This window comes from Brevundimonas sp. UYEF29 (assembly GCF_040546195.1).
Taxonomy (GTDB): Bacteria; Pseudomonadota; Alphaproteobacteria; order Caulobacterales; family Caulobacteraceae; genus Brevundimonas; species Brevundimonas huaxiensis.
Map to the genome: position 1 here is coordinate 111,929 of NZ_JBEPNH010000004.1, position 191,107 is coordinate 303,035.

Below are 191,107 nucleotides of genomic sequence, written 5' to 3' on the forward strand. Positions count from 1 at the left end.
ATCGCCCGGCGCATCCTGAAGGAAATCTGCGACCGGCTGCGGTTCCTGAACAACGTCGGCCTGGACTATCTGAACCTGTCCCGGTCCTCCGGCACCCTGTCGGGCGGCGAGAGCCAGCGTATCCGCCTGGCGTCGCAGATCGGCTCTGGTCTGACCGGCGTCCTCTATGTGCTGGACGAGCCGTCCATCGGCCTGCACCAGCGCGACAACACCCGCCTGCTGGAAAGCCTGAAGGGCCTGCGCGACCTCGGCAACTCGGTTCTCGTGGTCGAGCATGATGAAGAAGCCATCCTGACCGCGGACTACGTCATCGACATGGGCCCCGCCGCCGGGGTTCACGGGGGACAGGTGTGCGCCGAGGGTACGCCGGCCCAGGTCATGGCCAACCCCAAGTCCCTGACCGGCAAATACCTGACTGGCGAGCGTGAGATCGAAATCCCCGCCGAGGGCCGTCGCCCCATCAACCGCAAGCGGATGCTGAAAATCAGCGGCGCCAGCGGCAACAATCTGAAGAGCGTCACCGGCGAAATCCCGGTCGGCGTCTTCACCTGCATCACCGGCGTCTCGGGCGGCGGCAAGTCCACCTTCACCATCGAAACCCTGTACAAGGCCGCCGCGCGTCGGCTGAACAATGCATCGGAGGCCCCTGCCCCCTTCGACCGGATCGAAGGCCTGGAGCATTTCGACAAGGTCATCGACATCGACCAGTCGCCCATCGGCCGCACCCCGCGCTCGAACCCCGCGACCTACACCGGCGCCTTTGGCCCCATCCGCGACTGGTACGCCGGCCTGCCTGAATCCAAGGCGCGCGGCTACGGCCCCGGCCGGTTTAGCTTCAACGTCAAGGGCGGTCGCTGCGAGGCCTGCCAGGGCGACGGCGTCATCAAGATCGAGATGCACTTCCTGCCGGACGTCTATGTCACCTGCGACGTCTGCAAGGGCAAACGCTACAACCGCGAGACGCTGGAGATCGTGTTCAAGGGCAAGTCCATTTCGGACGTGCTGGACATGACGGTCGAGGAGGCCGCCAGCTTCTTCAAGGCCGTGCCGCCGATCCGCGACAAGATGCTGACGCTGGAACGCGTGGGCCTAGGTTACGTCAAGGTCGGCCAGCCGGCGACCACCCTGTCGGGCGGCGAGGCCCAACGGGTCAAACTGTCCAAGGAGCTGTCGAAACGCGCCACCGGCCGCACCCTCTACATCCTCGACGAGCCGACGACCGGCCTGCACTTCGAGGATACGCGCAAGCTGCTCGAGGTGCTGCAGGAACTGGTCGAGGCCGGGAACACCATCGTGGTGATCGAGCACAATCTCGATGTCATCAAGGTCGCCGACTATCTGCTCGACTTCGGTCCCGAAGGCGGCGACGGCGGCGGCGAGATCGTCGCGGTCGGCACGCCCGAACAGGTCGCGGACAACAAGGCCAGCTGGACTGGCAAATACCTCAAGGAGGTGCTGGATCGGCACGAGGACCGCCGCAAGGCGCGTGTGGCGACCCTGGGCGGCTCCGTCGATGCTCCGGCCAAAAAGAAGCGGGTAAAGGCATCGGCTTGAGCCGACGCCACTTTTTCCTTAGCGCGGCTTCAGCGCCGCCCAGGCCGCTGCGAACGGGGCATATAGGACCGCGAGTTGCAGCGCGGCCAGGAAGGCGTTGACGATCGACGACACCAGGATCGCAGGCCAGGCCTGTATCAGGATTTGACCCAATCCCTCGCCGTCGAAGCGCGCCAGCGTCTGGATGCCGCCGGTGGCGAGGTCTGCCGCTGCGCCGATGATCATGCCCAGAATGCTGACGATCAGGGACATGATGATGGCGATCACAGCCATGCCCAGCAGCGACCAGAAATGTCCTTTGGTGGCCGCGAACGATTCCACGATGGTGATCTTGCGACGATCGATCGTCATCGGCACCGCAAGGCTGAACTTGATCGCCAGCCAGACAATCAGGGCGAAGACGGCGAAGATCAGCAGCACGCCGGCCAAAATCAGCAGCGCCTGACCTGACGCCGCGCCGAAACCGATGGCCGCGCCGACCACCATCATGCCGACGCCCGACGCCAGACCGACAGCCAGACTGACGATCAGGCTGACCGCCAGAACACGGACCTCATCCATGCCAAAACGCAGATAGCCCCAAGACGACTCGTCCGGACGCAAAACCGAGCGCGCCACCGCCGCGCTCAGCACCGCGCCGACCAGCAGGCCAATGGGCGCGGCCCAGATCAGGGCTCCGGCGTAAGTCTGACCCAAGGCCTGAAACTCCGCCATCGACGGGTTGGCCGACTGTTCCAGCGCTTCACCCGCCGCCATCAGGCTGGCCCACTTGTCAGCGCCCAGGCCGAACATGGCGACATAGACGGCCAGATAGACCAGGCCCCAGGCGACCGCGACAATCGGATGCCGACGGACGACTCGGAAGCCTTCGAAGGCCGCGTCGGTGGCGGAAAAGCTCATGACAACTCCGGGACCAGATTCGCGGCGCACCCTAGCGCATCCGCAAGCCTACGTCCCGCACCGCCGCCCACGCGGCAAAATGCACTAGATCGCCTCAGTTCGCCGAGGCGATTGTCCAGTCCGCGATCTGGGTGTTGATGTCGCGCGTCGCCGTGTCGAAGGCTGCGACGATGGCGGACACGCGATTGTCGCCGGCAGGCTGGGTCACGGTGAACACCCGCTCGACCGAGCGCCCTTCCTCGGGACGAATGGTCCCGGCACCAGCGCGCCGTTCCGGGGTGGAGCGCAGCTGCGCCCGCGCGGTCACGACGACATCCGGCACGGCGCCCGGCGCGGCGTAACGCGCCTCGAAGGTCGTGACCGTGACCTGCAGGATCAGCGGCGGCGTCCCCGGCTCGCGGCGACCCAGCACGCGAATGCGATCGGCTCGGTTGGCGAAGGCCGCCTTCAGGCTGTCGTCGAACAGGGTCGAGGCCGGCGACACCCAGCGTGCGCCGCGGATATAGGCTGTTTCCAGGCCCGTCACGCCCAGGATCTTGTCATCGCCGGTCGCATCAGGGAACTCGATGCGGCGGATGGATACCGTAAGGGGCGCCGGCGTGTCGCCAACGGCCGACGGCGCGGCCATCGGCAGGCCGAACCGATAGTTTTGCACCGGGTCCGGCGACGATAGCAGGGCGCATCCGCTCAGCGCGGTCAGGACAGCGGCGGACGCCGCCAGTCGAAGGACAGGACGAAGGATCACGGCTGCACCTCCAGCTCTTTGGATTTGGGACGACCGATGAAGTCGCGCGGGCTGGCGCGGACGTCGTCGATCAGGGATTGCAGAGACCGGGTGGCGTCCTGCAGTTCTTCGATCGTGCCGGTCAGTTGCGGCAGGCTGGTCGTCGCAAAGTCACCCAGCGGACGCTCCAGACCCGTAATCGAACGGTTGGCCGAGGCGATCGCCGTGCGGGCCTCCGCCGTCGCCGAGTTGATGTTGGCGATGGCCTGGCGACCATCCGTATTGATGATCTGACGCGTGTCGACGGCCAGGGCCTGGTATTCCTTCACCGCCGCGTTGGCGTTGGTCACGGCCTCTTCCAGCTGCTGGAAGATGGCCTTGCGGGCTTCCAGTTCGGTCGTCAGGGCCTCGACGTTCTTCACGCTGGTGGAGAAGCTGCGGATATTGTCGTCGGACATGACGCGGTTGATCCGGTTCAGCGCATCCACGGTCTGGGCCAGCACCGTGCCCGAACCGCTCAAGAGTTCGGCGATCGGCGACGGCTGGCTTTGCAGCACGGGCACGACATTGTCCGGATACTGATCCTTCAGCAGGGCGCTGTTGGGCGAGCCGGCGGTGATCTGGATGTAGTTCAGGCCGGTGATGCCTTGCGGCTCCAACTGCGCGCGCGAGGTCACGCGCACCGGGGTCGTGCCGTCCACCCGGACACGGGCGATGACCTGATCGCCGCGCTTGGTGTCGATGTTCAGGTCGGTGACCTCGCCGACGCGGATGCCGTTGAAATGCACCTCGCCGCCTTCGGACAGGCCGTTCACCGGCCCATAGAAGACGATGTCGTACATGTCGTAGTCGCTGTTGAACTGCAGCCGGGCCAGCCAGATTGTGAACACCGCCAGGGCCGCCAGAAGGGCGACGGTGGCGATGCCGACAGCGGCGTAATGTGCGTCTCTTTCCATGATCCGCTCTCCTCAGGCGGCAGACTTGGTGGCTGCGCGTCCGCGCGGCCCCAGGAAATATTCTTTGATCCACGGATGGTCGGAGCCTTCCAGCTCCTGCACCGTGGCCTTTTCCACGACCCTCTTGTCCGCCAGCACCGCCACCTTGTCACAGATGGCGTAGAGCGTATCGAGGTCGTGGGTGATCATGAAGACGGACAGACCGAGGTCGTCCGCCAGTTGCCGGATCAGATCGTCGAACGCGGCCGCGCCGATGGGATCCAGGCCCGCCGTCGGCTCGTCCAGGAACACCAGCTCGGGATCCAGCGCGAGCGCGCGCGCCAACCCGGCCCGCTTCTTCATACCGCCCGACAGTTCGGCCGGCTTCAGATGGTGATGCTCGGGCTTCAGACCGACCATGGCGATCTTGAGCTCGGCCAGCTCATAGATGACCGACTTGGGCAGCTTGGTGTGTTCGACCAGAGGCGAAGCCACGTTCTCCAACACGCTCAACGACGAGAACAGCGCGCCCTGCTGGAACAGGATGCCGGTGCGTTTTTCGATGTCGGCGGCCTCGGCCTTGGCCAGGTTCGCTCGGTTGTAGCCCAGCACCTTCACCGATCCGCCTTCCGGCTCCTTCAAGCCGATGATGGTATTCAGCAGAACGGTCTTACCCGCGCCCGATCCGCCGACGACGCCCAGGACTTCGCCGCGCACCAGATCGAGATCGAGGTTCTCGTGGATGGTGCGCTCGCCGAACTGGCTCAAAAGGCCGCGCACCTCGATCAGGTTTTCTGGCGCTTCGGTCATATGTTCAGCTCCAGGAAGACCAGGGCGAACACGGCGTCCAGGAAGATGATGGCGAAGATGGCCTGCACCACGGCGGCCGTCACGCGGCGGCCCAGACTTTCGACATCGCCGGCGACGGCCATACCCTGACGGCAACCGATGGCGGCGATCACCAAGGCGAAGACAGGCGCCTTCACCAGCCCCACCATCAGATGCTGGGCCATGGTGCCGTCCTCAACCAGACGCTGGAAGAAGAAGGACGGGCCGAGATTCAGCGAGCTCCAGCACACGACCAGACCCCCGATAAGACCGCCGATCATGCCCATGAAGGTCAGCAGCGGCAGCATGATCACCAGCGACGCGACACGAGGAATAACAAGGGCCTGGAATGGATTGACGCCCATGACCTGCATGGCGTCGACCTCCTGGTTCATCCGCATCGACCCGATTTCAGCCGCGAAGGCCGAGGCCGAACGTCCCGCCAGAAGGACCGAGGCGATCACCACGGCGAATTCGCGGAACATGGCGACACCGATCAGCTGAACCGCGAACACTTGAGCGCCGAAATCGGTCAGCAGGTCCACGCCGATGAAGGCGATCACGGCCCCGATGAAGAAGTTGGTGATCATGACGATCGGAATGGCGTCCAGCCCGGCGCGCTCCGCCTGACTGACCCAGGCCGGCCAGCGGATGCCCCCGGGGCGTTTGGCGGCTTCGACCACGGCGGCCATCAGTCGGCCGAGGAAGGCCAGCGACAGCATGGCCTCGCCGCCAAAATCGTACACGCCGCGCCCCACCTTGGCGAAGGTGCGCACGAAGGCGCTGGGGCGTTTCGGCGCCGGGGCGCTCTGGCGCTCCAGCAGTTCGATCATGTGATAGATACGACCGGCCTCGGGTCGCTCTTTCCACTGGCTTTTGGAAAGCCGGCCGCTTGAGGCCTGCACCAGGGCCAGCGCGCCGGCTGTATCGAAACGCCCCAAGTCAGAAGTATCGATGCTGACGATATCGCGGCCTTCTAGGTCGCGGCTCAGCTCAGTCGGCAGACGACCCAGCGCCGTGGTCGTCCAGTCGCCGGTCAGACGCAGACGGGCTTCGCCATCACGATCGACGATTTCGTATGCGGCCTGGTTCATCGGGCCTCTGACGACCGGTCTGACATCGCGATTTTTCCCTGGCCCTCTGCACAGACAGCCGAAATCCCTGCCGCGCTAATGGTCAAGCCGGCAGCCGATGTCAACGCGCGATGACATTCGCGCGGATATTTATCGATCAACCGTGTCGAGATCGCCTCCCCCGATGAAACGTCCAGCGGTCACGCTGGCGCTGATGCCAAACGCGGCCGAACGGGATTCGTTCTCGCGTCACCTCATACGACGTTGCACCGCCGCCAGATCCTCAATGAACAACCGTCTCGCCTCAGACTTCGCGGCCTCGTCCGGAAGCCGCAGCAGATAGGAGGGGTGAACCGTGAGGACGGCGGTCGATCCATCGCTCAGGTCGATCGGCGCGCCGCGTTCCTGCATCACGGCCGGCTTTCGACCCAGCAACGCCAGACCCGCCGTCGCCCCAAGGACCAGCACGACTTGCGGCTTGATCAGCCTTCGCTCCGAGTCCAGCCACCAGCGGCAGGCCTGAACCTCGCCCGCGTTCGGCGTCTTGTGCAGGCGACGCTTGCCGCGCGGCTCGTGTTTGAAGTGTTTGACCGCGTTGGTCACATAGACGTCGGATCGATCGATGCCAGCCTCGGCCAGGGCTGCGTTCAGCACCTGCCCCGCCGGCCCGATAAAGGCGCGGCCTGCCAGATCCTCCTGATCGCCCGGCTGCTCGCCCACGATCATCAGACGCGCCGACTTCGGCCCCTCCCCGCACACGCCCTGCGTCGCGTCGCGGTAAAGCGGACAACGGCGACACGCCTGAACACCGCCGGCGACATCGTCGAGATTTTCGGGCACGGCCTCGGCATCGGGACGCGCCAAATGGAGGTCCGGCGCGACGGCGCGCGCGAAACGCGGATTGGGCTGAGGCGACGGCGCAGCGACCATGGTCTCGGTTCGAACCGACGAGGCCGCGACCAGTTCCGGAATCAAAGCGGCTTCCGGCAGGTTCTTCCAATAGGACTTGGCCATCTCGCCCTGCATCGTCTTCACCTTCAGCCGCGCGGGATTGAAGGTCGAGGCGTAGTAGGTCTTCCAGAAATCCTCGATCTCGTCTTCAACCGGCGCCATGTCGCGGGTGGCGGGCGGCCCGAATCGAAGGGCGTCGCCATCCCAAAACGCCGAACCATCCGGCGTCAGGATGGACCAGCGCATGGTCGTGAACCGCCGTTGGAAAAAGGGCGCGGTCTTTTCCAGAACCCGATGCGGCGGCTCGAACCACGCCATCCAGGCTTCGCCCAGATCGTCATGCACCTGGCGAAAGCGAACGAAGGCCTTCATCTTGTGCGAGGCGCGGCTGACGTTCTTGACCCGCTCCAGCGCGTCGGCGACGTCCCGGTCCGAAATGACTTTGATCAGGTCCGGCTCATCCTTCAGCCGCCATAGCAGCCGGTACATCAGATCGAAACGGTCAGCGGATCGATGCAGGATCAGGTTCTGGGCCAGATCCACGAACTCTTTCGGGACGTTGAAAGCTCTGCGGTCATCCGGCGTCGGCGACGTTTCTTCGGCAATCGGCTGATCGAATAGCCCGCCCTGTTCCACAGTCCCCGCCACGATGAACCGCGCCGCTGCGGGCTCCACACCCGCCAATCGAAACGCGCGCGCCGCCTTCCGCCAGCCGTCGAAGTCGGTCTCACCGTCCAGCGTCGCCACCGCCATCAGAACAGGCTCAACTGCTCGGGCGTGCGGCTGGTCACGCGCGCCTTCAGGTCCGCCGCATCCGTCAGTCCGCCAGGCGTCCAGTCCAGCGCCGTGATGAAGGGCCGAATCTTGGCCACCGATCGCGTCAGCCGTCCGACATCCTCCAACCGCAGGGTCCGATAGCGGCGCACCGCGACGATCCGGTCCACAGCTTTCACGCCCAGCCCCGGCACCCGCAGCAGCATCTCTCGCGGCGCGCGGTTCACATCGACGGGAAACTGCTCGCGCTTGTTCAGCGCCCAGGCCAGTTTGGGATCAACCGCCAGATCAAGCATGCCATTCGATGCCCCCTCGCCGATCTCCGGCGCGGAGAAGCCATAGAACCGCATCAGCCAATCGGCCTGATACAGCCGATGCTCGCGCATCAGCGGCGGCTTGGACAGCGGCAGGATCGAACTGGAATCCGGGATCGGGCTGAACGCCGAATAGTAGACGCGGCGCAGGCCGTAACCGCCGTAGAGCGAGGCGCTGCGATCCAGGATTTCCGTATCCGGCGCGCCGTCGGCGCCGATAATCAGTTGAGTGCTCTGGCCGCCCGGCGCGAACTTCGGCGGTTTGATCTTTTCACGTTTGGCCGGCCTGGCCGCCTCGACGCCCAAGCGCACCTGGCTCATCGCCTTCTTGATGACACCAACATCCTTTTGCGGCGCCAGTCGCGCCAGCGCCTCGTCGCGCGGAAGTTCGATATTCGCTGACAGGCGGTCGGCGTACAGACCCGCCATCTCCACCAGCTTCGGGTCCGCCTCCGGGATCAGCTTCAGATGAATATAGCCCCGGAAGTCGTGGACTTCGCGCAGCGTCTTGGCAACCAGGACCAGCTGCTCCATCGTATAGTCGCCGGATCGAATAATGCCCGACGACAGGAACAGGCCCTCGATATAGTTGCGCTTGTAGAAGTTGAGCGTCAGGTCGACCACCTCGTCGACATCGAACCGCGCGCGCTCCACATTCGACGACACGCGATTGATGCAATAGGCGCAATCGTAGATGCAGAAGTTGGTCAGCAGGATCTTGAGCAGACTGATGCACCGACCGTCCGGTGTATAGGCGTGGCAGATGCCCATCCCCTCGGTCGAGCCGATCCCCTTGCCGCCGACGGAGTTTCGTTTCGACGTTCCGGACGACGAACACGAAGCGTCGTATTTGGCGGCGTCAGCCAGAACGGAAAGTTTTCGACGCAGATCGAGACGGGCCATCGTTCTTGATACGTTCCAGAACGATGTTTGGTCCAGCGTTGCCGTTTTCTTTTTTGAAACGATGACTTAACGCAGCAGATTGAGCAGCGACGTGCTTTTCAGCGAGTTGATGATCTGGGCAGAAGCCTCGATCGCCACCTGCGCCATCTGCAGGTCGGTAATCGCTCGTGCCGGATCATAACCGGACTTGTCCTGCATCATCTTCTGCAGAGCGGTCTTCTGATTTTCCTGGGCGTCCAGCGCCGTCTCGACGTGGTTCTGGATCAGACCGTTCTTGGCCGTCTGGTTCGTCAAACCCGCATTCGCCTTATCCAGTTCGCCCATCTGCGCCTTCAAAAACGCGGTGACGTTGGCGTCGGGCTGTCCCGTCAGTGTGCCCGCGCCGGCCGGCGTATAGGTCACGCCGCCGACGGTGACCGCCGTGCCGTTCTGGAAGGCCTGAATGTTGCGGAACACCTCGGTCAGCGGCCCGCCGATCTCGCTGGCCAGAAACCCGGTCTCGACCGTGGTCTTCTCGTCGATGCGCGACTTCTGCTTCAAGGTGTCGTTGGCGAAGGTCGCGGCGGTGGACGGCGCCGCCGTCAAATCGGCCATGGTTGCAGCCGTGGCGGGAGCGATGTCGCTCTGGCCGCCCGCAAACAGGTACGAGCCCTGGTGTTCCGCGTTCAGTCCACCCTGAACCGTCTGATAGTTCAGACCGAGCTCGACCATCAGATTGTCGATCCGCCCGGCGGCCAGGCTGTTTGCAATGGCCTCGCGCGCCGCATTGCCGCCTTCGTAGATGCGGCTCATGGCAAGATCCTGGGCGCTCAGCCGCGCCTTCACGGCCTCGCCAGTGGAGATGAAGCCCTCCAGCCGCGCCTGTGTCGATGTCAGACTGGTCAGCTGTTCGGCGCCTCGACCATAGCCAGACATATCGGTGGCGATCTTCTCGCTATCGATGCGCTCCTGCGCCTGCTGCGCGCGGCCCTGCGCGTTCATCAGGCTGAGCAAGGCCGACTGGTAGTTCCCGTGGGTCGCAACGCGCGTCATTGCAGGATTCCGATCAGTACGTCGTACATGTCCTTGCTCGCCTGGATCAGGCGCGCAGAGGCGTTATAGGCTTGCTGGAAGGTGGTCATGTTGACCAGTTCCTCGTCCATGTTCACGCCTTCGGCCGAGGTGCGGCGGCTGTCCGCCTCCTTGGCCAGGGCGCTTGCCGTTTCGCTGCGGGTCTTGGCGGCCGAGGCCTTGCCGCCGATCTCGCCGGCGAAGTCCGCCGCATAGGACGACAGGGTTTTGGTCCCGCCGGCGTTGCCGCCGGCTGCGGCGAAGGCGACGTTCTTCTTGCCCACATCCCCCAGCGCCAGGCCGCCGCGCCCATCGTTCTTGCTCAGCGCCGGCGTCCCCGCCGCCGCCGACAGGTTCATCTGCGCCAGGGCCAGCTTGCCGGGGTCCTGCTGGATGTCGCTCCGCACCGTATAGGCGCCCGCCCGCGTCGATCCGGTCGCGCCCAGGCCGAACAGTTGCGACATTGAAACGCCGGACGGATCCTGGGTCGTATTGTCCTTCACGACGCTCATCGACGTCGCCGACGGGTCGTAAGCCTTGAAGGACAGCTTGCCCGCCGCATCCAGGCTGAAGGCGCCATAGCGGCCGACGCCGGTGATGGGATCGTTCAGCGCGCCCAGCATCTCGCCCATCGTTCCGGTCCCGGCGGGCACGGACACGGTGATGTCACGAAGACGCGCACCGGACGGACCGGCAAAGCGCAAGGTCAGGCTCTCGCCCGCATCGAACCCGTGCTGAGACGTCAGGGTCAGGCCCGTCTCGTAGAAGGTCGGCGTCGTCGTAGTCATCAGGTCGTTCAGGCCGAACCAGTGCGAAAATCCACGCCCGCCCTTGGCGCTGGGCGAGGTCGCATCATCGGCGATGGCCACGCCGTTTCCACCCGCCCCGTCCAGGCGCAGTTGGCCGTCCGAGAAGGTCGCCGTCGCCGTGCCGCCCAGTTGGGCGTTCAGCACGCTGAGGAAGGTGGTCGGATCGGCGGCGGCGCCGTTGATCGTCATCGTCCCGCCGGAAAAGACGATCTGCGCTGAGGCCTGGACCACGCCCGACGCATTGACCGTCGAGATGGTGGTCGTGCCAGTGAAGCCGATCAGGGCGTTCTCGAGCGACTGTCCAACGTTGCGCCCCGTCAGGGTGGTCGGCGCAGGAACGCTGCTATTGGCGTTATGGGCGCGGTTCAGTTCGTCCGCGAGTTTGGCCGTCAACTCACCCAGGCGCGCGGCGGCGGCAGGCGCATCGACATCGCGCATCTCGACCAGACCCCGGATCTGACCGGACGACACGCCGTCCAGCAGCGGCCAGCGCGTGCCGCTGGGTTCGGTGATCATGATGTCGGAGAAGGCCGTCATGGCGTCCACGGTGCCGGCCGCCTGGTACGACAGCGTCGCCGCCCCCTCGCCCACCAGAGTGGTCCCGGTATTAGTCCGCAGCGTCACACCGCCGTTGGATCGGGCCTCGACCTTCACATCCATATATTTGGACAGTTCGTTGATAAGGCCGAGTTGGGCGTTCTGGGCGCCGGTCACATCCTCGTTCGTCACCGTCCCTGCGGCGATGGTCTTGTTCAGCTTGGCGATCTGTTCCAGCAGCGGATTGACCGTTTCGACCGCGCTCAGCAGCCGGCCGTCCGCCTCCTGACGCGCCGACTGAATCTGGGACGCGATGCCGGCCGCCTGATTGAAGATCGCCTGGGTCTTGTAGATCGTGTCCTGACGCCCGGCCGATGATGTCGGGCTTTCGGCCAGGGTCGCATAGGTGGCGAACAACTTGTCGACCTGAGCGAAGAAGTTGGTGTCGCTGCTGGGATCGCCAAACTGGTTCTGGATCTGGTCGTACAGTTCATAGCGCACGGTCTGGCGCGCGGCGTCCGACCCGGCGCTGAGGCTGGCGGCCTGCAGGAAACGGTCTGTCGCCAGACGCACCCGCGTGACGTCGACACCCGAGCCATAGCCATTGGTGACCGCGGCCGACTGATCGGCGACCTTGCGGATGTATCCGGGCGTATCGACGTTGGCGATATTGTCGGCGGTGACGCGCAACTGCGACTGGGCGGTCTTCAGCCCCGACGTCGCAATGGTCATGATCGAGTTCAGCGACATTGACGCGTCTCCCCCGCCCTACCCGGCAACCGCTGCATCGCGACGCGCAGTTCTTGCCCAGCCACGCGCCATGCCCGCTCGCACAAAGCGTTGTTTTTCCACGGGATCGTTGATCGGGCGGCCGTCATGATGGGAAAGACGCGCAAAGGTCGGGCCAATCGGATGCAGACATCCCGCCTGTCGCTGATCGCCAGCGCCGCGAAGCCGGGCAAAAAGTGGCGAGAGCGCGGCAATAACGACCGCCGCGCCTCGAACCCGCAGACCCCAACACTGCGATTTGCCTTGTTTTTGCTGGCTTATTTTCTTGGCCCGACCCTTGCGTCGAGAACGACGAACTCTTGGGCGCAGCAGGCGCCGTCGTCGCTCCTTACGAAAGCCGCCGCGCTTCCATGTCCACCGCTTCCGCCCTGCTCGCGCCTGCCGCTCCGGTTTCGACCGGACCGTCGGCTGCCGCCCTGGGCGCAGAGGCCGTCGATGCGGGTCTGTTCTCCAGCAAGATCGCCGACGCGCTGAACGCGGGCGTCCACGGCGCGCCGGTCGAACGGATGACGCCCGGCCGTCTGACGGGCGCTCGGTCGCTTGGTGTCATAATGGCCCAGCCGATGACGGCCGAGCTGGACGCCGACACGCCGACCGCGACGACCGACACCATTCCTGCGACCACGGGCGAGAGCGCAGACGCCGAAACGCAGCCCGTCTTGTCCGACGAACAGCAGATCGGCACGGACACGGCCGCGAATGACGACGATACCCCTGGCCTCGTCGCCGCAACCCCGTTCACAGCCGCGCAACCGACGCTGGCCGTTCCGGTCGCCCAATCGCTCGATGTCGCGGGCTCGCCGGCCGTTTCCGAGGACGCGGCGGAAATTCCTGTCGATCCACAAGCACCTAAAGATGTTGTGTCAGTCGCTTTCGCTGCGCCCGAGGCGATGACGACGACGGTCGCCACAAATGCTCATGCTGCCTTTGACACGGCGGCCAAGACTGCGTCGGCGCCTGCCGACCGGGACCTTGAAGCGAAGTCCGCCGTGACGGCCGCGACCGCTCAAACAGTCCTTTCGGAACTCTCCGAAATCTTGACGACCGAAGCGTCGACCTCTTCTCCCGCCGCGGCGAAGCCGGCTGAAGTCGAGGCCGCCGAGGCCCCGGTCACGCCCGTTCAGCCGACGACCACCGACGGTCCGAAGCCGACAGTCGCGCCCAAGCCTGCCGTTACGGTCAAGAGCGACGCAGCGCCTCGTCCGACCGACGCAACGACGCCGGCGCCTGCAACGTCCGAAAGTGCGGCCGGCACGATCCAGACCGCTGTCGCTAACACCGACAAACCGGCCGCACCGTCGCCTATCATTCAGTCCCTTGCAGCCGCTCAGATCCCGACCGCCCAAGTCCAGATCGCCGTCACATCGACGATGCCCAAGCCGTCCTTCATCGCCCCGCCCGGCGTCGTCGCTGCGTCCACTGAGGCGGCGTCGTCTGCGACAGCCGAAACGGCCGACACAGCCGATCAGCCGGCAGAGGCGGCTCCGATCGATACGCCGAAGTCGCCGACCTCGCTTCAACCCGCCCCGCCCTTGCGCGGCAATCTCCATGCGGCGGTGGACCAGACCAGCGACGCCGCCGTTCCCGCGATCCAAACGACTACGACCCAAGACGCCCCCCCTTCCAGCGCCGGGGTAGAAGTCGCCGCCAAGCCGACGTCGCCATCCGCTAAGGTAGCCGAGGCCGCGACCGGCGGCGTCGCCACGCCGGAGCCGGCCTCGCCTGAATCCACTACCGCAAGCCCCGCGCCGCTCGATGTGCAGCCTGCGCAACAGGCCGCCGTGTCCAGCCATGCTCAGGGCCTGACCACTCTGTCACGCGCCACCGTCGAGACCACCGCCCAACTCGCCGCGCAGATGGCCCGCAAGCTCGAGGGCCGTTCGACCCGGTTCGACATGGTGCTGACGCCCGAAGATCTGGGCCGCGTCGATGTCAGCCTTGAGATCGGCAAGGACGGCCAGCTGTCCGCTCGCCTGGCCTTCGACAATCCCGCCGCCGCCGCCGATCTGAAGGGTCGCGCCGACGAACTGCGTCGCCAGCTTCAGGAGGCCGGCTTCCAGGTCGCAGGCGATGCGCTCGACTTCTCGCAACGCGATCCGTCCGCGGGCGGCGGCGCCTTCGAGCGCCAGCAGCAGCGCAACGCCCTGTTCGCCGGCGGCTCTCGCCTTGCGGCCCAGGCCGACATGCCCATCGTCCCGGCGCCCGGCGCCTGGATCAACCATTCCCTGACGCCTGACCGCGTCGATCTGAAGGTCTGACCCCATGGTCGACGCCGTCACAACCTCCGCCGCAGCGGGCCGCATCACCGGCGGCACCAAGGCCCTGGCCTCGAACTTCGAGACCTTCCTGACCCTGCTCACCACGCAGATGAAGAACCAGGATCCGTTGTCGCCGCTGGACTCCAATCAGTTCACGGCCCAGCTGACCCAGATGGCCGGGGTGGAGCAGCAGCTGCTGACGAACGACCTGCTGACCAGCCTGCTGGCCGCCCAGGCCGGCGGCGGTCTGGACAACGCCGCCAACTACATCGGCAAGAGCGTCACCGCCGCCTGGACCGCCACCGAGTTCAACGATGGCAAGGCCACCTGGGCCTACGAACTGGGCGCCGACGCGGACAAGGCCACCTTGCAGGTCGTCGACAGCAAGGGCGTCGTGGTCTGGGAGGGCGCCGCGCCCGACAAGACGTCCGGGCTGCACACCTTCTCCTGGGACGGCAAGCTGAAGGACGGCGGCATGGCCCAAGACGGCGGCGTCTATACGCTGAAGGTCGCCGCCACCGATGCGACCGGCGCCAAGGTCGACGCCCAGGCCCTGATCCAAGGCCGGGTCACCGGCGTCGAGATGTACGACGGCGCGCCGTACCTGGTGATCGGCGACTCCATCCTTCCGCTTTCGACCGTGATCTCGCTGAACGAGATCAAGGCCCAGGCGGCCAACGATACCGACGATACGGAGAATCCGAACGTCCCCACCGAGGAGGCGGCCGCATGATGCGATCCGCCGCCTTCCCGATGACCTCTATTTAAGGAGCGTTCTTCCATGAGCCTCAACAGTGCAATGCTGGCCGGCGTGTCCGGCCTGGCCGCCAACTCCGCCGCCCTGGCGGCGATCTCCCAGAACATCGCCAACGTGAACACCGTCGGCTACAAGCGCACGGCCAGCGAGTTCCAGACCCTGGTCAACAGCCAGACCGCATCGGGCGGCAGCTATTCGGCCGGCGGCGTCACCACCAACACCCGCTCCTATGTCAGCCAGGAAGGTCAGCTTCAGCGCACGACCTCCAGCACCGACCTCGCTGTCAACGGTCAAGGTTTCTTCGTCACGACGACGCAGGCCGAAAACGTCGGCGCGACGGACACCCGCCTGTTCACCCGCGCCGGCGCCTTCACCGTCGACAAGCAGGGCTATCTGAAGAACAGCGCAGGCCTTTATCTGCAAGGCTGGCCGGTGGACTCCAACGGCGAGATCTCGACCGATCCATCCGACCTGTCGCGCCTGCGCTCGATCAACATCGGCTCGGTCGGCGGCACCGCCGAACCGACCACGCGCGTCCAGATCAACGCTAACCTGCGTTCGAGCCAGGAATCGTCTTCGGCCGCCAGCGCCCAGTCCTATAAAGGCGTGTCCGATACGGCGACGCCGGCCGTGACCCACGACGTGTCGGTCCGCTACACCCGCACCGGCGCCAACAGCCACGATCTGGTGATCAAGTCCGGTTCGCAGAAGATCGACGCCTCGGCGACCTTCGACCCGACCACCGGCGCCATCACCGGGCTGACGATCAACGGCGCGAACGCCGGCTCGGCGGCCCCGGTCGGCACGCCGCCGACCCAGATCCAGTTCACGCCGGCCAGCGGCCCCGCCTATACGATCAACCTCTCGGACGTTGGCTTGGGCAACGAAAACGTCGCCAAGACGAAGTACGACCCGTCGGTCAACTCCATGGCGATGTACAACGCCGACGACGACAACCCCGTCGGCGTGAAGCCCGACTTCAAGATGAACATCCCGGTTTCAGACTCCAAGGGCGGCCAGCGCAATCTGGAACTCCGCTTCCTGAAGAGCGACGAGCCGAACATCTGGCACGCGGAAATCGTGTCCGTGCCGGCCAGCGACGTGATCGCGGGGGCACCCTACGCCAACGGCCAGATCAAGACCGGCAAGATCGCCTTCACGCCGTCGGGTCGTCTGGACGTCGACACTATGAAGGCCTGGCCCGCAGGCACGGGCCTGTTCGATGACCCGACCATGGCGACGCTGAACTTCGGCAAGTCCGACCCCGCCAACCTGACCATGCCGGCCGGCCAGGTCGCCTGGGCCGACGGTCTGGGCATCGCCGCCCAAGCCGTCACGCTGGACCTCAACACCTCGGCCGGCGGCCTCAGCCAGCTGAACACGGCCTCGGTCGTCCAGTCGACGGTCACCAACGGCACGGCGTTCGGCAATCTGAGCGAGATTAAAATCGATGAAGGCGGCTTCGTCACCGCCATCTTCGACAACGGCGTCATGCGCCGCATCGCCCAGGTCGCAGTCGCCACCTTCCCCAGCCCCGACAGCCTGCGTGAAGTGTCCGGCAACGCCTACGCTGTCAGCCTTCAGTCCGGCACCTTCAACCTGAAGGCGGCGGGAACGGGCGGCGCGGGCGAGATCGCGGCCAAGCAGTTGGAGTCCTCGACCGTCGATCTGTCGGCTGAATTCACCGGCCTTATCACCACTCAGCGCGCCTATTCCGCCTCGTCCAAAATCATCACCACGGCCGATGAAATGCTGGCCGAGCTGATCAACATCAAACGCTGATCGGCGAGTAAGTAAGCGTTAGTCTCGATGAATCGTCGCGCAAGCAAGGTTTACAGAGTCGTTCAGGGAGGGGCGGAAGTTATCCGTTCCTTCACCACGACCCTTAAACGGACCTTAGTCGGGGACGCCTACCTTCATGACACTACGGTGTTGGTGAAAGAGGCATAAGCCCATGTTGCAAGAGCGACGCCTTAATAGCAAAGGCGAACAATACGTGGTCGGACCGACTGGCACGCCCCTGACCCTCAATGACCTGCCGCCGTCCAACACGGACCGGTGGGTGATCCGGCGCAAGGCCGAGGTCGTCGCCGCCGTTCGCGGCGGCCTGCTCAGCCTCGACGACGCCCTGGCGAAATACCGCCTGACGGCCGAAGAGTTCCTGGCCTGGCAGAAGGCCATCGACAAATGGGGCATGCAGGGTCTGCGCACGACGCGGATCCAGAGCTATCGCTCCTGAGGGTTTCCCCGAAGACGTTAAGGGCCGCATCCGGCGACGGGTGCGGCCCTTTTCTTTTGCGGGCCTCGAAATCGCGCCGGTTCCGCACTAAATGGCCGCGATGACCCTGGTCGAAGATTTCTGCCCCGTTCCCGACATCGCGCGCACCGACATCGATGCGGCGGTCGAGAGCGCGCGGGCGGCGGTCGGCCTGCCGGTCGGCGCGCGGGTCGTAGCCGCCATGTCGGGCGGAGTGGATTCCACCGTCGTCGCGGCCCTGCTGCACAAGGCGGGCTATGACGTCGTGGGCGTGACGCTGCAGCTCTACGACCACGGCGCGGCGTTGAAGAAGAAGGGCGCCTGCTGCGCGGGTCAGGACATTCACGACGCGCGTCTAGCCGCCGACATGATCGGCATTCCCCATTACGTTCTAGACTATGAAAGCCGGTTCAAGGACGCGGTGATCGACCAGTTCGCCGACAGCTATCTGAAGGGCCAGACGCCGGTCCCCTGCATCCGCTGCAATCAGACCGTCAAGTTTCGCGACCTGCTGGACGTGGCGCGCGATCTGGGCGCCGAGGCGATGGCGACGGGTCACTACGTCCGCCGCGCGGTCGCCGGCAACCGCTCGCAGATGCGCAAGGCCATCGACCATTCGCGCGACCAATCCTACTTCCTGTTCGCCACGACCCAAGACCAACTGGACTATCTGCGCTTCCCCCTGGCCGATCTGGAAAAGCCCCAGGTGCGCGGCGTCGCCGCCGAACTGGGTCTGAAGATCGCCGCCAAGCCGGACAGCCAGGACATCTGTTTCGTGCCTTCCGGCGACTATCGCACCCTGATCGACCGCCTGCGTCCACAAGGGCGTGAGGCCGGCGAGATCGTGCATATGGACGGCCGGGTGCTGGGCCAGCACGCGGGCATCACGGACTATACGATCGGCCAGCGCCGCGGCCTGAACGTCGCCGTGGGCGAGCCGCTGTTCGTGACCCGGCTGGAGCCCGAGACCCGTCGCGTCATCGTTGGCCCGCGCGAAGCTTTGCTGACGGCCAGTCTGACGCTGGAAGAAACCAATTGGTTGGGTGACGAGGCGACCATCACCGAGGCGGCCGAGGCCAACATCTCGGTCCTGGCCCGTGTCCGCTCGACTCGCCAGCCCTCGCCAGCCCGCCTCGCCCTGATCGACGGCGATATCCGTGTCGTCTTCGACGAGGGCGAAGAGGGCGTCGCACCAGGCCAGGCCTGCGCCCTGTACGATCCGACGGACACCGAACGCGTCCTGGGCGGCGGCTTCATCCGCGACACGACTGCGGTCGTCGTCTAGCCCCGGCCCAAATGTGGAGACGATGTGGAGGTGCGGTGGACCCTGGTTGCAGGTTCCTCTCAACCTCGGACATCAAAGATGCACCGGGCTGTTGCACGGCTGTAAACTGCGCATCGCAAAGACGGCGTAATCCCCGCCCCGACTAAGCAGGGGATCAAAATGCATCGTCAGACCAAACTGCGCCTTCAGCTGCTGCTGGGGACCGCCCTTCTCGCCGCGCCCGTTTCCGCCTTCGCCCAGACCGCGCCGGTCCAGACCGCGCCGACGGCCGCCAGCGCCGAGCCGGCCGGTCTTGACGACATCGTCGTGACCGCGACCAAGCGCGAAACCAATCTGCAAGACACGCCGATCTCGATCTCGGTGGTCAATGCCGAAGCCTTGGCCGATCGCCACGTGCAGAGCCTGATGGACCTGGCCGACGGCAGCGTCCCCAGCCTGCGCATCGCTACCTTCGAGGCCCGTCAGTCCGCCCTGACCATCGGCATCCGCGGCATCGTGCCGAACGACGCCAACCAGCCCGCCCGCGAGCAGGGCGTTGGCGTCTATGTCGACGGCGTCTATCTGGCCCGCCAACACGGCCTCGCCGCCGCCCTGCTCGACATCGAGCGCGTCGAAGTCCTGAAGGGTCCGCAAGGCACCCTGTTCGGCCGCAACACTGAAGGCGGCGCCCTGTCGCTTGTGACCAAGAAGCCCACAGGCGTGTTCGGCATGCGCGCCATCGCCGGCGTGGGCAATCTGGAATCCTACAACTCCGAACTGCACGTTGACTTCCCCGCCCTCGGCGACTTCGCCTTCAAGGTCGACGGCATCATTTCGGTCCAAGGCCCGGTGACCGAGAACATCCTTCCGGGACAGACCGGCTTTGGCGAATATGACCGTCGCGGCCTTCGCTTCCAGACGCGCTGGACGCCTGCCGAAAACTTCACCGCCACCCTGGCGGCGGACATCAGCAAGGACAAGAACACTCCGTTCTACAGCCAACTGCTGAACTTCAACCCGAATGGCCTGACCGTCGTGCCGTTCACCTCGGCTACGGTTCCCTCGGGCAGCATCCGCGCCCTGTCGCCCCTGGTGCAGGTCGAGGGCTCCAATCGCATGACGCAGGCCGACATCGGCGTGCCTCAGCAGTTCAGCGTCGACGACACGCGCGGCATGGACCTGCACCTGTCGTATCGCCCGACCGACTCGCTGGAAATTCGCTCGATCACGGCCTATCGCGATCTGGACGTCGAACAGTACGACAACATCGCCGGCGCCCACCGTCCGCCGGTCGTCGGTCCGAACGGCCGCTTCAGCCGCTATTCGCTGGCCGGCTTCTGGCAGCATCAGTTCAGCCAGGAACTGCAGGCCGTCGGTTCGCTGGGCGACAGCATCGACTATGTCGGCGGCGTCTTCTACTTCAAGGAAACGGTGTCCGACGACGCCGCCACGCCTTCGACGAACCAGTGGAACGCCGACGGCACGGGCTACACCATTCTGGACCCCACCCCGACGATCCGCGGCTTCCGCTCGCTGGACCGAAAGTCCACCGCACACTCGGAATCCAAGGCCATCTACGGACAAGCCACCTGGACCCCGGCCAGCATGGACGCCCTGCACCTGACGGTCGGCGGCCGCTACACCTGGGACGACAAGGACGGCAAGCTGGAGGTCGTCAACAACGCCCCAACCAACCTGACCTTCAGCTCCAAGGTCGATCGCTTCGACCCGCTGGTCACCCTGGCCTATGACGTCAGCAACAACATCAACGTCTATGGCAAGTATTCGACCGGCTACCGCGCCGGCGGCGCCTCCTCGCGCTCGCTGACCTACCGCTCGTTCGATCCCGAAGAGGTCAAGGCCTACGAAATCGGCCTGAAGAGCGACCTGTTCGATCGTCGCGTCCGCTTCAATGCGGCCGTCTACGCCATGGACCGCACCGACAGCCAGATCGACTTCAGCCTGGTCACCGTCCAGGGCGCCTCAACCCGCAACACGCTGGAAACGATCAACGCCCCGGGCACCACGAAAATCCGCGGCGTGGAGCTGGAAGGCCAGTTCCGGGCGACCGACAACCTGACCCTGTCGGCGTCTTACGCCTACACGGACGCCAAGGTGCCGGACACGGTCAACCCGTTCAACGGCCAGGTGCAGCAGGTCTTCATCGCCTATACGCCTGAGAACGCTGGCAGCGTCGCCGCCGACTGGAACTCGCCCTTCATGGGCGCGACCCTGAAGGCGCACATCGACGCCAACTACGCCGATGCAGCCCACAGCTTCGAGCAGTTCGCGATCAAGGCCGACTCGTCCTTCGTCGTGAACGCCCGCGTCGCCATCGCCGACATCACGACGCGCGACGGCGGCCCGTTGCTGGAAGTGGCCCTGTGGTCGCGCAACCTGCTCGACGAGACCTACGTCTATCGCCGCGATCCGTCGAACCGGAACACCCTGGGCGACTACGGCAACTTCAACAACCCGCGCACCTTCGGCATCGAGCTGCGCGCCTCCTACTAAGCGTTCCTCCCGAACGACCGATTGGCCCCCTTCCGCCCGCGCGGGAGGGGGTTTTTCTTCGTCTGCGTGAAGGCTTTGCGACGGCGATATGAAACTTCACTGCAGCCGTCCGGTTTTGCTGGACGACGCGACGATCTGGCGCGATGGCGGCTTTCGGAGACGCCATGAGCAGCCTGATCCTGATCGCCGATGACGCCGCCGAGGGCGCCGAAATCCTGGACGCGGCCCTGCGTCGGGACGGCTTTCGCACCGTCGTCGCCGCAGACGGCCAGCAGGCGGCTGACCTGCATGCGTCGCTCAAACCCGATCTCGCCCTGCTCAGCGTTCGCCTACCCGTGCGCGACGGCTGGGATGTGCTGGGCGAACTGCGTCGGCGCGGCGAAACGCCCGTCATCATGGTCGGCGACCGGGACGAGGCCACGGACAAGCTGCAGGCGCTGCGGATCGGAGCGGACGACTATATCGCCAAGCCGTTCAAGCCGGCCGAGGTCACGGCCTCCATCCAGACCATCCTGCGACGCAGCGGCGGCGGCCGGGCCGCCAAGACCCTGCGCGTCGGTCCGCTGGAAGTGCAGTTGGAGAACTATCTGGCGGCGATCCTGACGCCGTCGGGCAAGCGCCGTCTGGACCTGACCCTGACCGAGTTCCGCATCCTGGCCCACATGGCCCGCACGCCCGTGCGCGTCTTCAGCCGCAGCGAGATCATGCAGGCCTGCTTCCCCAATCAGGCGGTTCTGGAACGCACGATCGACAGCCATGTCAGCCACCTGCGCCGCAAGCTGGACGCCGCAGACGCCGCCGGCCTGCTGACCAATGTACGCGGGGTCGGATACCGGCTCGAGGCCGAGGTCTGATCTCCCTTACGCCGCGACGGCGTAGACCCTCAGCCTATGGCCGTCCGGGTCGCCCGCTACGAAGCTGCGGACAGGCGAAACGTCCGTCGGCGGCGTCAGAATGCGCGCCCCGCGATCCCACCAGTCGATATGCGCCTGATCCACCGCCGCGGCGCCCTCCAGCGGAAAGTCGACCTCGCACACCTCGCGCCGATCGCCGGCACGCCGCAGCAGCCCAAGCGCCCGGCCCGAAGTCAGCTTGAAAGGCACGATCCGGTCCCGCCACCACAGGCCGACAACCCAGCAAGGTGGCATAGAAGCGCGCACTGACCTCCGGATCCGCGACGGCCAGAAGAATGTCCTCGATATCGCTCATCAGCCCGGCCCCTCGTGTTTCCAACACGCCAAACCCTAGCCTTAGCTGCTGCCAGTTTCCGTCAGCAGCCTTCTCCTAAGCGCGACCTTTCATGCGCCTCGCGCCAAGTCTTCATCAGCGCCTGGCGACGCGCCGGATAGCGCGCGTCCATGACCTCCACCTCGACGATGCGGTCGGTGCGGAAACTGCGAAAATCACCGCGCAGTTCGCACCACGCGATCAGCAATCTCACGCGGTCGAAGAAGGCCAGGGCGAACGGCCAGACAATACGCTCGGACGCCGACCCCGCCTCGTCGCGGTAACATAGCTTCAGCCGTCGCTCGGTGCGGATCGCTTTCCTCAATAAGGCCGGATCGACCCGATCCGCCGGGAACGGCTCTCCCGGCACGACCAGCAGGGCCGAGGTATCCATCTCGTCGCGCAGGTCGGGCGGCAGCACCGCCGAGATCCGTCCCAGCGCCGCCAGCGCCGCATCGCGCATGCGCGGGTCGGCCCGGTCCGCCACCCAGCGCGACCCCAGCACCAGGGCCTCGATCTCTTCCGGCGTGAACATCAGCGGCGGCAGCATGAAGCCCGGCTTCAGAATATAGCCGACCCCCGCCTCCCCCTCGATCGTCGCCCCTTGCGCCTGCAGGCTGGCGATGTCGCGGTAAAGCGTCCGCAGGCTGACGCCCATCTCCTCGGCCAACACCTGCCCGCTCACCGGCCGACGATGCCTCCGCATGACGTTCAGCAGATCGAGAAGGTGTTCGGAGCGTGACACCCCGCGATCCTAGCAGGCCTGCTGTCAGAAAGCGTCAGTAGGGCGGCGACATGGGCATAGCTAGCGGCTCGCCGTATCAGGACGCGCGATAGGCGCGATCGCCGCCCTCGCACGCGCGATAACTGATATCGTACAAGGGGCCGTCTGAGCGACAAGGATAGCAGATGCCCGCGCTCGTGCGGCGCACCTCGACATCGCTTTGGGAACTGGTTGCGAGCAACCGCCTGCAGTCGCCTTCCATCTTGGAGACCCAAGCTCCAGCGATGACCGCTGGAGACGACTGCGGTTGCGATCAGTGATCTCAACATCAGACGATTCATGGTCGGACGCAGCGCCCTCTAAGCCGCTTCCTTGGGCATCACGTCGCCGACTGTCGGCCTGTTCTCGGCACGGGTCAGAACCATGTCTCTGGGTTTGACGATCTCGCCGCAGCAGCCGCAGGCGATGCGTGGGGTCAGGGAATGGCCGCAGGTCTTGTGGACCATGTCGATGCCGCTGTCGGCGTCGCCATAGACGTGCTTGTTCCCCCATCCGTGCAGGGTGACCAGAACACCGTACAGATCCTTGCCCTTGGCGGTCAGGACATATTCGTTGCGCGGCGGGCGTTCGGAATACAGGCGCGGCTCCAGCACGCCGTGCTGAACTAGGCTTTTGAGCCGGGCGGCCAGGACGTTGCGCGCCACGCCCAGATTGTCTTGCCACTGTTCGAACCGGCTGACGCCGTTGAAAGCGTCGCGAATGACCAGCAGGGTCCAGGGATCGCCGATCACCTCAAGCGTGGCGGCGATGGAGCAGCTTTGGCGGCTGTAGTCGGCGGTGCGTCCCATAGGCGCGAAAGTGACGCCGCGTCAGGCATTTGGCAAGGGTTGCAAATCCGAACGCTCCAAGTCAGTCTTGTTTCGCAACGGACGTGCGAGCCTCCCGGTCCGCCGCCTTGTTCCTTGGACTTCGGCGGGAGATCGTCATCAGGTCTTCCGCCGCTTCTTCGCCTGACGCAGGATTGCGCAATGACGCCGCCCATCTCCCTCGACGCCGCCCTTACACTCCTAGTCCTCGAAGACGGCGGTCTGTCCGCGCCCGTGTCGGGTCATTTCTCGAATGGCCCATCGAGCATGGCGCCGGAGAAGGGCTTTCCATTCGGCGGGCTGCTGGCGGCCCTGTGCGCCCAATCGATGCGACAGGGACTGGCGCTGAGGGCGCCCCTTCGGACGCTGTCAGTCCAATATCTGTCAGCGGCAAGGTTCGGTGAACAGGTCGCCTTTCGCCCTCGCCTGCTGCGCGGCGGCCGTAACGTGCTGTATGCCGCGGTCGAGGCCGAGCAGGACGGGCGCATGACCCACCATGCCACCGGCACCTATGGGTTGGACGCCGTGCCGGCGCCGTTGACGCCGTTGCACGCGCCGCCCCCGCCTCTGGACAGACTGGACCCCAGGGCCACGATACGCGGGCCGATGTCGCCGCATTTCGCCCAGCACGTCGAATACCGCTTCGACGGCGGCCCCAACATCCTTGGCGGCAATGAGGGCAAGCCGGTGATCGAGCGCACCTGGATGCGGATGGCCGACGGCCGGCCCTTGGATGAGGTCGGCCTGTGCTACCTTCTGGACGCGCTGTATCCGCCCGCCTGGACCGCATCCAAAACGCCAGCCGTCATGACCACGGTCGATCTGCGCATCGACATCCTGACCGATCCGACGCCGCAGACCGCGCCGGACGGCTGGGCCTTTTTCGAGTTCAGAATGCTGGACCTCGGCCTGGGCTGGACGGTGGACGAGGCGATCGCCTGGGGCGCTGATGGAACGCCGCTGGCCCTGTCGCGCCAACGCCGCAAGCTGCTGCCGCAACGTCCCGCCTGAAGTCAGCCCTCATTCATCATTATCGACGACTATTCCAAATCTCTGGAGTGTCGCCCATGCGTCGTCGAAATCGCCTCGTTTTCGTGTCCCAAGTCGTCGTCATGCTGGGCGGTTGTCTGATGCTGCAGGGCTGCCTTGTCGGCGCCGTGGTCGGCGGGACCGCTGCGGTCGTCGGCGGGACGGCGAAAGCTACCGGCGCGGTCGTCGGCGCCGGCTTCGATGCCGTCACCACCTCCGACGAGGAAACCAAACTGCGTCGCGAGCGTGAACAGCGCGATTATGAACGCGAACAACGCCGCTGCGAACAGCGCCAGCGTCAGGGCAAACGCTGCTAGGTCAGAGACTTAGAACGCAGCGCTCGTTGATGGTCGGCCGCGCCACCTGAATCCGGCAAAGGCCCGGCCATTCAGGCTTCAGCGTCTTGGCGAACCACAGGCACAGGTTCTCCAAACTGGGCAGCGCCAGTCCCTCGTGCTCGTTCAGCATGCCGTGATCCAGCGTCTCGGCCGCCGCTTTCAGCGCCCGATCCAGCGCGCCCAGGTCCGCGACCCAGCCATGTTCGACATCCAGCACCTCGGACCGCACCGTCGCCTCGACCGTGAAGGAATGGCCGTGGACGCGGCGATAGATGCTGCCCTCGGGCTCGTTCGGGAAGTGGTGGGCGGCGTCGAAAGTCGCCTGTTTGGTGATCTCGAAGACGGGCATTAGCGGACGCCGATGTATTTGTGGGTCTGGACGCTCAGGCGCCATTGAGGGTGGGTCAGGCAGTATTCGATGGCGGCGGCGGTGTTCTCGACCTGATCCGGCCCGTCCATCGGCTGAAGCCAGAACCGTTCGAAATCCAGATGTTCGAACCGATCCGGCATGGCCTTGGGCTGGGGGAAGACCAGTTTAAGCTCGGCCCCGCGCGTCTGCACCACCGGCGCATCGGCCTTGGGGCTGATGCAGATCCAGTCGATCCCGTCGGGCGCAGCCAGCGTGCCGTTCGACTCGATGGCGATTTCAAAGCCCCGCGCGTGCAGGGCCGCGATCAGAGGCGCGTCCAGTTGCAGCAGCGGCTCGCCCCCGGTGCAGACGACCAGTTTCGGATCGCCCGCCCGCCCCCGCCACATCTCCGCGACGTGATCGGCCAGTAAATCCGGCGTGGCGAACTTGCCGCCCCCGTCGCCGTCGACGCCGACAAAGTCGGTGTCGCAGAAGGTGCAGACGGCGCTGGCCCGATCCTGCTCGCGCCCGCTCCACAGATTGCAGCCGGCGAACCGCAGGAAGACCGCCGGTCGCCCCGCCTGTCCGCCCTCGCCCTGAACGGTCAGGAACACTTCCTTAGCCGAATAGGTCATCGCCCCGACGCCCATTCGTCATAGCCGGCCGCACGCAGCTCGCAGGCCGGGCATGACCCGCAGCCATAGCCCCAGGCGTGTCGATGCGTTCGGTCGCCCTGATAGCAGGTATGGCTATCCTCGATGATCAGCTCGATCAGCCTGTCGCCGCCGATCCTGTCCGCCAGTTCCCAGGTCTGGGCCTTGGTCAACCACATCAGGGGCGTGTCGATGACGACCGGCTTGTCCAGCCCCAGCGACAGCGCCCGCGCCATCGCCTCCATCGTCTCGTGGCGGCAGTCCGGATAGCCCGAATAATCCGTCTCGCACATGCCGCCAACCAGGACTTCCAGTCCTCGCCGATCCGCCAGCGCCGCGGCTGCGACTAGGAAGATCAGATTGCGTCCCGGCACGAAGGTGGTCGGCAGGCCGCGCGCGTCCATCTCGATCTTGCGGTCGGCGGTCAGGGCGCTCTCGGCGATCCGGCCGTATCCGGTCAGGTCCACCACATAGTCGTCGCCCAGGCGATCGGCCCACTGCGGCAGAGCCGTCTTCATTCCGTCGCGCACGGACTGACGCGCCTGCATCTCCACCAGATGGCGCTGGCCATAGTCGAACCCGACCGTCTCCACCCGCTCGAACCGCTCCAGCGCCCAGGCCAGGCAGGTCGCACTGTCCTGCCCTCCGGAGAACAGAACCAAGGCCGATGTGGGCTTCTTTTCCAGGATGGCGCTCATGACGAATCTGCGGTCGGCCGGTCGGCCGCGCGCATGCACAAAGGGATGGGGACCCAGATGGGTCGGGCGGGCCTCATACACCAGACCCACCCCTTGAGCAAAAAAGGCGGATTTGCGTCCTAGATGACGCCGCTTAACTAATCCGCAAGCGATTTGGGCTTTTACTCACAATGAGTAGGAGTTCCGGGCAGTATGCCGACCATCGAGACCCTTTCCGAGCGTCCAAAGCCGGTTGCGCCGACGACTCTCGGCTGCGAGGTTCTGGCGCGTTTCGAATGCGAGCCGGATACGCTGGTTATTCCCGTTGTCGATGGCGACCGCCCCGTCGGCCTTGTCGAACGCACCGCCTTCCTTCAGAAAATCGCCGCCCGCTTCGGCCACGCCCTCTACGACCTTCGCCCCATCACCTTCGCCATGGATGCCGAGCCGGCCGTGGTCGAGGCGGGCGTCCGCATCGACGCCTTTTGCGACATCATGCTGAAGGGCGGTCCGGCCGCCCTGCTGCGCGGCTTCATCGTCACCAAGAACGGCGCCTATTGGGGCGTAGGCACCGCCGCCACCCTGTTGCAGGCCGTCAACACGCGCCAGCGCGAGCAGAACGCCGAACTGGCCGAGCAGGCGGCGATTCTCAGCGACACCCGCGCCCAGGCCATCGCCGCCGCCCGCGCCAAGAGCCAGTTCCTGGCCATCATGAGCCACGAGCTGCGCACGCCCATGAACGGCGTCCTGGCCGTCGCCGAACTGCTGCGCCGCCAGCCGTTGAATACGGCGGCTCAGGCGCACGTCCAGACCATCGTGGATTCGTCGGAGACCCTGCTGCGCATCCTTCAGGACGCCGTCGACCTGTCCAAGGCTGAGGCTGGCGAACTGGAGCTGAAGACCGAACCGACCGCCCTGCGCGCGGTCATGGACGACATCCAGTCGATGTGGGAGCCGCGCGCCTCTCAGGACGGCGTGACCCTGCTCGTCGGCTACGAAGGCGACACCGAACTGGCGGCCGTCATCGACGGCGTGCGCCTGAAGCAGGTGTTCAACAATCTGATCGGCAATGCGCTGAAGTTCGCTCGCAACGGCGTGGTCGAGGCCGGCCTCAAGGCCTGGGTCGAGGGCGACCGCATTCGTATGGAAGCCCGCATTCGCGACGACGGCCCGGGCGTCGAGCCGGAACGCGTCGATTCCATCTTCGAGCCCTTCGTTCACGGTTCCGGTCCCGACGGCGCCGGCCTGGGCCTGTCGATCTGTCGTCAGGTCATCGACCGGATGGACGGCCGGATCTGGGCCGAGAACAACAAGGGACGCGGCGCCACCTTCGCCTTCGACCTGACCGCGCCCCGCGCCGTCGTCGAGGCGGAAGCGCAATCGAACGTGTCGGATCTGTCGGGCCTCGATTTAAAATCCGCGCCACACATCCTGATCGTCGACGACAACGCCACCAACCGCGTCGTCGCCCAGGCGCTGTGCGAGATGTTCGGCTGCAGTTCCGAACTGGCCGAGGATGGCCTGGAGGCGCTTCAGGCCGTTCAGGAAAGCCGCTACGACCTGGTCCTGATGGACATCAAGATGCCTCGGATGGACGGGGTTCAAGCCACGCAGGCCATTCGCGCCCTGCCCGGCGCCGTCGGCCGCGTGCCGATCGTGGCCCTGACCGCGAATGCGGACCCCGAAGACGCCAAACACTATCTGTCGATCGGCATGGCCGCCGTCGTCGAAAAGCCCATCAAGCCCGAACGCCTGCGTATGGCGATGAACGCCGCCATTTCCGCCGCGGACGAACAGGACCAGTCCGATCGCGCCGTCGCCTGATCGTCAGTCTGGACGAACGTCCAGCGCCTCTTCATCCTCTTCGTCATAGCCGACCAGACGCAGCGCCCTCGCCTTTTGCCCGTTGATCTCGGCCCAGCGTAGCAAACCCTCCTCGCGACCGTGGGTGATCCAGATTTCCTCCGGCTTGATCTCGGTGAAGGTCGCGGTCAGTTCGTTCCAGTCGGCATGATCCGACACGACCAACGGCAGTTCCACGCCGCGCTGCCGCGCCCGCGCCTTCACCCCCATCCAGCCTGAAGCAAAGGCCGTGACCGGATCGGCGAACCGACGCGCCCACCGATCCTGGATGGCGGATGGCGGTGCGATAGCGACCTCGCCGCCCAGCGCATTCTTGGGCAGATCGCGGGTCGGCGCCAGCGGGCCCAGATCGACCCCTTCTCTTTCGTACAGGGCGTTCAGCCGCTCCAGCGCCCCGTGCACATAGATGGTGCGGTCCCATCCAGCCTCGCGCAGCAGACGGATGATCCGCTGCGCCTTGCCCAGCGCATAGGCGCCGACCAGATGCGCCCGCTCGGGAAACTGTCCCAGCGAGCGCACCAGCCGCCCGACCTCGTCCTCCGCCGGCGGATGGCTGAAGACCGGCAGGCCGAACGTCGCCTCCGAGATAAAGACGTGACACGGCACAGGCTCGAACGGCGCACAGGTCGGATCGCGGCGGCGCTTGTAGTCGCCGGACACGACCATGATCAGCCCCTTCCAGCGCACCTCGACCTGGGCCGAACCCAGCACATGGCCGGCAGGCGCCAATCTGAGATCGACCCCATTGATCGCTGTTGCCTCGCCGTATTCCACTGACTGGGGCTGCAACGTGAAGTCCGCGCCATAACGTTCAGCCATGATCGCCAGGGTCTGGCGCGTCGCGAGCACCGCCCCGTGACCGGCGCGCGCGTGGTCGGCGTGCCCGTGCGTGATGACGGCGCAATCCACCGGCCGAACCGGGTCGATGTAGAAATCTCCCGGCGGGCAGTAGAGGCCAGCGGGCGTGGGGTGCAGCAGGTCTTCGGGGCGGATCATCTTGCGGTAACGCTCTCGACGCCGTCGGGTCGCCGCCCCATAGAGGATGACCCCGAAAATCGGCGCAACAGGTTCAGTCCGCACGATGCACGAGAGCTTCCTGACCACCATCCTGCCGCAACTGGCCGCCGGCGCCGCCCACACCGGCGCCTTGGGCTTCACCTTCGACGGCCTGCACGATGGCCAGCCCCGTATTCGCGTGCCGTGGCGTGAGGATCTGGTCGGCGATCCCGACAGCGGCGTCTTCGCAGGCGGTCTGGTGACGACCTTGCTGGATCATATAGGCGGATTGGCGGTGTGGACTGCGATGGACGCCTTCCAGCCCATCGCCACACTTGATTTGCGTGTCGACTACATGCGCGCGGCCAGGCCGCGTCAGGACCTGCTGGCACAGGGCCTTTGCTTCCGCCTGACGCCCAGCATCGCCTTCGTGCGCGCCTGGGCCTTCGAAGACGATCCATCAGACCCGGTCGCCGCCGCGCAAGCCGCCTATATCCTCAACCAAACCCGCGAGCGGACGCCCCAAGCAACAGGAGCGGCGGCATGACCGACATCCTGAACCGCATGCCCTACGCCCGCTTTCTCGGCCTTCAGACCCTGGTAAGCGGCGACGAAGTCACTGTCGTCATGCCCTTCGACGATAAGCTGATCGGCAATCCGATGCTGCCCGCCCTGCATGGCGGATCGACGGCCGCCCTTTTGGAAATGACGGCCATGGCTCAGGTGGCGCTCAGCTTTCCGGGTCCGCGTCTGCCCCGCCCGATCAATGTGACGGTCGCCTATCTGCGCACCGGCAGGCCGATCGACGTCTTTGCTCGCGCCCGCATCAGCCGGGCCGGTCGGCGCGTCGCCCACGTGCATGCGGAGGCCTGGCAGGAAGAACGTCAACAGCCGATTGCGTCCCTTACCGCACACTTCCTGCTGGACAACCAGGACTGATCACCGCGCCCTAGCGCGCTGATTCGCGCCGACTTCTTGCTCTCATTGGGTTTCAACGCCTTGCTTACGGCGGCGCTTCAACGCGCGATTGCCGATATGGTAAAGATTGCTCTACCAAACAGGGTTAAGACGTGATAACCATACGGCCGTTGTAAACCTGTCTTTGAGGGGCTTTCATGGACCGCACTGAAGTCGTCACCAGCGTTGCTGGCGATCTGCATGCTACCGAACTCGCGATCGACGCCGCGATCACCCAGGCGACCACGCTGGTTCAATCCTTCATCGGCGCTCGCGCCGCCCTGTCGCTGTCGCCGGTCTCCGGCACGCTGTCGCAAGCCAAGGCCATGGAAACCATCGCCGCCCTCTCGGCCGCGCGTGAGTCCATCGTGGCCTGTCACGCCGAGCTGCAAAAAGATCACCGCCGCCTCGGTTTCGGCACCTACGCCGCTGGCCCGATCGCCAAGCCCGACGATTGGCTCGACCCCAAATCGGCCCTGACGCCGACGCATTTGCATCGCGTCGCGTGAATTCTTGGTAAGCTTGGCTTACCGAGATTTCAGTTTGATCTGACTTCGTTCATTATCGCCCCCACGTATTTTGCGTGGGGGCGATTTTGTTATGGTCAATATCGTCTATGCGATTGTGGGCGCCGTGTTCATGGTCGGCATGGCTCTGTTTGCCTTCATGAAGGGTGGACCTGCTGAAAGAATGGGCGCCGGGGCTTATCTGTTTGCTTGGTTCGCATCCATTATCTTGCAGCAAAACAGCGGCTTTCGCGGCCTGCCTGCCGGTTTGTTTCTGATCGATCTTGCTGTTTTGATAGTCTTCGTCGGTGTTGCCTGGCGCTATCGGCAATCATGGCCCGTGTGGGCGAGCGGCATCCAGCTGATCACAGTCATGGCTCACGTCATGATGCTCGCCAAACAACCTGTGCTGCTAGGATCGTTGATCACAGTTATGAATCTCAATGGTTATCTCATTATCGGCTGCATCGTCATCGGCACATTCTACGCTTGGCAGGAGCGCCGTGCGGCGATGCTGGTAGGTAGAAATTCCTAACGCTTGATCGTATTCTAGCGACGAATCGGTCGCTGGAAGTCCATGCCGCTATCCCACGCCAAGCTCTGGAAGGCCGTCGACGCCTTGGCGCGACGTGAAGGGCTGACGCCGTCGGGCTTGGCGCGACGGGCCGGTCTGGATGCGACGAGTTTCAATCCCTCAAAACGCTTCGGACTTGGCGATCCGCCGCGTCCGCGCTGGCCGTCGACCGAGAGCATGACGCTGGTGCTTCAGGCGACGGGCCTGTCGCTATCGGAGTTTGCGGTGCTGGCTGAGGACGCGCCGGAGACGCCGACCAGCGTCCCCTTGCTGGGTCTGGCCAAGGCGGGTCAGGACGGGTTTTTCGACGACGCCGGCCTGCCGGTCGGCGAAGGTTGGGATCAGACCGATCTGCCGCGCGCCAAGGACACCCTGTTCAGCCTTCGGATAACCGGCGATTCGATGTCGCCCCTCTATCGCGAAGGCGATCGCGTCATCGTCGATCAAGAAGCGACGCAGGTTCGACAAGGCGACCGCGTTGTCGCCCGCCTGACCAGCGGAGAAACCGTGGCCAAGGAGGTCACCAGCCTGACCAGCCGCGCCGTCACCTTGGCCTCGATCAATCCCGACTATCCGCCCAGGACCGTGCCCCGGCGCGAGATCGAATGGATGGCCCGCATCCTCTGGGTCAGCCAGTAAGGCGCAGCAAAAACCCCGCCCGGCGAACCGGACGGGGCTTTCGATTAGGGCGAACTGGACTCAGTTGGCCGTGACGTAGTGGGCGTTCACCCAACCACCGCCTGCGATTTGGACCCATTCACCTTGCGAACCGATGGCGGTGAAGGGCTGGCCTGCCGACAGCGTGCCGGCTTGGCGATAGTTGGTGCCGGGGCCGCTGCGGATGCGCAGGTTCGACGAAGCGCGATACTGGGCGCCGCTGGAGGCCGAAGCCGCACGCGCGCGTTGCTGGTTGCAGCCGATATAGGAACCGGCGCCGGCGCCGGCGCCCGCGCCGACGATGGTGCCGGCCGTGCGCTCGTTGCGGGCGAGGTTCGAGCCCACCACGCCGCCGACCACGGCGCCGATCAGGGCGCCCGCACGCTGGCGACCGCCAGGCGCGTCACAATTGGTCACGCCGTTGGCCTGGGCCTGGGCGGACATCGGGGCGGCGGTCACCATGGCGGCTAAGGCGGCAGCAGTGGCCAGACCGGTCTTGAAAATCTTGTTCGACATAACTCTTCTCCTGTCAGCGCGTTTGCCGATGAGGGGAGAATGCACGGACGAACCTGAAGGCTCCCGGAGCTTCGCCGTTATTTTCCGTTCATCTTGGCAATGCGCGCGGACTGGCGGCGGGCGACGAAACGTTTGGCGATATCGACGTCGCGTTCGATGAAGTGTTTCCGACGCACGAACTGGAAGTCCAGCACACGCGCCCACAGATGGAGCATGCGGTCGTTTGTCACGAAAACCGTCACCGCTTCGACGGACGGCGGCGGCCCCCAGGCTTCAGCCAGCTTCGCCAGATGCTGGACGGTGGCGTCGTCGGTCATGGGTTCGCATTCGACGATCCAGTCCCAGCTGCAGAGCTCAGGCCTTTGCGTGATCAGATCGACCGTCGCTTTCAACACGCGGTCGGCCGACCCGGCCGACACCAGGTCGAGCATCAGGACCCTGTTCGCCTCGTCGATCTCGTAACGCAACCTCGCCTCCCCCGGCTACGTCCTATCAGGCTGGCATCACGCAACAACCCTGACGCAAGGTCAAGGTTGCGCCAGCTCTCCGTTTGCGCCCGCTTCGATCAGTGCGATCGTCTGCGGCAGGCCGTAGATGGCGGCGAACGAACCGAAGCGCGGCCCCTGGCTAGCGCCCAGCAGCACCTCATAGAGCGCGCCGAACCAGGCCCGCAGCGGCTCGAAGGCGTGTTCCTTGCCGACCGCATAGACCTCGTTCTGGATCAGCTCGCCGTCCGTGGTGTCGGCCGGCAGCGCCTTCAGCCGTTCGGCCAGATCCAGCAGCGCCGCCTTTTCCTTGTCGTCCGGCAGGCGATAGGACTTCGCGGGCTTCACGAAGTCCTCGTAGTAGTTCAGCGCGTGGTCCATCAGCCGGTCCAGCAGCGGCTCGTTTTGCGGCGTCGCGTCAGGCAGGTATTTGGCGAAATAGGCCCACAGCTGGTCCTTGGTCGAGGCGTTGGCCACGCCGACCAGGTTCAGCAGCAGGGCGAAGGACACCGGCGACGTGTGGGTCGGCGGATCGCCCGCATGGATCGACCAGACGGCGTTGTCGATCCGCTTGGCCGGCTCCTGGGTCTTGTAGCTTTCGATGAAGGCCAGATAGTCGTCGATGGCGCGCGGAATGACGTTGAAGTGCAGGCTCTTGGCCGACTTCGGCGACTGGAACATGTACCATGACAGGCTCTCGGGCGTGCCATAGCGCAGCCAATCGTCCATCGTCAGGCCGTTACCCTTGGACTTGGAGATCTTCTTGCCCTCGATGTCGAGGAAGAGCTCGTAGTTGAAGCCTTCGGGAGGGGTGCCGCCCAGGGCGCGGCAGACCTTGGAGCTTTCGCGCACGCTCTCAATCAGGTCCTTGCCCGACATCTCGTAGTCGATGTCGAGCGCGACCCAGCGCATGGCCCAGTCTGGCTTCCATTGCAGCTTCACATGACCGCCCGTGACCGGCACCTCGGTGCGGTTGCCCGGCTCGCCGGCGGGATCTTCGAAGGTGATCGTGCCCTTCTCGACGTTGCGCGCCAGGGTCGGAACCTGCAGCACATGGCCGGTGATCGGGCTGATGGGCAGGAAGGGCGAATAGGTGGCGCGGCGCTCCTCGCCCAGGGTCGGCAGCATGATGGCCTGGACCGCGTCGAACCGCTCCAGCAGGGTCAGCAACGTCGCGTCAAACCGACCCGACCTATAGGTCTCGGTCGAGGACATGAACTCATAGTCGAAGCCGAAGCTGTCGAGGAAGGCGCGCAGGCGGGCGTTGTTGTGCGCGCCGAAGCTGTCGTGGGTGCCGAAGGGATCGCGCACCCGCGTCAGGGACAGGTGCAGGTCCTCGCGCAGCATCTCCGGGTTCGGCACGCCCTCCGGCACCTTGCGCAGGCCGTCCATGTCGTCGGAGAAGGCGATCAGGCGCGTGGGCCAGTGGTCGCCGGTCAGGGCGCGAAAGGCGTTGCGCACCATGGTGGTGCGGGCGACCTCGCCGAAGGTGCCCATGTGCGGCAGGCCCGACGGGCCATAGCCGGTCTCCAGGATCACCGGGCGCTGCAAGGCGGGAAAGGCCGCCAGGGCTTCATCCGCCTTGCCGGCGTCGATCAGGGCGCGCGCTTCGGCTCGCTCGGCCTCGCCCAGCCGTTTCTTCAGAACATGGGCCAGCAGGTTGCGGGCTTGTTCGAAGGGCCAGGACTTGGCCTCGCGGGCGAGGGTTTCGAGGTTCTGCAGCATGGCGGCGGTTTGCAGTCTGCATCCCGCCCGGTCAACCGTGATCAGGCTTTGGCGGCGATTACGATGATCTCGACCTTATAGTCGGGCGACGCCAGCCGGCTTTCGCCCGTGGCGCGGGCCGGCGGGTTGGCGGTGTCGACCCAGGCGTCCCACACGCCGTTCATCGCCTCGAAGTCGGCGATGTCCGCCAGCCAGATCTGGGCCATCAGGATCTTGGACTTGTCGCTGCCGGCCTCGGCCAGCAGGGCCTCGATCTCAGCCAGCGCCGTTCGGGTCTGCGTCGTCACGTCGTCGCCGGGTTCGCCGACCTGGCCGGACAGATAGATGGTGTCGCCGTGGACGACGGCCTCGCTCATGCGGGCGCCGGGCTGGATGCGGGTGATCATGGGCGGGGGTCCTTCGAAAACGCTCCCCACCTATCGCCGCCGGGGCCCGGCTGTCGAGCGGCTAGCGGCGGTTGAACCGCGAGACGGTCAGGCCGACGACCAGGGCGCCGGCGCCGACGATCAGGGCGTCCTCGATCAGGCCGCTCTTGGTCTGGCCGATGCGGGCCATGGCCTTCTTGCGACCTGAGAGGGTCAGATAGGCCAGCGGCACGGCCGTGCCGACGGCCAGGCCGGCGCCCAGCTTCTCCTTTCCACGCGGGGCCAGGGCGGCGCCGGCGATGCCCGCGCTCATGACGCGCGCCAACAGGCCCAGAAAGACGGTGCGATCGGGCGCGGTCTTCATCTTGTCGCCCAGCAGTTCGCCCACGCCCATGGCCAGGGCGCCGAACTTGAACAGCGGCCGGTTCAGCAGAAAGACGCGGCCGGGCAAGGGCTTGTGAGCCAGTTCGGCGGTGGCGAGGGCCGCCATCGGGGTCATGGAACGGGCGCTGGCGACAGCGCCGATGAGGGCGGACGGGAGGAGGTCGAGGGCTTTCATGCCGCCACAACACCCGACCGGGGCGGAAGGTTCAGCCCGTTTCAGCCGCGGGCCGCCAGGACGTTGCGGATCGCCAGGCTGGAGTGGATGCGCGACACCCCCGGCAGGCGCGACAGGACGTCCTTGTGGATCACCTCATAGGCGGCGATGTCGGGCGCGACGGCGCGGACGATGTAGTCGGCCTCGCCCGCCATTAGATAGCAGTCGCGGATTTCCGGGTGGTTGCGAACGGCCGCCTCGAACCGGCGCATGTGGTCGTCGGTCTGCTTCTCCAGCGTGATCTCGACATAGGCGACGACGCCGTCGTCGCTGTCGTTGGCCAGGACGGCGGCATAGCCCCGGATCACCCCGCGTTCTTCCAGCCGCCGCACCCGCCGCAGGCAGGCGGAGGGCGACAGACCGACGGCGGAGGCCAGGTCCGCATTGCTGATGCGCCCGTCGGCGCGGAGCCGTTGAAGGAGGCGTTGATCGAGAGGATCGAGCAGGGACACAAGTTTCCGCCGTTCAGCCGCAGATTATTGCGTCAGACTTCTATCAGCGACCGATCGTTGCGCAAACAGGCAGGATCGTCGATCCATGCGGCGCTAGCTTGCGGCGAATAACAACATTGGGCTTGGAAACGTCACATGCGGGTTCTGGTGCTTGGGTCGGGCGTCATCGGCGTCACCACCGCCTGGTATCTCAGTCAGGCCGGGCATGAGGTCACGGTGGTGGATCGCCAGGCCGGTCCGGCGCTGGAGACCAGCTTCGCCAACGCCGCGCAGATTTCGCCGGGCTATTCCGCGCCCTGGGCCGCGCCGTCGATCCCGGTCAAGGCGATGAAGTGGCTGCTGATGCGCCACGCCCCGCTGATCGTGCGGCCGCGGCTGGACATGGCCATGGTGCGCTGGACCGTCGCCATGCTGCGCAACTGCACCCATGACCGCTATGCGCTGAACAAAAGCCGGATGGTGCGTCTGGCCGAGTACAGCCGCGACCAGATCGACCTGCTGCGCCGCGAGACCGGCATCGCCTATGACGGTCGCCAGCAGGGCACGCTGCAGCTGTTCCGCACGGAAAAGCAGCTGGCCGACGTGCACAAGGACGTCGATGTGCTGAAGGCCGCCGGCGTGCCATGCGAGGTTCTGGACCGCGCAGGCTGTATCGCGGCCGAGCCGGGCCTGGCCGCCTCCGACGTCGATTTCGTCGGGGGTCTGCGCCTGCCGCATGACGAGACCGGCGACTGCTTCCTGTTCACCAACGCCCTGGCGAAGCTGGCGGCGGAGCGCGGCGTGGTCTTCCACACAGGGACCGAGATCCAGTCGATCACGATGGCGGACGGTCGCGCGACCGGCGCCATGACCAGCAAGGGCGCCATGACGGCCGATCTGGTGATCCTGGCGCTCGGCTCCTATTCGCCGATGATGGCCAAGCCGCTGGGGCTGGATCTGCCGGTCTACCCGGTGAAGGGCTATTCGATCACGGCCAAGATCGTGAACGAAGACCGGGCGCCCGTCTCGACCGTCATGGACGAGAGCTACAAGGTGGCGATCACGCGCCTGGGCGATCGCATCCGCGTGGGCGGCATGGCCGAGCTGTCGGGCTACAACAACACCCTGCCTGCCGTCCGTCGCGAAACCCTGGCCCATTCGGTCGGCAGCCTGTTCCCCGGCGGCGGCGACCTGGCGGGGGCCAGCTATTGGTCGGGCCTGCGTCCGATGACGCCGGACGGCACGCCGGTGATCGGCGCGACCAAGGTTCCGGGGCTTTATCTGAACACCGGCCACGGCACCCTGGGCTGGACCATGGCCTGCGGCTCGGCGCGGGTTCTGGCCGACATGGTCGACGGCAAGGCGCCCGAGATCGAGACCCGCGACCTGTCGCTGAACCGCTATGGCGCCTGGGCGGGGGCGTTTGCGCCGGGCTTCAGCTGAGATCAGACGGCGGCGGGGAATTTTACCGTCTAAAGAGTCTAATTCGTCTAATCTCGCGACGGTGGAGCCTTGGGCCGCGGACGGGAATTCACCGTCTAAAGTGTCTAATTCGTCTAATCCGGCGCCATCATCCGGGTGAGGCGCGGGCGGGATTTGGTCGTGCCTTCCGCCTGAACTTACGGTGTCAAAGATCGCCGGCCAGTCTAACACACGGCCGGGGCGCGGTCGGTTAGACGCCGTTCGGGCGCGAAAATCCTTTGCAAATCAGACATAGGGGCGCCGACGATGCGCTGGCAGGGCGTCGCGGCGTGGCGCGGCGCGTCGGAGCCGCCTATAGAGCGCGCGATGAAGACCGCCGATTTCGATTTCGACCTCCCCGAAGACCAGATTGCGTTGCGCCCGGCCGATCCGCGCGATTCCGCACGGTTGCTGGTGGTGAAAGGCGGCGCGCTGGAAGACCGGATCATTCGCGATCTGCCGGACTTCCTGCAGCCCGGCGACGCCCTGGTGTTCAACGATACACGGGTCATTCCCGCCCGTCTGTCGGGCGTGCGCCAGCGGATCGGGGCCGAGGGCGAAACCCTGACGGTCGAGGTGGAGGCGACGCTGCATCACCGCGACGCGCCCGACGTCTGGTCCGCCTTCATGAAGCCGGGCAAGCGGATCAAGCCGGGGGATCGGATCCGGTTCGGAAACGCGAGCGACGCCGCCTGCGACCTGGGTCGGCTGGACGCCACGGTGACGGCCAAGGGGGAAGACGGCCTGATCACCCTGACCTTCGACCTGGCGGGACCGGCGCTGGACGATGCGATCCGCGAGGTCGGGGTCATGCCCCTGCCGCCCTATATCGCCGCCAAACGGCCCGAGGACGACCGGGACCGGTCGGACTATCAGACCGTCTTCGCCGAGCATGACGGGTCGGTCGCGGCGCCGACGGCGGGGCTGCATTTCACCCCTGCCCTGCTGGACGCCATCCGCGCCAAGGGCGTCTCGACCCATGCGGTGACGCTGCATGTCGGGGCCGGCACCTTCCTGCCGGTCAAGGCCGACGACCTGGCTGACCACAAGATGCACAGCGAGTGGGGCGAGGTGTCGCCGGACACCGCCGCCGCCCTGAACGCTGTCCATGCAAAGGGCGGGCGCATCGTCTGCGTCGGCACCACCTCCCTGCGGCTGCTGGAAAGCGCGACGGCCGAGGACGGCGAGATCAAACCCTTCCACGGCGACACGGCCATCTTCATCACGCCGGGCTATCGGTTCCGGGCGGTCGATGTGCTGATGACCAACTTCCACCTGCCGAAGTCGACCCTGTTCATGCTGGTCAGCGCCTTTGCGGGCACGGCGACGATGAAGGCGGCCTATGCCCATGCGGTCGCCGACGGCTATCGCTTCTATTCTTACGGCGACGGATCGCTGCTGTTCCGCGACTGATCGCGGGTCAGGGCCAGAGGCGGCCCGAGCGCCAGGTCTCGCCGTCGCGGTCGAAACGCAGTCGGTCGTGCAGACGGAACGGGCGATCGCGCCAGAACTCGACCGAGCGCGGCACGACGCGCCAGCCGGTCCAATGGGACGGGCGCGGCACCTCCTGACCATCGAAGCGCGCGGTTTCGCGGCCCACGGCCTCTTCCAGCACGGTGCGATCCGACAGGGGGCGGGACTGGTCCGAGGCCCAGGCGCCGATGCGGCTTTCGCGCGCGCGGCTGGCGAAATAGGCGTCGGCCTCAACCGGCGTGACCGGCTCGACCGCGCCGCGCACCCGCACCTGGCGACGCAGGGATTTCCAGTGGAAGGTCAGGGCGGCGGCCGCGCAACCGGCCAGTTCGACGCCCTTGGCGCTCTGGCTGTTCGAATAGAAGGTGAAGCCCCGCGCATCGACGTCCTTCAGCAGCACGATCCGCGCATCCGGCAGGCCGTCGGCGTCGACGGTGGACAGGGTCATGGCGTTCGGATCGTTCGGCTCGTGCGCCCTCGCGTCGGCCAGCCATTCGACGAACAGGCCGATGGGTTCGGGCCGGTCGAAGATGGTCTCGTCGCCATTGGCGGCCAGGGCGGCGGCATAGTCGCGGGCGTATTCCTCACGCGACGGGCTGGGCGGGATCACGGATGCGGTCATGGAGGGTGATGTAGTCCGTGCAGGCGCGGCTGGAAATGATCGCGGTCAAAAACGGGTGCCTCGTCGTCAGGGTTAACCGCCCATTGACCCTGATGGGCGAACGGTGACGGCATGAGCGCGCCTGTTCCGATTTCAGATGTGTCCGGCGTCCGCGAGGCCCTGTCGATCCTGGGCCTCAGTGGCGATGTCGATGCGTCCCAGCTGAAGGCCGCCTTCCGTACGGCGGTGAAGGCGGCGCGGCCGGATCAGGCCGGCGGGGACGCCGAGCGGTTCCGGCGCGTGATCGCGGCCTATCGGCTGATCCAGGCGCACCAGCCCCCTCGTCCTGCCCTGTCGGCGCCCGCCGCGCGGCCCGCGCCGTCGCCGGTTCTGGTCCTGTCGCCGATGCAGGCCCTGGCCGGGGGGCAGGTCGAGGTGCGGCTGGGCGCGCGCACGGTGCGGGTCACGGCTCCCAAGGGCCTGCGCAGCGGCGATCACCTGCGGCTGAGGCGCGGGGCGGCGGACGGGAGCGACCTCTATCTGTCGGTCTTGATCCGGCCCGAGGACGGGCTGTCGGTTGTCGGAGACGACCTGTTCATGACCTGGGCCGTCGAGCGTCGCCTGATGGCCGACGGCGGGCGGGTCGAGATCGAGACCCCTGTCGGCACGCGCTCGGCCTGGATCACCGCCGACATGGCCGCACCGGTGCGGGTGCGGTTGAAGGACCTGGGCCTGCCCGCGCGCGGATCACGGCCGGCGGGGCATCTGTTCGTGACGCTGGAGCCGTCGTCCGATGTACCCTCGGCGGCGGAGGACCTGCTGGTGCGGTTCACGCGGGTCTGGACGCAGGAGCGTCTGGCGGCCTAAGTCGGGGCCATGTCGCACAACACCTTCGGCCATCTGTTTCGCGTGACCACCTGGGGCGAGAGCCACGGGCCGGCGATCGGCTGCGTCGTGGACGGATGCCCGCCGATGATCCCCCTGACCGAGGCGGATCTTCAGCCCTGGCTGGATCAGAGGAAGCCGGGCGGCAGCCGTTTCGTGACCCAGCGCAAGGAAAGCGACACGGCGCGCATCCTGTCGGGCGTGTTCGACGACGGCGACGGGCCGGTGACGACGGGCACGCCGATCTCGATCCTGATCGAGAACGAGGACCAGCGGTCAAAGGACTATGGAGAGATCGCCCGCGCCTATCGGCCGGGGCACGCCGACTATGCCTATCAGGTCAAATACGGGGTGCGGGACCATCGGGGCGGCGGTCGATCCTCGGCGCGCGAGACGGCCAGCCGCGTGGCGGCCGGGGCCGTGGCGCGCAAGGTGCTGGGCGACGGCGTGAAGATCAGGGCCGGCGTGGTCCAGATCGGCCCGCACCGGATCGCGCCGGATCGGATCGACTTCGACGCCGTGCACACCAATCCGCTGTTCGCCGCCTCGGCCGAGGTGGTGGGCGGCTGGGAGGCCTATCTGGACGGCATCCGCAAGGCAGGATCGTCGGTCGGCGCGGTCGTCGCGCTGGAGGTCACCGGCGTTCCGGCGGGCTGGGGCGCGCCCCTGTACGGCAAGCTGGACGGCGAGCTGGCTGCGGCCCTGATGTCGATCAATGCGGCCAAGGGGGTGGAGATCGGGGCGGGGTTCGAGGCCGCCGAACTGACCGGGGAACAGAACGCCGACGAGATGCGGCTGGACCTGAACAGGCAGCCGGTCTTCCTGTCGAACAAGGCGGGCGGCGTGCTGGGCGGGATTTCGACGGGCCAGCCGGTGACGGCGCGGGTGGCGTTCAAGCCGACCTCCTCCATCCTGACCCTGCGCCAGACGATCACCCGCGACGGCGAAGAGACGGACCTGCGCACCAAGGGTCGTCACGATCCGTGCGTCGCCCTGCGCGCCGTGCCGGTGGTCGAGGCCATGGCCGCCTGCGTGCTGGCCGACGCCTATCTGAGGCATCGCGCCCAGGTCGGCTGATCAGGGTCTGGGTCGGGCCGGTCGCGGGTTCGTGCGATCGGTGTCGAGCCTGCGCGGCGGCTCGACCGGACGCGCCTCGCACCGCATCAGGGCCATCAGGGCCGACAGGCCTGTCGTCATCACGATCATCGCTCGATTCCTGCAACTGCGAACCGTTTGCAGGTTTGCGCATGTCGAGGGCGCGTGCAAGACAAGGGACCGGTGGCGCCCAACTCAGGAGATCAACCGTGCGTGAAGACGGAAAGCTGGACTACCTCGAACTGCCCGCCGCCGACCTGCCCGCGACCAAGGAATTCTACAGCCAGGCTTTCGGCTGGACCTTCGTGGATTACGGCCCGACCTATGCGGCCTTCGATCAGGGACTGGACGGCGGGTTCGACGCCGATCAGGCCGATCAGACCAAGACCCCCCTGCCCATCCTGTACGCCCATGACCTTGAAGCCATGCAGGCCAAGGTCGAGGCGGCCGGCGGCCGGATCGTGAAACCGATCTACAGCTTCCCCGGCGGTCGCCGCTTCCACTTCGCCGATCCGGCCGGCACCGAAATGGCGGTCTGGTCCGAGGGCTGAGCCCTATTTGACGTCGATGGACTGGCCGATGCGTTCGGCCAGATCCCGGTCCGCGCCCTCGACGCTGGCGATCCATACGTGGATCTCCCTGGGGTCCGCAGCGCGCTGGAACAGGTGCTCCATCGCCAGACGGCGGCTGCCCTCGGTGACGACGACCGAGGCGCGGCCGCCGGCACGGACCGTCTCGCCGTCGTAGATCGGAAACTGCGACGACGGGCCGGCGTAGATCATCAGCAGGGTCTGGTCGCCACGCTGGACGCGATAGATGCTGGCGTTCGCGCCCGCGCGCGCCGGGGTGATCGTCAGGCCGGCGGGCAGCTGGATGCTGAACGGCAGGGCGGCGATGGCGGCGGCGTTCAAGGCCGCCGGCGCGGGCGCGGCGGCCGGCGGGGTTGCGGCAGGCGCCGTCGGTGTCGGTTGAGGTGTCGGTTGAGGTGTCGTCGCTTGAGGCGCCGTTGTGGTTGAGGCTGGCGTTTGCGGACGTGTCGCGGTCGCCGGACGCGTCGTCGCCGCCGGGCTTTGGCCAATCGGCGGCAGGGTCTGAGTCGTGCGCGGCGCGGATGACGTGGCGGGCGCCGGGCGCGGCGATGCTGCGGGGGTCTGGCCGATCGGAGGCAGGGCCTGGGTCGCGCCGGCGGTCGGCCCCGGAGTCAGTGTCGGTGTCGGAGCCGCGGTCGATGCGGCCGGAGACGTGGCCAAGCCGGAAGGCGGCGCGCTGTTCAGATCGCGGGTCAGGTTGGAACCGGGACGTTGCGCCGGGGGCGTGGTCGTCTGTCCGGAAATCACGAGGGCGGCGGCAAGGGCGATCATGGGCATGGCCGGACCATCGCGCGCCCGGCGGGCGACCGCAAGCGCGACCTCACGCCTTGGGCAGCGCGACCCAGAAGGTGGCGCCCTCGCCCGGCGCGGAGATCACGCCGATCGAGCCGCCCTGCAACTCGACCAACCGCTTGGCCAGGGCTAGGCCGACGCCGTGCCCCTCGACCGTCGACCGCTCAAGGCCCAGGCGGTTGAAGGGCTCGAACAGCTGCGCCTGCTTCTGAAGCGACAGGCCGGGGCCGAAATCGCTGACCTCGATGCGGACGCAGTCGTCCTGACGGAGCGCACGCAGGACGACACGGCCGCCAGAGCCGCCGTATTTCAGCGCATTGCTGGTCAGGTTGGTGATGATCTGGGCCAGACGCTGGGAGTCCGCGACCGCGATCAAGCCATCGCCCTCGCACACCACCTCGACGGTGACGCGGTCGACGTCGGGCCACAGCAGGCACGTGCGGCGCACGTCTTCCAGCAGGCCCGGAATGTCGGTCGGGCGCAGATCGACCCGGACCGCCCCGGATTCGGCGCGCGCCACGTCCAGCAGATCGTGGGCCAGGGTTTCGACCTGCCGCGCGGTCTTGACCAGCATGTCGGACATCTCGGCCTGCTGGGCCGAGACCGGTCCGAGATGGCCCTGCCGCCACAGATCGCCGATGCCGATGATGCCGGCGACCGGGCTCTTGATCTCATGCGCCACGTTGGCGAGCAGGCGAGACTTGGCCTCCGAGGCCTTTTCCGCGCGTTCGCGACCAACGCGCGCGCGCTCCGCCAGAAGATCGCGCTCTTCCAACAATGAGGCCACCAGCAGGACGGGCATATAGCCGATCAGCACCAGCATCTGGGCCATCAGAACCTGGTGGGTCAGGTCGCCCTTGCTGTAGGGACCATGCCCCATCATGGCGCTGCCGACCAACAGGATGCTCATCACGACCAGGGTGAAGGCCGCGCCGGCGACGCCGAGCCGGACCGCGATGCCGAGCAACAGCGGGAGCAGGACGAAGCCCATCGGCACGTCGCCCGTGAAAGCGACGTAGTAGAAGACGGGCACCAGGCCGATCAGAATGACGGCTTCCAACAGCTTTCTGGGCTTCAGCAGGCGGGCGAACATCGCAGGCGTCAGCGACATGCCCAGCGACCCCAGGACCGCGATGCCCAGGGTGTGGCCGAGCCACCAGGTCTGGAAACCCTGCCAGACGATGTCGCCCTGGCCCATCAGCGACAGGATCAGAACGCTGCACAGGGCGGCGGGGATCGGCGCCAGGACCGCCGCAAAGAACAGGAAGCTGACCGCGCCATTCAGGCTGGACAGATTGAGCGTGGGCGAGAAGCGACGCGCCAGCATAACGGCCGCCACGATCTCGATCATGTTGGCGATGGTGAAGGCCAGGGCCAGCGGCGGCTTGTTGCCGGCGATGATCTCGCCGATCAGGATGCTGACGGTCAGGACGCCTGCGAAGGTGAGGTCACTGGCGTGACCACGGCTGGTGCGCAGCCACACGGCGACCGCGACGCCGCTGGCGCCCCACAGGCCGGCGACCAGCCCGGCCGAACGGCCATAGGCCACAGCCACGGCGACCAGGATGGCGACCGCCACGCCCGTCAGCACGGGGACTAGCGGGCTGGAACCGTCCGGACCGTCGGCGCCACCGGGGCTCGGCCGATGGCCAGCCGCCAGTACGCCCTTCACGGACGCGCTGTGGGGATCATCGACATTGAGCGCGCGGCTCAGGATCATGGACAGGTTCCGACCAATAAGAGGTCGGCATAGGACCAGCCGGTTCCTAATATCCCCTGAAGTCAGGGCCTCAATTTTTCATTGAAGCGCCTGACGGCCTCGGCTGGGCCGTCGGGATGGTTCCAGACCCCGCCGCTGACCGCCACGAAGTCAGCGCCGGCTTGGGCAAGCTCTGCTGTGTTATCGACCGTGATCCCGCCAATGGCGACGCAGGGTGTCTCGACCGTCTCTTGCCACACGGTCAGGATGTCCAAGGGCGGGCGATGCACCGTTTCCTTTGTCTCTGTGGGATAAAAGGCGCCGAAGGCGACGTAGTCGGCGCCGCCCTCTGCGGCGTCCCAGGCCAGGTCGCGGTCGTCGTGGCAGGTGACGCCGATCATGGCGTCCGGCCCCATGATACGCCGCGCCTCGGCCAGCGAGCCGTCTTCCTGACCGATATGAACGCCGTCACAGCCGGTGGCCCGCGCCAGATCCGGCCGGTCATTCAGCAGAACCGCGACATCATGACGCCGCGCGATGGGAGCCAGCGCCTCGACAGCCGTGCGGATGGCGGCGTCGTCGGCGGGCTTCAGCCGGATCTGCAAGGCCGCGACATCGCCGGCGGCCAGGGCCTGATCGAGGGTTTGCGCAAAGGCGTTCAGGTCGGCGATCGCAGGCGGCGTGATCAGATACAGCCGGCAGGGCGGACGCTCGGGGACAATCGGTGTTCGGGCCATGTCCGTCATTGCCCGCCCCCGCGACAATCCGTCAACGGGCCACCGCCTGCTGAGCCATGCGAACGACTTGCAATCGCCTTAAGGACTGCTATAGCGAACCATTCTCAGTCAGTGAAACGTGTAGCGCCTCGTGTACGTCTGCAACTGTAACGGTCTTCGCCAGCGCGATGTCGCCCAGGCCATCGAGGCCGGCGCCTGTCGTCCGCGCGACATCTTCGCGCGCAACCAGTGCCAGGCCCAGTGCGCCAAATGCGTCTGCGAAATGCGTCAGATGATTCAGGAAAGCCGCGAAGCGTTCGCACTCGCAGCCGAATAGTTTGCTTCGCCTGCGGGCGACAGTCACTCGCACTCTCAATGCAGTGATAAAAACTCGCAAATAAACACGCCGCGTTTTACTGTGTTATGGCTGCGCTCGACAGACGGCGATAGCGCCGTGGCGAGACCAAGGACCATGGCCATGAAGGGCGACCCCGCAATCCTGCGCACGCTGAACGCAGTGCTGACCAACGAGCTGACGGCGGTAAATCAGTATTTCCTGCATGCCCGCATGTTCGAAAGCTGGGGCCTCGCGCACCTGGGCAACGTGATCTACGAAGAATCGATCGGCGAGATGAAGCACGCCGACATGCTGATCAAACGCATCCTGTTCCTGGACGGCCTGCCCAACCTGCAGGACCTGCACAAGCTGAAGGTCGGCGAGGATCCGATCGAATGCCTGGGCGCCGACCTGCAACTGGAGCTGGACAGCCGCGCCACGACCGCCGCCGCCGTGACCCAGTGCGAGGAAACCCGCGATTACGTCAGCCGTGACCTGCTGATGAAGATCCTGGCCGACACCGAAGAGCACATCGACTTCCTGGAAAACCAGCACAAGCTGATCGAGCTGATGGGCGCGCAGAACTATCTGCAATCGGCGATGAAAGAGATCGTCACCGACGGCGCGGCGACCGGCAACTAAGCTCTGCCTTCTGACGGAACCCCAATCCGCTCCGGCCATTAGCCTGTCAGGGCCAAGCTGGAGCGGACCATGACCGATATCGACGACGCCATCGACGACGTGCGCGACGCCGCCATGGACTTGTTGAACAGCGAGGGCCGCAGCGCCGGCCATGTGGTCGCCGGCATCGCCCTGACGGTTGGCTTTGCTCTGCTGGCGCATGGGATCGCCTCGGGCGCCCTGACGCCCAAGCGCAATCTGAAACAGGTCCGCAAGAAGGATCTGCCGATCACCGAGAAGCCGCGGGGCGCCTTCAGCCTGATCCTGCCCGCCGTGTTTTCCGCCACCACCCTGTCCGCGGTTCGGGTGTGGAATGCGCCGTCGCGGCCCGAACGCACCCGCGCCATGGGCCTGTGGCTGGCCGCCCAGACGGTGAACGCCGTCTGGCTGGGCCTGCGTCCGTCGTCGATGGCGCGCCAGGTGATCGCCGCCATGTCGTCGGCGGGTCTGGCCGCCGCCTTCGCCCACGAGGCGCGCAAGCTGGACGAAGGGGCCGGCAAGATGGCGGCGCCGCTGGGGTCGGGCGTGCGGTTCGGAAACTTCCTGCATCGCAAGGCCGATGACGCCTCGAGCGGGCGCACCCTGCATTAGGTTGCGTCGCCTTGCCCTTTATCGGGGCTTCCTCTAGGGATCGCGCCCTATTCGCCTCGCCCCGAACGGTGCGAGGGCGCAACTCCATTTCCGATGTGACCCCATGAAGATCAACGGCAACACCATCAAGCCCGGCATGGTCCTGCAGCACAATGGCGGCCTGTGGGTCGTCACCAAGGCCAGCCACGTCAAGCCCGGCAAGGGCGGCGCCTTCGCCAACGTCGAGGCCAAGAACCTGGAAACCGGCAACAAGCTGAACGAACGCTTCCGGTCGGAAGACAAGGTCGAGCGCGTGACGCTGGAACAGAAGGACTTCTCCTATCTGTTCGACAACGGCGACAGCCTGGTCTTCATGGACGACGCCACCTACGAGCAGATCGAACTGCAGAAGGACTGGGTCGGCGAAGAGCGCATCCCCTATCTGCAAGAAGGTATGAAGGTCGTCATCGAGATGCACGAAGAGCGTCCGATCGGCCTGGAGCTGCCCGATCAGGTCGTGCTGGAAGTCGCCGAGACCGAGCCGACCGTGAAGGGCCAGACCGCCTCTTCGTCCTACAAGCCCGCGCTGGCGTCGAACGGCGTGCGCATCATGATCCCGCCCTATATGTCGGCCGGCGAGCGTATCGTCGTCGACACGACCAGCGGCGAATACGTCCGCCGCGCGGACTAACAGACCACCATGCCAAAGCGGCCCCTTTCGGGGCCGTTCCTTTCTGAACTTCTCCGACTGTCCGGCTGCGGCTTTGAAGGACTTTCGGACCAGGAGATTCCTCGATGGCCCTCGCCTCCGCCCTGCTCCAAGTCATGACCGATGCGGTGCGCAAGACCGCCCGCCCGATGCTGCGCGACTTCGGCGAAGTCTCCCAGCTTCAGGTGTCGAGAAAGGGCCCCGGCGACTTCGTCACGGCCGCCGACCTGAAGGCCGAAGACACGCTCTACGAACTGCTGATGAAGGCCCGCCCCGGCTACGGCTTCCTGGGCGAGGAACGCGGCATGGTCGAGGGGACGGACAAGTCCCACACCTGGATCGTCGATCCGATCGACGGCACCACCAACTTCATGCACGCCATGCCTCACTTCGCCATCACGGTGGGGCTGGAGCGCCGCGCGCCGGACGGGTCGAGCGAGATCGTCGCCGGGGTCACCTACAACCCCGTCATGAACGAGCTATTCTGGGCCGAAAAGGGCAAGGGCTGCTATCTGAACGACCAGCGCATCCGCGTCGCCGGCCGTCGTGACCTGTCCGAAAGCCTGATCGCCACCGGCCTGCCCTTCATCGGCAAGTCGGGCCACGCCCAATCGATCAAGGACCTGCACGCCGTGGGCCAGCGCGTTGCGGGCATCCGTCGCCTGGGTTCGGCCGCCCTGGACTTCGCCTGGGTCGCGGCCGGTCGCTACGACGCCTATTATGAGCGCAATCTGAAGCCCTGGGACGTGGCGGCGGGCATCCTGTTCGTCACCGAAGCCGGCGGCCGGGTCACGACCATCGAGAACGACGGCGATCCCAAGACGGGCAAGTCGATCCTGGCGTCGAACACCGAACTGCATCCGCACCTGCGCAAGGTTTTGCAGGGCTGATTGTCATAGGGGCGACGCGCCCCTGCCCTATCCAAGGCGGATGATCCGTTTCATCCTGTGCGGACTCGTCCTTCTGACCGGAACGCCAGCCCTGTCACAGTTTGGCGCCCAGCCCCTGATCATCGCCCACCGCGGCGCCTCCGGCGAACGGCCCGAGCACACGCGTGCGGCCTATGAGCTGGCGATCGAACAGGGCGCGGACGTGATCGAGCCGGATCTGGTGCTGACCCGGGATGGCGTCTTCGTCGATCGGCATGAGAACGAGATCGGCGGGACGACCGACGTCGGCGACCGGCCCGAGTTCGCAGGTCGTCGGACGACCAAGACCATCGACGGCGTCGAGACCACCGGCTGGTTCACCGAAGACTTTACCCTGGCCGAGTTGAAGACCCTGAGTGCCAGGGAGCGATTGCCCGGCTTTCGACCGGGCAGCGCCGCCCATGACGGACAGGAGACGATCCTGACCTTCGACGAGGTCGTCGCCATCGCGCGAGACGCCTCCGCGCGAACCGGGCGGACGATCGCCGTAGCGCCGGAGCTGAAACACCCGACCTATTTCGCCGCGATCGGTTTGCCGATGGAGGACGGATTCGTCGCTGAACTGGAGCGGCTGGGCCTGACGGGCGCCGACGCCCCGATCATCATCCAGTGTTTCGAGGTCGGGCCGCTGGAGCGGTTGGCGACGCGGATCGATGCGCCGCTCGCTCAACTCGCAGCGGCCAAGGGCGGACCGGCCGACCGGGCGGACGTGACCTATGCCCAGATGATCACGCCCGACGGACTGAAGACGATCGCGACCTATGCCGACTGGGTCGCGCCGGAGATGACCCTGATCCTGCCGCGCGACGCCGAAGGTCGCACGACCGCGCCGAGCACTCTGGTCGCCGATGCCCATGCGGCGGGCCTCAAGGTCGTGGTCTGGACCCTGCGGGCCGAGAACGCCTTCCTGCCCGTCGAGCGACGCAGAGGCGATGACCCGGCCGGGCACGGCGACATGGCCGGCTATGCCGCAGCCTTCGCCGAGGCCGGGGTCGATGCGCTGTTCAGCGATTTCCCAGCGCTGGCGCGGACCACGGCGCCCTAGTTGCGGAACTGAAGCTCGGCGAGGCGAGCGTAGAGGCCGCCCTGGGCGACGAGTTGCTCGTGGGTGCCCTCTTCGACCACGCGGCCGTCGTCCATGACGACGATGCGGTCGGCGCGCAGGACGGTGGCGAGGCGGTGGGCGATGACCAGGGTGGTGCGCTCTTCCATCGCCTGATCGAGCGCGACCTGGACCAGGCGTTCGCTTTCGGCGTCGAGCGCGCTGGTGGCCTCGTCGAGCAGCAGGATGGGGGCGTCGCGGACTAGGGCGCGGGCGATGGCGAGGCGCTGGCGCTGGCCGCCCGACAGGCTCTTGCCGCGCTCGCCGAGCGGGGTGTCGAACCCTTCCGGCAGGGCGTCGATGAAGCCGAGCGCCTGCGCCTTTTCGGCGACGGCGCGGGCCTCTTCCAGGGTGGTGTTCTCGCGGCCGAAGCGGATGTTTTCCAAGGCCGAGCCCGAGAACAGCGGCGTTTCCTGCGACACCCAGGCGAAGCGGTCGCGCACGGCGACGGGATCGGCCTGGCGCACATCCACGCCGTCGACCGAGACCATGCCGGTCTGCGGATCATAGAAGCGCAGCAGCAGGCGGAAGACCGTGGACTTGCCAGCGCCGGACGGGCCGACCAGGGCGACCGTCTCGCCGGGGCGCACGGTCAGGCTGAAGCCCTTCAAAGCCGGAAGGTCGGGGCGGCCCGGATAGGCGAAACCGACGGCCGACATCGACACCTCGCCGCGCGGGGGCGTCGGCAGGGCCGTGGGCTGCGGCGGCGGGGCGATGCCGGCGACGGCGCGCATCAGCTCCTCAATCCGTTCCATGGCGCCGGCGGCCTTTTGCACGTCGCCCCAGCTTTCGCCGAGCGCGCCCACGGCGCCCGCGGCGAAGACCGATAGAAGGACGAACTGAAGCAGGGCGCCGGGCGTCATGGCGCCCTTCACCACATCCTGAGCGCCCAGCCACAGCACCAGGGTCACGCCGCCGAACATGACGACGATGATCAGGGCGGTCATCCAGGCGCGCGCCTGCATCCGGGTCAGGGAGGCGTTGAAGGCGTCCTCAACCGCCGCGCCGAAGCGGGTGATGGCGCTCTGTTCGCGACCGAAGGCCTGGACCGTCTCGATGGCGTCCACGCTTTCACCGGCGAAGCCGACGGCGTTGGCGAAGCGGTCCTGAGACGCCACGGTCAGTTTGCGCACCTTGCGGCCGAAGATGAAGATCGGCCCCAGGAGGAAGGGCACGATCAACAGGACGAAGCCGGTCAGCTTGGGGCTGACGAAGAACAGCAGGGCCACACCGCCGATCAGGGTCAGGAAGTTGCGCAGCGCATAGGAGATCGACGTCGTCATCAGCGTCTCGATCAGGGCGATGTCCGTGGTCAGGCGCGACAGCACTTCGCCGGTGCGCATATGGGCGTAGAAGGACGGGTCCAGCGTGAGAATGCGGCCGAACAGGCCCTTTCGCACATCGGCGATGACGCGCTCGCCCGTGCGGGTGACGAAATAGTAGCGGGCGGCGGTCGCCAGTCCCAGGAACAGGGCGTTGGCGCCCAGCAGCAGGAACCAGATGTTCAGATTGGCGCCGCCGGCCTCGAACCCATGGTCGATGGCGCCGCGCGCCAGGGCGGTCAGGCCCAGCGAGGCGGCGGTGGACAGCAGCAGCCAGAAGACCGCCATCAGGGCATGACCCTTGTGACGCATGGCGAAGGGAATCAGTCGCGCCAGCGGGCGGATGTCGCGGCGCTTGGCGCGCTTGGCGCCCGCTTCGGACATCTGTTCGGCCAGAAGGGCGCCGGCGCTGGGCCGACCTTCTAGCGACGCCATGCCCGAGGCGCGGTTGGCGGATGGGGCGGAGGCGGCGGCTTGATCGGTCATTTCGCCCGCCTCTTGCCCCGGAACGCCCCCCGGTGTAAACGCCGCCCCTCATTCCCGCCGGCTTTCTGGCGGGTTTCTCATTTCACGCGCACGGACGGTCGGCATCGTCACCGCGCAGAGACCGGACGACGACCATGAAGGCGGATACCCATCCCGACTACCACTTCATCACCGTGGTGATGACCGACGGCAGCACCTACCAGACCCGCTCGACCTACGGGAAGGAAGGCGACAAGCTGGCCCTCGACATCGACCCGACGACGCACCCGGCCTGGACGGGCGGCAACGCCCAGCTGATGGACCGCGGCGGTCGCGTCTCGCGCTTCAACAACAAGTTCGCCGGCTTCATCAAGAAGTAAGCGCGTCCTGGGTGCGACATCTCGCAGCAATCGGAACACCAAGAGCGTCGGTCGCAAGGCCGGCGCTTTTTGTTTGGTCGGAACACCGATAATGTGGGGGCGTTCGGGTACCAGGGGCGTCGGCCACGCTGGCCGAAGCGATCGAAGAAGCGGAAGACGATGAATAGACGGCAACTGGGTCTGGGCGTCGCGACGGCGGCCATGACCCTTGGCTCGGCGGCGCGCGCGCAGCAGGTCTTCGTGCAGCGCGGACCGGAGGCGACCGCCTTCTACAACAGCTTCAACGACCAGATTTCGCGTCTGCCCGAGACGCAGCAGGCGGATGTGCGCGCCTTCTATGAAATGAACGGCTGGCGGCCGGTGTGGAACGCCGACCGTGTGCGCGCCTTGAACACCGTCGCGGCCGGCGCCAATCGCCATGGTCTGGCGGGCTCTGACTATTTCGACTTCGTGGGACTGGCGGCCGATCCCGCGAGCGCGGATCTGCGGACCACGGCGGCGGCGCTGGCCTATGCCCGCGTCCTAGCCGAGGGCAAGGTGCGGCCCGAAACGGTCGAGGACCTGTGGGAAATGCAGAAGAACCGCGTGGACTTGCCGCGCGGTCTCAGCGACGCCTTGACCCGCAATGTGCTGGGCCAATGGTACGACGGCTTGGCGCCGACCGACATCGGCTATCAGAATCTGTCGGCCGGCTATGTTCGCTATCGCCGTCTGGCGGCGCAGGGCGGCTGGCCCCGCTTCACCCAGGGCGCGACCATCGAGCCGGGCAATAGCGATCGCCGCATCCCCGCTCTGATCGACCGCCTGACCGCTGAGGGCGACCTGTCGGCCGCAGACGGCGCGCGGTTGAAGGCGCAGGGCCTGGTTTACAACGCCGAACTGCAGCGTGCGGTGCAGAGCTTCCAGAATCGCCATGGCCTGGGCGCCGACGGGCGGATCGGCGCGGGCACCCAGCGCTCGCTGGGCGCCTCGGCCGAGGACCGTGCGCGTCAGATCGCGCTGAACCTGGAGCGCCGTCGCTGGCTGAAGCGCGAGGTTGCGCCCGAGCGGATCGAGGTCAACACCGCCGCCGCCATCATGGTCTATTGGAAGGACGGCAAGCCGGTTCACTCCAACCGCGTCGTGGTCGGCTCGGCCGAGAACCAGACGCCCAGTCTGGAGAAGCCGTTCGCCTCGGTCGTGGCCAATCCGCCCTGGTATGTGCCGGCCGGCATCGCGCGCCGCGAAATCCTGCCCAAGGGGCCGGGGTATCTGGCCGCCAACGATATGTATGTGAAGGACGGCACGGTCATCCAGCGCGCCGGTCCGCGCTCGGCCCTGGGCTATGTCAAGTTCGAGCTGCGCGACAGCTACGCCATCTTCCTGCACGACACGCCGTCGAAGGCCGCCTTCAACCTGTCCACGCGTCAGCGCAGCCACGGCTGCGTGCGGGTGCAGAATGCGGTGGAGTTCGCACGCCTGCTGCTGTCGCCCGATCCGACCAAGCTGGCCCAGTTCGACACGGCTCAGGATACGCGTGAGACGACGCGCGTGACCACCGGCCGGGAAATCTCGGTGCGTCTGCTGTACTGGACCGCCTTCGTGGACGGTCAGGGCCGCGTGGCGTTCCGCGAGGACGTCTATGGCCGCGACGACAAGCTGGCGCAGGCGCTGGGCATCGGCGTCAATCTGCCCAAGCCCATCGACGACGGTCGGGCGGACGCCAACGACGTCGGGCCGTAGAGGGGCGATCAGCCCCTGAAGGCCGCCTCGAGCATGCCCATCTGGCTGAGCACCGGGTTTTCCGGGGCCTGATCCTGATCGTCGGCGTACATGCGGCGATCCAGATACAGGGTGCGGTCGAACAGCTTTTCCGAACGCACGAGGTATTCGATCAGGGCGATCGGAAGTTCGGCGTGGCTGGGCTCGGCGTCGATGCGGCGCTCGTTCAGGCGATAGCGCGGCTCGCAGGCGGTTTCCGGCGACATGTCGTCTTCGCGCACGGCGCGCTGGACCAGGAGCCAGGAGGCGATCTGCATCAGGCGCGTGGTCAGCTTCATGCTCTCGGCGGCATAGGCCAGGGCGGCGGCGCGCGACAGCATCTTGGAATCGCGACGGCCCTCGCCGTCCAGATAGGCGGCGGTTTCCTCGACCAACTCCATGCCTTCGCGGAAGGTGCGATCGAACAGCTCCGACCGGGCGAAATCGCGAACGGTGCGGCTGCGGTCAGCGGGAGAGAGAGCGGAGGTCATCTGAGCTTTAAACATCGGAAAAGTGCGGGTCCGTCCTGCAATCGGCCGCTGGCGGCGGCATTTTGCAGAATGGGTGCAACGCTCATGCCATGCGGACGTGCCATTCGCGATCACGAACCGAAGTTGAACAGGGCGTCGGCGGCGTTTTTCTTGGAGCGTTTCGTCTCGATCGCGGCGCGCGAGCGCACGATCTCGGCCTCAAGCGCGGCGATCCGCTCCTGCAAATCCTCGACGGCGTAAACATCCAGGTCTTCGCGTGACAGGGCCCGCAGCGGTTCGCCACGTTGCGGGCGGGGTTCAAGATCTTCGAACATCGTCGCCTTCCTTTCGCGCTGTCATGGCCAAGGCAGTCCACGGTCCCTATCTGAACGCCCGGATACGGACGAATGCAAGGCGAGTGCGATGCGCGTGATCGAAATCGAAGGCGGTTCCGGACCGGCCGAGGCCCTGAAGATCGCCGAACGGCCCGATCCCGTGGCGGGGCCGGGTCAGGTGCTGATCCGCGTGCGGGCGGCGGGTGTGAACCGGCCGGACCTGCTGCAACGCACCGGCGCCTACCCCCCTCCCCCCGGCGCGTCGGACATTCTGGGGCTCGAGGTCGCCGGTGAGATCGAGGCCGTCGGAGAGGGCGTGACGCGCTGGACGGTCGGCGACCGGGTCTGTGCCCTGCTGGGCGGCGGCGGCTATGCAGAGCTGGCCGTGGTGGATGCGCGTCACGTCCTGCCGATCCCCGAGGGTCTGGATTACGTAGAGGCCGCCGTGCTGCCGGAAACCGTCTTCACCGTCTTCGCCAATGTGTTCGAGGGCGGTGCCTTGAAGGCCGGCGAGACGTTGCTGATCCACGGAGCGACCAGCGGTATCGGCGTGACGGCCATCGAGATGGCCAAGGCGGCCGGCGCCCGGGTGATCGCCACCTCACGCGGGGCGGACAAGGCCGCAGCCGCCAAGGCGCTGGGCGCGGACATCAGCCTGGACGCCAAGAGCGTGGATCTGGAGGCGCAGATCCGCGAGGCGGGCGGCGCGGATGTGGTTCTGGACATGGTGGGGCGCGACTACGCCGCCCTGAACCTGAACAGTCTGAATGCCGGCGGGCGTTGGGTGGTCATCGCCTCCCTGACCGGCCCCAAGGTCGAGATGGATTTGCAGCGGATCATGCTGAAGCGATTGACCCTGACCGGATCGACGCTGCGCAGCCGCCCGGCGGACGAAAAGGCGCGTCTGACCGCGGCTGTCGAGGCGACCGCCTGGCCGTGGGTGGCATCCGGCAAGGTCAAACCGCCGGTTCAGGCGGTCTTCGCGTTGGAGCAGGCGGCCGATGCGCACGCCGAACTGGAAGCCGGCGGGCACATCGGCAAGATCGTACTGAGCGTCTAGTAGCGACCGCCGCGCACGGGGCGCAGCGACGAGATGTTGTCGTTGAAGCCGCCGTTCAGGAAGCGGACGTCGCCTTCGACGATGCGGCAGCGGCCCCGGAACTCGGCGTCGGTGCAGACTTCCCAGCGGCCTTCGACGCGCATCGAACTGATGCGGTCGTTGAATGGGGTGCGGCCCAGGTTGCGGTCTTCGCTGGTGAACTCACGCGAGGCGCCGCGGAAGTTGGCGTTCTCATAGACGGTGATCGAGGACCGACCCCAGCCACCGCCATTGCCGCCGCCCCAGCCCGGCCCACCATTGCCAGGACCCCAGCCGCCGCCGGGACGGCCGGACTGGCTGTCTTCATAGTCGCCACGGAACCGCCCGCAGACCAGCAGGCCGTTGTCGTTGTTGATCTCCTCGCCGCCGCAGCGGTTTAGCTCGATCGACGTGCCGCGCATCCGGCCGCGGGTATCGCGGCAATCGGCATAGAGACGACCGCGATTCACATAGGCTTCGGAACACGACTGTGTGTAGCCGCCGCGCGGGGCGACGCGTTGCTGCGCATAGTCCTGGCCCGAGGCCATCGCTGCGGCCAGAGCCGCGCCAAGCAGAATGGACATGGTGGTTCTCCTCTCCCGAAGCTGAAAAGCTTCATTACCGCGAAGGTTGCGTCAGGGCGGATGAACCGTTGCTGTATGGGATTGTCGCTCAGCGTTTTCTTTTGTGTCGAATAGGCCTATATCGGCATCATACGCGCCCGGTCGAAAGGCCGGGCGCCGTCGTATCCAACGCCAGCCGAAGCCTCATTCGGCGGCTCAACAACACCGGGACGAACGCCCCATGAGCGACATTCTGATGCCCAAGGCCACTGCGGTCTGGCTGGTCGACAACACCTCTCTCAGCTTCGAGCAGATCGCCGACTTCTGCGGCCTGCACCCGCTGGAAGTTCGCGGCATCGCCGACGGCGACGTGGCGCGCGACATCCGTGGCGTGGATCCCGTGACCGGCGGCCAGCTGACGCGCGAAGAACTGGACAAGGCCCAGGGCGACGAGAACTATCGCATGAAGGCGATCGTCAGCCGCCACGCCGAGCTGCTGAAGTCGGCCAAGCCGGCGCCGAAATACACGCCCGTGTCGCGTCGCCAGGATCGCCCAGACGCGATCGCCTGGTTCGTGCGCAACCACCCCGAGGTGACCGACGCCCAGATCGCCAAGATGCTGGGCACGACCAAGTCCACCATCGAGAGCGTGCGCAACCGCACCCACTGGAACAGCGCCAACATCAAGCCGGTCGACCCGGTGACCCTCGGCCTGGTCGGCCAACTGGCGCTGGACGAGATCGTCAAGAAGGCCGCCGACAAGAAGGCCAAGGACGACCTGAAGAACGGCGGCGGCACGATCCAGCCCGTCGAACAGGTCGAGGCCGAGCCCGAGTTCGTGCCGGAAGCCCGCCAACGTCCCGGCGCCGAGCCGACGGCGGAATCGGTGTTCGGCACCAAGGACTGATCCGCCTTCGCGCAACGAAAACGGCCCCGGAGAGCGATCTCCGGGGCCGTCGTCGTTTTCAGGGAGGCAGGCGCTAGGTCGCGCGGGCCTCCAGACTGGTGATTTCTTCCTTCAGCCGAAGCTTCTTCTGCTTCAGCGCCCTGACCTGCAACGGATCCGTGGACGGGCGGGTAAGTTCCTTCTGGATGGTCTCATCCAGGGTGCGATGACGATTACCCAGTTCGCGAATACGAGCCTCGATGGTCATGGCTTGCGCCTCCTTTGGTTAGGGACCAGTAGAGTGAGCGCCCGGTTTGGCGCGCTGTGTAATCACTTTCCAGTGACAGCCCGTCGCCCCGGACCTGAAGGAGGCTGACCCTCAAAATGGACGATGATGTGAACGGAGCCATACGGAACCCGCCCCCCAAACTGGTGGTCGGAATTTCAGGGGCTTCCGGCGCCGTCTATGGCGCCCGGGTGCTGGATGCGCTGAACGATCTGGGCGTCGAAAGCCATCTGGTCGTGACCAAGGCCGCCCTGCTCACATTGTCGCAGGAGACCGATCTGTCGTCCGACGAACTGACGGCCAAGGCGTCGGTGGTTCACAAGCTGGGCGACGTCGGGGCGACGATCGCCTCCGGATCGTTCCGCACCCTGGGCATGATCGTGGCGCCCTGCTCGATCAAGACGATGAGCGAGATCGCGACGGGCGTGACCTCGACCCTGCTGACGCGGGCGGCGGACGTGACGCTGAAGGAGCGGCGACCGCTGGTGCTGATGGTGCGCGAAACGCCGTTCCACCTGGGCCACCTGCGCACCATGACCGCCCTGGCCGAAATGGGCGCGATCATCGCCCCGCCCCTGCCCGCGCTTTACGCCCGGCCGAGCTCGATCATGGAGATGGTCGATCAGTCGGTGGGGCGGACGCTGGACCTGTTCGGCCTGGATTGGGGCGCGGTGCGGCGCTGGGAAGGCCTGAAGTCATGAGGCTGTGGGACTGGGCGGTCGCCGCCTATGGCGCGCCGGGCGTTGGAGAGGCGTGCCTGGCGCTGCAGGACAGCCACGACCAGAACGTGCCGTTGCTGCTGTGGTCCGCCTGGGTCGCGGCGACGGGCCGAAAGCCCGACGAAGAGACGATCGAGGCGGCCTGCGACACCGCCCGGGCCTGGGACAGCGTCGTGGTCGCCCCGCTGCGTTCGGTGCGGCGGATCCTGAAGGCGCCGGTGCCCGATATCGACGACGCCCCGCGCGAAAGCGTGCGCAACCGCATCAAGGCGCTGGAGCTGGAGGCGGAGCGGCATTTGCTGGACGCGCTGGAGGCGCTGGCGCCCGAACCAAGCGGGCCGGCCCGCCCGATCATCGACGGCCTGGCGGCCACCGCCCGGATGTGGGCGGACGTCACCCCGCGCCCGGCCCTGATCCGGCTCGCAGACGCCCTTCCGACCTGAGATCAGCGTGGCTATAAGCGGCCCGAGACGAGCGGCGTGGAGATGACACGATGAACGACGACACGCCTGCCATCACTGAGGAAATGGCCGAGCTTCAGGCGCGGGTGAACCATCTGCGGCAGGAACACGCCGACCTGGACGCCTCGATCGAAGCCTTGGGTCAGGCCGCCATTCCCGACCAGCTGATGATCGCCCGGCTGAAGCGCAAGAAGCTGGCGCTGAAGGACGAGATCGTGAAGCTGGAAGACCGCATCCTGCCCGACATTATCGCCTGATCTGGCCCGGGCGGACGGCCGGTTCCGTCATGCGACCATCCGCCGCCCTGCCCTAGACCCAAAGTCGCCAAAGCCCGCAGGCATAAGCCGCCCCTTCCACGGAACGCCGTGCGCTGTCGGGGCGCCGCTTCCTTCATTCCAGAGCGTAGAGACGCTGGAGAGGCCGCCGAATGCGACGCCTGCTATCCAACGCGCCGATGGCGCGGTGCAAGACCCTGTTGATCCACTCCGGCCAGACGGCCGCCTTCGCCGCCGTGGCCGTTTTCGCGGCCGCCGCCGCGCCAAATGCCGCGCGCGAGGCCGCCTTGCCGCCGCCGACCCAGATCGCCGCGCCGGTGTCGCCGCCCCTGAAGGCCGAGGTCGAGAAGGCAGGTCCGATCACGCGCCAGATCGCCTTCACCGCCCCGGTGCGCGGCTATGCGATCAACTCGCCGTTCGGCCTACGCAAACTGGCCATCGAAGCCAAGGCGCGCGCGCACAAGGGTGTCGACATCGCCGCGCCGAAGGGCACAACCGTCTTCACCGCCGCCGAGGGCGAAGTCATCCGCACGGGCTATGACCCCGAGGGCTATGGCAACTTCATCGAGGTGCGCCACCCCAACGGCATGAGCACCCTGTACGGCCATCTCAGCCGGATCGATGTCGCGAACGGCGATGCGGTCGCGCCCGGTCAGCGCATCGGTCTGGTCGGCTCCACGGGCTATTCCACCGGCCCGCACCTGCATTTCGAGGTCCGTCGCGGCGGCGCCCAGGTCAATCCGACCAAGGTGGTCGATCGCCATTTCGAAGTGACGGTCAAGGCCAAGGCCTGACGCGCATTACGTTGCGACGGGCGCGGCAAACGTCCTAGTGTCCCCTCTCGTTCTGGGAGGGATGAATATGGACAAGATCGTCGCCGCCGTCGTCGCGGGCCTGTTGGCCGCCACGCCCATCGCCGCCTCGGCGCAGGATTATGGGCGCTACAGCGACGCCGCCGCACAGACCGAGCTGTCGCGCCTGGCGGATGTGCAGATGGCGGTCATGGTGCCGATGCGCGACGGCGTGGGACTGGCCACCAATGTCTATCGCCCCAAGAATGCGTCCGGCCCCTTGCCGACGGTGTTCGTGCGCACGCCCTATAACGAGTTGGCCTACAACGCCCGCACCACGCGCTCGGCCCTGAGCTGGGTCAGCAAAGGCTATGCCTTCGTCATCCAGAACGAGCGGGGACGGTATTTCTCGGGCGGCGACTATCAGATCCTGGGCTATCCCCAGACCGACGGCTATGACGCCCTGACGTGGATTGCGGCCCAGCCCTGGTCGAACGGCAAGGTCGGCACCCTGGGCTGTTCGTCGTCCGCCGAATGGCAGCTGGCCCTGGCGGCCCAGAACCACCCCGCCCATGCCGCCATGGTGCCCCAGGCCTCGGGCGCCGGCATCGGCAAGGTCGGCCGGTTCCAGGAACAGGGCAACTGGTACACCGGGGGCGTGCCGCGCAACCTGTTCTTCGTGTGGCTGTACGGCGTGGACAATCCGCAGCGCGCACAGATCCCGATGGATCTCGATCAGGAAACCCGCGCCCGCATCGTTCGCTACAACGATCTGGACGCCAAGAAGCCGGATGTGAACTGGCCCAGCCAGATCCGGCATCTGCCGGTCAACGAGATGCTGAAGGACCTGGGCGAGCCGGCCGGCACGTTCGAGGAACTGATCGCGCGCACCCCGTCCGATCCGGCCTGGCGTCAGGGCGGCCTGTATCACGACGACATGGGCTGGGGCGTGCCGTCCCTGTGGTTCAACAGCTGGTATGACGTCTCCATCGGGCCGAACATGGAGCTGTTCAACCACGCCCGGTCCACGACCCAGGATCGCGAGGCGGCAGAGAACCAGTATGTCGTGGTCGGCCCCAACAATCACTGCGCCTTCGGGGGCCTGGGGCCGAACTACAAGTCGGGCGACCGGCCGCTGGGCGACGCCACCTTCGACAGCGACGCCCTGGTGCACGCCTGGTTCGACCGCTGGCTGAAGGGCGAACGGCGCGCCTTCCCCGAGAGCACGCCGCACGTGCAGTATTTCAACATGGGCGAAAACGCCTGGCGCACGGCCGCGCAGTGGCCGCCGGCCGGGGTCAAGACGGTGCGGATGTATCTGCGCTCGGGCGGCGCGGCCAACAGCCTGAACGGCGATGGCCTGCTGAGCCTTCAGGCGCCGCCCGCCGGCGAGCCGGCCGACCGCTATCGCTATGATCCGATGAACCCGGTCCAGACCATCGGCGGCGGCGATTGCTGCAACGGCGGGCTGGTCACGGCTGGGGCCTTTGATCAGCGGCCCATCGAGGCGCGCAACGACGTGCTGGTCTATACGTCGGACGCGCTGACCGAGCCGATGCAGGTCACCGGCTTCATCGATGCGGTGCTGAAGGTGTCGTCCTCTGCGCCCGACACCGATTTCGCGGTCAAGCTGGTGGATGTGGCGCCGGACGGCACGGCCTATATCCTGGGCGACACCATCATGCGGGCGCGCTATCGCAACGGCTATGACCGCCCCGCGCCCCTGACGCCGGGACAGGTTGCGACCGTGCAGCCCACGCCGCTGACCATCAGCAACACCTTCCAGCCCGGTCACCGCATCCGGGTCGAAGTCACCAGCTCCAACTTCCCCAAGTTCGTGCGCAACCTGAACACGGGCGGGGCGAACGAGACCGAGAGCCAGGGCGTGGTCGCCGACAACGCCGTCCATCACGCGGGTGACGACGCCTCCTACATCGACCTGCCTGTGGTGAAATAGGCGCACCCGCGCCGAAGTCGCTGGCGTCCCCTGTCGTCGGATTCTAGTCTGACGACAGGGATTTGGGAGGCGACATGGCGGCGTTGACGCTGGATGGGGTGAACAAGCGATACGGCGATTTCCACGCCGTGCGCGATCTGAGTTTTCAGGTCGAGAAGGGGTCGATCTGCGGCTTTCTGGGACCGAACGGGGCGGGCAAGACCTCGACCCTGCGGATGATCCTGGGGTTGCAGCCGGCGACGTCGGGGCGGATCGAGATCCTGGGCGCCGACGACGGGCGCAAGGTGCGCGACCGGATCGGTTTTCTGCCCGAGGAGCGCGGCCTCTACAAGAAGATGACGCCGGTCGAGGCCATCGCCTTCTTCGGCGCGCTGAAAGGCCTGCCGGTCGCCGAGGGCCGCAAGCGCGCCAAGACCCTACTGGAGCAGCAGGGGCTGGGCGAGGCGCAGAAGAAGAAGATGAAGGAACTGTCCAAGGGGATGGCGCAGAAGGTGCAGCTGATCGCCTCGGTCGTGCACCAGCCCGAGTTCGTCATTCTGGACGAGCCGTTCTCTGGTCTGGACCCGATGAACCAGCAGGGTCTGGAGGCGATGATTCGCGGACTGGCCGCGAACGGCGCCACGGTGCTGTTCTCCACCCACGTGATGCAGCATGCCGAGCGGCTGTGCGACAAGGTCGTGCTGCTGGCGCGCGGCAAGAAGGCGTTCGAGGGGACGGTGGATCAGGCCAAGGCCACGTCGCCGCGTTTCCTGGATCTGGATGGGGCGATCAGCGCGGACGCCGCCGCCGCCCTGCCCGGCGTGGCGGGCGTCGAGACCCTGTCCGACGTGGATGGCGTGCGTCGCCTGAAGATCGCCCTGGCGCCCGGCGCCGGGGGCCAGGACACCTTGAAGACGGCCTTCCTGAACGGGCTGGACGTGCGCGGCTTCGCGCTGAAGGAGCCGACGCTGCACGACGCCTTCATCGGCCTGACCGGGGACCATCCCGACCAACCCGTCGCATCCGTGGAGGCTGTCCGATGAACCGCACCCTGCTGATCGCGCGACGCGAATATGTCGCCTACGCCAAGACCGTCGGCTTCTGGCTGTCGCTTCTGGCCTTTCCGCTGTTCGCCGTGCTGGGCGGCGGCATTCCGGCGCTGATCAAGGCGTCCGAGCCGATCAAGTCGGTGGCGGTGATCGAGGAAGGCCCCAATGCGACGGGTCTGGCCGCCGCTGTGCGCGCCTCGCTGCAAGCCGATGTGGATCGTCAGAACGAGCGCCTGCGCGAAGCCGCCGAAAAGGGACAGGCGGGCGCCGGGCGCGCCGTCGCCTCCATCACCGGCCCCAAGATCCGTCTGGTCGATGTACCGCCCGCCATCGCCGACGCCGTCGGCCCGGCGCGTGACGAGGCGATCCGCAAGGCGCTGGACAAGCAGACCTCGAAGGCCAGACGCCTCGACGCCGTGGTGTTCTTGAGCCGCACGGACGGCAAGCCCGCCGCCCAGGTCTGGACCGCGCGCGCCACCGACAACGACGTCTCAGGCTTCGTCCGCAACGCCCTGCGCGATGCGCGACGCACCGAGCTTTTGACCGCCGCCGGGGTCGCCCCGGCCGTGGCGCAGGAGGTTCAGACCTTCCGGCCCGAGGTGAAGTCCTTCTCGCCCAGCGCGGCCAGCGGGGGCGAGGTGTCGATGCGTGACCGGATCCCGTCCTTCATCGGCCTGGGCGTCGGATTCCTGTTGTGGTCGCTGGTCATCACAGGGGCCTCCATCCTGCTGAATAGCGTGATGGAGGAGAAGTCGAACAAGATCCTGGAGGTGCTGCTGTCCTCGGCCTCGGCGACCGAAATCCTGACGGGCAAGGTGCTGGGCGTGGCGCTGCTGACCCTGACGGTCATGGGCGTCTGGGGTGGGATCGGCGCCTTCACCCTTATCTCGGCCTCGCCCGAGACGGCGGCGACGGTCGGACAGGTGCTGCTGCACGACGGCCTGATCTTCTATTTCTTCGCCTATATGGTCGGCGGATACCTGATGTATGCGGTGCTGTTCGCGGCCATCGGCGCCTTCTGCGAGACGCCGCGCGACGCCCAGACCCTGATGGGGCCGATCATGATGATCCTGGTCGTGCCGATCCTGGTGATGCAGATGGCCCTGACCAGTCCGGATGCGCCGGTGGTCAAGGTGTTGTCCTGGGTCCCCTTCTTCACCCCCTTCCTGATGAGTGCGCGCGCGCCCAGCGACCCGCCGCTGGTGGAGGTGATCCTGACGCTGATCGGCATGTTCGCGACCGCCGCCTTCATGGTGTGGATCGCCGGGCGGGCCTTCCGCGCCGGCGCGCTTTCGGACGTGAAGCTGAGCTGGAAGAGCTTTGGCCGGGCGATCACCGGGCGGGCGTAGGCGGCATGGTTATCTCCTCCCCGTCGCGTCGCGATGGGGAGGTGGCGCGGCGGTTCTTCGGTGGGACTTCAAGAGTCCTCAACCACGCTCCGCAGAAACGAAACGCAAAGAAAAAGGCCGCTTCCTTCGGGAAGCGGCCTTAAATCTTTCGGCTTTCGCCGGGGTCTCAACGACCGCCGGGAACGCGCGGCTTCGGCGCGGGCAGCAGGCCCTCGCGCTGCATGCGCTTGCGCGCCAGCTTGCGGGCGCGACGGATGGCTTCAGCCTTCTGACGGGCGCGCTTTTCCGAGGGCTTCTCGAAGTGCACGTGGCGCTTCATTTCACGGAAGCTGCCCTCGCGCTGCATCTTCTTCTTCAGGGCTTTCAGCGCTTGGTCGACGTTGTTGTCGCGAACGAAAATCTGAACCAGGTTAAACTCTCCTTTGGCCGCCCGCCGCGTCCTGTGAGGGAGACGGGCGAACAAAATAAAATCGTCTTCCGACAGCCGGGCTCTCGGATGAAGGCGCGCTGATACACGAGCCGCCCCCTTCTGTCCAGATCGTCGCGACCATTCTTCAAGGCTCGAAACGCCATGACGACCGGCGTATGATCGCCCTTATGACCGAGACGACAGACTGGGCCGACCGGACCGAACAGATCGTGCTGGACGCCGCCATCGCCCGCGCGCCCGCATTGGGCTGGAACGCGCGTCTGGTGCGCGAAGCCTGTGAGGCGTGCGGCTTGTCGCAGGGCGACGAGGAACTGCTGCTGCCTAACGGCCCGCGCGATCTGGCGGCCCTGCTGTCGCGCCGCCATGATGCGCGAGCGCTGGCGGCTCTGGGTGGAATCGACGCCCAGTCGCTGAAGATTCGCGAGCGAATCGCGCGCGCCGTGTCCGAGCGGATGGAGGCGGGCGCCGCCGATCTGGAGGCCACGCGTCGCTGCGCCGCCTTCCTCGCCCTGCCCGTCAACGCCGACTTGGGACTGAAACTGGCTTGGGAGAGCGCGGATCATCTGTGGCGCTGGGCCGGGGACGAGGCGACCGACTGGAATCACTATTCGAAGCGGACGATCCTGTCCGGCATCCTGATTCCCGCCCTGACCCTGCGTTGGTTCGACGGCCGCGAAACGGCCGAGGCTTTCGTCGCCCGCCGGATCGAAAACGTCATGGCCTTCGAGAAGTGGAAGGCGGGCAAGGATTTCGACGCGCCGTTCCGAAAGGTCAGCGATGCGCTGAGCCGCATGCGATATGGGGCGAGGGTGTAAGGCGAACGCGTCAAGGTTGCCGACGAGCGCAAGCCATGCGACCCCTTCGCTCCAACGGAGAGTGTAGGATGCGAAAGACTATCGTCTTGAGTGGCGTAGGCGTTTTGGCTGGGTCTGCGCTTTTGGGCGCAATTTCTTACCAAGAGCCGCAGTCACGAGTGAAACCGAGTATCTGCTGGGTTGAGAGCAAGCCGATTCCCAACGGCGCGTTTAATGTCGTGCGGTGTGACGCGACCAAGGTCGGCTGATCAGACCATGCCCAACACCCGGTTCACATGCGCCATCTTGCGGCCGGGGCGGGCCTCAGCCTTGCCGTAGAGGTGAAGGCGTTCGTCGGACTTGGCCGACAGCTTGCGCCAGTCCTCGACCTCGTCGCCTAGCAGATTGGTCATTTCGATGCGGGCGTGGGCCGTCACAGGGCCGAGCGGCCAGCCGGCGACGGCGCGGATATGCTGTTCGAACTGGTCGCAGACGCAGCCGTCCTGGGTCCAGTGGCCGGTGTTGTGAACGCGTGGGGCGATCTCGTTGACCAGAAGCACGTCGTCGCCGAGGTCGAAGAGCTCGACGCCCAGAACGCCGACGTAGTCCAGCCCGTCCAGGATCGCCTCGGCTATGGCGCGGGCGCGAACCTGCGTCTTCTCATCCACGGCGGCGGGGGCCAGGGTGGTGCGCAGGACGCCGCCTTCGTGCCGGTTCTCGCCCAGCGGATAGACCGCCATATGGCCGTCCCAGTCGCGGGCGGCGATGACCGACAGTTCGCGCACGAAAGTCGCCTTGGCCTCCAGGATGGCCGGACGGCCGCCCAGGCTTTCCAAGGCGGCGGGCGCGTCCTCGATGGTGTGGATCCAGACCTGGCCCTTGCCGTCATAGCCTTCGCGGCGGGTCTTCAAGAGGGCGGGCAAGCCCAGTTCGGTCAGGCCGACGACCAAATCGTCCAGCGTGTCGACGACGGCGAAGGCGACCGTCGGGGCGCCGACGGCGTTCAGGAAGGTCTTTTCGTCCACCCGATCCTGCGACACGCGCAACGCAGTCGGTCCCGGCGCGACGAGGGCGCCGGCCTCGGCCAGACGCTCGATGGATTCGGCCGGCACGTTCTCGAACTCGAAGGTCACGACATCGGCGGCGCGGCCCAGCGCCGACAGGGCCTTGGGGTCGTCATAGGCGGCGACGATCTGGCGCGCCGAGACCCGGCCGGCCGGGCTGTCGGCCTCGGGGTCCAGGATCACGACGTCGAAGCCCAGGCGCGAGGCGGCCTGGCTCAGCATCCGGCCCAGCTGGCCTCCGCCGATGATGCCGAGGGTCGAACCGGGGGGAAGCGGAAGATCAGGCACTCAGTCCTCGACGGTTTCTGCGACGGATTCGGTCTGGGCGGCGCGGAAGGCGGCCAGGCGTCCGGCCAGTTCTTCATCCGAGAGGGCCAGGATCTGGGCGGCCAGGATGCCGGCGTTGGCGGCGCCTGCCTCGCCGATGGCCAGGGTGGCGACCGGAACGCCGGCCGGCATCTGAACGATCGACAGCAGGCTATCCATGCCCTTCAGCGCCTTGGACTGGACCGGCACGCCCAGCACCGGCAGTTCGGTCATGGAGGCGGCCATGCCCGGTAAGTGGGCGGCGCCCCCTGCCCCGGCGATGATGACCTTGTATCCGGCGGCCTTGGCGCCCGTGGCGAAATCGACCAGGCGTTGGGGCGTGCGGTGGGCGCTGACGACCTTGGCGTCCCAGGCGACGCCCAGTTGATCCAAGCGATCGGCGGCCAGCTTCATGGTCGGCCAGTCGGACCGGCTGCCCATGATGATCGCCACCGGGGTTTCGGAAGTCGCCATGTCTGCAAGGCCCCTCGCGGAAAGGCGCCGGTTACAGCACGCGGGTGACGCCCGCAACCGCAACACCGTGATTTCAACCGCGTCGGCCCGTAATGTCGGCCTTCAATGTCGACGGATCACGCTCTACCATCGTTCGACCGCGCGACGCAGACTGAGTCGCGCCTTCGGAGCCAACCCTGCGCCGTGACCGACGTGGCCGAACACGACCTGACCGCCGAGATCGCGCGCCTGCGCGTCGAGCTGGAAGCGTGGAAGACGCGCGCCGCGGCCGCCGAGGCCGCCGCCGACCACGATGTGCTGACGCCCGCCCTGAACCGGCGCGGCTTCATCACGGCGATGCAGCGGACCATGGCCTATTGCCAGCGGCACGGGGTGCCGGCGGTGCTGCTGTATCTGGACATGGACGGGTTCAAGAGCGTCAACGACAACCTGGGCCATGCGGCCGGCGATGCGGCCCTGGTCGCGGTGGCCAAGCTGTTCCTGGCCAATCTGCGCGAGTCGGATGCGGTGGGCCGGCTGGGCGGCGACGAGTTCGCCCTTCTGATGTTGCACGCGGGCTACGAAGAGGGCCGGGCCAAGGCGCGTCAGCTGGCCGAGGCGCTGAAGACCGAAGGCTTCGTCTGGGACGGCCAGAAGACCGAACTGGGCGGCTCGTTCGGGGTGCGCGCCTGGGACGGCCATACCGACGCCGAGGTCTGGCTGACCGAGGCCGACGCCGCCATGTGGGTGAGGAAGAAGGGGCGCTGAGGCCCCTTCCCGCCCCTGCCGCTTAAAGCGGCAGTTTCAGCTGAATGCCGCCCATGTGGCTGTCGGCGTGGTCGCCGAAGCGGCCGCGATAGCCGACCGTCACCTTGACCGGGCCGAGCGACCCCTCGACGCCGGCGGAGGCCAGGAACTGGCCGCCGAACGGATCGTCGATCTCGCGCGACAGCACCTGGGCCGGGTTGTTGTAGAGACCCACGCGCACCGGATCGGAGCTGTCGTCCAGGGCGTCGCGGTAGCCGCCCTCGGCGAACAGGCCGAACCCGCCCATTTTCGCCTCGGCGCGCAGGGCGACCTCGCCGGTCAGGGCCTTCACCGTGCGGTCGCCGTACTGATACTGGGCGCCGACGCCCTGTTCGTAATAGCCGTCCACGTCGCTGGAGACGTAGGCCAGGGCCGCGCGCGGCGACAGGGCGACGCCGCCCATGTCGAACCACATGCCGCCTTGCAGACGGGCGCCGCTGCTGAGGGCGCGGGTTTCGGCGGTGTGGACGATCGGCGCCAGACTGGTGGTGCGTTCGATGTCGTCGATGTTGTCGCGCGCCACCCCGACGGCGGCGTTGACGAAGACATCGCCCGAGCGCCAGCCGCCATAGACGTCCAGGCCGAAGCTTTCGACATTGAACTGCAGCGCCTGGCTTTCGACGTCGGTGTTGCGCGCCGTGCCGGCCAGACCGAAGCGCCAGTTGGCCGAGGGGCCGGCCTCAAGCGCGATACGGGCGCCCCAGCCGTCGCTGGACGAACTGGTGACCGAGCCGCGCGCATCGGTATCGACGCTGTCGATCAGGGCCGCTGTCGTGACCGAGACGCCAGCCTCCCACGGCTGACGACCCGACAGGGCCTCGCCGGCGGCGTCCAGGGCGTCCTCGCGGTGACGATAGGCCGTCTCGCCCTGGAGGGTCGATTGGGCGCCGATGTCGCCATAGTAGAGATAGTCGGTCGCCAGCTGGGCGATGATCCGGTGGCCCGCTGCGGTCGGGTGGACGCCGTCGAAGTAGAAATAGCTGTCGGGGTTGGAGCAGACCGTCACGCCGTTGAAGCAGGGCTGGGTGATGTTGGTGATGCCGAACAGGCCTGGATTGCCGGCCAGGGTGTCGCCGATCTTGTACAGGTCCATCATGATGATGTTGCTGCCTGGGCGGGCGGCGGCCGTGGCGGTCAGATTGGTCTGGAGCGCGGTGTTGAAGGTGGTGACGGCGAAGTCGGCCAGGGGCGCGGCGGTCGTGCCGCGGAACTGAGGCGTCAGGCTGAGCTTGGGCAGGTTGGTGACCAGGATGGTCCCGGCGCCCGCGCCCGTCACGGTGTTGACCAGGCTGTTGATGTTGGCGGCGGCCGTGGTTGCGACCGGGGTGATGGCGGCGACCGGGCTGGCGGAAGCGCCGGCGGCGGGCAGGCCCTGGAAGATGTCGTTGGCGCCGCCCAGGACGCTGACCAAATCGGTTGAGCTGAAGCGGCCGCCCGCGGCGGTGTAGCGCGACAGCTGGTTCAGCATGCCGAACGGTACGCCGGCCGAGGCGTCGGTACGCGAGCCGCCAAAGGCGTAGTTGATACTGCCCGTGACCGAGCCGTTGAAGTTGGCGGCGTTGAAGCCCAGCAGTTCAACGAAGGTCGGACCGTTCGAGAAGCGGCGCGCATAGGGCGGCGACGGCGGCTGGGTCCCGCCCGAGATCAGAAACAGGTTGCCGTTGTCGCTGAGGCTGTCCCCGAAGACGACCAGACGGTTGTAAGTCTGGGCCGAGGCCGAGCCGGCAAAGGTGCAGGCGGCAAGCGCCAGAGCGGCGACGGCGCCGCCGGTGATGAAGCGTGACATGAAATTCCTCCCGCAGCCGTCGTTGCGCGGCCGTTCGACGTGAGGATGCGCCAGTTCGCGCAGAGCGCAAGATGCCGCGAGGTCAGCTTTGAGAAGATATTTGCGAGCGACGTATCACTGCAACGTGCGGAACTTCAGCGTGCCCGGCACCGTCTTGAGTTCGCGCAGCGCCTCCGGGTCGTAGTCGCGATCCACATCGGTGATGACATAGCCCGTGCGCTCGTCCGTTTTCAGATGCTGGCCCAGGATGTTCAGGCCCGCCGACGCCAGGGCGCGGTTCAGTTCAGCCAGCACGCCCGGCTGGTTCCGGTGGATGTGCAAGATGCGGTGCGCGCCCGAAACTTCGGAAAGCTGGACGTTGGGCAGGTTGACGCTGAAGGTCGTGTCGCCCCGGTTCAGATAGCCCAGCAGGCGTTCGGCCGCGAACTCGGCGATGGCCTCCTGCGCCTCTTCGGTCGAGCCGCCGATGTGCGGCGTCAGGATCATGTTGGGCAGGCCCTGAAGCGGGCTCTCGAAGGGGTCGGCGTTGGTGCGCGGTTCTTCGGGGAAGACATCGACGGCGGCGCCGGCGACCCGGCCAGAGCCGATCGCCTGAGATAGCGCTCCGACATCGACCACATGGCCCCGCGCCAGATTCAGGAACAACGCGCCTTCCTTCATCCGGCCGAACTGAGCCGCACCGAAGATATTGGCGTTTTCCTTGCGACCATCGACATGCAGGGTGACCACGTCGCTTTCGGCCAGCAGCGCGTCCAGCGAGCGCATGCGGCGCGCATTGCCTAGGGCCAGGCGCTCTGACAGGTCATAGAACAGCACCCGCATGCCCAAGTTCTCGGCCAGAACGGAAAGCTGGCTGCCGATCGCGCCGTAGCCGACGATACCCAGGGTCTTGCCACGCAGCTCCTTTGAGCCGGTGGCGGACTTGTTCCACTTGCCGACATGCATGGCGGCGGACTTGTCCGCCACGTCGCGCATCAGAACGATCATCAGGCCGATGGCCAGTTCGACCACCGAGCGGGTGTTCGAATAGGGGGCGTTGAACACCGCCACCCCGTGATCCGAGGCCGCGTCCAGGTCGATCTGGTTGGTGCCGATGCAGAAGGCGGCGACGGCCATCAGTCGATCGGCCTGTTCCAGCACGCGGCGGCTGACCGAGGTCTTGGAACGGATGCCCAGGACATGGACACCCTTGATGGCGGCGATCAGATCGTCCTCGTCCAGCGCGCCCTTCTGGGTTTCAACCGAATAGCCCGCCTCCTCAAGCCGCTCGACGGCGGCGGGGTGGATGTTTTCCAGGAGCAGCATCTTCATGCGGCTGCGCGGGAAGGACCAACGGCCGACAAGGCCTTCGGCATGCAGCACCTCGTCGAGCGACGCGGCCTCGGCGTCGGCGACCTGGACCACCGGCGCGCGGCGCACGACCTCGGTGAAGGCGTAGAAGGCGTCGGCGGCGCCCGCGATCTTGACCTCGGCGTCGTTCCAGCCGTCGCCCACGATGACGACGCGACCCGACAGGTTCAGGCTGTGAATGGCGGTCGGCTTGCCATTGGCGTGCGACAGTGGGTTGGCGTCGTCCACGCCGATCACGCGGTCGTCGGCGTCGTAGATCAGATCGTTGCACAGCACGCGATCGGGCGAGACGCCCAGCTCTTCGGCGACGGGCGCGATCACCTCACGGAAGCCGCCGGAGAGAATGACGACCTTACCCTTGTTCTGCTGGAAGAAATTCAGGTTGCGCCGCACAGACGCCGTCAGGTGGTCCAACGCGCTCTGGGCGAGGGCGGCGACATGGGCGCGGGTCAGCGGCAGAAGAGCCAGCCGGCGGCGCAAAGCCTCGCCGAACTCGATATCTCCGGCCATGGCCTGATCCGTCAGGGCGGCGATCTGGGCGCGGGTTTCGGCAGCGCCGGGCGCATCCGCCAGGGCGATGTCGGCCAAGGCTTCCAGGGTTTCGAAATCGACCAGGGTCGAATCGAAGTCGAAGATCAGGGTGGGGCGCGCGCTCATGGGCGGCGTCTTAGCGGCCTTCGCGCCTGCGGCAAAGCCGAGCGATGCTGCTCACTGTGGGCAGATGCGCTAAAAGTTTGCCGCCCGTCGCGATTTTTTCACAACGGGCGGCATGAAAATATCAGAAGCGCGCGATGCGATGCACGTGACTGTCAGGACGACGGCTTTCGAGCACCGCTGCGCCGACGGCGGCGGCGATGGTCGCCACCGCCAGCAGCGCGCCGCCTTCGCGGGCGTGATCACGCGCATATTGACCGGCGTCGTCAGCATAGCGGCGCGCCGTCTTGCCATGTTTCTTCAACGCCTTCTTGCCGTCCTTGCGGGCCGAACGGAACCAGTCGTCGGCGCGGTCGCGGAAATCGTAGGCGCTGTCTGCGGCGCGGTGGCGGGCGTCGCGCGAAAAGGCGCCGGCGCGTTCGCCCACATCCTCGGCGCGGTGGCGGAAGGCGTCGACGGCGTCGTGGAAACGGTCGCGCAGTTCGGACGTATCGACCCAGCCGCGCGGGTCGATGCGCGACTTGATGCGCTGGTAACGGGTGGGGCCGCTGCGTTGCGTCAGATAGACGACGGCGACAGCGCCGAGCGCGACCGCGAGGAGGCTGCCGGCGGTGATGCCGGGGTGTTTGCGAATCTCTTCGATCGGATCGATGTCGCGGATCATCGGCGGAACCTCTTCAGTTATTGGCGTCTTGAACGGAGCGACGGCTCCGCTTGAGCCAAAAGAGCGATCCGCGCCGAAATCGGTTCCGTCGCCCTCTCCCAAGACCCGGCGGACTAGCCCCCTTATCAAGTCGCTTACGGGCGCCTACATAGCCGCGATCCCCAAATGACGCCCCAAAGGACCTCGCCGTGGCCGATCACGCGCCCAACATTCCCGTTTCCGACGATCTGGCCGCCGCCTTCCAGATCGAAGGCTGGCCCGTGCGCGGTCGCCTGGTTCGCCTGGGCGCGACCATCGACAAAATCCTGGCCGCCCACGCCTATCCCGAGCCGGTCGCCGCCCTGTTGGGCGAGGCCTGCGCGCTGGCGGCCCTGATCGGCTCCAGCCTGAAGTTCGAGGGTCGCCTGCTGGTCCAGGCGCAGGGCGACGGCCCCGTGCGCTATGTCGTCGCCGATTACGGCACCGACGGATCGCTGCGCGGCTATTGCCGCTATGACGAGGCTGAGGTCGCCGAGGCGTCGCAGGGGTTCGCCCGCCCCGGCGCCCGCTCGCTGCTGGGCCAAGGCGTCTTCATCATGACGCTGGATCGCGGCCCGGACTTCGAGCGCACCCAAGGCATCACGCCGATCGAGGGCGAAAGCCTGTCGCTGGCGGCCGAACACTATTTCCAGCAGTCAGAACAGGTGCCGACCAAGGTGCGTCTGGCCGTCGGCCAGGTTCAGACCGAGGCCGGATCGCAATGGCGCGCCGGCGGCGCGATGATCCAGATCATCGCCGGCGACGAGGCCCGCGGCTCGACCGAAGAAGTCTGGGACCGCACGCGAGCCCTGTTCGGGACGCTGGGCGATGACGAGCTGGTCGATCCGACGATCTCGCCCGAGACGCTGCTGTTCCGCCTGTTCCACGAGGACGGCGTGCGGCTGGAGGGCGCGCGAGAACTGACGGCCGTCTGCCGTTGCTCGCGCGAACGGATCACCTCGGTCCTCGCGTCCTTCGATCCGGCCGAGCGCGCCGAGATGCTGGAGGACGACGGCAAGATTCGCGTCACCTGCGAATACTGCGCCACGGTCTATGCGCTGGACCCCGACGAAGTGGTCGCGGAGCAAATCTGAACGAGAAAGGGCGGCTCCGGGGAGCCGCCCTTTTTTGATCTCAGCCTTCCAGATCCAGCGAATAGCCCGCCGAGCGAACCGTGCGGATGGGATTGGCGCTTTCGTCGGCGATGGCCAGGGCCTTGCGCAGGCGACCGACGTGGACGTCGACGGTGCGGGCCTCGACATAGACGTCCGATCCCCAGACCGCGTCCAGCAGCTGCTCGCGGCTGAACACCCGGCCCGGGTGCTGCATGAAGTGGTCTAGCAAGCGGAACTCGGTCGGGCCCAGATGGACCTCCTTGCCGTTGCGCTTCACCCGGTGCGAGACGCGATCCACGACGATGTCGCCGTGGTTCAAACGGTCGTCAGCCAGACCCGGACGGATGCGGCGCAGGACGGCGCGGATGCGCGCGATCAGCTCCACCATCGAGAAGGGCTTGGTCAGATAGTCGTCCGCGCCGGTGTCCAGACCGCGAACCCGGTCGCTCTCCTCCCCGCGCGCCGTCAGCATGATGATCGGCAGGTTGCGGGTCTCGGCCTTGCCGCGAATGCGACGGCAGACCTCGATGCCCGACAGCTTGGGCAGCATCCAGTCCAGCAGAACCAGATCGGGCAGACGCTCGTCGATCTGGAGCATGCCCTCCTCGCCGTCGGCGGCGACGGCGACGTCGTAGCCTTCCTTTTCGAGATTGTACTGAAGAAGGGTCGCCAGCGCGTCCTCGTCTTCCATCACAAGGATATAGGGCTGCACGTCGGGTCTCCGGTCTCGGGTCAGTGCGTCGAAAGGTTCGGCGTCGGATCGGAATCCTCAGCCGTGGGCTGGGCGCGCGGGCGTTCGCCCACGATGTCCTCGCCCGTGATCTCGTAGTGCACGGTTTCGGCGATGTTGGTCGCGTGGTCGCCGATCCGCTCCAGGTTCTTGGCCATGAAGAGTAGATGGGTGCAGGCGCCGATCGTGCGCGGATCGCCCATCATGTAGGTCAGCAGTTCGCGGAACAGGGCGTTATAGTGCTCGTCGACCTCGTCGTCGGTCTGCCAGACGGCGACAGCGCGATCGAGTTCCGAGGCCGTGTAGGCGTCCAGCACATCGCGCAGGCGGGTCGACACCAGCCGTCCCATCCTCTCGATCGAACGGGTCAGGGGCTGCATCGGCTGGGCTTCGGCCAAGATCAGCGCACGCTTGGCGATGTTCTTGGCCAGGTCGCCGGTGCGCTCCAGATCGGTGGCGATCTTCATGGCGCCCAGGGTGCGGCGCAGGTCGCTGGCGACCGGCTGGCGCAGGGCGATCAGGCGGATCGCCTTCTTCTCGATATCGCGGTGCAGGGCGTCCAGCTTCAGATCGCGTTCGACCACGGCGCGGGCCAGGGCGATGTCGCGCCGGGCGACGGAGTCGATGGCGTCCGCGACCTGGGCCTCGGCCAGACCGCCCATGCGGGCGATCTCGGCCGTGATCTGGTTCAGTTCGTCGCCATAGGCTTTGACGGTGTGTTGGTTCATCGGATTAGCCGAAGCGTCCCGTGATGTAGTCGAGCGTGCGCCGTTCGCGCGGATTCTGGAAGATGTCTTCCGTGTCCCCGGTCTCGACCAGACGGCCCATGTGGAAGAAGGCGGTGCGTTGCGACACGCGCGCGGCCTGGGCCATCGAGTGGGTGACGATGACGATGCAGAACCGCTCGCGCAGTTCGTCGATGAGCTCCTCGATCCGCGCCGTGGCGATGGGGTCCAGCGCCGAGCAGGGTTCGTCCATCAGGATGACTTCGGGGTTCACGGCGATGGCGCGGGCGATGACCAGACGCTGCTGCTGGCCGCCTGACAGGCCCATGGCCGACGATTGCAGGCGGTCGGCGACCTCGTCCCACAGACCGGCGCGCTTCAGCGCCTTTTCGACGACCTCGTCCATCTCGGCCTTGGATGACACCAGGCCGTGAATCTTGGGCCCATAGGCGACGTTTTCGTAGATCGATTTCGGGAAGGGGTTCGGACGCTGGAACACCATGCCGACGCGGGCGCGCAGAAGCACCGGGTCGATGGAGCGGTCGTTGATGTCCTCGCCATCCATGGCGATGCGGCCCGTGACCTTGGCCCCGGCGATGGTGTCGTTCATGCGGTTCATGGTCCGCAAGAAGGTGGACTTGCCGCAGCCCGACGGGCCGATCAGGGCCGTGACGGTCTTGTCCGGAATATCCAGCGAGACGTCGTAGAGCGCCTGTTTGCCCTCATAGAAGACCGAGACATCGCGCGCGGCGATTTTGATCGGACCGACGGGCGGGCTGTCGACCACGGCGGGGCCCGACCGGGGCGTAGCGTCCTCGACGCGCGGTTCGGCGGCTGCGCCCTTGGACGGAGCGATTTCGGGCAGGACCTGGCCGCCCATGCGCGGCGCTTCGGTCGGATCGACCGAGCCTGCGCCGGTCTGGTCCTCGGCGGAGCGGAAAATACGGAATTTCATTCTCTTACCACCGACGCTCGAAGCGCCGCCTCAGGATAATGGCCGCCGCGTTCATGATGATCATGAAGACCAGCAGGACGATGATCGCCGCGGCGGTGCGTTCGTGGAAGGCCCGCTCCGAGGCGTTCTCCCAGATGTAGATCAGCGAGGGCAACGCCCCGACCGGCTGGTCGATGGCGTGCGGCACGCCCGGCACGAAGCTGACCATGCCGATCAGCAGCAGCGGCGCGGTCTCGCCCAGGGCGTGGGCCATCGAGATGATGGCGCCGGTCATGACGCCGGGCATGGCGAGCGGCAGGACGTGGCTGAACACCGTTTGGGTCTTGGATGCGCCCATGGCCAAGGCGGCCTCGCGGATCGACGGGGGCACGGCCTTCAGCGCCGAACGGGTGGCGATGACCAGGGTCGGCAGGGCCATAAGCGCCAGGACCAGACCGCCGACGATCGGACTGGCGCGCGGCAGATGCATCCAGTTGATGAACAGCGCCAGACCCAAGAGGCCGTAGACGATCGACGGCACGGCCGCGAGGTTGTTGATGTTGACCTCGATGATGTCGGTCAGCTTGTTCTTGGGCGCGAACTCTTCCAGCCAGATGGCCGCGCCGACGCCCAGCGGAATGGCGATCAGGGCCGTGACCATCAGCATCAGAGCCGACCCGACCACAGCGCCCAGGACGCCCGCCAGCTCGGGCTGTGTGGAATCGCCGTTGGTGAACAGGGCCGTGTTGAAGTGGGCGCCGATCACGCCATTGGCCTTCATCCGGTCCAGCCAGGCGATCTGCTGGTCGGTGAGACGGCGTTGATCCTCGGGCGTGGCCTTGGAGATTTCGCCCTTCAGATACAGATCGGCGTCATCGGACAGGGGCACGGCCAGGGGCACGGTCTCGCCGATGACTTCGCTGCGCTTGGCGACCAGATCGGCGGCGACGAACTTCAGCTCCGACGAGAACAGCCGCTTCATCTGCGCGGCCTTCGTCCCGGCCGCGTCGTCCTGAATGCCCATGCGGGCCAGTTGCTGTTCGGCGGCCAGTTGCTCGAAGTTGGAGCCCTGCGGATAGGCGCGGTCCACGCGCGTCGGGTCCATGAAGACCGGCACGGTGACGGTGTGGGTGTAGAAGGCGGTGTGGCCCTGCTCGACGATGCGGACCAGCAGCACGGCCAGGAATACCATGGCGGCGGCGATGGCCAGGCGGCCATACCATTTGAAACGCGTTTCCCTGGCGTGACGACGCTTCAGACCCGCACGCAGGCGGTCGAGACGTCCCTTGGCGGCCGCGCCGGCGATCTGATCGGGGGTGGCGTCAGTCATATTGTTCCCGATAGGTCTGCACGATCCGGTGGGCGATGATGTTCAGCATCAGGGTCACCAGGAACAGGGTCAGGCCCAGGCCGAAGGCGGACAGGGTCTTGGCGCTGTTGAACTCCTGGTCGCCGGTCAGCAGGGTCACGATCTGCACGGTGACGGTGGTGACAGTGTCCAGCGGATTGAAGGTCAGGTTGGCGGCCAGGCCCGCGGCCATGGTCACGATCATGGTCTCGCCGATGGCGCGCGACACGGCCAGCAGCAGGGCGCCCGCGATGCCCGGCAGCGCGGCGGGCAGCAGAACCCGCTTCACCGTCTCGGACTTGGTCGCACCCATGGCGAACGAGCCGTCACGCAGCGACTGGGGCACGGCGTTCAGAATGTCATCGGACAGGGACGACACGAACGGGATCAGCATGATGCCCATCACTGCGCCCGCCGTCAGGGCCATCTGGTTCTGAACCAGGGCCAGGTATTGGCCCAGCCCTTCCAGCGGTCCGCCGATCAGGAAAAGGCCGATCTCGTTGAACAGGACCCGCAGCAAGGGCCCGACGGTCAGGGCGGCGAAGAAGCCGTAAACGACGGTCGGCACGCCGGCGAGAACCTCCAGCAGCGGCTTGATCACGGCGCGGGTCGTGCGGCTGGCGTATTCCGACAGATAGATGGCCGACAGCAGGCCGATGGGCGCGGCGACGCACATGGCGATGACCATGATCAGCAGGGTGCCGGCGAACAGCGGCACAGCTCCGAAGGCGCCCGAGGATCCGACCTGATCGGCGCGGATCGCTATTTGCGGGCTCCATTGGGTGCCGAACAGGAAGTCGAGAACCGGCACCCTCTGGAAGAAGCGGAAGCTGTCGAAGGCCAGGGAGGCGATGATGCCCAGGGTCGTCAGGACGGCAATGGCCGAGCAGACGAACAGGGCGCCGTAGATCCAGCCCTCGACCCGATTGCGGGCGCGCGTCTGGGGCTTGATCTGCGTCAGGGCGAACAGTCCGCCCAGGATGGCGGCCAGGATGGCGGCGACGCCGCCGCCCCACGACAGGGCGCGTTCGATGCGAACCATGCGACGCGCCTCGACCGGCAACTCTTCGGCCAGCGGACGCTCCCAGATCTGCATGGCAGGTTCGCCGCGCCCCACGCGGTGGGCGTCGGCGAAGAAGGCGTCGCGACGGAAGGGCTCCAGCGCCGCGACTGCATCAGGCGTGCCGGCGGCCGTCAGCTGACGCTGCAGCGGGGCGGCGAAGACAGAGGCCAGGATCAGGACCAGCAGAGCCGGCGCGGCGACCCAGATCAGCGCATAGGCGCCGTGCTGGCCGGGGCGGGAATGGGGCTTTGCGCCGATCGCACGACGACGCGCCAACGCACGCCCGCCCAAGAAGGCGGCCGCACTCAAGGCGACGAGGATCAGCAGATAAATCCAGATCATTCAGAAGTCCGAAGCGCCGTGCGCGAATCGACGACGGTCCTGAACATCGGGACCAACGCGGCGCGACTACTGCCTGCGAATGGTCAGCGGATTACGACGGGTCGATGACAGTTGAGTGACAGCGATCGTCCGTCGCGCCCTCAGCGTCGCTCGATCGGTTGAGGGAACCAGGCGGTGAAGGCCGCGCCCACGCCCGGCGCGCTCTCGACCACCAGACCGCCTTGGTGACGGTTGATGATGTGTTTGACGATGGCCAGTCCAAGCCCCGTCCCCTGCCGCTCGCCGCTCTTTTGCCCCTCGACCCGATAGAAGCGCTCGGTCAGGCGGGGCAGATGTTCGCGCGCCATGCCGGGCCCATGGTCGCGCACCGTGACAGCGGCGTAGGAGACGCCAGCCGTGCGGTCCGGCGTGACCAGCGGCAGTCGTGTGGCGCCGGGCATGCGCGAGGCCCAGGCCTCGTCGAACGACAGGTCCGATCGGACCGAGATTTCGACCGTGCCGTTGCGTGACGAATATTTGACGGCGTTGTCGAGCAGGTTCTGCACCACCTGCAATATCTCGTCGCGATCGCCGCTGATCGACGCCCTCGCCTCCCCCTGATCCAGGGCGATGGCGATCTCTTTTTCGCGCGTCAGAACGCTGATGGCGTCGACCACGTCAGAGGCGGCGCGGTCCAGATCGACACGGCCAGAGGGCGGAATATGCTCGTTCAGCTCGATCCGGCTGAGCGACAGCAGATCCGCGACCAACCGCCCCATCCGGTCCGCCTGGGCCGACATGATGTCTAGAAAGCGGTCGCGCGCGACAACATCCTCGCGGGCATGGCCCTTCAGGGTCTCGATGAAGCCGCTGAGCGAGGCCAGGGGCGTACGCAGTTCGTGGCTGGCGTTGGCCAGGAAGTCCACGCGCATCATCTCGATACGGCGCGAGTCCGTTTCGTCGCGCAGGATCAGCAGGGCCAGCTCCGACCCGGCCTTCCCTGACGATTCGACTGAGAGCGGCCGGGTCCAGGCGCGCCAGCGTCGGTCGCGCTGACCGCCCGTCGCATAATCCGTCGTGCGGGCCGTCCCGCCGAACAGGGCCTCGTCCACCGCCTCCAGCACGCCCGGTTCGCGGATCACCTGGACCAGCAAGGCGCCCTGACGCTGGATACGCAGAAGCTCGCGCGCCGCCGCATTCGCCATGACAATGCGTCGCCCTGCGATGTCGTCCGGCTCGCCGCCGCTGACCACCAGCACCGGATCGTCCAGCGCCTCGAACACCCGGTCGAGAAGATCGCCCGTCATCATGTCGATGGCGGGCTCGATCGCAGCGCCTTGACTGGCCGCCGGCTCAGCCCTGCTCGCCTCGCTCATGTTCAAAAGCCAGGCCGAGGCCGCCACGATCACCGCCCCGCCGACCAGCCAGTTCGCCATTTCGGGATGCAGGATCGCCAGCACCAGCAAGGTCACGATGGCGATGCCGATGCTGGCGCCGACCGTCCACAGCCTTGAGGTGGAGACCGGCGCGACAGGCGATGGCGAGACTTCGTAAGGCATGGGTCCGGGCGACCTCGAACTGAAGAACGATTCCGATCCTTGCACGGATTCTGTGACGGCGTGCCGACAGCCTGCGGCGCCCATAAGCTTCGCCGCACGGTTTCTTTAGAATTGTCGCCTATCGTACGCTTAACGGGAGGCCTCGTGGACCGCATCATCCATTGCATTGCGCACGATCACGACTGGCGGATCACGCTGTTCGCTGCGCTCATCTGCATGGCCGGTCTGGGCGTCTCCACCCACGTCATGCAACGGATGGGTCGGCGCGATCCCGGGCGACGCCGTCGCTCGGTCCTGCTGGCCGTCATGATCGGCGCCCTATCCATCTGGGCGACCCATTTCGTGGCCATGCAGGGGTTCGTGGCCGGTGTGCCGGTGCGGCACAATCCGTTTCTGACGATCGCCTCTCTTGGAATCGCGCTGGCCATGATCGGCCTGACGATCGGCTCGACGTTGATGGGCAAGGGCCGCATGTGGCGCGTGCTTGCCGCGGTGATCGCGGTCGCCGGCGTCGGCGCCATGCATTATCTGGGCATGGCCGCCATCAAGGCGCCGGCGCACATCAGCTGGGACCCCGGTCTTGTCGCGCTGTCCATCATCGCGGCCCTGGCGATCGGCGGAACGACGGCCTTCTTCTATCGTCGAGGCGGCCTGCTGCGCCTGCTGGCGACGACGACGGGACTTTCGGCGACAGTTCTTGTTCTTCACTTCATCGGCATGTCTGCCATCACGGTGACGCCGGACCCGACCGTCGCCGCCGACCAGGGGCTCTCCAGCGAGGCGATGCGACTGCTGCTGGCCGCCATTCTGCTGATGATCTGCTCAGCGGCCGCCGTCCTGGGCATGATGGCCTATATTTCGCGCGCCACCGCGCTGCGCCGTATCCGCGAGGCGGTGGACGCCATGCCCGATGGCCTTGGCTTCTATGATTCCAAGGATCGGCTGGTGCTTTGGAATGCGCGCTATGCCGAGGTGAACCCCGAACTTGAGCCGCATCTGGTCGTCGGCCTGACCTTCCGAGAGGCCCTGCGCATCGGCATCGACGAAGGCCGCTATCAGGAAGCGGCCGGTCGCGAAGAGGAATGGTTGAACGAGCGCATGCAGGCGCGTCGTCAGTTGTCCTCGAACAGCGAGCAACAGGTTGCCGGCGGGCGCTGGCTGCGTATTCAGGACCGCCGTACATCCGAGGGCGGGACGGTCACGGTCTGCAACGACATCACCGATCTCAAGCGCGACGCCGAGGCCCTGTCCGAAGCGCGTGACGCGGCCGAGGCCGCCAACGTCGCCAAAAGCCAGTTCTTGGCCAACATGAGCCACGAGATCCGCACGCCGTTGAACGGTGTGATCGGCCTGTCCCAGGCTCTAGCCAAGACCGATCTGACGGCTGAACAGCGTGAGATGCTGGATCTGATGCAGGCGTCGGGAAAGACGCTGCAGACCCTGCTGAGCGACATCCTGGATCTGGCGCGTGTCGAATCGGGCAAGCTGGAGCTGACGGAAGACGCCTTCGAACTGGCGACGGTCGTGCGCGAGGCGGCTCAACTCTATGCCGAGAACGCGCGTGAGAAGCATCTCGACTTCCACGTCGATATCGATCTGGAGGACGACGTCTGGATCCTGGGCGATGCGGTGCGCCTGAAGCAGATTCTGACCAATCTGATTTCGAACGCCGTCAAGTTCACCAGTAAGGGATTCGTCGGCCTGATCGTGCAGCGCGGAGCGGATCGCCAGGGCTCGCCCGTGCTGCGCTTCACCGTCGAGGACAGCGGCATCGGCTTCGACGCCGCGACGCGGGCGCGCCTGTTCAGCCGGTTCGAACAGGCCGACGGCGGCATCACGCGCAAGTTCGGCGGTTCGGGACTGGGCCTGTCCATCTGTCGTCAGCTGGCCGAGATGATGGGCGGCGACCTGGGCTGCGAAAGCGAACCCGGCGGCGGCGCGGCCTTCATCCTGACTTTGCCGCTGATACAGACTGAGGCCCCGGCCCGCAAGGAACCGGCGCCGGCGCAACCCGCCGTCGTCGAGCAAGCGCGGACGATACGCGTGCTGGTCGCCGACGACCATCCGACCAACCGCCGCGTGATCGAACTGATTCTGGCGCAGACGCCGACGCAGATCGTGATCGCCGAGAACGGCGCCCAGGCGGTGGAAAGCTTCCGGGCCGACACCTTCGACTTGGTGTTGATGGACATGCAGATGCCCATCATGGACGGGCTGACCGCGACGCAGGAGATTCGCCTGCACGAGGCGACGATGGGTCTGGATCGCACGCCGATCGTCATGCTGACCGCCAACGCCATGCCAGAGCACGTCGCCGCCGGACGCGCGGCCGGGGCCGACCACCACCTGGCCAAGCCGTTCAACGCCGCAGAGCTGCTGGGCATCGTGGGGGCGCCGACCTCACTGCTGAAGGATCGCGCGCGGGCGGCGTGAAGCGGAACCTTTGACGGTTGCGCCTTGGACCTGATGCGTGTAATAGCCCGCGCTCTTGAATTCGAGGGTTCATCACCCCCGCCGCGAGAGCCCCGGGTTGGCGCGGCGTTTCCGTTGTTGTTGAGGCGAGCCACATGGCCGAGATCATTCTGAACGTGGACGTCCGCGATGGCGTCGGCACCGGCGGCGCTCGCGCTGCGCGTCGCGCCGGTTTCGTGCCGGGCGTCCTTTACGGCGGCGACAAGGCTCCCGTCGCCATTTCGGTGAACGAGAAGGACTTCCGCAAGTCGCTCTACACCGGCAAGCTGCTGGGCCACCTGGTGACCCTGAAGTACGGCGACGAGACCCAGCCGGTCATCGCCAAGGACGTGCAGTTCGACCCCGTTTCGGACCGCCCCGTGCACTTCGACCTGATGCGCGTCGATGAGAAGGCCCCGGTCAAGATCGAAGTGCCGGTGCACTTCCTGAACGCCGACGAAGCGCCTTTCGCCCGCCAGGGCGGTTCGCTGGAAGTCGTCCGCCACGCCGTCGAAATCCTGGTTCGCGCCGACCAGATCCCGGAAGAACTGGTCGTCGACCTGGCTAAGTCGCAGATGGGCGACACCATCCGCATCTCGGACATCACCCTGCCCAAGGGCGCGGAAGCCACCATCACCGACCGCGACTTCGTGATCGCCACCATCAAAGTCTCCTCGGCTGCTCTGTCGGCCGCTGCCGACGAAGCCGCCGACGCCGAAGCGGCTCCGGTCGAGAAGACCGAAGACTGATCCTTCGTCGCTTCGACAAGATCACGCCCCGCCCGGTTCGCCGTGCGGGGCTTTTCTTTGCCTGACGCAAACGGCAAGAGGACGCCATGATCATCATCGCGGGGCTCGGCAATCCGGGCGGGAAATACGAAAAGAACCGGCACAACATCGGCTTCATGGCCGCCGACGAGATCGCGCGCCGGTGGCGGTTCGGGCCTGAGCGCGCCAAGTTCCAGTCGATCGTCAGCGAGGGTCTGGTCGAGGGGACCAAGGTCCTGCTGATGAAGCCCCAGACCTATATGAACGAAAGCGGCCGGGCCGTCGGCGAGGCGTCGCGCTTCTACAAGATCAAGCCCTCTGAGATCATCGTCTTCCACGACGAGATCGACCTGGCGCCCGGACGATTCCGCATGAAGACTGGCGGCGGCGCGGCGGGACAGAATGGCGTCCGCTCCCTGATCAGCCACTTGGGCGCCGACTTCCGACGCGCGCGCATGGGCATCGGCCATCCGGGCGAGAAGGAACTGGTCATGCCCCACGTCCTGGGCGACTTCCACAAGGCGGAACAGCCTTGGCTGGACGCCATGCTTCAAGCCTGCGCCGACGCCCTGCCCTTCGCGATCGCGGGCGACGACGAACGCTATCAGGGCGAGGTCATGCGCCTTGCCCCCGCGCCCAAGTTCAGCCCCCGCCAGGCCGCGCGCGGCGAGCTTTAGGACAAACCGCGGCCTATCGCGCCGTCGCAAAACGCCGTAGAGGCCAGACGTGACCTGCGCCCAGGCCGACAATTGGTCGATCTCGCAATCGCTGGCCTTCCTGGCGGCGGTGTTCGCGCTCGTGCTCGGAACCCTGCTGCCGTTCGCGGCTCTGGCGGCGGTCCAGCCGGGCCACCCGCTGGTCATCTGTTCGGCGGAAGGCCCCCAGACGATCCAGTCCGGCGGTATGGACGGCCCGGTCAACAAGCACGTGGGGGCCAAATGCGCCGCCTGCGTCATGCCGTTGGCCGCCGCCCTGCCCTGCCCGCCTGCACCCGAGCCGGCGCCGGTGGTCCGCATCGTCGAGCGCGTCGTCTATGTCGCCGCCAGCGTCAGTCCGCCGCCGCCCGCGCGCGCGCCGCCGCGTCCGCCGTCCACCGCCCCGCCTCGCGCCTGAAACCAGACTGCCAGCCCGCGCCGGCCCCAGCGCCCGCGCGCCGTCTCGTTCTGATTTCAGGTTCATTCCATGTCCTTCAAGACCACCGTAGCGCCCTGCGCGCTGCTGCTCGCCGCCCTCTCCAACGCCGGTTGGACAAGCCCCGTTTGGGCCCAGCAGACGCCCGAACCGGCATTGCTGGATAGCGTCATCGTCACCGGCCGCCGCAACGCCGAGGATCCGCCCATCGTCGCAGACGCGCGACAGCGGCTGTCGCGCACGCCGGGCGCCGTTGCTGTCATTTCAGCCGAATCCTATGCCGACCGGTATGCGACCAACCTCGCCGACGTGCTGCGCGATGCGCCCGGCGTCTATGCCCAGAAGAAGTGGGGCGGCGACATTCGCCTGTCGATTCGCGGATCGGGCATAGGCAATGCGGCTCACAATCGCGGCGTTCTGCTGGCTCAGGACGGCGTGCCGTTCAACGAGGCCGACGGGTTCGGTGATTTCCAGCTGATCGACCCGCTGATCGCCCGCTACACCGAGGTCTATAAGGGCGGGAATGCGCTGCGGTTCGGCGGAGCCCTGCTGGGCGGGGCGGTCAATCTGGTGACACCGACGGGGCGCACGGCCTCGTCCAACCTGAACCTGCGCCTGGACGGCGGCTCTTACGGAACCGTGCGCGCCCATGCGGAGGCCGCGGGCGTTCGCGGCGACTGGGACGGTTTCGCCGCCGTCACGGGCCAGAGCGTCGATGGGTGGCGTCAACAGAGCGAAGGCAAGGCGCTGAACCTGTCGGGCAACATCGGGCGCAGCTTTGGGCAGGATCGCGAAGTTCGCCTGTTGGTCTCGTGGGGCGACATCCATCAGGAGATTCCGGGCAGCGTCAGTCTGTCCGACGCCCTGACAAATCCCGAGGCGGCCAATCCCGCCAATATCGCCCTCAACTATCAGCGCAATATGCGCTCGCTTCGCACCACTTTGCAGACCCGCTGGAGGCTGGACGACGCAACGGTGTTCGAGGGCGCCCTCTATGGAACCTGGAAGGATCTGGACCATCCCATCTTCCAGGTCATCGACCAGCAGAGCCGCAACTACGGTGCCTTTGGTCGGTTCGATTGGCAGGGCCGGATCGGCGGGATGCGCGCCGACGCCTTCTATGGCGCCTGGTATCGACAGGGTGATCTGGACGCCAAACAGTGGGTCAATGTCGGCGGACAGCAGAACGGTCTACGCGCCCGCAGCTTCCAGAACGGCAAGGGGCTGGATGTCTTCGGCGAGGGGCGGCTGTTCGTGACCGATCGCCTGGCGCTGGTCGCGGGAGGAACCTGGGGGCGCGCCGAGCGGGACTATCAGAGCTATGTCGTTCCCGGCGTCGTCGGCACGATCGACCTGACCACCGACAAGACCTTCGACTGGTTCGCGCCTCGCGCCGGCCTGTTGTGGGAGAGCGAGGACGGCGCCCAGGTCTTCGCCAACGTCACCCGCTCGATCGAGCCGCCCAACTTCTCGGCCTTGTCGCCGACTGCTGGCGGTTATCAGCCCCTCGTTCCGCAAGAGGCCGTGACCTGGGAAATCGGCACGCGGGGTCGCCGGGGACCGCTGACCTGGGACGTGACCGCCTATCGCGCCGATCTGAAGCACGAACTACTGAACTTTGCTGTAAACGCCGCCCTGGGCATACCGGCCGCGACCTTCAACGCGGGACCGACCATCCACCAGGGGATCGAAGCAGGGCTGGATTGGCGGATCGCGCCGGAATGGCGGCTGCGCCAGACCTACGCCTTCTCCGACTTCTATTTCGACGGGGACAAGGTCTATGGAGACGGCCACCTGCCAGTCGTGCCGCCGCACCTGTACCGCGCGGAGCTTCGCTACGACGATCCGGCCGGCTGGTTCATCGCGCCTAGCGTGGAATGGTCGATCAAGGATGCCTGGGTCGATTACGCCAACACTCTGAAGTCGCCGTCCTATGCGGTCGCGAACCTGAACATGGGCTGGACCGTCAATCGCCGACTGACGGTGTTCGCCGATGTCCGCAACCTGTTCGACGAAGCCTATGTGTCGAACTTCGGCGCGGTCACGGACGCCCGCGTGGCCACCGTGTCCAAGGCCGTCTTCTTCCCCGGCGACGGCCGTTCGGCCTATGTCGGCGTCAGGATGAGCTACTGATGGCGCGCAATCTCGACAAGACGACGCCGGACGACCTGTCCGACGCCTACCGCGCGGTCTGGCGCTGGCACTTCTATGCCGGCGTCTTCGTGATGCCGGTGCTGATGCTGCTGGCCCTGACGGGCGGGCTTTATCTGTTCAAGGACGAGATCGACGAGTTTCTTTATCGCGACATGATCCGCGTGCCGGCGGTTCAGGCCCAAGCGACGCCGAAAACCTGGGTGGCTTCGGCCGCCCAGGCCGCAGGCGGCGGGCGGGTCGCCAATCTGGTCATGCCTGCCCGCGACGATGAGGCGATCCGGCTGCGGGTCGATCGACCCGACGGCGTGCAGAAGACGGTCTTCGTCGATCCGCACACCGGGCGGGCCACGGGCGTCATTCCGGCCGGCGGGTTCATGGAGTTGGTCAAGAACACGCACAGCCTGACCCTGCTGGGGCGGCCGTTCAACATCCTGGTCGAGATCGTCGCCGGCTGGACGATCATTCTGTTCGCCACGGGGCTCTATCTGTGGTGGCCGCGCGGGCGGGGCGTGGCGAACTTCGCACCACAGACGACCGACGGTCGCCGCCGTCCGTTCTGGCGCGACCTGCATGCGCTGACGGGTTTCTATGTCGGCGGGGTGGTGCTGTTTCTGGCCGTGACCGGCATGCCGTGGTCGGCGGTCTGGGGCGACAAGGTCATGGGGGCGGTCAAGGAGACGGGGCTGGGGCGGCCGCCCGCACCCGTCGCCGGCGCCTGGCAAAGGGCGCAGCACCACGATGCGCCGGTCGGGACCGGCTGGACCATGGAGGGCATGGTGATGACCCACGACCACGCTGGCCATGGCGGCCTGGCGCAGGTTCTGCGGGTCGCGGATGAAGCCAGCCTGGCGCGCCCCTATACGGTGAACATCCCCAAGGCCGACGACACCGCCTATACGCTGACGACCCAGGCGACACGGGTTCAGGACAGCCGGTCGCTCTATGTCGATGCGGCCTCCGGGCGGCTGCTGGGCGACATCGGCTATGACCAGTTCGGCGCCGGCGCCAAGGCCATCGAGTTCGGCATCTATACGCACCAGGGCACGCAGTTCGGCCAGGCGAACCGCATCGTCATGCTGCTGGGCTGCATCGGCGTTTGGCTATTGGCGATCAGCGGCCTGGTCATGTGGTGGAAGCGCCGACCGCCCAATCTGTCGCGCCGGCGCCTGGGCGCGCCGCCCGCCCCGCCGGGACCGCGAGCGCGCGCCGCTGTCCTCGCCATCGTCCTGCCCCTCGCCATCCTCTATCCCCTGACGGGACTGAGCCTGATCGCGGCCGTATTGCTCGACCGAGCCCTACGTCCGATGATTCGGCGCCGTTCCGCCGCCTTGTGAAAGACTTGACGCCATGAAGATCAAACTCGCCCTTGCCGCCGCCGCCCTGTCGCTGGCGGCCTGCAATCCGTCCGAGCCCGCCAAGGCGCCCGCGGCTGAGACGCCGACGGCGGCCGCCGCCGTGACCGCAACCGACGCCTGGTGCCGCCCGTCGCCGAACGGGGCCAAGGCCGGCGGCTGCTACGTCACCCTGACCGCCGCGACCGACGACCGGCTGACGGGCGGATCGACGCCGCGCGCCGGATCGCTACAGGTTCACGAGATGAAGACCGAGAACGGCATGATGAAGATGGCCGAGCTGACGGCGGGCCTGCCCCTGCCCGCCGGTCAGGCCGTGGCCCTGGCGCCGGGCGGCAACCACCTGATGCTGATCGGCCTGACCGCGCCTCTCGTCGCCGGCGAAACCGTGCCCCTGACCTTCCAGTTCGCCTCGGCGCCGACGATCACAGTTCAGGCGCAGGTTCGCCAACCGGCCATGGAAGGCATGGATCACGGCGCCCACTGACCTCAGTTGAAGCGCGAGCCTGACAAACCGGTTCGAACCGGGTAAAGGCTCGCGCCTCACGAGGAATACCATGGCTCTTAAAGTCGCGATCGTCGGCCTGCCCAACGTCGGCAAGTCCACCCTGTTCAACGCCCTGACCAAGACGGCGGCGGCCCAGGCGGCCAACTATCCGTTCTGCACCATCGAGCCGAACACCGGCGATGTGGCGGTGCCCGAGGCGCGTCTGAACGCCCTGGCCGAGATCGCTGGATCGAAAGAGATCATTCCGGCCCGCATCACCTTCGTCGACGTCGCCGGTCTGGTGCGCGGCGCGTCCAAGGGCGAAGGCCTGGGCAACCAGTTCCTGGCCAACATCCGCGACTGCGACGCCGTGGCCTTTGTCGCGCGCTGCTTCGTGGATGACGACATCACCCACGTCGAGGACCGCATCGACCCGATCGCCGATCTGGAGATCATCGAAACCGAGCTGATGTTGGCCGACATGGAAAGCCTGGAGCGCCGCCGGCCGCAGCTGGAGAAGCGCGCCAAGGGCGGCGACAAGGAATCGGCCCTGACGCTGAAGCTCGTCGATCTGGCCCTGGCCCAGCTGAACGCCGGCAAGCCCGCCCGCACCGCCGAGGTGTCCAAGGAGGACATCAAGGCCTGGCACATGCTGCAACTGCTGACGGCGCTGCCTGCCCTCTATGTGGCCAACGTCGAGGAAGGCTCGGCCGACAAGGGCAACGACCTGTCCGACAAGGTCGCGGCCCGCGCCGCCGCCGACAACGCCAACTCGGTGGTCATCTCCGCCCAGATCGAGTCCGAGATCGCCGTGCTGGACGACGAAGAACAGAAGGAGTTCCTGGAGACCCTGGGTCTGGAAGAGCCCGGCCTGAACCGACTGATCCGAGAGGCCTATAAGCTGCTCGGTCTGCAGACCTATTTCACGGTCGGGCCCAAGGAAGCCCGCGCCTGGACCATCAATGTCGGCGACACCGCGCCCCAGGCGGCCGGCGTAATCCACACCGACTTCGAAAAAGGCTTCATTCGCGCCGAGACCATCGCCTTCGACGACTTTGTCGCTCTGCGTGGAGAAGCCAAGGCGCGCGAGGCCGGCAAGTTGCGCGCCGAAGGCAAGTCCTATGTCGTCAGGGACGGCGACGTGATGAACTTCCTGTTCAACTAGGCGGCGCGGCAGGCGGGGTTTCGGCCCCGTCCTTCTTCATCATCTTCGCCAGCGGATTGTCGGGTTCGGGCGCGCGCGGCGACGCCGGGCAACGCGCCAGTTTCACCGTCTTCATGTCCTGATCGACATAGGTCAGGTTCATCACGTCGCCGCTCGTGCTCATATGCACCCGCTCGGTCTGAGCCCGCCCCGCGCATCGCAGAACCGCGACATAACCGGAACCCGTCTCGTCGATGCTGGCGATGTCGCAGTTTCGGCCAAAGCCGTCGAAGCGCAGCGGCGTCAGGGTGATCGGGCTGCGTTCGCCTTGGGGGCGGGCGCACCATTGCGGGTTCGCCGCCCAGACCCCCACGAAGCTGCGCGGCCCGCGTCCGGCCAGAGAAGACGGTCCAGGCGGTTCGACCGGCTGCATGGCCTCGGGCGTGCGCAGGGGCGCCGCCGGTTCGTTCGGGGGATTGACCTCGTGATCGCCGCAGGCGGCCAGAAGGGCGATCGCGCCCGCCATCGGGATCAAGGCTGTTTTCATCCCGCCACAACGCCACGGCCAAGGTTCGGGTTCAATCCGATGACCGACGCCAGCGCCTGCGATCGGATTCAGCTCAGGACCACGCGGCCGTCGATCATCCGAAAGGCCACGCCGGTGCGCTGGAACAGGCGGGCGATGACGGCGGACGGATCGGACGCGCCCTGGTCCAGCAGCCGCTCGACATCGCCGCGCAGCGACGGGTCGCGCGATGTGCGGGTCAGGGCCGTCAGCCATTCCTCGCGGCTGAGCACGCCATCCGGCTGGCGCAACAGGGGTCTGAGGAAGTCGAACCAGTCGCCGCCGCTGCGCTGGCGTTGCGCGCCCTCCGCCGCTAGGGCGAAGACGGCCCCGCAGGCGTAGTAGGCGCGGTGTTCGCCCCTGGCGCCGGCCTGGGCGATCGGCTGGCGGGACAGGTTGACGCAGTCGTCCACCTCGGACTGAAGCTCGGCCCGGTCGTCATAGTTTGCGTCCAGGGCCTTCAGGGCGCGCACAGCCATCAGGTCGGCTCCGCCCTCGGTGATCCAGGCCTCATCGGCGAAAGCGTAGCGCACCGTCTGCCCCAGCCAGAAATGCGCCCCCTCATGGCCGATGAACCAGCGCGAACGCTCCATGATTTCCGGCTGGGGCGAGGTCACGCCCCTGCCCTCGAACGACATGACGATCAGGCCCGGCAGGACGCTGCCGCCCATGCTGGTCATGCTTTCGGTCGGCCCGTTCCAGGCCACCATGACGATGGGCGTATCGCCGCCGGAGCCCGGCGCGCCGAGGCGGTCGCGATAGTAATGACCGACACGCGGCGCAAAGCCGCGGATCTCCTCGCCGATCCACGGCGGCAGATTGGGGTCCATGACGGTCGAAAGGCCGTCGCCCGGCGTCACCGTCGCCTCGCCCAGCAGGACATAGCTGCGTTCGTCCGTCGTGGTCAGTTCGTCGCGGCGGCGGCCGTTGAACAAGACGGGTCCGTTCTCGTCCCGCCACGTCACGCGGGACGGTCCGCCATCCAGCCGGATCCGGTTCAGGTCATCCGGCACCTGCTCGGCCGCCTGGGCCGACGACAGGGCGAAGACGTCCAGTTGCCGGGTCGGCAGGGCCACCGCGCCATTGGAGAACAGCAGGGTCGGATACTCGGCCTCAAGATCCACCGCCTGCGGTCGGACGCGGAAGCGGACCTCGCGGGGAACAGGCCCGCCGTCCGTGCTGCGGATGATGTCGTAATGGCCGCGTCGCTCCATGACGACGCCGGGCGTCTTGACCGTCCATTGGCGCGGCCGCCAGGGCTGGCGCGAATCCTGTTCCAGCGCCGAATCCTGGAACGCCCAGACCGGCACGTCGCGCCCGAAGCGATAGTCGATGTTCAGGTGTTCGCCATCGCGGGTCACCGTCACCTGGGGTCCGTCTTCCGCCTGAAAGGTCGTCGGCGCCGACATGGGCCCGGCGGCGCAGGCGCCGCTCATCAGGGCGAGGGAGAGGACGGCTGACGAGGCGAAGGCGTGGACGCGCAAGGGCGATCTCCTGAAGGGCGGTCGGCGCGAAGCCTAGCGGTCGTCAACGCGTCGCGTCAGCTTACGGTTTCGTCAGGCTGAGGCCCGTTCCAAGGCGCGGCCTGCCGCAGCCAGTTCTCCGGCCATCACGGCCTTCAGCCGCTGCGGCGCCAATATCTGCACCTGCTCGCCCCAGGTGAACAGATGCCAGGCCAACTCGCGCATGCCCGAGGCGCGGAACCGCACGATCACGCCGCCGTCCGGCTGATTCTCGAACGACTGGGTGGGGTGCCAGCGCCAGCCCCTGGCCTCGGCCGCGCCCTCGGGCGCGATGCGCAGCACGACGTCCTCGATCTCGTCCTGATAGATGCCGAAGGACTGGCTGGCGAAGACGTTGAGATCGAAATCGGCGGGTGGTACGGCCATCCCCTCCTGCGGGGCGACGTGGCTCATTCGGTCCAGGCGGAAGGTCTGGATGCGGCCGGTCTCGCGGTCGGCGGCGACCAGATAGTTGGCCCGGCCGAACATGACGCCGCACGGCGCCACGCTGCGCCGACGCGGCTCGGCGCCCGGACGGGAATAGGTGAAGCCCAAGGGCTGCTGAGCCAGCACCGCCGCGCGGATGGCGGTCAGCATGGCCTCGTCGGCGGAGGGTCGAGGGCCGGCCTGAACCGCAATGGTCTCGGCCCGGACCAGGGCCTCCAGATCCGGCGCCATGCGGTTAAGGGTGGTTGACCGCATCGCCGCCTTCAGCTTGCGCTCCAGCCCCTCCAACGCCGTGGCGCGCGCCGGTTCGCCGGCGGCGCGCAGGGCGGTCGCGGCCTTGGACAGTTCCAGCATTTCGGTCGCCGTCGGGGCCTGTTCGAAGGCCGACAGACCGCCCCGGATGCGCCAGCGTTTGGACGGCGGGTCCGAGACCTCATCCACCTGGGGGAACAGCATCAGAACCGCGTCGCGCATCCGTTCGGCGGTGCGGCGGCCGACGCGCATGTCGCGTGCGATCTCGTCCAGACTCAGCCCTTCGGCGCTGGCGGCCATGCGGCGCGCCAGATCGATCACCATCGCCGCCTTGTCGTGTCTCAATGCTCTCGCCGATCCCTACGTCCGTTTCTGACGCAACACTGCTTCATAACGACATCATCGACAAGAGGCCCCCGCTTCAGGAGATCATCAGATGGCGCATTTCCAACCCGCCCAGACCGTCAACGCCAGCCGCTACATCATCGTGCCGTGCGAGGCCGATGGGTCGTCCGACCTCGCCGTGATCTGGGACCGGCTGGAGGAACAGGTGGTCGACGTCATCTCGGCGGCCGCGAGCAGCCGCTATTCGGACGAGGACATGCTGTGGGACGAAGGCCGCGCCTGCGACATGGCCCCCGAGTGGCGGATGGCGGCCTGAGCTCAGGCCGCCTTCGGCTTGGTCCAGCGGTCGATCATACGTTGGGCCGGCTGCTCGACCAGTCGGTGCGCCACGACGGCGACCGCGACGATGAAGCCGAACATGGCGACGGCGAACAGGTCGTTCAGCCAGACCGAGCCGAAATCGATGCGACGAACCGGGACCAGGTCCAGCTTCCTGGCCACGATCATCATCACGGTTAGGATGAACATGTGGACCATGTAAATGGCGAACGACCACCGCCCCAGGGTGACCAGAGCCGGATGGTCCAGCACGCGTGACAGCGCCCCCTCCTCGCCGGCGAAGACCCAGATCAGCGCCACGAAGATCAGGGTGACGGCCACGGTGATCGGCCCCTGAGCATAGCCGATGAAGACGCAGGCCGCGACGATGGCCGCAATCTCCAACAGAGTCGCGGCGCCGCCCTTGAGCCGCGGAATGCGGGTCCAGAGCCCCTGCAGCAGGCAGCCCAGGAAGAAGCCATAGACCGCGCGCGGCACGGCGAAATCATAGGTCGTGTTCATCCAGCGCCGGGCGTAGCTGAGCACCAACGCCCCGCCGATGATCGCCAGCACCAGCCCGATCCAGCGGAACCTTCTGGGCGCGATCAGCACCAGCCCTGCGAAGATCAGATAGCAAGCCCATTCGGCGCTGAGCGTCCACGACGGCCCGTTCCAGGTCAGATAGGGATGCACATGCCAGGCCTGGATCAGCGCCAGATTGGTGAAGATCGCTTCGATCGACCGATCCCGCGTGAACGGCGGCGCACTGTCGAAATGCAAGACCAGACGCGCCAGCTCCAGCCCGATGAAGGCCGCCAGCATCAGCAGATGCAGCGGCCAGATCCGCCCGAAACGCCGCACCATGAATCGCCCGGCGTCCCGCCCCGACTTCAATCGGTTCGCATAGGCGTGGGCGATCACAAAGCCCGACAAAACGAAGAAGTAATCGACGAACAGATAGGAGTGCTGAATGAAACCCCAGTCGCGCCAATGACTTGCGACGGGCATGTGAAACATCACGACAAGGATGGCGCACACACCTCGCAGGGAATCCAAGGCCTCGAAACGGCGATGGGCGACAGGGGTGGGGCGAGACGGCGTGTTCACGGACGCGTGATAGCGCCGGTCAAGGTTGCGCGATAGAGGGTTGAAGAGACTTCAGTCCGAGCCGGCTTTGACCGCGCGAACAGCGCGACCGCAAAGGTCGCGCAGAACCGCCTGATTGACATCCTCGAGGCGCGAAACATAGAGGCAGCCCACGCCGGTCTTCACCTTGCCCAAGCGGGCGATCAGCTGGGCTCGTTCAGGGAAATCGCCAGCGACATAAAGCACCAGATTGGCTTTTCGCGGCGAGAAGCTGATCAGCGGCCAGCCACCCTTGGGACGGCCGTCATTGCCGAACCCGATGATGGACGGTCCCCAGAGCACGGCCGGTTCACCGGTGATCTCCGACATCAGTGCGGCGACGGCATGAGCGTCAGACCGTCGGCGTGGATCGTCGATTGCAGACAAGAAGCCGTCGACAGAGGCGTCGGTGGGGCCGGTCTTGGGCGTACTGGCCATGGCTCAAAGCCCCTTCACGATCCCTTCGACCATCTTCTTGGCGTCGGCGAACAGCATCATGGTGTTGTCGCGGAAGAAGAGTTCGTTTTCGACCCCGGCATAGCCCGAACCCATGCCGCGCTTGATGAACAGGACCGTGCCGGCCTTTTCCACGTCCAGGATCGGCATGCCGTAGATGGCGCTCGTCGGGTCGGTCTTGGCGGCGGGGTTGGTCACGTCATTGGCGCCGATGACGAAGGCGACGTCGGCGGTGGCGAACTCGGCGTTGATGTCCTCAAGCTCGAACACCTCGTCATAGGGAACGTTGGCCTCGGCCAGCAGGACGTTCATGTGGCCCGGCATCCGGCCCGCGACGGGGTGGATGGCGTATTTCACCTCGACGCCTTCCTCCTTCAGCTTGTCGGCCATTTCACGCAGGGCGTGCTGGGCCTGGGCCACCGCCATGCCGTAGCCGGGCACGATGATGACCTTGGACGCATTCTTCATGATGAAGGCGGCGTCCTCGGCCGAGCCTTGCTTGACCGGGCGCGTCTCCTTGGCGCCGCCGGGACCGGCCGTCGCATCGCCGCCGCCGAAGCCGCCCAGGATCACCGAGACGAAGCTGCGGTTCATGCCCTTGCACATGATGTAGCTGAGGATCGCGCCCGACGACCCGACCAGGGCGCCGGTGATGATCAGGGCGATGTTCTCCAGCGTGAAGCCCAGCGCGGCTGCGGCCCAGCCGGAATAGGAGTTCAGCATCGACACCACCACCGGCATGTCCGCCCCGCCGATGGGAATGATCAAGGTCGCGCCCAAAACGAGGGCGATCAGGAAGACGCCCCAGAAGGCCCAGGTCGCCGCGCCGTTCGTGCCGATCAGGATGCCGATCAGGAAGACCAGCCCCAGGGCCAGGCCGACATTGATCAGATGCCGCGCCGGCAGGATGATCGGCGCCCCGCTCATGTTGCCGTTCAGCTTGGCGAAGGCGATGACCGAGCCAGTGAAGGTGATGGCGCCGATGGCGACGCCGAGGCTGAGTTCGATGATCGACAGCGTCTTGATGCCGTTTCCGTCGTCGGTCAGGATTCCGAACGCCTCGGGCGCATAGATGGCGCCGATGGCGACCAGACAGGCGGCCATGCCGACCAGACTATGGAAGGCGGCGACCAGCTGCGGCATGTCGGTCATGGCGACCCGCTTGGCGATCAGGGCGCCGGCCCCGCCGCCGACGATGACGCCGCCCGCGATCAGGGCCAGGGTCACGGTATCCAGCGCCCCCGTCGTGCCCAGCGTCAGCAGGGTCACGCCGATGGCCAGCGCCATGCCGACCATGCCGAAGGTGTTGCCCTGACGGCTGGTCTCGGGGCTGGACAGCCCCCGCAGCGACAGGATGAACAGGACGCCCGAAACCAGATAGGCCAGTGCGGCCAAAGATGCGTTCATCACGCCCCTCCCCTCAAGACGTGCGGGCCAGCCGCCACAGGGCGGCGGCGATGAACAGCGGGCCGATGAAGAATAGGGCCCATTCGAAGACCCCCAGCGGCCGGTCCTGCGTCACCACGCGAACCAGAATGGCCGAGAAGACCAGGGCGATGCCGCAGTCATGCAGCCGCTGGCGCTTGATCGGAGTCTTGGCCCCGAACCAGCCGTACAGCCACAGGCCGAAGCCGATGCCGGTCGCGACCCAGGATCCGGTGATGGCGATCTGCGCGGCGTCGGTCATTTCGAACGCTTGCTAAAAGGCGCCAAGGTGCGGCGTCGAATGGCGTAGAAGCCAGTTACAGCAAATACCGCAGCAGCCACGGCCATCAGACCTGCGTAGAGCCAATCGCGATCTCTCACGCCTTCGATCGCCCGCCAGCCCCAAAGCCCGGTTACGGTCGGAAACAAGAGAATGCCGACGACAATCTCCACGGTGGATCGCACGGCTTTCGACAAGCGACCGCTGAAAGTCACCAACACGATCACTAAAGCTATGACGACGGCCCCGATCGCCGTCACGACCGCGTCCATCGGCAAACCGTTCACTTCGCCCCCTTCGGAGCGACGGGCCGCTCCTTCTTCTTGTACATGGCCAGCATTCGCCGCGTGACCATGAAGCCGCCGAAGATGTTGACGCTGGCCAGGGTGACGGCGACAACGCCCGCGCCCTTGGCGATCCAGGCGCTGGGGCCGGTCGCATCGCCCGACACGGCCGCCGCCGCGATCAGGCCGCCGACGATGATGACGCTGGAAATAGCGTTGGTCACGGCCATCAGCGGCGTATGCAGGGCCGGCGTCACGCTCCACACGACGTAATAGCCGACGAAGATCGCCAGCACGAAGATGGCCAGGCGGAAGACGGTGGGATCGACGTGTTCCATCAGTGTGTTCCCTTCAGACCTTCATGCACCACGGCGCCGGCATTGGTGACGACCGCCGCTTTCAGAATCGCGTCCTCCAAATCGACCGCCAGAACTCCGTCCTTGACCATCAGGCCCACGAAGGCGGTGAGGTTGCGGGCGTAGAGGGCGCTGGCGTCGGCGGCGATGCGGCCGGGCAGGTTCGACCAGCCGACGATGGTGACGCCGTTCGCGGTGGTCACGACCTCGTTCAGCTTGGAGCCCTCGACATTGCCCCCCGCTTCGACCGCCAGATCGATGATGACTGAGCCAGGTTTCATCGCGGCGACATGGGCGGCGGTCAGCAGCACCGGGGCGGCGCGGCCGGGGATCAGGGCTGTGGTGATGACCACGTCCTGCTTGACCACATGGCTGGCGGTCAGTTCGGCCTGTTTGGTCTGGTATTCGGGCGACATGGGTTTGGCGTAGCCGCCAGCGGTCTGGGCGTTCTTAAATTCCTCGTCCTCGACGGCCAGGAATTTGGCGCCCAGGCTTTCGACCTGTTCCTTGGTCGCGGGGCGGACGTCGGTGGCGGTGACGACGGCGCCCAGACGACGCGCTGTGGCGATGGCTTGCAAGCCCGCGACGCCCACCCCCATGATGAAGACCTTTGCGGCGGCGACCGTGCCGGCCGCCGTCATCATCATCGGGAAGCCCTTGCCGTAGGCGTAGGCCGCCTCGATCACCGCGCGATATCCGGCCAGGTTGGCCTGGGACGACAGGACGTCCATGACCTGGGCTCGGGTGATGCGGGGCACGAACTCCATGGCGAAGGCGGTGGCGTTGGCCCCGGCCAGGGCGTCGACGGTCGCCTTATCCCGATAGGCGTCCAGCATGGCGATGACGACGGCGCCGGGCTTCAGCGCGCTGGTTTCCTGGGCCGTGGGGCCGCGCACCTTCAGCACGATGTCGGCGCCGTCCAGCACGGTGCGGGTGTCGGGCTTCACCACGGCGCCGGCGGCGGCGTAGTCGGCGTCGGGAATGGAGGAGCCCAGGCCGGTCCCGGCCTCGACCGTGACGGTCGCCCCCAGGGCGATCAGCTTCTTGACCGTCTCGGGCGTGACGGCGCAGCGCGTCTCGCCTTCGCGACGTTCACGGGTGACGGCGATAGCGACGGCCAAGCGAATCCCCTCGTTCTTTTCTTTGAACGAAGGTTAGGCCCTTCCGGCGCAAGCCGTCAAAGCACGGTTATGCCAAAGCTTGGCGAGGGCGCGTGATTTCAGACCGCCGCAAGGCGATCCGATGCAAGGCTCAGTGCGCGGCGCCGGGCTTGGACTTCAGCGCCACGAAGCCGACGCCGCCCAGAACGACCGCACCGATGACGGCGGCCATAAAGCTGCCGCCCGGGTGGAACCACAGGGTCAGGAAGAGCAGCAGCACGGCGATGGCCAGGCTGCCCCACTTGGCCAGGTTCAGGAACAGGCGGTAGGTCGAGACCTGTTCGCGCACTTCCATATGGCCGTGCAGATAGGCTTGCGCATCGGCGTCGGCAGGTGCGTTGGCGGTGTCGTGCAGGTCGGCCATTCGTGGAATCCCCTCGTCGTTATCGCGGACTTACACCGAGGCGACCGCCCCGCTCAAGCCCGCAGTCATGCCCTGGTCAGGCCAGCGCCTCGAACTGATCGACCAGCCGCTCCAGCCTCTGACAGCCGACGCTCCAGAAGGCCGGGTCGCGCGGGTCCAGACCGAACGGCTTTAACGCCTCGACATAGGTTCGCGATCCGCCGCCGGCCAGAAGCTCGCGATAAAGGGGCGTGAACCCGGCCGGATCATTGCGACGCGCCTCCATCAGCGCCGCCACCAGCAGGTCGCCGAAGGCATAGGCGTAAACATAGAAGGGCGAATGGACGAAGTGGCTGACGTAGGCCCACCAGTGTTCATAGCCCGGGTTCAGCTTGACCGACGGCCCCAGCGAGGCGCCCATTTCCTCAAGCCACAGTTGATTGATCCGCTGTTGCGACACCTCGCCCTGCAGGCGCTCGTCGTGGAAGCGGGTCTCGAACCGGTGAAAAGCGATCTGGCGCACGACGGTGTTCAGACCATCCTCGATCCGGCCGGCCAGCAGGCCGCGCTGCTCGGCCTTCGGCGCGGTCGCCAGCAGACGATCAAACGTCAGCCCTTCGGCGAAGATCGACGCCGTCTCCGCCAGTGTCAGGGGCGTGTCGGCCAGAAGCGTGCCCTGATCGGCCGCCAGGGTCTGGTGGACGCCATGACCCAGCTCGTGCGCCAGGGTCAGGACGTCGCGCCGCTCGCCCATCCAGTTCAGGAAAACATAGGGGTGGCGGTCGGCGGTGACGGGGTGGGCATAGGCGCCGGACTGCTTGCCCGGCCGCGCCCGACCGTCGATCCAGGGCTTGTCGAAGAAGCCGCCTGCCCGGTCGGCGAAATCGCCGCCCAGGTCCGAAAAACTGTCCAGCACGATCTCGCGCCCCTGAGTCCAGGTGAAGGCGCGCGGCGTCGTCGTCTCGATCGGGGCGTTACGGTCCCAGTGATCCAGGCGCGCCCTGCCCATCGCCTTGGCCTTCAGCGCATAATAGCGGTGCGATAGGCGCGGATAGGCGGCGGCGACGGCCTCGGCCATCGCATCCACCGCCTCGCCATCCACCTCGTTGCCCAGGTGACGGCTGTCGGCGGGACGTTTGAACCCGCGCCAGCGATCCTCCATCGCCTTGTCGGCGGAGACGGTGTTCAGCACCAGGGCCAGGGTCGGGGCGCGGGCGGCCAGCGCCTCTGACAGACCCTCGGCGGCGGCCTTGCGGCGTGCGGGCTTGGCGTCCGACAGGCGGTTCAGCGCCTCGGCCAGCGTCAGTTCCTCGTGGCCAGCCTTCGCACGCAGGGCGGCCAGCTGCTCGTCGAACAGGCGCGGCCATTGGGCCGTGATCGGGCCGCGCTCGGCGATGAAGGTTTCCAGTTCGGCCGACAGTTCGTGCGGTTTCATCGCCCGCACCCGCCGCAACCAAGGCCGCCAGCGCGCGGCGCCCGCATGGGCGGTAAGCGCCTCTTCCAGCGCCGCATCGTCGATCTGATTGATTTCCAGCGTCAGCCAGACGGTCGGGGTGGCGATGGCGGAGATCTTCTCGCGCACATCGGCCTCGAACCCTTGCGCCGTCGCATCGTCGCGCGCGGTCGAGGCCGACAGGAAGGCATAGGCGCCCAGCGCGCCCAGCACATCGGACGCCTGCTCGTAAAGCTGGATCGCCCGGTCCAGCGCCTCGCCCAGCGCCTGGGCGTCTTGATCCGCCGCCAGCCGGCCTTTCAGCCCGTTCAACGCCTCGACCAGACCCCTCGCCTTGTCCAGATCGGCGGCCACCTTGGCGTCGTCGCGCGACGCATAGAGGTCGGTCAGGTCCCATAGCGGGGCTTCGGTGTTGGGCGTCTTGAAGGGAGCGTTCATGCCCCTGTTCTGGGGATGCGCAGCGACGGCCGCAACCGCCCCTTGCGCTTTCTCGGCGTCACGGCCCGTGCAATCCTGCCTTTCGGAGACGCGTGAATGACCGAAACCCTGCAGCATGACACCGGCCGGACGGGCCTTGGCGGGGCCTCGGCCCTGTTTGCGATTCGGCTGGCGACGGGTCTGGTTCAGGGGCTGGCGCTCTATCTGCTGTATCTGGCGGCCGACAGCCGCGTCTGGCCCCAAACCCAGCCGGTGGTGTTCGGCGCCCTGGCCCTGGCGGCCGGCTATGTGCCGGTGGTGGTTCTCGCCGGCGTAGGTCGGATCAAGCTGCTGGCCCTGATCCTTTGGGCGGCCGCCGCAGCCGGCGTGCTGGCTCTGTTAGGCGCCCACGACGTCGCCCGCCAGGTGCTGAAGCCGCATGCGGAGCCGCCTTTCCTGAGCTTCCCCGTGCTGGCCTTCGGCGCGGCGGCCCTGTTCATCGCCCATCACCTGATCGTGCCCGCGATCCGCGAACGACGCTGGATCGTCGATTACCCCGACTATTTCGACATCGCCTGGAAGGCAGGGGTGCAACTGGGCCTGTCTCTGGGCTTCACCGGCGCCTTCTGGATCCTGCTGCATCTGGGCGCGGCCCTGTTCAAGATGATCGGCCTGGCCTTTCTGCAGCACCTGCTCGGCGAGGCGTGGTTCGCCATTCCCGTCACGGCCCTGGTCTTCGCCACCGCGGTCCAGCTGACCGATGTGCGCGACGGGCTGATCCGGGGCGTGCGGACGGTGGCCTTGATGCTGCTGTCCTGGCTGTTGCTGGTGATCACGGTCCTGGTCGGCGGCTTCCTCCTCGCCCTGCCCTTCACCGGATTGGACGGCCTGTGGGAGACGCGCAGTGCGACCGCCCTAGTGCTGTCGGCCGCCGCGGCCCTGATCGTGCTGATCAATACGGCCTATCAGGATGGGCGCGCCGACAATCTGCCGCCGGTTGTCCTGCGATACGGCGTGCGGGCGGCGTCCGTCCTGATCGCACCGCTGATCGCTCTGGCCGCCTGGGGGCTGGCCTTGCGGATCGGCCAGCACGGCCTGACGCCCGATCGGATCATCGCCGCCGCCTGCACCTTGGTCGGCGCGGTCTATGGCGCAGGCTATCTGCTGGCGGCCATGAAACCGGGCTGGATGAAGCCGCTGGAGCGGACCAATGTCGTCGCGGCGATCCTGTCGGTCCTGGTCATCCTGGCCCTGTTCAGCCCTTTGGCCGATCCCGCCCGCCTCTCGGTGCAGGATCAGGTCGCACGCTTGCAGCGGGGGGCGGTGTCCGCTGACACGTTCGACTACGACTTCCTGCGATTCGAGAGCGGCAAGGCCGGCGAGGCGGCGCTGCGACGTCTGGCCGCCTCAACCGATCCTCGCATCGCGCGAAACGCCCGCGCCGCCCAGGCCCGCCCCTGGCCGTCCGGCGATACCGCGCAGGGACGGCAAGAGCGCAAGGCCGCCATTCGCCTGAAGGCCGCCGATGGCCAATCCGTCCCCGCCAGCTTCGTCGAACAGTTGGACGCGCAGGTGGACGTGCTGTTCAGTTGCAATGCGGAAGCCCCCTGCGTCGTACGATCAATGGACCTGAACGACGATGGACGAACCGATCTGCTGGTCGCCACGGCTCGTGAAATCGTCGCCTTCGATCAGGACGCCCAGGGCCAATGGCGCGTGACGGGCCGATACGGCTTCACCTGCGGGCGCAATGCCGAGCGGATGAACGAAGGCCTGTCGAAGGGCGTCGCGACGGCGCCGGCGGCCCTGCCCGACCTGGTCGTCGATGGCCAAAGATTGCGCGCCACCCCCGAGGTGCGATGCGACGCAACCGAGCCGCGTTAACGGGACGCTCACCACGCCGTGTCACCCGATTTTCACCTCGCCACCCTAGGAATCGTCCCGAAACGATCCATCCGTGACGGGTTGGGCGACAGTACAAGGGATTTTCATGGCCAAGACCATCCTGGTCGTTGACGACGATCCGACCCAGCGCCGGCTGATTCAGGCCGTGCTGGAGCGGGACGGCAACGCCGTGGTCCATGCCGCCAGCGGCGGCGAGGCCATCGACCGGATGACGCGCGGCGGCGGGGCCGACCTGATCCTGCTGGACATGGTCATGCCCGAGATGTCGGGGCTGGAATGCCTGGCCGAACTGCGCAGCGCCGGGATCAATGAGCCGGTCATCGTCCTGACCGCCAACGGCGGCATCGACATGGTGGTCAAGGCCATGCAGGCCGGGGCCCAGGACTTCTTCGTCAAGCCGGTCGGACCCGAACGTCTGCTGGTCGGCGTGCGCAACGCCATGCAGATGAAGCGCCTGACCGCCGAGGTCGGGCGCCTGACCAAACGCGTTCAGGGTCGCACCAGTTTCAACGACATCGTGGGCGATAGCGCGCCGATGCGCATGGTCAAGGCGCTGGGCGCCCGGGCCGCCAAATCCTCGATCCCCGTCCTGATCACCGGCGAGAGCGGTGTCGGCAAGGAGGTCATCGCCCGCGCCCTGCACGGCGCCAGCGACCGAGCCGGCAAGCCCTTCGTCGCCGTCAACTGCGGCGCCCTGCCCGCCAATCTGATCGAATCCATCCTGTTCGGGCATGAGAAGGGCGCCTTTACCGGCGCCGTGGATAAGACGCTGGGCAAGTTCCGAGAAGCGGACGGCGGCACCCTGTTCCTGGACGAAATCGGCGAACTGCCGCTGGACATGCAGGTCAAGCTGCTGCGCGCGCTGCAAGAAGGCGAGATCGATCCCGTCGGCGGCAAACGCCCGGTCAAGATCGATGTGCGGATCGTCTCGGCGACCAATCGCGACCCCGCCCAGCAGGTCAAGGACGGCGCCTTCCGCGAGGATCTGTTCTATCGCCTGAACGTCTTCCCGATCGAGGCCCCGTCCTTGCGCGACCGGCGCGAGGACATCGCGCCCCTGGTCGATCACTTCATCGCCCGTTTCAACGCCGAGGAGGGCAAGCGGATCGCCGGATGCGCGCCTGAGACCCTGGCTCTGCTGCAAGGGTTTGATTGGCCCGGAAACGTGCGACAGCTGGAAAATGCGGTGTTCCGCGCGATCGTCCTGGCTGATGCGCCCTTCCTTCAGCCGCACGATTTCCCCGCGATTTCAGGCGTCGCCGCCCCCATGCCCGACGCCCAGCCTCTGCAGGCCGCAACAGCCGCCGGCGCTCAGACCGACGCCGCCGCGCAGGTCGATCAGCCGATCCGCATCCTGGACGAGCGCGGCCATCTGCGCACGCTGGAAGACATCGAACGCGACCTGATCCAGCACGCCATCGAGGTCTATGCCGGTCATATGAGCGAGATCGCGCGCCGCCTCGGCATCGGCCGCTCGACCCTGTATCGCAAGGTCCGCGAACAGGGCCTGGAAGGTCAACTGAAGGAAGCGGGCTGAGGGTTACCGTCTCCTCCCCACATCGTGGGGAGGTGGCGCGGCGCTCCTTAGCGCCGTGACGGAGGGGCTCTTCGCCGCATCATAGCGCCTTTGGAGATTCGAGAGCCTCTCCACCGCTGCGCGGTCCCCTTCCCCACAAGCGGGGAGGAGACGATCACTCCGACGGCTTCCTGCCCCACCGCCGTTTCGGCTCTTCGCCATTGGCCTTGGCGGTGATCTCTTTCAGCTTGCGGCCCTGCATCGCCGACAGGGCTTGCCCCGGTGCGCCCTTTTCGGGGTCGGCGAAGGCGCGGCCGTGAGTTTTCACGCGCTCGCTGACCGAATCGATGAACTCGCCTTCCCATTCGGACAGGGAAACGCCCGCCTTATCCGCCGCACGGCGAGCGCGCTTTAAGGCATTCAACGCAGCGCGTTTAGCCGCCTCGCGCTGCTGATCCCAAGGGCTCAGCAGCGTCTCTTTTTTGGCGCTACCGCCCTTCGGGCTGCTTGAGCGCAGATTTGAAGCGCCATCGCCTTTCAGGCCGCCTGATCGCGACAGCCCGCTTCCTGGCTTGAAGGGGGTGCGCTTCAAGCCGGGTCAGCCTCAGATCTCGCCGAGCGCCGACAGATAGAGGTCCAGGATGGCGTCCTCTTCCTGACGCTTGGCCTTGTCCTGCTTTCTGATGCGGATGACCTTGCGCAGGATCTTGACGTCGTAGCCCTCGCCCTTGGCCTCGGCGAAGACCTCCTTCATGTCGGTCATGACGGCCTGCTTGTCCTCTTCGAGACGCTCAAGGCGCTCGATGATGGTGCGAAGGCGGCCCTGCGCCGTGGCGGTCAGAACGTCGGAACCACCGTCGAACGAAGCGTCGTCAGCCATGGGGAATACTCCAGAAATCAGGCGCGGACGCTAACCCTGCGGACAGGCGCGCGACAACCGCGGACACGAAAAAGGCCGCGGACAGAAATCCGCAGCCTGTGGATCGTCATCTTTCAAGCGCGCTATCGCCCTTCGGGCTGCTTGAGCGCGATCCAGCGTGCGCACGCCGCCGAAGCGGCGCGCAGCGAACGCTGCTTAGCCCTGCTTCGCCTTGAAGCGCGGGTCGGTCTTGTTGATGACGAAGACGACGCCCTTGCGACGCACGACCTTGCAGTCGCGGTGGCGGGTCTTCAGCGACTTGAGCGAGCTACGGACCTTCATGGTCGGACGTCCTGAAAGAAACCAATAAGAAAGCCGCTGACCCGGTCGGATCGCGGCGGAGGCGGTCGTATAGAGAGAGGGGTTCGGAAGGTCAAGCCGCCAAAGGCCGAAACCGCAGAAAACCCAGTCCCCGTCTGCCTGGTGAAGCCTTTCACTTCGCGTGCTCAAGTAGCGCAAAGCGCGATAGCACGCTTAGAAAACTATGGAGGCCTGACCTCCGAGTCGAACGGAGGGTTTACGGGGTTGCACGCCCGCCGCGTCGCCGCTCCGCCATCAGGCCGTCAGAGCTGGTGCGTCATTACGACACACACGCATAAGGCGTCCAATACAAAGGTGGTTAACGGCGCGCCTTACACCCGAGCGGGGAACAGCGAGGCAACGCATTCGCGCGGCGCGCGCTTTAGGGCGTCGAAATGGCCGTTCGCGCGGATGTCATTTCGTGTCTGACCCCGGGGGCTCTAGTTTGAATCTCATGCGCTTTTCCTACCGCCTTCTCCTGATCGGCTGCGTCTCGGCCTGCGCGCCCATGCTGCCCGAGCCGCAGGTGAACCTGCCGACGCCCCAGCCTCAGCCCCAGGCGGGCGCGCCGGTCACGACGCCGGCCCCCGCCCCCCAGACGCCGCCATTGGCCGCCTATGACCAGCAGGGTTTCGAGGGCTGGAAACAGGGCTTCCTGGCGCGCAAGGGCGGCGCCCGCCGCGCGGACTACGCCCGGGAACTGGAGGGGCTGACGCCCGATCCGACGGTGATCCGCCTGGATCGCAACCAGCCTGAATTCTCCAAACCCGCCGGCGCCTATGTGCAGAATGCGGTGACCCCGGTCCGAATCGCTCAGGCCAAACAGCGCATCGACCGGGTGCCGTGGTCGGTGGTTCAACGATTCGGCGTGCCCAGCGAAATCCTGGTCGGCGTCTGGGCGCAAGAGAGCGCCTTCGGTCAGGTGCAGGGCGACTATGACGTGATCCGCTCGCTGGCGACCCTGGCCTACGACGGTCGCAGGCGCGATTGGGCCGAGGGGCAGCTGAAGGACGCGCTGGACATCGTCGTGGACGGCCGGCGCGAGCGCGCGGGCCTGAAGGGCAGCTGGGCCGGAGCCATGGGCCAGACCCAGTTCATGCCCGACAACTATCTGCGCCTGGGCGTGGACCAGGACGGCGACGGCAAGGTCGACATCTGGCGCGACGACGCCGACGCCCTGGCGTCCGCCGCCAACCTGCTGGCCCAGGCCGGGTGGAAGCGCGGTCAGGGCTGGGGCTATGAAGTCACCCTGCCCTCCGGCTTCGACTATGCCGAGGCGGAAGGCCCGAAACACAACTGGGCCTATTGGGCGGCCAAGGGCGTTCGCCTGGCGCAAGGCGGCGCCCCGAACGGCGCCGAGGCGCTGGAAGAAGCGACCATTCTGCTGCCCCAGGGCGCGAACGGTCCGGCCTTCCTGGCCCTGCCGAACCACTATGTGATCCGCCGCTACAACAACTCGGTGTCCTACGCCTTGGCCATCGGCCTGACGGCGGACGGGATCATGGGCAAGCCGGGGCTGACCAAGGCCTGGCCCAACGATCCGTCGATGACGCGCGATCAGCGTATCGGGGCGCAGCGCGCCCTGACGCAGCTGGGTTACGACACCCAGGGCGTCGACGGGGTGATCGGCTCCAACACCCGCGCGGCCCTGCGTCGCTGGCAGATCGCCAACGGCCGGATCGCCGACGGCTATCTGACGCCGGCGCTGGCGGACGAACTGATCCGCCGGGCGGGATAAGGGCTTCATTCCGGGCATGATTCGGCGCTCCTGCCTTTTCGCTGGGCGAAGAGGATGGAGGGCTGGGCGGAGCGCCGGGCCTTCGCCCGGAGTTCTGTTGTGTTGTTACCGTTTCGACGAAGGATTTGACGCTCCGCGCGGGTGGTTGGCCTGCAAGCTCGGGGCGCCGAGCGGTGGCGGTCTTATCGCCTAACCCCATAAGCCTGCGACGGGCGGGTCGGAGCAGCGATCCCCGATCCCCGGTGCGGCCGAGTATCCCCCTCGACCCTGCGACGCGACTGCGGACGCCGGGGCGATTCCCCGACCGATCAGCCCCGGCGCCGCGATGGGATTTCACCATCGCCCCCGTTCCATCCGCTCTCGCCGCCGCAAGGTCGCAGGCCTTACGAGCCCTCCATGCGACGAGACGGGGCTATTATGGGGCCGTTTGACCCCGTGGATGGGAGTAGGGAGACATAAATCGGCAAGCGTTTGAAATCGCTGGGAATGGACCAGCGGCATTGCGCTGGCTGAGCATCGTCTCCTCCCCATTCATGGGGAGGTGGCTCGAAGCGCAGCGGAGAGACGGAGGGGCTCTTCACCGCATCGCAGGCGCCGGTAGGATTTCAAGAACCCCTCCACCGCTTCGCGGTCCCCCTCCCCGCAAAGCGGGGAGGAGACGCTGTTTTTACCCCTTCACGCGCCAGGTGGCGCCGTCGGGGCCGTCCATGACGACGACGTTCAGGGCGTTCAGGCGGTCGCGGATGCGGTCGGCCTCTGGCCAGTCCTTGGCGGCGCGGGCGGCGGCGCGTTGGTCCAGCAGGGCCTCGACCTCCGCCTTCAGGGCGGGATCGCCGCCCTCGAACCAGGCGTCCGGCGTCAGCGACAGGACGCCGAGCAGCCCCGTCGCTTCCTTCAGGCTCCAACGCGCCATAGCGACATCGTTGATGTCGGCCTCGGCGTCGTTCAGCAGCTCACGCAGGGCGTTGCCGAGCCCGAACAGCTGGGCGATCGCGCCCGGCGTGTTGAGGTCGTCCTCAAGGGCGTCCAGAACGGGATCGAGCGCGTTTTCGGCCAGTTCCCTCTCGGCCTCGTCCAGCGTCGCCTCGTCGAAGTCGGCCAAGGCCGCATCGGCGTCGCGCAGGACGCCGTAGAGCCGATCCAGGTTCTTGCGGCTCTGGTCCAACAGTCCCTGGTTCCAGTCCAGCGGCTGGCGGTAGTGGGCCGACAGAAGCGCCCAGCGGACGACTTCGCCCGGCATGGCCTGGACCAGGTCGTGCAGCAGCAGGACGTTGCCGACCGACTTGGACATCTTCTCGGCGTCCACGGTCAAGAAGCCGTTGTGCATCCAGTAGCGGGCGTATTCGTCATGGGCCTGATCGCCATGCGCATGGCCATGGGCGCAGACGCCCTGCGCGATCTCGTTCTCATGGTGGGGGAAGACCAGGTCGATGCCGCCGCCGTGAATGTCGATGGGCAGGCCCAAGGTCTTTTCGATCATGGCCGAGCATTCGATGTGCCAGCCGGGACGCCCCTCGCCCCACGGCGACGGCCAGGACGGCTCGTCCGCCTTGGACGGCTTCCACAGGACGAAGTCGTGCGGGTTCTTCTTATAGGGCGCGACCTCGACGCGGGCGCCGGCGATCATGTCGTCCAGGTTCCGACCCGACAGGGCGCCGTAGGCCTTGTAGGACGAGACGTCGAACAGGACGTGCCCCTCGGCCGCATAGGCGCAGCCGGCGTCGACAATGGCCTGTATCTGATCGATGATGGCCGGGATGTAGTCGGTGACGTGGGGCGCGATATCGGGCGGCGTGACGTTCAGCAGGCCCATGTCGGCCAGATAGGCGGCTTCGTAGCGGGCCGTGACCTCTCCGATCGGGACGCCTTCGCGCGCGGCCTTCTGATTGATCTTGTCGTCCACGTCGGTGACGTTGCGGGCGTAGAGGACCTTGTCCGCGCCATAGGTCCGGCGCAGCAGCCGCACCAGGACGTCGAACACCACCGGCGGGCGCGCATTGCCGATGTGGGCGTAGTCATAGACCGTGGGGCCGCAGACATAGAGGGTCACACGATCCTTGTTCCGGGGCTCGAACAGGCGCTTTTCACGGCGCAGGGTGTCGTGGATGTGCAGCGGCATGGATCAGTCTTTAGCGGGTTTTCTTGCGGGACGGACGGTCTGTCCCATATAGCGGCCTGATATACAGTCCCGACGGATTGTAGAAGGTAAACCGGGCGACCCGCCCGCCCCGGCCGGAAATCGAGTTCATGAGCGTCACCCCCGCCAAGCCCGTCCTCGTCAGCGACGAAACCGTGCAACGCCCGTCGCGCGAACAGGCGCTGGAGGCCGTGCGCATCCTGATCGCCTGGGCCGGCGACAATCCCGACCGTCCTGGCCTGATCGATACGCCCAAGCGGGTGGTGGACGCTTACGGCGAATGGTTCGACGGCTATGACGCCGATGCGGGCAAGGAACTGAGCCGCACCTTCGAGGACGTGACCGGCTATGACGACATGGTCATCCTGCGCGACATCGAGGTCGAGAGCCACTGCGAGCACCACCTGGCCCCGTTCCTCGGCAAGGCCTATGTCGCCTATCTGCCTGGCGAGAAGGTGGTCGGCATCTCCAAGCTGGCGCGGGTCGTCGAGATCTATGCGCGGCGCCTGCAGAACCAGGAAACCCTGACCAACGACATCATCGACGCCATCGAATCGCACCTGCAGCCGCGCGGCGTGGCGGTGCTGGTGGACGCCGAGCATCAGTGCATGACCACGCGCGGCGTGCATCATCGGCACGTTTCGACCATCACGACCCGCTTCACCGGCGCCTTCAAGGACGATCCTGCCCTGGCGGACCGTTTTTTGAAGCTGGCCAAGGCCTGAAGGCCGAACCGTCGTCCCTCTGTCGTGTATAATTGACGTTCGGGAACGGCAGATCGTTTAGAACCGCTTTACAAGCCCGCATCGGGACGCCAAGAACCGATCAAGCCTTCGGGCGATCCATAGGGAAATGTCGGCGCGGAACGCAGCCGGCGAGTAACGGAGACGATGCATGGCTGCCAAGCTCGGTGGTTCCGGCGGGGACAAGCACACGATCGAACAGACGGCGGATATCAACATCACGCCGTTCATCGACATTCTGCTGGTGCTCATGATCATCTTCATGGTCGCCGCGCCGATGGCGACCGTGTCGATCCGTCTGGACCTGCCGCCCGCACAGCAACCGACCAATCCTGAGGATCAGAAGGAACCGGTGTACATCACCATCCAGGAAAACGGTCAGCTGTTCCTGTCGGACAAGCAAACCTCGATCGACAACCTGGCCACCGACGTCTGCACCGCCCTGGGCGGCGGCGCCTGCCAGGAAGAGCGCGTCTTCGTCCGCGCCCAGCCGGAAGTGAAATATTCGCAGTTCATGGAAGTCATGAACAAGATGCAGGAGAACGGCTTCTTCAAGGTCGGCCTGCTGAACGAAGACATCGAATAGGATCTTCGTCCTTTTCCAGGATTTGGGCCGCGTTCCGAAAGGGACGCGGCCTTTTTCTTTGTCGCAAGGCTTGCCGGATCGATCGACTGCACCCTTGATGCCGCATCGGTTGTTCGAGGAGTCCGCCTATGCGTCGTCGCACCTTCCTGTCCGCCCTGCCTGCCGGCGCGCTGGCGGCGACCGCAGCCCAGGCCCGGCAGGCCTCTCCCGCCGCCAAGCCGACCAAGGCGGCGCCCGCTCCCGCTCGCCCGGCTGACCCCTATGCCGGCGTCGGCATCGGCGACCGGATTTCGGGACCGAAGTTCATGGGACGCTCGACCGTCTGGGGCGCGAACGGGGCGGCGGCGACGGCGCATCCGGCGGCCAGCCTGATCGGCATCGACACCCTAAGACGCGGCGGATCGGCCATCGATGCGGCCATCGCCATCAATGCGGCCCTGGGCTTTCTGGAGCCGGTCGCCAACGGCATCGGCGGCGACGCCTATTGCATGCTGTGGGACCCTAAACAGAAGAAGGTCGTCGGGCTGAACGGATCGGGCGCCAGTCCGCGGGGCCTCAGCCTGGAGATCGCGCGATCAAAGGCCATCGACGGCTATCTGCCCCGCTATGGCGCGGTGACGGTCAATGTGCCGGGCACGGTGGACGCCTGGTGGAGCGCGCACCAGCGGTACGGCAAGCTGCCGTGGAAAGAGGTGCTGCTGCCCGTCGCCGAACTGTGCGAACAGGGTGTGCCCGTGCCCCAGGTCATCGCCTACTATCTGGAACGCAACATGGCTGCGTTTGATCGGGGCCAGATCCCGATCGAGGAAAACGAGAACCGAAAGCGCATCTGGGCCGCCGGCGGCGCGACGCCGAAAGTGGGCGAGATTTTCGCCAACCCCTATCTGGGCAAGACGCTGCGGATGATCGCAGAGGGCGGGCGCGACGCCTTCTACAACGGCCCCATCGCCGATCAGATCGAGGCCTATTTCAAGCGGATCGGCGGCTGGATGACCCGCGCCGACCTGGCCGCCCATCATACCGAATGGGTCGAGCCGATCCGGACCAACTATCGCGGGGTCGATGTCTTCGGCCTGGGTCCGAACACGCAGGGGCTGAGCACCAACCAGATCCTGAACATCTGCGAACAGTTCGACCTGAAATCCATGGGCTTCCAGTCCGCCGCCTCGCTGCACGTCCAGGCCGAGGCCAAGCGGCTGGCGTTCGAGGACCGGGCGCGCTGGTTCGCCGACGACCGATTCTCCAAGACGCCGGTCGAATGGCTGAACTCCAAGGCCTATGCGGCCGAGCGCGCCAAGCTGATCCGGCCCGATCGGGTCATGGACCGCGTCATGCCGGGCGATGCGCCGCACCACGGCGACACCACCTATTTCAGCGTCGCCGACGCCGACGGGATGATGGTCAGCTGGATCCAGTCCAACTATCGCGGCATGGGTTCGGGCCTGGCGCCCGACAACGGCTCCGAACCGCTGGGCTTCATGTTTCAGGACCGTGGCGAGCTGTTCGCCCTGACCGACGGCCATCCGAATATCTATGCGCCCGGCAAGCGCCCGTTCCAGACCATCATCCCCGGCTTTGCGGTCAAGGACGGCGAGCCGTGGATGGCGTTCGGCGTCATGGGCGGCGCCATGCAGCCCCAGGGCCAGGCCCAGATCATCATCAACATGGTCGATTACGGGCTGGAGCCCCAGGCGGCGGGCGACGCCCCGCGCTGGCAACACTATGGCTCGTCCGAACCGACCGGCCAGCCGCAGGAAGGAACCGGCGTGCTGCATCTGGAAAGCGGCGTGCCCGAGGCGACTAAGGCCCAGCTGCGCGCCATGGGCTGGACGCTGGGCGAACCCGACGGCGGCTTCGGCGGCTATCAGAACGTCATGAAACAGATGAACCCCGGCGGGCGCTGGACCTATGGCGCGGCGACCGAGATGCGCAAGGACGGGATCGCGCTGGCTTATTGAAGTTGGCTGACTGAGGTTGACCGACCGATGACCCACGACGAGGTCCGGGCCCTTCTGCTGTCGTTTCCCGGCGTGGAGGACGGCGTGTCCTATGGCGAGCCGTCGTTCAAGGTGGCGGGCAAGTTCTTCACCTGGATGCGCCCGGCGCTGGACGACAGCATCGTGGTGCATCTGGACAATCGGGATGAGCGCGAACTGCTGATCGAAATGGACCCGGCGACCTTTCATTTCACCGACCACTATCGCGACCATCCCATTGTCCTGGCCCGCATCGCCAGCGTCGATCCCGTCTGGCTGAGGGCCGCGCTTGAGAAGCGATGGCGTCGGATCGCGCCGAAAAAGCTGTCCAAGGCGCATCCGGACCTTACCGGAGCGGGGTCGGGCGCCTAACGCCCCTCAAGCGGACCCAGCCCAAGGAGCGCCCCATGGCTTACGGCGACCAACCCACGATCACCGTCGACGGTATCGAAATCCCCCTGCTCGGCTTCGGCACCTGGCAGCTGGAGCCGGAAGATGCGCGGCGCATGGTCGCTGAGGCGCTGCGGATCGGATATCGCCACATCGATACGGCCTGGATCTATAAGAATGAGAAGGCGGTCGGCGAAGGCATCCGGGACGTTGTCGATTCTGGGGGCGTGGCGCGCGAGGACATCTTCCTGACCACCAAGATCTGGGTCGAGCATTTCACCCACGACGCCCTGCTGAAACAGGCCAGGGAATCGGCCGACAGCCTGGGCATGACGCCGGACCTGCTGCTGCTGCACTGGCCCAAGACGACGCCGACGTTCGAAGAGACGCTGGGCGCCCTGAACGAGGCCAAGGACCAGGGCCTGACCAAGTCGATCGGCCTGTCCAACTTCCCTTCCAAGGAGTTCCGCCAGGCGCAGAGCCTGTCCAAGGCGCGGCTGCTGACCGATCAGGTCGAGCATCACCCGTATCTGGGCGTTGATCAGCTGGTCGCCACCGCGGCCGAGCTGGGATCGTCGATCACCGCCTGGTCGCCGCTGGCGCAGGGCAAGATCGCCGACGACGCCACGATCAGCGAGATCGCCGGCGCGCACGGTAAGACCAACGGCCAGATCACCTTGCGCTGGCTGATCCAGCACGGGATCATCGCCATCCCGCGCACCACCAAGGAAAGCCGCGCGCGCGAGAACTTCGACATCTTCGACTTCGCCCTGACGGATGAGGAGATGCAGCGGATGGACGCCCTGGATCGCGGCGAACGCCTGGGCGACTGGCTGGACCCGGCGTTCGAATGGGACAAGACTGCCGCCTGACCGACACGGGAGGCGCCGGTGTTTCGCAAGCGGGACCAGCCCAGGCTGTGGCGCGCGACGTTCGCCGTCGTGGGCTGGACCGCGCTGGCGCTTCAATATCTGCTGATGATTGCGCCGGCCCAGGGCTGGACCGTGCTCGAACGGACGATCAACTACTTCAGCTTCTTCACCATTCTGACCAACATCCTGGTCGCACTGGCCTTCACCGGGCCGCTGCTGGGCGAAAGATCGCGGTTGGCCCGCTGGTCCGCCAGCGAAGGGGTCAGGGCGGCCGTCGCCGTGTACATCGTGGTGGTCGGGGTGGTGTACCACTTCCTGCTGCATCCCTACTGGAACCCGACCGGCTGGTCGCTGGTGGTTAATCTGGTGCTGCACTACGTCATGCCGGCAGCCTTCGTGCTGGACTGGCTGTGGTTCAGCCCCAAGGGCCGGCTGCGCTGGATCGATCCGGCGAAATGGCTGGCGTTTCCGCTCGTCTACGGCGGCTGGACCCTGGTTCATGGACTGGCGACGCGCTGGTGGCCCTATGGCTTCGTCAATGTGGATCAGCTGGGGCTGGTCCGGGTCGTGGTGATTTTCGGCGTGCTGCTGGTGTTTTTCCTGCTGATCGGCCTGGTGCTGGTGGGCCTGGATCGGGTGTTCGGTCGCGCGGCGCGTGACAGTTCGGCTCCGGCGCTCTAGGCATCCTCAACATCGCTCATCCCCGCGAAAGCGGGGACCCAGTTCTTTTGCGTGGCAGAGTGTCGGGGATTGAGGACTGCACCACGGTCCGGATGCCAGAACGCCCCAAAACACTGGGTCCCCGCTTTCGCGGGGATGAGCGGAATGGAAAAGACCGGACGCTTCATGGCCTACAAATCCCTGCGTGACTTCATCGACCAGCTGGAAGCCAAGGGCGAGCTGGTGCGGGTGTCCGAACCCGTCTCCACAGTGCTGGAGATGACCGAGATCCAGACCCGCCTGCTGAGGAACGGCGGACCGGCGGTGCTGTTCGAAAAGCCGGTCATGCCGGACGGTACGATCAGCCCCATCCCCTGCCTGGCCAATCTGTTCGGCACGGTGAAGCGGGTCGCCATGGGGGTGACGCTGGAGGGCAAGGACCGCACCACGGCGGGCGAACTGCGCGAGGTCGGGGAACTGCTGGCCTTCCTGAGAAACCCAACGCCGCCGCGCGGTCTGGGCGACGCGATGGAGATGCTGCCGCTGATGCAGACCGTCCTGTCGATGCGGCCCAAGACGGTGAAGAAGGCGCCGGTGCAGGAGGTGGTGCTGAAGGGCGACCAGATCGACCTGACCGCCCTGCCCGTCCAATCATGCTGGCCCGGCGAGCCGGCGCCCCTGATCACCTGGGGCCTGGTCGTGACAAAGGGGCCGAGCGACGACCGCGAAGACGACTTCAACCTGGGCATCTATCGGATGCAGGTGCTGGGCAAGGACAGGGCCATCATGCGCTGGCTGGCGCACCGTGGCGGGGCGCAACACTATGCCCGGCACAAGAAGGCCCGGCCCAAGGAGCCGCTGCCCTGCGCCGTCGTGCTGGGCGCCGATCCGGGGACCATCCTGGCGGCGGTGACGCCGGTGCCGGACACCCTGTCGGAGTACCAGTTCGCCGGCCTTATGCGGGGCGCCAAGGCCGAGCTTGTGCCCTGCAAGACCGTGCCGCTGATGGTCCCGGCCCAGGCCGAGATCGTGCTGGAGGGCCATGTCCTGCTGGACGAGTTCGAGGACGAGGGTCCGTATGGCGACCACACCGGCTATTACAACTCGGTCGAGAAGTTCCCGGTCTTCAAGGTCAGCGCGATCACCATGCGCCGCGACCCCATCTATCTGACCACCTTCACCGGCCGGCCGCCGGACGAGCCGAGCGTGCTGGGCGAGGCGCTGAACGAGGTCTTTATTCCCCTGCTGCGCCAGCAGTTCCCGGAGATCACGGACTTCTGGCTGCCGCCCGAGGGCTGCAGTTACCGGATCGCTGTGGTGTCGATGAAGAAGGCCTATCCGGGCCACGCCAAGCGCGTGATGCTGGGCGTCTGGAGCTATCTGCGCCAGTTCATGTACACCAAATGGGTCATCGTCGTGGACGACGACATCGACGCCCGCGACTGGAAGGACGTCATGTGGGCCATCTCGACCAAGATGGACCCGGCGCGCGACATCACCGTGATCGAGTCGACGCCCATCGACTATCTGGACTTCGCCAGCCCCGAGAGCGGCCTGGGCTCCAAGATCGGTCTGGACGCCACCGACAAATGGCCGCCCGAGACCAAGCGCGAATGGGGCGAGGAGATTCGCATGGACGAGGCGGTCGTCGAACGGGTCAACGATCTGTGGGGCCGTCTCGGCCTGCCGGGTGACGGGACGCCGATCTGGAAATAGGTCGATCCGCCTGTTATTACTCCGTTAGAACGGAGGACATTGATGTCGTCGGCTATACGCAAGATCGGAAACTCGGCAGGTGTGATCCTTCCCAAGCCCGTGCTGGAGTCACTCGGCGCCAAACTGGGCGACAGGATCGATTTCGTCGCCGAAAATGGCCGCGTGTTTCTGTCACCTGCTGTCGCTGATCCGCGCGAAGGTTGGGAGGAAGACTCCAAGCGACTCGGTGCATTGGTTTTGTCCGATGAAGATCGCGAATGGCTCGAAGCGCCGTTGAGCATCGAGGCCGAAACGGACTGGGAATGGTAAAGCGGGGCGAGGTCTGGCTGACCCGTCTCGATCCGACGGAAGGCAGCGAAATTCAAAAGACGCGGCCTTGTTTGATCGTTTCGCCGGATCGTCTCAGTCACCACGAGATCTTCATCGTCGCCCCGCTGAGTTCCGGCGGCCATGCCGCGCGTTTCCGGGTCGAGGTCGTCTTCCAAGGCAGACGTGGCAGGGTTCTGCCGGACCAGATCCGAACGGTCGCCCGCGGCCGATTGATCCGGCGCCTGGACAAGCTGGACGATCACTACGTCACCGAGGTCCTCGGCATCCTGAGACTGATGTTCGAGGACTAATCGTCAGCGCCGGGTCAAGTTTGCGAGATTTGATGAAGCTAGCACCTGTGGGGATGATGTGAGCGCGTTCGAGTTTTTCTTCAGCTTTTACGGCCTGCTGCTGGGCCTGTCCGTGGCCGAATTGGTCGGCGGGTTCGCGCGGGTGCTGCATGAGAAGCAGCGGATCCGGTTCGGCTGGCTGACGCCGATGCTGGCCCTGTTCGTGGCCATCGACATCGCCACCTTCTGGAACCAGGCCTGGGTCATCTTCCGCGGGGCGCCGTTCAACACCTTCGTGCTGCTGATCTCACTGGCCATCGCCGCAACCTTCTATGTCGCCGCCAGCGTGACCTTCCCGCGCGTTTCGGCCGAGGGCAGCGACCAAAAGATCGATCTGGACGACCATTTCTGGTCGCATCGGCGACTGGTGTTCGGCTGTATCCTGGCGGCCAATCTGATCGTGGCGGTGATCGTGATCATCCTGGCCCAGCTCAATCCCGGCTTCGCCAAGATCGCCGACTCGGTGCGCTTGTGGGTCGGGGTCGCCATCTTCGTGATCGGCACGGCGACGGCGGCGTTCGCGCCGTGGCGCCGGGTTGCGGTCGGCGCCCTGGTCGTCGTTCTGCTCTACAGTCTCTGGCAGATGGGGAACGCGGCGGCCCTGCTGCTCAAGGCCGGCGGCTGGGCGCCCGCGCTGGGCGGCGGCGGTTGAAATCTTGTCAGGGCCGCGCAATCGGCTCACGAAAGGCCATGCAGTCCCCTCTTCTGGTTTCGGCGCTGGTCGCCGCCCTTGCCTGTAGCGTGAGCCCCGCCATGTCCCAGACGCTTCCCAACACCGCACCTTGGGATCAAGCCTTCTTGCCGCCCGCCCCCGCCTGGGACGGCGCGTCCAAGGCTTTGCTGCGCGATGCGTCTGATCCTTGGGTCACGGCGTTCGAGGCCGATCCGGCGCATGACTTCAGCCCCAACTATGTCGACACCCGCGACTGGTTCGATCGTCTGGACGCCGCCAGCGACCTGATCCGCATCGAACAGTTCGGCGTCTCGCCCGAGGGCCGGCCCATCTATGCGGTGATCGCCTCCAAGGACGGCGCCGCCTTCGATCCCGCAAAGCCGGTGCTGATGATCCAGGCCGGCATCCACCCCGGCGAGATCGACGGCAAGGACGCGGGCATGATGCTGCTGCGCGACATCGCCTTCTATGGAAAGGACGCCCTGCTGGACCGGGTCAACCTGATCCTGATTCCGATCTTGAGCGTGGATGGCCATGAGCGTTCCGGCCCCTATTCCCGCCCGAACCAGCGCGGGCCGCGAATACAGGGCTGGCGCAATACGGCGACCAACCAGAACCTGAACCGCGATTATCTGAAGCTGGACCAGCCCGAGATGCGGGCCGTGCGCGGCCTGATCCTGAAATATCGGCCGGACCTCTATGTGGACGTCCACGTCACCGACGGCATGGATTACCAGTACGACGTCACCTACGGCTTCAACGGCGAGGACGGGACCTTCAGCCGCTCGCCGAACGGCTCGGCCTGGCTGGATTCAGTCTTCAAGCCCGCCATGAACGCCGCGCTGGAGCGCGAGGGCCACATCCCCGGCGAACTGGTGTTCGGCATCGACGACGATGAACCCAAGAAGGGCCTGTCGGACGGCGGCCTGGGCGAGCGGTTCTCCAACGGCTGGGGCGCGGCCGCCCATGTGCCGACGATCCTGATCGAAAACCACAGCCTGAAACCGCACGAGCAGCGCGTTTTGGGCACCTATGTCTTCATCGAGGAGGCGATGCGTCTGCTGGCCGATCAGGGCGCCGGTCTTCGCGCCGCGACGGATCAGGACAAGGCCCTGCGTCCGGCGCAGATCCCCGCCAACTTCGAGGCCGACGAGACGCCGTCGTCCACGCGCCCGTTCAAGGGCATGCTGTACGAGATGTACGACAGTCCCGCCTCGGGCCGGAAGGAGATCCGCTGGCTGGGCCGCCCCGATCCCGAACTGTGGCAGATGCCCTTCTATGGCTCCAAGCCGACGCTGAGCGTGACGCGGCCGACGGCCTATTGGGTGCCGGGCTATCGCACCGACATCATCGAGCGGCTGAAGACGCACGGGATCGAAATGGAGACGGTCGAGGCTGCGCGCACCGTGAACCTGTCCATGCTGCGCCTGGTCGAGCCCAAGCTGGCGACCCGCGCCAATGAAGGTCACGTGCAGGCTTCGGTGAAGACCGTAGAGGTCGAGAAGCGCGACTGGACGTATCCGACCGGCTCGGTGCGGGTGCCGACGGATCAGCCGCTGGGCGACATCGTCGTGCTGCTGCTGGAGCCGCAATCCAGCGAAAGCTTCTTCGCTTGGGGCATGTTCCCCGAGGTGATGAGCCGCGTCGAATATATCGAGGCCTACGCCATCGCCCCGCTGGCCGACAAGATGATGGCGGCGGACCCGGCGTTGAAGGCCGAGTTCGAGGCCAAGGTCGCAGGCGACGCCGCCTTCGCCGCCGATCCGCAGGCGCGTCTGGCCTGGTTCTATGAACGCACGCCCTTCTATGACGACCACTATCTGCTCTACCCCGTCGGGCGCGAGGACTGATCGATGACCACGCCGCTGATGTACGCCGTCCAGGCCGCCGCCCTGTGGAGCGGCCTGCTGATCCTGATGATGCTGGTCTTGTCGGGCATCGTGGTCAGCGGGCGGCGCAAACACATGGTGTCGTTCGGCGACGGTGGAAACGCGGATCTGATGGCCGCCAGCCGCGCCTTCGGCAATCTGGTGGAATATGCGACGCCCGGCATGATCGCGATGCTGCTGCTGGCCGCCGTGGGCGCGCCGGCCTGGATGGTCCACGGGGTCGGCGCGACGCTGTTCGTCGGCCGGGTCGCCCATGCGCTGGGCCTTTTGCTGCAGACCGGGCCGTCGCTGGGTCGCGTCGTCGGCATGTTGCTGACCTGGGTGGCGCTGCTGACGGCGGCTGTGGGCCTGATCGCCTTCGCCGTCGTCTGACGCGGTTGCGGTGCAGCGGGGCGTCCGCCATATCGGGGCATGACTGAAACCCTGGCTCCGCCCGTTTCCACCGATCTTCTCAACGACATCGTCAAGGCCGCGCTGAAGGCCGGCGCCGACGCCGCAGAGGCGGTCAGCGCCGATCGCCGATCCCTGTCGGTCGGGGTGCGCAACGGCAAGCTGGAAGATGTCGAACGCGAGGAATCGCGCGACCTGGGCCTGCGCGTGTTCGTGGGCCAACGGCAGGCGTCGGTCTCGGCCTCTGACCTGTCGCCGGCGACCCAGGCGCGCCTGGTCGAGCGGGCCGTGGCCATGGCGCGGCTGGCGCCGGAAGACCCCCACGCGGGTTTCGCGCCCGAGGATCGGCTGGCGCGCGGCCCGTTCATCGATCTGGACCTGTTCGATCCCAGCCAACGCACCGCCCAAACTCTGGAACAGGTCTCGGCCGAGGCCGAGGCGGCGGCCTTGGCGGTCCCCGGCGTGGCGCGGTCGGAAGGCGGCCACGCCGGCTGGTCGTCCACCCGCTGGCGGCTGGTGACCTCGCACGGGTTTGACGGCGCCTATGAGGGTTCGGCCTTCTCGCTGGGCGTCGGCGTCATCGCGGAAAAGGACGGCGCGATGGAGCGCGGCGGCGAGAGTCGTTCGACTCGCCACCTGTCCGACCTGCCGGGCGCAGACCTGATCGGCCGCACCGCCGGCGAGCGCGCCGTGGCCCGCGTCGGCCCGCGCAAGATCGCCTCGACCACCGCGCCCGTGATCTTCGACAACCGGATGGCGAGCCAGATCGTGTCGCCGGCCATCGGCGCCATTTCCGGCCCGTCGATCGCGCGCGGCACCTCCTTCCTGAAGGACCGCATGGGTCAGCGCGTGTTCGCCGAGGGCGTCACCCTGATCGACGATCCGTTCCGCCCGCGCGGCATGGGATCGACCCCGTTCGACGACGAAGGCGCAGCGGTTCAGAAGCGCGCCCTGTTCGACGACGGCGTCCTGACCACCTGGTTGCTGAACAGCGCCTCGGCCCGGCAACTGGGTCTGGAAACCACCGGCCACGCGTCGCGGGGGCTGGCCGGACCGTCCGGCGTCTCGACGCACAATCTGCATATGGAGCCGGGCGAGCGCGATCTGGGGGGCCTGATGGCCGACGCCGGGACCGGCCTGTTGGTGACGTCGATGTTCGGCCCGTCGCTGAACGGCAACACCGGCGACTGGTCCGCCGGGGTGTCGGGCTTCTGGTTCGAAAACGGCGTGATCGCCTATCCGGTCAGCGAGGTCACGGTCGCGGGCAAGCTGACCGACCTGTATCTGCGGATCGAGCGCGGCTCGGACCTGGAGTTCCGGGGCGGGTTCAATGTGCCCAGCCTGATGTTCGACGCGGTGGCCATCGCCGGCAAATGATCGACTTGCACGCCGACCTCGACCTGATTCGCCAGGCGGCCATAGACGCCGGGGCGCTGGCCATCGCCGAACGTGAGGCGGGCTTGAAGATCGAGTCCAAGGTCGGCGGTTCGCCCGTCACCAGCGGCGACCTGAAGGTCGACGCCATGCTGAAAGACAGGCTGCTTTCGGCGCGGCCCAACTATGGCTGGCTGTCGGAAGAAACGGCGGATACGGCCGAGCGTCTGTCGAAACGACGCATCTTCGTGGTCGATCCCATCGACGGCACCGTCGCCTACATGAAGCGGACGCCGTGGTGGTGCGTGCCCATCGCCGTGATCGACGACGGCGAGGTCGTCGCCGCCGTGATCCATGCGCCCGAGGTGGACGAGACCTATGTGGCGACGCGTGGCGGCGGTGCCCGACGTAACGGCAAACCCATCCACGCCTCGGATGTCGATACGCTGGAGGACGCCTCGATCCTGGGCGATGCACGACTGATCGAAGCGCCCTGGTTCGCCGACGAGCCCTGGCCGTCGATGCGGTTCGAAAAGCGCAACGCCCTGGCCTATCGGATGGCGCTGGTCGCCGCCGGCGCCTTTGACGCCGCCTTGGCCCTGACGCCGAAATGGGACTGGGACGTCGCCGCGGGCTGGCTGATCGCAACCGAAGCCGGCGCCAGGGTCAGCGATCACCACGGGCGGCCATGGGCGTTCAACCGGCCTGATCCGCGTCAGGCCAGCCTGGTCTGCGCGGCGCCGATCATCCAGCCGATGATCGTGCGGCGTTGTAAAAACGTGCCGCTTTCGACCTGAGGCGAGGGCGGAAAAACCCCGGCCCACATTGATCCGAGGGCATTCTCGGCCTATGCCGCGCGCAAACCTCCTCCCCCAAGCCTTCCGGCCCAGCCTTCAGGATTTCCGATGACCGATCAGAACGCCGTCCCGCCGCAACTTCTGCACATCGTGATCGGCGGCGAGCTTCGTCACCTGGGCGAGCCGACCTTCCGCGACCTGTCGCAGGTCGAGTTCGTCGGCGCCTTCGGCAACTATGAAGACGCCAAGAAGGCGTGGAAGGCGCGCGCCCAGGCGACCGTGGACAACGCCCACATGCGCTATTTCATCCTGCACGCCCACAAGCTGATCGATCCGCGCGGCGACGCGGCCTGAGCCGAGGACTGAGTGCGACATCGAGGAGCCGAACCGGCTCCTCGATCCGACGTTTCGATCTGGATGCGAGGACGACGATGAACCTGGAACCGCAACAGATCTTCCAACTGGTCAGCCTGCTGGCCGTGCTGGCGCTGTTCAGCTTTTCGCTGCGCGGCCATATCGACTACGCCCGCTGGTTCAAGCGGTGGGAGGCCGACCGCAAGGCGCGTCGCGACGCCGAATTGGCCGCCGAGGCGCGCGCGAACGGCGAGGCCGGCGACGAACCGAAGACCGGCCCCTGGGGCTGAAGCCCCCTACTCGCGCCGTAGCAGCTTGTCGGTCAGCAGCGTGCCCCACCAGCCGGCCTTGAACTCGGCGCGGATGGCCTTGGGGTCGTAGTCGGGGCTGTCGACCCAATCGATGAAGCTGATGCCCTTCGGCTCGATCTCGTTGACGTATTTTTCCAGCGTATAGTCCAGCACCCCGGTCAGCCCCTCGCGCGAGTGCAGGTATTTCTTGGACAGCTGCTTCATGGCGACCGAGATCGGCTCGCCCAGGTGGAAGTGGCGATAGAAGACCGCCATCATGCCCGCTCGATCGGCCCCGGACTTGCAGTGGATCAGCACCGGGTACTGGATCGTCTTGAACAGCTCGCGCGCGCGGTGGATGCGCACCGTCTCGGGCGGATCGCGCGAGTCCAGCGGCGCGTCGATCAGGGTCAGGCCCAGCCGCTCGCAAGCGTCCTTCTCCAGCCAGTAATAGCCCTCGTCCCGCTTGCCGCGCAGATTAATGACCGTCTTGACGCCCTTAGACTTCCAATAAGCCAGCTGACGCGGCGACGGCTGATTGGTGCGCACCAGATCCGGCCCCAGCCAGTGGGCGTTAGAAAAGGCCACGCGCAGAAACGCATGGTCGGCCCAGAAATAATGCCAATGCGCCCGAAAACGGCCCATCGCGGTCGAGAGGTCGAAGCGCGCCATGCCCGCCAGATAGCGATTGGGCGCCGCCGCGTCATCCGATCTCGATCCTGATGCGTTGGAATGTTTGTCGAGACCGGAGAACAGCCCGATGAAAACCCTCGCCGCAGCCGCCGTCGTCGCCGCCAGCCTGTGGGCCGGCGCGGCCGCCGCCCAGACGCCGCCGCCCGAAGACCCTGCCCTGATCGCCTATCTGCGTGACCGGGCCAGGGAGGCGCTGGACACCACCCGCTATACGGCCGCGATCACGCCGGATGGGGCCATGACCCTGGTCTATCTGACCGGCCCCAACTGGTGCGGCTCGGGCGGATGTCGGCTGCTGGTGCTGGACCGCACCGGTGCGACCTACCGCTCGGTCGGCGAGATCAGCGTGGCACGCGCGCCGATCCGGCTGCTGGAGCGACAGACCCATGGGCGGAGGGATTTGGGCGTCTATGTCGCGGGCGGCGGAATCACCGAGGGCTACGAGGTCGCTGTGCCGTTCGACGGGCGTCGATACGCGTCCAATCCGACGGTTCCGCCCGCGGTAAGGATCCAGGAAGCGCCCGGCGAAACCCTGATCCGCGCCGACGAGCCGGGCCGTGCGCTGGAACCGTCGCCGGACAAGCCTTGACTTGAAGGGCGGCTCGGACGACCGAGAGCCGATGACCGTCGCCGCCTCCGAAACCATGCCGTTGCGCGCCCTGCTGGCGCGGATTTGGCGCGACTATCTGTCCAAGCATAAGGGATCGCTGATCCTGTCGGTCTTGTGCGCGGCGACGACCGGCCTGCTGACGGCAGCGCTGCTGAAGCTGCTGGAGCCGGCGGTCAATGGTCTGTTCCTGGGCGGGACCAGGCCGATCAGTCTGTTCGGCCTGGTGACCTTTCCGGCGGACAAGGCCGTCGTCTGGATTCCGGTCGCCATCCTGACCGTCGCAATTGCGCGAACCCTGGCCGCGCTGGGTCAGGCGGCCCTGGTCAACCGGCTGGGTCACACCATCGTCGGCGACATCCAGATTCGTCTGTTCGGCGCCATGATCCGCGCCGATCTGGCTCGGTTGCGCAGCCAGCATTCGGGCGGCTTCGTCTCCTCGGTGCTGTTCGACGCCAATATGGTGCGCGAGGCCTTCACCTCGGGCGTGGTCAACTACACTCAGAACCTGCTGACCCTGATTGCGGTGCTGATCTACATGGGGTTCATCGACTGGCAGCTGACGATCGTCGTGCTGCTGGGCGTGCCGCTGGTGGCGCTGGTGCTTCGCCGGTTCGGGCGCAAGACGCGCAAGGCCGCCGTCGGCGCCATGGCCGAGACCGAGAACCTGTCCACCGCCCTGATGGAGAACCTGGACGGGGTTCGGCTGATCAAGATCGAGAACCGCGAGGCCGCCGAACAGGACCGCGTCGCCGAGGTGGTCGCCCGTCGCCAGCGCCACGTCATCAAGGGCGCCAACGCCCGCGCCTTCGCCGGTCCGTCCAGCGATCTGGTCGCCTATATCGTCGTCGCCGCCGTCATGGCCTACGCTGGCTGGCGGGCGCAGTCGGGCGACATGACCGTGGGCGGGTTCGCCGCCTTCATCGGCATGCTGCTGGCCGCCGGGCAAGCCCTGCGCCAGGTGACCAACCTGGCCACGGTGATGAGCGAGGGGTTCACCGCCGCGCGCCGCCTGTTCGGCGCGCTGGACATCCAGCCGGAAATTCGCGAGGCGGCCGACGCCGCGCCGCTGGCCGCCGGGCCGGTCGAGGTCGTGCTGGACGATGTGTCCTTCGCCTACGCCGGGACCGATGCGCCGACGCTGGACGCGGTCTCCCTGCGGGTCGCGCCGGGCGAGACAGTGGCGCTCGTCGGGCCGTCGGGCGGCGGCAAGAGCACGATCCTGAGCCTGCTGCCGCGCTTTTATGATGTGACCGGCGGGGCGGTGACAATCAATGGCGCGGATGTGCGGGCGCTTCGCATCCAAGACCTGCGCGACCATATCGCCTTGGTGACACAGGAGCCCTTCCTGTTCGACGACACCATCGCCGCCAACATCGCCTATGGCCGGCCGGGCGCGACGCAGGCGCAGATCGAGGACGCGGCGCGGTCCGCCGCCGCCCACGACTTCATCACGGCCTTGCCTGAAGGGTATGCGACCCGCGCGGGCGAGGCCGGCCTGCGCCTGTCCGGCGGTCAGCGCCAGCGGATCGCCATCGCCCGCGCCTTCGTCAAGGATGCGCCGATCCTGCTGTTGGATGAGGCCACCAGCGCCCTGGACACCGAGAGCGAGGCCCTGGTCCAGGCGGCGCTGGAGCGGCTGATGCAGGGGCGCGCCACGCTGATGATCGCTCACCGCCTGTCCACCGTCCGGAACGCCGACCGCATCTATGTGATCGAGGCCGGCCGCGTGGTCGAGGAAGGCTCGCACGACGCCTTGGTCGCCAAGGGCGGCCTGTATTCCCGCCTGGCCCGCCAGCAGTCGCTGGACGGCGCCGCGCCCAGCGTCGAGACGGTCGCATGAGGCCGCTTCGCAATCCGGCGGTCCAGTCGGCCCTGGCCTGGACCCTGGCGAAGTGGATGCAGTTCTGCTTTTCCACCATTCGCTGGACGCACGAAAACCAGCAGGCCGCGGAGGCCGTCTGGACGCAGGGCGGCGGCGTGCTGTGCGTGTTCTGGCATTCACGGATCGGCCTGTCGCCGTCATGCTGGCCGCTGGACCGGGCGCAGCCGGCCAAGGCGCTGATCTCCCTTTCGGCCGACGGCGAGTTCATCGCCAAGGCGGTGGCGCGTCAGGGCTTTCCCGCCGTGCGCGGATCCTCGGCCAACAAGGACAAGGCCGAGAAGGCCAAGGGCGGCACCCAGGCGCTGCGTGACGGATTAAAACAGCTGAAGGTCGGCGCCTTGGCCATCACGCCGGACGGGCCGCGCGGCCCGGCCAATGTCATGGCCGATGGCCTGCCCCTGATGGCGAAGTTGTCCAAGGCGCCGGTGCTGTTCATCGGCATGTCGTGCAATCCCGCGATCCGTCTGGACAGTTGGGACCGGGCCGTGCTGCCCCTGCCCTTCGGCAAGGGCGCCATCGTGTGGGACCGCGCCGACTATCCCACTGACGCGGACATGGCCGATGTCGTCGTCGACTGGACCGCGCGGCTGAACGCCGTCGAAGCACGCGCCGATGCGATCACGGGCCTGAAGCCGTGAGGCTGCAGCCGTGACGCCCTTGCCGCTGATCGCCTATCGGCTGGCGACGCGCGCGCTGGAGCCGCTGGCCCCGCGCCTGCTGGATGCGCGCGCCAGACGGGGCAAGGAAGACCCGGTGCGGGTGGACGAGCGGATGGGCTTCACCCGCACCCCGCGCCCCGCCGGCGATCTGGTCTGGCTGCACGGCGTCAGCGTGGGCGAGAGCCTGTCGCTGCTGCCTGTGGTCGAGCGACTGACGAAGGCGCGTCCCGACCTGACCGTTCTGGTCACCTCCAGCACCGTGACCTCGGCGCATATTCTGGCCGAACGACTGCCGGCAGGCGTGATCCACCAATATGCGCCAGTCGATGCGCCAGGCGTCGTCGAGCGGTTCCTGGACCACTGGCGGCCCAATCTGGCGGTCTTCGTCGAGAGCGAACTGTGGCCCAATCTGTTGCTGGAGGCGCGTCGGCGGGGCGTGAAACTGGCCCTGGTCAGCGCGCGCATCACGGAAAAGACGGTCGAGGGCTGGGCGCGATTTCCGGCCTCGGCGCGGGCGCTGACCGGCGCCTTTGATCTTGTCCTGCCGCAGGATGCCGTCTCGGCCCAGCGGCTGGAGGGCATGGGTGCGCGGATCGACGGGCTGGTGAACCTGAAATTGTCGGGAGAGGCCCTGCCCCACGACCCCGCCGCCTTCAGCCGTCTGAGCGCCGCCATCGGCGACCGGCCGGTGATCGTCGCCGCCAGCACCCATGAGGGCGAAGAGATCGCCATCGTGCGCGCGCTGGACCATCTGAGCGAGCGTGTCTGCCTGATCCTGACGCCACGCCATCCCGAGCGTGGCGCGCATATCGCCCAGGCCCTGCAACGCGACGGCTACGCCTTCGCCATGCGTTCGCACGGCGAGACGATCGGGCCGGACACCGACATCTATCTGGCCGACACCCTGAACGAGATGGGCCTGTTCCTGCGCCTCGCCGATGTGGTGGTGATGGGCGGCTCGTTCGCACCCGCCATCGGCCTGCCGCCCGTCGGCGGGCACAATCCGCTGGAGCCCGCGCGGCTGGGCAAGCCGACGATCACGGGGCCGGATGCGTCCAACTGGGCTCCGGTGACGGCGGCCCTGGTCGAGGCGGGAGGCCTGGCCCTGGTTCAGGCGCCGTCCGATCTGCCCGGCGTGATCGAGCCGCTGCTGGAAGACCTGAACGCGGCCAGGGCCATGGGCGAACGCGGGCGTCGCGCGGCTGTCGAGGCCGGAGGCGGGCTGGAGCGACTGTGGGCGCTGCTGTCGCCGCTGATGCCGCAGAGGCAGGGCCGGCGATGAAGCTGAACACGCCGCGCTGGTGGTATGTGCGCGACAGCAACCACGCCCGGATGACGCGCACGGCGCTGAAACCGCTGGGCTGGGTCTGGGCCGCCGTGACGGCGCGTCGGATCGCCAAGACGGCGCCCGCCGACCCCGGCTGCGCGGTCATCTCGGTCGGCAATCTGACGGTCGGCGGATCAGGCAAGACGCCAGTCGCGCGCGAAACCTTGCGGCTGCTGCGCGCGGCGGGGGTCGAGGCGCATGGCCTGTCGCGCGGCTATGGCGGTCGGCTGGAAGGACCGGTCCGGGTCGATCCTCAAATCCATACGGCCGACGATGTGGGGGACGAGCCGCTGATGCTGGCGCAGGGATCGCCGGTCTGGATCGCGCGCGATCGTGTGGCGGGCGCCAGGGCCGCCGTCGCGGAAGGGGCGCAGGCCCTGGTGCTGGACGACGGCCATCAGAACCCCGCCCTGAAAAAGACCGTCAGCCTGATCGTCGTGGACGGCGAGACGCGCGGCGACGAATGGCCGTTCGGCGACGGTTTGGTCTTTCCGTCCGGCCCCATGCGCGAGCCGTTGAAGGCCGGGCTGGCGCGCGCCGACGCCGTGGTGGTCATGCTGCCGACCGATGTCGAGGAGGCCGATCCCGAACTGCTGGCGGTCTTCGGCGCTCTGTCCGTCTTCGTCGCGCGCCTGACGCCCGAGGGGCCGCCGCCATCGGGGCCTCAGGTCGGGTTCGCCGGCATCGCCAAGCCCTGGAAGGTCGAGCGGTCGCTGAAGGCGGCGGGCTGCGACCTCGTGGACTTCGTCCCCTTTCCCGACCATGCGGCCTATAGCGCCGCCGACACGACGTTCCTGACCGACCGGGCGGCGGTATTCGACGCCGGCCTGGTCACGACGGAGAAGGACTGGGTCCGGCTGACGCCCGAGCAGCGCAAGCATGTCGTCGCCTGGCCGGTGGTCGCCCGGTTCGAGGACGAGGCGGCTTTCGTCGCCTTCCTGAACGACAGGATTCAGTCGGCGCGATAGACCACGCCGGACTTCATCACGAACTTCATCCGCTCCAGCTCGGTCACGTCCGTCAGCGGATCGCCCGAGACAGCGACGATGTCGGCGGGCATGCCCACGGCGATCTTCCCGGCCTCGTTGGCGATGCGCAGGTGTTCGGCGGCGCCGACGGTGGCGGCCTGGATGGCTTCAAGCGGGCTCAGGCCGGCGCGGACCAGAAGCGCGAATTCCTGGGCGTTGTCGCCGTGGGCCGAGACGCCCGAGTCGGTGCCGAAGGCGATCCTGACCCCGCCTTCATGCGCGCGGCGCGCCATGTCCAGCATCTTGGGCCCAGCCTCCAGCGCCTTGGCCGTCTGGGCGGGGGTGAAGAAGTTGTCGGGTCCCGAGGCGATGCGCGCCACGAAATCCCCGGCCAGCAGGGTCGGGATCAGCCAGGCGCCGTTCGACTTGAACAGGCGGATCGACTGATCGTCCAGATAGGTCCCGTGTTCGATGGAATCGCCGCCGGCGCGCAGGAAGGCGTTGATGCCGTCCACCCCGTGGGCGTGCGCGGTCACCTGGCGGCCCATGCGGTGGGCGCTGCCGACGATGGCGGACAGTTCGTCGTCGCTGAACTGCTGGTTCAGGCCGGCGGCGGTGTTGGACAGCACTCCGCCCGTCGCGGTGATCTTGATGATGTCGGCGCCGGCGCGAACCTGGGTGCGCACGGCCCGCATGCAGTCCTCAGGCCCCGAGCAGATGCTCTCGGACGACAGCAGGTGCATGACGTCCTCGCGATAGCCGTTGATGTCGCCATGCCCGCCGTGGATCGACACCGACGATCCCGCCGCGATGATGCGCGGTCCCGGCACGTCGCCGTTCCTAACGGCGTTCCGCAGGGCGAAGATGGCCTGGTTCGAGGCGCCAAGATCCGCCACCGTCGTAAAGCCGGCCATCAGGGTGCGACGCGCATAGCGGGCGCCGACCATCGCCTGATCCGCGTCCGAAAGCGTCACCTCTTCAAGGCGTGCGTTCGGGTTTTGCTGGCTCGTCAAATGGACGTGGCTGTCGATCAGGCCGGGCAGAACAAAGGCCTGGCGAAGGTCGACGACCTTGCCCTGAGACGCATCGCCGACGAAGCCGTCGCGCACTTCGACGATCTGGTTCCCTCTGATCACGAGAGTTTTATCGCTTTGCACAACGCCGTTCGCCGGATCAGCAAGCAACCTTCCGGCCTCGACGAACGTTGTTTCTTGTTGAGCCGAAAGCCCCGTGGCCACGGAGGTTTGCTGGGCATGGGCGCTTGCCGCCGACGCCATCAGCGCCGCCAGCGCGATACCAAAACGTTTCATCGATCTCTCCCCGCGACGCGTCGGCCGCAAAAATGCCCCACAAGGCTCAGGTTGCCTCGCCCGTAACCAACTGAAACAAACACGCCTCAAGACCAACCGCAACGAGGGCGTCGCATGCGGCTATCGAGACGAGGACTTATTCTGGGCGGATCGGCCATGCTGGCGGGATGCGCCAGCGCGAGCGCTACGGCGCCGCTGACGACGGCTCAGAACGGAACTCCGATCGCCATGCCGCAGGTCGGTCTGCCCACGGTTCAGACCTCCGCCCTGACGCCGCCGCCGCTGGACCCCCGTGGTCACGTTCGCAAGGACCTGATGGAGCGCGCCATGACCGCGCTGGACACCCACCATCACCGCCTGCCTCTGCGTGACCGGATGTATCTGGTCGACTTCCAGAAATTCTCGGGCGAGGAGCGGCTGTATGAAGTCGACCTGATCGCGGGTGAAGTGAAGGTGCTGCGCACCTGCCACGGCCGAGGATCGGACCCCAGCCACACCGGCTATGCCCAGCGCTTTTCAAACACGCCGGATTCCAACATGTCCTCGATCGGCGCCTATGCGACGGCGGGCGCCAACTGGGGCGCGCAGCAGGGGCCGAACGTCCTTTTGGACGGGCTGGAATATTCCAACGACAAGGCGCGCGAGCGGGCCATCATCGTCCACGGCGCCGACTATGCCGACCCCGACTTCCTGGCGCGCGAAGGCAAGCTGGGTCGCAGCTATGGCTGTTTCTCGGTCGCCCACACCGATCTGCCGGCTTTGCGCGAACGCATGGGCGAGGGCCGACTGCTGTTCGCAGCGGCGTAGAGCTTAGCGCTCGGGCCGTCGGGCGGAATGCCGAATCCACATGATCCGAACCTCGTCGGGCAACACGACATAGCGGACGATGTAAGGTGAGACGTTCGTGAGTTCCCGGACATTGGGACGAATGAGCCGCCCGCGATCCGTGAGAACGGCGAGACTTTCAGTCAGATCGACAAGTCTCAACGCCAATCGACGTGAGGCGCTGAGATTGAACTCTGCGACGTACGACTGAATGGCCTGAAGATTTTCTCTGGCCTCATCGGACCAGACTATTCGCCGCATTTCGGCGGAGGCAGCGGGTTATCTGTGCCCCAAGAAAGAAGCCATCGCTTCATGGCGTCATGGCTGATTGTACGCCCGGCGGCGAAATCCTCTTCCGCGCGAGCCATAGCCGCCTCGTCCGCCGCGTCATCGGGGATGTCGAAGATGCCGGGCTCTTCGTCGTCATCGTGGGGCGCCGGATGTGCCATGGATCGAACCCTACCACATCCCGCCGATACGGTCAGCCCCGGTCCAGCGCCCGCCAGCCGATGTCGGAGCGGTTGAAGCCGCCAGGCCAGTCGATCTTCCTGATGGCGGTATAGGCGCGTTCGCGGGCCTGGGCGATGTCGTCGCCTTCGGCGCAGACGTTCAGGACGCGCCCGCCCGAGGCGGCCAGCAAGCCGTCGTCGCGGCGCTTGGTCCCGGCGTGGAAGACCTGGACGTGGGGGCCGAAGTCCTGGTCGGCGCCGCGGATGATCGAGCCTTCTAGCGGGCTGTCGGGATAGCCCTTGGCCGCCATGACCACGCAGATCACCGTCTGCGGCTTGAAGGCGGGCGAAGCCAGGCCCGAGACGTCGCCGCGCGCGCAGCCCAGCAGATAGGGGACGATGTCGCCCGCCATCCGCATCATCAGCACCTGGCATTCCGGATCGCCGAAGCGGGCGTTGAACTCGACCACCTTGGGGCCGTCCTCGGTCGCCATCAGGCCGGCGTAGAGGACGCCGCGATAGGGCGCGCCCTCTTCGGCCATCTTGCGGATCGTCGGCTGGACGATCAGCGCGTCGGCCTGCTGCACCAGCTCGGGCGTGAAGACGGGCGCGGGCGAATAGGCGCCCATGCCGCCGGTGTTGGGGCCAAGGTCGCCGTCGAAGGCGCGCTTGTGGTCCTGGGCGCCGCCGAACAACAGGGCGCGTTGACCGTCGCACAGGGCGAACAGCGAGCCTTCCTCGCCGTCCATGAACTCCTCGATCACGACGCGAGCGCCGGCCGCGCCGAACCGGCCGCCCAGCATCCGCTCGATCTCGGCCTCAGCGTCCGGGCGATCGGGGCTGATGGCCACGCCCTTGCCGGCGGCCAGGCCGTCGGCCTTGATGACGTAGGGCGGCCGGAACACGTCCAGCGCCGCCTTGGCGTCCTTGACCGTGTCGTAGACGCCGTAGCCGGCGGTTGGGATTTCGTGGCGCTCGAGAAAGCCCTTGGAAAAGGCCTTCGACGTTTCCAGCTGCGCCGCCTTGGCGGTCGGCCCGAAGCACGGAATGCCGGCTGAAGCCAGACGGTCGGCAAGACCAGCGGCCAGCGCCACCTCGGGCCCCACGACGACCAGGTCGGCCTTGATCTCTCTGGCCAGGGCGGCCAAGCCGTCGGCGTCGTCCGCCTTGACGGCGCGCAGCTCGCACAGTTTCTCGATGCCGGGGTTGCCTGGCGCCGCCACCAGGCGCGTGACCAGCGGCGACTGGGCGATCTTCCAGGCCAGGGCGTGTTCGCGGCCGCCCGATCCGACGAGAAGAATGTTCATGAGATCGGGCAATGACCGGCCGGCGCCGGCCGGTCAAGCGCCCGTCAGACTTAACGCCACATTCAGCGTCCTATCAGCGCGCCGGCGGAGTCCAGGCCGGCAGGGCCTGAAGCTGACCGGGCGTCAGATCGGTGACAAGATCCCGGTCGCCGTTGCGGTTGATCGGAGACACATCCGCGACTGGAACCAGCACCTTCATGTCGCCGGGTCCCTCCAGTTCGACGACCAGATGGGTCAGGGCGCCCGAGGCGTCCAGCACCAGGGTTTCCACGTCGCCCAGATCGACGTTGGCGCGCGAATACAGGTCCGCGTCTTCCAGTTGATCGCGCGTCATGTTGAACGCCAAGGCGGCGTTCGAGGCTGCGGCGTCGGCCTGCTGGTCCGGCAAGGCCACGGGCGCTGCGCCCGGCGCAGGGGCCTGGACCACATCGTCGTCGCGATCTGAGCAGGCGACGACGCCGCCGGTCAGGCAAAGAATGGCGGCGAGCGGGACGATGCGGTTCATACGGCCTCCTTGGGCGTTAGAGCAGGGCCGAGACGACATAGACGCCTAGCCCCAGCAGAATGATGCAGCCGATGATCAGCCACGGGCTCATGGCGCCGCCGCCCCCGGCGCGGCGCGACAGATCGCGCTCGTGCGGATCGCGGTCAGAAGGATCGGTTCCGGGCGGGTCGGCGGGCATGAAAGTCGAACGACAGGGCGCGCGCAGCGTTCCCGGACGGATCGACGCAGGCTAGGGTGGGCCCCATGAGCGACGACTCCTACGTATTCGAAGGCCCGGCCGAGGTCCCAGCCCCTCGCGACAACAATCCGCCCCTGTCGATCTCGGAGCTGTCGTTCGCGCTGAAGCGCACGCTGGAAGACCGTTTTGGCCATGTGCGGCTGCGCGGCGAGGTCTCCAAGGTCAACCGCCACGCCTCGGGCCACGTCTATCTAACGCTGAAGGACGACAAATCGGCTATCGACGGCGTGATTTGGAAGGGGTCGGTGCGCGGCCTTGGCGTTCAGCCCGAGGCGGGGCTGGAAGTCATCGTCACCGGCAAGATCACCTCCTATCCGGCGCGGTCGTCCTATCAGATCGTGATCGAGAGCATGGAGGCGGCCGGCGCCGGCGCCCTGCTGGCCCAGTTGGAGCGGCTGAAGGTCCGGCTGCGTGAGGAAGGTCTGTTCGAGCCGGGTCGCAAGAAGCCCCTGCCCGCTTTTCCCGCGACCATCGGCGTAATCACCAGCCCGACCGGGGCGGTGATCCGCGACGTGCTGCACCGGATCGCGGAACGCTGGCCCTGCCGCGTCATCGTCTGGCCTGTGGTCGTTCAGGGCGATTCGGCCTGCGGTCAGGTGTCGAACGCCATCCGCGGCTTTGATGCGATGACGCCCAACGGGCCGATCCCCCGCCCGGATCTGCTGATCGTCGCGCGCGGCGGCGGGTCGGTCGAAGACCTGTGGTGCTTCAACGACGAAGGCCTGGCGCGGACCGTGGCGGCGGCGCGCATTCCGATCATCTCGGCCGTGGGGCACGAGACCGACACCACCCTGATCGACTTCGTCTCGGATCGCCGGGCGCCGACCCCGACGGGCGCGGCCGAAATGGCGACGCCGGTGCTGGCGGACCTGCGCTACGCCGTCGCGGACATGGACCGGCGCATGGTTCAGGCGGGCGGGCGGCTGATCGAGGATCGACGCACGCGCCTGCGGGCGGTGGCGCGCGGTCTGCCGGCGCGGCCCGAGGACCTGCTGGCCCTAGCGCAGCAACGGCTAGACCATGTGTCGAGCCGGCTGGGATCAGGCCTGCAACGCAACGTCGCCCTGCACGAGCGACATCTGGCGGTGACCGGCGGCAAGCTGAGTCCGGCCCTGCTGCGCACTCGGATCGAGCGGGGGCAGGACCGGCTGCGCGGCGCGGGCGATCGGTTGGGCGCGGCGCTTCAGGCCGGCGTGGCGCGCGGCGAACGGCGGTTGTTGCAGGTCTCCGGGCGGCTGTCGCCCGAACCGCTGCATCGGCGGCTGGACCAGCGTCAGGCCCGGCTTGAAGCCGTCGGCGCGCGACTGGACGGGGTCATGCCCCGTCGGCTGGAGCGGGACGCCGATCGCCTGGCGGCGCTGTCGCGCGCCCTGACGACCCTGGACCCCGGACGGCCCAAGCCCGGCTTCGCCCGCGTGGAAGATTCGGACGGCGCCTGGATCACCTCGGCCAAGGCGCTGGAGGCGGGTCAGGCGGTCAGACTGGTGTTCGGCGACGGCGTTCAGCCCGCGACGATCGACGGCGGCGAACCTCGTCCGTCCCCGCCGCGTCCGGCGGCCAAGCCGAAGCCGTCCGCCGCCGATCAGGGCAGCCTGTTCTGACGGCGGCGGCTTATGATCCGCGTTTTCCGCTTCGCCCCGGCGCCGCTTCCTGCTAACGGCGCCGCATGAAGATCACGCGCCTCGCCGTCACCGCCTATGTGTTCGCCCTCCTGATCATCGTCCTGGATCAGCTGACCAAGGCCTGGATCATCAGCGGCCTGTCGCTGCAGGAAGTCGGCCGCATCCCCGTCTTCCCGCCGATCCTCAACTTCAGCTGGGTCGAAAACACCGGCGTCAGCTTCGGCCTGTTCGGCGGCGGCGAAGCGCGCTGGGGCCTGGCCATCTTCTCCATCGTCGTCTCGGTCGGCCTGGCCTGGTGGGCGACGCAGTCGAACCGGCGCCTGCTGATCACCGCCATCGGTTTCGTCATGGGCGGGGCGCTGGGCAATGTGATCGATCGGATCCGCTTCGGCTATGTGGTCGATTTCATCGACTTCTCGGGCACCGGCGTGTTTCCCTGGGTGTTCAACATCGCCGACAGCGCCATCACCATCGGCGTCGTGCTGCTGATCATCGACAGTCTGGTGTCTGACAAACCCGCCAAGGTTGGCGCGGCCGTCGAAAAGTCGTAATCACCCCGTCTTCACTATGCCGACTGCGCCATCGCGGCGCTTCCTGCATCAGCCGACCAGAGCCTGAAACCATGCGTATCCGCAGTGTCGCCGTCCTGACCCTCGTCGCCTCCTCCGCGCTCGCCGTCTCGGCCTGCGGCAGCATCAAACAGGGCATCGGCCTGACCAAGGTGGTGCCGGACGAGTTCGTCACCGTCTCGACCGCTCCGCTCAGCGTTCCGCCGGAATACGGCCTGCGTCCGCCCGCGCCGGGCCAGCCGCGCCCACAGGAACTGGCCCCCGAAAGCGCCGCGCGTCAGATCCTTCTGGGTCAGCGTCAGGCCGTCACCCGCACGCCGGGCGAACAGGTCCTGGTGGCCCAGGCCGGCGGCGATCAGGCCGACCCGCTGGCCCGCTATGTCGTCGATGACGAGTTCGGCGATCTGGCGCACAAGGACGAAAGCTTCGCCAACCGCCTGATGTTCTGGCGCAAGGACGACGCCTCGACCCAGGCCCCGACGGTTCGCCAGACCGCCGAAGGCCAGAAGACCATCGACGCCTCGACCGAGGCCGCCCGCCTTCAGGCTCTGACCGGCGGCCAGCAGGCCATCACGATCCAGCCGCGTCGCAGCAACGGCTTCAAACTGCCGGGCCTGTAAGGACCGCCAAGACGGGCGCTTGCCACGGCGGCGTCCGTCCTTATTGTAAACGGACCTGATCAGGAGCCGTTTGCATGACCGAAACCGTCGATATCGCCGTCCTGTCCGGGATCGACCAACTGCGTCTGGGTATGACGGGCGGCTTCATCGCGCCCATCGCCCGCACCGTCGGCTTCGAACTGACCGAGGTCGAGGAAGGCCGGGTGGTGTTCGAGGCCATCCCCACCACCGCCGTCTATAATCCGCTGGGCACGGTCCATGGCGGTTGGATCGCGACGGTGCTCGACTCGGCCTGCGGCTGCGTCGTCCATTCCACGCTTCGGCCGGGCCAGACCTATACGACGCTGGAACTGAAGACGGTTTTTCACAAGGCGCTGACCGCCGGCACGCCCGTTCGGGCCGAGGGCCGGATCGTTCAGGCCGGTCGCCGCGCGGCCTTCTCGGAGGCCGATCTGCGCGGCCTGGACGGCAAGCTCTACGCGACTGCAACCTCGACATGCCTGGTCATGGAGCGTTGAGGGGAGCGCCGAGGGCAGCAAGCGTTTGCCGCGCCTCGCTTTAGCCGCTATCAGCGGCGAGCGTTGATGATCGGCCGCCGATCGTCGTGCGCCCTCTCTCGCTGTCGGAAAATAAGCTGATGCGTCGCGTGTTCACCGCCCTGGCCGCCCTCTCCATCGCGGCCTCCGTCCTGCCCGTCGCCGCCGAGGCCCAGACCTCCCAACGCCAACGCGAGCGTAGCGGGCAACAGCAGCAGGCCTCGGGTGAAGACGCCGCGCCGTCGCGTGCACCGCGCATCGCGCCACTGCGTCGCCGCGCCAACGCCGGCCCGTGCCCCTATGTGAAGATCCTTTACGACGCCGCCCGCTACGTCGAACTGGAAGGCGGCCGTGCCGCCGTGGCCAATGTCGGCTACACCGGCGAGATCGAAGGCATCTCTTCGGATTGCGAATATCGTGAAGCCGATCCGATTCGCGTCGACATGGACGTGCTGTTCAACCTGGGCCGGGGCCCGCAGGCGACGGGCGAGCAGCGCACCTACCGCTACTGGATCGCGGTGACCGAGCGGAACAACGCCATCCTGTCGAAGGAATATTTCGACCTGCCGGTGAACTTCGAAGGCCAGCGCACCGCCTCGGTCACTGAAAAGCGCACCATCGTCATTCCGCGCGCCGGCATCGACACTAGCGGCAGCAACTTCGAAATCCTGGTCGGTTTCGACGTGACGCCGGAAATGGCCGAGTTCAACCGCTCGGGCAGCCGCTTCCGCGTCAACGCCGGCACGACGCCCGCCGCGCCCTCGCCTGCCTCCGCACCGAGCCAATAATGTCTGATCTGAAGACCGTCCTCAGCGAAGCGGTCGCCGCCGCCTTCGCCGCCGAAGGCGTGGAGCCGGCCCTGGCCCGCGTCACCCCGTCGGACCGCCCCGACCTGGCCGATTTCCAGTCCAATGGCGCGCTCGCCGCCGCCAAGGCGCTGAAAGCCAATCCACGCGATCTGGCCGGCAGGATCGCCGAGCGCCTGAGCGCGGATGCCCGCTTCGCCTCGGTGGAGGTCGCGGGACCGGGCTTCATCAATCTGAAGCTCTCCGACGCGCTGCTGGCCGAACGCGCGACCGAGGTGGCGAACGACGCCGCCCACGCGGGCGCCGCGACCGTGGCCGAACCGCGCCAGGTAGTCATCGACTACGGCGGTCCCAACGTCGCCAAGCCGATGCACGTCGGCCATTTGCGCAGCGCCATCATCGGCGAGAGCCTGAAGCGGTTGTTCCGCTTCCGCGGCGACCACGTCACCGGCGACGCCCACTTTGGCGACTGGGGCTTCCAGATGGGCCTGCTGATCGTCGCCAGCGGCGACGAGGGCCTGGCCGCGGCTTTCATGGCCGAAGGCGACGGCCCCTTCCCGGCCGAAAGCCCGGTCACCCTGGCTGACCTGGACCGCCTGTATCCGCAGGCCGCCGGCAAGGCCAAGGAGGATCCGGCCTTCCGCGACCGCGCCCGCAAGGCGACGGCGGAACTTCAGAACGGCCGTCCCGGCTACCGCGCGCTCTGGCAGCATTTCGTGGCGGTCAGCCGCGAGGCGCTGAAGCGCGAATACGGCGACCTGTCGGTCGATTTCGACCTGTGGAACGGCGAAAGCGACGCCGATCCGCAGATGCCGGAAATGCTGGCGCATCTGAAAGAGACCGGCCTGCTGGTCGAGGACGACGGCGCCCAGGTGGTCCACGTCGCCAAGCCCGGCGAGACGCGCAAGAAGAAGCTGGCCGACGGCTCGGTGATCGAGGCCCCGTCCCCCCCGCCCCTGCTGGTCATCAGCTCGGAAGGCTCGGCCATGTACGGCACGACCGACCTGGCCACGATCCTGGACCGCAAGAAGGCCCTGTCGCCCGATCTCGCCCTCTATGTCGTCGACGAACGCCAGGCCGAGCATTTCGAACAGGTCTTCCGCGCCGCCTATCTGGCCGGTTACGCCGCAGAGGGCGCTCTGGAGCATCTCGGCTTCGGCACGATGAACGGACAGGACGGCAAACCCTTCAAGACCCGCGCGGGGGGGGTGTTGAAGCTACGCGACCTGATCGATCAGGCGACCGAAAAGGCGCGCGAGCGTCTTCACGAGGCCAAGCTGGGCGACGACCTTTCGCCGGAAGAGTTCGAGGCCATCGCGCACAAGGTGGCCATAGCGGCCCTGAAGTTCGCCGACCTGTCGAACGCGCGCACGACCAGCTACGTCTTCGATCTCGACCGCTTCATGAGCTTCGAAGGCAAGACCGGGCCGTATCTTCTGTATCAGTCGGTCCGCATCAAATCCCTGCTGCGCAAGGGCGCCGAACAGGGACTGACGCCCGGCGCCATCGTCATCGCCGAACCGGCGGAGCGCGATCTGGCCCTGACGCTTGACGCCTTCTCGACGGCCGTGTCGGACGCCTACGACAAGCGGATGCCGCATCTGGTCGCCGAACACGCCTATCGCGTGGCGCAGTCCTTCTCGAAGTTCTACGCCGCCTGCCCCGTGCTGATCGCGCCGGACGAAGCGACCAAACGCTCGCGTCTGGCCCTGTCTGCCGCGGCTCTGCGCCAGCTTGAAATCGCGTTGAGCTTGTTGGGCATCGACACGCCTGAGCGGATGTAAGCAGGTCTCGATCCTCCCCCGTTCACGGGGGAGGGGGACCGCGAAGCGGTGGAGGGGGCGGATACGCCCCGCCGCCCGCCGGTCAGAACCGAGCCTGTTTTCGCCCCTCCACCATGATGCGCATGGACCCCCTCCCCCACCATGCGGGGGAGGATCGCCGTTTCGGATGACGCCTCGAACCTGATCCTTTAGGCTGGCGGCCGTTACGGAGCCGCTCCTCATGTCTAATCTCGACGCCTATATCGCCGGCCTGCCCAAGGCTGAACTGCACCTGCATATCGAGGGCTCGCTAGAGCCCGAGCTGATGTTCGAACTGGCGCAGCGCAACGGCGTGTCCATTCCCTACGACAGCGTCGAGGCGGTGCGGGCGGCCTATGACTTTTCGAACCTGCAGGACTTTCTGGACATCTATTACGCGGGGGCCGCCGTCCTGCTGACGCGGCAGGATTTCGAGGATCTGGCCTTCGCCTATTTCCAGCGCGCGGCGGCGGACAATGTGCGCCACGCCGAAATCTTCTTCGATCCTCAGACCCACACCGACCGGGGCGTGCCGTTCGGCGTGGTGGTCGATGGGCTGATCGCGGGCATGGACCGGGCCAAGGCGGAGTTGGGCGTGAACAGCGGCCTGATCCTCAGCTTCCTGCGCCACCTGACCGAGGACGAGGCGTTTGCGACGCTGGAGGCCGCCAAACCCTATCTGCATCATTTCATCGGGGTGGGTCTGGATTCGTCGGAGGTCGGTCATCCGCCGTCCAAGTTCCAGCGCGTCTTCGCCGCCGCGCGTGAGCTGGGCCTGAAACTGTGCGCCCACGCGGGCGAGGAAGGCCCGCCCGCCTATGTCCACGAAGCGCTGGACCTTCTGAATATCGACCGGATGGACCACGGCAATCGCTCGATGGAGGACGAGGCGCTGGTGCAGCGGCTGGCCGCCGAGCAGATGACCCTGACCGTCTGCCCCCTGTCGAACCTGAAACTCTGCGTGGTCGATGACCTCAAGGACCATCCCGTCCCCGAGATGCTGCGCCGGGGCCTGCACGTCACCCTGAACTCGGACGACCCGTCCTATTTCGGCGGCTATGTGAACGACAACTACAGCCGGCTGGCCGAGGCCGTCGGCCTCACACGCGATCAGGTGACGCAACTGGCGAAGAACAGCTTCGAGGGGTCGTTCCTGGGCGAGCCGGAGAAGGCGGCCTACCTGGCTGAGGTTGATGCCTACGCGAAGCGATGAATACCGCTCAAGCCGTTCTGGCCATCGCTGGCTGGTTCAGCTTGGCGACAGGCATGGTCAGCAGCATGGGCGCGCATTTCGCGGCCGACCACAGAAGGCGAAACGGGCTCGTTCCCCGGAAGACCCCGGATTTCTACGACTTCTCGAAAAATGTCTTTTACTTCGGCATAGGGCCGTCGTTCAGGACGATCTTTTCCGACGCACACCGTCACTATAAGAGCCGCTTCATAACGCGTTGCGTCAAAGTCGCGCGGGTGGCTTTTGTTCTGGCCGCCGCCCTCCTCGCTGCATTCTTCGTAAGCCTGGTTATCTGGTGATCGACGCCCTTTAGCTCACTTCGTGTTCCTGATATGTTCCGCCGATGGAGCGGACAGGATCACCGGTGGAAGACAGCGCGAACCTACGCTGGCTGTTCGTTGATCTGAACGCCTTCTTCGCCAGCGTCGAACAGCAGATGAATCCGGACTGGCGGGGCAAGCCGGTCATCGTTCGGCCGGCGGAGAGCGAATACACCGGCGCTATCGCCGCCAGCTATGAGAGCAAGGCCTGGGGCGTTCATACCGGGATGCGGGTGTCCGAGGCGCGCAAACTGTGCCCCGACTTGATCGTCGCCGAGGCGCGCCCCGACCTTTACGTCAAAATCCATCAGCAGATCATGGCCGAGATCGACCGCCATGTTCCGGTGTGGAAGGTCGGTTCGATCGACGAATGCTCGTGCGAACTGCTGGGTCCGGAACGGCTGGAGGCGAACGCCGTCGCCCTGGCCCGACGCATTCAGGCGGGCATCCTGCAAAACGTCGGCGACTGTCTGCGGTCGTCCGTCGGGCTGGCGCCGTCGCGTTTCCTGGCCAAGACCGCCTGCGGCATGCAGAAGCCCGCCGGGTTGACGGTGCTGCGCGCCAACGAGCTGCCCGGCCCCCTGCTGGACCTGCCGCTGTCGAAATATCCAGGCATCGGCTCGCGCATGCAGATCCGGTTGCAAGCGGCGGGCGTCACCGACACGGCCGGCCTTTGGAACATGAGCGCGAAACAGGCCCGGGCGGTCTGGAACAGCATCGAGGGCGAACGCATCTGGCGCGGCCTGCACGGTCTGGACAGCGAGCCGACGCCGGAAAAACCGCCCGCCTCCATCAGCCATAGCCACGTCCTGGCCCAGGCCATGCGGACCCCGGACAAGGCGCGGGCCGTGGCGCGGCGGCTGGTGGTCAAGTGCGGAGCGCGTCTGCGGCGCCTGGGCCTGACCGGCGCCAGCCTGACCCTGCATCTGGACATGGGGCCGAAAGCGACGCCTCGAAGCGGTCGCCGCGGCTGGGAAACGGCGGCGATGAGTTGCCCCATCGCGCCGACGCAGGATACCTTCGCCCTTCTGGCCGCGCTCGAGAGTCTGTGGCGCAAGGTCGAGCCGGAGCTGGAGGCGGGACGCCTGAGCTATGTCGGGGTCGGGGTGCACGGCCTGAAATCCCGCGACGCTTTCGAGACGGACCTGTTCGCCGCCGGTCCGGATCAGGACGGCGACGCCCCGTCTCTTCGCCTGTCCCAGGCGCTGGATGCGCTGAACCGCCGCTACGGCAAGGACACCGTCAGCATCGGCCCCAAGGCCGGCCTGCCCGACTATATCGGCGCCAAGATCGCCTTCACCCGCATCCCCGAGGCCGAGGATTTCTGGGAGTGAGGCCCACCTAGCTCAGCAGGGACGCCGCCGCGATCTCCGCCACGCCCAAGGCCCGGAAACTGTCCCGGGCCGCCGCCTCGGTTTGCGGCGCGATGGCCCGGCTGGCGTCGGCGATCACCACGGCTTCGAACCCTTCGCGAACCGCGTCCTCGGCGGTGAAGCGGACGCAGTAGTCGAAGGCCAGACCGCACAGGAAGACACGCGTCACGCCCAATTCGCGCAACAGGCCGGCCAGTCCCGTCGGGCTGCGGTGATCGTTTTCGAAGAAGCCGGAATAGCTGTCGACCGCCGGATTATAGCCCTTGCGGATCACGGCCATAGCCTTCTCGACCGTCGGCGCTGCGTCGGGATGGAAGTCGGCGCCGGGCGTGCCCTGAAGACAATGATCCGGCCACAGCATCTGGCGACCGTAGGCCACCTCGATCTCGGTGAACGGGGCCGCGCCGCGGTGGTTGGAGGCGAAGCTGATCTGATCCGGCGTATGCCAGTCCTGGGTCACGATCACCCGGTTGAACCGGGCCGACAGCCGGTTGATCAGCGGCATGATCCCCGCACCGCCCGCGACCGCCAGACGGCCGCCTTCGCAGAAGTCGTTCTGCGGATCGATGACGAGAAGGGCGTCGCTCATCACACGCCTGCGTAGACGTCGATCTCATTGGCCGAGCCGAGCGCGACAGGGATGCGCTGGTGCAGGTGCTCGGGCTGTACGTCCAGAATGGCCTGACGACCATCCGTCGTCGCCTTGCCGCCCGCCTGTTCGACCAGGAAGGCCATCGGATTGCCTTCGTACATCAGCCGCAGCTTGCCCGGCTTGTTCGGCTCGCGCCGGTCCCAGGGATAGAGGAAGACCCCGCCGCGCATCAGGATGCGGTGAACATCCGCCACCATGGCCGCGACCCAGCGCATGTTGAAGTTCTTGGCTCGCGGCCCCTCGTCGCCCTTCAGCAGGTCGCCGACATAGGTCTGCACCGGCTCGGCCCAGTGGCGCAGGTTCGACATGTTGATGGCGAACTCCTTGGTGTCCGGCGAAATGGCGATGTCGTCGTGGGTCAGTATCCAGTCGCCGTCGTTCGACAGGGTGAACCCCTTCACGCCCGCGCCGGTCGTCAGCACCAGCATGGTCTGCGGCCCATAGACGGCGTAGAGGGCGGCGACCTGATTGCGGCCGGGCTGCATGAAATCGGCCTCGGTCGGTGTCGCAGTCGCGGACTTCAACACCGAGACGATGGTGCCGACGGGGGCGTTGATGTCGATGTTGGACGAGCCGTCCAGCGGGTCGAACAGCACCAGATAGTCGCCGGCGGGGTTCGAGGCCGGCTGGACCTCGTCCATCTCTTCCGACGCGACGCCGGCGACGGCCGGGCTGGCCAGCAGGGCCTCGGTCAGCATGTCGTTGGTCATGACGTCGAGCTTCTTCTGCTCCTCGTCCTGCACATTGATCTGGCCCGACGCGCCCAGCGCCCCGGCCAGGGCGCCGCCCGCGACGACCTTGCTGATGTCCGCGCAGGTGGCGGCGACCACGGTCAGAACCGTCTTCAGCCCCTCGGGCGCATCCAGGGCGGCGATATGGGCGTCAAGGCGTGTGCGGGTCATGCGGTCGGTCCGGTTCTGGGCGTTGCGCCGTTTTGGCGGGGGACAGGCCCCAGGGCAAGGCGGCAGGGCGAGGCGACAACGAAAACGCCCCGGCGAAAACCGGGGCGCTTCCTTATCCTTCGACGTTGTCGATCAGATCGGCAGGATCGCCGTACCGAACGCCCGCTTCAGTTCGTGGGCGGCGAAGGTCTGGGCCGCCGCCGCATCGGGCACGACCGCGGCCATGCCGAAGAACTCGTGCGTCGAGCCGTTGAAGGTCTTGTGACGCACGTCAACGCCCGCCTGCTCCAGCTTTTCGGCGAGCAGTTCGCCCTCGGTGCGCAGCGGATCGATCTCGGCGCAGATCACCGTCGTCGAGGGCAAGCCCGACAGGTTCGCCTTCTCGACGATATTGATGCGCGGGTCCTGCGCATCGGCCTCGTTGGCGAAGATGTGCTTCACGAACCACTTCATCATCGGCTTGTTCAGCGGCTTGGCGTCGGCGTTCTCGACGTAGGACTCATTGTCCATGTCCACGCCGGCGACCGGATAGACCAGCACCTGATGTTTGGGCGCCGGCAGTCCGGCGTCGCGCGCCATCATCGACACGCCGATGGCCAGGTTGCCGCCTGCGCTTTCGCCCATGACCGCCACCTTCTGCGGGTCGCCGCGGAAGGTCTGCGCATTCTCCAGCACCCAGGAATAAGCGGCCAGGGCGTCGTCGTGGGCGGCGGGGAAATGGTGTTCCGGGGCCTGGCGATAATGGACCGACACCACGATCACGTCGGCCATCTTGGACACGCCGCGCGGGCCGCCGTCATAGACGTCCAGATCGGCGATCACGAAGCCGCCGCCGTGGAAATAGACGACGACCGGATGCAGCTTGTCTTCGGAGTGGTCGTGCGGCTTGTAGATGCGCGCCTGGATCGGGCCGGCGGCGCCGGGAATGGTGATGTCGCTGGTCTTGACGCCCATGTCGTCGCTGGGGTCCTTGCCGTCCTTGCGCAACAGCGATTTCACCGCATCGGTCGGGGTCGGCTGCTGGCGGGCCTCTTCTGGCGACAGGGTCTCGATGGGCTTGCCGCCGAGGGACGCCAGTTCGTCCAGCACCTTCTGCATCGGGCCATCGGCCTTGGCGGGGGTGTCGCGCGGCTTGTCGTTGTCGCCGAACAGCTTGTCTATGATGGACATTTTCGCATTCCTGGGTCTGGTTTCTGGGTCCGCAACGACAACCCGCCGCACGCATCCTTGTTCCCCGCCCGCTTGACTTGGCGCGTGAGTCGATGCCTTAGGTCGCAGGCTCTCGCGGGAGAGATCGGGCGCTGGAAACAGGGTTCGACGCCGAAGGCGCAACCGCCCCGGAAACGCTCAGGCAAACGGACCGCGAAGCATACGGACGCTGGAAAGTCGCCCATTCGGGCGCGCCGACGGAGCAAGGCGACATGATTTGGTCGCCGGAATCTCTCAGGCTTCAGGACAGCGGGGGCGCGAGGACGGCGGAGCTCCGCCACAACACGCGACCGTGAAAGCCTGAACCATGACCGAACAGACCCTGAAGACCACGCCCCTGAACGCCGCGCACCGCGCGCTGGGCGCCCGCATGGTGGGCTTCGGCGGCTATGACATGCCGGTCCAGTATGAAGGCGTTCTGGCCGAGCACCGCTGGACGCGGGAACACGCCGGTCTGTTCGACGTCTCCCACATGGGCCAGTGCAAGATCACCGGCGAGGACGCGATCGCCCAGTTCGAGCGTTTCGTGCCCGGCGACTATGCGATCCTGAAGGCCGGCAAGCAGAAGTATTCGCTGCTGCTGAACGGCGAAGGCGGCGTCATCGACGACCTGATGGCCGGACGGCCGGATCACGACGGCCTCTTCGTTGTCGTCAACGCCGGCAACAAGGACGAAGACTTCGCCTTCTGGGAGGCGAACCTCGAAGGCGACGCCAAGCTGACGGTGCTGGACCGCGCGCTGATCGCCATCCAGGGGCCGGAAGCCGCCGAGGTCATGGCCGCGCACGAGCCGATCCTGGCCGAAATGGGCTTCATGGAATGCGCCCGCCTGATGCTGTTCGGCGCCGACTGCTACGTCTCGCGCTCGGGCTACACCGGCGAAGACGGCTATGAGATTTCGGTCCCGGCGGACCAGGCCGAGCGCATCTGGAACACGATCCTGGAAGACGCCCGCGTCAAGCCGATTGGCCTGGGCGCCCGCGACAGCTTGCGTCTGGAAGCCGGTCTGCCGCTGCACGGCCATGACATCGACCCGACCACATCGCCGGTGGAAGGCGCCCTGACCTTCGCCCTGTCCAAGTCGCGTAAGGAACGCGGGGACTTCGCCGGCGCCGACCGCATCCTGAAGGAACTGTCCGACGGCCCCTCGCGCGTTCGCGTCGGTCTGATCGTCAAGGAAGGCGCCCCGGCCCGTGAAGGCGCCGAGATCGCCGACGCCGACGGTAATGTGGTTGGCAAGGTCACCTCGGGCGGCCCCTCCCCCACCTTGGGCAAGAACATCGCCATGGGCTACGTGCCTCCCGCCCATGCCGCCCTGGGCACGGCGCTGAAAGTCATCGTGCGCGGCAAGATCGCCGCCGCCGAAGTCGTCGCCATGCCCTTCGTGGCTCAACGCTATTACCGCAAACCCAAAGCCTGAGAGATCAGACCATGAAGTTCACCAAGGATCACGAGTGGGTCAGCCTGGACGGCGACATCGCCACCGTCGGCATCTCCAAACACGCCGCCGACGCCCTGGGCGACGTGGTGTTCGTCGAAGTGCCCGAGGTCGGCAAGACCGTCTCCAAGGGCGACAGCTTCGCCGTGGTCGAGAGCGTCAAGGCGGCGTCGGACGTCTACGCCCCCGTCTCGGGCGAAGTGGTCGAGGCCAACGACGCCCTGTCGACCGCCCCGGAAACCGTCAACTCGGGCGCCGAGGCCGACGGCTGGTTCGCCAAGATCAAGGTTTCGGACGCCTCGCAACTGGACGCCCTGATGGACCAGTCCGCCTACGACGCCTTCCTCGCCACTCTCTGATCTCCCGTTCCGCTCATCCCCGCGAAAGCGGGGACCCAGTTCTTCCACCAGAACAGTGCTGGGATGGGCGGAAACTTCTCTGGCCACATCGGTCGCCCAAAGCACTAGCTCCCCGCTTTCGCGGGGATGAGCGGATTAGAAAATGCGTTACCTCCCCCTGACGCCCGACGACCGCACGGCGATGCTCGCCGCCATCGGCGCGAAATCCATCGATGATCTGTTCGCGGACGTGCCCCAGGCCGCCCGTCTGGACGGGCCCGTGGATCTGCCCCGCGTGGCCGGCGAGATGGAGGTCGAGCGCGCCCTGTCCGCCATGGCGGCCAAGAACGCCACGGCCGGCGCCGTGCCCTTCTTCTGCGGCGCAGGCGCCTACAAGCACCACGTCCCGGCGACGGTCGATCACGTGATCCAGCGCTCGGAGTTCCTGACCAGCTACACCCCCTACCAGCCTGAAATCGCGCAAGGGACCCTGCAGTACCTGTACGAGTTCCAGACCCAGGTCGCGAACCTGACAGGCATGCCGGTCGCCAACGCCAGCCTGTACGACGGTTCGACCGCCATGGCCGAGGGCGTGCTGATGGCGACCCGCGTAACCCGCCGCAACAAGGCGGTGATCTCGGGCGGCGTGCACCCGCACTACATCAAGGCGACCGAGACCGTGGTTCACGCCGTCGGCGTCGAGACCCTGGCCCTGCCCACCGCCGTGGACGCCGAGGCCGCCGTGATCGACCAGATCGGTCCCGACACCGCCTGCGTCGTCGTCCAGACGCCCAACGTCTTCGGCACGGCCACCGACGTGACCAAGATCGCCGAGGCCGCCCACGCCGCCGGCGCCCTGCTGATCGTCGTGGTGACGGAAGCCGTGTCGATGGGCCTTCTGAAGTCGCCCGGCGAAATGGGCGCCGACATCGTCGCGGCCGAAGGCCAGTCGATCGGCAATGCCCTGAACTTCGGCGGTCCCTACGTCGGCCTGTTCGCCACGCGCGAGAAGCTGATCCGCCAGATGCCCGGCCGTCTGACCGGCGAGACGGTGGACGCCGACGGCGAGCGCGGCTTCGTCCTGACCCTGTCGACCCGGGAGCAGCACATCCGCCGCGACAAGGCGACGTCTAACATCTGCACCAACTCGGGCCTGTGCACCCTGGCCTTCACCATTCACATGAGCCTGCTGGGCGAGACGGGCCTACGCAAGCTGGCCCTGCTCAACCACGAAAAGGCCGTCGCCACGCGCGACGCCCTGGCCGCCATTCCGGGCGTGGAAATCCTGACCGACCGCTTCTTCAACGAGTTCGCGGTGCGCCTGCCCCGGAACGCGGCCGAGGTCGTGGATACGCTGGCCGCCCATCACGTCCTGGCCGGCGTGCCCTACAGCCGCCTGGCCCCCGGCGCCGGCATGGACGATGTCCTGCTGGTCGCTGCGACCGAGACGACCCTGGATGCCGACATCCAGATCCTCGCCAAGTCGCTCTCCAAAGTCCTCGGCGCGTAAGGGATACTGACCATGAGCACCATGAACACCGTCGGCCGCCCGACCGCCCCGAACCAAGTCCAGACCAAGCCCGCCACCCTGACCGGCGGCCGCGGCCTGTTGCAGAACGAAGTCCTGATCTTCGAGGGCGACGGCTGGGGCAAGACCGGCGTCGATCTGCCGGAACCCAAGACGGACGGCTCCGACCTGGGCGACCTGGTCCGCAAGGATCCGATCGGCCTGCCCGGCCTGTCCGAGCCGGAAACCATGCGCCACTATGTGCGCCTGAGCCAAAAGAACCACGCCATCGACCTGGCCATCTATCCGCTGGGCTCGTGCACGATGAAGCACAACCCGCGCCTGAACGAGAAGATGGCCCGCCTGCCCGGCTTCTCCGACATCCACCCGCTGCAGCCGATCTCGACGGTTCAGGGCGCGCTGGAGCTGATGGACACCCTGGCCCACTGGCTGAAGACCCTGACCGGCATGCCCGCCGTCGCCCTGTCGCCCAAGGCCGGCGCCCACGGCGAACTGTGCGGTCTGATGGCGATCCGCGCCGCCCACGAGGCCTCGGGCCAGCATGAGAAGCGTCGCAAGGTTCTGGTGCCCACCAGCGCCCACGGCACCAACCCCGCCACCGCCGCCTTCGTCGGTTATTCGGTGGTCGAAGTGGCCCAGACCGAGGACGGCCGCGTGGACGTCGCCGACCTGGCTTCGAAGCTGGGCGACGACGTCGCCGCCATTATGGTGACCAACCCCAACACCTGCGGCCTGTTCGAGCGGGACATCCTGGAGATCAGCCGCCTGACGCATGAGGCCGGCGCCTATTTCTATTGCGACGGCGCCAACTTCAACGCCATCGTCGGCCGGGTTCGTCCGGGCGACCTGGGCGTGGATGCGATGCACATCAACCTGCACAAGACCTTCTCGACGCCCCATGGCGGCGGCGGTCCGGGCGCGGGTCCGGTGGTGCTGTCCGAGGCCCTGGCCCCCTTCGCCCCGGCCCCCTGGGTCGTGCATGATGAAGGCGGCTATCGCCTGATCGAGCGCGAGGAGGAGGAGGCCGAGCAAGCCTTCGGCCGTCTGTGCGCCTTCCAGGGTCAGATGGGCATGTACACCCGCGCCCTGTCCTACATGATGTCGCATGGCGCTGACGGCCTGCGTCAGGTTGCGGAAGACGCCGTCCTGAACGCCAACTACATCAAGGCCCGGCTCGGTGACTTGATGTCGGCCGCCTTCCCCGACGGCCCCTGCATGCACGAGGCCCTGTTCGACGACGAATGGCTGAAGGGCACGGACATCACCACGCTCGACTTCGCCAAGGCGATGATCGACGAGGGCTTCCACCCGATGACCATGTATTTCCCGCTGGTCGTCCACGGCGCCATGCTGATCGAGCCGACGGAAACCGAGTCCAAGGCCGAGCTGGACCGCTTCATCGAAGCGATGCGCCTGCTGGCCCAGGCGGCGAAAGCGGGCGACGTCGATCGCTTCAAGGGCGCGCCCTTCCACGCGCCGCTGAAACGCCTCGACGAAACCCGCGCCGCCCGTTCGCCGGTCCTGCGCTGGACCGCACCGGAGGGCTCCAACAAGGCGGCATAACGCGACGCAACAGGTTTAACCGTGCCAAGCAGCGCTCGTCTCCTCGCCGGGGCGGGCGCTGTTTTAGTTTGAGACACTTCTTTTTCGTCATCCTCCGGCGAGCGTAGCGAGACCGGGGGACCCAGCGGCGCGCGAGAGCGCGAATCTGCGCGGACTGGGATGTTGGCAGGTTTGTGCGGCGGATGGATTTCGCCTTCGGCGCCGCTGGGTTCCGGGTCTTCGCTGCGCTGCGCCCGGAATGACGAAAGAATGAGAGGCGCCCGACCTTCGGCTCGTCCTAAAGTCCCCGCATGACCTGGACGACGAACGACATCCCCGACCTTTCCGGCCGACTGGCCATCGTCACCGGCGCGACCGGCGGGCTGGGGCTGGAAACCGCCATTGTGCTGGCCGGCAAGGGTGCGGAGGTCGTGTTGGCGGCCCGCAATCCCGCCAAGGGGACCGAGGCCGAACGGCTGATCCGGTCTCGTCATCCGAACGCCGCCGTGCGGTTCGATCTGCTGGACCTCGCCAGCCTGGCCTCCGTCCAGGCCTTCGCCGAGCGCCATCTGGCGACGGGACGCCCCATCGACATCCTGATCGACAATGCGGGGATCATGGCCCTGCCGACGCGCCAGACGACCGTCGACGGGTTCGAGATGCAGTTCGGGACCAACTACCTGTCCCACTTCGCCCTGGTCGGCCGCCTGCTGCCGTTGCTGATTGGGGCAAAGGCCCGCGTGGTCCAGCTGTCCAGCGTCGCCCACCGCAGCGGCCATATCCGCCTGGACGACCTGAACTATCAGACCCACTACAGCCCGTGGCCGGTCTATCAGCAATCCAAGCTGGCCATGCTGATGTTCGCCCTGGAGCTTCAACGCCGCAGCGACGTCCACGGCTGGGGCCTGACCAGCGTGGCGGCCCATCCCGGCTTCGCCCGCACCGACCTGATCGCCAACGGCCATGCCGGCAAGCCCGGCCTGTTCGCGCGCGGCGCCCGGCTGCTGGAGGCCGTGCTCAGCCATTCGGCCGCGGACGGCGCCCTGCCCATTCTGATGGCCGCGACCCTGCCGGACCCGACGCCCGGCGGCTATTACGGCCCCACCGGCTTTCAGGAGATGAAGGGCCCGCCCGGCGTTGCGGTGATCAAGCGCCAGGCCAGGGACGCCGATGTGGCCGGGCGTCTGTGGACGGAATCAGAGCGTCTGACGGGCGTGACCTACGGCTGACGGCGCGGAGCGTGTCCGTCGCGCCACGGTGCGGAGAGATCGTCTCTTCATGACCAAAGCTTCACCCGCCGGACATTCATCCGCCATGGACGCAGGGCGTTAAGAGGTCTTGTGGCAAGGTCGTCACGGTCGCCTTTTCCTTTCCCGACGAGGGATCGCGCGCCCGTGGCGATCGTTGTCATGAGATCCTCCTCCCCATCTGGCGTAGTCGTGACCTCACTCCCTGTTCCCTTCGTCCGTTCAGACAAGCCGCGCGCCTCGACGCTGCGGGTCGTCAAACGCTGGGCGCTGATGATCGGCGGTCTGTTCGTCGTGCTGCTGGGCATTCTGATCGCCCCCCTGCCCGGCCCGGGCGGCATTCCCGTCATCGCCGTCGGCCTGATGTTGATCCTGAAAAGCTCGTTCTGGGCCAAGCGCCAGTTCATTCGCGCCCAATATGCGCGGCCGAAATGGGTCTATCCCTTCCGTCGCCTGATGCGAAAGAAACCCGAGTTCGCCCCGGTCTTCTGGCAACAGGCGCTCCGCGCCGAGAAGATCGTGACCAAACGATCCAGCCGTCGCCTCTCGCGCGGCCGCAAGGGCATTCGGCGCTATTTCCGCAAGCTTTTTCGCTAGTCGCGGCCTGATTTCGCGGTTGCGTTGCTGCAACCGCTAACCACAGGATCGTGAACACCGCTCTTCCAAGTCAGGCGTATCCTGTCTGCGCGTTATCAGAGAACCACTTAGGCGTTGGGAGGCGCTAAGGTCATGATGTCACGCGTACAAAAAGGTCTGATCGCCGGCGTTGCGGCGACCGTGGCCGTCTCACTGCTCGAAATACCCAATATGTTCCTGAACTGGTTCGATCCCTTCCAGGGGGTCATCGCCAGCATGCTTGGAATGCCCGGCAATATGGCCGTTGGCTGGGTCGTCCATGTCATCAGCGGCGTCTTTATCCTGGGGCCGCTGTTCGCCGTCCTGTGTCCCCGCCTGCCGACGGACACGCCCGAAACCAAGGGCATCGTCTTCGCCGTCGGCGCCTGGATCCTGATGATGGCCGCCATCGTGATGTTCGGAAACTACCGCACCTTCACGGCCGGCGCAGGCTTCGGCACCTTCGCTTGGCTGCTGATCACCCACGCGGTCTTCGGCATCGTGCTGGGCAACGTCTATGCCCGTCTGGTGGCGCGCGACAAGCGGATGGGCGCGACCATCATCGGCGGCGCCCACGCCCACTGATCACGGCTTGATGTCCAAAGAAAAAGGCCCCCGACGGCGACGTCGGGGGCCTTGTTTCATTCAGGATCAGCCCTGATCAGTTCAGGCGATCGCCGATTTGGGCGATGGCGCTGTCGAGCAGCGGATCCTTGGCGCCGCTGGCGAGGCGCGCGGCCAGAACCTGTTCCGCCGACTTGGCGGCCAGATCGGCGGCGGCGGCCTTCACCTCGGCCGAGGCCTGGGCTTCGGCTTGGGCGATGCGGGTTTCGGCCATCTTCTGACGACGGGCCAGAGTCTCTTCCAGCTTGGCCTTGGTCTCGACTTCCAAGCGACGGGCGTCGGCTTCGGCCTGAGCCATCATCTCGGCGGCTTGAGCTTCAGCCTCGGCCTTCTCCTTGCGGATCTGGGCCAGCAGGGCTTCGGCTTCGGCGCGCAGGCGCGCGGCTTCGTCCAGATCGGCCTGGATCTTGACGGCCTTGGCGTCCAGCGCCTTGCCGGCCATCTTGGGCACGCCGGCGGCGATCAGGATGCCGAAGAAGATGATCAGGCCGATGCCGACCCAGATCTCCGCATTGGCGAAGCTCCAGATGCCGTGTTCGAAGATCAGGTTCATCAGGCGGCTCCCTTGACGGCGGCCAGCTCGGCGGCGGTCGCGGCCTTGCCGGTCAGACGTTCGACCATGGCGGCGGTCGTGTCGGAGGCGATGGTGGAGACATTGGCCATGGCGGCGTCGCGGGTCTTGCCGATCGAAGCTTCCGCCTCGGCGATGCGGGCGTTGACCACGGCTTCTTCGGCGGCCTGACGGGCGTTCGCTTCTTCGGTCACGCGCGCCTTGGCGGCGGCGGCCGTGGCGCGGGCGTCAGCGCGAGCCTTGGCGACTTCGGCCTGAGCCTGGGCGGCCTGTTCGGCGGCTTCGGCCTGAACCTGGCGCGCGGTCGCGACGGCGGTGGAAATGGTGTCGGCCCGTTCGTCCATCACCTTGCGAAGGCGTGGCGCGAAGACCTTGGAAACCAGAACATACAGGATGACGAACAGGATCAGCAGATAGCCGATCTGGCCCGCCCAGTGTTCGAACTGGAATTGCGGCAGGCCGCCCGAGCCGTGCTCGGCGGGGGTCGCCGTCTCGGCGTGCAGGTCCGCTTCGACCGAAGGCGGGACCGCGTCGATGGTGTGGGTGCTGGCCATGAACCGTCTACTGCAGGATCAGATGAAGCGGCGCGCGGGCGAACCCCGCGCGCCGTGATCGACTGATATCAGCCGAAGATCATCAGGATGCCGAGCACGAAGGCCAGGATGCCCAGGGCTTCGGCCAGAGCGGCGCCGACGAACAGGTTGCCGACTTGGCCGGCGGCGGCCGACGGGTTGCGCAGGGCGCCGGCAAGGAAGTTGCCGAAGATGTTGCCCACGCCCAGGGCCGAACCGATCATGCCCAGGGTGGCGAGACCAGCGCCGATGTACTTCGCGGCTTCAGCGTCCATGATTGTATTCCTAGATTAAAGTCGTTGGTGGTTGGGGTGAAGAGACTGGTCCGGCCCTTTAGTGGGCGTGGTCCAGGTTGACCACATCGTTCAGATAGATGCAGGCCAGAACGGCGAAGACGAAGGCCTGGAGGAAGGCCACCAGGAACTCCAGAGCGGTCAGGGCGACGACCATGCCCAGCGACAGGGCCGCGACCGGGAAGGCCAGCAGACCGATGCCGCCGCCCAGGCCCAGAAGGCCCAGCGACACGACGAAGCCGGCGAAGATCTTCAGCGCGACGTGACCGCCCAGCATGTTGCCGAACAGACGCAGCGCCAGGGTGACCGGGCGAAGCAGGAAGGACACGAACTCGATCAGGCCGACCACCGGGCGCAGCGCCAGCGGCGCGCCCATCGGCCAGAACAGCTTGAAGAAGCCCAGACCGTTCTTGGCGAAGCCGACGACCAGCACCAGACCGAAGGTGATCAGGGCGAAGGTGGCGGTGATCGCCAGCTGCGAGGTCGCCGTGAAGGTCAGGAACAGACCCAGGATGTTCATGCCCAGGATCAGGATGAACAGGGTGAAGATGAACGGGAAATACTTGCGGCCTTCGTGACCGATGATGGAATCGGCCAGATTGTCGATCAGGCCGAACAGGCCCTCGCCGGCGGCTTGGAGCCGGCCGGGCACGACCTGGGCGTTCGCGGTCACGGCGGCCAGGAAGCCGACGATCAGCACGAAGGCGACCGTCATGGCGATGTGCGAGTTGGTGATCGCCAGATCGACCGTCCCCAGCACAGGCAGGGTGACGTCGCCAAGGTCGACGACCTTTTGAATCGCAAACTGATGAATCGGATCGGCCATGAAGCCCTATCGTTCCCCGTCTTCGTCGGCCTCGACGTAGGGCTCGGCCGGAGCCGTCGTCCCTTGCGCCTTGGCCTGCGCCATCAGCCGGTTGGCTGTGCGACGCGCCATGTAAATCGACAAGGCGAAGCCCAGAAGGACCCCGCCGATCAAACCCCACGGACGGGTCCCGAGGGCCCAGTCTGCGATCGCTCCGAACGCCAGCCCTACGAAGACGCCGCCGAGAAGTTCGGCGATGATCTTGTAGGCCTGACCCGACACCTGATGGCCGGTCAGTTCGGCGGATTTCTCCGCCGTGGTCCGCGCCTCCAATGCGGATGCGCTGTCTTGGAGGCGTTTGATCGCCTCTTCGCGCGATTCCGACATGGGGGATAGGACCTGTGCGTTCGGCGTCCAGACGGTGCGTCCGGACGGGTCTGAATTCGGCGCGGAAACTAATCGTGAGCGGCCTAGAGGTCAAGGCGTCGTGATCATAGCCTAAGACATTGTAGAATATCGATTTTCCATTCTCGCCCGCCCGCCGTGACGATGCGCCGCTGCTGCGGGCGACAGAATCCGTCGCATCCGCCCTTCGGCTCCGATGGCGGTCAGCGCCGCAAACGACTAGGTTCGCCGCCATGAATGCGCATGTTCCTGTCCCCAACGCTCCGCTTCGCCCGCTTTCGGTGCGGTTGGCCACCCCGCGGGGTTTCTGCGCCGGGGTCGACCGGGCGATCCAGATCGTCGAGCGCGCGATCGAAAAGTTCGGCGCCCCCGTCTATGTGCGCCACGAGATCGTCCACAACAAACATGTGGTCGAGCGGCTGAAGGCCATGGGCGCCGTCTTCGTCAAGGAACTGGACGAATGCCCCGACGACCGGCCGGTCGTCTTCTCGGCCCACGGGGTGCCCAAGTCCGTGCCGGCGACGGCGCGGGCGCGCGAACTGGTCTTCCTGGACGCGACCTGCCCCCTGGTGTCCAAGGTGCACGTCGAGGCCGAGCGTCATCACGCGGCCGGCCGCCACATCATCCTGGTCGGCCACGCAGGCCACCCCGAGGTCGTCGGCACCCTGGGCCAGTTGCCGCCCGGCGCCATCACCCTGGTCGAGACCGAGGCCGACGCCGAATCGTTCGAACGCCCCGGCGACGCGCCGCTCGCCTATGCGACCCAGACCACCCTGTCGGTAGACGACACGGCGGGCATCCTGAAGGTGCTGAAGCGTCGCTTCCCCGAACTGCCCGATCCGCACAAGGAAGACATCTGCTACGCCACGACCAATCGCCAGGACGCCGTCAAGGCGCTGGGCGAGGGCTGCGACCTGGTGCTGGTCGTCGGATCGAAGAACTCGTCCAATTCGGTGCGCCTGGTCGAGGTCGCGATGCGCGCCGGCGCCCTGGCCGCCTATCTGGTGGACGATGCGTCCCAGGTGGACTGGTCCTGGTTCGACGGCGTGAACACCGTCGGCGTCACTGCCGGCGCCTCGGCGCCCGAGCCGCTGATCGAGGCCCTGGTCGACGCCATCCGGGCGCGCTTTGACGCCACGGTGACCGAAGACGACGGCGCCAGCGAGACCGTCACCTTCAAACTGCCGCGCCTGCTGACGGCCTAGGCGACCGCTTTCAACGGCAGAACGACGCGGAAGGTGCTGCCAGCGCCGGGCGCGGTGACGATCTCGATCTTGCCGCCCATCAGGGCCGCCAGACCGTGCGCCGCCGTCAATCCCAGCCCCAGCCCTTCGGCCGTGCGCGTCGCGCTTTCATCGCCCTGAGTGAAGGCCTCGAACAGACGCGCCGCCTCCCCCGGCTCCATGCCCGGTCCCGTATCCTCGACCTCCAAGGCCAGGCCCGCGCCCGCAACGGCGCGCAGCATCACGCCGCCAGTGCGCGTGAACCGCACCGCATTGTCCGTCAGCGCCGCGATCAGCTTTTCGACATGGACCGGGTCGCCCAACCACTCGCCCTCGGCCGCCTCGACCGAGATTTTCAGCCCCTTGGCCTCGGCCGCGCCCCGGAAGTCGTCGGCGACCCGCTGCAACAGATTGTCGGGCCGGAACGGCCGGGTCTCCAGCGCCACCGCCCCGTCGCGCAGCCGCACCACGTCAAGCAGCTCCTCGACCAGCCTCAGTTGCTGCCGCCCCGACGCCTTCAGGATTTCCAGCCGCTCGCGCTGCTGCGGCGTGACTAGATCGGCCCCGATGATCTCGGCCATGCCCAGAACGCCGTTCAGGGGCGTGCGCAGTTCGTGACTGACGTTGGACAGAAACCTCGTCTTGGCCCGGTTCGCCGCCTCGGCCCGCTCCAGCGCCGCCGACAGGGCGACCTCGGAGGCCTTGAGGCGTCGCACGTCCGCCGTCGTGTTCCACAGCAGCGACCCCGTGCCGATCAGCAGCACGATGAACAGCAGCAGCAGCAGCGGCCCGGCCTTGGTCAGGATCTGATAGCCGGGCTTTTCCGGCGCCCAGACCACACGCCCCAACAGAGCGCCGCCGACATCGCGCACATCGACGCCGACCATGCCCTTGGGCGGCTCCGCATCGCCGGGCTGGAAATGTATCCGATCCAGCGCTAGCCTCGTCTTCAACGGCTCGAGCTCGCCAGCGAACGGCTTGAACGACGCGACCACCGGATCGGACGCCGGCGTCGATCCGCCCGCCGTATGCCGCACGACCGTGGAGGCTCCCAGCACATAGACGTCGTCACCGACGCGAACGAACGCCGCCTTCAGACGCACCCCGGCATCCGCCGTGACCGATCGATCGCGGCCCGCGGCCTGGGCCCGGAGCGCATCGATCAGCGGACGGGCCGCCTGGCCAAATGGCTGGCCAACCTGCGCCTCGGCGGGTCGGCCCAGTGTGCTGATGCGAAACAGCCGCCCGGTACCGTCATAGCCCAGGGTGAACTGATGTTTGTGCTGGGCGGCGTAGAAGGCGCCGAAGTTGCGGTCGTACCAGGCCACATCGCCCGCCGTCATCCGATCGACGGCCTCGTCCCAGACCGAGGCGGTGGTCAGGTTTTCGCCAATGGTCTCCAGCGCGCGCGTCAGACGTAGGCGCACCAGACCTTCTTCCTTGCTGGCCTGGTGGGCGTCAATGCCGCGGCTGACGATGGCCAGAACCCCGGCCATGCCGACGATGGACGACAGCATCAGGATCATTGCGATCCTGAACGTGCTCCACGCCCGCCAACCCGTCTTCGATGTCACGCCACTCATACGGTCTGGCTTACGGCGCGCAGACTAAGACGGCGTGAACATCACGCTGGGTCAGCTTCGTTCGCCGACGAAATCCTGGGCGAACTCGGGCGCGTCGTCTTCCAGAGGCAGGCTGCCGTCTTCGTCGTCGGCCTCGGAGGCCTTGGTGGGATCGGGAACTTCGAACCCGACCGGCAGGGACAGGTCCAGCAGGCCCGCCGCCTTCATCTCCTGCACGCCCGGCAGATCGTACAGGGTCGCCAGGCCGAAATGCTCCAGGAACCGATCCGTAGTCGCATAGGTGACGGGCCGTCCTGGCGTCCGCCTGCGCCCCCGCAGCCGCACGAACCCCATCTCCAGCAGCAGATCCAGCGTGCCCTTGGAGAGGGTCACCCCGCGCACGCTCTCGATCTCTGCGCGGGTGACCGGCTGGTGGTAGGCGATGATGGCCAGGGTCTCCAGCGCGGCCTTGGACAGGCGGCGCGGCCCCTCGCGCTCCTGGGTCATCATAAAGGCCAGGTCGGGCGCGGTGCGGAAACGCCAGCGGTCGGCGACGCACTCCAGTTTGACCCCCCGCCCCTCATAGCGGGCGCGCAGACCCGATATGGCGCGCGCGACGTTGCAGTTCTCGGGCAGGCGCGCGGCGATCTCGGCCGCCGTCAGCGGCCCGGCGGCGGCGAACAGCAGGGCCTCGACCCGCCGTTCGATCTCGGCTTCGTCGGGCTGGAACGACAGGTCGCTCACGGCGTCAGCTCCAGGGGCTGGCCCGGTCCGCGCCGCTTCAGATACAGGTCCGCAAACGCCTCGCTCTGCCGGATGTCCATCGCCCCCTCCTTCACCAGCTCCAGACTGGCCGACAGGGTCGAGGCCGTAAAGCTGGCCTGGCTGGGCCCCTCCTCGTCCTCACGATGGGGCGCGACCTGCTCCAGCGGCGTCCAGTCGGCCAGCTTGGGCATGATCTCGCGCAGCCAGTCGCGCGCGGCTTCCAGCGGAAAGGCCTCGACCCGCTGGCCGGGGGCGTAGCGCCGGGCCTCCTCGCGCCGGCGCTGCACCACATAGGCGCTCATCAGTTCGTACAGGCTGGCGTCGATCCGGTCCGACGGCACGATCACCGTCGCCTCAGGATCGCCTCGCGTGAAGACGTCGCGCTTCAGCTGCGGCCGGGCCATCAGCTGTTCGACGGCCTTTCGCATCGCCTCCAGCTTCTGCAGCCGGAACGCCAGGGCGGCGGCCATCTCTTCGGCCGGCGGCTCTTCGGCCTTGCCCTTGTCGGTGCGCGGCAGCAGCAGGCGCGACTTCAGATAGGCCAGCCACGACGCCATCACCAGATAGTCCGCCGCCAGGGCGAAGTTACGCCGCCGCGCCTCGTGCACGAAGGCCAGATACTGTTCCGCCAGCTGGGTGATCGACAGCTTCAGCAGATCGACCTTTTGGTTTCGCGCCAGGGCCAGCAGGACGTGGAGCGGTCCCTCATAGCCCTCCAGATCGACGACGAAGGCTTCGCGCTCCTCGACCTCCTCGGCGTTGAAATCCAGATTGGGCTGGAACGACTCCGTCATAGATCTTTAGGCCTGCGCCTCACCCACGTCCGGTCCCTTGGCCACGTCCATGCGACCGCCCATGGCCTTGAAGAAGCGGTCGTGCCCCGCGACGGGATCCAGCGGCTCGGGCGTCCGCACGATCCGGGCCAGCGCGGCGTCCGCACGTCGGCGCGCCCCGCCCTTCAGCGGCCCGACGCCCTCGGCGACCTGGCGCATTTCGTCCATGTCGCCGTTCCAATGGACGACAAGATCGCACCCCGCCTTCAGCGCCTTGTGCGCGCGCTGGGTCAACGAGCCCGACAGGGCGTTCATCACCAGATCGTCGGACAGCAGCAGGCCGCCGAATCCCACCCGCTCGCGGATCAGGCGAATCGCCTTCTTCGACTGCGTCGCCGGATGTTTGCGATCGATTGCGGTGAAGACGATGTGCGCCGTCATACCGATCGGCATGTCCGACAGGGCCTTGAACGGCGCAAAGTCCCAGGCGTCCAGCGTGTCCAGATCGGCATGAACCGTCGGCAGATCCTTGTGCGTGTCCGCAAAGGCCCGGCCATGGCCCGGCATGTGCTTGATGCAGGGCAGAACCCCGCCCGCCAGCAGCCCCTCCGCCGCCGCGCGGCCCAGCACGGCGACCGTCTCGGGATCGACGCCATAGGCGCGGTCGCCGATAATGTCGTGGGCGCCGGGAACCGGCACGTCCAGCACCGGCAGCAGGTCGACGGTCACCCCGACCTCGCGCAGATCGTGCGCCATCAGACGTGCGCCCAGCCGCGTCAGCTCACGCGCCTGCGCCAGCTCGTTCGTCGCCTTCAGATAGGCGTTACCCGGCGGATATTTGGGCCAGTGGGGCGGCCCCATCCGCTGGACCCGACCGCCTTCTTGGTCGATCAGGATCGGCGCCTCGGGATCGGCGATGGACGCCCGCAGTTCGTCGGTCAGAGCCCGCACCTGTTCCGGCGTGTCGATATTGCGCCGGAACAGGATGAAGCCCCAGGGTCGGACCTCGGCGAAAAAGGCCTTTTCGGCCTCCGTCAGCCGATGTCCCAGGCAGCCATAGATGGCGGCGGACGTCACCGGACGATGCAGTCCCGGCCCGCCGCCTTCAGCGCATTGCAGAAGGCGACCGCCCGTTCGCGCGACAGGCCCGAGAAGGCCGTCCGGTACAGGGTCGATCCGCTGGACGAGGTCACTTCGGTCACGCGCTTTTCGGCGCCCGAGGCGAACGCGCCGAAGCGGCCGGCGACGGCGGCGTATTCACGGTCCGCGATCTCGGTCGAGGAGAAGGCGCCGATCTGGACCGAGGCCGATCCGCCGGTCGCGGCCGGAGCCTTGGTCGCCGGCGCAGCGACGGGCGCGGGCGCTGGGGTCGTCGGGCGCGGTGCCGGTGCGGCCGGCGTCGCCGTATTGGCGGGCGGCAGGCCCTGTCCGGTCGGTGCGGCGGTCGGCGGCGCGGCCGGACGCGGCTGGGGCGCCTCGGGCGGCGGGGTGAAGGTCACGGGCGCATCGGTCGTTTCGGCCTCGTCGCGATAGACGCGCACGCCCTCGGCCGGGTCGATTGGCTGGGCGTCGATGGGCGCGGCGGTCTTCATCTCGCCGACGGGCTGACCCACGGCCGGCGGCGCGTCGGTCGAGGCGCGCATGCCCGAACGATAGAAGAAGATCACCGCTACGATCAGCAGCAACAGGACCACCGCGCTGATGATCAAGGTCACCGGCGGCGCCTTGCCCCCGCCCGAGCCGACATTGCGGCCGCTGCGCGGATCGTAGCTGTTACGGCGGAACGGGAGGTCGTCGTCGGTCGGCGGCGTATAGGCGCCCCGGCCGGGTTTGTTGTCGTCTTCAAAGGACATGGTCGCGCTCCGCCGTCTGTCGGCGCGAATCGGCGCGCCGAACGATCACTCTACGCCCCCGCGTACATCTTTCGAATCACAGATCGAGGGCGAGGTCGAGGCTGAACAGCTTCTGGTGCACTTCTATGGCGTAACGGTCGGTCATGCCGGCGATGTAGTCGCATACGGCCCGCGCCCGCTGCGTCTTGTCCGGGGTCATGGCCGGTTCGCCCCACTCCGGCGGCATCACCTCCGGCTCGGCCATGAACAGTTCGAACAACTGCGACAGCACGCGCCGGGCCTGGCTGCGGGTGCGATTGACGCGGTAATGGCGATACATCCGCTCGAACAGGAACTTCCTCAGCACCGCCAGGTCGACGTGCATGGCGTGCGAGAAATCCACCATCGTGCGCCTGGCCATCCGCACGTCCTCGGTCGTGACGATCCGGTCTTCCTCCAGCCGCTGCGCCGTCTCGGCCAGCACGTCCTCGACCATGACGCCGATCATCCGCCGCACCGCCTCGATGCGCAGCATCCGGTCGTCGATGTCGGGATATTCGCGGCGCACCTCGGCCAACATCGGGCCGATCAGCGGCACCTGATCCAGATCGCGCAGGGTGATCAGACCCGCCTGCACACCGTCGTCCACGTCATGATTGTTATAGGCGATGTCGTCGGCGATGGCCGCGCACTGGGCCTCCAGCGAGGCGAACGTCCCCAGCCGCAGGTCCCACCCTGCCTCGCCGTCGGCTGCATAGGGACGCACGACCGACCAGGCCGGCTCGTCCAGGCGGTGCGACACCGGGCCGTTGTGCTTGATGACGCCCTCGACCGTCTCCCAGCTCAGGTTCAGCCCGTCGAACTGCGGATAGCGGTTCTCCAGTTCGGTCACGACGCGGAAACTCTGGACGTTGTGGTCGAACCCGCCGTAGTCGCGCATCTGCACCACCAGCTCGTCCTCGCCGGCATGGGCGAAGGGCGGATGGCCCAGGTCGTGGGCCAGGGCGATGGTCTCGGCCAGGTCGTCGTCCAGCCTCAGCGCATGGGCCAGCGACCGCGCGATCTGCGCAACCTCAAGCGAATGGGTCAGGCGGGTGCGGTAGTGATCGCCCTCATGGGCCACGAAGACCTGGGTCTTCTCCTTCAGCCGCCGGAACGCCGTCGCATGGATGATGCGGTCACGGTCCCGCGCAAAGGCGGTGCGCGTGCGGCTGGCGGGCTCGAAAACGCGGCGGCCCTGGGTCAGGTCGGCGCGTTCGGCGTAGGAAGCGAGATCGGTCTGGCTCAAGTCATCAACTTTGAGGCTGCTTTGATGCGGGGGCCTTTGCGAACGGCCCTGCCCGCCTCATATAGACAGCCGTGAGCACCGTCCAATCCACAGAACCGTCCACACCCGCCTTCACCGTCGCCACGCGCGCGCCGGAAGGCATCGTCTTGGCCGCCAGCGCCGCCAAGCGGCTGGCCAAACTGGGGGCTGCCGAGGGCAAAACCCTGATGCTGCGCGTGGCGGTGGACGGCGGCGGCTGCTCGGGGTTCCAGTATCGGTTCGAACTGGTCGAGACGGCCGAGGACGACGATCTGCGCATCCAGGCCGACGGCCAGACCGCCCTGATCGACCCGGTCTCGGTTCCCTTCCTGAAGAACTCCGAGATCGCCTACGTCGATGAACTGGCCGGCGCCCAGTTCGTGGTCAGGAACCCGAACGCCGCCTCCAGCTGCGGCTGCGGCGTCAGCTTTTCGATCTGACGACGGCCCAGCCGGTCGCCAGGATCGGCGAGGCCAGCAATGCGGCAAAAGCCCAGTCCCACACCCCATCCTGCAACAGTGCGCCCACCAGCCCGATCAGGCTGAGCGCGAACAGGACGATGGGCGCGCGGAAGATGGCCCACAGGGTCAGATCCCTCGGGTTGTGACGGCGACGGCTCACGCCTTCCGCCTCCCCTTGCCCAGCCACAGATAAAGACCGGACCCCAGGATCACGATGGTGGCGATGTCCAGGAGCGCCCACAGGATTTTCAGCGCCAGCCCGCCATAGTCGCCGAAGTGCAGCGGCTGCGACAGCGACAGGGTCTTCACATACCAGGGCGCCGGCGCCACCGCCGCCAGTTCCCCCGTACGCGCGTCGATCAGGGCCGGCGTCGTCATATGCGTCGTCAGCGACGTGTCGCCGTGGAAGAAGACGGCATAGTGGTGGTCGGTCGAATAGTCGGTCCCCGGAAACGCCACGAACTGCAGCTTCATGCCCGGCAGCGCCGCCTTGGCCCGCTCCACCGCCGCATCCAGCGAGGCCCGACCCTGCGCGGGCGCCGGCGCATCATAGGCGACCGTCAACTCCTTCAGCGCCGTCTCTTTCCAATAGGCCAGGATGGGCGTGGCCAGGGTGTTGACCACCCCCGTCAGCCCCACCACCAGCACCCAGGCCGCCGTCACCACGCCCAGCAGATTGTGGTAGTCGAGCCACCGCGTCCGGGCCGCCTTCTTCACCCGCACCGTCCCGAACGGCAGCCGACGCATGAAGGGCGCATACACCACGACCCCCGACACCACGGCCACGACCAGCAACAGCCCCATCGCCCCCAGGAACAGCATCCCCGGCAGCCCCAGGAACATGTCGGTGTGCAGCTGAAGCAGGAACTCCATCACCGGATGACCGGCGACCAGCGGCGCGCCCTCGCCGCTGGTCTGGTCGATGGGCTCGAAACTGTATTTGCCGGCCGGGGCGTCGGGCGCGCGGCTGGTGACGTTCACCACCGGCCGGTCCTCGTCGAAGCTCATGAAGGCCGGAACCTCGCCCGGATGTTTGGCCAGACCGGCGGCCAGCACCTCGTCCAGCGTCAGCAGTCGGCCGTCCGGGTTCTTCGGCGCCCACGGCTCGTGCAGCAGCGCCTCGTTCAGCTCGTGGCTGAACACCAGCGGCAGCCCCGTGACGCACAGCATCAGCAGGAACAGGGTCGAGATCAGGCTCGACCACTTGTGCGTCCAGGTCCAGGCGCGGATCGTCCGGGCGTGCATCGGCCGGCGCGGATCAGAACTCGGTGGAGACCGACAGACGCAAGGTCCGCGGCGCGCCCAGCGTCAGATAGTTCGATCCCGGATAGCCGCCGACCGCGACCCACTGATCCTCATCCGCGACATTCTCCACCCGCGCCCGCAGCGTCACCGGCTTGTCGCCCGCCACGAAGGCGTAGCGGACGCCGGCGTCGAACCGGGTCCAGCTCTCCAGCTCAAGCGTATTCGTCGCATTGGCCGGCTGTGCGCCGGTATGGACCGCCCGGCCCTCGACCGTCAGGCCGCTGACCAGCGGCACGTCCCATTCGACGTTCAGATTGGTCTGAAAGTCCGGCACGCCGATCGCCGACTTGCCCGCATTGGCGGCGGTCAGCGACCGATTGATCTCCGCGTCCAGCCATGTCGCGCCGCCGATCAGACGCAAGCCTACGACCGGTTCGCCATAGACGGTCAGCTCGACACCCTTGTTCTCCTGCTCGCCGCCGTCCGAATAGACAGCGGTATTTGGATCGAAGAAGGCGCTGGGCAAGGTCGTGCGGAAGACGCTCAGCGTGCCGCCATACGAACCGGCGTCGTATTTGGCGCCGATCTCGGCCTGCTCGGCGCGGAACGGCGACAGCACCTCGCCGCCGTTCGCCACCGTCACGCCATTGACCACCGCCGGCGCGGTCGTGCCCGGTACCAGGGCTTCGGCATAGTTGGCGTACAGCGAAATCGTGTCGGTGGGCTTGTAGACCACGGCGAAGGCCGGCGTCGTGGCGTCGCTGGAATAGCCCGACGTGAAGGCCCCGTCGGCATAGGCATAGGATCGGGTCTCGATCTCCTGATAGCGGACGCCGACGGTCGCCAGCACGCGTCCATCCAGGAAGGACAAGACATCGGCGACGGCGAAACTGGTGTTCTTGACCCGCTCGGTGACGTTGGGATCATCCAGATCGCCCGAGACGCTGCCGATGGCCGGCGCCGGTGACAACAGCGGATTGGTCAGCGTCCCCAACGCATAGCCGGCGAAGCTCGACGCCGCCCAGGCGTTCTTCGACTTGGACTGGATCTGCGACGCCGAGGCGACCAGGCGATGTTCGATCGGGCCGGTCGTCAGGTCGGCGCGCACGCCGATGTCGCCCGACCACACCGTGTCCTCGCGGATATTGTCAAACCGATAGCCGCTGATCGCGCCCGCCGCATCGGCGCGCGGATTGGCCAGGCTGTTGTTTTCCTCGCCCTGACGCCCGCCGAAAGCGGCCCAGGCGCTGATGCTGTCGGTCAGGTCGAGCTCACCGCGCACGGCGCCGAACAGCTGCTCCTCGTCGGTGTAGGTCCAGCGCTGGGCGAAATTCTTGTCGGCCGAAGGCGCGTCCGGGATGGCGGTTCCCGGCGTCACGCTGGGACGGGGCGCGTCGATCCGGTGATCCTGCCAGCCCAGATCGGCCGAAAACCGGGCGCGGTCGCCACGGCGATCCAGCCCCAGGCCGACGACCCGCAGTTGGCCGGTCTCGTCCTCGACGGCGCTTTCGCCCGCGCGGCTGGCGATGTTCAGGCGCGCGCCCCATTCGTCCTCGATCCCGAAGCGGCGGGCCAGGTCGGCGGCGGCGTAGATCTCGTCACGGCCCGACACGCCTCCGGTCAGGCGCGTCAGGGGGGCGTCCCCCGCCCGCTTCGGCGTCAGGTTGAAGGCGCCGCCGACCCCGGTCCCGCCCGGCGCGGCGCCGTTCAGGAAGGTGCTGGCGCCGCGAAACACCTCGACCCGCTCCACCAGCTCCGCCGCCACGAACTGGCGCGGCAAGACGCCATAGAGGCCGTTGTAGCTCATGTCGTCCGAATAGACCGGGAAGCCCCGGACCACATACAGCTCCTGGAAGTTGCCGAAGCCCTTGGACACACGCACCGTCGGATCGTTCTGCAGCACGTCGCCGATGCCCCGCGCCTGCTGATCACGCACCAGTTTTTCGGTATAGCTGCTGGTCGAAAACGGGGTGTCCATCACGCCCAGATTGCCCAGCAGACCGACACGCCCGCCCCGCGCCACCTGACCGCCCGCCGCCGGCGCCGTCAGCCGCACCTGCGATCCCGTCACGACGATCTCGCCCAGTTCCGCCGGGGTCGTCGTCTGCTGCGCCAGGGCCGGCGAGGCGAGCGTCAGCGCAAGGGCGCTGGCGGTCAAAAAAACGGAGGCACGGCGAAGGCAGAGCATTTTGATACGCATTCTCAAAATCAAGTTGCGCGTCCCTAGCCCGATCGCTCGGTTGAATGCAATCCGCCGCAGCCGCGACATATTGCATTCGAGCAGTTTCTCGTCTGACCTCGCCGCCAAGGAGATCATCATGCTGACGCTGACCCACGCCCTTCTGGCCGCCAGCCTGCTCGCGGGCCCGGTCTCGACCAACATCGCCCTGCCCGCCCAGCCCGCGCCCTTGCATGGCACGCTGCTGACGCCGGAGGCGCCGACGGCCGTCGCCGTCATTCTGCCCGGCTCAGGCCCGACCGATCGAGACGGCAACAGCCCGATGGGCGTCGCCGCCTCGATCTATCGCCTGCTGGCCGAGGGCCTGGCGGAACAGGGCGTCGCCACCCTGCGCATCGACAAGCGCGGCGTCGCGGCCAGCACAGCCGCCGGGTTCGACGAAACTAAGCTGCGTTTCACAGACTTGGCCGTCGATGCGCGCGCCTGGGCGGCCGAGGCTGCCTCGCGGACGGGACAGCCCTGCGCTTGGCTCATCGGCCATAGCGAAGGCGCCCTGGTCGCGCTGAAGGCGGTCGACGGCGGAGACGACAAGGTCTGCGGCCTGATCCTGTTGTCCGGCGCCGGTCGCCCGGCCGGCGTGGTGATCCGCGAACAGCTTCAGGCCGGCCTGCCCGAACCCCTGAAGACCCAGGCCTTCGCCGTGCTTGCCGAGCTCGAGGCCGGCCGCACCGTCGCCGACACGCCGCCCGCGCTGGCGGCCCTGTTCCGCCCGTCGGTCCAGCCCTATCTGATCTCGTGGCTGCCGCTGGACCCCGCCGCCCTGCTCGCCGCCTACGACGGCCCGGTCTTCATCGGCCAGGGCACCACCGACCTCCAGATCGGCGTCACAGACGCGCAAGGCTTGGCCACCGCCGCCCCCAAGGCCACGTTGAAACTCTGGGACGGCGTCAACCACCTGCTCAAGACCGCCCCCGCCGACCGCGCCGCCAACCTGGCGACCTATTCAGACCCGACGCTGCCGTTGGCCCCTGGCGTGGCGGAGGATGTGGGGGCGTTCATTCAGGCGAACGGGAAACGATGAGTTCAACTGCTGGAAGCGGACATTCTCAGCGTCGCTCATGGGTGGGAAGCAGACCTATCTATTCTTGTGACAAGCCAGCCGCTTGTAGCTGGTGGAGGCCATCGAAGCCGTCAGGAGCGGGTTTAGGTGCCCACCACTTCGCTCCACCTGCGACCCAGCGAAGCCGCAGCGCGTAATGGCTCAACGCGTCGTCGTCGTAGCCGAACTGCGTCCCGCAAGAAGGGCAGATTTCCTGATACCACTTGTCCTGCCCGTCCTCGAATAGAGGCAGTTTTTCATCGTGGAAGGCACAGACCGGGCAGGTGAAGCCGAGTTTCATAACGTGATCTTCCGCCGCGCAGCCTATGTCCGCAATGGGTCGAAGTCGGTCATCGGCCCACACCCCAAAATACGACGTTCGCCTACCCCTTCGCCGCCGTCTCCCGCGCCTCGTCCGCCAGCGCAAAAAACCGCTCCCGAACCTCGGCCGCGAACGGATTGTCGCGTTCGATGGCGCGGAAGACGGCGGGGCTGTCGTGGCGGACCATGTCGACGGCCTGCATCAGGCGGTCGAAACTGGCGGTGGTCATGCGCGTCGGCAGGGGCTCCATGGCCATCAGGACGCGGGCGATCAGGTGGGTCAGACCCTGCACCGTGGCCGCCTCGCGGTCATGGTCCTCGGGGCTGACCTGAAACACCTTCAGTCCCAACGCCCGGCGGCAGAAGGCGGCGACGCGGCGGGCGTCCTTTCCGCCCCGCACCTCGCACACGGCGATCCGCAGGCCCGCAATGCCGTCCTTGCCGCTCTGCGGTCCGAACAGGGGGTGGGTGCCCACGATCCGCACGCCTGTCGGCAGCAGGGCGTTCATCGCCTGCGCCGGCTTCACCTTCACCGACCCCACATCGATGACCAGGGCCTCGGGCCTCAGGTGCGGGCCGATGGCGATCAGCGTCGCCTCCAACGCCTCGACCGGCACGGCCAGCAACACCGTCGGACAGGCGGCGGCGGTCGCCAGATCGGTCAGGGTCGCGAGGCCTTCGTCATCGCTCGCCGCCGGATCATGCGCCAGGATATCGAACCCGGCCGACAGATGCCGCGCCGTCAGCCGCCCGAAGGCGCCGAAGCCGATCAGGCCGAGCCTCTCCCTCACAGCGTCTCCATGAATCGCACCGGCCGCCCGTGCGCCGATCCGATCAGTTCGCCGTCCTTCATCACCACCCGACCGCGCACGATGGTCGCCATCGGCCAGCCGGTCGCCTCCACCCCGTCGAACGGGGTCCAGCCGCAGCGCGTCGCCTGCTGATCGTGCGTGATCGTCCGCTTGGCCTTCAGATCGACAATCGTCAGGTCGGCGTCATAGCTGACGGCCATCCGCCCCTTGTTCGCCGTGCCGAACACCCGCTGCGCCCCCGCCGAGGTCAGGTCGATGAACCGCTCCAGCGACAGCCGTCCATTGGCCACGTGCGTCAGCATCAGCGGCACCAGCGTCTGCACGCCCGGCATGCCGGACGGCGAGGCCGGATAGGGTTTGGCCTTTTCTTCCTTGGTGTGCGGCGCATGGTCGGAGCCCAACACGTCGGCTACGCCCTGCTGCATGCCCCACAGCCACAGCGCATCCACATGCTCCTGCGACCGGATCGGCGGGTTCATCTGGGCATAGCTGCCCAGCCGCTCATAGGCTTCCGGTCCGACCAGGGTCAGGTGCTGGGGCGTGATCTCGACGGTGGCGACATCCTTGTGGAAGCGCAGATATTCCATCTCGTCCCGTGTCGTGACGTGCAGCACATGGATGCGCGCGCCCGTCTCCTTGGCCAGGCCGACCAGGCGCCGGGTCGAGCGGATGGCGCTCTCGGCGTCGCGCACCTCGGGGTGGCTGGTCCAGTCGCCGGTGCGGGCCAGGCCGCGACGCTCGACCAGGCGGTATTCGTCCTCGGAGTGGAAAGTGGCGCGTCGGCGCACATTGGACAGAACCTTCCGCACCCCCTCGTCGTCGGCGATCAGCAGGTCCCCGGTCGAAGCGCCCATGAAGACCTTGACCCCGCAACAGCCGGGCAACCGCTCCAGTTCGCCCAGATAGTCCGCGTTCTCGTGCGTGCCGCCGACGTAGAAGGCGTGGTCCGTCCACATCCGGTCCTTCGCCCGCGCCAGCTTGTCGGCCATGGTGTCGGGATCGGTGGTGTTGGGATTGGTGTTCGGCATCTCGAACACGGCGACGACGCCGCCCAGGGCCGCCGCGCGGCTTCCCGTCTCCAGATCTTCCTTCCACTCCAGCCCCGGCTCGCGGAAATGGACCTGGGTGTCGATCACGCCGGGCAGGACCGTCAGCCCCGTCGCGTCGAAAACCTCGCCCGCCGAGGCTTGGGTTAGGTCGCCGATGAAAGCGATCTTGCCGTCGATCACCCCGACATCCGCCATGCCCCGCCCCGCATGGTTGGCCACCTCGCCGCCACGGACGATCAGGTCATAGGTCTGGGTCATGGGGCGGTTCCTGGGGGATGAGCGATGCGCTCTTACTATATCTCCGCTCATCCCCGCGAAAGCGGGGACCCAGCGCTTTGGGCGCGCTAACCCCGCGCCTTCAACATCCGCTGCGCCGCCTTCAACACCCGCTCCCACGGCAGGTCCATCATATGCTGGATCGCCTGATTCAGGCGCGGATCCAGTTTCCTGAACTCGTCATAGGTGCGCGGCCCGCGCACGGCCTCGCCCTTCCAGGGTCCGCGCACGGTCTCGTCGGACGGTCCGAAGGCGGCGACGACCGGCGTGCCCGAGGCCACGGCCAGCTGGGTCCAGATCGAGTCCGCCCCGATGTACAGCACCGACGTCGACAGGGCCGCGACCGTCTGCAGCCGCGTCAGCTTGCCCTGAAGCTCGATCACCCGCGCGCGCGGCACGGCGTAGCGGATCGTGTGCGCCGCCTCGCGGTCGATCTCCTCGCCCACGATCATCAGCCGCCCGCCCGCCAGACGCCCGTCGTCGGCCAGCAGCTTGGCCGCCACCTTGGCGTAGCGTTCGGCGGGCCAGCGCTTGCCCATCCATTCCACGCCCGGCCCGACCGCCAGGATCGGCCCATCCCCGCCCGTCGTCGGGATCAACGCCTCGACCTGGGCCCGCGTCTCATCCGAGACATAGAGTTTCGGCGCCGGGATCTCATCGGGCTCCAGCTTCAGCACCGCCGCCGCCGCCTCGACCGCATGCAGGCCCGGCTGATCCTTGCCCCGCACCGCGCGCTTGTGCCGCCTCAGCTTGCCCGACAGGTCCGAGCCGCGCATGTCCACGACCAGTCCCCATTTGGTCGCCCGCACCTGGTTCCACAGGGCGATCCAATCGAAATGGCCCTCGCGCTCCAGCACGATCAACTTCGTCAGGCGCGGCGTATCGGCGAACAGCGGCGCGCTGGCGGCCGATCCGACGATGGTGAAGGTCGCGTGCGGCAGGCTCTCGACCAGATGCGCCAGCACGCCTGAGGACAGCACGGCGTCCTCGGCGTCCGCCTCGGCGATGTACAGGATGGGAAACCGCCCGATCATCCGTCGACGGATACAGGGATTCTATCTGCGGTTCAGCGCCAAACGCGTGTTTCCACAGGAAGGCCCCATGCGCTACAGCGACACGCATGAGCCAGACGCCCGACCCAGCCCCCGATCCAGAAGCCGCAGCCGCCCTCGAACGCTTCAAGGCCCAGCGCGTGACGGCGATTTATCGGCTGGACCTGATCGCCAAGGGCGCGACGATTTCCTACGAGGACGGCACGCCCATCGACATGGCCTCCGAAAAGGCCCGCCTTGAAGCGGTCGTCGCCGACATGGACCGCCGCATCGCCCGGCTGGAGCGTTCAGCCGGGTGAGCCTGCCCCTCCTTCCCGGCCGGACCTGCGGCGGTTGCGTCGAATGCTGCCGGGTCATTCCGCTGAACCTGCCGGAATTGGCCAAGCCGACGGGCGAGCTGTGCGCCTATTGCGTCGACGGGGCCGGCTGTTCGGTCCACGCGATCCGGCCGAACACCTGCCGCATCTGGTTCTGCCTGTGGCGCGTGGTCGAGCTGTCGGACGACTGGCGGCCCGATCGCAGCGGCGTCATCGTCCGCCCCGACGGCGTCGAGGACGGGGTCATCACCCTGTATGTCCTGCGCCGCTCCGACTTCCTGGCCTCGCCCGACTTCTTCGTGACCGTCGCCGGCTGGATCGCGGAAGGGATCGAGGTGGCGCTCAGCATTCCCGGCCCCGTCGGAACCTATCCCGCCCGCGCCGTCGTCACCGACTGGCTGCGCCCGGCGATCGAGGATGGCGACCCTGACGCCTTCACGACCCGCGTCCTGATGTCCCTCGACCGGCTGGCCGAACACGATTTCCAGCCGGACGGCGTCGTCGCGCGATATGCGGTGACAACCCTGGATCGGCCGAAAGCTTAGCCGAAGCTTAAGCCCTTGACGCTACGATAAAAATCCGTAACGCCGTCGCTGGAAAGGGCACGCCGTCGATGCAGGCCTGGGACGCGCTGAAACGACCGATCTGGATGTTCGATCCGGTCGCCCTGCGCGGCGTCTACGCCAATGCGGCCGCGCTTGACCTCTGGGGCTCCGACAATCTCGACGCCCTTCTGGCGCGCGATTTCAGCAATGTCTCCCCCGCCGTCCTGGCCCGCACCGAGCGTCTGGCCCGCGAGACGGCCAATGGCGAGACCCTGACGGAAGACTGGACCTTCTATCCGCACGGGCGGCCACTGACGGTGTCGGCGGTGATCTCGACCTATCGCCTGACGGACGGCACGCCGGTCCTGCTGTTCGAGGCCGCGCCCATCACAGTGGAAAACGAGGAGCGTCGCGCGGTGGAGGCCCTGCGCCACACCTCGACCCTGATCACCCTGTTCGACAGCGAAGCCCGCCCGATCTTCTCCAATCCGTCGGCCTTCGCCGCCTACGGATCGACCGCGCACCCCTTCGAGGCCCGATTCGCCGAACCCGAGCGCGCCCAGCCCATGCTGGCGGCCGCCCTGTCGGGATCAGCGATTTCCGACGTCTGCGAGATCATCACGCGCGAAGGCGTGCGCTGGCACCACCTGGACATTCGTCCCGTGACCGACCCCGTCACGGGCCATCTCGGCGTCATGCTGAACGAGATCGACGTGACCGACCGCGTCGAGGCCGAACAGGCCCGCGTCGCCGCCGAGCAGAAGACAGCGATGGCCGAGGCCCGGCAGAAGTTCCTGACGGACATGTCGCACGAACTGCGCACGCCCCTGAACGCGGTCATCGGCTTCTCCGATCTGTTGTCCAAGGCCGGCCTGGCCCAGCAACACGCTGATCACGCCGCCCGCATCAATGGCGCGGGCAAGCGTCTGTTGTCCGTCGTCAACGACATGATCGACCTGTCGTCCGACAACGTCGTTCCCCTGGTGCCCTCAGACAGCCCGGCCGCAGCCGAGCCCGCCCCGCCGGCCAATGAGGACGCTCAAGCCCTGCGCGTCCTCTATGTCGACGATCACGACAGCAACCGCGCCCTGGTCATGGCGGTGTTGACGGCCCAGGGCATCGCCTGCGCCACCGCCAACGACGGCGAACAGGGCGTCGAGGCCGCCCGCACCGGCGACTGGGACGTGATCCTGATGGATATCCAGATGCCCGTCATGGACGGCGTCGAGGCGACTCGCGCCATCCGCGCCCTGCCCGGCGTCGTGGGCCGCACGCCGATCCTGGCCCTGACCGCCAATACCCTGCCGGAACAGCTGATCCAGTACGAACAGGCCGGCATGGACGACTGCATCGCCAAGCCGATGAACATCGTCGATCTGGTCATGCGCGTCACCGCCTGGGGCGCCAGCGACTGGCGCACCTTCGACCCCCGCCTTGAGGACGCGGCGGCCGCTGTCGCCTAAATTCGGCGCGGCGTCTTCTGAAGCCACGCCGTCGGCCCTATCTTCGCCCCATGCCCATCGCCCGTCTCGACAGTCGCGCTCTGATCTCCGTCACGGGCGAGGAGGCGAAACCCTTTCTGCACAATCTGTTGACCCAGGATGTAGAGACGCTGGCCGACGGGGAACTGCGCTTCGGCGCCCTGTTGTCGCCGCCCGGCCGTCTGTTGTTCGACCTGTTCCTTCTGGGACAGGCTGACGGCGTCCTGCTGGACGTCGCCGCCGACCGCCGCGACGCCCTGATCCAGCGCCTGTCGATGTACAGGCTGCGCGCCAAGGTCGCCGTCGCCGCCGACGACCGCCCGGTCTTCGCCGCCTGGCCCGAGGCCCCCGCCGGCTTTATCCCCGACCCCCGCACCCCCCTGATGGGCGGCCGTTTCCATGGCGAGGCGACTGCGGACGCCGCCGAGGCCGGCTACCACGCCCACCGCCTGTCGATCGGCCTGCCCGATCCGACCGCCGACGCGCCTGAGGACAAGACCTATCCAATCGAGGCCGACTTCGACCTGCTGAACGGCATCGACTTTCAGAAGGGCTGTTTCGTCGGCCAGGAAACGACGTCGCGCATGAAGCGCCGGGGCACGATCAAGAACCGGATGCTGCCGCTGGACTTCGACGGCCCGCCCCCCGCCTTCGGCGCCGAGGTGCTGAAGGGCGAACTCCGCGCGGGCGAAGTCCTCTCGGGTCAGGACGGTTCGGTCATGGCCCTGCTGCGCATCGACCGCCTCGACGGCGACCTGACCGTGGACGGCCGCCCGGTGCGCTTGCGCAAACCCGCCTGGATGGGCGACGACGTCCTTCTCTCCTCCAACGCGTGAGTTCCCCATGAAGATCGCCGATCAGATCGTCCTCGTCACCGGCGGGGCGCGCGGCGTCGGCGCAGCCTGCGTCCGCGCCTTCGCCCGTGAAGGCGCCCGCGTCGTCATCAACTGGAGAAACAGCGGCGAAGCGGCGAACGCCCTGGCCGCCGAGATCGGCGAGCGCGCCCTCGCCCTCCAGGCTGACGTGACCGACCGCGCCGCGGTGGACGCCATGGTCGCGGCTGCGCAAAACCATTTCGGCGCCCCTGTCACCACCGTCGTCAACAACGCCTTGGACTACAGCTTCAACGGCGACGCCCGATCGCAGATGACCGCCATCGGCTGGGACGAGATGGATCGCCAGTTCTCGACCGTCGTGGGTGGCGCCCTGAACCTGATCCAGGCGACCGCGCCCGGCATGGCCGCCGCCCGGTTCGGCCGCATCGTCAACATCGGCACCAACCTGTTCCAAAATCCGGTCGTGCCCTACCACGACTACACCGCCGCCAAGGCCGCCCTGCTCAGCCTGACCCGCACCGCCGCCGGCGACCTCGGCCCCGACGGCGTCACCGTCAACATGGTCTCGGGCGGCCTTCTGCGCACCACCGACGCCAGCGCCGCCACGCCCGAGGCCGTCTTCGACCTGATCGCCGGCATGACCCCGCTGCGATCGGTGACGACGCCCGAAGAGTTCGCCGACGCCGTCCTCTTCTTCGCCTCCCCTTGGAGCCGCGCGGTCACCGGCCAGAACCTGGTCGTGGACGGCGGATTGGTCCGGGACTGAAGCCCGCGCCTGTTTTCGTCATCCTTCGGCAAGCCGCTTGCGGCGCAGACCGGGGGACCCAGCGGCGCGCGTGAGCGCGAACCTGTCGCGGCGTCTGTGTTCAACGATCCAGCGGCGGATGGATTTCGCCTTCGGCGCCGCTGGGTCCCCCGGTCTCGCTCTGCTCGCCGGAGGATGACGAAAGAGCGACGCCATCCATCGTATCGCCGCGAAACTTCCACCAACATTTCCGCAACTTGTCTGCGACCAGCGTCAATCGACCAGCCCCCGGCGCCGACGCCCCTACTATGCGCGGTTTTACGCCAGAGGCCGCAAAGCCTGACCGCATCCACCCAAGCCCGCGCTCCGAGATTAGACGAATTAGACACTTTAGACGGTGTTTTCCTCCGTCGCCCCGACGCCGAACGCCCTTTCCTCAATCGGAACAAACTGGCAACTTCAGGCTATGACCGACTCACACGCCCCAGAGGTTTCCGGCGGCCGCTGCGGCTGGTGCGGGACCGACCCCCTCTATGTCGCCTATCAGGACACCGAATGGGGCGTGCCCGAGCGCGATCCCCGCGCCCTGTGGGAAAAGCTGGTGCTCGACGGCTTTCAGGCCGGTCTCGCCTGGATCACCATCCTCAGAAAACGCGAGGGCATCCGCGACGCCTTCGACGGTTTCGATCCCGAGATCGTCGCCCGCTATGATGAGGCCGGCATCCAGCGCCTGCTGAACGATCCACGCATCATCCGCTCGCGCGCCAAGATCAACGCCGCCATCCGGGGCGCCCAGATCTGGCTTCAGATGCGCGATGACGGCGAGGACTTCTCCGCCTGGCTCTGGTCCTTCGTCGGCGGCGAGCCGATCCAGACCCCCTACGCCGACTATCGCCAGGCCCCGACCCAGACCGAGCAGTCCGTCGCCATGGCCAAGGCGCTGAAGAAGCGCGGATTCAACTTCTGCGGCCCGGTCATCGTCTACGCCTTCATGCAGGCCGTCGGCATGGTCAACGATCACCAGACGACCTGCTTCCGTCACGCCCAGGTTCGTGCGATGGCGGACCATGGCTAAAGCCCCCGCAAACCCGAAAGCCTTCCCGACGCTCGCGCTGGAAACCGTGCTGATCCAGCGTGTCGGCGGCCTCGTCTGCGGCGTGGACGAGGCCGGACGTGGTCCCTGGGCCGGGCCGGTCTCGGCGGCGGCCGTGATCCTGAACCCTGACGACCTGCCGCCCGGCATCGACGATTCCAAGGCCCTGACCGAAAAGCGCCGCGCCGCCTTGGAGCCCGAGATCAAGGCCCGCGCCGTCGCCTGGGGTGTCGGCTTCGCCTCGGTGGACGAGATCGAGGAGCTGAACATCCTGCATGCCACGGGCCTGGCCATGTGCCGCGCCATCGAGGCCTTGCAGGTCCAACCGGTCGCCGCCCTGGTCGATGGCAACTATCGCTTCAAGCTTCCGTGCGAAATCCAGACGGTCGTCGGCGGCGATGGACTGTCGCTATCCATCGCGGCGGCCTCGATCCTGGCCAAGACCGCACGAGACCGGTTGATGATCGATTTGGATGCCCAATACCCCGGCTACGGCTTCGCCAGCCACAAGGGCTACAACGCGCCAATCCATCAGAACGCCTTGAAAACCCTGGGCCCCTGCCCCGCCCACCGGCGCAGCTGGTCGCCGATCAAGGCGCTGTTGCAGGAGGCCTGACGCCCTCTCAGATGTGCAGGAAGCCGCCCAGCAGCGCGCCCATCAGGGCCGCCACAGCCGCCCCGGCGATCGCCATCATCCAGCGCGGCGGCGGCGCCACCTCGGGCTCGACATCGATCTGCTCGATGGGTTGAGCCGCTTCGACCGACCGCGTGTAGCGTGCGGCGTTGTGGGTGAAGGTCGCATCCGCCGTCCGCGGCGCCCACGAGCGCGGCTCGGCCGCCGGACGCACACGGTAGTCGTCGGGGCGATCGGTCTTGGGGGCGGTGTACGGGTGCGGTTGCATAGTCCCACAACGGCACGCAGCGATTCGCGTTCCGCCCTACCCTCCGTTGTTTTCGTCGGTGTCTATGCAGCAACGGGCAGGGACACCGGCCGCTCGGTGACCACGAACAGGTGCTCGACATTCTTGAGCCGCCCGATCTGCCCGACCTTCTCGCCCTTGGGATTATGGATCCCGATCCGGGCGCCGACATAGCGGGGATGCGCCACCTCCAAGACCTGCACATGACCCCGCGCCGACAGCATCTCGACCAGGTCCGCGCGGCTCAGATACCCCTCGTCGTTGAAGCTGACGATCAGGTTCGGCGCCTTGACCCGCTCGATCACGGACCGCAGCGCCGGGCCGATGCCGGGCCGGCTGTTGAAGGCGCTCTTGCGCGTCCTCACGTCCACCCGCTTGTTGGCCACGCCATAGGTCTCGGGCCGGTCCCACAGCACCAGGCTCTCCCAGCAATGGTAGTTCCCAAGATAGGAATGCTGGTTGTACGGCGGGTCTAGATAAACCAGGTCCGCCTCGATCTGTTCAGCGATCTCGACCGCATCGCCCTGCGTCGCTCGGCATGGCCCGTCCACCGCCGGAACCAGGTCCGGGCTGCGCAGCTCCAGCGTCTTCAACGCCCTCGGCGCCCACTGCTTCATATAGGCCATCTGGACCCCGGCGGTGGAATCCACCCGATCCGCCGCCTCCATCAGGCTGACCAGGGCGATGGCCTTGAGTTCCGGCTCCAGTCCCATCGCCTCGATCCGGTCGCGCATGGCGTCGATCCGCGCCCCGTTGTCGGGATGGAAATACCGCGCATCCTGACAAAAGGCCTGGGTGAACCAGCCCGCCTCGGGCTTGACCGTCCGCAGCTCGGCCAGCACGCCCTCGGCCCGCTCGATCCACCGCTCCCGATCCGCCTGAACATAGGTCGTCGCCAGGGCGTGGGCATAGGCGTTCAGGTCGTTCGACCAGACCTGAAACCCCTGCTTCTTCAGGGCGTGCCCGACCCTCGCCGTGCCCGAGAACAGATCGCACACCCGCCCGCCCTGCGGCAGCACCCCCGCCACCGCACCCGTCACATGCCCCAGCAAGGCGCGCTTGGAGCCGATATATTTGATCATGACGCGGCCCGACTCATCGCGGCAGCATAGCGGTTGTCGCAAGGCGCGCGAAGTTGCCCGGATCGTCGGAATTCAACCGCCGCGTCTAGCTTCAGGCCAACGCGCGGTCCATGCTCAATGCGGCGATTATGGAGAAGGCGCATGCCCCACAGCGAAACCCATCGGGTCGATCGGATCGGCTGGCTTAGGGCGGCGGTGTTGGGGGCCAATGACGGGCTGGTGTCGACGGCCAGTCTGGTGGTGGGCGTCGCGGCGGCGGCGACCAGTCATGGCGGCATATTGATCGCGGGCGTGGCAGGACTGGCGGCGGGCGCCATGTCGATGGCGGCGGGCGAATATGTCTCGGTCAGTTCGCAGTCCGACACGGAAAAGGCCGATCTGGCGCGTGAGGCGGTCGAACTGGCCGGCGATCATGAGGCGGAGACGCGCGAACTGGCCGGCATCTATGTCGGGCGAGGCGTCGCGCCGGATCTGGCGACCGAGGTGGCGCGCCAGATGATGGCGCATGACGCGCTGGGCGCCCATGCGCGCGACGAGCTGGGTATTTCTGAGATCACCACCGCACGGCCGATCCAGGCGGCGCTGACCTCGGCGATCACCTTCTCGGCCGGGGCCGCCCTGCCTCTGGTTGTCGCCGCTGTCGCGCCGCTGGACACGCTGGCGATCTGGGTCGCGGCTTCCGCCCTGCTGGGTCTGGCCGTGCTGGGCGCCCTGGGCGCCCGCGCAGGCGGCGCGCCGATCGGGCGATCGGTTCTGCGCGTGGTTTTCTGGGGCGCGCTCGCCATGGCCATCACCGCAGGCGTGGGCCGCCTGTTCCACATCGCCGCCTGATCAGAACCGCGCCGTCAGGGCCAGGCGGGCGGTAAGCGGTCGTTGCGGCGTGCTGATGTCGCCCGAGGCGTAGAAGGGATTGCCAAAGGTGAAGGTGTCGTCGCTGCGGTTGAACAGATTGTCCGCCGCCGCCCTGATCGCCCAGCGATCGATCTCGACGCCGACGCCCAGCGAACTGGTCAGATAGCCGGCCGAGGCGCCGGTGGAGGTCGGCGAAAGAGCGATATCGGTCGGGCCGACATAGCCCAGACGAAGCTCGGATCGCACCGTCGCATGCGCCAGATGCGCCTCATGCACGACGCCGGCCTGCACGCTGAAATCGGCGACCGCGGGCAGTCGCGTGTCGGTCCCCAGCGCGAAACCGGGGTCGGGGCGGGTCAACTCGGGATCATTGAAGACGGCATGCGCATCAACCGTCCACGGGCCGTCGCGCCATTCGACCTCGCCCTCGATGCCGCGATTGCGGCCATCGCCCAGATTGGCGGTGAAGGGCAGGCCCCGGGCGTCGAACCGGTCCGACTGGATGTTGCGCCAATCGGCGACGAAGACCGCGCTTCGCCCCCGCAGTCGCCCTTCGAACAGGGCGAAGCGCGCGCCCGCCTCGCCGGCGACGATCTCGTCCGGCTTCACCTGTCGCGCGGGCTGCTGATCGCCGCCCGGCACGACGCCGGCGTTGAAGCCCGGCCCGCGATAGCCCTCCGTCGCCAGCGCGTAGAAGACGAAGGGCCCACGATCATATTCGACCACCAGACGCGGGGTGATATCGACCAGGGCGTCTTCTCCAGACACCTGCGTCGGATCGCCATCGGTTTCGCTGCGATGCTCCACCCCGATGCGTAACAGGCGCGCGCCGGCCGTGATCTTCAGGCGGTCGGTCAGCGCATAGGCGGCGTCGCCGAACAGAGCCGCCTCATCCACATGGTCGCGCCTGTGCTGTCGATAGACCTCCGGCCCGCCCTGCCCGTCCGAGATCGCGACGGTGCGGGTGTGGGTATATTCCGAGAAGAACAGCCCGGCGCTCCACTTCAGTCGCGCGCCGAAGTCGCCGTTCAACCGCATCTCATGCACCGCAGCCGACAGGTCGTCGGCCTGGTCCAGCGCCGCTGTTCCCGTAAGCCCGAACAATCCGGCCGCAGGCGTCGCATCGTAGCGCGCATCGAGGCCGTGCGACTGAACGCTGGATGAGGCCCGCAGCCGCGCCCAGCCCAGATCCCCGTCCACCGAGGCCCAGACGCCGTCGAAATCGTTGCGGCTGGGCTCCGTCAGGCTGCGCCGACGCGCATAGGGTTGGTCGGCGCCCAGGTTGGCGTACTGGCTGTCATCGACGTCGATGGTCTGGGCGAGGAATCCCGTCTTCAAGGTCCAGCCGGGGGTCAGACGAAACAGCGCCGCCGCCCTCAGCCCCTGTCGATGCATGCCGCCGGTATTGCTAAGGCCAAGGACGTGATCATCGACGTAGCCCCCGACCGTCTCGTCATAGCCGACGACCCGGACCGCCAGGCGATCACGCAGGATCGGGGCGTTGATCATCAGCTCGACGGCGTCGCCCGGCGCGCCGCCGGCCGTCAGCGCCCCCTCCGCCGTCACGCGTCCATAGACGCCGTCCAGGTCCGGCGGGCGGCTGACCATCTGGACGACGCCGCCCATCGAACCCGCGCCGTACAGCGCCCCCTGCGGCCCACGCAGGACCTCGACCCGTTCGATGTCGGCCAGACGCAGCGCCGGGTCAGGCGCGTCGTAGGTCAGGCGCACGTCATCGAGATAGAGCCCGATCAGGCTTTGCGCCTGTCCCGCAACGGGTCCGTCCGCCAGGCCGCGAATGAAGAGCTTGTCGCGCCCCGGCCCCAGATTGGTGACCGTCAGGCCCGACACGCGCGCGGCGACGCCGTCGAGGTCGCTGATCCCGGCCCGTTCCAGCGTCACCCCATCCAGCGACGACAGACCGTAGGGGGCGCGCGACAGCAGCAGATTGTCCGTGCGTGACGCCGTCACGACGACTTCATCCAGCGTCGTCGGGGCCACGGACGCGGGCGGCGTCGAGATCGTCCGCGCGACGACGGGCGGCGCGGCGGCCACCCGCACGATCCTGTAGGCGCCGTCGCCGACACGGGTCGCGACACAGTGCGTGCCCAGCATCAATCTAAACAAGGCGGCGTCGACGGAAAGTCGGCCTCTCACCCCGCGCGTGGGGCCGCATCGCTCGGTTCCGGCGGCGTCGATGCTGACGCCCGCCTGCAGGCCGAAGTCGAGGACGGCGGTCCGCAACGGCTGAGGCGAAACCGACACCTGAAGCGACGAACGCCCTTGGGCCATGCCGATCGACGGCGTGGTCACACCGCAAACGACGACCAGGGCGCAGAGGAAGGCTCGTACCAAAAGGCGACGTCCGAAGCAGGTTCAGCGCCGTTCTAGACGAACCCCTTGCGGCCCGCGAGTGGCCTTGATCGGCAGGAACCGTTCCAGCCGACCGATCACCGCCGCTTCGTCATCAAGAACCAGCGTGCCGGAGAAGCGCAGGTTGGCCGCATTCGGCGCCACGGTCACCGGCGTAGCGAAGGCGCGGCTGAGGTCGGCGGCGATCTCTCGCAGCGGCCGATCGTCATAGGCTCGTCGCCCTTGGGTCCAGGCGGCGGCGGTGCGGACATCGACGGGGGCCACGGTCATGCGGTCGTCGGCGTCGTCGCGCTGGACCGACTGACCGACCGTCAGACGCACCCGCCGCGCGGGCTGTTTCAGGTCGCTGACCTCGACGACGCCCCGCAGCACCGCCACCTGGGTGTCATCGGCGGATCTGCGGATGTTGAACGCCGTGCCGACCACGCGCACCTGGCTTTCGCCGACATCGATCAGGAACGGTCGGCCGGCGTCATGCGCGACATCGAAGGTCGCCTCGGCCTGATCCATATGCACCAGACGCCGTCCCCGCTCCATCTTCACCGACAGGGTCGAGCCGCCGTTGATCTGAAGCCGCGATCCGTCGTCCAGGGTCACCGTCCGCGTTTCGCCGGGCGCGGTGGTGTACACCACGGTCGGCGCGGTTTGCAGCAACGGACCCAGGAAGATCGCCGCGGCGAGGGCCGCAGCCATCGCCGGGACGGCCACCATCCATCGCCGCCCCGGTCCCTTGCGCCGCTCGCGATGCGCCGACAGGTCGATGACCGACGCCGGCTGAACGTCGGACAGGTCGTCCGAAGCGGTCCACAGCCCCTCGGCCTCGTCGAAGGCGCGCCGATGGGCCGGGTCTTGATCGAGCCAGGCCGTCGCCGCGTCGATGTTCGCAATCGTCACGTCATCGGCGCGCAGACGCACGACCCAGGCGGCGGCCTGGGCGGCGATCTCCTCGTCCTTGATGACGGCGTCCTGGGTCATGATCCGGTCCGGGCCCGAGCGGGCTTTGGGGGAGAGACGACGCGGTCGCGCCGCATCCTCAATGAAAAATGGCGAAATCCGGTCGTCATGGCCAACCGACCCGCAGCAGCAGTTCCTTCAGCGAGGCGGAAACGTATTTTTCGACCGCGCTGCGCGAGACGCCCATCCGCTTGGCCACCTCGGCCTGGCTGAGCCCGGCCATCTTGTGCAGACGGAAGGCCTCTGCGGCCTTGGGCGGCATCCGGTCGATCGCGGCGACCACCTTTTCCAGTTTCAGCTTGGCCCAGACGGCGTCCTCGGCCGACGGCGCATCCTGGGCTTCGGCCGCATCATCGATAGCGGAAGCGCGCCGCCATTCCAGATCGCGCGCGCCCGCGCGTCGCTGGGCCTTGGACGCATCCAGGGCCAAATTTGCGGCGATCCGATAGAGGAAGGCCTGCGGGTGGCGTACCTCGGCGGCGGCCTCCTCGGTCATCGACTGCAGCCGCACCCAGACATCCTGCGCCAGATCTTCGGCCGCAGCCGACGATCCCGTGCGCGCCGTCAGAAAGCGCACCAAGGCCGGGCGGCTGTCCAGCCACGCGTTCGCCAGAGCGTGCCGCGCCGGTCGGCTTGGGTCGTGCTGAGGGGGACCGGAAGAGGCGTTCACCACCCCATCGTGGGTTGCTGCGCCCTTTGCGGCAACCGCGATTGCGACGGCGAAAGATTTTTTTGTGGGGGTCGCCGCACCGCGTCGTCTCTGGCCCGAAGTCCCCTGGCCCGAGGCCCGCATGTTTCCACTCCGCCTGCCCGAAGACGCCGATCCGGTTCAGCCGCGCGCGCGCCGCACGCTGTCGTCGCGCATCATCCGGTTCGACGATCCGTGCCGAGGCGAACGTCGCCGCGTGGAGCAGTTCATCGAGGCGGCCTATGCCGAGGCCTATGGCGGCCAGATCCAGGCCCATTTCCCGACCCTGATGAGCGTTCAGGACGAGGCTGGCGTCATCTACGCCGCCGTCGGCTTCCGACACGCCGCCGAAGCGCCCCTGTATTTGGAGCAATATCTGGACAGCTCCGTCGAGACCGTCCTGAGCCAGGCCATCGGCGCCGTCATTGACCGCGCGCAGGTGGTCGAGATCGGCAGCCTGGCCTCCAGCGGACAGGGCGCGACGGTCTTCCTGTTCGCCGCCATGGCCCATCATCTGCAGTCCGAAGGTCTGAGGTTCGCCGTCGCCACCGCGACCGACGAACTGCGCCGCATCTTCCACAAGGCTGGCTTGGGCGCGCTTCAACTCGCGCGCGCCGATCCGCGCCGCCTGGACGACGGCGGCGGCAGTTGGGGCGCCTACTATCAGACCGATCCTGTGGTGCTGGCCGGCTCGATCGACGCGGCGACCGCGCCGCTGGATCACTTTTCCGAAACAGCGCCGGTCGGACGGGCCGTCCGCACCCGCCTGCACTACGAGGATCGCTCATGAGCGCCGTTCTGGACGCCCTGTCGCGTCGCGCCCGCACCACGCCCGATGATGTGGTGATCGAGTGGGCCGAAGGTTCGCTGACGGCGGCCGACTTGCTGGCGCAGGTCGGTCAGCTGGCGACCGCCCTGGCCGACGACCGATCTCCGGTCGGGGTCCTGCTCGACAACGGGCCAGCCTGGGTCGTCGTCGATCTGGCGCTGATCCTCGCCCAGCGGCCGAGCGTGCCGATCCCGCCCTTCTTCACGGCCGCTCAACGCGATCATGCCCTGACCGACGCCGGCGCGGGGGTGCTGATCACGCCGGGCGCTCCGGGCGAGCTGACCGTGGGCGGCGCGCCCATCCGGCTGACGCCGACGGGGCTGCCGGTGCGGGATCTGCATCGCGGCACGGCCAAGATCACCTACACCTCCGGCTCGACCGGTGCGCCCAAAGGCGTCTGCCTGTCTCAGGATCAGATGGAGGCGGTCGCCGCCTCTCTGGTTGAGGTCCTGGGCCGCGACCGCGCCGGGCTGCATCTGCCGGTGCTGCCGCTGGCGGTGCTGCTTGAGAATGTCGCCGGCCTCTATGCGACGCTTCTGGCCGGCGGCCGCTATCACGCCGCGAGCCTGGCCGAGGCCGGGATGGGCGAGGCCTTCCGCCCCGATTTTGCGCGCCTGCTGTCCACCGTCGTCCAGACCGGCGCCACGACCCTGATCCTGGTTCCCGAACTGCTGCGCGGCCTGATCGCCGCCCAAGGCGCGATGCGGCTGGATCATCGGCTGGAGATGATCGCGGTCGGCGGCGCACGGGTGTCCCCGGCCCTGCTGGAGGCCGCCGCCAACGCCGGCCTGCCCGTGGTCGAGGGCTATGGCCTCAGCGAATGCGCCTCGGTCGTGGCGCTCAACAGCCCGGACGACGCCCGCCCCGGCACGGTCGGCCGGCCTCTGCCTCACCTTGCGGTCCATCTGGCTGACGACGGCGAAATCCTGGTCTCGCCCCATCCTTTCCTCGGCTACGTCGGCCAGGCGCCCGCGCCGGAGCGTCTGCACACAGGCGACATCGGCCGCTTCGACACCGACGGACGGCTCAGCATCGAAGGCCGCAAGGCCAACACCCTGATCACCGCCTTCGGGCGCAACGTCGCGCCCGAATGGGTCGAGAGCGAGCTTCTGGCCGAACCCCAGATCCTTCAGGCCATGGCGATGGGCGAGGCGCAGGCGGCGTTGTCGGCCCTGATCGTGGCGATGCCCGGCGCCGAACCGGCCCAGGTCGAAGCCGCCGTCGGGCGCGCCAACGCCCGCCTGCCCGACTACGCCCGCATCGGCGACTGGCGTCTGGTCCCGCCCTTCGATCCCGCCGCCGGTCAGGTCACGGCCAACGGTCGTCCGCGTCGCGAGACCCTGCTGCGCACCTACGCCCCCTCCCCCTCGCAAGCCGCCTGAGAGTTCGCATGTCGTTTTTTGAAACCCTGGTCGCCGCGACCGCAACCGAGCGGGCCGCCTTCGCCGCCATCCCCCAGATCAGGGACGGTCTGGCCGGCCGTATCAGCCGCGAAACCTACGTCGCCTATCTGGCCCAGGCCTATCACCACGTCCGCCACACCGTGCCGTTGATGCAGGCCGCCCGCGCGCGGCTGAACGATGATCACGCAGTGTTCAAGGCCGCGCTCGACGACTACATCGCCGAGGAAACCGGCCACGAGCAGTGGATCCTGAACGACATCCGCGCCGCCGGCGGCGACCCCGATCAGACCGTGCAGCACGGCCCGAACGTCGCGACCGAACTGATGGTGGCCTATGCCTATGACACCATCCAGCGCATCAACCCGATGGCCTTCTTCGGCATGGTCTATGTGCTGGAGGGCACCAGCATTCAGCTGGCCAGCGTCGGCGCCGAGGCCGTGCAGCAGAGCCTCGGCCTCCCGCCCGCCGCCTTCACCTATCTGATTTCCCACGGGGCTCTGGATCAGGATCACATCCTGTTCCTCAAGCAACTGCTGGACGGAGTGTCGGACGCCGACGACCGCGCCGCCATCGTCCACATGGCCAAGGTGATGTTCGGCCTGTTCGGCGGAGTCTTCGCCTCCATCCCCCACATCGCAGCGCGGGAGACGGCCGATGCAGTTTGAGGATCGCAACATCCTGATCACCGGCGGCTCCGGGGCCTTGGGACGTCGTGTGGTCGAGCGGATCGAGCGCGAGGGCGGTCGGGTCACGATCGTCGCCCGCGCGCCGGTGGCGGGCCATCACACCCTGGTTGGCGACCTGTCCACTCCGCAGGGCCTCGACAGCGTCGCCGAACAGGCCGGCGGCCGCGCCTGGGATACTCTGATCAATATCGCCGGAATCCAGCATTTCGGCCCGCTGGAGCAGCAGACGCCCGAGCACCTGCTGGCGACCTATATGGTCAATCTGGTCGCGCCGGCGCGTCTGGCCCAGGCCGTCCTGCCCGGCATGAAGGCGCGCAAGCATGGCCAGATCGCCAATGTCGGCTCCATTTTCGGCTCGATCAACTTCGCCCACTTCGCCAGCTATTCCAGCGCCAAGGCCGGGATGCGGGCGCTCAGCCAATCGCTGCGCCGCGAACTGGCCGGCACTGGCGTCGGCGTCACCTATGTCGCGCCCCGCGCAGTGGCCACGCCGTTCAACTCCGCCAAGGTCGACGAATATGCGCGTCTGACCGGCATGGCCGTGGACGATCCGGACCCGATCGCCGACCGCATCGTCGCCGCCATCCGCTCAGATCGCCGCGACGTCTATCTCGGCTTCCCCGAAAGCCTGTTCGTCCGCCTCAACGCCCTGGCGCCCGGCCTAATCGACGGCGCCCTGAAATCCAACGACCTGAAGGCCCGCGCCCTGTTCGCCGGCTGAACCACAGAACAAAAGGAGAGACACGCCATGAAGACCGCCCTGTTCGCCCTGGCCCTGATGGCCGCCCCCCTGACGGGTGCCTCCGTCGCCCACGCCGACGCCTGCGACGACCGCGCGCGCGGTCTCCAGCAGTCGTGGGACCACGTGAATTTCGAGGTCCCGCAAGGCGTTCGAATGGCGGAAATGGCGCGGCTGAACACCCAGGCCGACGCTGTCGTCGCCCAATGCCCCAACCGCGCCGAACCTCTGGTCTGGGACGCCATCATCACCGCTTCGGAAGCGGGATTGAAGGGCGGGATCGGCGCCCTGGGCCTCGTGCGTGAGGCGCGCACCGAACTGGAACAGGCCGAGCGGATCAACCCGCGCGCGCTGAACGGCTCGGTCTATGTCAGCCTCGGTTCGCTCTACGCCCAGGTGCCGGGCGCCCCGATCGGTTTCGGCAACCGCCAGCGCGCCCGCGACTACCTCCAGCGCGGTCTGGCCATGGCGCCCAACGACGTCGACGCCAACTTCTTCATGGGCGATCTGCTGGTGCGCGAACACGACTGGAACGGCGCCGCCCGTTATCTGCAAAAGGCCATCGACGCCCCTGCCCGCCCAGGCCGCGCCGTCGCCGACCGTGGTCGCAAGGCTGAGGCCCGCGCCCTGCTTGTTCGCGCCCAGCAGCATCACTGAACAGATCCATCATGAGCCCTGTTCCCCCTGCCCTGTCGCTAGACGTCGTTCAGCGCCGTCGCAAATGGTTCGCCGGCCTGGTTCTGCTGGTCCTCATCGTCCTGACCGCCAGCGTGCGCTCGGTCGCCGCCCTCGACGGCGAATGGCATGAAGGCGTCGAAGGCCTGGGCCTGGCCGCCATCATCGTCGCCATCGTCGGCCGCGCCTGGTGCTCGCTCTATATCGGCGGACGCAAGAAGGCAGAGATCGTCGATCGCGGCCCCTTTTCCATCACGCGCAACCCGCTCTATGTCTTCAGCTTCATCGGCGCCTTCGGCGGCGGCGCCCAGACCGGCAGCGTGACGATCGGCGCGATCTTCGCCGTGGCGACCTTTCTGGTCTTCCTACGCACGGTCGGTCGCGAAGAGGCCTGGCTGGCCGAACATTTCGGCGCGCCCTATGCCGCCTACTGCGCCCGCACGCCGCGCTTCCTGCCCAATCCTGCCCGCTGGCGCGACGCCGAGGAACTGATTGTCCGTCCCGCCTTCTTCGTCCGCACCCTGCGCGACGGCCTGGTCTTCCTCGCCGCCATCCCCGTCATGGAAGGCATCGAGCACCTGCAGTCGTCAGGGTTGATCGGCTTCCCGGTCAGTCTGTTCTAGACCTAACCGTCGCGCCATTCGCTGAGCATCTGGCCGTCGGCGTCTTCGAAGGCGACGCGGTCGAGTTGCACCGCGCCGATACAAACCGGCCTTTGATCGGCGGCTGCCGCCCGACAGTGGATGGCGCGGCCGTCGGCGAAGGCGGTCATCCGGCCTTCGAGGACGAGACGGTATCCTTGCGCCGACGGCACGGGGGGTTGGCCGTCCTCGCCCCGCAGGGTGAACTCATAGGCGCGGCCGTTTCGGCGCCCTGTCCGCGCGCCGTTCGCCTTGAACACGGCGGCCAGCCCCGCCGTCTGAGGCGAGGCCTGGCTTGAAGCCGAAGCTGTGGGCGCCATCGCCGGGCAGGCCTCGGTGAGCAGCCACGGCCGGGCAAGCCAGAATCCCTCGACAGCTTCCAGCCCGCTGTCGTCGCGTCCGACCACACCGGACTGCAGCCAATCCGCCGGCGCCAAACTGAACTTCAGCCTTTGGCGATCCTTCGCCCAGGCGACCGTCGCCAGCCCATCAGCCGCAGCCTCGACAGCGTCGCTCGGCGCCCCGCAGCCAAAGGCCTGACGGACGACGAAGCGTCGCCCGGCCAGAGACGCGCCCCCGACCTCTCGCCCTGCGGCGAAGGCCGAGGCGGCGATGTCCATCGCTTCAAGCAGGCCGGCGCGATCCAGCACCGGCGCAGGCGCGACGGTCACTACCGGCGGCGTTTCGGTTTTCTCAGCCGGAGCGGGTGCGGGCTGCGGCTCACGCTGGCAGGCGGCGAGCACCAGCAGGGACGCTGCAAGCGCGACTATCGAAGACCGAGGCGACGCAATCTTTTCGAGCATGGAACCACCCTAACACGCGAACCGCTGATGGGGATGCGCTCATCCGAAAAAGGTTGACGCGAACGATGGGGGACGGTCTGCACAGCATCATGACTTTCGACCAGATCGCCGCCCTCGCTGTGCTCGTCGCCGTCGTGGGCGTCCTGATCCATGGCAAGATGCGGGCCGATGTCGTCGCCTTGACGGGCGCCGCCGTCCTCCTGCTGCTGGGCGTGGTGCGGCCGATCGAGGTGCAGGGTGCCTTCGCCAGTCCCGCCGTCATCGCTTTGGCCGGCCTGTTCGTCATCGCCTACGCCATCGAACTGTCCGGTCTCTTGGGCTGGTTGATCCGACAGGCGACGCAGCTTTCCGCCCGGATCGGCGCCCGAGGCATCTGGATCGTCATCGGCCTGTGCGGTTCGGTCGGCGGCTTCCTGAACAACACCCCTGTGGTGGTTCTGGCCGCGCCGGTGATCCGCGACGTGGCCCAGTCGCTGCGCCTGTCGCCCAAACGCTTTCTGATGCCGCTCAGCCACGTCACGGTCATGGGCGGTCTGCTGACGCTGATCGGGACATCGACCAATCTGCTGGTCAACGACATGGCCCGCAACGCCGGCCAGCCGGTCTTCGGCCTGTTCGAGATCACGCCCGTGGGTTTGGCCATCGCGGTCGTTGGCGGCCTGTGGCTCTATTTCGTGGGCGCGCGCCAACTGGGTCGATCGGTCGCCATGGACGAGGCGGAAGCCGCACGTCTGGCGGAACTGGAAGAGGCGCGTCGTCGCGCAGAGGCCGAAGCCATCAATCGCCGCAAGCGCCTGCTGCCGTTCGGCCTGCCGCGCTTGGGCGGATCGCGAAATCAGGTCGATGGGTCGGGCGATGCGCATCTCGGCGACGTTGAACTGTATGGCGCCGCTGATCGTCCGCTACGGCTGAAGCCGGCTGCGATCTCGCTGGGCGTGTTTGTGCTGGTGATCCTGTCGGCGGCGCTGGGGTGGGCGCCGATCGCCGCCTCGGCCTTCGCCGGCGCCGTCGGACTGATCCTGCTGCGCGTCATCACGCCCGAGGAGGCCTATGCCGGACTGCGCCCCGAAATCCTGCTGCTGATCGCCGGCATGGTCGTGGTCGGCACGGCCATCGAGGTGACGGGGCTGGCGTCCGCCGGCGCAGATCGTCTGATCGGCGTGATCCGGCCGCTGGGGCCGCTGGGCGCCTTGATCGTGCTTTACGGCGTGACGCTTTTCGCCACCGAACTGCTGTCCAATGCCACCGTTGCGGTGCTGATCACCCCCATCGCCGTAGCCCTGGCCGAAAGCTTGGGCGTCGATCCCCGACCCTTCCTGGTGTGCGTCATGATGGCGGCCTCTGCCGCCTTCGCCACCCCGTTCGGCTATCAGACCAATGTGCTGGTCTTCAACATGGGCGGCTACAGCTACATGGACTTCGTCCGCGTCGGCCTGCCCCTGAATCTGATCACCTGGATCGCCGCCATGGTCGCCATCCCGATCTTCTTCCCGTTCTGATCGCTGGGTTGTCGAAGTGGTGCGGGCGGCCGGGATCGAACCGGCAAGGACTTTCGTCCGGCAGATTTTAAGTCACACACGCCAGCATCAACCATCTGATACTTCTGCGTAATCTACCACATGCGAGGTACCTGTGTAAGACGTTGTGTAAGTCGGCCGCGAGTGCCGAGGTATCATTTTGCGGCATCCGCCGGGCATGAGGCCCGCGCAGCTGCGCCCAGATAGGTTCGGCCCCTAGCCGTCCTGACAGCTGCTTCGCGCCAAGAGCGGTCATTGGCTCGCCAGCGGAAAGTGGACATTCACAGCTAGTTCGATGTCGGCCGGACCATCGAGGCGGGGGGGCACGCCTATTCCTTGGATACCCTCGCTTCGCCTATGGCTGCTGGCATTTTCTCGTTCACCAGAACACTTAGTGCGCTTAGCGTCTTGGAGAAGTCTGCCAAGGTGCCGAGGTCATCGGCGATAAACATGCTGATCCCTTGGGCGATCTCCAACATGGAAGGATCGTCGTCTGCGTTAGGTTCGATCTCCCTGAAGGCCCGATCTAGCTTAGCCTTATGACTTTTCAGCGGAATGTCGCCCTGGTGCGCGACTTCATTCCGCAAATCCTCTAGCGCCTTCAATACGGCATTCAGTTTGTCGGCATCGGTTGGGTCTTTCTGCCACATCGCGCATAGCAGACGGGCCTTGTGCGGAAAGCCGAGTTTGGGGCCCTTCCCAAACAGTTTGTTGGGGTGCGGCAACAGCTTCCGCAGCACGACTTCGAGTTCGTATTCAACAGCGGCGTGGAACGTCAGAACCTCGATCGCAAAGTGACGTGACCCCCATTTCTCATCCAGCCATAACGAGAGTCCTTTGGTGATCTGAGCTGGGGTTGTCGGGGTTGGCAAGAGGCCGGTCAGCGCAG

At 66.9% G+C, this 191,107-nt stretch carries 203 protein-coding genes, 1 pseudogene and 2 riboswitches (1 of these 206 only partly in view); of the genes and pseudogenes, 109 read left to right on the plus strand and 95 right to left on the minus strand.

Annotated features, from left to right (window positions below):
- Window positions 1-1,554 carry the 3' portion of an excinuclease ABC subunit UvrA gene (gene uvrA / locus ABIB58_RS08435; RefSeq protein ID WP_354040268.1) on the plus strand. It extends 1,392 nt beyond the left edge of the window, so 1,554 of the gene's 2,946 nt are visible here — the last part of the coding sequence; the start codon falls outside the window, past its left edge; it ends in the stop codon at window positions 1,552-1,554.
- Window positions 1,555-1,572: 18 nt separating this feature from the next.
- Here uvrA and ABIB58_RS08440 read toward each other — a convergent pair whose 3' ends face one another.
- The 9 genes from ABIB58_RS08440 to flgK form a co-directional block, all read right to left on the minus strand.
- Window positions 1,573-2,454, minus strand: a complete 882-nt coding sequence (locus ABIB58_RS08440) for a hypothetical protein (protein ID WP_354040270.1) — start codon at window positions 2,452-2,454, stop codon at window positions 1,573-1,575.
- 94 nt (window positions 2,455-2,548) lie between these two features.
- Window positions 2,549-3,199 (minus strand): ABC-type transport auxiliary lipoprotein family protein, encoded by a 651-nt coding sequence (locus ABIB58_RS08445; protein WP_354040272.1) that lies wholly within the window; start codon window positions 3,197-3,199, stop codon window positions 2,549-2,551.
- A complete protein-coding gene (locus ABIB58_RS08450) occupies window positions 3,196-4,134 on the minus strand; it encodes an MlaD family protein (protein WP_045810234.1) in 939 nt (312 codons plus the stop codon). Before ABIB58_RS08450 ends, ABIB58_RS08445 begins: the two co-directional genes overlap by 4 nt.
- Before the next feature lie 12 nt (window positions 4,135-4,146).
- A complete protein-coding gene (locus tag ABIB58_RS08455; protein ID WP_354040275.1) occupies window positions 4,147-4,923 on the minus strand; it encodes an ABC transporter ATP-binding protein in 777 nt (258 codons plus the stop codon).
- On the minus strand, window positions 4,920-6,035 hold the full coding sequence (locus ABIB58_RS08460) for an ABC transporter permease (RefSeq protein WP_354040277.1): 1,116 nt from the start codon (window positions 6,033-6,035) through the stop codon (window positions 4,920-4,922). Before ABIB58_RS08460 ends, ABIB58_RS08455 begins: the two co-directional genes overlap by 4 nt.
- Before the next feature lie 228 nt (window positions 6,036-6,263).
- A complete protein-coding gene (locus ABIB58_RS08465) occupies window positions 6,264-7,718 on the minus strand; it encodes a UdgX family uracil-DNA binding protein (RefSeq protein WP_354040279.1) in 1,455 nt (484 codons plus the stop codon).
- Entirely contained in the window at window positions 7,718-8,956 is a 1,239-nt protein-coding gene (locus tag ABIB58_RS08470) for a putative DNA modification/repair radical SAM protein (protein ID WP_045810237.1), read from the minus strand. The genes ABIB58_RS08465 and ABIB58_RS08470 overlap by 1 nt, the downstream gene beginning before the upstream one ends.
- Before the next feature lie 66 nt (window positions 8,957-9,022).
- Window positions 9,023-9,988, minus strand: a complete 966-nt coding sequence (locus tag ABIB58_RS08475; protein WP_017504599.1) for a flagellin — start codon at window positions 9,986-9,988, stop codon at window positions 9,023-9,025.
- Window positions 9,985-12,102 carry a flagellar hook-associated protein FlgK gene (gene flgK, locus ABIB58_RS08480; protein WP_354040282.1) on the minus strand — a complete coding sequence of 706 codons (2,118 nt, stop codon included), beginning with the start codon at window positions 12,100-12,102 and terminating at the stop codon, window positions 9,985-9,987. Before flgK ends, ABIB58_RS08475 begins: the two co-directional genes overlap by 4 nt.
- 389 nt (window positions 12,103-12,491) lie before the next feature.
- Here flgK and ABIB58_RS08485 point away from each other — a divergent pair, with 389 nt between their 5' ends.
- The 7 genes from ABIB58_RS08485 (at window position 12,492) to ABIB58_RS08515 (ending at window position 22,045) form a co-directional block, all read left to right on the plus strand.
- Window positions 12,492-14,399: a flagellar hook-length control protein FliK gene (locus tag ABIB58_RS08485; protein ID WP_354040284.1), complete on the plus strand. Its 1,908-nt coding sequence runs from the start codon at window positions 12,492-12,494 to the stop codon at window positions 14,397-14,399.
- A 4-nt stretch (window positions 14,400-14,403) separates the two neighbouring features.
- Complete coding sequence (locus ABIB58_RS08490; RefSeq protein WP_354040286.1) at window positions 14,404-15,132, plus strand: flagellar hook assembly protein FlgD; 729 nt, start codon at window positions 14,404-14,406, stop codon at window positions 15,130-15,132.
- Window positions 15,133-15,180: 48 nt separating this feature from the next.
- Window positions 15,181-16,938 carry a flagellar hook protein FlgE gene (flgE, locus tag ABIB58_RS08495; RefSeq protein WP_354040288.1) on the plus strand — a complete coding sequence of 586 codons (1,758 nt, stop codon included), beginning with the start codon at window positions 15,181-15,183 and terminating at the stop codon, window positions 16,936-16,938.
- 172 nt (window positions 16,939-17,110) lie between these two features.
- Window positions 17,111-17,395, plus strand: a complete 285-nt coding sequence (gene sciP, locus ABIB58_RS08500; RefSeq protein WP_026108337.1) for a CtrA inhibitor SciP — start codon at window positions 17,111-17,113, stop codon at window positions 17,393-17,395.
- Between the two features lie 91 nt (window positions 17,396-17,486).
- The gene (gene mnmA / locus ABIB58_RS08505; protein WP_354040291.1) at window positions 17,487-18,698 is read left to right on the plus strand and encodes a tRNA 2-thiouridine(34) synthase MnmA; all 1,212 of its coding nucleotides are present in this window, start codon (window positions 17,487-17,489) and stop codon (window positions 18,696-18,698) included.
- A 159-nt stretch (window positions 18,699-18,857) separates the two neighbouring features.
- On the plus strand, window positions 18,858-21,191 hold the full coding sequence (locus tag ABIB58_RS08510; protein WP_271042923.1) for a TonB-dependent receptor: 2,334 nt from the start codon (window positions 18,858-18,860) through the stop codon (window positions 21,189-21,191).
- A 164-nt stretch (window positions 21,192-21,355) separates the two neighbouring features.
- Window positions 21,356-22,045 (plus strand): response regulator, encoded by a 690-nt coding sequence (locus ABIB58_RS08515; protein WP_340190302.1) that lies wholly within the window; start codon window positions 21,356-21,358, stop codon window positions 22,043-22,045.
- 6 nt (window positions 22,046-22,051) lie between these two features.
- Here the strand turns inward: ABIB58_RS08515 and ABIB58_RS08520 are convergent, their stop codons facing one another.
- The 3 genes from ABIB58_RS08520 to ABIB58_RS08530 form a co-directional block, all read right to left on the minus strand.
- Complete coding sequence (locus ABIB58_RS08520; protein ID WP_231576579.1) at window positions 22,052-22,294, minus strand: VOC family protein; 243 nt, start codon at window positions 22,292-22,294, stop codon at window positions 22,052-22,054.
- A 167-nt stretch (window positions 22,295-22,461) separates the two neighbouring features.
- Window positions 22,462-23,163 carry a helix-turn-helix transcriptional regulator gene (locus tag ABIB58_RS08525; RefSeq protein ID WP_045810244.1) on the minus strand — a complete coding sequence of 234 codons (702 nt, stop codon included), beginning with the start codon at window positions 23,161-23,163 and terminating at the stop codon, window positions 22,462-22,464.
- A 338-nt stretch (window positions 23,164-23,501) separates the two neighbouring features.
- A complete protein-coding gene (locus ABIB58_RS08530) occupies window positions 23,502-23,990 on the minus strand; it encodes a winged helix-turn-helix transcriptional regulator (RefSeq protein ID WP_045810245.1) in 489 nt (162 codons plus the stop codon).
- Between the two features lie 180 nt (window positions 23,991-24,170).
- Between ABIB58_RS08530 and ABIB58_RS08535 the strand changes: the two genes are divergently transcribed.
- Window positions 24,171-25,019, plus strand: coding sequence for a thioesterase family protein (locus ABIB58_RS08535; protein ID WP_354040295.1), 849 nt, complete (start codon window positions 24,171-24,173; stop codon window positions 25,017-25,019).
- 56 nt (window positions 25,020-25,075) lie between these two features.
- Window positions 25,076-25,354, plus strand: coding sequence for a hypothetical protein (locus ABIB58_RS08540; RefSeq protein ID WP_354040297.1), 279 nt, complete (start codon window positions 25,076-25,078; stop codon window positions 25,352-25,354).
- 1 nt (window position 25,355) lies between these two features.
- Here ABIB58_RS08540 and ABIB58_RS08545 read toward each other — a convergent pair whose 3' ends face one another.
- The 3 genes from ABIB58_RS08545 to queC are packed head-to-tail and all read right to left on the minus strand — an operon-like array spanning window position 25,356 to window position 27,066.
- Window positions 25,356-25,724: a 6-pyruvoyl trahydropterin synthase family protein gene (locus ABIB58_RS08545; protein WP_039246420.1), complete on the minus strand. Its 369-nt coding sequence runs from the start codon at window positions 25,722-25,724 to the stop codon at window positions 25,356-25,358.
- Window positions 25,724-26,359, minus strand: a complete 636-nt coding sequence (queE, locus tag ABIB58_RS08550) for a 7-carboxy-7-deazaguanine synthase (protein ID WP_354040299.1) — start codon at window positions 26,357-26,359, stop codon at window positions 25,724-25,726. The genes ABIB58_RS08545 and queE overlap by 1 nt, the downstream gene beginning before the upstream one ends.
- The gene (queC, locus tag ABIB58_RS08555; protein WP_502909741.1) at window positions 26,356-27,066 is read right to left on the minus strand and encodes a 7-cyano-7-deazaguanine synthase QueC; all 711 of its coding nucleotides are present in this window, start codon (window positions 27,064-27,066) and stop codon (window positions 26,356-26,358) included. Before queC ends, queE begins: the two co-directional genes overlap by 4 nt.
- Before the next feature lie 201 nt (window positions 27,067-27,267).
- Between queC and ABIB58_RS08560 the strand changes: the two genes are divergently transcribed.
- Window positions 27,268-28,878, plus strand: coding sequence for a response regulator (locus ABIB58_RS08560; protein ID WP_354040303.1), 1,611 nt, complete (start codon window positions 27,268-27,270; stop codon window positions 28,876-28,878).
- 3 nt (window positions 28,879-28,881) lie between these two features.
- On the opposite strand, the gene ABIB58_RS08565 is transcribed toward ABIB58_RS08560, so the two are convergent.
- Window positions 28,882-29,913, minus strand: coding sequence for a ligase-associated DNA damage response exonuclease (locus ABIB58_RS08565; protein WP_354040305.1), 1,032 nt, complete (start codon window positions 29,911-29,913; stop codon window positions 28,882-28,884).
- Window positions 29,914-29,959: 46 nt separating this feature from the next.
- On the opposite strand from ABIB58_RS08565, the gene ABIB58_RS08570 reads away from it, so the two are divergent.
- The 5 genes from ABIB58_RS08570 (at window position 29,960) to ABIB58_RS08590 (ending at window position 32,589) form a co-directional block, all read left to right on the plus strand.
- Window positions 29,960-30,460 (plus strand): PaaI family thioesterase, encoded by a 501-nt coding sequence (locus tag ABIB58_RS08570; RefSeq protein WP_231576580.1) that lies wholly within the window; start codon window positions 29,960-29,962, stop codon window positions 30,458-30,460.
- Window positions 30,457-30,852: a PaaI family thioesterase gene (locus ABIB58_RS08575; RefSeq protein WP_039246414.1), complete on the plus strand. Its 396-nt coding sequence runs from the start codon at window positions 30,457-30,459 to the stop codon at window positions 30,850-30,852. The genes ABIB58_RS08570 and ABIB58_RS08575 overlap by 4 nt, the downstream gene beginning before the upstream one ends.
- 176 nt (window positions 30,853-31,028) lie before the next feature.
- Window positions 31,029-31,379: a hypothetical protein gene (locus ABIB58_RS08580; RefSeq protein ID WP_045810253.1), complete on the plus strand. Its 351-nt coding sequence runs from the start codon at window positions 31,029-31,031 to the stop codon at window positions 31,377-31,379.
- 91 nt (window positions 31,380-31,470) lie between these two features.
- Window positions 31,471-31,911, plus strand: coding sequence for a hypothetical protein (locus ABIB58_RS08585; protein ID WP_045810498.1), 441 nt, complete (start codon window positions 31,471-31,473; stop codon window positions 31,909-31,911).
- Between the two features lie 42 nt (window positions 31,912-31,953).
- The gene (locus ABIB58_RS08590; protein WP_045810254.1) at window positions 31,954-32,589 is read left to right on the plus strand and encodes a S24 family peptidase; all 636 of its coding nucleotides are present in this window, start codon (window positions 31,954-31,956) and stop codon (window positions 32,587-32,589) included.
- 60 nt (window positions 32,590-32,649) lie between these two features.
- Here the strand turns inward: ABIB58_RS08590 and ABIB58_RS08595 are convergent, their stop codons facing one another.
- From ABIB58_RS08595 to ABIB58_RS08620, 6 genes are all read right to left on the minus strand, one after another.
- Window positions 32,650-33,123 (minus strand): SH3 domain-containing protein, encoded by a 474-nt coding sequence (locus ABIB58_RS08595; protein ID WP_354040309.1) that lies wholly within the window; start codon window positions 33,121-33,123, stop codon window positions 32,650-32,652.
- 77 nt (window positions 33,124-33,200) lie between these two features.
- Window positions 33,201-33,590: a hypothetical protein gene (locus tag ABIB58_RS08600; RefSeq protein WP_045810255.1), complete on the minus strand. Its 390-nt coding sequence runs from the start codon at window positions 33,588-33,590 to the stop codon at window positions 33,201-33,203.
- A gap of 60 nt (window positions 33,591-33,650) precedes the next feature.
- Window positions 33,651-35,333, minus strand: a complete 1,683-nt coding sequence (locus ABIB58_RS08605; protein WP_045810256.1) for a lysine--tRNA ligase — start codon at window positions 35,331-35,333, stop codon at window positions 33,651-33,653.
- A gap of 41 nt (window positions 35,334-35,374) precedes the next feature.
- Window positions 35,375-35,719, minus strand: a complete 345-nt coding sequence (locus tag ABIB58_RS08610; RefSeq protein ID WP_354040312.1) for a RidA family protein — start codon at window positions 35,717-35,719, stop codon at window positions 35,375-35,377.
- 61 nt (window positions 35,720-35,780) lie between these two features.
- Complete coding sequence (locus ABIB58_RS08615; protein WP_091747886.1) at window positions 35,781-36,257, minus strand: hypothetical protein; 477 nt, start codon at window positions 36,255-36,257, stop codon at window positions 35,781-35,783.
- Between the two features lie 41 nt (window positions 36,258-36,298).
- Complete coding sequence (locus ABIB58_RS08620) at window positions 36,299-36,748, minus strand: Lrp/AsnC family transcriptional regulator (RefSeq protein WP_039246401.1); 450 nt, start codon at window positions 36,746-36,748, stop codon at window positions 36,299-36,301.
- Between the two features lie 135 nt (window positions 36,749-36,883).
- On the opposite strand from ABIB58_RS08620, the gene ABIB58_RS08625 reads away from it, so the two are divergent.
- Window positions 36,884-38,170 carry a D-amino acid dehydrogenase gene (locus ABIB58_RS08625; RefSeq protein WP_354040316.1) on the plus strand — a complete coding sequence of 429 codons (1,287 nt, stop codon included), beginning with the start codon at window positions 36,884-36,886 and terminating at the stop codon, window positions 38,168-38,170.
- A 345-nt stretch (window positions 38,171-38,515) separates the two neighbouring features.
- Window positions 38,516-39,601 carry a tRNA preQ1(34) S-adenosylmethionine ribosyltransferase-isomerase QueA gene (gene queA, locus ABIB58_RS08630; protein WP_354040318.1) on the plus strand — a complete coding sequence of 362 codons (1,086 nt, stop codon included), beginning with the start codon at window positions 38,516-38,518 and terminating at the stop codon, window positions 39,599-39,601.
- A gap of 7 nt (window positions 39,602-39,608) precedes the next feature.
- Here the strand turns inward: queA and pdxH are convergent, their stop codons facing one another.
- The gene (gene pdxH, locus ABIB58_RS08635) at window positions 39,609-40,283 is read right to left on the minus strand and encodes a pyridoxamine 5'-phosphate oxidase (protein WP_354040320.1); all 675 of its coding nucleotides are present in this window, start codon (window positions 40,281-40,283) and stop codon (window positions 39,609-39,611) included.
- A gap of 111 nt (window positions 40,284-40,394) precedes the next feature.
- Here pdxH and ABIB58_RS08640 point away from each other — a divergent pair, with 111 nt between their 5' ends.
- Together ABIB58_RS08640 and aroC are read left to right on the plus strand one after the other, a co-directional pair.
- A complete protein-coding gene (locus ABIB58_RS08640; RefSeq protein WP_354040322.1) occupies window positions 40,395-41,129 on the plus strand; it encodes a DnaJ C-terminal domain-containing protein in 735 nt (244 codons plus the stop codon).
- A gap of 9 nt (window positions 41,130-41,138) precedes the next feature.
- Window positions 41,139-42,224, plus strand: coding sequence for a chorismate synthase (gene aroC, locus ABIB58_RS08645; RefSeq protein ID WP_354040324.1), 1,086 nt, complete (start codon window positions 41,139-41,141; stop codon window positions 42,222-42,224).
- Here the strand turns inward: aroC and ABIB58_RS08650 are convergent, their stop codons facing one another.
- Window positions 42,225-42,353 (minus strand): hypothetical protein, encoded by a 129-nt coding sequence (locus ABIB58_RS08650; RefSeq protein ID WP_354040326.1) that lies wholly within the window; start codon window positions 42,351-42,353, stop codon window positions 42,225-42,227.
- Between the two features lie 98 nt (window positions 42,354-42,451).
- Here ABIB58_RS08650 and ABIB58_RS08655 point away from each other — a divergent pair, with 98 nt between their 5' ends.
- The gene (locus tag ABIB58_RS08655) at window positions 42,452-42,793 is read left to right on the plus strand and encodes a VOC family protein (RefSeq protein WP_295226322.1); all 342 of its coding nucleotides are present in this window, start codon (window positions 42,452-42,454) and stop codon (window positions 42,791-42,793) included.
- A gap of 3 nt (window positions 42,794-42,796) precedes the next feature.
- On the opposite strand, the gene ABIB58_RS08660 is transcribed toward ABIB58_RS08655, so the two are convergent.
- The 3 genes from ABIB58_RS08660 to thiE form a co-directional block, all read right to left on the minus strand.
- Entirely contained in the window at window positions 42,797-43,609 is an 813-nt protein-coding gene (locus tag ABIB58_RS08660; RefSeq protein ID WP_354040329.1) for a hypothetical protein, read from the minus strand.
- A 43-nt stretch (window positions 43,610-43,652) separates the two neighbouring features.
- Window positions 43,653-45,344, minus strand: coding sequence for a sensor histidine kinase (locus tag ABIB58_RS08665; protein ID WP_354040331.1), 1,692 nt, complete (start codon window positions 45,342-45,344; stop codon window positions 43,653-43,655).
- A 62-nt stretch (window positions 45,345-45,406) separates the two neighbouring features.
- Complete coding sequence (gene thiE / locus ABIB58_RS08670) at window positions 45,407-46,060, minus strand: thiamine phosphate synthase (protein WP_354040333.1); 654 nt, start codon at window positions 46,058-46,060, stop codon at window positions 45,407-45,409.
- A gap of 130 nt (window positions 46,061-46,190) precedes the next feature.
- Here thiE and ABIB58_RS08675 point away from each other — a divergent pair, with 130 nt between their 5' ends.
- The 6 genes from ABIB58_RS08675 (at window position 46,191) to ABIB58_RS08700 (ending at window position 50,310) form a co-directional block, all read left to right on the plus strand.
- Entirely contained in the window at window positions 46,191-46,376 is a 186-nt protein-coding gene (locus ABIB58_RS08675) for a (2Fe-2S)-binding protein (RefSeq protein WP_017504559.1), read from the plus strand.
- A gap of 141 nt (window positions 46,377-46,517) precedes the next feature.
- Entirely contained in the window at window positions 46,518-47,018 is a 501-nt protein-coding gene (gene bfr, locus ABIB58_RS08680; protein ID WP_026108332.1) for a bacterioferritin, read from the plus strand.
- 69 nt (window positions 47,019-47,087) lie between these two features.
- On the plus strand, window positions 47,088-47,648 hold the full coding sequence (locus ABIB58_RS08685) for a tryptophan-rich sensory protein (RefSeq protein WP_045810268.1): 561 nt from the start codon (window positions 47,088-47,090) through the stop codon (window positions 47,646-47,648).
- A gap of 103 nt (window positions 47,649-47,751) precedes the next feature.
- Entirely contained in the window at window positions 47,752-48,318 is a 567-nt protein-coding gene (gene efp, locus ABIB58_RS08690) for an elongation factor P (RefSeq protein ID WP_017504556.1), read from the plus strand.
- A 104-nt stretch (window positions 48,319-48,422) separates the two neighbouring features.
- Window positions 48,423-49,226 (plus strand): inositol monophosphatase family protein, encoded by an 804-nt coding sequence (locus tag ABIB58_RS08695; protein WP_295187009.1) that lies wholly within the window; start codon window positions 48,423-48,425, stop codon window positions 49,224-49,226.
- Between the two features lie 40 nt (window positions 49,227-49,266).
- On the plus strand, window positions 49,267-50,310 hold the full coding sequence (locus ABIB58_RS08700; protein WP_354040337.1) for a glycerophosphodiester phosphodiesterase: 1,044 nt from the start codon (window positions 49,267-49,269) through the stop codon (window positions 50,308-50,310).
- Here the strand turns inward: ABIB58_RS08700 and ABIB58_RS08705 are convergent.
- The gene (locus tag ABIB58_RS08705) at window positions 50,307-52,175 is read right to left on the minus strand and encodes an ABC transporter transmembrane domain-containing protein (RefSeq protein WP_354040339.1); all 1,869 of its coding nucleotides are present in this window, start codon (window positions 52,173-52,175) and stop codon (window positions 50,307-50,309) included. The two genes, ABIB58_RS08700 and ABIB58_RS08705, sit on opposite strands and share 4 nt — an antisense overlap.
- A 134-nt stretch (window positions 52,176-52,309) precedes the next feature.
- Between ABIB58_RS08705 and rpmE the strand changes: the two genes are divergently transcribed.
- Complete coding sequence (gene rpmE, locus ABIB58_RS08710; RefSeq protein ID WP_039245294.1) at window positions 52,310-52,534, plus strand: 50S ribosomal protein L31; 225 nt, start codon at window positions 52,310-52,312, stop codon at window positions 52,532-52,534.
- 159 nt (window positions 52,535-52,693) lie between these two features.
- Entirely contained in the window at window positions 52,694-54,256 is a 1,563-nt protein-coding gene (locus ABIB58_RS08715) for a L,D-transpeptidase family protein (RefSeq protein ID WP_354040342.1), read from the plus strand.
- Between the two features lie 8 nt (window positions 54,257-54,264).
- Here ABIB58_RS08715 and rcdA read toward each other — a convergent pair whose 3' ends face one another.
- Window positions 54,265-54,765: a protease adaptor protein RcdA gene (gene rcdA / locus ABIB58_RS08720; protein WP_354040344.1), complete on the minus strand. Its 501-nt coding sequence runs from the start codon at window positions 54,763-54,765 to the stop codon at window positions 54,265-54,267.
- A 110-nt stretch (window positions 54,766-54,875) separates the two neighbouring features.
- On the minus strand, window positions 54,876-55,079 hold the full coding sequence (locus ABIB58_RS08725; protein ID WP_039245297.1) for a DUF1192 domain-containing protein: 204 nt from the start codon (window positions 55,077-55,079) through the stop codon (window positions 54,876-54,878).
- 88 nt (window positions 55,080-55,167) lie between these two features.
- On the opposite strand from ABIB58_RS08725, the gene ABIB58_RS08730 reads away from it, so the two are divergent.
- Window positions 55,168-56,139 (plus strand): NAD(P)H-quinone oxidoreductase, encoded by a 972-nt coding sequence (locus ABIB58_RS08730; protein ID WP_185223880.1) that lies wholly within the window; start codon window positions 55,168-55,170, stop codon window positions 56,137-56,139.
- On the opposite strand, the gene ABIB58_RS08735 is transcribed toward ABIB58_RS08730, so the two are convergent.
- Window positions 56,136-56,741: a beta/gamma crystallin-related protein gene (locus ABIB58_RS08735; RefSeq protein ID WP_354040347.1), complete on the minus strand. Its 606-nt coding sequence runs from the start codon at window positions 56,739-56,741 to the stop codon at window positions 56,136-56,138. The two genes, ABIB58_RS08730 and ABIB58_RS08735, sit on opposite strands and share 4 nt — an antisense overlap.
- A gap of 220 nt (window positions 56,742-56,961) precedes the next feature.
- On the opposite strand from ABIB58_RS08735, the gene ABIB58_RS08740 reads away from it, so the two are divergent.
- Entirely contained in the window at window positions 56,962-57,627 is a 666-nt protein-coding gene (locus tag ABIB58_RS08740) for a DUF1013 domain-containing protein (RefSeq protein ID WP_039245300.1), read from the plus strand.
- Between the two features lie 73 nt (window positions 57,628-57,700).
- Here ABIB58_RS08740 and ABIB58_RS08745 read toward each other — a convergent pair whose 3' ends face one another.
- Window positions 57,701-57,874 (minus strand): YdcH family protein, encoded by a 174-nt coding sequence (locus ABIB58_RS08745; protein WP_017505994.1) that lies wholly within the window; start codon window positions 57,872-57,874, stop codon window positions 57,701-57,703.
- 116 nt (window positions 57,875-57,990) lie between these two features.
- Between ABIB58_RS08745 and ABIB58_RS08750 the strand changes: the two genes are divergently transcribed.
- The 7 genes from ABIB58_RS08750 (at window position 57,991) to ABIB58_RS08780 (ending at window position 64,472) form a co-directional block, all read left to right on the plus strand.
- Window positions 57,991-58,593 carry a UbiX family flavin prenyltransferase gene (locus tag ABIB58_RS08750; protein ID WP_354040350.1) on the plus strand — a complete coding sequence of 201 codons (603 nt, stop codon included), beginning with the start codon at window positions 57,991-57,993 and terminating at the stop codon, window positions 58,591-58,593.
- Window positions 58,590-59,054: a TIGR02444 family protein gene (locus ABIB58_RS08755; RefSeq protein WP_354040352.1), complete on the plus strand. Its 465-nt coding sequence runs from the start codon at window positions 58,590-58,592 to the stop codon at window positions 59,052-59,054. Before ABIB58_RS08750 ends, ABIB58_RS08755 begins: the two co-directional genes overlap by 4 nt.
- Before the next feature lie 50 nt (window positions 59,055-59,104).
- Window positions 59,105-59,329 (plus strand): YdcH family protein, encoded by a 225-nt coding sequence (locus tag ABIB58_RS08760; protein ID WP_017505991.1) that lies wholly within the window; start codon window positions 59,105-59,107, stop codon window positions 59,327-59,329.
- Between the two features lie 170 nt (window positions 59,330-59,499).
- The gene (locus ABIB58_RS08765) at window positions 59,500-60,141 is read left to right on the plus strand and encodes a M23 family metallopeptidase (RefSeq protein WP_045810279.1); all 642 of its coding nucleotides are present in this window, start codon (window positions 59,500-59,502) and stop codon (window positions 60,139-60,141) included.
- A gap of 67 nt (window positions 60,142-60,208) precedes the next feature.
- Complete coding sequence (locus tag ABIB58_RS08770; RefSeq protein WP_354040355.1) at window positions 60,209-62,095, plus strand: CocE/NonD family hydrolase; 1,887 nt, start codon at window positions 60,209-60,211, stop codon at window positions 62,093-62,095.
- A gap of 74 nt (window positions 62,096-62,169) precedes the next feature.
- A complete protein-coding gene (locus ABIB58_RS08775; protein WP_017505988.1) occupies window positions 62,170-63,117 on the plus strand; it encodes an ABC transporter ATP-binding protein in 948 nt (315 codons plus the stop codon).
- Window positions 63,114-64,472, plus strand: coding sequence for an ABC transporter permease (locus tag ABIB58_RS08780; protein WP_045810281.1), 1,359 nt, complete (start codon window positions 63,114-63,116; stop codon window positions 64,470-64,472). The genes ABIB58_RS08775 and ABIB58_RS08780 overlap by 4 nt, the downstream gene beginning before the upstream one ends.
- Window positions 64,473-64,638: 166 nt before the next feature.
- Here the strand turns inward: ABIB58_RS08780 and rpsU are convergent, their stop codons facing one another.
- On the minus strand, window positions 64,639-64,881 hold the full coding sequence (gene rpsU / locus ABIB58_RS08785; RefSeq protein ID WP_026108547.1) for a 30S ribosomal protein S21: 243 nt from the start codon (window positions 64,879-64,881) through the stop codon (window positions 64,639-64,641).
- A gap of 188 nt (window positions 64,882-65,069) precedes the next feature.
- Here rpsU and ABIB58_RS08790 point away from each other — a divergent pair, with 188 nt between their 5' ends.
- Window positions 65,070-65,717, plus strand: coding sequence for a COQ9 family protein (locus tag ABIB58_RS08790; protein WP_354040358.1), 648 nt, complete (start codon window positions 65,070-65,072; stop codon window positions 65,715-65,717).
- Window positions 65,718-65,965: 248 nt separating this feature from the next.
- Here ABIB58_RS08790 and ABIB58_RS08795 read toward each other — a convergent pair whose 3' ends face one another.
- Both ABIB58_RS08795 and purE read right to left on the minus strand, forming a co-directional pair.
- Window positions 65,966-67,048, minus strand: a complete 1,083-nt coding sequence (locus ABIB58_RS08795; RefSeq protein ID WP_354040360.1) for a 5-(carboxyamino)imidazole ribonucleotide synthase — start codon at window positions 67,046-67,048, stop codon at window positions 65,966-65,968.
- Window positions 67,049-67,540, minus strand: a complete 492-nt coding sequence (gene purE, locus ABIB58_RS08800) for a 5-(carboxyamino)imidazole ribonucleotide mutase (protein WP_242078324.1) — start codon at window positions 67,538-67,540, stop codon at window positions 67,049-67,051. It lies immediately after the preceding gene.
- Between the two features lie 183 nt (window positions 67,541-67,723).
- On the opposite strand from purE, the gene ABIB58_RS08805 reads away from it, so the two are divergent.
- Window positions 67,724-68,287, plus strand: a complete 564-nt coding sequence (locus ABIB58_RS08805; protein WP_354040363.1) for a GGDEF domain-containing protein — start codon at window positions 67,724-67,726, stop codon at window positions 68,285-68,287.
- Between the two features lie 22 nt (window positions 68,288-68,309).
- Here ABIB58_RS08805 and ABIB58_RS08810 read toward each other — a convergent pair whose 3' ends face one another.
- The 3 genes from ABIB58_RS08810 to ABIB58_RS08825 form a co-directional block, all read right to left on the minus strand.
- On the minus strand, window positions 68,310-70,112 hold the full coding sequence (locus tag ABIB58_RS08810; RefSeq protein WP_354040365.1) for an autotransporter domain-containing protein: 1,803 nt from the start codon (window positions 70,110-70,112) through the stop codon (window positions 68,310-68,312).
- A gap of 114 nt (window positions 70,113-70,226) precedes the next feature.
- Window positions 70,227-72,119 carry a phosphoglycerate dehydrogenase gene (serA, locus tag ABIB58_RS08815; RefSeq protein WP_502909738.1) on the minus strand — a complete coding sequence of 631 codons (1,893 nt, stop codon included), beginning with the start codon at window positions 72,117-72,119 and terminating at the stop codon, window positions 70,227-70,229.
- Window positions 72,120-72,240: 121 nt separating this feature from the next.
- Window positions 72,241-72,780: a hypothetical protein gene (locus ABIB58_RS08825; RefSeq protein ID WP_045810287.1), complete on the minus strand. Its 540-nt coding sequence runs from the start codon at window positions 72,778-72,780 to the stop codon at window positions 72,241-72,243.
- Between the two features lie 188 nt (window positions 72,781-72,968).
- On the opposite strand from ABIB58_RS08825, the gene ABIB58_RS08830 reads away from it, so the two are divergent.
- Window positions 72,969-73,892: an Hsp33 family molecular chaperone gene (locus tag ABIB58_RS08830; RefSeq protein ID WP_354040367.1), complete on the plus strand. Its 924-nt coding sequence runs from the start codon at window positions 72,969-72,971 to the stop codon at window positions 73,890-73,892.
- Between the two features lie 40 nt (window positions 73,893-73,932).
- Here ABIB58_RS08830 and phoB read toward each other — a convergent pair whose 3' ends face one another.
- The 6 genes from phoB to ABIB58_RS08860 form a co-directional block, all read right to left on the minus strand.
- A complete protein-coding gene (gene phoB, locus ABIB58_RS08835) occupies window positions 73,933-74,625 on the minus strand; it encodes a phosphate regulon transcriptional regulator PhoB (RefSeq protein WP_017505977.1) in 693 nt (230 codons plus the stop codon).
- 20 nt (window positions 74,626-74,645) lie between these two features.
- Window positions 74,646-75,371 carry a phosphate signaling complex protein PhoU gene (gene phoU / locus ABIB58_RS08840; RefSeq protein ID WP_017505976.1) on the minus strand — a complete coding sequence of 242 codons (726 nt, stop codon included), beginning with the start codon at window positions 75,369-75,371 and terminating at the stop codon, window positions 74,646-74,648.
- Window positions 75,372-75,375: 4 nt separating this feature from the next.
- Window positions 75,376-76,323, minus strand: coding sequence for a phosphate ABC transporter ATP-binding protein PstB (pstB, locus tag ABIB58_RS08845; protein WP_185223868.1), 948 nt, complete (start codon window positions 76,321-76,323; stop codon window positions 75,376-75,378).
- A gap of 4 nt (window positions 76,324-76,327) precedes the next feature.
- Window positions 76,328-77,632 carry a phosphate ABC transporter permease PstA gene (pstA, locus tag ABIB58_RS08850; RefSeq protein ID WP_354040370.1) on the minus strand — a complete coding sequence of 435 codons (1,305 nt, stop codon included), beginning with the start codon at window positions 77,630-77,632 and terminating at the stop codon, window positions 76,328-76,330.
- On the minus strand, window positions 77,625-79,055 hold the full coding sequence (gene pstC, locus ABIB58_RS08855; RefSeq protein ID WP_354040372.1) for a phosphate ABC transporter permease subunit PstC: 1,431 nt from the start codon (window positions 79,053-79,055) through the stop codon (window positions 77,625-77,627). Before pstC ends, pstA begins: the two co-directional genes overlap by 8 nt.
- 140 nt (window positions 79,056-79,195) lie before the next feature.
- Window positions 79,196-80,593, minus strand: coding sequence for a sensor histidine kinase (locus tag ABIB58_RS08860; RefSeq protein ID WP_354040374.1), 1,398 nt, complete (start codon window positions 80,591-80,593; stop codon window positions 79,196-79,198).
- A gap of 144 nt (window positions 80,594-80,737) precedes the next feature.
- Here ABIB58_RS08860 and ABIB58_RS08865 point away from each other — a divergent pair, with 144 nt between their 5' ends.
- From ABIB58_RS08865 to ychF, 8 genes are all read left to right on the plus strand, one after another.
- Window positions 80,738-83,026, plus strand: a complete 2,289-nt coding sequence (locus ABIB58_RS08865) for an ATP-binding protein (protein WP_082064380.1) — start codon at window positions 80,738-80,740, stop codon at window positions 83,024-83,026.
- 134 nt (window positions 83,027-83,160) lie between these two features.
- The gene (locus ABIB58_RS08870; protein ID WP_354040377.1) at window positions 83,161-83,793 is read left to right on the plus strand and encodes a 50S ribosomal protein L25/general stress protein Ctc; all 633 of its coding nucleotides are present in this window, start codon (window positions 83,161-83,163) and stop codon (window positions 83,791-83,793) included.
- Between the two features lie 86 nt (window positions 83,794-83,879).
- Window positions 83,880-84,488, plus strand: coding sequence for an aminoacyl-tRNA hydrolase (pth, locus tag ABIB58_RS08875; RefSeq protein ID WP_017505969.1), 609 nt, complete (start codon window positions 83,880-83,882; stop codon window positions 84,486-84,488).
- A gap of 49 nt (window positions 84,489-84,537) precedes the next feature.
- On the plus strand, window positions 84,538-84,924 hold the full coding sequence (locus ABIB58_RS08880) for a hypothetical protein (protein ID WP_017505968.1): 387 nt from the start codon (window positions 84,538-84,540) through the stop codon (window positions 84,922-84,924).
- Between the two features lie 69 nt (window positions 84,925-84,993).
- Complete coding sequence (locus tag ABIB58_RS08885; RefSeq protein ID WP_354040380.1) at window positions 84,994-87,075, plus strand: TonB-dependent receptor family protein; 2,082 nt, start codon at window positions 84,994-84,996, stop codon at window positions 87,073-87,075.
- Window positions 87,075-88,430, plus strand: a complete 1,356-nt coding sequence (locus tag ABIB58_RS08890; RefSeq protein WP_354040382.1) for a PepSY-associated TM helix domain-containing protein — start codon at window positions 87,075-87,077, stop codon at window positions 88,428-88,430. Before ABIB58_RS08885 ends, ABIB58_RS08890 begins: the two co-directional genes overlap by 1 nt.
- A gap of 13 nt (window positions 88,431-88,443) precedes the next feature.
- Window positions 88,444-88,935, plus strand: coding sequence for a copper chaperone PCu(A)C (locus tag ABIB58_RS08895; RefSeq protein ID WP_017505966.1), 492 nt, complete (start codon window positions 88,444-88,446; stop codon window positions 88,933-88,935).
- 70 nt (window positions 88,936-89,005) lie between these two features.
- Window positions 89,006-90,100 (plus strand): redox-regulated ATPase YchF, encoded by a 1,095-nt coding sequence (gene ychF / locus ABIB58_RS08900; protein ID WP_017505965.1) that lies wholly within the window; start codon window positions 89,006-89,008, stop codon window positions 90,098-90,100.
- Here the strand turns inward: ychF and ABIB58_RS08905 are convergent.
- The 3 genes from ABIB58_RS08905 to ABIB58_RS08915 form a co-directional block, all read right to left on the minus strand.
- Window positions 90,093-90,626, minus strand: a complete 534-nt coding sequence (locus tag ABIB58_RS08905; protein ID WP_354040385.1) for a hypothetical protein — start codon at window positions 90,624-90,626, stop codon at window positions 90,093-90,095. The two genes, ychF and ABIB58_RS08905, sit on opposite strands and share 8 nt — an antisense overlap.
- Window positions 90,627-90,694: 68 nt before the next feature.
- Window positions 90,695-92,128, minus strand: coding sequence for a hypothetical protein (locus ABIB58_RS08910; protein ID WP_205195877.1), 1,434 nt, complete (start codon window positions 92,126-92,128; stop codon window positions 90,695-90,697).
- 72 nt (window positions 92,129-92,200) lie between these two features.
- Entirely contained in the window at window positions 92,201-93,190 is a 990-nt protein-coding gene (locus tag ABIB58_RS08915; RefSeq protein ID WP_205195876.1) for a helix-turn-helix transcriptional regulator, read from the minus strand.
- 91 nt (window positions 93,191-93,281) lie between these two features.
- Here ABIB58_RS08915 and ABIB58_RS08920 point away from each other — a divergent pair, with 91 nt between their 5' ends.
- Window positions 93,282-93,506: a hypothetical protein gene (locus tag ABIB58_RS08920; RefSeq protein ID WP_354040388.1), complete on the plus strand. Its 225-nt coding sequence runs from the start codon at window positions 93,282-93,284 to the stop codon at window positions 93,504-93,506.
- Between the two features lie 2 nt (window positions 93,507-93,508).
- Here the strand turns inward: ABIB58_RS08920 and ABIB58_RS08925 are convergent, their stop codons facing one another.
- From ABIB58_RS08925 to ABIB58_RS08965, 9 genes are all read right to left on the minus strand, one after another.
- Window positions 93,509-94,615, minus strand: a complete 1,107-nt coding sequence (locus ABIB58_RS08925) for an acyltransferase family protein (RefSeq protein ID WP_354040390.1) — start codon at window positions 94,613-94,615, stop codon at window positions 93,509-93,511.
- Between the two features lie 51 nt (window positions 94,616-94,666).
- Window positions 94,667-95,071 (minus strand): DUF1801 domain-containing protein, encoded by a 405-nt coding sequence (locus ABIB58_RS08930; protein ID WP_354040392.1) that lies wholly within the window; start codon window positions 95,069-95,071, stop codon window positions 94,667-94,669.
- Between the two features lie 3 nt (window positions 95,072-95,074).
- Window positions 95,075-96,496 carry an NAD(P)(+) transhydrogenase (Re/Si-specific) subunit beta gene (locus ABIB58_RS08935; protein WP_045810305.1) on the minus strand — a complete coding sequence of 474 codons (1,422 nt, stop codon included), beginning with the start codon at window positions 96,494-96,496 and terminating at the stop codon, window positions 95,075-95,077.
- Between the two features lie 13 nt (window positions 96,497-96,509).
- The gene (locus tag ABIB58_RS08940) at window positions 96,510-96,776 is read right to left on the minus strand and encodes a hypothetical protein (RefSeq protein WP_055755025.1); all 267 of its coding nucleotides are present in this window, start codon (window positions 96,774-96,776) and stop codon (window positions 96,510-96,512) included.
- Window positions 96,773-97,081 carry a hypothetical protein gene (locus tag ABIB58_RS08945; protein WP_354040395.1) on the minus strand — a complete coding sequence of 103 codons (309 nt, stop codon included), beginning with the start codon at window positions 97,079-97,081 and terminating at the stop codon, window positions 96,773-96,775. The genes ABIB58_RS08940 and ABIB58_RS08945 overlap by 4 nt, the downstream gene beginning before the upstream one ends.
- A complete protein-coding gene (locus ABIB58_RS08950) occupies window positions 97,078-97,416 on the minus strand; it encodes an NAD(P) transhydrogenase subunit alpha part 2 (RefSeq protein WP_284877933.1) in 339 nt (112 codons plus the stop codon). Before ABIB58_RS08950 ends, ABIB58_RS08945 begins: the two co-directional genes overlap by 4 nt.
- Window positions 97,416-98,555, minus strand: coding sequence for a Re/Si-specific NAD(P)(+) transhydrogenase subunit alpha (locus tag ABIB58_RS08955; protein WP_354040397.1), 1,140 nt, complete (start codon window positions 98,553-98,555; stop codon window positions 97,416-97,418). Before ABIB58_RS08955 ends, ABIB58_RS08950 begins: the two co-directional genes overlap by 1 nt.
- Window positions 98,556-98,685: 130 nt before the next feature.
- A complete protein-coding gene (locus ABIB58_RS08960; RefSeq protein WP_017505952.1) occupies window positions 98,686-98,958 on the minus strand; it encodes an aa3-type cytochrome c oxidase subunit IV in 273 nt (90 codons plus the stop codon).
- A 76-nt stretch (window positions 98,959-99,034) separates the two neighbouring features.
- A complete protein-coding gene (locus ABIB58_RS08965) occupies window positions 99,035-100,828 on the minus strand; it encodes a M3 family oligoendopeptidase (RefSeq protein ID WP_354040400.1) in 1,794 nt (597 codons plus the stop codon).
- Window positions 100,829-100,924: 96 nt separating this feature from the next.
- Between ABIB58_RS08965 and ABIB58_RS08970 the strand changes: the two genes are divergently transcribed.
- Both ABIB58_RS08970 and ABIB58_RS08975 read left to right on the plus strand, forming a co-directional pair.
- Complete coding sequence (locus ABIB58_RS08970; protein ID WP_354040402.1) at window positions 100,925-102,691, plus strand: DUF4153 domain-containing protein; 1,767 nt, start codon at window positions 100,925-100,927, stop codon at window positions 102,689-102,691.
- A 106-nt stretch (window positions 102,692-102,797) separates the two neighbouring features.
- Window positions 102,798-104,249, plus strand: coding sequence for a sigma-54-dependent transcriptional regulator (locus ABIB58_RS08975; RefSeq protein ID WP_354040404.1), 1,452 nt, complete (start codon window positions 102,798-102,800; stop codon window positions 104,247-104,249).
- Window positions 104,250-104,403: 154 nt separating this feature from the next.
- Here the strand turns inward: ABIB58_RS08975 and ABIB58_RS08980 are convergent, their stop codons facing one another.
- From ABIB58_RS08980 to ykgO, 3 genes are all read right to left on the minus strand, one after another.
- Window positions 104,404-104,700, minus strand: a complete 297-nt coding sequence (locus ABIB58_RS08980) for a hypothetical protein (protein ID WP_039245675.1) — start codon at window positions 104,698-104,700, stop codon at window positions 104,404-104,406.
- Window positions 104,701-104,832: 132 nt separating this feature from the next.
- The gene (gene gapR / locus ABIB58_RS08985; RefSeq protein ID WP_017505946.1) at window positions 104,833-105,108 is read right to left on the minus strand and encodes a nucleoid-associated protein GapR; all 276 of its coding nucleotides are present in this window, start codon (window positions 105,106-105,108) and stop codon (window positions 104,833-104,835) included.
- A 195-nt stretch (window positions 105,109-105,303) separates the two neighbouring features.
- Entirely contained in the window at window positions 105,304-105,429 is a 126-nt protein-coding gene (ykgO, locus tag ABIB58_RS08990; protein ID WP_008263184.1) for a type B 50S ribosomal protein L36, read from the minus strand.
- Between the two features lie 472 nt (window positions 105,430-105,901).
- Here ykgO and ABIB58_RS08995 point away from each other — a divergent pair, with 472 nt between their 5' ends.
- Window positions 105,902-107,185, plus strand: coding sequence for a lytic murein transglycosylase (locus tag ABIB58_RS08995; RefSeq protein WP_354040407.1), 1,284 nt, complete (start codon window positions 105,902-105,904; stop codon window positions 107,183-107,185).
- Window positions 107,186-107,852: 667 nt separating this feature from the next.
- Here ABIB58_RS08995 and cysS read toward each other — a convergent pair.
- Window positions 107,853-109,304 (minus strand): cysteine--tRNA ligase, encoded by a 1,452-nt coding sequence (gene cysS / locus ABIB58_RS09000; protein WP_354040410.1) that lies wholly within the window; start codon window positions 109,302-109,304, stop codon window positions 107,853-107,855.
- A gap of 128 nt (window positions 109,305-109,432) precedes the next feature.
- Here cysS and folE point away from each other — a divergent pair, with 128 nt between their 5' ends.
- The 16 genes from folE to ABIB58_RS09080 all read left to right on the plus strand — a co-directional run bounded on the left by folE (window position 109,433) and on the right by ABIB58_RS09080 (window position 122,691).
- Complete coding sequence (gene folE, locus ABIB58_RS09005; RefSeq protein WP_354040412.1) at window positions 109,433-110,047, plus strand: GTP cyclohydrolase I FolE; 615 nt, start codon at window positions 109,433-109,435, stop codon at window positions 110,045-110,047.
- A gap of 169 nt (window positions 110,048-110,216) precedes the next feature.
- On the plus strand, window positions 110,217-110,651 hold the full coding sequence (locus ABIB58_RS09010) for a biopolymer transporter ExbD (protein WP_354040414.1): 435 nt from the start codon (window positions 110,217-110,219) through the stop codon (window positions 110,649-110,651).
- Window positions 110,652-110,779: 128 nt separating this feature from the next.
- The gene (locus tag ABIB58_RS09015) at window positions 110,780-112,609 is read left to right on the plus strand and encodes a gamma-glutamyltransferase family protein (RefSeq protein WP_045810312.1); all 1,830 of its coding nucleotides are present in this window, start codon (window positions 110,780-110,782) and stop codon (window positions 112,607-112,609) included.
- 27 nt (window positions 112,610-112,636) lie between these two features.
- Window positions 112,637-112,999: an MmcQ/YjbR family DNA-binding protein gene (locus ABIB58_RS09020; RefSeq protein WP_045810313.1), complete on the plus strand. Its 363-nt coding sequence runs from the start codon at window positions 112,637-112,639 to the stop codon at window positions 112,997-112,999.
- A 35-nt stretch (window positions 113,000-113,034) separates the two neighbouring features.
- Window positions 113,035-113,889, plus strand: coding sequence for an aldo/keto reductase (locus tag ABIB58_RS09025; RefSeq protein WP_045810314.1), 855 nt, complete (start codon window positions 113,035-113,037; stop codon window positions 113,887-113,889).
- Between the two features lie 18 nt (window positions 113,890-113,907).
- Window positions 113,908-114,570, plus strand: coding sequence for a Pr6Pr family membrane protein (locus tag ABIB58_RS09030; protein ID WP_354040417.1), 663 nt, complete (start codon window positions 113,908-113,910; stop codon window positions 114,568-114,570).
- A 165-nt stretch (window positions 114,571-114,735) separates the two neighbouring features.
- Window positions 114,736-116,265 (plus strand): UbiD family decarboxylase, encoded by a 1,530-nt coding sequence (locus ABIB58_RS09035; protein WP_354040531.1) that lies wholly within the window; start codon window positions 114,736-114,738, stop codon window positions 116,263-116,265.
- Between the two features lie 42 nt (window positions 116,266-116,307).
- Window positions 116,308-116,574, plus strand: a complete 267-nt coding sequence (locus tag ABIB58_RS09040) for an AbrB/MazE/SpoVT family DNA-binding domain-containing protein (RefSeq protein ID WP_354040420.1) — start codon at window positions 116,308-116,310, stop codon at window positions 116,572-116,574.
- Window positions 116,568-116,885 (plus strand): type II toxin-antitoxin system PemK/MazF family toxin, encoded by a 318-nt coding sequence (locus ABIB58_RS09045; RefSeq protein ID WP_354040422.1) that lies wholly within the window; start codon window positions 116,568-116,570, stop codon window positions 116,883-116,885. Before ABIB58_RS09040 ends, ABIB58_RS09045 begins: the two co-directional genes overlap by 7 nt.
- A 58-nt stretch (window positions 116,886-116,943) precedes the next feature.
- The gene (locus tag ABIB58_RS09050) at window positions 116,944-117,576 is read left to right on the plus strand and encodes a hypothetical protein (protein ID WP_354040424.1); all 633 of its coding nucleotides are present in this window, start codon (window positions 116,944-116,946) and stop codon (window positions 117,574-117,576) included.
- 101 nt (window positions 117,577-117,677) lie between these two features.
- Complete coding sequence (locus ABIB58_RS09055) at window positions 117,678-119,447, plus strand: M14 family metallopeptidase (RefSeq protein ID WP_354040426.1); 1,770 nt, start codon at window positions 117,678-117,680, stop codon at window positions 119,445-119,447.
- Window positions 119,448-119,450: 3 nt separating this feature from the next.
- A complete protein-coding gene (locus ABIB58_RS09060; RefSeq protein ID WP_017505339.1) occupies window positions 119,451-119,858 on the plus strand; it encodes an MAPEG family protein in 408 nt (135 codons plus the stop codon).
- Window positions 119,859-119,897: 39 nt separating this feature from the next.
- On the plus strand, window positions 119,898-121,253 hold the full coding sequence (locus ABIB58_RS09065; RefSeq protein ID WP_354040429.1) for a TldD/PmbA family protein: 1,356 nt from the start codon (window positions 119,898-119,900) through the stop codon (window positions 121,251-121,253).
- On the plus strand, window positions 121,250-122,047 hold the full coding sequence (locus ABIB58_RS09070) for a 3'(2'),5'-bisphosphate nucleotidase CysQ (RefSeq protein ID WP_354040431.1): 798 nt from the start codon (window positions 121,250-121,252) through the stop codon (window positions 122,045-122,047). The genes ABIB58_RS09065 and ABIB58_RS09070 overlap by 4 nt, the downstream gene beginning before the upstream one ends.
- Before the next feature lie 108 nt (window positions 122,048-122,155).
- Window positions 122,156-122,401: a DUF4170 domain-containing protein gene (locus ABIB58_RS09075; protein ID WP_045810318.1), complete on the plus strand. Its 246-nt coding sequence runs from the start codon at window positions 122,156-122,158 to the stop codon at window positions 122,399-122,401.
- A 77-nt stretch (window positions 122,402-122,478) separates the two neighbouring features.
- Window positions 122,479-122,691, plus strand: coding sequence for a hypothetical protein (locus ABIB58_RS09080; RefSeq protein WP_137721191.1), 213 nt, complete (start codon window positions 122,479-122,481; stop codon window positions 122,689-122,691).
- A 6-nt stretch (window positions 122,692-122,697) separates the two neighbouring features.
- Here the strand turns inward: ABIB58_RS09080 and ABIB58_RS09085 are convergent, their stop codons facing one another.
- The gene (locus ABIB58_RS09085; RefSeq protein ID WP_336976884.1) at window positions 122,698-123,363 is read right to left on the minus strand and encodes a fused DSP-PTPase phosphatase/NAD kinase-like protein; all 666 of its coding nucleotides are present in this window, start codon (window positions 123,361-123,363) and stop codon (window positions 122,698-122,700) included.
- 88 nt (window positions 123,364-123,451) lie between these two features.
- Between ABIB58_RS09085 and ABIB58_RS09090 the strand changes: the two genes are divergently transcribed.
- The 5 genes from ABIB58_RS09090 to lpxK are packed head-to-tail and all read left to right on the plus strand — an operon-like array spanning window position 123,452 to window position 128,830.
- On the plus strand, window positions 123,452-123,973 hold the full coding sequence (locus ABIB58_RS09090) for a COG3650 family protein (RefSeq protein WP_354040434.1): 522 nt from the start codon (window positions 123,452-123,454) through the stop codon (window positions 123,971-123,973).
- 31 nt (window positions 123,974-124,004) lie between these two features.
- The gene (locus ABIB58_RS09095) at window positions 124,005-125,834 is read left to right on the plus strand and encodes an ABC transporter ATP-binding protein (protein WP_354040436.1); all 1,830 of its coding nucleotides are present in this window, start codon (window positions 124,005-124,007) and stop codon (window positions 125,832-125,834) included.
- The gene (locus ABIB58_RS09100) at window positions 125,831-126,514 is read left to right on the plus strand and encodes a lysophospholipid acyltransferase family protein (protein WP_354040438.1); all 684 of its coding nucleotides are present in this window, start codon (window positions 125,831-125,833) and stop codon (window positions 126,512-126,514) included. Before ABIB58_RS09095 ends, ABIB58_RS09100 begins: the two co-directional genes overlap by 4 nt.
- A 10-nt stretch (window positions 126,515-126,524) precedes the next feature.
- Window positions 126,525-127,817: a 3-deoxy-D-manno-octulosonic acid transferase gene (locus tag ABIB58_RS09105; RefSeq protein ID WP_354040440.1), complete on the plus strand. Its 1,293-nt coding sequence runs from the start codon at window positions 126,525-126,527 to the stop codon at window positions 127,815-127,817.
- A complete protein-coding gene (gene lpxK, locus ABIB58_RS09110) occupies window positions 127,814-128,830 on the plus strand; it encodes a tetraacyldisaccharide 4'-kinase (protein WP_354040442.1) in 1,017 nt (338 codons plus the stop codon). The genes ABIB58_RS09105 and lpxK overlap by 4 nt, the downstream gene beginning before the upstream one ends.
- Here lpxK and ABIB58_RS09115 read toward each other — a convergent pair.
- Window positions 128,815-130,140 carry a metal-dependent hydrolase family protein gene (locus ABIB58_RS09115; protein ID WP_354040444.1) on the minus strand — a complete coding sequence of 442 codons (1,326 nt, stop codon included), beginning with the start codon at window positions 130,138-130,140 and terminating at the stop codon, window positions 128,815-128,817. The two genes, lpxK and ABIB58_RS09115, sit on opposite strands and share 16 nt — an antisense overlap.
- 114 nt (window positions 130,141-130,254) lie before the next feature.
- On the opposite strand from ABIB58_RS09115, the gene ABIB58_RS09120 reads away from it, so the two are divergent.
- The gene (locus ABIB58_RS09120; protein ID WP_039245408.1) at window positions 130,255-130,947 is read left to right on the plus strand and encodes a murein L,D-transpeptidase catalytic domain family protein; all 693 of its coding nucleotides are present in this window, start codon (window positions 130,255-130,257) and stop codon (window positions 130,945-130,947) included.
- A gap of 3 nt (window positions 130,948-130,950) precedes the next feature.
- Here the strand turns inward: ABIB58_RS09120 and ABIB58_RS09125 are convergent, their stop codons facing one another.
- From ABIB58_RS09125 to ABIB58_RS09145, 5 genes are all read right to left on the minus strand, one after another.
- On the minus strand, window positions 130,951-131,226 hold the full coding sequence (locus ABIB58_RS09125) for a type II toxin-antitoxin system RelE/ParE family toxin (protein WP_295245454.1): 276 nt from the start codon (window positions 131,224-131,226) through the stop codon (window positions 130,951-130,953).
- Window positions 131,214-131,414, minus strand: a complete 201-nt coding sequence (locus ABIB58_RS09130; RefSeq protein WP_354040447.1) for a CopG family transcriptional regulator — start codon at window positions 131,412-131,414, stop codon at window positions 131,214-131,216. The genes ABIB58_RS09125 and ABIB58_RS09130 overlap by 13 nt, the downstream gene beginning before the upstream one ends.
- Before the next feature lie 32 nt (window positions 131,415-131,446).
- Window positions 131,447-132,721 carry a phosphoribosylamine--glycine ligase gene (gene purD / locus ABIB58_RS09135; RefSeq protein ID WP_354040449.1) on the minus strand — a complete coding sequence of 425 codons (1,275 nt, stop codon included), beginning with the start codon at window positions 132,719-132,721 and terminating at the stop codon, window positions 131,447-131,449.
- Window positions 132,722-132,794: 73 nt separating this feature from the next.
- Window positions 132,795-133,226, minus strand: coding sequence for a PRC-barrel domain-containing protein (locus tag ABIB58_RS09140; RefSeq protein ID WP_052689496.1), 432 nt, complete (start codon window positions 133,224-133,226; stop codon window positions 132,795-132,797).
- Between the two features lie 16 nt (window positions 133,227-133,242).
- Window positions 133,243-133,404 (minus strand): hypothetical protein, encoded by a 162-nt coding sequence (locus tag ABIB58_RS09145; protein ID WP_167334148.1) that lies wholly within the window; start codon window positions 133,402-133,404, stop codon window positions 133,243-133,245.
- 65 nt (window positions 133,405-133,469) lie between these two features.
- On the opposite strand from ABIB58_RS09145, the gene xseA reads away from it, so the two are divergent.
- The 9 genes from xseA (at window position 133,470) to ABIB58_RS09190 (ending at window position 142,304) form a co-directional block, all read left to right on the plus strand.
- Window positions 133,470-135,065, plus strand: coding sequence for an exodeoxyribonuclease VII large subunit (gene xseA / locus ABIB58_RS09150; protein ID WP_354040452.1), 1,596 nt, complete (start codon window positions 133,470-133,472; stop codon window positions 135,063-135,065).
- Window positions 135,066-135,130: 65 nt separating this feature from the next.
- Window positions 135,131-135,637 carry a signal peptidase II gene (gene lspA, locus ABIB58_RS09155; RefSeq protein WP_045810326.1) on the plus strand — a complete coding sequence of 169 codons (507 nt, stop codon included), beginning with the start codon at window positions 135,131-135,133 and terminating at the stop codon, window positions 135,635-135,637.
- A gap of 71 nt (window positions 135,638-135,708) precedes the next feature.
- A complete protein-coding gene (locus ABIB58_RS09160) occupies window positions 135,709-136,275 on the plus strand; it encodes a DUF3035 domain-containing protein (protein ID WP_045810327.1) in 567 nt (188 codons plus the stop codon).
- Between the two features lie 74 nt (window positions 136,276-136,349).
- Window positions 136,350-136,793 (plus strand): PaaI family thioesterase, encoded by a 444-nt coding sequence (locus tag ABIB58_RS09165; RefSeq protein WP_091748104.1) that lies wholly within the window; start codon window positions 136,350-136,352, stop codon window positions 136,791-136,793.
- A 119-nt stretch (window positions 136,794-136,912) separates the two neighbouring features.
- On the plus strand, window positions 136,913-137,599 hold the full coding sequence (locus ABIB58_RS09170; protein ID WP_313007914.1) for a Tat pathway signal sequence domain protein: 687 nt from the start codon (window positions 136,913-136,915) through the stop codon (window positions 137,597-137,599).
- Window positions 137,599-139,401, plus strand: coding sequence for an arginine--tRNA ligase (gene argS / locus ABIB58_RS09175; RefSeq protein ID WP_354040456.1), 1,803 nt, complete (start codon window positions 137,599-137,601; stop codon window positions 139,399-139,401). The genes ABIB58_RS09170 and argS overlap by 1 nt, the downstream gene beginning before the upstream one ends.
- 220 nt (window positions 139,402-139,621) lie before the next feature.
- Complete coding sequence (locus ABIB58_RS09180) at window positions 139,622-140,632, plus strand: adenosine deaminase (protein ID WP_055804057.1); 1,011 nt, start codon at window positions 139,622-139,624, stop codon at window positions 140,630-140,632.
- Window positions 140,629-140,949: a hypothetical protein gene (locus tag ABIB58_RS09185; protein ID WP_055804053.1), complete on the plus strand. Its 321-nt coding sequence runs from the start codon at window positions 140,629-140,631 to the stop codon at window positions 140,947-140,949. The genes ABIB58_RS09180 and ABIB58_RS09185 overlap by 4 nt, the downstream gene beginning before the upstream one ends.
- Before the next feature lie 65 nt (window positions 140,950-141,014).
- Complete coding sequence (locus ABIB58_RS09190) at window positions 141,015-142,304, plus strand: Y-family DNA polymerase (RefSeq protein ID WP_354040459.1); 1,290 nt, start codon at window positions 141,015-141,017, stop codon at window positions 142,302-142,304.
- A gap of 7 nt (window positions 142,305-142,311) precedes the next feature.
- Here ABIB58_RS09190 and pncA read toward each other — a convergent pair whose 3' ends face one another.
- The 3 genes from pncA to ABIB58_RS09205 form a co-directional block, all read right to left on the minus strand.
- Window positions 142,312-142,932: a bifunctional nicotinamidase/pyrazinamidase gene (gene pncA / locus ABIB58_RS09195; protein ID WP_354040461.1), complete on the minus strand. Its 621-nt coding sequence runs from the start codon at window positions 142,930-142,932 to the stop codon at window positions 142,312-142,314.
- On the minus strand, window positions 142,932-143,897 hold the full coding sequence (locus ABIB58_RS09200; RefSeq protein ID WP_354040463.1) for a class 1 fructose-bisphosphatase: 966 nt from the start codon (window positions 143,895-143,897) through the stop codon (window positions 142,932-142,934). The genes pncA and ABIB58_RS09200 overlap by 1 nt, the downstream gene beginning before the upstream one ends.
- A gap of 132 nt (window positions 143,898-144,029) precedes the next feature.
- The gene (locus ABIB58_RS09205) at window positions 144,030-145,067 is read right to left on the minus strand and encodes an alpha/beta hydrolase (protein WP_354040465.1); all 1,038 of its coding nucleotides are present in this window, start codon (window positions 145,065-145,067) and stop codon (window positions 144,030-144,032) included.
- A 105-nt stretch (window positions 145,068-145,172) separates the two neighbouring features.
- A riboswitch (glycine riboswitch) is annotated at window positions 145,173-145,270 on the plus strand.
- Window positions 145,271-145,273: 3 nt separating this feature from the next.
- A riboswitch (glycine riboswitch) is annotated at window positions 145,274-145,358 on the plus strand.
- A gap of 55 nt (window positions 145,359-145,413) precedes the next feature.
- On the opposite strand from ABIB58_RS09205, the gene gcvT reads away from it, so the two are divergent.
- From gcvT to ABIB58_RS09240, 7 genes are all read left to right on the plus strand, one after another.
- A complete protein-coding gene (gcvT, locus tag ABIB58_RS09210; protein ID WP_354040467.1) occupies window positions 145,414-146,526 on the plus strand; it encodes a glycine cleavage system aminomethyltransferase GcvT in 1,113 nt (370 codons plus the stop codon).
- Between the two features lie 11 nt (window positions 146,527-146,537).
- Window positions 146,538-146,903: a glycine cleavage system protein GcvH gene (gene gcvH / locus ABIB58_RS09215; RefSeq protein ID WP_185223822.1), complete on the plus strand. Its 366-nt coding sequence runs from the start codon at window positions 146,538-146,540 to the stop codon at window positions 146,901-146,903.
- A gap of 142 nt (window positions 146,904-147,045) precedes the next feature.
- On the plus strand, window positions 147,046-148,392 hold the full coding sequence (gcvPA, locus tag ABIB58_RS09220; RefSeq protein WP_354040470.1) for an aminomethyl-transferring glycine dehydrogenase subunit GcvPA: 1,347 nt from the start codon (window positions 147,046-147,048) through the stop codon (window positions 148,390-148,392).
- A gap of 12 nt (window positions 148,393-148,404) precedes the next feature.
- Window positions 148,405-149,973: an aminomethyl-transferring glycine dehydrogenase subunit GcvPB gene (gene gcvPB, locus ABIB58_RS09225; protein WP_502909739.1), complete on the plus strand. Its 1,569-nt coding sequence runs from the start codon at window positions 148,405-148,407 to the stop codon at window positions 149,971-149,973.
- A 290-nt stretch (window positions 149,974-150,263) separates the two neighbouring features.
- Window positions 150,264-151,181, plus strand: coding sequence for an SDR family oxidoreductase (locus ABIB58_RS09230; RefSeq protein ID WP_354040472.1), 918 nt, complete (start codon window positions 150,264-150,266; stop codon window positions 151,179-151,181).
- A gap of 210 nt (window positions 151,182-151,391) precedes the next feature.
- Complete coding sequence (locus ABIB58_RS09235) at window positions 151,392-151,796, plus strand: hypothetical protein (RefSeq protein WP_354040474.1); 405 nt, start codon at window positions 151,392-151,394, stop codon at window positions 151,794-151,796.
- Between the two features lie 132 nt (window positions 151,797-151,928).
- On the plus strand, window positions 151,929-152,399 hold the full coding sequence (locus ABIB58_RS09240) for a DUF6789 family protein (RefSeq protein ID WP_039245438.1): 471 nt from the start codon (window positions 151,929-151,931) through the stop codon (window positions 152,397-152,399).
- A gap of 76 nt (window positions 152,400-152,475) precedes the next feature.
- Here ABIB58_RS09240 and ABIB58_RS09245 read toward each other — a convergent pair whose 3' ends face one another.
- From ABIB58_RS09245 to ABIB58_RS09265, 5 genes are all read right to left on the minus strand, one after another.
- Window positions 152,476-152,991: a F0F1 ATP synthase subunit B gene (locus tag ABIB58_RS09245; RefSeq protein WP_017505300.1), complete on the minus strand. Its 516-nt coding sequence runs from the start codon at window positions 152,989-152,991 to the stop codon at window positions 152,476-152,478.
- Window positions 152,991-153,563: a F0F1 ATP synthase subunit B family protein gene (locus ABIB58_RS09250; protein ID WP_017505299.1), complete on the minus strand. Its 573-nt coding sequence runs from the start codon at window positions 153,561-153,563 to the stop codon at window positions 152,991-152,993. The genes ABIB58_RS09245 and ABIB58_RS09250 overlap by 1 nt, the downstream gene beginning before the upstream one ends.
- A 68-nt stretch (window positions 153,564-153,631) precedes the next feature.
- Window positions 153,632-153,856: a F0F1 ATP synthase subunit C gene (locus tag ABIB58_RS09255; protein WP_017505298.1), complete on the minus strand. Its 225-nt coding sequence runs from the start codon at window positions 153,854-153,856 to the stop codon at window positions 153,632-153,634.
- A 58-nt stretch (window positions 153,857-153,914) separates the two neighbouring features.
- Window positions 153,915-154,700, minus strand: a complete 786-nt coding sequence (locus tag ABIB58_RS09260; RefSeq protein ID WP_017505297.1) for a F0F1 ATP synthase subunit A — start codon at window positions 154,698-154,700, stop codon at window positions 153,915-153,917.
- Window positions 154,701-154,706: 6 nt separating this feature from the next.
- Window positions 154,707-155,066, minus strand: a complete 360-nt coding sequence (locus ABIB58_RS09265) for an AtpZ/AtpI family protein (RefSeq protein ID WP_017505296.1) — start codon at window positions 155,064-155,066, stop codon at window positions 154,707-154,709.
- A gap of 251 nt (window positions 155,067-155,317) precedes the next feature.
- On the opposite strand from ABIB58_RS09265, the gene ispH reads away from it, so the two are divergent.
- Window positions 155,318-156,289, plus strand: coding sequence for a 4-hydroxy-3-methylbut-2-enyl diphosphate reductase (gene ispH / locus ABIB58_RS09270; protein WP_354040478.1), 972 nt, complete (start codon window positions 155,318-155,320; stop codon window positions 156,287-156,289).
- Here ispH and ABIB58_RS09275 read toward each other — a convergent pair.
- From ABIB58_RS09275 to ABIB58_RS09300, 6 genes are all read right to left on the minus strand, one after another.
- On the minus strand, window positions 156,286-157,833 hold the full coding sequence (locus tag ABIB58_RS09275; RefSeq protein ID WP_354040480.1) for a sensor histidine kinase: 1,548 nt from the start codon (window positions 157,831-157,833) through the stop codon (window positions 156,286-156,288). The two genes, ispH and ABIB58_RS09275, sit on opposite strands and share 4 nt — an antisense overlap.
- Window positions 157,834-157,941: 108 nt before the next feature.
- Window positions 157,942-158,613, minus strand: coding sequence for an SMC-Scp complex subunit ScpB (scpB, locus tag ABIB58_RS09280; RefSeq protein ID WP_354040482.1), 672 nt, complete (start codon window positions 158,611-158,613; stop codon window positions 157,942-157,944).
- Window positions 158,610-159,428 (minus strand): segregation and condensation protein A, encoded by an 819-nt coding sequence (locus ABIB58_RS09285; RefSeq protein WP_045810344.1) that lies wholly within the window; start codon window positions 159,426-159,428, stop codon window positions 158,610-158,612. The genes scpB and ABIB58_RS09285 overlap by 4 nt, the downstream gene beginning before the upstream one ends.
- A gap of 6 nt (window positions 159,429-159,434) precedes the next feature.
- Window positions 159,435-160,484 (minus strand): beta-N-acetylhexosaminidase, encoded by a 1,050-nt coding sequence (gene nagZ, locus ABIB58_RS09290; protein WP_354040485.1) that lies wholly within the window; start codon window positions 160,482-160,484, stop codon window positions 159,435-159,437.
- Window positions 160,481-161,260, minus strand: coding sequence for an SPOR domain-containing protein (locus ABIB58_RS09295; protein ID WP_354040487.1), 780 nt, complete (start codon window positions 161,258-161,260; stop codon window positions 160,481-160,483). The genes nagZ and ABIB58_RS09295 overlap by 4 nt, the downstream gene beginning before the upstream one ends.
- A 76-nt stretch (window positions 161,261-161,336) precedes the next feature.
- On the minus strand, window positions 161,337-162,527 hold the full coding sequence (locus ABIB58_RS09300; RefSeq protein ID WP_354040489.1) for a deoxyguanosinetriphosphate triphosphohydrolase: 1,191 nt from the start codon (window positions 162,525-162,527) through the stop codon (window positions 161,337-161,339).
- Between the two features lie 140 nt (window positions 162,528-162,667).
- On the opposite strand from ABIB58_RS09300, the gene erpA reads away from it, so the two are divergent.
- Window positions 162,668-162,985, plus strand: coding sequence for an iron-sulfur cluster insertion protein ErpA (gene erpA, locus ABIB58_RS09305; protein ID WP_039245694.1), 318 nt, complete (start codon window positions 162,668-162,670; stop codon window positions 162,983-162,985).
- Here the strand turns inward: erpA and ABIB58_RS09310 are convergent.
- The 3 genes and pseudogenes from ABIB58_RS09310 to ABIB58_RS09320 all read right to left on the minus strand — a co-directional run bounded on the left by ABIB58_RS09310 (window position 162,969) and on the right by ABIB58_RS09320 (window position 166,451).
- On the minus strand, window positions 162,969-163,166 hold the full coding sequence (locus ABIB58_RS09310; protein ID WP_354040491.1) for a hypothetical protein: 198 nt from the start codon (window positions 163,164-163,166) through the stop codon (window positions 162,969-162,971). The two genes, erpA and ABIB58_RS09310, sit on opposite strands and share 17 nt — an antisense overlap.
- Window positions 163,163-164,355 (minus strand): annotated as a pseudogene (locus ABIB58_RS09315) (PepSY-associated TM helix domain-containing protein). The gene ABIB58_RS09310 and the pseudogene ABIB58_RS09315 overlap by 4 nt, the downstream one beginning before the upstream one ends.
- Entirely contained in the window at window positions 164,265-166,451 is a 2,187-nt protein-coding gene (locus ABIB58_RS09320) for a TonB-dependent receptor (protein ID WP_502909740.1), read from the minus strand. The pseudogene ABIB58_RS09315 and the gene ABIB58_RS09320 overlap by 91 nt, the downstream one beginning before the upstream one ends.
- Window positions 166,452-166,569: 118 nt before the next feature.
- Between ABIB58_RS09320 and ABIB58_RS09325 the strand changes: the two genes are divergently transcribed.
- Window positions 166,570-167,511 (plus strand): alpha/beta hydrolase, encoded by a 942-nt coding sequence (locus ABIB58_RS09325; protein ID WP_354040493.1) that lies wholly within the window; start codon window positions 166,570-166,572, stop codon window positions 167,509-167,511.
- Between the two features lie 58 nt (window positions 167,512-167,569).
- Here ABIB58_RS09325 and ABIB58_RS09330 read toward each other — a convergent pair whose 3' ends face one another.
- The 4 genes from ABIB58_RS09330 to ABIB58_RS09345 all read right to left on the minus strand — a co-directional run bounded on the left by ABIB58_RS09330 (window position 167,570) and on the right by ABIB58_RS09345 (window position 171,021).
- The gene (locus ABIB58_RS09330; RefSeq protein WP_354040495.1) at window positions 167,570-167,830 is read right to left on the minus strand and encodes a hypothetical protein; all 261 of its coding nucleotides are present in this window, start codon (window positions 167,828-167,830) and stop codon (window positions 167,570-167,572) included.
- Between the two features lie 82 nt (window positions 167,831-167,912).
- Window positions 167,913-168,641, minus strand: a complete 729-nt coding sequence (locus tag ABIB58_RS09335) for a prephenate dehydrogenase/arogenate dehydrogenase family protein (RefSeq protein ID WP_354040497.1) — start codon at window positions 168,639-168,641, stop codon at window positions 167,913-167,915.
- Window positions 168,638-169,969: a dihydroorotase gene (locus tag ABIB58_RS09340; RefSeq protein WP_354040499.1), complete on the minus strand. Its 1,332-nt coding sequence runs from the start codon at window positions 169,967-169,969 to the stop codon at window positions 168,638-168,640. The genes ABIB58_RS09335 and ABIB58_RS09340 overlap by 4 nt, the downstream gene beginning before the upstream one ends.
- 86 nt (window positions 169,970-170,055) lie before the next feature.
- Window positions 170,056-171,021 (minus strand): glycosyltransferase family 9 protein, encoded by a 966-nt coding sequence (locus ABIB58_RS09345; protein ID WP_354040502.1) that lies wholly within the window; start codon window positions 171,019-171,021, stop codon window positions 170,056-170,058.
- Between the two features lie 86 nt (window positions 171,022-171,107).
- Here ABIB58_RS09345 and ABIB58_RS09350 point away from each other — a divergent pair, with 86 nt between their 5' ends.
- From ABIB58_RS09350 to rnhB, 7 genes are all read left to right on the plus strand, one after another.
- Window positions 171,108-171,338 carry a hypothetical protein gene (locus tag ABIB58_RS09350; protein ID WP_045810358.1) on the plus strand — a complete coding sequence of 77 codons (231 nt, stop codon included), beginning with the start codon at window positions 171,108-171,110 and terminating at the stop codon, window positions 171,336-171,338.
- Entirely contained in the window at window positions 171,335-171,901 is a 567-nt protein-coding gene (locus tag ABIB58_RS09355) for a hypothetical protein (RefSeq protein WP_354040504.1), read from the plus strand. The genes ABIB58_RS09350 and ABIB58_RS09355 overlap by 4 nt, the downstream gene beginning before the upstream one ends.
- Window positions 171,902-171,969: 68 nt before the next feature.
- Window positions 171,970-173,364: a response regulator gene (locus ABIB58_RS09360; RefSeq protein WP_354040506.1), complete on the plus strand. Its 1,395-nt coding sequence runs from the start codon at window positions 171,970-171,972 to the stop codon at window positions 173,362-173,364.
- Between the two features lie 50 nt (window positions 173,365-173,414).
- Window positions 173,415-174,218 (plus strand): CAF17-like 4Fe-4S cluster assembly/insertion protein YgfZ, encoded by an 804-nt coding sequence (ygfZ, locus tag ABIB58_RS09365; protein ID WP_354040508.1) that lies wholly within the window; start codon window positions 173,415-173,417, stop codon window positions 174,216-174,218.
- 7 nt (window positions 174,219-174,225) lie between these two features.
- Window positions 174,226-174,984, plus strand: a complete 759-nt coding sequence (locus tag ABIB58_RS09370) for a 3-oxoacyl-ACP reductase (protein ID WP_354040510.1) — start codon at window positions 174,226-174,228, stop codon at window positions 174,982-174,984.
- A gap of 445 nt (window positions 174,985-175,429) precedes the next feature.
- Window positions 175,430-176,038: a DNA-3-methyladenine glycosylase I gene (locus ABIB58_RS09375; RefSeq protein ID WP_354040512.1), complete on the plus strand. Its 609-nt coding sequence runs from the start codon at window positions 175,430-175,432 to the stop codon at window positions 176,036-176,038.
- Window positions 176,031-176,672, plus strand: a complete 642-nt coding sequence (rnhB, locus tag ABIB58_RS09380) for a ribonuclease HII (protein WP_045810366.1) — start codon at window positions 176,031-176,033, stop codon at window positions 176,670-176,672. The genes ABIB58_RS09375 and rnhB overlap by 8 nt, the downstream gene beginning before the upstream one ends.
- Window positions 176,673-176,679: 7 nt before the next feature.
- On the opposite strand, the gene ABIB58_RS09385 is transcribed toward rnhB, so the two are convergent.
- Together ABIB58_RS09385 and ABIB58_RS09390 are read right to left on the minus strand one after the other, a co-directional pair.
- Complete coding sequence (locus ABIB58_RS09385) at window positions 176,680-176,958, minus strand: hypothetical protein (RefSeq protein WP_045810367.1); 279 nt, start codon at window positions 176,956-176,958, stop codon at window positions 176,680-176,682.
- A 62-nt stretch (window positions 176,959-177,020) separates the two neighbouring features.
- Entirely contained in the window at window positions 177,021-178,058 is a 1,038-nt protein-coding gene (locus ABIB58_RS09390) for a DNA adenine methylase (RefSeq protein WP_045810368.1), read from the minus strand.
- Between the two features lie 141 nt (window positions 178,059-178,199).
- Here ABIB58_RS09390 and ABIB58_RS09395 point away from each other — a divergent pair, with 141 nt between their 5' ends.
- Window positions 178,200-178,889, plus strand: a complete 690-nt coding sequence (locus ABIB58_RS09395) for a VIT1/CCC1 transporter family protein (RefSeq protein WP_313444949.1) — start codon at window positions 178,200-178,202, stop codon at window positions 178,887-178,889.
- On the opposite strand, the gene ABIB58_RS09400 is transcribed toward ABIB58_RS09395, so the two are convergent.
- From ABIB58_RS09400 to ABIB58_RS09410, 3 genes are all read right to left on the minus strand, one after another.
- Window positions 178,890-181,265: a TonB-dependent receptor gene (locus ABIB58_RS09400; RefSeq protein ID WP_156146760.1), complete on the minus strand. Its 2,376-nt coding sequence runs from the start codon at window positions 181,263-181,265 to the stop codon at window positions 178,890-178,892.
- A gap of 21 nt (window positions 181,266-181,286) precedes the next feature.
- Window positions 181,287-182,258 carry a FecR family protein gene (locus ABIB58_RS09405; protein ID WP_045810370.1) on the minus strand — a complete coding sequence of 324 codons (972 nt, stop codon included), beginning with the start codon at window positions 182,256-182,258 and terminating at the stop codon, window positions 181,287-181,289.
- An 85-nt stretch (window positions 182,259-182,343) separates the two neighbouring features.
- Entirely contained in the window at window positions 182,344-182,907 is a 564-nt protein-coding gene (locus tag ABIB58_RS09410; protein ID WP_354040516.1) for an RNA polymerase sigma factor, read from the minus strand.
- Between the two features lie 121 nt (window positions 182,908-183,028).
- Between ABIB58_RS09410 and ABIB58_RS09415 the strand changes: the two genes are divergently transcribed.
- From ABIB58_RS09415 to ABIB58_RS09440, 6 genes are read left to right on the plus strand one after another with little or no spacing between them, the layout of a single operon-like run.
- The gene (locus tag ABIB58_RS09415) at window positions 183,029-183,715 is read left to right on the plus strand and encodes a thermostable hemolysin (RefSeq protein ID WP_045810371.1); all 687 of its coding nucleotides are present in this window, start codon (window positions 183,029-183,031) and stop codon (window positions 183,713-183,715) included.
- Complete coding sequence (locus tag ABIB58_RS09420; RefSeq protein WP_045810372.1) at window positions 183,712-185,136, plus strand: AMP-binding protein; 1,425 nt, start codon at window positions 183,712-183,714, stop codon at window positions 185,134-185,136. Before ABIB58_RS09415 ends, ABIB58_RS09420 begins: the two co-directional genes overlap by 4 nt.
- A gap of 8 nt (window positions 185,137-185,144) precedes the next feature.
- A complete protein-coding gene (locus ABIB58_RS09425; RefSeq protein WP_045810373.1) occupies window positions 185,145-185,822 on the plus strand; it encodes an iron-containing redox enzyme family protein in 678 nt (225 codons plus the stop codon).
- The gene (locus ABIB58_RS09430; RefSeq protein ID WP_045810374.1) at window positions 185,812-186,564 is read left to right on the plus strand and encodes an SDR family NAD(P)-dependent oxidoreductase; all 753 of its coding nucleotides are present in this window, start codon (window positions 185,812-185,814) and stop codon (window positions 186,562-186,564) included. The genes ABIB58_RS09425 and ABIB58_RS09430 overlap by 11 nt, the downstream gene beginning before the upstream one ends.
- A gap of 27 nt (window positions 186,565-186,591) precedes the next feature.
- A complete protein-coding gene (locus ABIB58_RS09435) occupies window positions 186,592-187,239 on the plus strand; it encodes a tetratricopeptide repeat protein (protein WP_052689501.1) in 648 nt (215 codons plus the stop codon).
- 11 nt (window positions 187,240-187,250) lie between these two features.
- A complete protein-coding gene (locus ABIB58_RS09440; RefSeq protein WP_045810375.1) occupies window positions 187,251-187,880 on the plus strand; it encodes a methyltransferase family protein in 630 nt (209 codons plus the stop codon).
- Window positions 187,881-187,882: 2 nt separating this feature from the next.
- On the opposite strand, the gene ABIB58_RS09445 is transcribed toward ABIB58_RS09440, so the two are convergent.
- Entirely contained in the window at window positions 187,883-188,701 is an 819-nt protein-coding gene (locus tag ABIB58_RS09445; protein ID WP_045810376.1) for a hypothetical protein, read from the minus strand.
- Between the two features lie 89 nt (window positions 188,702-188,790).
- On the opposite strand from ABIB58_RS09445, the gene ABIB58_RS09450 reads away from it, so the two are divergent.
- Window positions 188,791-190,200, plus strand: a complete 1,410-nt coding sequence (locus ABIB58_RS09450; protein ID WP_045810519.1) for an SLC13 family permease — start codon at window positions 188,791-188,793, stop codon at window positions 190,198-190,200.
- Window positions 190,201-190,547: 347 nt separating this feature from the next.
- Here the strand turns inward: ABIB58_RS09450 and ABIB58_RS09455 are convergent.
- Window positions 190,548-191,107 (minus strand): hypothetical protein (locus ABIB58_RS09455; RefSeq protein WP_354040521.1); only part of this gene is annotated, 560 nt, incomplete at its 5' end.

Excerpts from the sequence above, each read along its gene's own strand:
- ABIB58_RS08440 (WP_354040270.1), bottom strand. The coding sequence starts at position 2,454 with ATGAGCTTTTCCGCCACCGACGCGGCCTTCGAAGGCTTCCGAGTCGTC.
- ABIB58_RS08450 (WP_045810234.1), bottom strand. The coding sequence starts at position 4,134 with ATGGAAAGAGACGCACATTACGCCGCTGTCGGCATCGCCACCGTCGCC.
- ABIB58_RS08455 (WP_354040275.1), bottom strand. The coding sequence starts at position 4,923 with ATGACCGAAGCGCCAGAAAACCTGATCGAGGTGCGCGGCCTTTTGAGC.
- ABIB58_RS08460 (WP_354040277.1), bottom strand. The coding sequence starts at position 6,035 with ATGAACCAGGCCGCATACGAAATCGTCGATCGTGATGGCGAAGCCCGT.
- ABIB58_RS08465 (WP_354040279.1), bottom strand. The coding sequence starts at position 7,718 with ATGGCGGTGGCGACGCTGGACGGTGAGACCGACTTCGACGGCTGGCGG.
- ABIB58_RS08470 (WP_045810237.1), bottom strand. The coding sequence starts at position 8,956 with ATGGCCCGTCTCGATCTGCGTCGAAAACTTTCCGTTCTGGCTGACGCC.
- ABIB58_RS08475 (WP_017504599.1), bottom strand. The coding sequence starts at position 9,988 with ATGACGCGCGTTGCGACCCACGGGAACTACCAGTCGGCCTTGCTCAGC.
- flgK (WP_354040282.1), bottom strand. The coding sequence starts at position 12,102 with ATGTCGCTGAACTCGATCATGACCATTGCGACGTCGGGGCTGAAGACC.
- ABIB58_RS08485 (WP_354040284.1), top strand. The coding sequence starts at position 12,492 with ATGTCCACCGCTTCCGCCCTGCTCGCGCCTGCCGCTCCGGTTTCGACC.
- ABIB58_RS08490 (WP_354040286.1), top strand. The coding sequence starts at position 14,404 with ATGGTCGACGCCGTCACAACCTCCGCCGCAGCGGGCCGCATCACCGGC.
- flgE (WP_354040288.1), top strand. The coding sequence starts at position 15,181 with ATGAGCCTCAACAGTGCAATGCTGGCCGGCGTGTCCGGCCTGGCCGCC.
- sciP (WP_026108337.1), top strand. The coding sequence starts at position 17,111 with ATGTTGCAAGAGCGACGCCTTAATAGCAAAGGCGAACAATACGTGGTC.
- mnmA (WP_354040291.1), top strand. The coding sequence starts at position 17,487 with ATGGCCGCGATGACCCTGGTCGAAGATTTCTGCCCCGTTCCCGACATC.
- ABIB58_RS08510 (WP_271042923.1), top strand. The coding sequence starts at position 18,858 with ATGCATCGTCAGACCAAACTGCGCCTTCAGCTGCTGCTGGGGACCGCC.
- ABIB58_RS08515 (WP_340190302.1), top strand. The coding sequence starts at position 21,356 with ATGAGCAGCCTGATCCTGATCGCCGATGACGCCGCCGAGGGCGCCGAA.
- ABIB58_RS08530 (WP_045810245.1), bottom strand. The coding sequence starts at position 23,990 with ATGGGACGCACCGCCGACTACAGCCGCCAAAGCTGCTCCATCGCCGCC.
- ABIB58_RS08535 (WP_354040295.1), top strand. The coding sequence starts at position 24,171 with ATGACGCCGCCCATCTCCCTCGACGCCGCCCTTACACTCCTAGTCCTC.
- ABIB58_RS08540 (WP_354040297.1), top strand. The coding sequence starts at position 25,076 with ATGCGTCGTCGAAATCGCCTCGTTTTCGTGTCCCAAGTCGTCGTCATG.
- ABIB58_RS08545 (WP_039246420.1), bottom strand. The coding sequence starts at position 25,724 with ATGCCCGTCTTCGAGATCACCAAACAGGCGACTTTCGACGCCGCCCAC.
- queE (WP_354040299.1), bottom strand. The coding sequence starts at position 26,359 with ATGACCTATTCGGCTAAGGAAGTGTTCCTGACCGTTCAGGGCGAGGGC.
- ABIB58_RS08560 (WP_354040303.1), top strand. The coding sequence starts at position 27,268 with ATGCCGACCATCGAGACCCTTTCCGAGCGTCCAAAGCCGGTTGCGCCG.
- ABIB58_RS08565 (WP_354040305.1), bottom strand. The coding sequence starts at position 29,913 with ATGATCCGCCCCGAAGACCTGCTGCACCCCACGCCCGCTGGCCTCTAC.
- ABIB58_RS08570 (WP_231576580.1), top strand. The coding sequence starts at position 29,960 with ATGACCCCGAAAATCGGCGCAACAGGTTCAGTCCGCACGATGCACGAG.
- ABIB58_RS08575 (WP_039246414.1), top strand. The coding sequence starts at position 30,457 with ATGACCGACATCCTGAACCGCATGCCCTACGCCCGCTTTCTCGGCCTT.
- ABIB58_RS08580 (WP_045810253.1), top strand. The coding sequence starts at position 31,029 with ATGGACCGCACTGAAGTCGTCACCAGCGTTGCTGGCGATCTGCATGCT.
- ABIB58_RS08585 (WP_045810498.1), top strand. The coding sequence starts at position 31,471 with ATGGTCAATATCGTCTATGCGATTGTGGGCGCCGTGTTCATGGTCGGC.
- ABIB58_RS08590 (WP_045810254.1), top strand. The coding sequence starts at position 31,954 with ATGCCGCTATCCCACGCCAAGCTCTGGAAGGCCGTCGACGCCTTGGCG.
- ABIB58_RS08595 (WP_354040309.1), bottom strand. The coding sequence starts at position 33,123 with ATGTCGAACAAGATTTTCAAGACCGGTCTGGCCACTGCTGCCGCCTTA.
- ABIB58_RS08605 (WP_045810256.1), bottom strand. The coding sequence starts at position 35,333 with ATGCTGCAGAACCTCGAAACCCTCGCCCGCGAGGCCAAGTCCTGGCCC.
- ABIB58_RS08610 (WP_354040312.1), bottom strand. The coding sequence starts at position 35,719 with ATGATCACCCGCATCCAGCCCGGCGCCCGCATGAGCGAGGCCGTCGTC.
- ABIB58_RS08615 (WP_091747886.1), bottom strand. The coding sequence starts at position 36,257 with ATGAAAGCCCTCGACCTCCTCCCGTCCGCCCTCATCGGCGCTGTCGCC.
- ABIB58_RS08625 (WP_354040316.1), top strand. The coding sequence starts at position 36,884 with ATGCGGGTTCTGGTGCTTGGGTCGGGCGTCATCGGCGTCACCACCGCC.
- queA (WP_354040318.1), top strand. The coding sequence starts at position 38,516 with ATGAAGACCGCCGATTTCGATTTCGACCTCCCCGAAGACCAGATTGCG.
- pdxH (WP_354040320.1), bottom strand. The coding sequence starts at position 40,283 with ATGACCGCATCCGTGATCCCGCCCAGCCCGTCGCGTGAGGAATACGCC.
- ABIB58_RS08640 (WP_354040322.1), top strand. The coding sequence starts at position 40,395 with ATGAGCGCGCCTGTTCCGATTTCAGATGTGTCCGGCGTCCGCGAGGCC.
- aroC (WP_354040324.1), top strand. The coding sequence starts at position 41,139 with ATGTCGCACAACACCTTCGGCCATCTGTTTCGCGTGACCACCTGGGGC.
- ABIB58_RS08650 (WP_354040326.1), bottom strand. The coding sequence starts at position 42,353 with ATGATCGTGATGACGACAGGCCTGTCGGCCCTGATGGCCCTGATGCGG.
- ABIB58_RS08660 (WP_354040329.1), bottom strand. The coding sequence starts at position 43,609 with ATGCCCATGATCGCCCTTGCCGCCGCCCTCGTGATTTCCGGACAGACG.
- ABIB58_RS08665 (WP_354040331.1), bottom strand. The coding sequence starts at position 45,344 with ATGATCCTGAGCCGCGCGCTCAATGTCGATGATCCCCACAGCGCGTCC.
- thiE (WP_354040333.1), bottom strand. The coding sequence starts at position 46,060 with ATGGCCCGAACACCGATTGTCCCCGAGCGTCCGCCCTGCCGGCTGTAT.
- bfr (WP_026108332.1), top strand. The coding sequence starts at position 46,518 with ATGAAGGGCGACCCCGCAATCCTGCGCACGCTGAACGCAGTGCTGACC.
- ABIB58_RS08685 (WP_045810268.1), top strand. The coding sequence starts at position 47,088 with ATGACCGATATCGACGACGCCATCGACGACGTGCGCGACGCCGCCATG.
- efp (WP_017504556.1), top strand. The coding sequence starts at position 47,752 with ATGAAGATCAACGGCAACACCATCAAGCCCGGCATGGTCCTGCAGCAC.
- ABIB58_RS08695 (WP_295187009.1), top strand. The coding sequence starts at position 48,423 with ATGGCCCTCGCCTCCGCCCTGCTCCAAGTCATGACCGATGCGGTGCGC.
- ABIB58_RS08700 (WP_354040337.1), top strand. The coding sequence starts at position 49,267 with ATGATCCGTTTCATCCTGTGCGGACTCGTCCTTCTGACCGGAACGCCA.
- ABIB58_RS08705 (WP_354040339.1), bottom strand. The coding sequence starts at position 52,175 with ATGACCGATCAAGCCGCCGCCTCCGCCCCATCCGCCAACCGCGCCTCG.
- rpmE (WP_039245294.1), top strand. The coding sequence starts at position 52,310 with ATGAAGGCGGATACCCATCCCGACTACCACTTCATCACCGTGGTGATG.
- ABIB58_RS08715 (WP_354040342.1), top strand. The coding sequence starts at position 52,694 with ATGAATAGACGGCAACTGGGTCTGGGCGTCGCGACGGCGGCCATGACC.
- rcdA (WP_354040344.1), bottom strand. The coding sequence starts at position 54,765 with ATGACCTCCGCTCTCTCTCCCGCTGACCGCAGCCGCACCGTTCGCGAT.
- ABIB58_RS08725 (WP_039245297.1), bottom strand. The coding sequence starts at position 55,079 with ATGTTCGAAGATCTTGAACCCCGCCCGCAACGTGGCGAACCGCTGCGG.
- ABIB58_RS08730 (WP_185223880.1), top strand. The coding sequence starts at position 55,168 with ATGCGCGTGATCGAAATCGAAGGCGGTTCCGGACCGGCCGAGGCCCTG.
- ABIB58_RS08735 (WP_354040347.1), bottom strand. The coding sequence starts at position 56,741 with ATGTCCATTCTGCTTGGCGCGGCTCTGGCCGCAGCGATGGCCTCGGGC.
- ABIB58_RS08740 (WP_039245300.1), top strand. The coding sequence starts at position 56,962 with ATGAGCGACATTCTGATGCCCAAGGCCACTGCGGTCTGGCTGGTCGAC.
- ABIB58_RS08745 (WP_017505994.1), bottom strand. The coding sequence starts at position 57,874 with ATGACCATCGAGGCTCGTATTCGCGAACTGGGTAATCGTCATCGCACC.
- ABIB58_RS08750 (WP_354040350.1), top strand. The coding sequence starts at position 57,991 with ATGGACGATGATGTGAACGGAGCCATACGGAACCCGCCCCCCAAACTG.
- ABIB58_RS08755 (WP_354040352.1), top strand. The coding sequence starts at position 58,590 with ATGAGGCTGTGGGACTGGGCGGTCGCCGCCTATGGCGCGCCGGGCGTT.
- ABIB58_RS08760 (WP_017505991.1), top strand. The coding sequence starts at position 59,105 with ATGAACGACGACACGCCTGCCATCACTGAGGAAATGGCCGAGCTTCAG.
- ABIB58_RS08765 (WP_045810279.1), top strand. The coding sequence starts at position 59,500 with ATGCGACGCCTGCTATCCAACGCGCCGATGGCGCGGTGCAAGACCCTG.
- ABIB58_RS08770 (WP_354040355.1), top strand. The coding sequence starts at position 60,209 with ATGGACAAGATCGTCGCCGCCGTCGTCGCGGGCCTGTTGGCCGCCACG.
- ABIB58_RS08775 (WP_017505988.1), top strand. The coding sequence starts at position 62,170 with ATGGCGGCGTTGACGCTGGATGGGGTGAACAAGCGATACGGCGATTTC.
- ABIB58_RS08780 (WP_045810281.1), top strand. The coding sequence starts at position 63,114 with ATGAACCGCACCCTGCTGATCGCGCGACGCGAATATGTCGCCTACGCC.
- ABIB58_RS08790 (WP_354040358.1), top strand. The coding sequence starts at position 65,070 with ATGACCGAGACGACAGACTGGGCCGACCGGACCGAACAGATCGTGCTG.
- purE (WP_242078324.1), bottom strand. The coding sequence starts at position 67,540 with ATGGCGACTTCCGAAACCCCGGTGGCGATCATCATGGGCAGCCGGTCC.
- ABIB58_RS08810 (WP_354040365.1), bottom strand. The coding sequence starts at position 70,112 with ATGTCACGCTTCATCACCGGCGGCGCCGTCGCCGCTCTGGCGCTTGCC.
- serA (WP_502909738.1), bottom strand. The coding sequence starts at position 72,119 with ATGAGCGCGCGCCCCACCCTGATCTTCGACTTCGATTCGACCCTGGTC.
- ABIB58_RS08825 (WP_045810287.1), bottom strand. The coding sequence starts at position 72,780 with ATGATCCGCGACATCGATCCGATCGAAGAGATTCGCAAACACCCCGGC.
- phoU (WP_017505976.1), bottom strand. The coding sequence starts at position 75,371 with ATGAACCAACACACCGTCAAAGCCTATGGCGACGAACTGAACCAGATC.
- pstB (WP_185223868.1), bottom strand. The coding sequence starts at position 76,323 with ATGAAATTCCGTATTTTCCGCTCCGCCGAGGACCAGACCGGCGCAGGC.
- pstA (WP_354040370.1), bottom strand. The coding sequence starts at position 77,632 with ATGACTGACGCCACCCCCGATCAGATCGCCGGCGCGGCCGCCAAGGGA.
- pstC (WP_354040372.1), bottom strand. The coding sequence starts at position 79,055 with ATGATCTGGATTTATCTGCTGATCCTCGTCGCCTTGAGTGCGGCCGCC.
- ABIB58_RS08860 (WP_354040374.1), bottom strand. The coding sequence starts at position 80,593 with ATGCCTTACGAAGTCTCGCCATCGCCTGTCGCGCCGGTCTCCACCTCA.
- ABIB58_RS08870 (WP_354040377.1), top strand. The coding sequence starts at position 83,161 with ATGGCCGAGATCATTCTGAACGTGGACGTCCGCGATGGCGTCGGCACC.
- pth (WP_017505969.1), top strand. The coding sequence starts at position 83,880 with ATGATCATCATCGCGGGGCTCGGCAATCCGGGCGGGAAATACGAAAAG.
- ABIB58_RS08885 (WP_354040380.1), top strand. The coding sequence starts at position 84,994 with ATGTCCTTCAAGACCACCGTAGCGCCCTGCGCGCTGCTGCTCGCCGCC.
- ABIB58_RS08890 (WP_354040382.1), top strand. The coding sequence starts at position 87,075 with ATGGCGCGCAATCTCGACAAGACGACGCCGGACGACCTGTCCGACGCC.
- ABIB58_RS08895 (WP_017505966.1), top strand. The coding sequence starts at position 88,444 with ATGAAGATCAAACTCGCCCTTGCCGCCGCCGCCCTGTCGCTGGCGGCC.
- ychF (WP_017505965.1), top strand. The coding sequence starts at position 89,006 with ATGGCTCTTAAAGTCGCGATCGTCGGCCTGCCCAACGTCGGCAAGTCC.
- ABIB58_RS08905 (WP_354040385.1), bottom strand. The coding sequence starts at position 90,626 with ATGAAAACAGCCTTGATCCCGATGGCGGGCGCGATCGCCCTTCTGGCC.
- ABIB58_RS08920 (WP_354040388.1), top strand. The coding sequence starts at position 93,282 with ATGGCGCATTTCCAACCCGCCCAGACCGTCAACGCCAGCCGCTACATC.
- ABIB58_RS08930 (WP_354040392.1), bottom strand. The coding sequence starts at position 95,071 with ATGGCCAGTACGCCCAAGACCGGCCCCACCGACGCCTCTGTCGACGGC.
- ABIB58_RS08935 (WP_045810305.1), bottom strand. The coding sequence starts at position 96,496 with ATGAACGCATCTTTGGCCGCACTGGCCTATCTGGTTTCGGGCGTCCTG.
- ABIB58_RS08940 (WP_055755025.1), bottom strand. The coding sequence starts at position 96,776 with ATGACCGACGCCGCGCAGATCGCCATCACCGGATCCTGGGTCGCGACC.
- ABIB58_RS08950 (WP_284877933.1), bottom strand. The coding sequence starts at position 97,416 with ATGGAACACGTCGATCCCACCGTCTTCCGCCTGGCCATCTTCGTGCTG.
- ABIB58_RS08960 (WP_017505952.1), bottom strand. The coding sequence starts at position 98,958 with ATGGCCGACCTGCACGACACCGCCAACGCACCTGCCGACGCCGATGCG.
- ABIB58_RS08965 (WP_354040400.1), bottom strand. The coding sequence starts at position 100,828 with ATGAACGCTCCCTTCAAGACGCCCAACACCGAAGCCCCGCTATGGGAC.
- ABIB58_RS08970 (WP_354040402.1), top strand. The coding sequence starts at position 100,925 with ATGACCGAAACCCTGCAGCATGACACCGGCCGGACGGGCCTTGGCGGG.
- ABIB58_RS08975 (WP_354040404.1), top strand. The coding sequence starts at position 102,798 with ATGGCCAAGACCATCCTGGTCGTTGACGACGATCCGACCCAGCGCCGG.
- gapR (WP_017505946.1), bottom strand. The coding sequence starts at position 105,108 with ATGGCTGACGACGCTTCGTTCGACGGTGGTTCCGACGTTCTGACCGCC.
- ykgO (WP_008263184.1), bottom strand. The coding sequence starts at position 105,429 with ATGAAGGTCCGTAGCTCGCTCAAGTCGCTGAAGACCCGCCACCGCGAC.
- ABIB58_RS08995 (WP_354040407.1), top strand. The coding sequence starts at position 105,902 with ATGCGCTTTTCCTACCGCCTTCTCCTGATCGGCTGCGTCTCGGCCTGC.
- cysS (WP_354040410.1), bottom strand. The coding sequence starts at position 109,304 with ATGCCGCTGCACATCCACGACACCCTGCGCCGTGAAAAGCGCCTGTTC.
- folE (WP_354040412.1), top strand. The coding sequence starts at position 109,433 with ATGAGCGTCACCCCCGCCAAGCCCGTCCTCGTCAGCGACGAAACCGTG.
- ABIB58_RS09010 (WP_354040414.1), top strand. The coding sequence starts at position 110,217 with ATGGCTGCCAAGCTCGGTGGTTCCGGCGGGGACAAGCACACGATCGAA.
- ABIB58_RS09015 (WP_045810312.1), top strand. The coding sequence starts at position 110,780 with ATGCGTCGTCGCACCTTCCTGTCCGCCCTGCCTGCCGGCGCGCTGGCG.
- ABIB58_RS09020 (WP_045810313.1), top strand. The coding sequence starts at position 112,637 with ATGACCCACGACGAGGTCCGGGCCCTTCTGCTGTCGTTTCCCGGCGTG.
- ABIB58_RS09025 (WP_045810314.1), top strand. The coding sequence starts at position 113,035 with ATGGCTTACGGCGACCAACCCACGATCACCGTCGACGGTATCGAAATC.
- ABIB58_RS09035 (WP_354040531.1), top strand. The coding sequence starts at position 114,736 with ATGGCCTACAAATCCCTGCGTGACTTCATCGACCAGCTGGAAGCCAAG.
- ABIB58_RS09040 (WP_354040420.1), top strand. The coding sequence starts at position 116,308 with ATGTCGTCGGCTATACGCAAGATCGGAAACTCGGCAGGTGTGATCCTT.
- ABIB58_RS09045 (WP_354040422.1), top strand. The coding sequence starts at position 116,568 with ATGGTAAAGCGGGGCGAGGTCTGGCTGACCCGTCTCGATCCGACGGAA.
- ABIB58_RS09055 (WP_354040426.1), top strand. The coding sequence starts at position 117,678 with ATGTCCCAGACGCTTCCCAACACCGCACCTTGGGATCAAGCCTTCTTG.
- ABIB58_RS09060 (WP_017505339.1), top strand. The coding sequence starts at position 119,451 with ATGACCACGCCGCTGATGTACGCCGTCCAGGCCGCCGCCCTGTGGAGC.
- ABIB58_RS09065 (WP_354040429.1), top strand. The coding sequence starts at position 119,898 with ATGACTGAAACCCTGGCTCCGCCCGTTTCCACCGATCTTCTCAACGAC.
- ABIB58_RS09070 (WP_354040431.1), top strand. The coding sequence starts at position 121,250 with ATGATCGACTTGCACGCCGACCTCGACCTGATTCGCCAGGCGGCCATA.
- ABIB58_RS09075 (WP_045810318.1), top strand. The coding sequence starts at position 122,156 with ATGACCGATCAGAACGCCGTCCCGCCGCAACTTCTGCACATCGTGATC.
- ABIB58_RS09080 (WP_137721191.1), top strand. The coding sequence starts at position 122,479 with ATGAACCTGGAACCGCAACAGATCTTCCAACTGGTCAGCCTGCTGGCC.
- ABIB58_RS09085 (WP_336976884.1), bottom strand. The coding sequence starts at position 123,363 with ATGGCGCGCTTCGACCTCTCGACCGCGATGGGCCGTTTTCGGGCGCAT.
- ABIB58_RS09090 (WP_354040434.1), top strand. The coding sequence starts at position 123,452 with ATGAAAACCCTCGCCGCAGCCGCCGTCGTCGCCGCCAGCCTGTGGGCC.
- ABIB58_RS09095 (WP_354040436.1), top strand. The coding sequence starts at position 124,005 with ATGACCGTCGCCGCCTCCGAAACCATGCCGTTGCGCGCCCTGCTGGCG.
- ABIB58_RS09100 (WP_354040438.1), top strand. The coding sequence starts at position 125,831 with ATGAGGCCGCTTCGCAATCCGGCGGTCCAGTCGGCCCTGGCCTGGACC.
- lpxK (WP_354040442.1), top strand. The coding sequence starts at position 127,814 with ATGAAGCTGAACACGCCGCGCTGGTGGTATGTGCGCGACAGCAACCAC.
- ABIB58_RS09115 (WP_354040444.1), bottom strand. The coding sequence starts at position 130,140 with ATGAAACGTTTTGGTATCGCGCTGGCGGCGCTGATGGCGTCGGCGGCA.
- ABIB58_RS09120 (WP_039245408.1), top strand. The coding sequence starts at position 130,255 with ATGCGGCTATCGAGACGAGGACTTATTCTGGGCGGATCGGCCATGCTG.
- ABIB58_RS09125 (WP_295245454.1), bottom strand. The coding sequence starts at position 131,226 with ATGCGGCGAATAGTCTGGTCCGATGAGGCCAGAGAAAATCTTCAGGCC.
- ABIB58_RS09130 (WP_354040447.1), bottom strand. The coding sequence starts at position 131,414 with ATGGCACATCCGGCGCCCCACGATGACGACGAAGAGCCCGGCATCTTC.
- purD (WP_354040449.1), bottom strand. The coding sequence starts at position 132,721 with ATGAACATTCTTCTCGTCGGATCGGGCGGCCGCGAACACGCCCTGGCC.
- ABIB58_RS09140 (WP_052689496.1), bottom strand. The coding sequence starts at position 133,226 with ATGAACCGCATCGTCCCGCTCGCCGCCATTCTTTGCCTGACCGGCGGC.
- ABIB58_RS09145 (WP_167334148.1), bottom strand. The coding sequence starts at position 133,404 with ATGCCCGCCGACCCGCCCGGAACCGATCCTTCTGACCGCGATCCGCAC.
- xseA (WP_354040452.1), top strand. The coding sequence starts at position 133,470 with ATGAGCGACGACTCCTACGTATTCGAAGGCCCGGCCGAGGTCCCAGCC.
- lspA (WP_045810326.1), top strand. The coding sequence starts at position 135,131 with ATGAAGATCACGCGCCTCGCCGTCACCGCCTATGTGTTCGCCCTCCTG.
- ABIB58_RS09160 (WP_045810327.1), top strand. The coding sequence starts at position 135,709 with ATGCGTATCCGCAGTGTCGCCGTCCTGACCCTCGTCGCCTCCTCCGCG.
- ABIB58_RS09165 (WP_091748104.1), top strand. The coding sequence starts at position 136,350 with ATGACCGAAACCGTCGATATCGCCGTCCTGTCCGGGATCGACCAACTG.
- ABIB58_RS09170 (WP_313007914.1), top strand. The coding sequence starts at position 136,913 with ATGCGTCGCGTGTTCACCGCCCTGGCCGCCCTCTCCATCGCGGCCTCC.
- argS (WP_354040456.1), top strand. The coding sequence starts at position 137,599 with ATGTCTGATCTGAAGACCGTCCTCAGCGAAGCGGTCGCCGCCGCCTTC.
- ABIB58_RS09180 (WP_055804057.1), top strand. The coding sequence starts at position 139,622 with ATGTCTAATCTCGACGCCTATATCGCCGGCCTGCCCAAGGCTGAACTG.
- ABIB58_RS09185 (WP_055804053.1), top strand. The coding sequence starts at position 140,629 with ATGAATACCGCTCAAGCCGTTCTGGCCATCGCTGGCTGGTTCAGCTTG.
- pncA (WP_354040461.1), bottom strand. The coding sequence starts at position 142,932 with ATGAGCGACGCCCTTCTCGTCATCGATCCGCAGAACGACTTCTGCGAA.
- ABIB58_RS09200 (WP_354040463.1), bottom strand. The coding sequence starts at position 143,897 with ATGACCCGCACACGCCTTGACGCCCATATCGCCGCCCTGGATGCGCCC.
- ABIB58_RS09205 (WP_354040465.1), bottom strand. The coding sequence starts at position 145,067 with ATGTCCATCATAGACAAGCTGTTCGGCGACAACGACAAGCCGCGCGAC.
- gcvT (WP_354040467.1), top strand. The coding sequence starts at position 145,414 with ATGACCGAACAGACCCTGAAGACCACGCCCCTGAACGCCGCGCACCGC.
- gcvH (WP_185223822.1), top strand. The coding sequence starts at position 146,538 with ATGAAGTTCACCAAGGATCACGAGTGGGTCAGCCTGGACGGCGACATC.
- gcvPA (WP_354040470.1), top strand. The coding sequence starts at position 147,046 with ATGCGTTACCTCCCCCTGACGCCCGACGACCGCACGGCGATGCTCGCC.
- gcvPB (WP_502909739.1), top strand. The coding sequence starts at position 148,405 with ATGAGCACCATGAACACCGTCGGCCGCCCGACCGCCCCGAACCAAGTC.
- ABIB58_RS09230 (WP_354040472.1), top strand. The coding sequence starts at position 150,264 with ATGACCTGGACGACGAACGACATCCCCGACCTTTCCGGCCGACTGGCC.
- ABIB58_RS09240 (WP_039245438.1), top strand. The coding sequence starts at position 151,929 with ATGATGTCACGCGTACAAAAAGGTCTGATCGCCGGCGTTGCGGCGACC.
- ABIB58_RS09245 (WP_017505300.1), bottom strand. The coding sequence starts at position 152,991 with ATGAACCTGATCTTCGAACACGGCATCTGGAGCTTCGCCAATGCGGAG.
- ABIB58_RS09250 (WP_017505299.1), bottom strand. The coding sequence starts at position 153,563 with ATGGCCAGCACCCACACCATCGACGCGGTCCCGCCTTCGGTCGAAGCG.
- ABIB58_RS09255 (WP_017505298.1), bottom strand. The coding sequence starts at position 153,856 with ATGGACGCTGAAGCCGCGAAGTACATCGGCGCTGGTCTCGCCACCCTG.
- ABIB58_RS09260 (WP_017505297.1), bottom strand. The coding sequence starts at position 154,700 with ATGGCCGATCCGATTCATCAGTTTGCGATTCAAAAGGTCGTCGACCTT.
- ABIB58_RS09265 (WP_017505296.1), bottom strand. The coding sequence starts at position 155,066 with ATGTCGGAATCGCGCGAAGAGGCGATCAAACGCCTCCAAGACAGCGCA.
- ispH (WP_354040478.1), top strand. The coding sequence starts at position 155,318 with ATGAATGCGCATGTTCCTGTCCCCAACGCTCCGCTTCGCCCGCTTTCG.
- ABIB58_RS09275 (WP_354040480.1), bottom strand. The coding sequence starts at position 157,833 with ATGATCCTGATGCTGTCGTCCATCGTCGGCATGGCCGGGGTTCTGGCC.
- ABIB58_RS09285 (WP_045810344.1), bottom strand. The coding sequence starts at position 159,428 with ATGACGGAGTCGTTCCAGCCCAATCTGGATTTCAACGCCGAGGAGGTC.
- ABIB58_RS09295 (WP_354040487.1), bottom strand. The coding sequence starts at position 161,260 with ATGTCCTTTGAAGACGACAACAAACCCGGCCGGGGCGCCTATACGCCG.
- ABIB58_RS09320 (WP_502909740.1), bottom strand. The coding sequence starts at position 166,451 with ATGCGTATCAAAATGCTCTGCCTTCGCCGTGCCTCCGTTTTTTTGACC.
- ABIB58_RS09325 (WP_354040493.1), top strand. The coding sequence starts at position 166,570 with ATGCTGACGCTGACCCACGCCCTTCTGGCCGCCAGCCTGCTCGCGGGC.
- ABIB58_RS09330 (WP_354040495.1), bottom strand. The coding sequence starts at position 167,830 with ATGAAACTCGGCTTCACCTGCCCGGTCTGTGCCTTCCACGATGAAAAA.
- ABIB58_RS09340 (WP_354040499.1), bottom strand. The coding sequence starts at position 169,969 with ATGACCCAGACCTATGACCTGATCGTCCGTGGCGGCGAGGTGGCCAAC.
- ABIB58_RS09345 (WP_354040502.1), bottom strand. The coding sequence starts at position 171,021 with ATGATCGGGCGGTTTCCCATCCTGTACATCGCCGAGGCGGACGCCGAG.
- ABIB58_RS09350 (WP_045810358.1), top strand. The coding sequence starts at position 171,108 with ATGAGCCAGACGCCCGACCCAGCCCCCGATCCAGAAGCCGCAGCCGCC.
- ABIB58_RS09360 (WP_354040506.1), top strand. The coding sequence starts at position 171,970 with ATGCAGGCCTGGGACGCGCTGAAACGACCGATCTGGATGTTCGATCCG.
- ygfZ (WP_354040508.1), top strand. The coding sequence starts at position 173,415 with ATGCCCATCGCCCGTCTCGACAGTCGCGCTCTGATCTCCGTCACGGGC.
- ABIB58_RS09370 (WP_354040510.1), top strand. The coding sequence starts at position 174,226 with ATGAAGATCGCCGATCAGATCGTCCTCGTCACCGGCGGGGCGCGCGGC.
- ABIB58_RS09375 (WP_354040512.1), top strand. The coding sequence starts at position 175,430 with ATGACCGACTCACACGCCCCAGAGGTTTCCGGCGGCCGCTGCGGCTGG.
- rnhB (WP_045810366.1), top strand. The coding sequence starts at position 176,031 with ATGGCTAAAGCCCCCGCAAACCCGAAAGCCTTCCCGACGCTCGCGCTG.
- ABIB58_RS09385 (WP_045810367.1), bottom strand. The coding sequence starts at position 176,958 with ATGCAACCGCACCCGTACACCGCCCCCAAGACCGATCGCCCCGACGAC.
- ABIB58_RS09390 (WP_045810368.1), bottom strand. The coding sequence starts at position 178,058 with ATGATCAAATATATCGGCTCCAAGCGCGCCTTGCTGGGGCATGTGACG.
- ABIB58_RS09395 (WP_313444949.1), top strand. The coding sequence starts at position 178,200 with ATGCCCCACAGCGAAACCCATCGGGTCGATCGGATCGGCTGGCTTAGG.
- ABIB58_RS09405 (WP_045810370.1), bottom strand. The coding sequence starts at position 182,258 with ATGACCCAGGACGCCGTCATCAAGGACGAGGAGATCGCCGCCCAGGCC.
- ABIB58_RS09415 (WP_045810371.1), top strand. The coding sequence starts at position 183,029 with ATGTTTCCACTCCGCCTGCCCGAAGACGCCGATCCGGTTCAGCCGCGC.
- ABIB58_RS09420 (WP_045810372.1), top strand. The coding sequence starts at position 183,712 with ATGAGCGCCGTTCTGGACGCCCTGTCGCGTCGCGCCCGCACCACGCCC.
- ABIB58_RS09425 (WP_045810373.1), top strand. The coding sequence starts at position 185,145 with ATGTCGTTTTTTGAAACCCTGGTCGCCGCGACCGCAACCGAGCGGGCC.
- ABIB58_RS09430 (WP_045810374.1), top strand. The coding sequence starts at position 185,812 with ATGCAGTTTGAGGATCGCAACATCCTGATCACCGGCGGCTCCGGGGCC.
- ABIB58_RS09435 (WP_052689501.1), top strand. The coding sequence starts at position 186,592 with ATGAAGACCGCCCTGTTCGCCCTGGCCCTGATGGCCGCCCCCCTGACG.
- ABIB58_RS09440 (WP_045810375.1), top strand. The coding sequence starts at position 187,251 with ATGAGCCCTGTTCCCCCTGCCCTGTCGCTAGACGTCGTTCAGCGCCGT.
- ABIB58_RS09445 (WP_045810376.1), bottom strand. The coding sequence starts at position 188,701 with ATGCTCGAAAAGATTGCGTCGCCTCGGTCTTCGATAGTCGCGCTTGCA.
- ABIB58_RS09450 (WP_045810519.1), top strand. The coding sequence starts at position 188,791 with ATGACTTTCGACCAGATCGCCGCCCTCGCTGTGCTCGTCGCCGTCGTG.